The following is a 172,051-nucleotide window of genomic DNA, read 5'->3' as shown; positions in this document are numbered from 1 at the left end:
GGAGGGTGTAGACGCGGAGGGTGTAGACGCGGAGGGTGTAGACGCGGAGGGTGTAGACGCGGACGCAGCCAGCGCAGGTGGGATCGAGCTGGTGCGGTTCGTGCTGTTCAGCCGGCTGACCCTGAGCAACTTCGAGACCGCCCTCGCCACGACTTCCTAGCGGTCGTCAGGCGCCGGCGCTCATCGACTCGTGGTCGCCGCTGAGGGCCGACTCGATGAGCTGGCCGATCACCTCGGGGGTGTGCGCCCCGGAGAGCGCGACGCGGCGGTTGGCGATGAAGAAGGGCACCCCGGTGATGCCGATGTCCGTGGCTGCGGCCTCGTCGGCGCGCACGTGGTCGGCGAACTCGTCGCCGGCCAGCACCGCGGAGACGCGGCGGCCGTCGAGCCCAGCCTCGGCGCCGAGCCGCTGCAGGGTCTCGACGTCGTCGATGGCCTTGCCCTCGGAGAAGTGCGCGCTGTAGAACCGCTCGAGGACGGCCGCCTGGAGCGCCGGACCACCTTGGGCGAGACCGAGGGCGACCAGCCGGTGGGCGTCGAAGGAGTTCGCGCGGAGCTGCTTGTCGACGTCGATGTGCACGCCGTCGGGGCGACCCATCACAGCCGGGCGCTCGGCGATCTCACGGGCGCCGTCGAGGTCGGTGCGGTAGCGCTGGGCCAGCCAGGCCAGGACCGTCTCCCCGGTGCTGTGCGCGGCCTTCGGGTCGAGCTCGTAGGCGTGGTAGGTGACGGTCACCTCGGCCGGGTGCGCGCTCTCGGCGATGGCGAGCTCGAGCCGCCGCTTGCCGAGGTAGCACCATGGGCAGACCACGTCAGCCCAGACATCGATCTCCACTGCGTTGCTCGTTGCTGCGTTGCTCGTTGTTTCGTTCATCGCTACGTCCAGGTCCGTCCGTCCACCCACGTTCATCGCTCCATCCTCACACGACGGCGCAAATGGGGCACGGGCACCCGGGTGAGCACGCGGCATACCCACGACGCTCCCAACCCCGCGCCCGACGCCGCCAACGCCACGGGCAACGCCGCAGGCCCCCGGCCGCCGGAGCGGTGGGGGCCTGCGGTGCGTGGCTCGACGCGTTGTTCGACGAACTCGTGGGTCAGGGACGACCGTAGGTGACGTTCGAGGACCAGATCGAGCGGAGGGCGACGGCCTTGCCGCTGCGCGGGGAGTCCCACATCATGCCGTTCCCGGCGTAGATGCCCACGTGGTAGGCGGGGCTGCCGAAGAACACGAGGTCTCCCGGCTGCGGGTTCGAGACGCGGGTGGTGGCCTGCTTCTGCTCCTCGGCGGTGCGCGGGAGGCTGATGCCGACCCGGCCGAAGACGTACTGGGTGAAGCCGGAGCAGTCGAAGCCGGTCGACGGGCTGGTGCCGCCGTAGGAGTACATCAGGCCTTCGTACTGGGCCGCGATGGCCAGCACGCCGCCGGCAGCGGGCTTGAGGCTGGTGTAGTCCTTGCGGGCCGTGGACCGGCTGGCGGCCTGGACGGTGCGCTCGGGGACGACGCGCACGACCGGCTTGGGCTTCGGCTTGGCGGTCGCCTTGAAGCCGATGACGCCGAAGGCGCTGGAGGCCGCGGGAGCCGCGGTCTCGGGGGCCTGGACGGCGACCGGCGCGGCGGTGGTGGCGCCCTTGGCCCGCGGGGCCGGAGCGGCACTGGCGGCAGAGGCGGGAAGAGCGAACGAGGCGACAAGACCACCTGAAGCGGCGATGACCGCTGAGGTCTTGACGGCCGGCTGCGCGGCGCTGGCCACGATGTCGGACAACTCGGAGACGGGGTTGAAACGGCCCGGCGCGCGGTGGCGGCCAGAACTGTGTGAAGCCACGATGGATGAACCTCCAGCGCCTACGAGGTGAGCTGTCGGGTTCGGGTGGAGGTAGATCACCCGGCCTCCACGGTTGTCACCCGACCTTGCGGGCGCGTGCGTGGAGACTTAACCCCAAGGACCTTTTCGTGAAGAGAAGGCCCAAAGTTGGGTCCCCCGCTCCTGCCAAGCGGTTTGTACTGAATGACTCGGGCGTGGTGACAGGACTAGGCGTTTCCACATCGAGCCGATTCCCCCTAGGGGGTGAGGGAATCGCAGCCACCGTACACAAGGCCCCGCGGAAAGTCACGTTGAGGTCACGGAGCGCCCAAGAAACCCCAAGGTGACGTCTCCCACAGTTCAGTCGCCGTGCTCAAAACCGCAGGTCACAGGCCTGCGGCCCGGCTCGTGCGCGCTCATCTGAGCGGCCCGCCGAAAAGCGCGTCAGCTGGCCCTCAGGCCAAGCCTCAGACCAGCGCGCCGAACACGTGCTGGGCGACCTCGTCGGGCAGGGACACGCCGGTCGACTCGGGTGCGCCCTCGCGCACGGCCACGACCCGGCCGTCGGCGCGGTGGACCCGCACCCGCTCGCCGGGCAGCAGGCGGGCGACGGTGAGCAGGCTGAGCGCCTCGTGGTCGACCTGGACCGGCTCGCCGATCCGGCGGACCAGGACCGTCTCGGGGGACTCCCCGGCCAGCTCGGTGAGGGTCTTCAGGCCGGTGCGGAAGCCCTCGGTCGGCTCCTCGTCGCCCAGCTCGTCGAGCCCGGGGATGGGGTTGCCGTAGGGCGAGTCGTGGTGGTCCTTGAGCATGGCGAGGATCTTGCGCTCGACCCGCTCGGACATGACGTGCTCCCAGCGGCATGCCTCGTCGTGGACGTACTCCCACTCGAGCCCGATCACGTCGACGAGCAGCCGCTCGGCCAGGCGGTGCTTGCGCATCACCCGCGTGGCCAGCAGGCGGCCGTGGTCGGACAGCTCGAGGTGGCGGTCGCCGGCGAGGCTCAGCAGGCCGTCGCGCTCCATGCGGGCCACCGTCTGCGAGACGGTCGGGCCGGAGTGGCCCAGCCGCTCGGCGATGCGGGCGCGCAGGGGGGTGATGCCCTCTTCCTCGAGCTCGAAGATCGTCTTGAGGTACATCTCGGTGGTGTCGATCAGGTCGGTCACAGGCCCAAGCCTCTCACCTGCGGCCGTCAGCGCGTCACTGATCCTTCCCGAGCGGCTCGCCGCACCGGGTCGAAGCGGGGCACCCAGTAGGCCAGCCAGCCCGTCCCGGCCAGCGCGAGGCCGCCCAGGGAGACGCAGGCCGCGGCCAGCCCGGCCTGGGCGGTGATGAGGCTGATCAGGGCCGGGGAGCCGCTGCCGCCGACGACCGAGACGAACCGCCAACCCCCGAGGAACTGCGACCTCCCCCACTCCGGCGCGCTGTCGGCGCCGAGCGTCATGACGATGCCCGACCCCATGCCGTTGCCCACCGCGGCGACGAGGGCGACGACGGTCACGGCGATCGCGCTGTGCGTGAGGGGCAGCGAGAGCATCCCGACGCCGAGCAGGACGACGCAGGGGACCGCGACCCAGATCCGGCCGAACCGGTCCATCACCGAACCGGCCGGGTAGAACAGCAGCATCTCCACCCCGCCGACGATGCCGAAGATGATCGCCGTGGTGCTGGCGGAGAGCCCGACGTGCTCGGCCCACAGCGGCAGCAGCACGAGGCGCGCAGAGCGTGCCGCGCCGATGACCATGATGCCCAGCCCGAGGGTGAGGTAGGTGCTGCGGTGGTCCCAGAGCACTCGGGCGGTGCTGACCTGGACGCGGTCGCCCGGGTCGGCCTTGGCCTGCGCCTCGTGGGCGGCGGTCAGGTCGGGCCCGAACTGCACCAGCGCAGCGGCGCCCAGACCCGCCGCGACCGCGACTGCGAAACCGGCGCGCGGACCCCAGAAGTGGATGATCGGCGCTCCGATGAACGGCCCGATGAACATGCCGATCCGGTTCACCCCGCCGAGCGTGGACAGCGCCCGCGCTCGCATCGTGGTCGGCACGGCGTCGATGAGGTAGGCCTGCCGCGCCACGGAGAAGACGGACGAGGTGAACCCCATCGCGAACACCGTCGCCATGAGGACGGTGAGCGAGGGTGCGGTGAGCGCCACGAACGCCCCCACCGCGTCGACGGCGCTCGCCCACAGCAGCGCGCGACGCTCCCCCACCCGGTGGACCAGCGCCCCCGCCGGCACCGCGAAGAACAGCTCGGCGATCAGCCCCAGCCCGACGGTGAGCGCGGCGACCGAGGGCGACGCCCCGAGGTCGAGGGCGCTGAGCGCCACGATCGGCACGATCGCGCCGCTGCCGATGGCCGCGATGATGGTCGGCCCGTAGGCCGGGACCGCGATGCTGCGCAGGCTGAAGTCGGCACCGTTCGTGTCGGAGCTCGTGGCGTCGGGAGCGGGTCGTGACATCACCGGCCATTCTGGACCGTCCCGCAGACAGCCGCCCCACGGGTCCAGCGCCCGAACGGACCGGACCGCAGCCGGCCGCCAGCAGCCGCCCGCGGCGCAGAACGGTGGCCCAGTAGGTTCAGGGACATGGGTTTCGTCGTGCCGTCGCGGTTCTGTGGTCCGCCCGAGTCGGGCAACGGGGGTTGGGTCAGCGGCCACGCCGCCGCGCTCCTGGAGCCGGGGCCGGACAAGTCGGTCACCGTGCGGCTGCGCACCCCTCCCCCGCTCGACCGTGACCTGCAGGTCGTCCACGGCGAGAACGGCGGACGGCGGTCCCTCGAGGTCGCCGACGGCGAGCACCCGGTCGCGCAGGCGACGGTCGGCGCCGCCCTGGCGCCGACCGGCATACCCGCGCCTGTGTCGTTCGCCGCTGCCACGACGGCAGGCGAGGGGTACGAGGGCCTGGCCGCCCACCCTTTCCCCACCTGCTTCTCGTGCGGCACGGGTCGCGAGCGCGGCGACGGGCTCCGGCTCCAGCCGGGTCGGGTCGCCGGTGGCGATGGTGCGTATGCCGCGGCGTGGCTCCCCGCCGCGGACGTCACCCTCGAGACGGTGTGGGCGGCGCTGGACTGCCCCGGCGGCTGGGCCTCCGGCATCGCCGGGCGACCGATGGTGCTCGGCACCATGACCGCTCAGGTCGCGAGCCTGCCCGCGGTCGGCGAGGAACACGTCGTGATGGCGTGGCCGCGCGGCGGCGAGGGCCGCAAGGCCGATACACGAAAATTCGTGAGCGGCACTGCTCTCTTCAGCTCCGCCGACGGCCGCCTGCTCGCGCAGGCCGAGGCGACCTGGATCGCCATCAACCCCAGTGCAGTTCGACCCGCAGGAGGTAGCGCATGAGCAAGCTCGCCGTGGTGACCGGGGCCAGCAGCGGCATCGGGGAGGCCACCGCCCGACGCCTCGCCGCGGACGGCTTCGAGGTGGTCTGCGCCGCGAGGCGGGCCGACCGGATCGAGGCGGTGGCAGCCGAGATCGGTGGCCGGGCCGTGGTGTGCGACGTGACCTCGGCCGACGACGTGGCGCGGCTCGCGGCCGAGGTGGGCGCGCGCCTCGACGTGCTGGTCAACAACGCCGGCGGTGCGCTCGGCCTGGCGCCGGCGGCGGACACCGACGTGGCGGACTGGCGCGGGATGTTCGAGTCCAACGTCATCGGCACCCTCCAGGTCACCCAGGCCCTGCTGCCGGCCCTGGTCGCCTCGGGTGCGGGCACCATCCTCAACGTCGGGTCGATCGCGGGACGGGTCGCCTACGAGGGCGGGTCGGGCTACGTCGCCGCGAAGCACGCCGTGGCGGCGCTGACCGAGACGCTGCGGCTCGAGCTGGTCGACCAGCCGGTGCGGGTCGAGGAGATCGCGCCCGGCATGGTGCGCACCGAGGAGTTCGCGCTGACCCGGTTCGGCGGCGACCAGGAGCGGGCCGACAAGGTCTACGCCGGGGTGTCCGAACCGTTGGTCGCGCAGGACGTCGCCGACGCGATCGGGTGGATGGTCTCGCGACCGGCCCACGTCAACATCGACCTGCTCGTCATCAAGCCGCGCGTCCAGGCCGCTCCTCACAAGGTGCACCGCGAGTCCTGAGAAACCTGGCCAATTGCCCGGTTTTCCGCGCAATCCGCGCGTGCGGGCCCTCGAAGTCGGGCAATGGGCCGCGCCGGGCGCTGCTCTGCCGCGTCAGGAGAGCTCCACCGTGAGCTCGATGTCGTCGCCCGACGCCCCGGCGAGCAGGTCGGCCCGGGCCACGCTGACGCCGGCCGCACGGTAGGGGTTGGCCAAGGCCGTGGTCGTGAGCTCGCGACCACCCGAGGTCACCCGCACCACGCCGGAGCCTGCCGAGCCCACCAGGTAGGTGACCCGGAGATGCTTGTCTCCCAACGGGATCCGGGCGGTCAGGCCGTCGAGGCCGGGCGCCAGCACGGGGTCGAGCTCCACCCGGTCACCCCGCGACCGGACGCCGAGCAGCGTCTCCGCGAGCAGTCGCAGGTAGAGACCGGGCCCGGAGGAGTAGACGCGCCAGCCGCCCTCGAGGTCGACGTCGCCGGCCATCAGCGCGGCATACCGCTCGCTGGCGTCCAGCCGGTCGTCGAAGACGCCGTCGGACGAGGAGTAGTAGGTCGTGCTCTGGCGCGGCCGGGCGCGCGGCACGCGCTCGGTGACGCCGATCGGGTTGGCCTGGCACAGCGCGGCGAAGAGCCGGTCGGCGTCGCCGACCCGCGCGAGGGCTTCGGTGTAACGCAGGTGCGCGTGCATGTACATGAGCCCGATCTCGCGGCCCCAGAAGGTGCTCGCCTCGGCGCGCTGGAAGACGCTCATCGGCCCACCGCGGTAGGTGACGGGGCGGTCGAACAACCGCGCACCGTCAGGCCCCAGCAGGTGCTCGTCGATGAGGTCGAGGTGGTGTCGCGCCTGCTCGGGGCTGAGCAGGTCGGCCGAGATCGCGTGGATCCAGGGCAGCACGCCGTAGGTGAGTCCGGTGCGGGTGTCCCGCGGGTGCACCAGTGGCTCGGACGACCCGTCGTCGTTGAGCAGCACGTAGCCGGGCAGCACGCCGTCGACGACGAGGTCGTCGGTGATCGCCGTGTGGGCAGCGTCGGCCGCCGCACGGGCGCGGGTGACGAGGTCGGGCGCCGCGTCGCACGACTCCAGGCCGGCGGCCAGCGAACGCAGCGCGGTCACGAGCAGCACGGTGGTCCAGGTGGAGACGAGGCGGGCGGCCAGATGCGGGTCGGCCGGCTGGAGCGAGTCGTTCCAGTCGCCGTGGCCGTAGGCCGGCAGGGGCGAGCCGGGCACCCGCACCTCCGCGACCCGGTCGAGGGCGCGGCGCAGGTGGTCCTCGACGGACACGGGAGCGGTCAGCCCGTCGTCGCCCACGAAGGGAAGGCCTTCGCTCAGCAGGGAGGTGTCCCGCGTCGCCTGCAGGTAGTCGCCCACCGCGAGCACGGGCCAGTAGAGGACGTCACCGTGGGCGTCGTGCTGGCCGGCCTCCGGGAGGGGCGGGAGGAAGTCGAACGCCTGCGGCCAGTCGCCCCGGGCGTTCTGGGCCCGGAAGATCCGCAGCAGGACGTCGCGCTGCTCGGCGTCGCGCCCGAGCGCCGTGAGGAGCCCGACCGGCCCCTGGCAGACGTCACGGGTGCCCCAGGCACCGCCGGAGAACTGCTCCAGCCCGCGGGGCGAGAGGTAGTGGACCAGGGCGTTCTGGGTGAACCACGGCAGGGCGGTGTCGATCCGCGCCACCTCGGCGGCCAGACCCGCGTCGGTCGCGCCCGGCGTCAGCCGCAGCGCCCCTGCGACGGTGGCCGGCCAGCGCTCACCGAGGTGCTGGTCGGGGGTGGGGCGCACCTCGAGGTCGGCGGCGTCGGACGTGACCGCGAGGGTCAGCGCGAAGCGTCCCCGCGGCTCGATGTCGAGCGTCACCCAGGGCGTGCCGCGGTCTTCGCCGTCCGCGAAGAGCGGGCCGTCGCCCGCGACCGACACGGCGCCGGCCGACCACCCGAGGTGCAGGGTCGTCGAGCCGTCGCCGACCTCGACGCCCCCGTCGTGCGTGACGACGTCGTATGCCGCGGGGTCGAGGCCGTCGTCGCCGGACAGGGCGACGTTGAGGGCCACGAGCAGCCGGCGAGGTGCGCCGGACAGCCAGCGCACCGACAGCCCGAGCTCGTGGGCGCCCGGGGTCGCGGTGGAGCAGACCTCGAGGGCCAGGTCGTCGTGGCCGTACCACCAGGTGGCGCCGTCCGTGCGCAGCCCCCAGGCGCTGGGCAGCTCGAGGAGCGCCCAGCCGCCGGGCGCCGTCAGGTCCTCGACGAACATCCGCAGACCGTGCGCGCGCTGCACCCCGAGGTAGCCGCGGCGAGTCGACAGCAGCCGGTCGCGGCCGACGTGCCCACGGGTCAGCTGGGAGTGGAACGCCCCGGTCATCCAGAGCGTGGAGGTCAGCGTGCCGGTGTCGGGGACGAGGGCGTCGCCGGTGCGCTGCACGTGTCCGTGCGGGCGCAGGACGCGGCGCTCCTTGGCCGCGGTGACGACGTGCGAACCGTCGCCGCCGAACCACGAGAGCAGCGCGCCGTCGGGGTCGGTCTCGATGTGGCGCGGGTCGGAGTGGCCGGTCAGCGCGGCGAGGGTGTCGGCGTCGAGGTCGTCGGCCGCGAAGGCGGGGGCGGCGCTGAAGAGCGAGCGCGATGCTCCGGCGCGCTTGCCACCGTCGGCAGGTCGCGACAGGAGATCGCTCCTCTCGGCTTCCGGCTGGGCGAGGGCCTGCGTCGCCCACGCGGCGTCCGCGTCCGACGTGGCGTCGGGGTGGTCGGGGCTGAAGATCCCGTAGAAGCCGGTGTCGTGGCGCCCACCGGTGGCGAGCTGCACGGGGGCGTCCTGGAGCACCGCGAGGGCGTGCTCGTGCTGGAGCCGGTGCGAGGGGAGCTCTGCCACGGACAGCGCCTCGGGCACCCCCGGCCGGGCGGCACCCCGGACCAGCTGGAGGGTGTCGGTCGCCCACCCTTGTCCCTGCGCCAGCGACCCCAGCAGCAGCCAGGGCACCGCCTGACCGGGCATGTTCTGCCGCACCGCGAGGGCCGTCCCGCGGGCGGTGGTGACCGGCGTCAGGTCGAGGTACTGGCTCACGTAGAACTCGTTGGTGCGGATCGCGTCGTAGGGCGCGAGGCCCGGGTCGTGGGTGAGGACCACGTCCACGACGACCTCGGTGTCGCGGGTGTTCTCGACGCTGACCTGCCAGAACCACGCCGGCGCACCCTCCGCGAGCCGGAAGCACGCGGCATACCGCAGGCCCTCCCACTCGCCGGTCGCGACGGGACCGCGCTCCGACCACGTCACGACGCTCGGGCTCGATGGTCCGAGCAGCGGCACCCAAGCCGCGTCGGCACCGTCGAGCCGGCGCAGGTAGAGGTTGGCCGGGCCTGCTTCGTGGGCACTGGCTGGGTACATCAGCAGGGACGTCGCGGCTGCGTCGAGGCGGGCCAGACAGGCATCGTCGGTGAACACCGCCCGCAGCCCGGAGGCACTGGAGAGCTGGTGGTGGCCACGCGTCATCGCGTTCGTCCTGGGAGGCACCCCTCGTGTATAGCAGCGAGGATGCGCCGGGCGACAAACGGAGCAATTCCCCCACGTCGACCCAATCTCCCCATAGCGTGCTCGCAGGCCTCTGACCTGTGGGTTCGTGGTTGGGGAATGCAACCATGCAGTTGACTGTTCAACGACCCATGACCCAGACCCACGACTCCCTGACCGATCTCGAGGCGCAGTTCGCCGCTGACCACCTCGAGCTCTCCCCCGAGGCCCAGGACCTGCTGTTCCGGGACGCCCGCACCGCCAACGCCTTCACCGACGAGCCGGTCTCCGAGGAGCAGGTGCGCGCTATCTACGACCTGGTCAAGTGGGCCCCGACGTCGATGAACAACCAGCCGCTGCGGATCGTCCTCGTGCGCACCCCCGAGGCTCGCGGTCGGCTCGTCGAGCTGATGGGCGGCAACAACAAGGCGAAGACCTCAACCGCTCCCCTGGTCGCGGTCCTCGCGGCCGACACCGACTTCCACGACGAGCTCGGCAAGGTGTTCCCGCACTTCGAGGGCGCCCGCGACATCTTCGCCGGCAACGACGAGATGCGCGAGGGCTCGGCCCTGCTCAACGGCACCCTCCAGGTCGCCTACTTCATCCTCGGAGTCCGCGCGGCGGGCCTCGCGGCCGGCCCGATGACCGGGTTCGACGCTGCGGGCGTGGACCGCGAGTTCTTCCCGGACGGCGCCCACCGCACCCTCGCCGTGGTCAACATCGGCCGCCCGGCCGAGGGCGCCTGGATGGACCGCCTGCCCCGCCTCGACTACGACGAGGTCGTCACCTCCGTCTGACCCTGGCCGTCTCGCGAAGCCGACGACTTCAAGAAAGCTGTTGCACAGGGCGACCTTCCCGACTTAGCGTCGAGCTACACGGAAGGGAGGTGGTCCAAGAAGTGATTTCAATTTGGACGCGTGAGGTGACTGCGCGCTAGCGCACCTCGACTGCTCGAGGTCCGCCATCCGGCGCAATCCCAAGCAGTTCACCGCAGCCCGTGGGCCGCGCAGGTCGTCCCCTGCGCACGCCGAGCCGCTCGATCGCGGCGAGGCGAGGCCCACGGGCTGTTCCATGTCCGGCGACCTGTTGCCCGTTCATCGCCACCGAGCCCGTCTTCGGTCGTCTGGCGAGCACCGGGTGGCAACACGTCGCCCCTCACGCGACGCGTTGCCACCCGTGCTTCAGGCGAGGCGCAGCGCGGCAGCCTCCGCCGCGAGGGCCTCGATCCGGGCCCAGTCCTCATGCGCCACAGCGTCTTTCGGCGTCAGCCAGGAGCCGCCGACGCAGCCGACGTTGGGCAGCGCGAGCCAGGCCGCGGCCGTCTCGGGGGTGATGCCGCCGGTCGGGCAGAACCGCAGCTGCGGACACGGCCCGGAGACGGCCGACAGGTAGGGACGCCCACCGCTGGCCTCGGCCGGGAAGAACTTCATCGCCTCGAGGCCCGCCTCGGCGAGGGTCAGCATCTCGGTCAGCGTGCCCGCGCCCGCGAGCAGCGGGAGGCCGCTGGCCAGGGCCGCCTCGAGCAGCCGCGGCGGGGAGCCCGGCGTGACCAGGAACTGCGCACCGGCATCCTTGACCTGCTGCACCTGCGCGGGCGTCACCACGGTGCCCGCACCGACGACCATGCCCTCCACCTGCGCGGCCACGGCCTCGATGGCGCCGAGCCCGGCCTCGCTGCGCAGCGTGATCTCGATGACCGGTATGCCGCCGCGCACCAGTGCGCGTGCCAGCGGCACCGCCTGCTCGACGGTGTCGACCACGACGACCGGGATCACCGGAGCCAGGGCCAGGACGTCGGCGCCGTCGCGCAGGACAGGGCGGCCCGCTCCGGGATCGGTGGTGGTCACGCCGGTGGTGGTCACGCCGGTGGTGACGTTCGTGGTGGTGGCGCTGGTGGTCATCGGGTCTCCTCCGAGGTCAGGAACGGTGCGGCGTCGGCCTTCTCCCACAGCCTCCCGAGGCTGCCGAAGACGTGGGCCCCTTCGTCGGCCCGGCCGACCGCGCCACGCATGGCCGCGAACAGCTCCCGGCCGGTGCCGATGCCCTCCTCGCTCACCCGCGGCGACGGCACGCGGGCCGCGAACTCGTCCTCGTCGACCAGCACGTCGAGGCGACCGGTCAGCGAGTCGACCCGCACCACGTCGCCGTCCTGGATCTTGGCGATCGGCCCGGCATGCACCGACTCGGGCGTCACGTGGATGGCGGCCGGGATGGCGCCCGACGCCCCACTCATGCGGCCGTCGGTGACCAGCGCCACGGCATACCCGCGCTTTTGGAGCACCCCGAGCGAAGGGGTCAGGGCGTGCAGCTCGGGCATGCCGTTGGCCGACGGGCCCTGCTCACGGATGACGACGACGACGTCGCGGTCGAGCTCGCGCCGCGAGAACGCCTGGAGGAAGCCGACCTGGTCGGTGAACACGCGGGCCGGCGCCTCGACGACGCGGTGCTCGGGCGCCACCGCGGACACCTTGATGACCGCGTGGCCCAGGGTGCCGCCGAGGACCCGCAACCCCCCGTCGACGCTGAACGGGTCGTCGGCCGCACGCAGCACGGCAGGGTCGCCGGATTCCGTTGCGGCGTCGACGAACTCGAGCCGACCGCCGACCAGCACCGGCCGCTGGGTGTAGCGCCGCAGCCCCGGACCGGCGAGGGTCAGGACGTCCTCGTGGAGGAGCCCGTTGTCGATGAGGGTGCGGACCAGGAAGGCCGTGCCGCCGGCCGCGTGGAAGTGGTTCACGTCGGCCGGGCCGTTGGGGTAGATCCGGGCGACGGAGGGGACGGCGGTCGACAGGTCGTCGAAGTCCTCCCACGTCAGGTCGATGCCCGCGGCGGCAGCCATCGAGATGAGGTGCATCGTGTGGTTGGTCGAACCACCCGTGGCGAGCAGCGCGACGACGCCGTTGACGATCGCCTTCTCGTCGACGACCTGGCCGATGCCGTAGGGCGTGTCGGAGGCCGCGATCTCGGCGACCCGCTCGGTGGTCGCGGCCGTCAGGGCGTCGCGCACCGGGTCGTCGGGGTGGATGAACGCCGCCCCGGGCAGGTGCAGGCCCATCACGTCCATGAGCATCTGGTTGGAGTTGGCGGTGCCGTAGAAGGTGCAGGTGCCGGGCGAGTGGTAGGACGCGACCTCGCTCCCGAGCAGCTCGTCGCGCCCGACCTCACCGGCCGCGAAGGCCTTGCGGGTCTCGGCCTTCTCGGCGTTTGAGCGACCCGATGCCATCGGGCCGGCGGGCACGAGGGCGGTCGGCAGGTGGCCGAACGCCAGCGCCCCCGCCACCAGCCCGGGCACGATCTTGTCGCAGACGCCGAGCATGAGGACGCCGTCGAAGACGTCGTGGCTGAGCGCGATCGCCGCCGACATCGCGATGACGTCGCGGCTGAACAGGCTGAGCTCCATGCCGGCCCGCCCCTGGGTGATGCCGTCGCACATGGCAGGCACGCCACCGGCCACGCGGGCGACCGCACCGACCTCGCGGGCGGTCTGCTTCATCGCTGCCGGGTAGTGCTCGAACGGCGCGTGCGCCGAGAGCATGTCGTTGTAGGACGTGACGATGCCGAGGCTCACGCCGGTGTCGGCGGCCATCACGGTGCGGTCGCTGCCTCCGCACGCGGCGACCGCGTGGGCGAGGTTGGAGCACCCGAGGTCGGTGCGCGCCGGGCGCAGGCTCAGCTCGGAGGCAGCGCGCGAGATCCGCTGCAGGTATGCCGTGCGGCTGGGCCGGCTGCGGTCGGTCACCCGGGCGGTGACGTCGGCGACGACGGGGTGGATGGCAGGGGGCGGCGGGGTCGGCGGAACGGCGGTGGGGTCGGCGGGCGCCATGGGGCTCCTCGGATTCGGCGGTCGGGACGGGGACCGCGCGAACGGCGACGTTGGCGCGCGCGTGTGATTCCGTTCACAAGTGTGAGGCAGGCCACTCGCTGCTTTCCGACCGTCCCGGGATACGGACGAGTAGAGATTTCCGCTTCGAGGTATTCCGCTACCGGAATCCGGCCGCCGAATACCTCGAACCGGGCAGGATGAGGCCATGACGGACTGGATCGAGGAGACCATCGAGCGGGTGGAGAACGTCGTCTACCTCGCGGTGGCGGTGATCCTGTTCGCCGTGGCGGCCGTCGTGATCGGCAAGACGGCCCTGACCTTCGGCGACCTCGGCAGCGGCACCGTGGTCGAAGTCGTGGCCGACATCCTCGACCTGCTCCTGCTCGTCTTCATCGTCGTCGAGCTGTTGTTCGCGGTGCGCACCACCCTAAACCGGCGCGAGCTGGTGGCCGAGCCGTTCCTCCTCGTGGGGATCATCGCCTCGATCAAGGAGATCGTCGTGCTCTCGGTCAAGGCCCCCGACCTGCTGGGCAAGCCCGAGTTCGCCGACACCCTCCGGCTGATGGGTCTGCTGTCCGGCACGATCATCCTGCTGGCCCTGGCGTCGTTCCTGTTGCGGCGCAAGGAGCGTGAGCCCAGCGAGGGCGCCAACTCCGGCCACGGCAACGACGACGAGGTGCAGACCCACACCCAGCCCGATCCCGCCTGACCCCACCGGTTCGAGGTATTCGGCCACCAGGATCCGGTAGTGGAATACCTCGAACGGGAGGGGAAGGGAGAGGTCAGGGCTGGCGGCGGCTCAGGGCCCAGGCGTCGGCGTCGTCGAGCGAGCCGGGCGCGACCCGGCTGAAGACGAGCCGGTCGTGCAGCCGGTTGCGGCGGCCGCCCCAGAACTCGACCTCGTCGCAGACCACCCGGTACCCGCCCCAGAAGTCGGGGACGGGCACGTCGGTGGGGTCGCCGTGGTCGGGGAACTGCGCGGCATACCTCGCGTAGGCGTCCTCGAGGCCCTGGCGCCCCTCGATGGGCTGGGACTGGCGCGAGGCCCACGCGGAGATGCGCGAGGCCCACGGCCGCGAGCCGAAGTAGCCGGTGACCTCGTCGCGCGACAGCTGCTCCGCGACGCCCCGGAAGCGGATCGCCCGGTACATCGCCGGCCAGGTCAGTGCCGCCGCGAGGCCCCCGGTCGCGGCGATCTCGAGGCCCTTGGTCGACTCGGTGCCGGTCACGAAACCCGGGCCGCGCTCGTCGAAGAAGCGCATCAGCACGGTGCGCACGTTGGGTCTGCCGGCAGCATCGACGGTCGCGACCGAGAGGGCGTAGGGCTCGGGCACGTCGTCGTGCACCTGCGAGCGGGCCACCGCGTCGTCGGCCCAGAGCCGGGCCTGCTGCCACGGGGTGGACGCGACCTCGGCCTCGGAGATGCCTTCGCCGCTGTAGTCGGTGCGCAGGACGTCGCTCATGGTCGAAGACTAGGCGTCCGAGATTAGGGTGAAGGTCGGACCAGTCAGGGAGGCAGCATGCCCAGCAAAGGCAAGGCAGTCGGCAACCTCGTGAAGTGGGGCGTCAAGTACGGCCCCCACGTCGTCGTGCTGGCGCAGCAGGCCAAGGAACCGGCGATGAAGGCCGCCCAGACCGCGCTCGACCGGCAGAAGGCCCGGCGTCGCGCGATCGAGCACGCAGCGACAGTGCGCGAGGGGACGGTGCTCAAGACGTTCGACCCGCGCGCCGACCACAGCGAACCCGTGTGGGTGGTCTTCGCCGGGGACGACCCGATCGCTGCGCACCCGACGTCCACGACGCCGATCGCCGAGCTGATCGCGAACAGCGACCTGTCCACCCGGGTGCGCCCCGCCGACCTCCCCACCCCCGCCGCGCGCCTGAAGGAGCTCCCGCGACGCAGGCTTCGGCGCACGCAATGACCCTGCTGGCGCCCCTCGCACCGGTGGCCGACGGAGCCCGCCGCCAGCTCGCGTCGGCGCTCCGGTCGCGGGTCGCCGGCACCGACGCGCAGGTGAAGGCGGAGCGGATCTGGGGCGCCGAGGGACCGCGCTGGTTCACGCCGGACGACCCGATCTGGCGCGTGCACGCCGACGCGGCGATGTTCCCCGGCGGCATCCGGGCGCTGCTCCTCCAGTCACTGCACCCGCTGGCGATGGCCGGGGTCGCCGGCCACTCGGGCTACAAGGGCGACCCGTGGGGGCGGCTCCAGCGCACGAGTGAGTTCCTGGCGACCACGACATTCGGCACCATCGAGCACGCGCAGGAGCAGATCGCTAGGGTCCGCTCGATCCACGACCGGGTGCGCGGCAAGGCGGCCGACGGCCGGCCCTACTCGGCCAGCGACCCGCACCTGCTGGCCTGGGTGCACGCGACCGAGGCCGACAGCTTCCTCACCGCCTACCAGCGCTACGCGGTCACGCCGCTGAGTGCAGCCGAGGCTGACCGCTACGTCGAGCAGGGTGGCATCGTCGCGAGGGCCCTGGGGCTGGTCGACCCACCCACCACCGTCGCCGCGCTGCGCGCGACCATCGCGGGCTACCGGCCCGAGCTCGAGTCGACCGCCGCGGCGCGCGAGGCAGCGCGCTTCCTGCTCGTCCACCCGCCGCTGCCACTGGTTGCCAGGCCCGGGTATGCCGCGCTGGCAGCGGGCGCGGTGGCGATGCTCCCGCGGTGGGCGCGTCAGCCGCTGCGGCTGCCGTGGCTGCCCGTGACCGAGCGGCTGGTCGGCAGGCCGCTGGGCGGGGTGGCCACCTCGACCGTGCGCTGGGCCATGGCGGACGCGACCGACGAACGCCGCAAGGCCGCCGAGCGCCGCGGCCGCTCCGTCTAGGAACCGGCCATTGGCCCGACATTCCGTTGTCGCAGGGCGCACCAGCCCGGGGAAGTCGGGCCATTGGCCGAAAGCTGGCCAGCACCACGCGGTATGCCGCGCGGCTGAGCCAGCCGCGCGGCATACCTCTGGGAATTGGCTCAGGCGAGCCGGCTCCGTTGCAGGAGGCGCAGCCCCACGAGCGCGAAGGGCGAGAACCCGACGAGCACGCAGGCCGCAGCCACCAGGGGGCTGGTCGCCCCGAAGACCATCAGGCCGGCCACCCCGCCGACGATGAGCGCCATGGTCCACCAGCCGAGGACGCCGGCACGGGCGAGGCCGGCCAGCAGCAGCAACGGGCCGAGCAGGCTGAACGGCTCGGTGCCGTCCCAGAAGGGCAGCAGCGACCCGGTCTTGAAGCCGCGGAACACCTCGACCGCCTGGTCGGAGCTGAGGTGGGTGCCGGCGGAGGCGTTCCACCAGTCGCTGAGCACCATCCCGGAGACGTTCGCGAAGCCGATCGCCGTGGCGAGCGCCCCCGCGACGGCCAGTCGCAGCCCCCGGGCTCCGCGCACCAGCCTCGGGCCGGCGAGGATGCCGAGCGCGATGACGAGGTTGCCGTAGTGCAGGAACAGCGCCGAGATCTGCGTCATCGTCGTGTCGCGGGTGAGTGAGGCGATGTAGTCGGCGTCGGCCATGCTCGCCTGCTCGGGAGAGGTGACCATGCCGCCGGCCCAGAGCAGGGGTCCGGCGACCAGGGCGATCCCGCCGGCGACGGCCATGGCCCGGCTGGGCACCCGGCGCGGCGAGGCGACGTCGGTCTGGTTGGTGGTGGGCGTGGTCCGTGTCGTCGTGCTGGTCACGGTCGGGTCCTTTCGTGAGGTGGCCGGTCGGCCGTCGCCGTCTCTCGGCGTTGCCCCAACAGTCCCGGCCCGGCACCTCACCGCAGATCCGTCGAGGGGCACCGACCTCTCCTCCCCCGCGAGGCGGAGTCGGTCGGGCCGCCGCTCCTCCTCAAGTGGGATACGCGTGCTCGGCAAGCGCCCTACTGTTTTCGCCATGTCTCGAGCCATCGCCCTGCGCGACCACCGTGTGGTGCCAGCCGTCGCGGCCGTGGCGCTCGGCCTGCTCGGTCTGGTGGAGGCGTGGTCCGACCCCGAGTTCCGACCGCACTTCGGGGTCCTCGCCGTCGCGTCCGCGGTGATCGCCGCCGGCTTCGCGGTGGCCGTGCGGTGGCCGGTCGCCGGAGCCTTCGTGGTCGCCTGCTTCTACCCGGTCTCCGCCTTGCTGGGTGCACCCGGACCGGGCGGCGCCGGCCTGATCGCCGCTCTCGTGGCGACGGCGTATGCCGGGTTCGCGGCATCCCGGCGGACGTCCCGCCTCGCGGTGGTCGCCTCGGTGGGCGTCTTCATCGTCACCGCGGGCCTCTACAGCGGGCTCAGCTGGGACACCGTCTTCTTCCCGGCGGTGTTCGTGCCGGCCTGGTGGGTCGGCACGCTGGTCCGGCGGGAGCGCGAGCGCAGCCGCCAGGTCATCGCGCTCGCCACCGAGCTCGACGCTCGCCGCGAGGCCAGCGCCCGTGCAGCGGTGGTCGAGGAGCGGGCCCGCATCGCCCGGGAGGTGCACGACTCGGTGGCGCACTCGGTCAGCGTCATGACGTTGCAGCTCGGCGGGCTGCGTCGGCAGCTCGACGCCGTGCTGGTCGACCACCCAGCCGAGCGCGACGTGATGCTGGGGCTCGAACGCCTGGGTCGTCAGTCGGTCGAGGAGCTCCGGGCCACGGTGGGACTCCTGCGCGAGCGCGGCGACGCCGTCGACGGCGCGCCTCCCCCGTCGCTGGCCCGGCTCGAGGACCTCGTGGCGGACGTGCGGGCCACCGGGCTGCCCGTGTCGCTCGAGGTGCGTGGCACGCTCGAGGGGCTGCCCAAGGCACTGGACACCGCGGCATACCGGATCGTGCAGGAGGCGATGAGCAACGTGCTCCGACACGCCCCCGGAGCCCAGGTGTTCGTACGAGTCGTCAACGAGGACAACGTGGTTCGCCTCACGGTCACCGACGACGGACCCGGCTCCGGGCATCCTGACGACCCGGACACCGACCCAGCCACCCTAGGGGGCCACGGCCTCGTCGGCATGCGGGAACGGGTCGACATGCTCGGGGGAAGCCTGACGGTCGGGCCGATCGTGGGCGGCGGTTTCGAGGTCGACGTGCGGCTGCCGATCCGGAGGGAGTGGGCGTGAGCATCCGGGTGCTCCTGGTGGACGACGAGGCGATGGTGCGCGTCGGGCTGCGCATGGTGCTGAGCGCCGAGCCCGACATCGAGGTCGTCGGCGAGGTCGGCGACGGCGAGGGCGCGGAGGCCGCCACGCTCGAGCTCACCCCAGACGTCGTGCTGATGGACGTGCGCATGCCGAGGGTCGACGGGATCGAGGCGGCGCGACGGGTCATGGCCGCCAGGCCGCAGACGCGGGTCGTCATCCTGACGACGTTCGGGGAGGACGAGTACGTCGAGGGGGCGTTGCGTTCGGGCGTCAGCGGTTTCCTGCTCAAGGTGTCGCCGCCCGAGCAGCTGGTGGCAGCCGTGCGGACGGTCGCCTCGGGCGGTGGGCTGCTCGACCCGTCGGTGACGCTCCGGGTGATCGAGCGGTTCGCCGGCGCGCCGACGCCCCGGACGGTCCGCTCCTCGGCGCTGGATGCCCTCACCGAACGCGAGCGTGACGTCCTGACGCTCATCGCCCGCGGGCTGTCCAACGCCGAGATCGCCGCCGACCTCTACCTCGGCGAGGCCACGATCAAGACGCACGTCTCGAACGTCCTGATGAAGCTCGGGCTGCGCGACCGGGTGCAGGCGGTCGTGGCGGCCTACGAGCTCGGGCTGGTCGCGCCGGGAAGCCCCGGCTAGGGCGTGGGGTGGCGTGCGTCGTAGCGCACGAAGCCCGGTTGGAGCCGGGCCAGGACGACGATCGCGAGGACGCAGGCGAACCCGCCGACCACAGCGGTGCGGGCCTCCCCGATGCCGTTGGCCAGGAAGCCGCCGGCCATCTCCCCCAGCCTCGGTCCACCGGCGACCACGACGATGAACACGCCCTGCAGCCGCCCGCGCAGGTGGTCGGGGGTGGCTGCCTGCAGGATCGTCGTGCGGAAGACCGCACTGACCGAGTCGGACGCGCCCGCGACGGCCATCGCCACGAGCCCCAGCCACAGGGCCGCGCCCCGCGACAGCACGCCGCCTGCGGCGAGCATCGCTCCCCCGAACCCCGCGATCGCGAACCCCCAGCCCACGATCGACACCAGGATCGCCACGCCCTGCCTCCGCACGTGACCGAGCTGGCCGGAGAAGAACATCGCCAGGATCCCGCCGACCGCCGCGGCAGCCGAGAGCGCACCGACCGTCTTGGCGCCACCACCGAAGATCACGGCACCCGCCGCGGGGAAGAGCACCCGCGGCTGGGCCAGCAGCATGGCGCAGATGTCGGCGACGAAGGTCATCCGCACGTTGGGTCGGGTCGTCAGGAACGCGAACCCGTCGAGCACCGACCGCAGCCCCGGCCGGGTCAGGGCGGCGCCCTCCTCGGGTTCTGGCGGGAGGGACGGCAGCTTGGCCAGGCCCCAGAGTGCGGCGGTCGTGATCAGCGCGTCCGCGGTGTAGGCGGCCTTGAAGCCATCCCAGTCGACCAGCACCCCCGCGAGCAGCGGCCCGACGGTCATCGACGCGCTCATCGCGAACACCGACAGCGCGTTCGCCGCGGGCAGCAGGTCGCGCTCGAGGATGCGCGGGTAGATCGACGACCGGGCCGCCGACGAAACCGCGAAGGCGCCGTTCCACAAGCCCACCAACGCGTAGAGCACCCAGACGTGGGTGTTGCCGAGCCAGGCCTGCAGGGCGCACAGGAGGCTGGACCCGAAGCCGACGGCCTGCCCGATGAGCCCGACCTTGCGCCGATCGAAGTGGTCGACCAGCGTGCCGCCGTAGAGCCCCATGAACACCAGTGGCACGAGGGCGCACAGCCCGACGAGGCCGACGGCCGCGGTGGAGCGGGTGATCGCGTAGACCTGCAACCCGATCGCGACCACGGCCATCTGCGAGCCGACGTTCGAGAGGGTGAACCCGGCATACAGCCGCCGGTACGGCGCGTTGTCCCGCAAGGGAGTCAGGTCGAGGAGCAACGGCACGAAGCGACTGTATGCCGCGTGGCCGCGGCCGCGACGCCGGGTGCCGTAGCGTCGGGGCCATGGACCCCCGCGCCCGGATCGCCCTGCTCATCGACGCCGACAACTCCTCGGCCGCGAAGCTCGACCTGATCCTCAACGAGCTCAGCGCCTACGGCGAGACCAGCATCCGTCGCGCCTACGGCAACTGGACCAAGGCTGGGTTGCGGCCGTGGGCGGAGGTGCTGCACTCTCGGGCGATCCGGCCGGTGCAGCAGTACGACTACAGCCGCGGCAAGAACGCCAGCGACATGGCGATGGTCGTCGACGCGATGGCGCTGCTCTACAACGACCACCCCGACGCGTTCGGGATCGTCTCGTCCGACGCCGACTTCACGCCGCTGGTGATGCACCTGCGCGAGAAGGGTGCAGCCGTCTACGGGTTCGGCGAGCGCAAGACGCCCGAGCCGTTCCGGTCGGCCTGCACCAAGTTCCTCTTCCTCGACCAGCTGGCCGACCCGGACGAGGCGCGGCTGGACGAGGCGCCCCCGCAGGTCGACGCCACCGCCCCGGCAGCCGAGGCGCCGGCTGCCGCATCCGGTTCCTCCGGCGCGCAGGGCAGGGCCACGAAGGCCACCAAGAAGAGCGCGACCAAGGCTGCTGCGAAAGCCGCCCCCAAGGTGGAGGCCACCCCGGCCCGCCGGACCACGGCCGATCTCCGCCAGGACGGTGGCCTGGTGCGGCTGCTGCGCAACGCCGTGTCCCGGGCCGCCGACGACGACGGCTGGGCCAGCGTCGGCGCGGTCGGCAACAGCATCTCGAACCAGTCGTCCTTCGACTCCCGCAACCACGGCTACGCCTCGTTGAGCAAGCTGCTCAAGGCGACTGAGCTCTTCGAGGTCCGCACCGAGGGCAACACCATGTCGGTCCGCGACAAGCGCCAGGCCCGCAAGGCCTAGGCGCCNCCCGGGAGCCAGGCGCGACCCGGGAGCCAGGCGCGACCCGGGAGCCAGGCGCGACCCGGGAGCTCAGTCGGCGACCTTCAGGCCGAGCTCGTCGGCCAGGGCAGGGCCGAGGTCGATCAGCTGGAGCGCCGATACCGTGGCACCCCGCAGTCCGGCCACCCCACGCGGACCGGCGAGGTCTGCGCCGGTCAGGTCGACGTCCTTGAAGGTGCCCTTGGTGAAGTCGGGCGACACCAGCCGGCACCCCTCGAACGACACCCGCGTCAGCTTCGCCTCGCCGAAGTCGACCTCCACCAGCTGGCAGTCGACGAACTCGACGTCGAGGAGCGTCGCACCCCGCATGTTGAGGAACTCCACCTTGCACCCCTCGAACCGCACCCGCGCCAGCTCCGACCCGTAGAGGGCCACCGCGCCCAGCCGAGCCCCCTGCACGAGGCAGTCGGCCCACGTCGACTCGGCGAGGTCGAGGCCCGCTCCGTGCACGGCATACAGGCTGGTCTCGGAGAACCGCGCCCGTGGGGCGCGCAGCTCGCTCAGGTCACACCGCTGGAAGGTGCACTCGAGGAACCGCGCACCGCCCGCCGAGGCGCCGCTGAGGTCGTCGGTGAAGACCTGTCCGTCGTAGTCCGTCTCAGCCTTGAGCATCGGCCCATAGTGGCTCATCGGGCAGACAGTGCAGAATGAACCCGCCAGTAGGAATGCGGGCGCCCCACCGGGTTGCCCCCACCGACACCAGAATGCCGAGAGGACACCGATGTCCGACAGCGACTTCAAGCCGGGCCTCGAGGGCGTCATCGCCTTCGAGTCAGAGATCGCCGAACCCGACAAGGAAGGCGGTTCACTGCGCTACCGCGGCGTGGACCTCAAGGACCTCGTCGGCAAGGTCAGCTTCGGGCAGGTCTGGGGGCTGTTGGTCGACAACGAGTTCGACCCCGGCCTCCCGCCGGCCGAGCCGTTCCCGCTGCCCGTGCACACCGGCGACATCCGGGTCGACGCCCAGTCGGCGATCGCCCAGCTCGCGCCGCTGTGGGGTTTCAAGCCGCTGCTCGACATCTCCCCCGAACAGGCCCGGGACGACCTGGCCCGCGCGTCGGTGATGATCCTGTCGTTCATCGCGCAGTCCGCGCACGGCCAGCACAGCCCGATGGTGCCGCAGGCCCGCGTCGACGAGGGCCGCACGATCGTCGAGCGCTTCATGATCCGCTGGCGCGGCGAGCCCGACCCCAAGCACGTCGAGGCGATCGACTCCTACTTCACCTCCGCGGCCGAGCACGGCATGAACGCGTCGACCTTCACCGCCAGGGTGATCGCCTCGACCGGCGCCGATGTCGCCGCGTGCCTGTCGGGGGCCATCGGGGCACTTTCGGGTCCGCTGCACGGTGGCGCCCCCTCCCGCGCGCAGCACATGATCGAGGGCGTCGAGCGCAGCGGCGACGCCCGGGCCTACGTCAAGGACGTCCTCGACCGCGGCGAGCGCCTGATGGGCTTCGGCCACCGCGTCTACCGCGCCTACGACCCGCGCGCCGCCGTCCTGCGTGACACCTGCAAGCGACTCGGTGCCCCGCGCTACGACGTGGCCCTCGAGCTCGAGCAGGCTGCGCTGACCGAGCTGCGCGAGCGCCAGCCCGACCGCGTGCTGGAGACCAACGTCGACTACTGGGCGGCCGTGCTGCTCGACTTCGCCGACGTACCCGGCGACATGATGACGCCGCTGTTCGTGTCGGCGCGCACCGCCGGCTGGTCCGCGCACATCCTCGAGCAGAAGAAGACCGGCCGCCTGATCCGCCCCTCCGCGCGCTACATCGGCGAGGGCCCGCGCGGGCTCGACGCCGTCAAGGGCTACCAGGGCTGAGCCCCAGCCCCGGGTTCGAGGTATTCCGCTACCGGGATCTGGTCGCCGAATACCTCGAACCGAGGGCGTTCACCCCGCTGCCGGTCCGGGTGGTGGACCTCACGTCCCACGCCTCGGGACGGGGTGAGAGACTGACCGCGTGACCGAGACTGCGACGCCCACGATCCCCGCCGACCTGCTGCCCAAGGACGGCCGGTTCGGCTCCGGGCCGTCCAAGGTGCGACCCGAGCAGGTCGACTACCTCGCCAGCCTGGGGACCACGCTCCTCGGCACCTCGCACCGCCAGGCACCGGTGAAGAACCTCGTCGGCGCGGTCCGGGAGGGCCTGTCCGACCTGTTCAGCCTGCCCGAGGGCTACGAGATCATCCTCGGCAACGGCGGTTCGACGGCCTTCTGGGACATCGCCGCCTTCGGGCTGGTGCGCGAGCGCGCCCAGCACCTGGCCTTCGGCGAGTTCTCCTCGAAGTTCGCCTCGGTGACGCAGAATGCGCCCTTCCTCAGCGACTCGACCGTCATCAAGGCCGACCCGGGCACGCTGGCCGCGCCGCGGGCCGAGGCCGGGGTCGACGTCTACGCGTGGCCGCACAACGAGACCTCGACCGGCGTGATGGCGCCGGTCAAGCGGGTCGACGGGGCCGACGACGGAGCGCTCGTGCTCGTCGACGCCACCTCCGGCGCCGGTGGTCTGCCGGTCGACGTCGCCGAGTCCGACGTCTACTACTTCGGCCCACAGAAGTGCTTCGCCGCCGACGGTGGCCTGTGGTTCGCGGCCTTCTCCCCCGCCGCGCTGGCCCGGGTGGACGAGATCGCCGCGTCGGGTCGCTGGGTGCCCGACTTCTTCAGCCTGCCGACGGCCGTGACCAACAGCCGCCTCAACCAGACCTACAACACGCCCGCCCTCGGCACCCTCGCGCTGCTGCGCAGCCAGGTGGACTGGATCAACGAGCAGGGCGGGCTCGACTGGGCCGTCAAGCGCACCGCCGACTCCAGCGGACGCCTCTACGACTGGGCCGAGCGCACGGCATACACGACGCCGTACGTCGCGGACCCGGCCGCGCGCTCGCAGGTGGTGGCCACGATCGACTTCGCCGACGACGTCGACGCGAGCGCCATCGCGAAGACGCTGCGCGCGCACGGCGTGGTGGACGTCGAGCCCTACCGCAAGCTGGGGCGCAACCAGCTCCGGGTGGCGACCTTCCCCGCCGTGGATCCCGAGGACGTGTCGGCCCTGATTGCCTGCATCGAGCACGTGGTGGGCTGACCCTCCACCGCACCCTCCACCCCGCACTGCACCCCGCGCCCCGCACCCCGCACCCCGCACCCCGCGCCCAGCACCCCGCACCCCGCGCCCAGCACCCCGCACTGCACAACGGCAGTTGCGGCCGCACGCGCTCACCTGCAGATGCCCGGTTTGCCACGCAACTGCCGTTTTGTGAGCCGATTCCAGCCCAGCAGGCCAGTGACCGCGCGTAACCTCGGGCCGAGCGAGTCGTTGACCCACGTACAACCCTGGGACTGACAGCGACGTCGAGGAGCCGGACGATGACACGCACGATGCGACTGCCGTGGCGGACCGCTGCCGGAGCCGTGCCCGCGATCGTGCTCGTCGCGAGCGGGATCGCCCTCGCCGCGACCGGTGGTCACCCGGCGACCGACATCGTCGCCGACTCGACGCCCCTGGTGACCGTGCCCGACACCGCGCTCAACCGGCTCGACGCGCCCGTGCTGCCGTCGCTGCCCGAGCTCCCGGCTCCGGACGAGGCCGACCCCACACCGCTCTACCAGCCGGCCGGGCTGCCCTCCTCGATGAGCGCCAACGGCATCCCTGCCGCTGCGCTCGACGCCTACCGCCGGGCCGCCACGATCGTGGATGCCGCTGACGCGGAGTGCCGCATCGACTGGGCGCTGATCGCAGCCATCGGCAAGGTCGAGTCCAACCACGGGCGCTACGGCGGGAACGGCATCGACCGGGACGGCACGGTCCGTCCCGGCATCTACGGCATACCGCTCAACGGCAGCAACAACACCGCGACCATCCGCGACACCGACGGGGGCGCGTACGACCGCGACACCTCGTGGGACCGCGCCGTCGGGCCGATGCAGTTCATCCCCGGCACCTGGCGCGTGGTCGGCGTGGACGCGAACGGTGACGGTCGCAAGGACCCCCAGAACATCGCCGACGCCGCGACGGCCACCGCCGTCTACCTGTGCTCCGGCCCCGGCGACCTCAGCACCGACTCCGGCGCCCGCTCGGCCGTGCTGCGCTACAACCACAGCGACGCCTACGCCGACCAGGTGCTGGCGATCGCGGCCGGCTACCGCGGTGGCTACACCGTCGTGCCCGGCTCGGACCTCAGCGAGTCGCAGCGCAACGGTTCCCCCTACCTCCCGTCGGGCGAGCCCCGGCCGATGGCGAGCTACGACCCGGCGAAGGCCTCCCAGCCCGCCGCGGGGTCGTCGTCCAAGCCCGGCAAGGGGGGCTCGGCCACGAAGCCCGGCACCGGCGGGACCAGTGGGGGGACCAGTGGCGGCACGGGCGGTTCGACCAGCCCGACGCCCTCGCCCTCGGCGACCAGCGGCGGCAGCGTGACCGACGTGGTCAGCGGCATCGTCGGTGGGGTGGTCGGCGGCGGCACCGGGAGCACCCCCACGCCGAGCCCGACCCCCACGCCGAGCAGCCCGACGCCCAGCCCGACCACGTCACCGCTGCCGTTGACGGTGCTGCCGGTCGGTGGGAAGTGCCCCGCCGGCTACGACCCCGGCCTCAACGCCCTGGGCATCGTCATCATCTGCAACCTGCACCACTGACCTAACCGGCACTTCTGACCACGGGTGCAGGGTGCGCGCCCGGTTTCAGCCCCCCGGTGCGATCTGGCTGGCCAGAAGTCGAGGAAGGTCAGCGCAGGAAGCTGGCGACGACGGCCGCGGCCACGACGATGACGAGCACGGCGATCGTCACGCGGCGCCGGAAGACCGGCGTCACCGAACCGCCTCGGGCACCGGCTCCGAGACCTCGGGCTGCGGGAGGGTGCGGATCCGGATGCGCGGGCGACGCTGGGACTCGTAGGTCACCTGGACATTCTCGTGCCTGGCCATCCAGACCGACACCACCACGATGGTGATGCCGATCGCGATGGTGCCGATGCCGATAGTCCAGCGCGGACCCCAGACGTCGCCGATCCAGCCGATCACGGGCGCGCCCAGCGGGGTGCCGCCCATGAAGATCGCCATGTAGAGGGCCATCACCCGGCCCCGCATCGCCGGGTCGACGCTGAGCTGGACCATGGCGTTCGCGGTGGTCAGCGCGGTGAGCGCGGACAGGCCCACCGGCACCAGCGCCAGCGCGAAGAGCGGATAGCTCGGCGCCAGCGCGGCCAGGCCGCTCGAGATGGTGAACCCGACCAGGGCGACCAGCAGGATCCGCAGCCGTGGCCTGGCCCGACGGGCCGAGAGCAGCGCGGCGGTGAGCGACCCGATCGCCATGATGGAGCCGAGCAGCCCGTACTCCTCGGGACCCTTGCCGAACTCCTTGGTGGCCATCAGCGCGGTGGTGATCTGGAAGTTCATGCCGAACGTGCCCAGCACGAAGACCAGCACCATGACCAGCTGGATGTCGGGCCGGCTGCGGACGTAGGCGACACCGTCGCGGATCGCACCCTTGCCGCGGGCCAGCGCCGGCGCCGGTCGCAGCTCGCTGCTTCGCATCGACGCGAGCGCGAGCAGCACGGCGACGAAGGTCAGCGTGTTGAGCATCAGGGTCCAGCCGGTGCTGAACGCCGCGATGGTCAGTCCGGCGACGCCGGGGCCGACGAGCCGACCGGCGTTGAACGATGCGCTGTTGAGCGAGACGGCGTTGGCCAGCCGGTCGCGGGGCACCATCTCGGAGACGAAGGTCTGGCGGGCCGGGTTGTCGACCGCGGTGGCGACCCCGGTGAACAGCGCGATGCCGTAGACCATCCAGAGCTCCGCGGCGCCGCTGATGACCAGGAGGCCGAGGGCGAGCGACGACAGGGCGAGCGAGGTCTGGGTGATGGCCAGGATCCGCCGCTTTGGGTAGCGGTCGGCGATCATGCCGGCCCACGGGGCGAGCAGCAGGAACGGCAGGAACTGCAGCCCGGTGACGATGCCGAGCGCCGAGGACGAGTGGTTGGTCAGCTCGGTGAGCACCAGCCAGTCCTGGGCGACCCGGCCCATCCAGGTGCCGATGTTGGAGATGAAGGCACCGGCGGCATAGATGCGGTAGTTGCGGACGTCGAGCGAGGAGAAGGTCGGGCTCACTCGTTGGCCACCCGCGTGAGGATGGCCGAGGCCTGGTGCAGGACGTCCTGCTCCTCGGCCGTCAGGCGGCCGACGCGGACGGACATCCAGGCGTCGCGCTTGCGGCGGATGTCCTTGAGCAGGACGGTCGCGTCGCGGGTGAGCGACAGGATCACCTGGCGGCGGTCAGCCGGGTCGTCGGTGCGCTCGACGAGTCCGCGCTCGACCAGTGCGGCGACGGTGCGGGTCATGCTGGGTGCGCTCACCTTCTCGATCTCCGCGAGCTCACTCGGGGTGCGCGGCGCCTCCTCGAGGCGGCAGAGCACCGAGAACTGGTGCGGCGCAACAACATGCGTGCTCTCGAACCGCACTCGGCGGCTGATGCGCATGCAGGCGAGACGGAGCTCACCCGCGAGGGCGGAGACGGCGGAGGGCGAGAGACCAGCGTCAGCAGCGCGACGCGCGCGTGCGGGGGGTGGTGTCATGGTTTCTCTCCTTGTCGATACTTAGCATAACTCATTACCTGTGCTAAGTATTTCTGCGCGTTCTGTTGGAAGCGAAACTTCCGGATATCCGGAAGTTCTGCTTCCAACAGGCCGCGCGGAGGCGACGCCTACCCAGACGCAGGTATGCCGCGCGGCCCGCTCAGGGGGCCACGCGGCATACCTGCGTGGTGGTCTTGGCCGGGCTGGGGTCAGCCGACGCCGAGGACCTCCTTGATCGGGGTGATCGCGAAGTAGAGGACGAACAACGCCGAGACCGTCCACAGCAGCGGGTGGATGACGGAGGCCTTGCCACGCACCACCTTGATCAGGGTGTACACGACGAAACCGGCGCCGATGCCGACGGTGATGGAGTAGGTGAACGGCATGAGGACGATCGTCAGGAAGGCCGGCACCGCGATGTCGAGGTCGTCCCAGTCGATGCCCTTGACCTGCTGCATCATCAGGAAGCCGACGACCACGAGCGCCGGGGTGGCTGCCTCGTAGGGGACGACCTTGACCAGCGGGGCGAGGAACGTCGCGAGCAGGAACATCACGCCGGTCACGACCGAGGCCAGACCGGTGCGGGCGCCCTCGCCGACCCCTGCCGCGGACTCGATGTAGGACGTGTTCGACGAGACGGATCCGGCACCACCGGCGATGGCGGCCACCGAGTCGACGAGCAGGATCTTGTCGGAGTTCGGGGGGTTGCCGTGCTCGTCGAGCAGGTTGCCCTCCGCGCCGACCGCGACCATCGTGCCCATCGTGTCGAAGAAGTCGGCGAGCAGGAGCGTGAAGACCAGCAGGAGCGCCGCGACGAAGCCGATCTTGTCGAACGAGCCCAGCAGGTTGAAGTTGCCGATCAGGGAGAAGTCGGGGACGTCGAGGACCTTGTCGGGGAGCGCGGGGACGTTGAGGCCCCAGCCAGCCGGGTTGACGAACTTGCCCGTGGCGTCGAACTGGCCGCCGATGTTGCCGATCGCCTCGACGATGATCGCCAGGACGGTGCCGCCCAGGATGCCGTAGAGGATGGCGGCCTTCACCTTGCGGACCATCATGATGACGATCGCCAGGAACCCGAGGACGAAGACGAGCAGCGGCCAGCCGTTGAGGGTGCCGCCGATGCCGAGCTCGACGGGGACCGGACCGGTGCCGGTGCGACGCACGAAGCCCGCGTCGACCAGGCCGATGATCGTGATGAACAGGCCGATGCCCACCGAGATGGCGGTCTTGAGCTGGCCGGGGATCGCCCTGAACACCGCCTGCCGGAAACCGGTCAGCACGAGCACGAGGATGATCACGCCCTCGATGACGATCAGGCCCATGGCGTCGGCCCAGGTCATCTCCGGCAGCTTGGCGATGCCAAAGGTGACGAAGGCGTTGAGGCCGAGACCGGTGGCGAGCGCGAGTGGGTAGTTCGCGACGATGCCCATCAGCAAGGTCATCACCCCGGCGACGAGCGCCGTGCCCGCAGCGACGAGGGTCTGGGCCTTCACGATGTCGCCACCACCGAGGAACTGGCCGACGCCGTCCTGCTGGGTGCCGATGATCAGCGGGTTGAGAACCACGATGTAAGCCATCGTGAAGAAGGTGACCAACCCACCGCGGACCTCGCGGCTGAGGGTCGAGCCACGCTCGGTGATCCGGAAGAAGCCGTCGAGACCACCGGACCGGGCCGGGGAGGGACGTTGCGCCGCCTTGGGCGAGGATGAGGGCTTGGCCATGGGCAGCAGGGTAGGGCCTGCGTGTTTCCGAATCGTGAAGGCTACGCTGCCCGCATGAGCGAGTCGCAGGGTCGGCCCCGACCGGGCACGGACGGAGAGCCGGTGGACGAGCTGAAGCCACTCGCCGTCAGCACCGCCCGCGTCGTGCTCTGGGGCGAGCTCGCCTGGCTCGTGGCGCTGGTCGTGATCCTCGCCGTCCCGGCACTGCACGAGGGCGAGCGCGACTGGTGGCCCTGGGTCCCGGTGGCCGGGATCGCGTTGGGCCTCATCGGTCTCTCGTACGTGCGCCGCGGTCGCGGCAACGCCGCCGGCGCCCAGTAGCCCCCAGAAAGTCGGCCAATTGGCCGGGAGTCCGCGCGCCAGCACCTCCCAGCCCCGAGAAAGTCGGCCAATTGGCCGGGAGTCCGTGCGCCAACACCTCCCAGCCCCGAGAAAGTCGGCCAATTGGCCGGTAAGCGCACGAGGTATGCCGGGTGCCCCCGCCCAGGGGCAGCGCTGGTTGGCACGGCCACCGGCTGCGTGGTCACCGTGCCAACCAGCCCCTCCTACGTTCCCCCCGCAGCCGTTCTTCCGGCGCGGTCCCGACCCGGCGGACACACGGTCACCGGCAGGACCACCCCTGAGGAGCAGGCCGGGAACAGCGTGCACCGGCAGAACCCTGCGTGGAACGGCGTGGCCGGTTTCTGCCGGGATTACTGCCGCTCTGCCGGGGTCTCGTCGCCCCACTCCCACTGGATGCCGAAGACCCCCACGAGGTCCTGGAAGCAGACCTGGGCGCTGCCGTTGGGTGCGACCTGGATGCGCCCCTGCCGTTCGGACGTGGTGGCCGAGGCTCCCCGCACCGACCAGAGCCGCTCCGGGCCATCCCCCGTGAACCGCACGACCATGGCCCCCAGCTGCAGGGGCGACGTCGAGGCGTACATCCACTCGCGCTCCACGGTGTCATCCAGTGGCTCGACCCCACTGAAGTCCACTGAGTACTCGACCAGGAACGGGCCGTTCCGGGCCTGGAGCGGATCGGGTCGGATCGCCAGCGCGGCCATGTCACCGTGGACGAAGAAGTCGTCGAGGACCCCGCCGGTCAGCACCTCGAACCGGACCGCGGAGAGGTCGAACGGCAGCCCGCTCGTGAGCTTCCAGACCACCGGGGAGCCGGAGGCACTCATCTGCTCGTGGCCGTGCGTGTAGCGCAGGAGCCGAGGGAGGCGATCCGACCCGACGGTGAGCTCGCAGATCACCGTCGACATCTGGCCGCCGTCGGCCGGCGTGCGGGTGCCCATGCGGCGGTAGAGGACCTCCCAGTCGGGGATGCCCAGGCCGTCGGGGGTGAGGTGGGCGGTCCCCCCGGTCCACCGCTCCACCAGGCGCGCCCGGTGGGTGTCGCCGTAGGCAAGCACGGTGGCGAGGCGGCGCAGCGACTCGTGCTGGGGGCGACCCACAGCGCCGCCCTCGATGGCGCGGACGGTCCGCTCACTGACCCCGGACAGCTCGGCGAGCCGCGACTGCGACATGCCCCTGGCCTGTCGCAGCTCACGGATCGAGCTCCACTCGCGCGGCAGCGAGACTCCGCGCTCGCGCTCTCCCTTGGGTGAAGGCACGTGGCTCAGCTCGGCAGGTCAGACGAGGTCGTAGGCGATCTCGTCGACGATGGGCTGCCCGACCGGCATCGGCTCGGCGGGCTCGGCATCGACCTCGGAGTGGGCGCCGCAGCCGTGGTCAAGACTTACGACGCGACCGTCGGAAGGTGACCAGGCGTTGGCGCACACGCCGAAAAAAGAGCGAAGTGCACCCGCCATCGGGAGGAAGTACCCACAGGACGAACACGGGGCCGGAGCCTTCTCTGCGACATCGGCGTGCGGGCCGCTCTCGCCCTCGTACCACCGCTGTGCCGCTGCCTCGCGACCCTCGGCCGACAGGACGCGCTTGCGGCCCAGGCCCAGCTCGTAGGCGGCCAGCTCGTCAACCTCCTCGTCGCCGGTCGCCTCGAACCCGGCCTCGAGCAGCGGGTCGTCCTCCTTGTAGGGGAGCACGTCGCCCGCGCCGAGGTCGCCGGGAGCCAGCCGATCGGCATACGGGAGCCACTCGGGCGAGAGCAACGCTCCGTCACCGGGGACGAGGTTGGTCTCGCACACCGTCGCGGTCTTGCCCCGCGGCACGCGGGCGATGGTGATCGCCCAGCGCCAGCCCGGGTAGGAGCTCGCGGTGCAGGCGAAGTAGTGCGTGGCGAGCCGCTCGTCGTCCATCTCCATGCCGAGGTGGTCGCCGACGGTGCCGCGCTCGGCGATCGACTCGGCGGCCTCGCGAGCGAGGTCGACGGCGGCGGCCAGGACGGCGTCCTCCTTGTGGGTCGCCATCACGGGTCGATCTGGTCGGCGAGGAACCGCAGGACAGCGGCCAGCTTGGTGGCGTGGTCCTTCTCGGGACGCCGACCGCGCCGCAGCGAGTTGGATGCGTTGTCGAGCAGCTTGATGGCGTCCTCGACGAGCGGCGCGAGGTCCTCGGGGGACTTGCGCGACGCCTCGCGCTTGCCGGCAGTGACGGTGGGCGCGGCCTCGAGCAGGGTCACCTGCAGCGCCTGCGTGCCGCGACGGCCCTCGGCCACGCTGAACTCCACGCGGGTGCCGCCCTTGAGCGTCGCGACGCCCTCGGGAAGGGCGTTCGCGTGCAGGAACACGTCGCTCCCGTCGTCGTCGGAGATGAAGCCGAAGCCCTTCTCCGCGTCGTACCACTTGACCTTGCCAGTAGGCACTTGACTTCCTCTTGCCTCGAAAAAAGTGTGTGTGCGCCAATGCGCACTCGCAAGGTTATCGGGTGCGTCCAAATCCTTTTGAGTCCTGTCGGTGGCGTGAGGGAGGATTCACCGGTGAGCGAGCAGTCGACATCGGGGCACAGCATCCGTGAGTTCTGGGGAGAGCTCCCACCCGCGGGGCGCTGGCTGCTGTCGACGGTTGCCGTGCAGACCCTGGGCCGGGGCCTGACGCTGCCGTTCACGGTGATCTACCTGCACGAGGTGCGCGGGATCTCGCTCGACCTCGCTGGGCTGCTGATGGCCTTCATCGCGGTCGTCGCGCTCGCGGTCACCGGCCCGGCGGGCGCCCTGACCGACCGGCTGGGTGCCCGCACCATGCTGCTGTGGGGGACGTCCGCACAGCTGGTCGGCTGCGTGGTGCTGGCGTTCGCGACCACACCGTTGGTCGTCGCGGTCGGGTTCCTGTTCCTCGGGTTCAACTTCGGGGTCTCGTGGCCGGCCTTCAACGCGCTGGTCGCGGCCGTGGTCACGGGGCAGGCGCGGCAGCAGTACTTCGGCATCAACTTCGCCCTGGTCAACCTCGGCATCGGGCTGGGCGGAGTGATCGGTGGGCTCTACGCCGACGTCGACAACCCGACCTCGTTCACCGTGATCTTCCTGGCCGACGCCGCCAGCATGCTGGTGCCGATCGGGCTCCTGCTGGGGCCGCTGCGGCACGTGCACGGTCGGGCCGAGAAGCCGGAGGACGAGGAGGTGGGCGCGGGGTCCTACCTGACCATCCTGCGCAAGCCGGCCGTGCTGTGGCTGACCCTGATGACCTTCCTCGGCGTGTTCATCGGCTATGGCCAGATGGAGGCGGGCTTTCCTGCGTTCGCCCGCCAGGTCAGCGGCGTCTCGACGGGGGTCATCGGTTTCGCGTTCGCGATCAACACCGCCGTGATCGTCGGCCTGCAGTTCTTCGTGCTGCGCCGGATCAGCGGCAAGCGACGCACGCGGGTGCTGATCGTGATGGTCGCCCTGTGGGCGGTGGCCTGGATCGTCCTGGGCCTCACCGGGCTCGTGAGCGGCACGGTGGCGGCCTCCGCCGGTGTGCTGCTCTTCCACGCCTTGTTCGCCCTCGGCGAGACCTTGCTCCAGCCGACCATCCCGGCGATCACCAACGACATGGCCCCTGACCACCTGCGGGGCCGCTACAACGCGGTCAACGCCGGAGCCTTCCAGGCCGGCACCATCCTCGGCCCGGTGGTGGCCGGGTTCATGCTCAACCACGAGTGGTCGACCGGCTTCGTGGCGATGATCGTGGTCGGCTGCGCGGTGATGGTGGTGCTGTCCCTGACCCTCGAGCGCCGGATCACCCCGTTCGTCAACGGTCTCCAGGGCGACTCTGCCCCGCCGACGCCGCCGACGGAGGCGCCGACGTCGGAGAAGTCCTCAGCCGAGCCTCGCCCCGCGGTCAGCTGAGCGCTGCGGGCTCGATCCCCCACCGGGCCGACCACGAGTCGCCGGGAGCCAGCACGACCAGGCCGTCGCCGGTGTTGAAGGCGTTGGCGGGGCACGACATGGGCTCGACCGCGATGCCGCGCACCCCGTCGACCCCGGTGTCCTTGCCCTTCGCAGTGAAGACCTGCGCCCAGTCGAGCGCCTCGTTGCCCCAGACGCCGACGTCACCGGTCTCGAGACCTCCGACGACGACCTCCCACCCTCCGTCGGCCCGGGTGCGGGTCAGCTCGGTGAAGGCCGTGTCGAGGGCCGTGGCGCCGAGTGGCCGACGCGTGCGGAAGTCGACCTCGGGTCGCACGGCGGCGGTCCCGGTCGGCACCAGCTGCTCGTCGACCAGCACCTCGACGGCCGCCGGGATGGTGAGCTCGACGTCGGCCAGCGGGGTGTCGCCGAGGGCGATGTAGGGGTGCGCCCCGAAGCCGAAGGGCGCCGACCTGGCGCCGACGTTCGACGCGTGCACGCTGACGACGAGCCCGCGTGGCTCGAGCACGTAGTTGACGCTGAGGTCGAGGGTCGCGTCCCAGCCCGGCTGCGGGTGCAGCCGGGTGCGGACGGTGAGCGCCGACCAGTCGTCGGCGTGCCAGTGCAGCTGCCAGGTGGCCCAGCGCACCAGGCCGTGGCTGGCGTTGTGCAGCAGGGGCTCGCTGAGGCCGAGCTGGAGGTCCGACCCGTCGAAGGTGTACTTCCCGTCGCGGATCCGGTTGGGCCAGGGCATCAGCACCTGGCCGCGACCAGCGCGGCACACCTCGTCGTCGCCGTAGCCGGCCACCACGTCGGTGCCGTCGACGCGATAGGTCCGCAGGCCGCCGCCGACCTCGACGATGGTGGCCTCCTGGCGTCCGTCCCGAAGGGTCCACTGCTCGCCGCTGGGAGAGGTCGTCACGCCGCTCACGCTAGTGCCACGAGACTCCCCCCGGCCTGCCGACGGCTCGCCGGGAGGCACCGGCAAGTCGTCGGCGAACAGCGCGGAGGTCGTCAGCCCTTGCGGGTGGCCGCGATGAGGACCGCCTTGGCGCCGGTCTTCTCGGCGACCACGAGCACGGAGTCACCCACGGCCGGGGCACCCTTCCTGGTGCGGGTGTCGTCGCCGATGACGTAGGTCGCGGTGAACGCGTCGTCGCTCTTGACCGTGACGGAGGTGGCGCTCGCCTTGGTGACCGTGCCGCGCTGGACCGTCATGACGACAGCCTTGCCGTCCTGCTGCACGGTGAACTCGCCGTGCTGGACGTTGCCGAGCCCCATCGCCCCGCGCATCAGCCCGCCCATGCCGTCGCCCTCGTCGTCACCGAGACCGTCGCCGAGCCCGCCGCCCTGGCGACGTGGCATCTCGGGCCCTTGCGGCAAGCGGTCGAGCTTGCGCTGCTGGCCGGGCGGAAGGCCCTGTCGGCCGTCCTCACGGATCCGCTCGACCCGGTCGCTGCCGTCGTGGTGTGCGGCCCGCACCGCGACGAGACCGACGGTCGCGACGGTGCCCAGCACCAGCAAGGTGGCGAGCGCGGCGGCGACCACCACGGCGATCAGGCCGCCAGTCGTCGAGGTCGCCTGGTGCCAGAGCCCGGGTCCCTTCGGCGGCGGCCCCCCTGGGCCACCGGTGGGGGGTCCGAACGGGCCCCCGGGAGGTGCGGCGGGCGGCGGGCCGCTCGGCGGGCCGCTCGGCGGACCGGCGGGCGAAGGCCCGGCCGGGGCGGCCTCGGACACGGCTGGCCCGGAGGCGGCCGCTGCGGGCAGTGGCTGGGTGGGAGCCGGCGTCGCGGGTTGCGGTGCGGTGGCCTGCGGGTCGGCAGCCTGTGGGGCGTCCGCCTGGGGCTCCCCGGCCGACGGGTCCTGGCTCGTCTTCGCCGACCCCTTGGTGCTGCGGGGCCTGGCGGGTCCGGTGGGCTCCGACATGGCGCCTCCTCTCGTTCACCCCAGTGTGGGTGACGAGCCTGTGCGTGGCATGGGAAATGGCTGAGAGTCTGACCGCCCTGCCGAGGCGACTACCGTGGTGCGGTGGCCGCCATATCCTCCCCCCGTCGAACGACCGGTTCCGCGACCGGCTCGGGGCCCTCCGCCGCGCGGTCCGCCCGGTCGGTCGCGACGACCTCGACGGCCCGGTCGATGGCCGACGACGTGCGCGAGCGGACCGACGAACAGCTCGCCGAGCTCCTGCGCCGGCGCCAGGACCTGGCCCGACCCGCGCCGGCCGACCTGTCGTCCCTGGCGGCCAGGGCCGGCACCCGGGCCAGCGTCCAGCGGGCGGTCGACTCGCTCGACCTGGCCCACCTGCAGGTCCTCGAGGCGGCCCTGGCCACCTCCTCACCGGTCGACCCCGCGGCGGTCGGTGTGCTGCTCGCGGTCGAGGCCGCCGAGGTCGAGCCGGTGCTCGACGACCTGTGGACCCTCGCGCTGCTGTGGCGCAGCCCCGAGGGCCTGCGCGTCGCCCGCACCGTCTCCGAGGTCCTGCCCCACCCCGCCGGACTCGGTCCCCGTGCCGCCGACAGCTTCGTCGAGGTGCCGGCCCCGGAGTCCGTGGCCGCGCTGCTCGAGGAGGCGCCGCCGGCCGCCCGCGCCATCCTCGACCGCTTGACCTGGGGACCCCCGCTGGCCGTGCTGCCCCCGGGGACCCCCGACCGCGTGGCCACCGGGGCTCGCTGGCTGCTCGAGCAGCACCTCGTCTTCGCGCCGGGCGCCGACCAGCTCGTGCTGCCGCGCGAGGTCGCGCTCGCCCTGCGACAGGGGCACAGCCACGCCGCGCCGGCCCTGCACCCGCCCCTCCTCGAGGGAGCCCTGCGCGAGGAGTCCGAGGTCGACGCGGCGGCCGGACAGCAGGTCACCGACCTCCTCGCGCTGGTCGACGAGCTGGCCGCCGAGTGGGGCCTGCGGCCACCGCGCGTGCTGCGGTCCGGGGGGCTCGCCGTCCGCGACCTCAAGCGGCTGGCCTCGGTGCTCGACGTCGACGAGGCGCGCGCGGCGTTCGTCGCCGAGCTCACGTATGCCGCGGGCCTCCTTGCCGACGACGGCTCGCTCGACCCGTCGTGGGCGCCGACGCCCGCCTACGACGAGTGGCAGCAACACCCGGGCCACCAGCGGTGGGCGGTGCTCGCGCAGGCCTGGCTGCTCACCACCCGCGCCCCCCACCTCGTCGGCACGACTCCCGCAGGCGCCTCGGGCACGGTCAACGCCCTCGGCCCCGACGCGCACTGGCCGCCCGCCCGGGGCCTGCGCAAGGACGTCATCGACCAGCTGGCCGCCGCCGCGCCGGGCCTGTCCCCCGACCGCGCGAGCGTCGCGAGCGCCCTCGGCTGGCACCGGCCGCGCCGGGTGCCCTCGAGCCTCGACGTCGTCGTCGCCGCCGTCCTGGGCGAGGCGGAGTGGTTGGGGGTGACCGGTCGCGGCGCGATCTCGAGCGCCGGTCGGGCCTTGCTCGACGGCCGGTCCGACGCCGACCTCGCCGCGGCCATGCAGCCCCACCTCCCCGAACCCGTCGAGCACGTGCTGCTCCAGGCCGACCTGACCGCCATCGCGCCCGGTCCCCTGGCCGGCGGGCTCGCCACCTTCATGCGGCTGGTCGCCGACGTGGAGTCGCGCGGCGGGGCCACCGTCTACCGGTTCAGCCAGGACTCCGTGCGCCGGGGTCTTGACGCCGGGTGGTCGGTCGACCAGGTCCTGGGCGCGCTCGGCGACGCCAGCCACACCCCGATCCCCCAGCCGCTCGACTACCTCATTCGCGACGTCGCGCGCCGCCACGGGCAGGCCCGTGTCGGGGCCATGCGGGCCTACATCCGGTGTGACGACGAGGCCACCCTCGGCGCGATGGTCGCCGACCGCGAGCTGTCGCCCCTCCAGCTGCGCAGCATCGCGCCGACGATCCTGGTCTCACCCGTCGCGGCCGAGACGGTGCTGGAGTTCTTGCGGGAGAACGGTTTCGCGCCCGCCGCGGAGACGCCCGACGGCGGGATCATCGTGCCCACGACCGGGGCCCACCGGACGCCGCTCCAGCGGCGCCCCACCCCCGTGACGGCCCAGAAGGTCGACGACGAGCTGGTCACGACGATGGTCGGTGCGCTGCGCGCCGGCGAGGAGGCCGCGGCATACCAGCGCGAGCAGGTCGCGAGCCGACCCGGACCCAGCCTCCCGAGCACCGACCCGACCACGACCCTCGCCGTGCTGCGGGACGCGGCCGCGGACCGCCAGGCGGTCTGGATCGGCTACTCCGACGCGGACGGTCGCACCCAGCGGATCCTCTTCTACCCCGACAGGGTGGAGGGCGGCCGAGTGCACGGCACAGCCGACGGGGCCACCCGCACGCTCTCGATCCACCGCGTCACCGGCGCAGTCCAGGGCTGACCCACCGCCGAGTCAAGCACTCGGTGGCACGACGGGTCAGCCGCCGGTGAGGGCCCGCACGACCCCGGAGGGTGAGGGGCGGCCCAGGTGGCCGGCCATCCACACGCTCGTCTCCACCAGCTGGGCCAGGTCGACGCCGGTCTCCACGCCGGCGCCGTCGAGCGCCCAGACGAGGTCCTCGGTGGCGAGGTTGCCGGTGGCGCTCTTGGCGTACGGGCAGCCCCCGAGCCCCCCGGTGGAGGCGTCGACGACGGTGACGCCGTGGCGCAGCGCGGTCATGGTGTTCGCGAGCGCCTGGCCGTAGGTGTCGTGGAAGTGCACGCCGATGCGGTCGGCGCCGATCCCCCGCGCGTCGAGGGCGTCGAGCAGCCGGCTCACGTGCCCGGTGGTGCCGGTGCCGATGGTGTCGCCGAGCGAGAGCTGGTCGGCGCCGAGGTCCATCAGTCGCTGCGAGACCGAGACGACCTGGTCGACCGGCACCGGCCCCTCCCACGGGTCGCCGAAGCACATGGAGACATAGGCCCGCACCCACAGTCCGGCGTCCTTGGCGCGCGCCACGACCGGGGCGAACATCTCGACCGACTCGTCCACGGTGCGGTTGAGGTTCTTGCGGGCGAAGGTCTCGGTCGCGCTGCCGAAGATGGCGACCGCTCCCACCCCGGCCGCGAGCGCGTCGTCGAGGCCGCGCTCGTTGGGCACCAGCACCGGACGGCGGGGTCCCCGGCCGAGCTCACCGAGCTCCTCGAGCAGCTCACGGGCGTCGGCGAGCTGCGGCACCCAGGTCGGCGGGACGAAGGAGGTGGTCTCGATCGTCTCGAGGCCCGCGGCGGCCAGGCGACGGATGAACTCTGCCTTCACCGCGGCCGGCACGACGGACTTCTCGTTCTGGAGGCCGTCGCGCGGACCGACCTCGTAGATGGTCACCCGATCCGGCAGCTCCGGGTTCGGCTCGCGCTGGGGAAGTCCGATGCTCACCCCCTGATCCTGCCATTCCCGGGCTCCCGGTCTTCACCCGTGCTGCGGGGGGTTAGATTTGCACCCGAACCGCACGACGCCGAAGGGACGCACGATGAGCGACACACCTCGCAGCGACGAGACCCCGGAGTACCGCGACCCCACGGCGCCCAGCGACCCCACGGCGCCGAGCGACGAGGGCAGCTCGGACTCCGGCGACTCCTTCGACCAGACCGCGGCCATCGACACCGACCAGACGCAAGCCGTCCCTCCGGTGCCGCCCGCCCCCGCGAGCCCCCCGCCCACGCCGCCCTCGGCCCACCCCGGTGCTGCCGGCGGCCAGCCGTCCTACGGTCCGCCGGCCAGCTCACCGCAGAACCCGTATGGCGCGCCGTCCACCGGCGCTGGTGCGCCCCCGCCCCCTCCGCCCGCGCAGAACCCTTACGGGAGCGCCCCCGGCGCAGCACCGCAGAACCCCTACGGGCAGCCGCAGTACCCCACCCAGGGCCAGGTCCAGCAGGGGTACGGCGCCCAGGGCTACGGCGCTGCCGATCAGGGTGCGCAGGGCTACGGCACCGGGCCCGGCTACGGCGGCCCGGTCTACGGCGCCCCCGGCTACGGACAGCCGACGTATGCCGCACCACAGTCGATGAGCGGCAACACGATCGCGCTGCTCGTCGTCTCCGGCCTGACCACCTTCGGCTGCGGTTTCGGCATCGTCGCCCTGGTCTTCGCGATCGTGGCAGCGACCAAGAAGGACCAGCCCGCCGAGTCGGCGAAGTACACCCGATGGGGCTGGATCGCCCTGGTGGCCGGCCTGGTGCTCGTCATCGTGATCGTCATCGCCGTCATCGCCCTGGCCGCCACGACGAGCTCCACCTCCAACTTCAACTCGGGGTACTAGCCGGTGCCTGATGGCCCGCTGATCGTCCAGAGCGACAAGACGTTGCTGCTGGAGGTCGACCACCCGAACGCCGAGGAGGCGCGCCGGGCGATCGCACCGTTCGCCGAGCTCGAGCGCGCGCCGGAGCACATCCACACCTACCGGGTCACCCCGCTGGGCCTCTGGAACGCCCGGGCCGCGGGCCACGACGCCGAGCAGGTGGTCAACGCCCTGATCACCTACAGCCGGTATGCCGTGCCGCACGCCCTGCTCGTCGACGTCGCCGACACGATGGATCGCTACGGTCGGCTGACCCTCGAGAAGGACCCCGACCACGGCCTGGTCCTGCGCACGACCGATCGGCCGGTGCTCGAGGAAGTGTTGCGGCACAAGAAGATCAAGCCGCTCATCGGTGATCGGATCGACGACGACCGCGTGGCGGTGCACCCCTCGGAGCGAGGTCACCTCAAGCAGGAGCTGCTCAAGGTCGGCTGGCCGGCCGAGGACGAGGCGGGCTACGTCGACGGCGAGGCCCACCCCATCGGGCTCGACAACGCCGACTGGTCGCTGCGTCCCTACCAGCAGCAGGCCGTCGACGGCTTCTGGCACGGCGGCTCCGGGGTCGTCGTGCTGCCCTGTGGCGCCGGCAAGACCCTGGTCGGCGCGGGCGCGATGGCGGTGGCCAAGGCGACGACGCTGATCCTCGTCACCAACACCGTGTCGGCCCGGCAGTGGCGCGACGAGCTGCTCAAGCGGACCAGCCTCACCGACGACGAGATCGGCGAGTACTCCGGTGCCCGCAAGGAGATCCGGCCGGTCACGATCGCGACCTACCAGGTGCTCACCACCCGTCGGAAGGGCGTCTACACCCACCTCGACCTGCTCGACGCCCGCGACTGGGGCCTGATCATCTACGACGAGGTGCACCTGCTCCCCGCGCCGATCTTCCGGATGACCGCCGACCTGCAGGCCCGTCGGCGGCTCGGTCTCACCGCCACGCTCGTGCGCGAGGACGGCCGCGAGGCCGACGTGTTCTCGCTGATCGGCCCGAAGCGCTACGACGCCCCGTGGAAGGACATCGAGGCGCAGGGCTACATCGCGCCGGCCGACTGCGTCGAGGTGCGCGTGACGCTCCCCGACAGCGAGCGCCTCGCGTATGCCGTGGCCGAGCCGGAGGACCGCTACCGGCTGTCCTCGTGCAGCCCGGTCAAGATCCCCGTGGTCGAACGGATCGTGGCGCAGCACCGGGGCGAGCCGACGCTCGTCATCGGCCAGTACCTCGACCAGCTCGCCGAGCTGTCGGAGCGGCTGGACGCCGACGTCATCACCGGCGAGACGCCGGTGTCCCAGCGACAGAAGCTCTTCCAGGCCTTCCGGGTCGGCGAGATCAGCCTGCTCGTCGTGTCGAAGGTCGCCAACTTCTCGATCGACCTCCCGGAGGCGAGCGTGGCGATCCAGGTGTCCGGCACCTTCGGCTCGCGACAGGAGGAGGCGCAACGGCTCGGCCGGGTGCTGCGGCCCAAGGGTGACGGTCGCACCGCGCACTTCTACACGGTCGTGTCGCGCGACACCGTCGACGCCGAGTTCGCCGCGCACCGCCAGCGGTTCCTGGCCGAGCAGGGCTACGCCTACCGGATCGTCGACGCCGACGACGTGGACGCCACCGCCTGACTCTCTCAGGCGGCATACAGACAACTCCCAGACTCAGGCCCGAGACTGGGTGCCGTGACCACTGCCCAACCCGAGGCCCGGCTCCTCGTCGTCGAGGACGAGCCCAACATCCGTGAGCTCCTCGCCACCTCCCTGCGGTTCGCGGGATTCGAGGTGCACGTCGCCGCCGACGGCGCGACCGCCCTCCACCTGGCCACCGCCCACGAGCCGGACCTCGTCGTCCTCGACGTGATGCTGCCCGACATGGACGGCTTCACCGTGACCCGCAAGCTGCGCGACACCGGGCGCCAGCTGCCGATCGTGTTCGTGACCGCGCGTGACTCGGTGGACGACAAGATCAAGGGCCTGACGGTCGGCGGTGACGACTACGTCACCAAGCCGTTCAGCCTCGAGGAGGTCGTCGCGCGGATCCGCGCCGTCCTGCGCCGCACCAGGGGCGAGGTCGACGACGCCAGCTCGCTGCGGTTCGAGGACCTCGAGCTCGACGAGGACTCCCACGAGGTGAGCCGCGGCGGCCGCTCCATCGACGTGTCCCCCACCGAGTTCAAGCTCCTGCGCTACCTCATGCTCAACCCGAACCGCGTGCTGTCGAAGAGCCAGATCCTCGACCACGTGTGGGACTACGACTTCCGCGGCGAGAGTGGCATCGTCGAGTCCTACATCTCCTACCTGCGGCGCAAGATCGACCTCGACGGGGTGCCGCCGCTGATCCACACCAAGCGCGGCGTCGGCTACGTGCTGCGCAAGCCACCGGAGGCGTAGATGTCGGCTCCCCCGAGCCCCGCACCCGCGGAGACGCCTCCCGCCCCCGCGCCGGCGCCCAGTGGCCGCGCCCGGGTGGCCGCGGGCCGGGCCAAGGAACAGCTGGAGCTGCTCCCGTTGCGGGTCCGCCTCGTCGCCGTGATGCTCGTCCTCCTGCTGGTGGCCCTCACCCTCACGGCCGCGGCCACCGCTGCGCTGATGCGCCGTGACCTGATGGGCCGCGTCGACGGCGACCTGCAGCGCGCCTACCCGACGGTGGCTCAACAGGCGCTCAACACGTTGCGCGCGCCCACCCGCAACCGCCTGCCGAGCGGGTATGCCGTGGTCTTCTACCCCACGGATGGCACCCCCGCCGTCGAGATCGACCCGACCGGCGCCAGCGCCCGCCCCGGGGTCCCCGACAAGCTGCCGCTCACCGACGCCCGCGTCGACTCCCCTGAGGCCTTCACCATCGGCACGAAGGACGGATCAGGACAGTGGCGGGCCGTGGCGGGTCGGTTGCGAGACGACTCCGCGACGTTCATCGTGGCCGTGCCGCTGTCGAGCGTCAGCCACACCGTGCGTCGCCTGGTCCTCGTCGAGCTGCTCATCGGCCTCGCCGTCCTCGCCGCCTGCGCGATCGGCGGGTGGTATGCCGTGCAGCGCGCCTTCCGCCCGCTGCGCGAGATCGAGGACACCGCCGCGGCCATCGCCGACGGCGACCTCGGCCGCCGCATCCCGACCCGCACGGCCAAGGACGAGGTCACCTCCCTGGCGCGGTCGCTCAACGTGATGCTCGCCCAGATCGAGCAGTCGTTCGCCGCCCGCGAGGCCTCGGAGGAGCGGATGCGCCAGTTCGTCGCCGACGCCTCCCACGAGCTGCGCACCCCCCTGGCCGCCGTGCGTGGATACGCCGAGCTCTACCGCCAAGGGGCCGTGCGCGAGCCGACGGACGTGGCGAGCGCGATGACCCGCATCGAGGGTGAGGCGACCCGGATGGGGGGCCTGGTCGAGGACCTGCTCATGTTGGCGCGACTCGATGACCAGCGGCCGATGCGCTTCGCACCCGTCGACCTGACTGTGCTCGCCGCCGACGCGGCGCAGGACGCCCGCGCCATCGACCCCACCCGGCAGATCACCGTGTCGGGCCTGACCGGCCCGCTCGGGCCCACCGTGGCCCCCGGTGACGACGCCAGGCTTCGACAGCTGCTCTCCAACCTCCTGTCCAACGCCCTCAACCACACGCCTGCCGGCTCACCTCTCGAAATCGCTGTCGGCACAAGGGAATCCGATCAGCACGTCGTCATCGAGGTGCGCGACCACGGCCCAGGGGTGGACCCGGACAAGGCCCGCAAGGTGTTCGAGCGGTTCTACCGCGCCGACCCGTCCCGGGTCCGTGGCGCCGGTGGTGGGAACGGGCTCGGGCTGGCCATCGCGGCGGCGGTCGTCAACGCCCACCGGGGCCGGATCGGGGTCTCCCAGACGGCCGGCGGAGGCGCGACCTTCATCGTCGAGCTGCCCACAGACAACTCTCAGGTAGCGCCCAGCACCCCTTGACGTTGGTTCGGTTGACTGACGTCACCAAGCCACACCAAGGAGCGCACCACCATGACCCAGATCCACCCGGACACCCGACCGGAAGCCACCGGTGCCAGCGGTCAGCCTCAGCCTCCTGTGACGCCTCCCGCTGCGGCCCCCGACCCGTGGTCGCAGCAGGGTGAGCCCACGACCCCGGTCTGGTTCGGCCAGACCCAAGAGACCACGCGAGACCACGCAGCCTTCGGGCTGCCCGCGGCAGGTGCCCCCACGGCATACCCGCCGCCCACCACTCCTCCGGCTGGGCCGCCCCCTTCCTTTCCCACTCGGGACGGGGCAGAGCCTGCCCAGCCGGGCAAACGGCGCCGACTGACGGAACTCACCGCCGTCGCGGCGCTCGCCGCCCTCCTCGCGAGCGGCGGCACCTACGCCGCGGTCCAGCTGGATGACAGTTCGCAGGCCTCCTCCCCTGCGAGCACGTCATCCCTGGGCCGCGGCGCGGACACCGGACCGGTGGTCCAGGCCGACGCCACGAACCCGAACTGGACGGCCACCGCAGCCGCAGTGGCGCCCAGCGTCGTGTCGATCACCGTGAAGTCCGGCCAGAGCGAGGCGCAGGGCTCCGGCGTGATCATCGATGCCAAGGGCCACGTGCTCACCAACAACCACGTGGTGAGCGGCGTCGGCTCCGGCACAGCCATCACGGTGACCCTCAACGACGGTCGCACCTACAAGGCCACCGTCGCCGGCACCGACCCGAGCACCGACCTCGCCGTCATCACCTTGTCGAACGCCCCGAGCGACCTCAAGGCGATCGCGATCGGCAACTCCGACGACCTGAAGGTGGGCGACCCGGTGATGGCGATCGGCAACCCCCTGGGACTGGCCGGCACCGTCACGACCGGCATCGTCAGCGCGCTCAACCGCCCGGTGACCACCGCCGCCGAGGACGACAGCCAGCCGCAGGACCAGAACCCGTTCGGCCAGGGGCTCCCTGGTCTGCCGCAACAGCCTTCGACCGGCAGCGACGGCAACGACGTGGTGACCAACGCGATCCAGACGTCGGCCGCGATCAACCCCGGCAACTCCGGTGGGGCGCTCGTCAACGCCTCCGGTCAGCTGGTCGGCATCAACTCGTCGATCGCGAGTCTCGGCTCGTCCAGCGGCGGCCAGAGCGGCAGCATCGGCATCGGGTTCGCGATCCCGGCCAACGAGGCCAAGAGCATCGCCTCGCAGCTGATCTCGTCGGGCAAGGCCGAGCACGCCTTCCTCGGGGTCAGCCTCGGTGACGGCACGGCGTCCGACGGCACCAGCCAGCGGGCCGGCGCGGAGATCACCCAGATCTCGGCCAACACCCCGGCCGCGAACGCGGGTCTGCAGAAGGGCGACGTCGTGGTCGCGGTCGACGGCGAGCGGGTCGACTCGGCCCTGTCGCTGGTGGCCAACATCCGCGAACGTGCCGTCGGCGACAAGGTCACCCTGCGTGTCCTGCGGGACGGCAAGCAGGTCGACCTGACCGCCACCCTGGTCGCCAAGGCCGCTGCGACCAGCTGACCCCCAAGCCGGTCGGCGCCTCCGGGCGCCGACCACCAGTCGCCAGTCGGGCCGACCTCGCCCCGACCGGTGACCCGGCCGCTGATCGTGCGGACAGCGGACCGAATGCCGGGCCGGGCCCTCGTCTCCTTTCCGAGGGCCCGGCCCGGCTCCGCTGTGTCGTGGGTCCTTGGGTGCTCCGACGACCCTGACCCATCGGACCAGTCGAAGTCCGATAACCATTCGACGTGGTGCCCGCGCGGTGGCAAGGTGGACCCTTGTGTCTGCTACCGCCCCCACTCCGGAACTGAAGCGAGAGCAGGACTACCTGGGCGCCGCCCGGGAGGCGCTGGCCGCGATGCGGGAGCAGACCCTCTCGCTCAAGGTCCAGGCCCACGACCCGATCTCCGCGGAGCACCTCGCCCGCACCCTCCACCTGCGGGCCGCCTCCCTCCAGGACGACCCCTCGACCACCCTCTTCTTCGGGCGGATCGACACCGACACGGACGAGCGCTGGTACATCGGTCGACGCCACGTCGCCGACACCGCCGGCGACCCGCTCGTCATCGACTGGCGGGCGGGCATGTCGACCGCCTTCTACCGGGCCTCGCGCACCGAGCCGATGGGCGTGGTCCTGCGGCGACGGTTCGGGCTCGACCGTGGCGCGATCACCGCCTACGAGGACGAGCACCTCCAGGACCGCGCCGAGCACGACGTCCGCAGCCAGATCCTCGCCGAGGAGATCGAGCGCCCGCGCGTGGGGCCGATGCGCGACATCGTGGCCACCATCCAGCCCGAGCAGGACGAGATCGTCCGGGCCGGCGCCGAGCAGACCATCTGCGTCCAGGGCGCCCCGGGCACGGGCAAGACCGCCGTCGGCCTGCACCGAGCGGCCTGGCTGCTCTATGCGTTCCGTGACCGGCTGGCCCGCTCCGGCGTCCTCGTCATCGGACCCAACCGCGCCTTCCTCGAGCACATCGGCGCGGTGCTGCCGGCCCTCGGCGAGGTCGCCGTCGGCCACACCACCATCGAGGAGCTGGTCGCCTCCGTTCCGGTCCGGGGGACCGACCCCACCGAGACCGCGGTCCTCAAGGGCGACGCACGGCTCGCCGAGGTGCTCCGGTATGCCGTGTGGTCGGCCGTGCAGCCTGCGACCGAGCCGCTCGTGGTGCCGCGCGGCGTGCGCAAGTGGCGGGTGCCGGCATACGAGGTCAACGAGATCCTCGACGAGCTGCGGTCCCGCGGCGTGCGCTACGACGCGGCCCGGCAGATGCTCCCGCAGCGGCTCGCCCACGCGGTCCTGTTGAAGATGGAGGGATCCGGCGACTCCCCCGACGACCGCGTGCAGGACCAGGTCGCGCGCTCCGCGGTGGTGAAGAAGTACGTCACCACGCTCTGGCCGGCGCTCGACGCCAAGGCTGTGCTCTTCTCCCTCCTGTCGGACCCCGCCGAGCTGGAGCGCCACTCGTCGGACCTGCTGAGCGACGACGAGCGGCGGATCCTGGTGTGGGACAACCCACCTCGCACCCAGGGATCCGCCAAGTGGTCGCGGGCCGACACCGTGCTGCTGGACGAGCTCGGCGACCACATCGCCCGCACCCCCTCCCTCGGTCACGTCGTGCTCGACGAGGCGCAGGACCTCTCCCCCATGCAGCTGCGCGCCGTGGGTCGGCGCTGTTCCACCGGCGCGGCAACAGTCCTCGGCGACATCGCCCAGGGCACCACGCCGTGGGCGACCGACTCGTGGGAGTCGTCCCTGCACCACCTGGGCAAGCCCGGCAGCCACGTCGAGGTGCTCGACCGGGGCTTCCGCGTGCCCGCCAGTGTCATCGAGTACGCCGCCCAGCTGCTCCCCCACATGGCGCCCGGGCTCGGCACCCCGGTCTCGGTGCGCGACAACCCCGGCCGGCTCGACCTCGTGGCGACCGACGCCGCCACCCTGCACGACCAGGTCGCCCGGGTAGTCGCTGCGGAGCTCGCGGAGCCGGGCTCGATCGGGGTCATCGCACCCGATGCCATGGTCGAGGCCCTGTCAGCCTCGTTGCAGCGCAACGGGATCGACCACGGCGTGCTCGGCCAGGACCACGGCGACATCGACCACCAGGTCGACGTGGTCCCGGCGACGGTGGCCAAGGGACTGGAGTTCGACCGGGTCGTCGTGGTCGAGCCGGCCGCCATCGCCGCGGCCGAGCCCGACGAGCGCACCGGCCTCCGACGCCTCTATGTCGTGCTCACGCGAGCGGTCTCGGCCCTCACCGTCGTGCACGCCGAATCGCTACCCGCCCAGCTGGGTCCCGCCTGACGGCCGCGATCTCTGCCAGAATCGCGCTCGTGCCGGCACTGATCACGTGGTGGACGCTCGACGTCGCCGAGCTCGCCCCCGGAGCGCACTCCGACGCCGTCCGGGCCGTCGGGGAGGACCTCCTGCGTCGGCTGGGCGAGGAGCACCGCCGCTACCACACGGCCCGACACGTGGTGGAGATGTTCTGGGCTCTCGAAGACCTCGAGGAAGCGGGGGTGGTGTCCGCGCGGCAGACCGCCCTAGCCCGCATCGCGGCGTGGTTCCACGACGCCGTCTACGACACCACGAGCTCGGGTGGGGAGAACGAGATCATGAGCGCCGACCTCGCCGTGCGCGACCTCTCGGCGCTGGGCTTCCCGGGCGAGGACGTGGAGACGGTGCGCGACCTGGTGCTGTCGACCCACGACCACGAGCTCACTGGCACGCCCCTGGCCGGCGCCTTCCACGACTCCGACCTGTGGATCCTCAGCGCACCGCCCGGGCGGTACGACGAGTACACCGCTCAGGTGCGCGAGGAGTATGCCGCCGTGCCCGACGACGTGTTCCGCGCGGCGCGGGCCTCGATCCTGCGTCCGTTCCTCGACCGCGAGACGATCTACGCCACCGAGTTCGCCCGGGAGTCGTGGGAGGACGCGGCCCGCGTCAACCTTGCCGCCGAGCTCGGGCTGCTCACCGGCTGAGCCCTCAGTCCCCTTCGGCCATCGCCGCGGCGACCAGGGGCCACCAGAACCGGCTGCCGGCCAGGGCCTCGAACTCCTCGGCGCTCACCCACCTCGGGTCGACCGCGTCGGGCTCGGACGCCACGAGCTCCGGTCCCGCCACCGGGAGCATGGCGCGGAAGACCTGCATCGACCCTCCGCCCTCGGGCCAGAGACCGTGCCGCGACCGGGGCGTGTAGACCTCGTGACCGAACACCCGCACGGCACCCGGCTCCAGCCGCAGACCGGTCTCCTCCCAGACCTCGCGCAGGGCGCACTCGAGCACCGACTCCCCGGGCTCGCGCCAGCCGCCCGGGATGCTCCACTCGCGGCGCCGCGGGCTGTAGGCCACGGCATACCGGCCGGTCGCATCCGTCACCACCATGGTGGCCACGAACACGCTCTCCTCGTCGACCGGTTCGTCCGACAGCCACAGCTCGACGTCGGCCGCGGAGCCATCGGCGAAGGTCGCCCCCGGGACGGAGGCGACCAGGCGGCTCACCGGGCCACCCGGTCGAGGTGGTCGACGAGGGGCCACCAGTGCCGACCCGACAGCTCGGCGGTCGCGTCCGACCAGCCGCGCCAGGTGCCGACTGAAGCGTCGTCGGACTCGAGGATGCGGTCCGCGAAGACGGCGAAGCAGGCCTTCGGCGTCGGCCACGGGTAGCCGTCGTCGGGCGTCGGCACCGTGTTGCGGACGTAGCCCACCAGGTGCGGCGCCAGCGCGGCCGGGCTGCCCAGCAGCTCGCGGACCAGCTCGCCCACGGCCTCGGGCACGGAGCCGTCACCGACCCGTCGCGAGGGGAGGTCGGCACCACCGTCGGGGCGCTCCACGACGAGGAGGTCGGGTCCGCGCAGCAGCACAAGGCGCACCACCACCGTGTTGGCCGGCGCATCGTCCTGGCGCGATGCGATCACGTCGGCCCGGGAACCCGGCGGCAGCCACGGTGCGTCGGGGACAGCCCGGACGACCCGCTCGTGCCGACGCTTCTGGATGCGCAGGCCGCTGCGCTGGAGGATCCGCACGACCTCACGGCCGTCCACCGGCGTGGCGCCCGCAGCGACCAGCGCGGCGTACCACTCCTCGGGCACGTCGTAGTGGTCGCCTTCGAAGCCACGGGCCGGAATCCCTTGTGCCGCAGCGAAGACGTGCAGCTCGTCGTAGGACGTGTCACTGACGAGGTGTGACCACAGCCGGCCATGGGCGGGCCACGCCGGCGGGTCGATCCAGATGGTCACCCGCCTGACGCTACCCGTCCCGGAGGGAGCCTGTGGACAACCGGGCGGGCCGGCCGCGCGCCGCCCCTAGCCTCGCCACAGGCGGAGGCCACGGGGGCGCCGCACTCGTCAGGAGGACAACCATGTCGGCACAGTTCACGGTGGACACCGAGCGCATCCAGGCCGCCTCGGGCGACATCGCCCGCATCTCGACCGAGATCGACGGCCAGGTCACGGCGATGATGGCCCGCCTGACCGGGCTGCAGGGAGCCTGGACCGGCTCGGCCTCGGCGCGGTTCCAGTCGCTCGTCTCCGAGTGGCAGGGCACCCAGAAGCAGGTGCGCACGTCGCTCGACTCGATCGGCTCCGTGTTGGCAGCGGCCGGCGCGCACTACGCCGAGACCGAGGCCCAGACCCTGCGCATGTTCAGCTGACCGGACGCCCCCGATCCCGGAGTCTTTGATGGATCGTCCACACCAGGGTGTGGTCAACCCATCAAAGACCCGGGGTCGGGAGCCGTCGGAGGTATGCCGGGTGGCCGGCTACTCGGTCGTGATGGCCTTGAGGACGTCGAGCCGGGCGGCCCGTCGCCCGGGCCACAGGGCCGCGAGCACACCCACGATCCCGGCCAGCACCACGAAGATCGCCAGCTGGCCGCCAGGGATCGACAACACGTCGATCCCGTCGTCGGCGAGGCTGCGCTGCAGCGCCCACCCGGCGGCGAGGCCGAGGGCGACCCCGAGCACCGCGCCGAGCAGGGCGATCGCGACCGACTCCAGCCGCAGCATGGTCCGCAGCTGTCGCCGGCTCAGTCCCACCGCCCGGAGCAGCCCGATCTCCCGGGTCCGCTCGATCACCGACAGCGCGAGGGTGTTGATGATGCCGAGGACGGCGATCACCACAGCCAGGCCGAGCAGCGCGTAGATGATGTAGAGCAGCTGGTCGATCGGAGCCCGCTGCTCCGCGGCGAACTCGTCCTGGTTCTTGAGCGTGACCGACGGCAGGTCTGCGATGACCTTCTCGATGCCTGCCTCGACCGCTTTGGGGTCGGCCCCCGGGGACCGCACCACGAAGGCGGCGCTGTCCTGCTGGGGCACCCCCGCAGCGTCGGCGTCGGTCAGCGTGACGATGATCGAGTTGGGCAGGGCCGCGGTGCTCTTGAAGACGCCGACGACCGTGGCCGTCCCCTTGGTGCCCGAGATGTCGGTGTCGACCTTGCTGCCGACCGACACACCCAGCGTGGTGGCGCGGTCGTCCGAGAGCAGGAGGGTGCCCGGCTTCAACGCGGCCAGCGAGCCACTGGTGAAGTCGATCGGCACGGCTTTGCCGAGGGCGACCGGGTCCACAGCGGCTGCGAAGCCCCTGTCGTCGTTGACCGAGACCCCGAGATAGCGCATCGGGCTGACCACCGCGACGCCCGGGACGGCGGCGACGTCACGGGTGACCGTCGTCGAGAACGGCTGGCCGATCGCGTTGGAGACCACGTAGTCGGCGGCGAAGTTCTCGTTGATCGACTTGTCGACGCTGGCCTTCGCGGAGGCGCCGAAGACCGACATCATCGCCACGAGGGTCAGCCCGATCATCAGGGCGGACGCCGTCGCCGCGGTGCGACGAGGGTTGCGGGTCGCGTTCTGCTCAGCCATCAACCCCACCGCGCCGAACAGCCGGCGGTAGGCCAGGCCCAGCAGGTGGATGACCGGCCGGCCCACGACGGGACTCGTGAGGATCGCGGCCATCACCAGGGCGAACACCCCGGAGCCCACCCAGTAGGACGAGTGGTCGATCGGCGTGAAGGCGCCGAGGAAGGTGTTCCAGAGCCCGATGACGAACAGCACCGAGCCGATCCAGATGCGCCGGTGCAGGGTCGCCTCCGGCAGCGCGATGTCGTCGCGCATGGCTGCCACCGGAGGCATCTTGCCTGCGCGGCGAGCGGGCAGGTAGGCGGCCAGCATCGTCACGACCATGCCCACGGCATACGCGATGAGGGCGGTGCTCGGCTGGAAGACGAGCGGCGATCCGCTGAGGTCGAGGCCGAAGCGCGCGAAGAGCGCCTGGATGCCGAGCGCGAGGAGGAACCCCGCGCCCAGGCCGACGGTCGACCCGACCAGCCCGACGACGAAGGCCTCGAACAGCACCGACCTGGTCACCTGTCGCCGCCCCGCGCCGAGGGCTCGCAGCATCGCGAGCTCACGGCTGCGCTGCGCCACGAGGATCGAGAAGGTGTTGATGATGAGGAACGACCCGACGAACAGGGCGATCCCGGCGAAGACGAGCAGGAAGATGTTGATGAAGGAGAGCGCCTGGTTGATGCCGGTCGCCTGCTCCTTGGCCACGGACGCGCCCGTCACGGCCTCGAAACCCTTGGGCAGTGCGGACTGGATGCTGGCTGCGAGGTCCTCAGGACTGGTGCCGTCCTTGGCCGTCACCCAGACGTCCGAGAACTCGTCCTTGCCGCCGTAATAGAGGTCCTGGGCGGTCTTGGTGTCGAAGAAGGCGAGCGTCGCCCCGACCGTCCCGCCCTTGAACTCGGCCAGCCCGACGAGGGTGGCGGTGACCTTCGGCTTCGCACCGCTGGTCACCAGGGTGACGGTGTCGCCCACGACGTAGTCGGCCCGGCGGGCGGTGCCGGTGTCGAGCACCACCTCACCCGACGTGTTCGGCCAGTGCCCTTCGGCGATCGTCGCCGGTGGCTCACCACCGGTGGTCGGGGCGTCGTTCCACGAGAGGCCGAGCCCGGGTGGGCCACCACCGCCGATCAGCTTGCCCTTCTTGGACACGACGAACGTGGTGGCGTCGGTGACGTTGCCGTCGGCGCGGGCCACGTCGGGCAGCCCCGACAGGGTCTGCACGAGGCTTCCCGGCACGGTCTTGGACGTGGGTCCGGAGTCGAAGTCACTGCTCGCGGTGTCGGGCCGGACGACGACCTCGCCCACGGTGTTGACGATGCCGTCGAAGGCCCGGCTCAGGGTGTCGGTGAAGATGAACGACCCCGAGACGAACGAGACCCCGAGGATGATGGCGAAGGCGCTCATGAACAGCCGCAGCTTGCGGCCGAGCAGGCTCTTCCAGCTGGCCCGCAACATGGTCAGGCGCCTGCCGGGTCGGGCTGGATCCGCACGTCGAGGCGCTTCATCCGCTCGAGGATCTTGTCCGCGGTCGGCTCACGCATCTCGTCGACGACGCGGCCGTCCGCGAGGAAGACCACCCGGTCGGTGTGGGCGGCGGCGACCGGGTCGTGGGTGACCATGACGATGGTCTGCCCGAACTCGTCGACGCTGCGCCGCAGGAAGCCGAGCACCTCGGCGCCGGACGTCGAGTCGAGGTTGCCCGTGGGCTCGTCGGCGAAGACGATCTCGGGCTTGCTCACCAGGGCACGCGCGCAGGCGACCCGCTGCTGCTGACCACCCGAGAGCTCGTTCGGTCGGTGGCTGAGCCGGTCGCGCAGCCCGACGGTCTGGATCACGGTGTCGAACCAGGCCGGGTCGGCCTTGCGCCCTGCGATCGCCAGGGGCAGGAGGATGTTCTCCTCCGCGTTGAGGGTCGGGATGAGGTTGAAGGACTGGAAGACGAACCCGATCCGGTCGCGGCGCAGGGTGGTCAGGGCCTTGTCCTTGAGCCGGGTGATGTCGACGTCGCCGATGTAGACCTCACCGCTGGTCACGGCGTCGAGGCCGGCCGCGCAGTGCATCATCGTCGACTTGCCGGACCCGGACGGCCCCATGATCGCGGTGAACTCCCCGCGGGCCAGGTCGACGCTGACCCCGTCGAGGGCGCGGACCTCGGCCTCCCCCTTGCCGTAGACCTTGTGCAGGTTCACGACCCGGGCGGCGGCAGCGCGCGTGGTGGACGCCACGGGGGCGTCGGCGGTCAGGGGTGTCGCAGTCATCTCAGGCTCCCGGCTCATGGTGGATTCCGTTCTCCTCAAAGGTAGGGACGCGGTCACTGCGACGCATTCAGGTTCGACCCTGAGCCCACCCTGAGTGAACCCCCAGTCCGCCTACCGGCTGTCCACCAAACGGTGGACGGCCGGTGAATGTGCCCGCGCTCAGCTGATCGAGACCCGGGCCACCTGGCGCAGCTCGGGGGCGTCGTAGCGGTCGCCCCTGACCTCGCCAGCCTCCCAGCGCATCACCAGGCCGCGTCCGCGCACCTCGAGGGTGGCGAGGTTGTTGTCGAACCACGGTCCCTGGGTCACCGACCACTGGTATGGCGCGCTGGGCACCTTCTCGGTGCGGCCCACGACGAACTGGAGCGGACGGGCCAGACCCTTGCCGAGGACGGCCTGCGCGATGCGGACCTGACGCGGCAGGGGGTTGCGGATGGGTGAGCACACCGCCTGCAGGATCCGGCTGCTGCCGCCGCCGAGCTGGTCGGGGCTGATCTCGGTCACGTAGGAGTTGTGCACGTCGCCCGACAGGAAGGTGATCGTCCCCGGCGCCTTCCCGCGCTCGCCGTGGGCGACCTGCACCACCATGTCGAGCACCGCGGCGAACCCTTCCTGGAAGGCGGCCCAGTGCTCGAGGTCGAGGGCGCGTCGCATCTTCTCGCCCCACTTGGCCACCCGTGGCCCCCAGGCCCCGGTCGCCATCGCCTCGTTGATCGCCTCGAGGTCGTGGATGCCCTGCGCGATGAAGAACGGCAGCGAGGTGCCGATGAACAGGTGGTCCACGTCGCCCCGCAGCTGGCCGTCGAGCCAGGCGAGCTCGTCGTCGTCGAGGATCGAGCGTCGTTCGGGCTGCAGCACCCGCGCCGCGCGCGAGTCCACCACCACGAGCTTGGACTCCCCCAGGTCGCGGGCGTAGCTCCAGCGGTAGGTCTCCGGCTTGGTGTCCACCCGCTCGGCGAGCTCGTCGAGCACCTGGGTCAGGTCGAGCTCGTCGCTCATGCCGGACTCCGCGTGGGCCACGATCTGCCGCCACACCTCGTCGTCGGCCAGCTCCTCCGGCGAGAGGTTGCCGACGTGCTGGTACACCCAGTAGGAGGAGAGCCCCCCGACGATCCGCTCGTGCCACCAGGAGGTCTGGTTCATCTCGCGGTGCCAGCTCTGCGAGGTGTTCCAGTCGTCGCGAATGTCGTGGTCGTCGAAGATCATCGCGCTCGGCAACGTCGAGAGCAGCCAGCGGTTGAGCGGGTCGGTCCACGCCAGCCAGTAGAGGTGGGAGTACTCCACGAAGTCCTTGAGCTCCTCGCCCGGTGGCTCGTCGAGGCTCCGCCGCGAGGCGATGTACTCGCGCATCGGCTCGCTGGTCTCGTCGGCGTACACCTGGTCGCCGAGGAAGCACAGCAGCTGCGGCCAGTCGGCCTCCTGCCGCTCGGGCCGGCTCAGGTGGTGGGCGTAGGCGCGGAGCGCGTCGACGCCGTTGCTCGCGTTCCCGTCGGCGTCGTGCGGCACGCTGGTGCGACAAGAGCCGAAGGCGAGGCGGGTGGGCTCGCTGCGCACCAGGGTCCGGATCCGGCTGGGCGGCAGGTCGGTGCGCTCCGGCTCGGCCTCGGGCCAGACCCGCTCGTCGTCGATCTCGACCTCGTAGTCGCTGGCCGAACCCGGCTCCAGGCCGTCGAGCACGACCAGGGCGTAGTGCCGGTCATGGGCCCCGAAGGTCGGCGCGGCCCACTCGTGGTCGAACGCGCGGACCCGCACCACCGAGGCGTCCCGGGTCTGGACCCAGATCGTCGCCGACCTCTCGCCGATGTAGCGGAGCAGCGGCCCCAGGACGAGGGGACCGGCGGGAGGGTGAGTCGACACGAGGACCGTTCTACACGGCATACCCCTCGCTTGGCGACGTAACGGAAGTCCTGCTCCGGCGGGGCGTGCGAAAGGGCGGCCCACCTCTCGGTGGACCGCCCTTCAGCGGGGTGGCGTATGCCGTGTGGCTGGCTCGGACTAGAAGCCCATGCCACCCATCTCGTCGCCACCGGGGGCCATCGGCGCAGCCTTCTCGGGCTTGTCGGCGATGACGGCCTCGGTGGTGAGGAACAGCGCGGCGATCGACGCGGCGTTCTGGAGCGCGGAACGCGTCACCTTGGCCGGGTCGATGATGCCGGCGGCGATGAGGTCGACGTACTCGCCGGTGGCGGCGTTGAGGCCCCACCCTGCTGCGAGCGTGCTGACCTTCTCCGTCACGACGCCACCCTCGAGACCGGCGTTGATCGCGATCTGCTTGAGCGGAGCGGAGGCTGCGACGCGAACGATGTTCGCACCGGTGGCCTCGTCACCCTCGAGCTCGAGCTTCTCGAACGCGGCCTTGGTCGCCTGGAGCAGAGCCACGCCACCACCGGCGACGATCCCCTCCTCGACGGCAGCCTTGGCGTTGCGCACGGCATCCTCGATGCGGTGCTTGCGCTCCTTGAGCTCGACCTCGGTCGCGGCACCGGCCTTGATGACCGCAACACCGCCGGCCAGCTTGGCCAGGCGCTCCTGCAGCTTCTCGCGGTCGTAGTCGCTGTCCGACTTGTCGATCTCGGCGCGGATCTGGTTGACCCGACCCTGGATCTGGTCGGCGTCGCCAGCACCCTCGACGATGGTCGTCTCGTCCTTGGTGACGACGACCTTGCGGGCGCGGCCGAGCAGGTCGAGCTCCGCGGTGTCGAGCTTGAGGCCGACCTCCTCGGAGATGACCTGGCCACCGGTGAGGATGGCGATGTCGGCCAGCATGGCCTTGCGACGGTCACCGAAGCCGGGAGCCTTGACGGCGACCGACTTGAAGGTGCCCCGGATCTTGTTGACCACGAGGGTCGACAGGGCCTCGCCGTCCACGTCCTCCGAGATGATCAGCAGCGGCTTGCCGGACTGCATGACCTTCTCGAGGAGGGGCAGCAGGTCCTTGATGCCGGAGATCTTGGAGTTGACCACGAGGACGTAGGGGTCCTCGAGGACGGCTTCCATGCGCTCGGTGTCGGTGACGAAGTAGTGGCTGATGTAGCCCTTGTCGAAGCGCATGCCCTCGGTGAGCTCGAGCTCGAGGCCGAAGGTGTTGGACTCCTCGACGGTGATGACGCCTTCCTTGCCGACCTTGTCCATGGCCTCGGCGATCATCTCGCCGATCTGGGGGTCAGCAGCGGAGATCGAGGCCGTCGAAGCAATCTGCTCCTTGGTCTCGACGTCCTTGGCCATCTCGAGCAGCTGGGCGGAGACGGCCTCGACGGCCTTCTCGATGCCACGCTTGAGGGCCATCGGGTTGGCGCCTGCGGCGACGTTGCGCAGACCCTCCTTGACGAGGGCCTGGGCGAGGACGGTGGCAGTGGTCGTGCCGTCGCCGGCGACGTCATCCGTCTTCTTGGCAACTTCCTTGACCAGCTCTGCGCCGATCTTCTCGTAAGGGTCGTCGAGCTCGATCTCCTTGGCGATGGACACACCATCGTTGGTGATCGTGGGGGCTCCCCACTTCTTCTCGAGGACGACGTTGCGGCCCTTCGGACCGAGGGTGACGCGCACGGCGTCGGCGAGGATGTTCATTCCCCGCTCGAGACCGCGGCGAGCCTCTTCATCGAAAGCGATGATCTTGGCCATTCGGGTGGTTCCTCCCACGCGAAACGTAAGCGGTGGCCAGCGGGTGCCCGCGACGGACGGACCGGCTCGCACGGCTCACGTCGCCGCGTTCCCCGGACCTCACCTGGACTGGCCTGGATTGTCACTCTCAGGGTGAGAGTGCTAACGCCATTATTGGCACTCTCCCCGGGAGAGTGCAAACGTGTCCGCGCCCGGCGAACGGCCGCGGCGGGCTGCCCCGAGATCCCAGCTCTCGGGCCTCGACCCCTGCTGGAAGCCCGAAAGCTGGGATCTCGTGTGGGCAGACTCGGTCCACTGTGGAGAACTCCGAGCGTGGGGATGCGGTTTTGCCACGCTCACGGGGTGGCTCGTCCGTTGACCCCGCTCCCCTCGACCCTGCTCGACCGCGCGTTCACCTGCGCCGAGGCGAGGGCTGCGAAGGTCACCCGATCCCGCCTGGATGCACACGACCTCGAGCGACCGTCGTGGGGTCTGCGCAGCACCCGACCGGCCAGCACTGTCGATGAGCAGACCCGCGACCTGTCGGCGATCCTGCCTGAGGGCGCGGCCTTCTCCCACCTGACGGCCGCCAGGCTCTGGCGGCTGCCCCTGCCGACCCCGTGGCACCGGACCGAGCCGGTGGACGTGCTCACCGGTGGCACGCCGCTTCGACGAGCCGGTATCCGCGGCCACCGAGGTCTCGAGCGCCGGGAGGTCGAGGTCCTTCGAGGGCTGCGGGTCACCTGCCCTGTCCCCACGTGGGTCGACCTGGCTGCGGTCCCGGGCTTCTCCGTCGAGCACCTCGTCATCGCCGGAGATGCGTTCGCAACCCGCGATCCTGACCTGCTGCCCCGTTTCGCCCGCGCCGGGGAGCGCGCCGGCGGGAGGGGGCGCCGCAAGGTGCGCGCGGCAGCCGGGCTGATCCGAAGCGGCAGCGGGTCGCCGATGGAGACCCGGGCGCGGCTGGCATTCGGCGAGGCCGGCCTACCTGAGCCCGAGCTCAACGCGACGGTGCATGCCGAGGACGGCCACTTCCTGGCACGAGTGGACTTCCTCTGGCGAGAGGCACGCGTGATCGTCGAGTACGAGGGAGACCAACACCGGACCGACCGACGCCAGTGGCAGTACGACATCCAGCGTGTGCGCCTCCTCGAGAGGATGGGCTGGAAGGTCATCCGGATCACGGCAGCCGACCTCTCCGATCCGCAGCGGCGCGGCGAGGTGATGCGCACGCTGCACGACCTGGTGGGCTGACCAAGCGCCGAGATCCCAGCTCTCGGGCCAATGGACCCCTCGGAAGCGCGAGAGCTGGGATCTCGCCGTTGGGGGTCGCCGTCGCGGCCGGCTGGTGTCACCCTGAGACATGGCATCGCACCCCGACCCGCTCGAGGGCTCGAACTTCCTCGTCGACTTCGCCGGGACGGACGACGCGTCGTTCTCCCACGTCGACCTCCCGGTGGCCCTGCTCGACGAGGTGGCCTACCGCTCCGGCGACGACAAGGCGAACGAGCCGCGCAAGCAGCCCGGGCTCGCCAGCTACTCCCACCTCGTCCTCAGCCGGGGGCTGACCACCAACCTCGACCTCTGGAACTGGTGGGAGGCCGCCCGCAACGGCGATCCCAGCGTCGACCGCAACGTCGTCGTCAGGTTGCTGGACGGGACCGGCCAGCTCGTCCTGAGCTGGAAGTTCCGCAACGCCTTCCCGGCCGTCTACCGGCTGAGCCCCCTCGACGCCGCCGCCAGCGACCTGGTCGTCGAGACGGTGGAGCTCGCCTTCGACTCGATGGACGTCGAGGTCTGAGCCCCGAGGGACGTCGAGGTCCGTGCCCCCAGGGACGTCGACGTGCGAGCCCTCAGGTCAGGAGGGTGCGCAGGGTGGCGTCGGCCTCGGACCCCACCGGGTCGTCGAGGTCGGCGACGAAGACGGCGTAAGCCGTGCGCGCGGGGTTGGCGTCGAGCTCGGCGAGGACGGTGCGCCAGGCCGCGAGGTTCGGGTGTTCGAGGCTGGTGCAGGCCTCGGCGGGACGCAACGTCTCCACCGCGGCCTCCAGCTGCTGGCGGGACAGGTCGTAGGTCTGCGACCCGTTCGCATGCCCGAGCACTTTGGCCAGGACCACCGCGGGGAGGGCATGCCTGCCGCCCGGGGCGTTGACGTGAGGGAACTCCAGCTCCGGCGACGACGACGCTGAGCTGATGCCCACGGCATACGCGACCGGTGGCTCCCAGCCGTCGATGGTGGAGGCCAGGGCGTCCTTGATCGCAGCGAGTCCTTCGGGCGTGCTCCAGTCGGGGTCCATCAGCCCATCCTGACAGCCGAGGGGAAGGCGTCGCGGTACGACCGGAGGTCGACGGTGCCGTTGGCGACCGACTCGGCGGCCAGCGTGGCGTGGCCGACAGCCCTGGTCACGCAGTCGCCCGCCGCCACCATGAGGGCGTGCAGGGCCGGCAGCTCCGGGGCGGGGCGCCCGCCGGTCGCGAGGGTGAACAGCGTGTCGCCGTCGAGCAACGTGTGCACCGGGTGGATCGCCCGGGCGAGCCCGTCGTGCCCGAGCCCGCTGACCTTCTGGCACTGCGCCTTGGTGAGGGTCGCGTCCGTGGCGATGACGCCGATCACCGTCGCCATCCCCGGCCGCACCGGCTGTCCCTCGTATGCCGCGTCGGCCCGGGCGCGCGCGGCGGCCAGCTCGTCGGCGCTCGGGACCCCGACGTGGGCGAACTCGTCGCCGAGCCCGTAGCGCGCGGCGAGCAGCTCACCGGTGCGCTCGTCGTGGGGCGCGCCGAACGAGTTCAGGGCGACGAGGGCCGCGACCGTCGTGCCGTCGTCGAGGACCGCACTCGCCGAGCCGATCGCCCCCTTGAGCCCACCGGCCCGGGCTCCCGTTCCGGCACCGACACACCCCTGGAGCACCGCGTCGGCGGAGGCCACCGCGAACGCGTCGGCACCGTCGGCGGCGGTCGGGGCGTTCGCGAACTCACCACCCCGGCCGAGGTCGAAGAGCACCGCCGCCGGCACGATCGGGACCACCTGCCCGGGCTCGCCCATCGGCCAACCCAGCCCGGCGGCATACAGCTGCTGCACCACGCCGTCGGCGACCGCGAGCCCGAACGCGCTCCCGCCGGTGAGCACCACGGCGTTGACCCGGTCGACGAGGTTGCGCGGGTCGAGCAGGTCGGTCTCGCGCGTGCCCGGCGCGCCGCCGCGGACGTCCACGCCAGCCACCGCACCGACGTCGGGGGCGACCACCACGGTGCAGCCGGTGAGCCAGCCGTCCTCGCAGCGGGTGGCGTGGCCGACCCGCAGTCCGGGCACGTCGGTGAGCGAGTTCGTGGGCCCCGGGCGCATCAGTCGGCGGTCGCGTCGGGTGCGTCGGTCGCGTCTGGTGCGTCGGGCCGGGCGTCGATGATGCAGAACCGGTTGCCGTCGGGGTCCTCCAGCACCTCGAAGTCGCGCTCTCCCTCGGGGTACTGCCAGTCCTGGACCCGGTGCGCCCCCAGCTGCACGAGCCGCTCGATCTCGGCCGCCTGGTCGCGGGCGTAGAGGTCGAGGTGGATGTGGGGGTGCAGCAGCGGCCGGGTGTCGCCGAGGTTGAGGGACAGGTTGGGTCCGACGCCGTCTCGGGGACTCAGGATCACCCAGTCGGGCTCGGGCTCGTAGCGCGGCGCGTAGTCGAGGGCTGCCGCCCAGAAGGCCATCGCGCGCGGGACGTCGCGGACGTTGACGACGATCGACCCGATCTTGAAGTCAGCTCCCATCACAGCTCCATCCGGTAGGCGCGGGCGTCGGCGACGAAGCCCACGCGTTCGACCATGGCGGTGGTGTGGACGCCCGCAGCGATCGTGACGGCGCGCAGGCCCGAGTCGCGGGCCCAGCCCACGGCGGCGTTGAGCAGCACCTCCCCCGCGCCGATGCCGCGGTGTTCGGGGCGGACGAAGAACGTGTCGACGACGAGCTCCGCGCCGGCTCCGGGCACCCGGCCGGGCCAGGGCAACGGCTCGACGACCAGGCCCTGGAGGTAGCCGGCGTGGTCGTCGCCGGCCTCGGCGATCCAGACCGGGCGGACCTTCTGGCTGGCCGACCAGGCGCGGGCGAACCGGTCGAGGAAGCCGACCTCGCTCTGGCCACCCCGGTGCCGGGCGCACTGCAGCGTCAGGGCCGCCACGACGAGCGCGTCATCGGGACCTGCCAACCGGGTTCGCACGTCGCCCACGCCAGAAGTCAACCACGCGGGACTGCACCGGGACACCGGTTCGCCTGCACCCACGACCAGACGCCGCGGGCACCGGTGCGGACGCAACAACGCCCGTACAGTCACTTCTGCACGGGCGTTGGTGAACCAGGGGGCTCGGTCAGAGCTGGATGCCCAACCGGCGGGCGCTGCGGGCGCGCTGGCGCGAGGCGCGCAACCGGCGCAGGCGCTTGATGAGCATCGGGTCGGCCTCGAGCGCGGCCTGGGAGTCGATGAGGGCGTTGAGCACCTGGTAGTAGCGGGTGGCGCTCATGTCGAACAGCTCACGGATCGCCTGCTCCTTGGCGCCGGCGTACTTCCACCACTGGCGCTCGAAGGCGATGATCTCGCGGTCACGATCGCTCAGCTCCGTGGTGACGCTGACCTGACCCTGCTCGTGTGCGGCGTTCAACTCTCGACCCAATCTTCGCCTGATGTGTTGCAGACCTGATGTGGTGCAGACCTGGCGTGCAGACGTGGTTCCGTCCGTGCAGGGCCAACTATACGGAGCGAATCACACGCTTGTCATTCGAGTCGGCTAGTCCGAACGGCGCAGTCTGGACGGCTCTGGTCACACCCGTCCCACTCGCCACTTCAGCGTCGTCAAGCCCCACAGCAGGTGCAGGCGTCAGTCCACTTGCAGGGTTGTTCCCACGATCAGGCCATCGTGTCGAGGATGGCCATGATGTCGTCCTCGGAGGTGCGCGGGTTGACGATGGCGAACCGGGTCAGGGTCTCGCCGAGGTGTGAGGTGGGGACGACGAAGGCGAACTGGTCGGCCAACAGCCGGTCCGACCACTCCTGGTACTGCGCCGCCGTCCAGCCGGGCCGACGGAAGACCACCACGGAGAGGTCGGGCTCGCGGACCACCTCGAGGTAGTCGCGCCGGGCGATCTCCTCGGCAGCGAACCGGGTGACCTCGAGCGTCCGCTCGACGGCCTCGCGGTAGGCATCGGTGCCGTGGGTGGCGAGGGAGAACCAGAACGGCAGGCCACGCGCCCGGCGGGTCAGGCCGACGGAGTAGTCGGTGGGGTTCCAGTCGGGCTTGTCGGTGAGGACGTCGAGGTAGGAGGCGTGCTGGGTGTGCGCGGCACGGGCCAGGGCCGGCTCGCGGTAGAGCAGCGCACAGCAGTCGAACGGCGCGAACAGCCACTTGTGCGGGTCGACGATGAACGAGTCGCAGTGCTCGATGCCGGCATAGAGATGGCGGACCGAGGGGGCCGCCAGACCCGCGCCGCCGTAGGCACCGTCGACGTGGAACCAGATCCCGAACTCACGGCAGACCTCGGCCACCGAGGCGAGGTCGTCGACGATCCCGAAGTTGGTGGTGCCGCTGGTGGCGACCACCGCGAAGAAGGTCTCGGGGCCGTTGGCGACCAGGACCTCGCGCAGGGCCGCACCGCTGAGGCGGCCGCGGTCGTCCACCTCGACGCCGACCAGCTCGGCATCCATGACGTCGCAGGCCGACTGGATCGACGAGTGCGCACCATGCGTCGCGGCGACCCGCCACGGCCGAGCGCCCGCACCGCTGCGAGTCTCGTGGGCCGCCTTCACCCGCGCAGTGTGGCGGGCGGCCACGAGGGCCGAGAGGTTGCCGATGGTGCCGCCGGGCACGAAGACGCCACCGGCCTCCTTCGGCAGGCCGACCAGGTCGGCGATCCAGCGCAGGGCCTGGTTCTCGGCGTACACCGCACCGGCTCCCTCGAGCCAGGAGCCGCCGTAGATCGACGACGCCCCGACCACGAGGTCGAACATCGCCGCGGCCTCGGTCGGGGCGCAGGGGATGAAGGACAGGTAGCGCGGGTGGTCGGTCGAGATGCAGGCCTGCGCGAGGTGCTCCCCGAAGAGCTTGAGCGCCTCGAGCCCACCGATGCCGTCGACGGTGATGGTCTGGCCCGCCGCGGCGTCGAGCTCCGCCAGCGTCTGGGGCCCGTCGAGTGGGACCGGGTCGAGCTTCAGGCGGTCGGCGGAGTAGGCGAGGATCGCGTCGCCGAGGGCCTCGAGGTTCTGGTCGCTGTAGCCGTGCACGCGGCGAGTCTAGGGCGCAGCGTGGCACCGGGTGCAGGGCTCAGTCAGGCCCCGTCGTCGAACAGCGCCGCCCGCAGCCCGGCCACGTCCCTGACGAGGGCGTCCGGGCTGGTCGCAGCCAGCGCCGCCTCGAGACCGGCCCCCCAGGTGACGGCCACCGCACCCATTCCCGCGGCGCGGGCGGCCTCGACGTCGACGGTCGCGTCACCGACGTAGACGCAGTCGTGCGGTGCGGCGCCGAGCTGCGCGGCGGCATACAGGAGGGGCGCGGGGTGGGGCTTGTGGAGGGTGGTCTCCTCCTGTCCGGCCAGCACGTCGATGCGGTCCTCGAGACCGACGGCGCGCAACCCGAGGCGCACGGTGTCGCCCTTCTTGCTGGAGACCACGCCGGTGCGGGCCCCGGCGGCGTGCAGGTCGTCGAGCAGCTGCGGCACCCCCTCGACGGTGCGGATGAGCTCGTCGTGGTTGGCCAGGTTCCAGGTGCGGTAGACGTCGGTGAGCTCGGCGCCACGCCCCGGGTAGCGCTCCTCGAGCACCGGCTGGAGCGGTCGTCCGATCCACGAGCGGACCTCGTCCTCGGGGGCCGCCTGGCCGAGGACCGCGCCGAGGGCGTGGTGGTACGACGCGACGATGAGCGGGATGGTGTCGGCGAGGGTGCCGTCGAAGTCGAACAGGACCACGGGCCAGCGGGGAGTCACGGCTCGAGGCTACGGCCTTCGGCGAGGTCGGCCGCAGGGGCCCGCGAGGCCAGGCACTGCCCCACCCCCGTGGGGCAGTGCACAGCGTCCTGGCCCGGTGCCTTCAGGACCCGTCGGTGGCGGGTTCGATGCCGAGCTCGCGCAGGAGCGTCTCGACGCGGCCGCGGATCTCGTCCCGGATCGGGCGCACCGCCTCGACCCCTTGGCCCGCCGGGTCGTCGAGCACCCAGTCCTCGTAGCGCTTGCCCGGGAAGTAGGGGCAGGTGTCGCCGCACCCCATCGTGACGACCACGTCGGAGGCCTCCACGGCCTCGACGGTGAGCACCTTCGGGGTCTCGGCGGCGATGTCGATGCCCTCCTCGGCCATCGCGGCGACGGCAGCGGGGTTGACCTCGTCGGCCGGCTCGCTCCCGGCGGACCGCACCTCGACGGCGCCACCCCCGAGGTGAGCGAGGTATGCCGCGGCCATCTGCGAGCGCCCCGCGTTGTGGACACAGACGAACAGGACGGACGGCTTGTCACTCATGCGGCGCTCTCTCGGGTTGCGGTGCTTTCAGGAATGGGGACCTCGAGGATACGGAGGAGGCCGATGGCCGCGGCGGCGCCGACCAGCTGGGCGACGACGAAGGCCGGGACGCTGGCGGGGGCGATGCCCGCGAAGGTGTCGGAGAAGGCGCGGGCCACGGTGACCGCGGGGTTCGCGAACGACGTCGAGGAGGTCAGGAAGTAGGCGCCGAAGATCCAGGCGGGGACGACGAGGGCGGCCCGGCCACCGTCGCGCAGGAGCCCGATGGTGAGCACGAGTCCCGCCGTCGCCACGACCTCGCCGAGCCACAGGCCGGCGCCGGCGCGCTCGTGGTGGGACAGGTGCAGCGCAGGCAGCCCGAACATGAGGTTGGCCAGTGCGGTGCCGACCACGGCGCCGACCACCTGGGCGACGACGTAGGGGGCGACCTGGCGCCAGGCGTGCCGGCCGCGGACCGCCTCGGCGAGCGTGACGGCGGGGTTGAGGTGCGCGCCGCTGAGGGGCGCGAGGCTGGAGACCAGCACGCCGAGGACGGTTGCCGTGGCCGCCGCGTTGACGAGGAGCTGGAGGGCGACGTCGTCGGTCAGCCGTTGGGCCATCACGCCGGAGCCGACGACAGCCGCGAGCAGGCCTGCGGCGCCCAACGACTCGGCGCCGAGCCTGACCCGCAGCCGAGTGGTCAGCACGCGCAGCCGCAGCCGCCGCAGCAGGTGGTGTCAGCCATGACTCGCTCCTCCATCGAATGGTGCGTCGACGGTTGCATCGACTATGGTCAATGCAGGAAGTGAAACGCCTGCATCGATGTTTGTCAATATCGAGTGCGGGCTATGCCCACCGCGACCCAGGAGGACCCGTGCCCCAGCTGATCGCCACCCTGCGCGACACGACGGCGGCCGACGGCGACGCCTGCTGCGGCACGCTGACGACCGACGACGCGATGGGTCGAGAGCAGGCCGAGGTGACCGCCCAGCTGCTCAAGGCGGTGGCTGACCCGGTGCGGCTCCAGCTGCTGTCCCTGATCCGGTCGTCCAAAGGCCACGAGGCCTGTGTCTGCGACCTCACGCCCGCCGTGGGGCTCAGCCAGCCGACCGTGAGCCACCACCTCAAGGTGCTGACCGAGGCGGGCCTCCTGACCCGCGAGCGCCGTGGGACGTGGGCGTGGTTCCAGCTGGTGCCCGCGCGGCTCGACGACCTGGCCGCGATCTTCCGCTGACGCCCACCTGAGCCTGCGCGCGGGAGCCGGGCTAGTTTCTGGGTATGCCGCCCGCCGCCCTGACCGAGCTCGTCCACCCCTCGTGGGCGGCCGCCCTGGCACCCGTGGCCGACACCGTCGCGGGGCTCGGTGAGTTCCTGCGCGCGGAGGTCGCCGCCGGACGGGGCTACCTGCCCGCGGGCAAGCACGTGCTGCGCGCGTTCGAGCGCCCCCTCGACGACGTGCGGGTGCTGATCGTCGGGCAGGACCCCTATCCGACGCCGGGCCACGCGGTCGGGCTGTCCTTCTCCGTCGCGCCCGACGTGCGGCCGGTCCCCCGCTCGCTGGTCAACATCTACACCGAGCTGGAGAGCGACCTCGGGCTCTCCCGGCCGACATCCGGCGACCTGTCGCCGTGGGCCGACCAGGGGGTGCTGCTGCTCAACCGGGTGCTCACCGTCACCCCGGGCAAGCCGGCGAGCCATCGCGGCAAGGGCTGGGAGTCGGTGACGGCGGCCGCGATCGCGGCCCTCGTCGAACGCGGCGGACCACTCGTCGCGATCCTGTGGGGCAGGGACGCGAGGAACCTCGTGCCGCACCTGCCCGGCATACCGGCCATCGAGAGCGCCCACCCCTCGCCCCTGTCGGCGCACTCGGGCTTCTTCGGGAGCAAGCCGTTCAGCCGTGCCAACGAACTCCTCGCCCAGCAGGGCGCCGCACCGATCGACTGGAGCCTGCCGTGACCGACGCACCCGAGCCCGTGACCACGGACGACAACCAGACCCACCTGCCCGAGCGCGGCAAGGTCTGGCACCGCTACGTCGCGATCGGCGACTCCTTCACCGAGGGCATGTCCGACGCCGACCCGGAGCGCGACAACGCCTACGTCGGCTGGGCCGACCGGCTCGCCACGCACCTCGCCGCCATCGCGCACCGGGAGGGCGGCGAGCTCGCCTACGCCAACCTGGCCGTGCGTGGCCGCCTGCTCGCCGACGTGATCGGTCCGCAGCTCGACGCGGCGATCGCGCTCGGCCCCGACCTCGTCTCGATGGTCGGCGGGGGCAACGACATCCTGCGGCCCAAGGCCGACCTCGACGCCATCGCGGCTCGGCTCGAGGCAGCCGTCGTGCGGTTGCGCGAGGCGGGTGCCGACGTGCTCCTCGCGACGCCGACCGACCCGGTTGGGGCGCCGCTGCTCAGGCACCTGCGGGGTCGGCACGCGATCCACTCGGCCAACATCTTCAGCATCGCCCAGCAGCACGGCGCCTACGTCATCAACCAGTGGGGCATGACCGCGTTGCAGGACTTCCGGCTGTGGGCCGACGACCGGATCCACATGACGACCGAGGGCCACCGACGGGTCGCGCTCAACGCGCTCTCGGCGCTCGGCCACGACACCGACCGGGCCGACTGGTCGACGCCTCTGCCGCCACAGCCTCCGCAGGCCCGGCGCGAGTCGGCCGCCGCGAACGCCGAGTGGGCCAGGACCCATCTCGCCCCCTGGGTGCAGCGCCGGCTCAGGGGCGAGTCGTCCGGTGACACCGTGCAGGCCAAGCGCCCCGAGCTCACCCCCGTCGACCCCGCCTGACCTGCGCGATTCAGGTACTAGGACGTCCTACTACTACCATCAGGCCATGCCTGCGACCCGTCTGATGCCCACCGAGGAGGGCCAGGACCTCATCGACCTCACGCGCGAGATCTGCCAGAAGGAGCTGCTCCCGCAGGTCGACGAGGCGGAGCGCCGGGCCGCCACCACGCCGGAGCTCCCACGAGACGCCTTCCGCGTGCTGGGCCGGGCCGGACTGCTGTCGCTCCCCTACCCCGAGGACTTCGGTGGCGGCGGCCAGCCCTACGAGGTCTACCTCCAGGTCGTCGAGGAGATCGCCTCGGTCTGGATGTCGGTCGCCGTCGGCGTCTCGGTCCACTCCCTCACGTGCTACCCCGTCGCCGAGTTCGGCTCGCGGGCCCAGCAGGAGGCCCTGCTCCCCGCCATGCTGTCCGGCGACCAGCTCGGCGCCTACTGCCTGTCCGAGCGCAACTCCGGCTCCGACGTCGCGTCGATGAGCGCCCGGGCGACCGCCGACGACGAAGCCGACCCCACGGCATACACGCTCAAGGGCACGAAGGCCTGGATCAGCCACGCCGGCCACGCCGACTTCTACACCGCCTTCGTGCGCACGTCCGACGACGGCGGCCGCGGGCTGTCGTGCATCGTCGTGCCGGGTGACGCCGAGGGTCTCGCATTCGGCGCCCCCGAGAAGAAGATGGGGCTGCACTGCGACACCGTGAGCGAGGTGCACTTCGAGGGCGTCCAGGTCCCGGCCGACCGGCTGGTCGGCACGCCGGGCCAGGGCATGGCCATCGCACTGTCAGCCCTCGACTCCGGTCGCCTCGGAATCGCTGCTGCCGCAACGGGATTGGCGCAGGCTGCCCTCGACCGTGCGGTGGCCTACGCCAAGGAGCGCGAGCAGTTCGGGCGCCCCATCGGCGACAACCAGGGGCTGGCCTTCCTCCTCGCCGACATGGAAGCAGCCGTCACGAGCGCCCGGGCGTCCTACCTGCACGCCGCTCGGCTGCACGACGCCGGGCGCCCCTTCACCAAGGAGGCGGCCGTGGCCAAGCTGGTCTGCACCGACAATGCCATGCGCGTGACCACCGATGCCGTACAGGTGCTCGGCGGCGCCGGCTACACCCAGGACTTCCCCCTCGAGCGCTACATGCGTGAGGCCAAGGTCACCCAGATCTTCGAGGGCACGAACCAGATCCAGCGGCTCGTCATCAGCCGCCAGCTCCTGAAGAACTCGTCGAGCTTGTCCAAGAGAGGCTGAGAAACCTTGCAGATCAACGATTCCACCGTCGCGCTCGTCACCGGCGGAGCCAGCGGCCTCGGCGGGGCCACGGTCCGTCGGCTGCACGCCGACGGTGCGGCCGTCGTGATCCTCGACCTCCCCTCCTCCCCGGGCGAGGCGCTGGCCGCGGAGCTCGGCGAGCGCGCGCGGTTCGTGGCCACGGACGTCCGCGACGAGGCGCAGGTGCAGGCGGCGATCGACGTCGCCAGGGAGCTCGGCACGTTGCGGATCGTGGTCAACTGCGCCGGGATCGGCACCCCCGGTCGGGTCGTCGGCAAGCGCGGACCCCTGCCGCTCGAGGACTTCACCAACGTCGTCACGATCAACCTGATCGGCACGTTCAACGTCCTGCGGCTCGCCGCGGCCGCGATGCTCGACAACGAGCCCCTCGACGGGGACCGCGGTGTCGTCGTCATGACCGCGTCCATCGCCGCCTACGACGGCCAGATCGGCCAGGCCGCGTATGCCGCGAGCAAGGGTGGCGTCGTCGGCCTCACTCTCAGCGCGGCTCGCGACTTGGCGGACAAGGGAATTCGCGTCATGACGATCGCTCCGGGGACGTTCGAGACGCCGATGCTCAGCGGGCTCCCGGGCGACGTCAAGGCCGTCCTCGAGGCCCAGGTGCCGCACCCGTCCAGGCTCGGCAGCCCCGACGAGTACGCCAACCTGGTGCGCCACGTCGTCGACAACGCGATGCTCAACGGCGAGGTCATCCGGCTCGACGGCGCCCTGCGAATGCCCCCGCGCTAACCGTCTGCCATCGCCTTGGCGAGGTCTTCGCGTGAGTGGATCCCGAGCTTGATGTAGACGTGGCGCAGGTGGTACTCCACCGTCTTGGGGCTGAGGAACAACGCCACGGCAGCCTCCCGGCTGGTGCGACCCTGCGCCAGCAACGTGGCGATCTGGCGCTCCTGGGGCGTCAACGCCGCGATCACCCCGGCCCCCCGGCGCAGCGCCGTCTCGCCGGTCGCCTCCAGCTCGACGGCGGCCCGGTCGGCCCAGGGGACCGCACCCAGGTGCTCGAAGGTGGCCAGCGCCTCGCGCAGCGGGGGGCGGGCGTGGACGCGGCGTCGTGACCGACGCAGGACCGAGCCATACGCCAGCCGCGTCCGCGCCGACTCGAACGGATCCGGAGTCAGCGCGTGCAGGCGCAGCGCCTCGACGAACTCGGCCTCCCCCTCGTCCAGCCCGCGCGCCACGCCCAGGGCCCGGTGGGCTCGGGCCAGCGCCCAGGGCTGACCCTTGGCGCGTGCCGCGGCGAGGTAGTCCTCGGCGATCGAGACAGCGTCCAGCGGCTCGCCCAGCTGCCAGCAGCACTCGACCAGCTCAGGACCCGGCGAGAGGTCCGGGTCGGTGACCCCCAGGTCCGACAGCATGTCGGCGAGCGCCTCGTAGGACTCCTTGGCTGCCTCGGGGCGCCCGGTGGCCGCCTCGAGGTCGGCTGCGCCGAAGGCCGCCCACACCATCGCCAACCAGGCCGAGTGCACAGTGCCGAGTCGCACGGCCTCCCCGCCGTGGTGTCGAGACTCCTCGGCGCGGCCCTGGCGGGCGAGCAGCCATGCGAAGCCGCCACTGGCGAGCGCCAGGTCCGTGTGGTGCCCCGTCTCCTGCGCCAGTCGGATCGCCTCGACGTAGCCGGCCTCGGCGTCGGCCCAGCCGTCCGAGGCCGCGTGGTCGCGCGAGATCAGGGTGAGCAGGAACGGCAGCATGCCCACGGCCGCCTCGGTCCGCACGGTGCGCACTGCCTCGGCCATGGTCGCCCTGACCTCCCCGGCCTCGCGAAGGAACATCGGGCCGAGCAGCGCCCACCGGAACCGCCACTGGTCGCTCCCCGCGCTGTCATCGGGGGGTTCGGCCATCGCTGCCCTGATGAGGTCGGCGCCGCGGTCGGCTCGCCCACCGAGGACGAGGGCGAACCCCGCCGCCATCCGCCCGATGCGGCGTGCCGACGGCGACGCTGACGAGCCGGTCAGGTCGACCAGCTGCTCGGCCGCGCGCAGGCCGGAGGCGGAGTCGCACAAGTAGACGCATGCCTCCACCGCGTCGGCGAGCAGGAGCGCTGCCGCGTCTGGATCGTGCGGAGTCGCGTCGTCCGCCGCGGCGAAGAGCAGGTCCCGGGCCTGCTCCAACGACCCACAGCGGGATTCGATGGATCCCAGCCGCCCCAGCACGCGCGCCCGGTCCAGCGGCGACCGGGCCAGGGCGAGCGACTGACGCAGGAGCCTGGCAGCCTCCTCGCTGGCGCCCGCCAGCCAGGCCTGGTCACCCGCGCGCAGTAGCCGCTCGCCGCGCAGACCGCCGTCGGCAGTGTGCGCGGCTGACCTGACCAGCTGTGCCGAGGCCACGGCATTGGCTCCCCTCCGGCCGGCGTCCTCGGCAGCGGTCTCGAGCAGTGCGGCCGCGGGGTCGTCCGGTCCGACAGCGGCTTCGGCCAGGTGCCAGGCACGACGGTCGAGCTCGCCGTGCTCCACCGCTGCGGCCAGGAGGCGGTGGGCCTCCCTCCGCGAGGCCGCGCTGGCCTCTCCATAGACGGCGGCCCGCACGAGCGGGTGGTGGAACTCGACCGCGATGTCGGTCAGCCGCACCAGACCCGCACTCTCGGCCTCCTCGAGAGCCGCCAGGTCGACCCCGGCCGCGCGGCAGGCTCGGCCCAGGGCGGCCAGGTCGTGGTTGTCGGTGGCGGCGAGGAGCAGGGCGGTGCCCGCCTCAGCCGACAGCGCGAGTGCCTTGCGGGAGTATGCCGCGAGCAGGGCGCCCGTGAGTGCGACCGGCGTGTGGGGCGGAGCGCCGCTGAGCCGTTCGGCCTCACCGGCGAGGTCGAGGATGGCGAGGGGGTTGCCACCCGTGGCCTCGTGGAAGCGGGCCACCCGAGCGGCCGTCCAGTGCTCCGACCTGGCGCTCTCGAGCAGGGCGCGGGCGCCTTCCACCGACAGCGGCCCCAGGTGCAGGGTGGGCAGCCCGGCGAAGGCCGAGTCCTGGACGGGTCGCATCGCCACGACGATGGCGATCCGGTCACTCACCACCCGCCTCGCCGCGAAGGCGAGCGCCTGCGCGGACGACTCGTCGAAGAGGTGGCCGTCGTCGATCACGACCGCCAGCGGCATCTCGTCGGCCGCTCGCGTCAGCAGCCCCAGCACCGCCGCACCCACGGCGAACCGCGCCGGGGTCGGGCCGGTGCGCACGGCGAGCGCGACGGCCAGCGCCTCGGCCTGCGGGCCGGGAAGCTCGTCCAGCAGGGGCAGCAGGGGGACGCAGACCTGGTGCAGGCCACCGAACGTGACCTCCCGCTCGGCCTCCACCCCTCGAGCGGAGAGGACCCGCATCGCCGCGGCCAGGGTACGGGCGTGGTCGAGCAGCCCGGTCTTGCCGATGCCGGGATCGCCGGAGATGACGAGCACGCCACTGTCTCCGACGCGGGCACCAGCAAGCAGCTGCTCGATGACCCGCTGCTCAACCTCGCGCCCGACGAGCACTTCGTCAGTCTGACCAGATCACCGCGAGATGACTAGGGGGGTCACCGGATTCGAGGACCCTGCCCACGCTCCTAGCGTCTCCACCACACCTTCCGCGGCGCGAGCAGGGCGCATGCCCAAGGAGAATCGGACCACTGCAAAGGACGGCACCATGACCACCACGCACGAGGCTCCCGCCATCGACGTCGACAAGCTGATGGCTTTCGTCTTCAAGGCTGTCGACGAGGTCGGCGCCACCCTCAACACGGCGCTCGTCGTGTTGGGCGACAAGCTGGGCTACTACCAGGCGATGGCCGACTCCGGCCCCACCACTGCCTCACGGCTGGCCCAGCAGACCAGCACCGACGAGCACTACGCGCGGGAGTGGCTGAACGCCCAGGCCGCTGGTGGCTACGTCGAGTACGACGAGAGCACGGGTCACTACACCCTGCCACCAGAGCAGGCGACGGCGCTCACGGACCCCAGCAGCCCGGCATACCTGCCCGGGTTCTTCCAGATCGCGCTGGGCACCACGCACGACACGGACAGCATCCTGCAGGCGGCCCGCAACCAGGCCGGGGTCGGCTGGCACGAGCACCACGGCGACGTCCACGACGGCTGCGAGCGGTTCTTCCGCACGATGTACAACGCACACCTCGTCGGCGAGTGGCTCCCCGCGCTCGACGGCGTGGTCGACAAGCTCGAACGCGGCGCCAGGGTGGCCGACATCGGCTGCGGCTACGGCGCCTCGACGATCATCATGGCGCAGGCCTTCCCGAACTCGACCTTCGTAGGGTCCGACTACCACGAGGCGTCGATCGCAGCGGCCCGACAGCGCGCGCAGGACGCCGGCGTCGCAGACCGGGCCACCTTCGAGGTGGCCCCGGCGACGGCCTTCAGCGGATCGGGGTTCGACCTCGTGACCACGTTCGACGCCCTGCACGACATGGGCGACCCGGTGGGCGCGGCCAAGCACGTGCGCCAGGCGATCGCGCCCGAGGGCACCTGGATGGTCGTCGAGCCGATGGCCGGCGACGCCGTCAGCGACAACCTCAACCCGGTCGGCCGCGCCTACTACGGTTTCTCCACCCTGCTCTGCACGCCGTCGTCACTGGCCCAGGACGTGGGGCTGGCGCTGGGCACCCAGGCCGGACCGGCCCGGATCCGCGACGTGGTGACGACGAGTGGCTTCTCGAGGTTCGCCTCGGTGGCGCAGACGCCGTTCAACCGGGTCCTCGAAGTCCGGCCCTGACCGGGCGCGACGGAGCAGACTGAACCGATGGCACCACGACCGCAGGCGCCGGCGACCGAGCCGGCCACCACGGGCACCGTCACCCGCGACGGCGTCGTGATCGGCTATGCGGTCTATGGAGGGGGAAGCACCACCGTCCTGCTCATGCCGACCTGGACGGTGGTGCACTCCCGCATCTGGAAGGCCCAGATCGGTTACCTGGCAAGGCATTTCCGAGTCGTCACGTTCGACGGGCGGGGGAACGGCCGGTCCGACCGGCCGGTGGGCGGGGCGGCATACACCGACGAGGTGTATGCCGCCGACGCACTGGCCGTGCTCGACGCCACCGCGACCGCGAAGGCCGTCGTGGTCGGCCTTTCGTGGGGTCTTACCTGGGGCCTCCACCTGGCTGCCGCGCACCCCGACCGGGTGGTGGGGCTCCTCGGCCTCGGTGGGTCGAGCAACGTCGACATCCCGCGGACCGGGCGCGACCTCATCGACTGGGAGGGCCCGACGACGAGCACCGAGGGATGGGCCAAGTACAACCGCCAGTACTGGCTCGAGAACGGCTACGGCGACTTCCTGGCGTTCTTCTTCGGTCAGATGTTCGGCGAGCCGCACTCCACCAAACAGATCGAGGATGCGGTCGGCTGGGCGCTCGAGACCACACCTCAGGCGGTCGCCGATGCCACCGCAGGGATGCACGGGTTCGACGGCATCGCGACGACGCCCCTCGAGGAGGTCTGTGCCCGCGTCAACTGTCCCGTCCTGCTCGTCCACGGCACCCACGACGTGATCTCGCCGGCCGCCGTCAGCCAGCGCATCGCGGAGCTGACCGGCGGTTCGGTCGTGCTGCTCGAGGGCTGCGGCCACGGGCCGTCCGCTCGCCACCCGGTGGTCGTGAACCACCTCATCCGCGACTTCGCAGAGCGGTGCGGCGGCACCCCCGCCGCGGGGGCTGCCGGAGCCCGCCCGAGCTGGTCGCGGGCCGACCGCCGGCGGCGCAAGGCACTGTTCCTCTCCTCCCCCATCGGGCTGGGTCACGCCCGCCGAGACCTCGCCATCGCCGACGAGCTGCGCAAGCGGCATCCCGACCTCGAGATCTCCTGGCTGGCGCAGCATCCCGTGACCACCGTGCTCGAGCGCGCCGGCGAGCTGGTCCATCCCGCATCGGCGTGGCTGGCCAACGAGTCCGCGCACATCGAGCACGAAGCCGGCGAGCACGACCTGCACGCCTTCCAGGCGATCCGGCGGATGGACGAGGTCCTCGTCCAGAACTTCATGGTCTTCGACGACGTCGTCCGCGACGAGCAGTACGACCTCGTCGTCGGTGACGAGGCCTGGGACCTGGACTACTTCCTGCACGAGAACCCGGAGCTCAAGCGATTCCCGTTCGCGTGGATGACCGACTTCGTCGGGTGGCTGCCGATGCCGGAGGGAGGGGCGGCCGAGGCAGCCCTGACGGCCGACTACAACGCGGAGATGCTCGAGCACCGGGCGCGGCACCGGTGGGTGCGCGACCGCTCGATCTTCGTCGGGTCACCCGACGACGTGGTGCCCCATGACTTCGGGCCCGGCCTGCCGGGGATCCGCGAGTGGACCGAGGCGAACTTCGACTTCGCCGGCTACGTCACCGGCTTCGACCAGACGGAGATCGCCGACCGGGGCCGGCTCCGCACCGAGCTCGCATATCCCGCGGACGCACCGGTCTGCGTGGTGACCGTGGGCGGCTCCGGGGTGGGGACGCCCCTGCTGAAGCGGGTGCTGGACGCCGTGCCGCTGGCTCGACGGGAGGTACCGGACCTGCGGTTCCTCGTCGTGACGGGGCCGCGCATCGACCGTGGCGCGTTGCCACGACGACGTGGCGTCACGGTGCGCGGGATGGTGCCCGACCTCTACAAGCACCTCGCCGCAGCCGATCTCGCGGTCGTCCAGGGCGGCCTCACCACGTGCATGGAGCTGACAGCGAGTCGCACGCCGTTCCTTTATGTCCCGTTGCGCCACCACTTCGAGCAGAACTTCCACGTGCGGCACCGGCTGGAGCGCTACCGCGCCGGCGCGATGCTGCCCTACGAAGAGGCGGCCGACCCTGACGGCCTGGCCGCCGCGATCCTCGCGAACCTGGGCCGTGCCGTCGACTACCGGCCGGTCGAGGACGACGGCGCAGCCCGGGCGGGCGAGCTCATCGCTGAGCTGCTCTGAGCGGGTTGGCCAACCGCCCGTCGAACCGCAGCGAGGACGCCGGTTCCGCGAGGACGACCATGCGCTCGAGCTGGGAGCGGTCACCATCGAGACCGGTCCGGCACTACGCAGTTCGACTGTTCACCGGTTCCGCGCCGCGTGGCACCATGGCGAGTTGGGCCTGACTTGGAGGCGTCGGGTGTCCCACTCGTCCCGCCATGGGCCCCCGTCGAAGGGACCAGCCATGAGAGCACGCTCTCGGGCCGGAGCAGGGACGGTCCAGCACGCAGCAACTCAGCACAGCTCACCAGGACGCGCGAGGCGCCGCGGGATGGGGTTCGCCCTGACCGCAGCCCTCGGAGTCGCCCTCAGTGCCGCAGCAGGCACACCAGCGACAGCCCGACAGGCCACTCCTCAGGACAGCTCCGCAGTGCTCCTCGAGTGGAACCTCAGGGCCCAGCCCATCACAGGCTCACTGCGGCCCAGCGCCCACGGCCAGACCCGGGGCATCGCCATGGTGGCCGGCGCGGTCTACGACGCGGTCAACGCCATCGACCGCAGTCACCAGCCCTACCTGCTCGACCTCGAGGCCCTGGGGATCAGTCCTGGCGCCTCCACGGACGCGGCCGTCGCCACCGCCGCCCACCACGTGCTGGTGGCCTTGGCCCCAGCCCAGCAGACCACCCTTGACGACGCCCTGGCGGCCACCCTCGCAGGCGTGCCCGACGGCGCGGCGGAGGACGAAGGTGTCCGCGCCGGTGAAGCGGCAGCCAAGGCGATGCTCGACGCCCGTCAGGGCGACGGGTTCATGGCACCGTTCACGTTCGAGCTCGGCACGGAGCCCGGCGACTGGCGCCCCTTCCCAGCGGGCGCGCTCGACCCCGACCCGTGGGTGGGCAACCTCCGGCCGTTCCTCATGAAGAGCCAGGACCAGTTCCCTTCGTCCGGCCCGAACTCGCTGACCAGTCGCAGGTACGCGAAGGACTTCAACGAGGTCAAGGAGCTGGGCTCGCTCACGAGCACCAGCCGGACGCCGGCGCAGACGAAGACCGCGATCTTCTGGCAGACGGCACCCGCGCCGCTCTGGCACGGCATGGCCCGCGACCTCATCACGCGGCACGACCTCGGCGCCGCCGACGCCGCCCGGTTGCTGGCCAGCATGAGCCTGGCCGGTGCTGACGGCGCCATCTCCTGCTGGAACGACAAGTACCACTGGCAGTTCTGGCGGCCGGTCGCGGCCATCCGGGAGGCCGACACGGACGGCAACCCGGCGACCACTGCCGACCCTGCCTGGCTGCCGCTGTTCGACCCGTCGACGGCGACGACACCGCCGCTGTCGAACCCGCCGTTCCCAGAGCACCCCTCGGGACACGGCTGCGTCACGGGCGCCACGCTCGGCGCAGTCCGGGCGTTCTTCGGGACCGACAAGGTGACCATCAACGTCACCTCCGGTCGCTACCCGGGCGACGTCCGCACCTTCACCCGGCTGTCGACGGCGATGGACGAAGTCATCGACGCCCGCGTCTGGGGCGGCATCCACTTCCGCACCGCTGACGTCGTGGGCTCCCAGATCGGCTCGAAGGTGGCCCGGTGGATGGACAAGCACTACTTCGACCCGGTCCACGGAGGTGCGTCCGGCTAGGGCGGATCGGCAGCGAGACCGGTTGTGGGCCTGAGCGTGCCCGCCATGCTGCCACGCGGCATACCCATGAGCGGGTCGCTGCCACCTCCGTGCGCCCCGTGGTCGTCCGGGCGATGATGGGGCCATGTCCACGGATCGACCGCCGGGGGCCCCGGCCCGCTTCGACGTCCGCACGGTCGTCTACCTCCGTCGTGGGACCAACCCGCCCGACCTCCCGGAGGACGAGTCCACGGCGTTGCACCACGCCCACCTGACCCACCTCGCAGACCTGGCCAGCCGCGGGATCATCGTCGCGAACGGGCCGCTGCTCGACAAGTCCGACGAGACCATCCGCGGCATGTCGATCTGGTCGGTCGACCCCGTGGAGGCGCGTCGCCTGGCCGAACAGGACCCGGCCGTGCGGCCGGCCGGTTCCGGGTGGACGTCGCACGCTGGGCAGTGGCGTCCGGTCGGATCGCCTTCCCGGAGCATGCCGGCCCAGTGGGTAGCGAGGTGGCCTTCGAGGATCTCTGAGCCGGAGAGACGACCGCCTCGACCCCTTGCGCGAGGCGGCCGGGATGGGTCAAGATCAGCGGACCTCCTTCGGGAGGCCAGTCTCCCTCGGGAGACACGAGACCCGGCCAACTCATACTTGGCCGGGTCTCACCTTTTGTAACAGGGGAAACAGACCCGGCCGGTGACCGACACGCAACGGCCACGTAAACAGTGGCGGGCCGCAGGACGCCACCCACCGCGCGTGCGTCGGTGCGGAAACGCCCGGATCTCCGGGTGTTTCCGCACCGAACCGCGAGGGGAGAGGCTCAGACGGACTCGGCGAAGGCTTCCTCGAGGATGTCGAGACCCTCGGAGAGCAGGTCGTCGCCGGACGACAGCGGCGGCAGGAACCGGAAGACGTTGCCGTAGGTGCCGCAGGTCAGCGTGACCAGACCGCGGGCGTGACAGGCCTTGTTGATCCGCCCGGTGAGGTCGGCGTCAGGAGTCTTGCGCTCGAGGTCGCTGACCAGCTCGACCGCCAGCATCGCGCCGCGACCCCGGATGTCGCCGATGACGCCGTACTTGTCCGCGAGGGCCTCGAGCCGTGGGCGGAACAGCGCCTCGACCGCGCGGGCGCGTCCGGCCAGGTCGTCGGCCTTCATCGTCTCGATCGCCGCGAGAGCGCTGGCGCAGGCGACCGGGTTGCCGCCGTAGGTGCCGCCGAGGCCACCGACGTGGATCGCGTCCATCACGTCGGCCCGACCCGTGAGCGCCGCCAGCGGCATGCCACCGGCGATGCCCTTGGCCGTGGTGATGAGGTCCGGCACGACGTCCTCGTGCTCGGAGGCGAACCAGTCGCCGGTGCGGCAGAACCCGGTCTGCACCTCGTCGGCGATGAACAGGATCCCCTGCTCGGTGCACCAGTCGGAGACCTTCTTCATGAACCCCGGTGCGGGCACGATGAACCCGCCCTCCCCCTGGATCGGCTCGAGGATGACGGCCGCGGTGTTGTCCTCGCCGACCTGCGCGTGCACGAGGTCGACGAACTCGGTGAAGGCCTCGTCGGCGCAGGCCTCCGGGCCGGTGGGCCAGCGGTACGGGTAGGCCATCGGCACGCGGTAGATCTCGCTCGCGAACGGGCCGAACCGGTGCTTGTAGGGCATGTTCTTCGCGGTCAGGCCCATCGTCAGGTTGGTGCGCCCGTGGTACGCGTGGTCGAACGCGACGACGCCCGGCCGCCCGGTGAAGTGGCGGGCCACCTTGACGGCGTTCTCGACGGCCTCGGAGCCGGAGTTGAAGAGCGCAGAACGCTTGTCGTGCGTGCCGGGCGTGACCTCGGCCAGCACCTCGGCCACCTCGAGGTACTCCTCGTAGGGGGTGACCATGAAGCAGGTGTGGGTGAAGTCGTTGATCTGGGCGGTGACGGCGTCGATGACCCGCTGGTTGCCGTTGCCCACGGTCGTCACGGCGATCCCCGAGCCGAAGTCGATGAGCTGGTTGCCGTCGACGTCGCGCAGGATGCCACCGGCGGCCTGCTCGATGTAGACCGGGAGGCCGGTGCCCACGCCGGCCGACACCGCGGCGAGCTTGCGCTGCTGGAGGGCCTGGCTCTTCGGGCCGGGGATGCTGGTCGCGAGGACGCGCTTCTGTTCGAGCATGCGCCGAGCATACGACCGCCTCGCCACACCTTTATCGGGTCTAGGGAGAAGCGTCAGCTTCACCCCGAAACCGTTTCCGGGTGAAGCCGACCTTTGTCCCTAGACCCGATAAAGGTGAGGTATGCCGCGGGCGTGGCAGCGCGGCATACCTCCCCTTAGCGTGGGGGCATGGCATCCAAGGCGAGCTCGCCCGCGGTCGAGGTCGAGGTCGGTGGGCGCGACGTGCGCATCTCCAACCCCGACCGCGTCTACTTCCCGGCCCGCGGTGAGACCAAGCTCGACCTGGTCAACTACTACCTGTCGGTCGGCGACGGGATCGTCAACGCGTTGCGCGAGCGGCCCTGCATGCTGCACCGGTTCCCCGAGGGGGTGTCCGGCGAGAAGGTGCACCAGAAGCGGGTGCCGCACGGAGCCCCGCCGTGGCTGGAGACGGTGCGGGTGACCTTCCCGCGGTGGAACCGCACGGCGGACGAGCTGTGCGTCACCGAGCTGGCGCAGGTCATCTGGGCGGTGCAGATGTCGACCGTCGAGTTCCACCCGTGGAACAGCCGGCGAGCCGACGTGGAGAAGCCCGACGAGTGGCGGATCGACCTCGACCCCGGGCCGGACTGCCCCTGGGACCGGGTGCAGCGGGTCGCCCACGTCGCCCACGAGGTGCTCGACGAGCTCGGCGCGGTCGGGTGGCCGAAGACGAGTGGCGGTTCGGGGATGCACGTCTACGTGCGGATCAAGCCGGAGTGGGGCTTCAAAGACGTGCGTCGTGGTGCGTTGGCGTTCGCCCGGGAGGTCGAGCGGCGGATGCCCGACGACGTCACCACGACCTGGTGGCGCAAGGACCGCGACCCCGCCGACCTCTTCGTCGACTACAACCAGAACGCGCGCGACCACACCATCGCGGCGGCCTACTCGGTGCGCGGCAACCCGATCGGCACGGTGTCGGCCCCGATCCGCTGGGACGAGGTGGACGACGTCGAGCCCGACGACTTCACCATCGCGACCATGCCGGCCCGGTACGCCGAGCTGGGCGACCTGCACGCGGGGATCGACGACGCGGTGTTCGAGATCGACCAGCTGGTCGAGTGGGCCGACCGCGACGAGCGCGAGGGCGCCGCCGAGCCGCCGGAGCCCGACACCGACTGACCGACCACCGGGGCCATCCTGCGGAGTGAAACACCTTCCGTGTCCGCAGATGCGGAGGTAATGTCCTCTTCATGCCGCTGATGAGGATCAAGGACGCTGCGTCGTTCCTCGGCGTCAGCGACGACACGGTGCGCCGTTGGGTCGACAGCGGCGCCCTGCAGGCCGAGGCCGACGACGCCGGTCGCAAGGTCGTCGACGGCTACCAGGTGGCGCTGCTGGCCCGCGACCAGGCGCACGCCGTCGAGGACCCGAGCGGCGTGGGGCGTTCGGCCCGCAACCGGTTCGTCGGCCTCGTCACCGACATCAAGCGCGACACCGTGATGGCCCAGGTGGAGATGCAGTGCGGTCCGTTCCGCGTCGTCTCGCTGATGAGCTCGGAGGCCGTGGACGACCTGCGGCTCGAGCTCGGGTCGGTCGCCATCGCCGTCGTGAAGTCCACGACCGTCATTGTCGAGACTCCGGAAGGAGCGTCATGACCATCGTCCGCCGCCGCGCCCTGCCGGCCCTGGCCCTCGCCGGCCTCCTCCTGACGACCGCCGCCTGCGGGTCGGGATCCTCGACGGACGACGGGTCGCCGCAGGGCAGCGGCTCGTCGTCGTCCTCTTCCTCGGGAGACCAGCTCAGCGGGACCGTGACGGTCTTCGCCGCGGCCTCGCTGAAGAAGACGTTCACCGCGATCGGCACCGAGTTCGAGAAGGCCCACCCCGGGGTGACGGTGACCTTCAACTTCGCCGGGTCGTCCGACCTCGTCGCGCAGATCCAGCAGGGCGCCCCGGCCGACGTCTTCGCCTCGGCCGACACCACGAACATGGCCAAGGCGACCGGCGACTCGCTGACGGCGGCGACCCCGGCCAACTTCGCCTCCAACACGCTCGAGATCGCGGTGCCCCCGGGCAACCCGGCCAAGATCGCGGGCCTGGCCGACCTGGCCAGGTCCGGCGTCAAGGTCGTGCTGTGCGCGCCCGAAGTGCCTTGTGGCTCCGCCGCCGCCAAGGTCGAGGCAGCCGCCAAGGTCGACATCAAGCCGGTCAGCGAGGAGCAGTCGGTCACCGACGTCCTCGGCAAGGTCACGTCCAAGGAGGCCGACGCCGGGCTGGTCTACGTGACCGACGTGTTGGGCGCGGGCGACGCCGTCGAGGGCGTGGAGTTCCCTGAGTCGTCGTCGGCCGTCAACACCTACCCGATCGCGACCCTCAAGGCGAGCGAGAACGCCGTGGCGGCCCAGGCCTTCCTCGAGGCGGTCACCGGCGAGCCCGGGCAGGGGATCCTCGCGGCCGCCGGCTTCGCCAAGCCGTAGCGTGCACCTCGTGCCGCAGGTCCCCGCAACGCTCCGAGGCCAGCCGCGGCTGGGCCTGCCCGCCTGGGTCTTCGTCCCCGCCGCGGTCGGGGCGACCTTCGTCGTCCTCCCGCTCGTGGCGATGCTCACGCGGGTCGAGTGGGGCAGCTTCGGCTCGCTCATCACCTCCGAGTCCTCGCGCGCGGCCCTGGCCCTGAGCCTGCGGACCTCCCTGGCGAGCACCGTGCTGTGCATCCTCTTCGGCGTGCCGATGGCCCTCGTCCTCGCGCGCACCGAGTTCCGGGGCCAGTCGATCGCCCGCTCGCTCGTGCTGCTCCCGCTCGTGCTGCCACCCGTCGTCGGGGGCATCGCCCTGCTCTACACGTTCGGCCGCAAGGGCTTGCTCGGGCACTCCATCGAGGTGTTGGGGCTGCAGATCGCCTTCTCCACCACCGCGGTCGTGATGGCCCAGACCTTCGTCGCGCTGCCGTTCCTCGTCGTCAGCCTGGAAGGTGCGCTGCGCACCGGCGGCCAGCGGTTCGAGGAGGTGGCCGCGACCCTCGGCGCCCGACCGACCACGGTCTTCCTGCGGGTCACCCTCCCGCTGGTGCTGCCGGGGCTGGCATCCGGGGCGGTGCTGGCGTTCGCCCGGGCCCTCGGCGAGTTCGGCGCCACCATCACCTTCGCCGGCAGCCTCCAAGGAGTCACCCGCACGCTGCCCCTGGAGATCTACCTGCAGCGCGAGACCGACCCACAGGCGGCAGTCGCCCTGTCGCTGGTGCTGGTCGTCGTGGCCACCGTCGTCATCGCCCTCACCCGACGCTCACGGACCGCGCTGTGAAGATGGCAGCGTCGTGAAGCTCGAGGCCCGCGTGGGCTTCCCCGACCGTGACCTCGACCTCGGGATCGCGGTCGAGGCCGGGCGCACCCTCGCGCTGCTCGGCCCCAACGGCGCCGGCAAGTCCACGGCCCTCGCGTCGATTGCCGGCCTCCTGCGCCCGGCGTCCGGGCGCATCACCCTCGACGACCGGATCCTGTTCTCGCACAATGGCGCTGGCGACACGTCGTGGGTGCCGCCTCACGCCCGCGGAGTCGCCCTTCTCGCCCAGGAGGCCCGGCTCTTCCCCCACCTGTCGGTGCTCGACAACGTGGCCTTCGGCCCACGCAGCGCCGGTATGCCGCGTGGCCGGGCTCGCGAGGTGGCCCACCAGTGGCTGGCGCAGGTGGACGCGGAGGAGTTTGCGGACCGGCGGCCGGCGGCCCTCTCCGGCGGCCAGGCGCAGCGGGTCGCCATCGCCCGTGCCCTCGCCACCGAGCCCCACCTGCTGCTGCTCGACGAGCCGTTGTCGGCGCTCGACGTCGACTCCGCCCCGGCGATCCGCCAGCTGCTGCGGCGGGTGCTCGAGGGCCGCACCACCATCGTCGTCACGCACGACATCCTCGACGCGGTGCTGCTCGCCGACGACGTCGCCGTCCTCGAGGCGGGCCGCGTCGTCGAAGAGGGGCCGACGGCGCGGGTGCTGACCCGACCGACCAGCCGGTTCGCGGCACGCATCGCGGGCCTCAACCTGGTGCGCGGCACGGCCCGGGGCACCACGGTGACCACGCCGGAAGGGCTCCAGGTCGAGGGCCTGTCCGAGGACGACCTGGCCGACGGATCGGCCGCCGTCGCGGTGTTCAGCCCCAGCGCCGTGGGCGTCTACCGTGTCGCACCCTCGGGCAGCCCACGCAACGTCGTGCACGCGACGGTGACCGAGCTGGAACCGCACGGACACCAGGTGCGGGTGCACACGGCATACCTCTCCGCGGACATCACGCCCGCGGCGCTGGCCGACCTCGACCTCGCCCCGGGCACGGCGGTCGTGCTCACGGTCAAGGCCAGCGAAGTAGCCGTCTACGGCGCATAGCGCGTCCTGGTCCACCATGATCTCCTCATGGCTGCCGACGGAGAGGCTCACGGCTCGAGGGTCGGCGCGGGCTGGTGGGCGCCCGCGGCCGTCCTCGCGCTGACCGTCGTGCAGCTCGGCGTCGGCACCTTCGCGAGCAGCCTGCAGCAGTTCGAGGGCAAGGCCTTCGGGGCCCGGCTGGTCGCCTACCCCGTGATGATGCTCGTGGTGCCGGCGGCCTGGTGGCTGGCGCACCGTGGCCGAGACGTCAGGGTCCTGTGGGGCGCCTTCGCCCTCGTGATGGCGCCGTTCCTCATCGACGTCACCGGCAACACCCTCGACCTCTACGACTCGGTCGTGTGGTGGGACGACGCCAACCACTTCGTCAACTGGGCGTTGTTGTGCGCCGGTCTGGGTCTCCTGCTGCTGCAAGGGATCCGGGTTCGGTGGGCGCGGGTGCTGCTGGTGACCGGGCTCGGTGCCGTGCTCGCGATCGGGTGGGAGCTCGGCGAGTGGTACACCTTCATCCGCCACGGCACCGAGCTCGACACGGCATACCAGGACACCCTCGGCGACGAGGCGCTCGGCACCCTCGGCGCCCTCGTGGCCGGGCTGGCCCTGCGTCGGCCACGCGGCGCCGACGGCGGCTGACCCGCTCAGTCCTGGGAGACGGACGCGGCGGCGGCCTCGCGCGCCGCGAGCCCGGCGGCGTAGTCGGGCAGCTCCTGGAGCGCGAAGTGGTTGCCGTCCGGGTCCTCGAAGTGGGTGAACCGACCCCACGGGAGGTCCTCGACCTCGGTCACCTCGACGCCGCGACCCTTGAGCTCGTCGTGCGCGGCGTCGGCATCGGCGACCACCACCTGGATGTACTGCTTCACGCCCTCGCCCAGCATCGACATGCCCTTGACGAAGCAGAAGGAGCAGGCCGACCCGGGCGGCGTGATCTGGACGAAGCGCAGCCCCGCCTCCTCCACGACCTGGTCCTGGTCGGCCGGCCACCCGACGACGTCCTCGTAGAACGCCTTCGTACGGTCGATGTCCGTGACGGAGATGGGGATGAGCTCGATCTTGTAGTCCACGGCCGGTCCTCTCGTCGCAACCTCTCCTTCGGAGGTTCTACCACCAGCCTAGGAAGACTTCCGGCCACTTCCTGACCGCAAGACGATCGGGTTTCGACGGGTCGGTCAGGTCGGCGGGGTCCCTTCGGGGCACCGACGGTGCAGCTCGGCGATGATCTCCTGCTCGCGCGCCAGAGCCGCTTGGCACTCGTGGCGAGCTGCGCCGGGCGACCGGGTGGCGTCCTCGAGCGCGGCGAGCTCGGTGAGCAGCTCGCGGACGGTCGCAGGAGCCTCGGCCTCGAGGGCCGCCGCGACCGGTGCGCCATCGGTGGGAGCAGGCTTCGTCAACTCGGTCATGAGCGGCCTCCGGACGTCGTGAAAGGTGCCCCGGCTGCTTGAAGCCCTGTGATCATGATCCGAAATGTCGCGTTCTGTCAACGGTGTGCGACACCGGACGGGGCGACCTCAGAGCTCGTGGGGGTGCACGTGGCTGGTGTGGGAGGTGACCCGCAGCGTGCCTGCCTCGAGGTCCACGTCGGCGACCGCCTCGATTAGTGCGACCCGGTGGCTGCGCTGCCACCACCGGACCACCGCGCCCACGACCAACGGGCCCTGGCGGGCCTCGGCGTCGTAGCCGAGCTGGGAGCCGGCGGCGTGCTGCCCGTACTGGAGGTGGGTGACGGCCAGGTGGTCTCGGCGACGCCCGGACGGGGGCTCGGCACAGAGCAGCTCGAGGACGACCCCCAGCTCGGACCCGTCGTTGGCAAAGACCCGCGCGCCGATGACGTCCGACACCGAACCGGTCCGCACCGCACGACCCGACGGCTTCGTCGCGCTCCGGGGCGCCTTGCCCCCACCTTCTGGGACAGGGCCTCGGTCGTCGCGCTCGTCACCACCGCCCTTGGCCCCCGGGATCCGTGACACGACGTGCTCCCGCAACCACAGCTCGAGCCCGAACGACGCAGCCAATGCCCTCGCCGCTGACTCGCTGACCGTGATCGCCGAACTGATGTCGTGCACGTCCTCGATCCCGACCCGGGCAGGCTGCGCCTCGGGGCTGGTCTGGAGGCGCCGCCAGATCGCCACGGTCCAGCGGCCGAGTGCTCCCGGCAGTCGTCGACCCAGGGCAGCCGGCCCGACCTGGAGGGCGGTGACGTTCCACCCGTCGTGCGAGACGACCAGCTCGAGGTCGTCGACGTTGCCGAGCAGCTCGCCGTCCGGACCCACCACCTGGTGGTCGAGGATGCGCAGCACCACCCTGTGGCTGGGCGCCTGCCGCTTCGCGCTGGATGGCGTCATGACGCGGTCCTCCTCATGTCACTGACCGGCCTTCGTGACGATCATGAGCGGGATCGCGGCGACAGCGGCCACCAGCACGATGCAGAGGTAGACGCTCCCCAGGCCGTTGGCCAGCCTCCCGTTGACGTGCTTGCCCATGTAGGTGCGGTCGTTGGCCACGACGAGGATGGGGAAGTAGGTCAACGGCAGCGCGATGGCGCTGAACACCACTGAGTACTCGGTGAGCATGATCGGGTCGACGGTCGTCAGCAGCACCCCGATGGCCGCGATCGCCGAGACCAGCAGCACCGTGTGGAACCGGGCGGCCCGCAACGGCTCCACGTACTTGCCCCACTGCCAGCCGAAGTACTGCGCGATGCTGTAGCCGACCGACAGACCGGTCTCACAGGCGGCGCCGAAGGTCGCCGCGAAGAAGCCCAACAGCACCAGCGCCAGCCCCACCTTGCCCAGCGCGATCGTGACCGGCAACGCGATCTGTCCCAAGGTGTCGACCTGGATCGCCTCGGGTTGGAAGACCACGGTCGCCGTGGCCGCGATCGCCAGGGAGAGCAGGCCGCCCAACGGGAAACCGATGAAGACGTTGGCGCGCATGGTGCCGAGGTCCTTGGCGGTCCAGCGCTCCTCCACGCCACCGGAGGAGAAGAAGAAGACCTCGTACGGGGTCATGGCCGCGCCGAACAGGGCGATCGCGTAGTAGGCGTAGGTCCAGTGGCTCTCGTCATGCGGGACGAACGGCTGCGACGCCTGGAGCCACAGGGCATCCCAGTCGGGGCCCAGCTTCCACAGCGCCACCGCGAAGACGATGAGGGACAGACCGGCAAGGCCGAAGGCGTTCTCCAGCACCGCGAACTTCACCCGCCACAGGACCAGCCAGACGGCGGCCCCCACCACCGGGATCCACAGGTAGTCGTTGACGCTGGTCGCCAGCTGGAGGGCGAGCGCGACGCCACCGATCTCGGCGATGAAGGTGAGCATGGTGACGGCCATCGACGCCACGAGGTTGGCCAGTCCCACGCGCGGGCCGAGCCGTTCGCGGACGAGGTCGAAGGTCGCTCGGCCGGACACCGCCGCGACCCGCCCGCTCATCTCCGCGAAGACGCAGATCCCGACGATCCCGACGATCACGACCCAGCCGAGCGACATACCGAACCGCGAACCCACGTGGCCGTTGGTCACGAGGTCGCCGATGTCGACGAAACCCCCGATGGCGGTGAGGATCCCGAGCGCGACGGCGAAGAGCTTCTTCACCGCAAGCCCTCCTTGGCGTCGTCCATGCGGTCCGCCACCTCGGTGAGCTCCGTTGCCGTCGCGCGCATCTGCGCCTCGTCGTCGCGCCGCACCGCGAGCCTGGCGGCGGCGAAGGCGTCGGCGGTGTCACCCAGCAGCTCCATGACGTCGGTCCGCAGCTGGTCCTGCCCCGGCTCCGGTGGGTCGACGTTGCCGAAGCTGTCCTCGATGGGGCCGATGGCGGACTCGCTCTCGGTGATGACCGTGTCCGCGTAGGCGTTCGTCGCGTGCCCGTCGAGCCGGGCCTGCAGGACCAGGGCGCCGGTGCGCGCCTCGCTGACGGCGGACCCGAGGGCGGCCTCGGCGTTGGCCCGGAAGGCGCCGTCGTCCCGGGCCGGCACCACGCACCCGCCGAGCGCGAGGCAGGCCATGAGGGCGGCGCTGGCTGCCCGGACCAGGCGCGCGCCGCGAGGACGGGTGGTCATCGTGGGCGCCGCAGGAGGACGAAGGCCAGCGTGGAGAGCATGCAGGCATAGATCAACCAACCGCCCGCCAGGGCCAGTCCTTCGGTCACGACCTCCTCATGCCCGGTTCTGGTGCCGGCAAACGTGGCCCCAAACGCGCCGCGTGAGACACCTGCCGGGAGGAGTTGTCGCAGCCGACTCAGGTCCACCTATGATGACGCCGGGTTAAGAAGCAGCCCTCTCGTTTCACTTCCGCTTTGTGAGCGGACACCTGTCACGGAGGACCCCATGTCGGCCCTTGAGTCGAGCCCTTCCACCGACGGCTACGCGGACGACCACCTCAGCGGTGGTGTGCAGCAGCCGCCGCCATCCTCCACGCTCGGACGCTTCCGCTACGACAACCTCACCGACACCTGGTGGTGGTCCGACGAGATGTACGCCATCCACGGCCTGCTCGACAGCGAGACCCGGCTGACCACCCAGCTGATCCTCTCGCTCAAGCATCCCGACGACCACGCCGAGGCGGCAGCGACGTTGCACCAGGCGCTCGAGACCGGCCAGCCCTTCACCCAGCCACACCGGGTCGTGACCGCCGACGGCACCGTGCGACAGGTCATCTCGGTGGGCGAGGGGATCGTGTTGGGTGGACGCGTCGTCGCCGTCCACGGCTACATGGTGGACGTGACGAACGCCCTCGAACGCCAGGTGAAGACCGACGCCTGGCAGGAGGCCTCACGCGTGATCGAGCAGCGCGCGGTGATCGAGCGCGCCAAGGGCGCACTGATGGTGCGGTACGGCCTGGACGCCGACGCCGCCTTCGACCTGCTCAAGAGCTGGTCCAGCACCCGCAACGAGAAGCTCCGGGACGTGGCCCGTCACGTGGTCGAGAACCTCTGACCACCCTCCGAGGTCACTCGGACGGCTCCGGCTCGGACGGCTCCTGCTCCGGCTCGGGTGGGATCGGCTCAAGCTCCGGCGGGGGCTCGTACCCGGGCGGCAAGGGCGGCTCCGGGGTGACCGGCGGGAAGGTCGTCCCGTCGGGGAGAAGGTTCGACGCGTAGGTGTCCATGGTCATCCGCTCAGTGGTCCCGCAGCGCCGTGACCAGCTGCGCCTTCGACATCGACGAGCGACCCTCGATCCCGATCTGGCGGGCGCGCTTCATGAGTTCCTGCTTGGTCCAGTCCTCGTAGTCGCCGCTGCGACCGCCCTTGGCGCCCACGGCGCTTCGTGAGGTGTTCGAGGCGGCGTTGGAGATGCGGGCCGCCTTCTCCTTGCTGGCGCCGTCGTCGCGCAGCGCCTCGTACATCTCTGGGTCCTTCACGGACGGGCCGGGCTTGCGTGCAGGCATGGTGACCTCCTGTGCACTCGCTGGGGAGCGGTATGCCGGTGACGCGAGCGAGTGGGCGCGTCACCGCCCGGGTCCTACCCGGCCGGATGGGTGGCAAACCCGCAGGTTTGGCCCGGCCGGTTCAGGGGCACCATGGAGGGGAGCCGGTACGACCGCCCGGTGGTCCACGGGCGCTGGGGAGGCACCATGTCCGACAGCCTGACGCGAGCCAGCGGGATCGTCTTCGACCTCGACGGCACGTTGGTCGACTCGACCTACGTGCACACCCTCTGCTGGTGGGAGGCGCTGCAGCAGTTCGGCCACTCCCGTCCGATGGCCGCAGTCCACCACACGGTGGGAATGGGGTCCGACCACCTTCTGCACCACCTGCTCGGAGACAGCCGTGAGCGGGCCCAGGACCCCGAGATCACGGCTGCCCACGACGTGCTGTTCGGCACCTGGCACGAGCGGTTGCACCCGCTGCCGGCCGCCAGGGTCCTGCTGAACTGGTGCCGCGACGCCGGGCTGACGGTGGCCCTCGCCTCCTCGGGCGGGGAGCGTGACCTCTGGGCGATGCTGGAGGTCCTCGACCACCCCGACTTCGACGTCATCGTCACGGGAGACGACGTGGACAGCACCAAGCCCGATCCCGACGTGCTCGGCGCCGTCCTCGAGCGGGCGGGGCTCGAGGCCGATGACGTGATGGTCGTGGGCGACTCGGTGTGGGACATGGAGGCAGCCGCCCGGATCGGCTCGGTGGCGATCGGCGTCGCGACCGGTGGGACGAGTGCGGCCGAGCTCGAGAGCGCGGGCGCCGAGCTCACCTTCCAGGACCTCGCAGCCCTCCTTGACGCCCTCCAGGACGCCAGGCCCGAACCGGCGCCGGGGGTGTGGGGCACCCGACCGTGACCATGGCGGGCAGGGCGGGACGGTCAGGCCAGCCGCGGCAGGACCTGCTCCCCGTAGAACTCGATCATCTCGCGCCAGTGGGGGCCCATGTTCGCGACGAAGACCTCGTCGAACCCCGCCTCGGCATAGGGCTGGAACGCCTCCACGTGTTCCTGGACGTCGTTGCCGCAGACGACCGACTCGCCGGTCGCCTCCTTGGTGACCAGCGTCGAGGCCTGCTCGAAGTGCTGCGGCGAAGGGAGCACCTGGGCGAGCTCCCCCGGTAGGCCGGAGTTCGCCCACAGGCGGTGGGCGTGGTCGCGCCCCTCCTCGGCACTGTCGGCGAAGGCCACCTTGAGGCCGGCCATCGTGGGAGCCTTGGCGTCGCCCTTGAGCCGCCTGAACTCCGCGACCGACTCGGCGTCCGGCTTGGTCGTGATGAAGCCGTCACCGATCCGGGCTGCCACCTCGAGCGCCTTGGGCCCGAACGCCGACACGTAGACGGGCGGGGGTTCGGCCGGCAACGTGTAGATCCGGGCGGTGTCCACCGTGTAGTGCTCCCCGGAGTGGGAGACCACCTCGCCGGTCCAGAGAGCCCGGATGAGCTCCACCGCCTCCGCCAACATCTCGAGGCGGCGTTCGGCGTGCGGCCACGGGCCGCCCAGGATGTGCTCGTTGAGGGCCTCGCCGGTGCCGACCCCCAAGATGAACTTCCCGCCGAGCATGGTCGCCGAGGTGGCTGCGGCCTGCGCCACGACGGCCGGGTGCAGCCGGACGGTCGGGCAGGTGACGGCCGTGGTGACCGGCAACGAGCACGCCTGCGAGATCGCGCCGATCACCGACCAGACGAAGGGGCTCTGGCCCTGCTCGTCGTTCCACGGGTGGTAGTGGTCGCTGATCCACAGGCCCGAGAACCCGGCTCGCTCGGCGAGGACCGCCTGCTCGACGAGGTCGTCGGGGGTGTACTCCTCGGACGACAGGAAGTAGCCCACCTTCATGGCCGGTCGCCTCCGACCTCCGGGGCCATCGCAGCCCGCAACCGCTGGAGGATCGAGCCCAGCAGGCGAGAGACCTGCATCTGGCTGACCCCCAGCACCTCCCCGATCTGCGACTGGGTCTGCTCCTCGACGAACCTCAGGCGGACGATCAGGAGGTCTCGTTCACTCAACTCCACCAGCGCACTGCGCAGGGCGTCACGGGCCACGACGACGTCGTCGAACCAGCGACCGTCACCGGTCGGGCCGGGTCCGTCGCAGAGGTCGAGGGGCATCGCGTGGTAGGCCATCGAGGACGCGTGCACCTCACGCACCTGCTCGGTGGTCACGTCGAGGGCCTGCGCCAGCTCGACGTCGGTGGGCTCGCGCAGCAGCACCTGGCGCAGCCGCTCCTGCTCGCCCGCCACCTCGGCGCGCAGCTCCTGGAGCCGTCGCGGCGGGCGCACGAGCCAGCCCTGGTCGCGGAAGTGCCGCTTGATCTCGCCCGAGATCGTCGGCACCGCGTATGCCGCGAAGCTGCTCCCCAGCCCGCAGCGATAGCCGTTCGCCGCCTTCACGAGGGCCATCCGGCCCACCTGGACGAGGTCGTCGCGCTCCATGCCCCGCCCGTGGTAGCGCCGCGCCACCCCGTCGACGAGGTCAAGCGTGAGGGCGACCGCCTCCTGCCGCAGCTCGCACTGGCGCCAGCGGTCGTGGCAGGTCTCGACCTCGGCGAGCAGCTCCTCGGCGCGGGCGTGGTCCGGGGAGTCCGGGCCGGCCTGGTGATCCGACGGGCCAGACGGGGGGGCGGCCGGGAAACGGGTGGTCGAAAGCGGTGTCGCGAGTGCCATGGGCATCCCTTCGAAGTGATGGGACACGGCACCGCTTTTGGACCGATGTGTCGGTATTCACCAAACCACCACGGGCAGGCGGGCGCAAGAGCAGGCTGAATCTGGTGGACGCGGCACCACGGGCGGGACTGGTTGGGGGAGCGAATCGGGGGTAGACGTGTGGCATGGACGACGACCACGCCCCCGACCCCGCCAGCGCACACGACGGCCGCGACGAGACCCCCCTGGAGCGCCTCGATCGCAACTGGGACGAGCTGCTCCAGGAGCTGCGCGTGGTCCAGACGGGTGTCCAGATCCTCGCCGGGTTCCTGCTCACCCTGCCGTTCCAGCAGCGGTTCACCCAGATCGAGGACGTCAACCGGGTGGTGTTCCTGGTCGCCTTCGCCCTCGCTGTGGTCGCGACCGCCTTCCTGGTGGCTCCTGTCAGCGCCCACCGGCTGCTGTTCCGCAAGGGCGAGAAGGCAGCCCTCGTCGCGCTCGCCAACCGGTGCGCGCGAGTCGGGCTGGTCGCCCTGGCCCTCGCCGTCTCGGCCGTGGCGTTCGTCATCTTCGACGTCGTGGCCGACACCGGGGTGGCCGTCGCAGCGGCCGGGGCCTCCCTGCTGCTCTTCGCGGTCAACTGGCTGGTGCTCCCGCTCGGCATGCTGAGCCGCGACAAGCGCTGACCCACCCGGGCGCGACCGCCGGGGAGTCAGTCGTCGTGGTCAGTCGTCGTGGTCAGTCGTCGCGGTCAGTCGTCCTCGTCGGCAGCTTCGGGGACCCCACCGCTCGCGGGGTCGTCCACCGCGCCGCCGGTCCCGTCCTCGGTGTGCGAGCCCGGGCCGCCGTCCTGCTGGTCCTCGTCCTGGCCGATGGCCGGGGCGCCGGTGTCCTGCGTCGACGAGCTCCCGTCCTCGGTGGGTGTCGCGTTCTCCGTCATGGTGTGGCTCCTCCTCGTTCGTGCGCGGCTGTGGCGTCCGGGTCCTACCCGCGACACCGTCCGGCAAACGCCCACCTGGCCGCGTCGCCGTCCGGTGCCGGCCCCGGTCGAGGTCCGGACCAGTGAGCCGCGGGGGTCGATCAGGAGCAGGCGGTGACGCGGTAGAGGGTCAGCCGTCCGCCGTGCGCGACGGGCTCGAAGCCGGGATGGCCGGCCACCTCGAGGCCGCGGTACTGCGCCTGGCGGTGGTCGCCCTTCCAGAAGGCCACCGACCCGTCGATGACGTAGCCGACGTCCAGGCGGCGCGCCGCCGCGCAGACCTCCGGCAGGTCCTCGGCGCGGTTCAGGCTGCTGGCCAACAAGACCCGGTCGGGGTCCCAGGACCCGCTCACGTGCGGGAAGACGGCGGCCCGGTCGCCCAGCACGGACGCGAACGGTGAGCCGTTCCAAGGGTTTCCGGCGACGAGCTCCCCCGAGGGGACGAGCTGCGGGAGTCGTTCGAGCATCGCCCGCTCCGCCGGCCCGGCCAAGGACTGCCCGTGGTACCAGGTGGCGACGACGTGACTGTTCCCACCGGCATACATCCCTCCGGTGAGGGTCGCGACGACGGCGGCGAGGCCGCACGTGGCGACCAACGGGCGGAGGGCGGGGAAGCGGTGCGAGCGCGCCCTGACGCCACGGACCCCGGCGATGGCGCCGGCCTCGAGGCCGAGCGCCGCAAGCGGTACTGCGGTCACGCCGAGCAGGGCCGCGAACCGGAAGGGGTCGTCGTACCAAGGGCCGCTGAGCGCTCGCGCGACCGGGCCGTCGCTGCCGGCCACGAGGACGAAGGCCGCGCCCGCCGCCGCGTGCGCCAACACCAGCCAGCGCAGCTGCGGTCGCCGCCAGGCCACGACGCACCCGACGAGGACGAGGGCGGCCGCGAGCCAGGGGACGGGCGTGCGCATGGGGGCGGCGCTCACCCACTCCCCCACCGCCTGGGCCAGGCTCTGTCGGGCCGGCCAGCTGGTGTGCCGCGTGGCCGCGAACAACGGTGACCACGCGACGAGCCAGAGCCCGGCCCCGACAAGGGCGGCAGCTCCACCGAGTGCCACGAGCCGCGGCTGCGCGCCCGCACGCGCGGACAGGCCCCAGTGGCCGAGCGCCACGAGGGCCATGACGGTGCCGTAGATGAGCCCGCTGAGCACGGCATTGGGGTGGGCGAGGGCCAGCCCGGGCAGCGCCACCGCACCGAAGACGCCGGCCCGCCACCTGTCGAAGCCGTCCGTCTGGCCGGCGCGGTCACGAGGGACGAGGAGCCGGGCTGCGCAGGCCAAGGTCGCGGGCAGGAGGGCGTTGGCGAGGGCGTTCGGCCACAAGGTGCCGTAGGACAGGAGGAGGTAGGGCGAGGCCCCGAACGCCGCGGAGAGCACTCCTGCCGCGAACAGCACCCCTGGGCGCGAGCCTGCGACCTGGCGCGCGAGCAGGACGCAGCCCAGTGGCCAAACCAGGGCCGAGACGGCCACCGACACGGCCGTCACCGCGACGACGATCGGTGCGCCGCTGACCTCGGCCACGAGGACCACCAGCCCGTGCCACGCCGCTGGGTAGAAGGCCGACGAGTTCCCAGGCGCGGCAACGGTTCCCATCGTCAGCGACGACGCGTCGTGGGTGTGCAACGCCTGCCAGACCGCGCTCAGGTGGAAGACCGCGTCGAACGTCTGGGGGAACACGTCCGGCTGTCCGATGCCATGGACCACGGCCAGCGCGGCGCACATGCCGCCCGCCGCGGCGCCGGCCAGCCCAGCCACCACCGATGGACAGCTGGTCCGCGACGGCGCCGTGCCGGGAAGCACCTTGGACACTGCGACCGCGATCCCCGCGGTGACGACGGTCCCCACCACGACGGCAGCCACGCCGAAGGGGACGCCCACCAGCCCGGCAGCCACCGCGGTGCAGGCCACCGTCGTCACCGACAGGGGCGGCGCGAGCCCGATGGCGGTCAGACCACGCAGCCCCGCCGCGACGGCGACCAGCAGGCCGGGGACGAGGAGCATGGCCGCGGCCACGGACACTGCCGGGAGGGCCTGGAGCCAGGCGGTCAACCCGCGACCCGCAAAGTCATCACCGCGTCGGTCACCGCGCCGTCGACGACGAGGTGGCCGCGGTCGAGCACCACCCCGCGCGAGCAGAGCTGCTCGACGAGCGGCAGGTCGTGGCTGACCACCACCAGGGTGCGGCCCTCTGCGCCCAGCCGCGCGATGCGTTCGATGCACTTCGCCCGGAAGGCCTCGTCGCCGACGGCCAGGACCTCGTCGACGAGGAAGACATCGGGTTCGGTGTGGACGGCGACCGCGAAGGCGAGCCGCAGGAACATGCCTGAGGAGTAGAACCTCACCTGGGTGTCGAGGAACGGCCCGATGTCGGCGAACTCCACGATCTCGTCGAACCTGGCGGTGATCTGGGCTCGGTCGAGACCGAGGATCGAGGCGTTGAGGTAGACGTTCTCCCGGCCGGTGAGGTCGGGGTGGAAGCCGGCTCCGACCTCGAGGAGACCGGCCAGCCGGCCCCGCACCCGCACCCGACCGGTGTCGGGCGTCATGACTCCGGCCACCAGCTTGAGGAGCGTCGACTTCCCCGAGCCGTTGCGACCGAGCAGCGCGACCGTCTCCCCCTGGGCGATCGTGAGGTCGAGCGGGTGGAGGGCCACGAAGTCGTCGCGCTGCGGCCGACCCTGGAGTGCCCAGACCACGCTCTCCTTGAGCGAGTGGGTGTGGCGGAGGCGGAAGTGCTTGGAGACCCCGTGGATCTCGACGGCCGTGCTGCCCACCGTCACAGCTCCTGGGCGAAACGGCCGGAGAGGCGCCGGAAGACCCACTGCCCCAGGGCTACCAGCGCCATCGACAGCAGCACGGCCGCCACCGCCCTGGGCCCGAGTCCCGGAGGCAGCGAGGAGCCGTTGCCCACCGAGGCGTGTGCCCACGTGCCCCGGTGCACGAGCTCGACCGCCACCGTCAACGGGTTCGCCTGGTAGAGCCGGAACCACACCGAGTCGGAACCGAGGAGCTCGGCGACCCGCTGCCAGGGGTAGAGCACCGGGCTGGTCCAGACCAGCACCATGAGCACCAGGTCGACGACGTTCTCGACGTCGCGGAACAGGACGTTCACGGACGCGAGGACGAGTCCCAGCCCGAGGGCGAGCAGGGCAGTCAGCGCGAGACCGAGGGCCAGGCAGACAACCCCGACCAGGTCGGGCGACCACCCGGCCGCCACCGCTCCGACGACCAGCACCAGCAGCTGCGGACCGAGGTGGACGCCGGCAACGCAGAGGCTGGCGACGGGGAAGAGCTCGCGCGGCAGGTAGATCTTGCGGACCAGGTCGGCGTTCGCCACGACCGACCTGGTGGCGTTGCCGACCGCCTCGCTGAACGCCGTCATGACGACCAGGCCGCCGAACAGGTAGACGGCATAGTCGCCGATCACGTTCTGCCGCAACAACAAACCCATGCCCACGAAGTAGACGGCGAACTGCACGGCCGGCTTGACGTACGACCAGCCCAGCCCCAGGACCGAGGCGCGGTAGCGCACCCGGAGCTCCTTGCGGACCAGCAGGCCGAGCAGGAACCGGCGGCCCGCCACCTCGCGCAGCCCACCACCGCGACCCTGCTCCAGGAGGGGCGCCTCCGCCGCGGTCACACTCATGCGGTGTCCTCGTCATCGGGCAAGGGGAGGTCGAGGGTCTTGCGCCACGCGTCGACGCCGACGAGGTCCGGGAGGGCGGCGCGGTACTCCGCCGCCAGCCGGGGCCACTCGCGCAGCAGCTGCTGGTGCACCTGCGCTGCGCGGCGGGCGGCGGCCAGCGCACGGGCCCGGTCCCGACGGTGCCACGACACCCCGGTGCCGTCCGTCGTGGACACGAGCGCTGAGTCGAGCCGTGACAGCGACCACCACCCGGCGTCGGCGGCAGGCAGCTCACGCTCGGGGCGGTCCACGCTTCCTGCGGGCACCGGGGTGAGCTGTCGGGCCAGCCCGACTGCGGCGGTGAGCAGCACGGCCGCGTGGCTCGTGGGCTTGGCCGTCCGCGGTTCGCGCTTCCTCGGCTTCGCCGGCCGGACCGCGGCGAACTCACTGACGTCGGCCGCGACGCGGGAGTCGTCGAAGGTCGCGTGCGCGGCGCGGACCTCCTGGAGCTGGGTCGACAGGGTTGCGTGGAGGCGGTCGGGGCCGGCCAGCACGTCGACGAGGGCCTGCTCGCGCAGGTGGGCCGCGGAGTACTGCATCGCCATCAGGTGCTTGAGCTGGATCGCGAGGCTTTCCCGCACCATCCGGCCGCCGTGCTCGAACGGCGAGTGGAGCAGGGCGGCGACGAACCGGTTGCGGGCGTGGAAGTACGCCTGCCAGTCGACCGAGTCGTCCTTGTCGGTCCAGGGCACGTGCCACACCGCCGCACCCGGCAGTGACACCGTCGGGAAGCCGGCGGCCGCCGCGCGGAGGCCGAACTCGGCGTCGTCCCACTTGATGAAGACCGGGAGTGACAGGCCCACCTCGCGCAGGACGACGGTGGGGATGAGGCACATCCACCAGCCGTTGTAGTCGGCGGTCGCGCGCCGGTGGAGCCACGGCGTCGAGCGCAGGTTGGACTGCGACAGGTCGTGGTCGTGCTCGGTCGACGCGGACGGTGTCCACCGGAACTGCCAGGGCGCGACCCGCTCGGCGAACGCGTGCAGCACCGAGCGCTGGTACATCGAGAACATGTGGCCACCGACGACGGTGGGCGTGCGCGCGAAGTCCGCGAAGGTCGCCGCCCGGGCGATCCCCTCGGGCTCACAGACGACGTCGTCGTCGAGGAGCAGGACGTGGTCGCTGCGACCCACGTCAAGGGTCTCGAGCATGGCGCGCGCGAACCCGCCGGACCCGCCGAGGTTGCCCTGCACCAGCACTCGCAGCCGCTCGCCCAGCGAGTCCGCGGCCCGAGGGAACGCCGCGTCCTCACGGACCCGGGCGGAGCCCTGGTCGACGATGACGACCTCGTCGACGACGTCGCGCAGCTCGTCGGCCACCCCGAGCTGGTGGAGGAGGGCGGCGCAGTATGCCGGTCGGTTGAAGGTCGTGATGCCGATCGTCACCGTGCCCTCCCGGACTGGGACCGCACCCGTCTCGGGCTCGCCCGCGCACCACTCCGCCGTGTCGAGGACGAGCTCGCCGCGCCCGGCGACGAGGTCGAACCAGTACCAGCCGCCGTCGCCGAACTCGGCCAGCCCCAACGGGACCACCGTGTCGGTCCGGTCCTTCAGCGGCCTCGCGGCAACTCGCGCGACGGTGCCGCGAGCCGACGAGCGGTAGACGATCAGCGTGCCCTCACCCGAGGTCTGCACCCGCAGGCTGACCGTCCGCAAGGTGCTCCAGCGCCGCCAGTAGCCCGCCGGGAAGGCGTTGAAGTAGGTGGCGAACGAGGCTCGTTCACCGTGCTCGAGCCGGTAGGAACGCCGTCCGATCACCTGGTCGGGGTTCTGGTCGTAGGGCACCGGCAGGACTGTCTCGCCGTCCTGCACGGCGACCGGCACCTGCTGGCCGTCCACGTACAACGGCAGGACGTCGAGGTCACCGTCGGTCGGGAAGACGACCCGCGCCAGGACCCGGCCGGCCCCGTCAACCGGTGCCGGCGGGACGGCGGGCGTCATGCCGACACCGTGGCTGCGACGCCGCGAGCCCGACGGCCCTGGCCGTGCACCAAATCGGCCAGGTCGTCGACCAGGCGCAGCGCGGACGCGATCGCCATGTGCATGTCGAGGTACTGGTAGGTCCCCAACCGCCCACCGAAGACCACCGAGCGGTCCCGCTCCTCCTCGACCAGCTCGCGGTAGGCCACGAGGCGGGCCCGGTCGGTCGCCGTGTTGACCGGGTAGTAGGGCTCGTCCGACAGCCCGGCGGTGCGCGACCGCTCGCGCACGATCACGGTCCGGTCGGTGCGGTAGTCGCGCTCGGGGTGGAAGTGCCGGAACTCGAGGATGCGGGTGAAGTCGACGTCGGAGTCGGCGTAGTTCATCACCGGCGCGCCCTGGAAGTCGCCCACGGGCAGCACCTCTCGTTCGAAGTCCAAGGTCCGCCACCCGAGCGGCCCGTGCGCGTTGTCGAAGTAGCGGTCGACCGGCCCGGTGTAGACGACCGGCACCTGGCCGCGCACCGCGCTGCGCGAGAAGGCGTGGCCCTCCGTGAGGAAGTCGGTCTCGAGGTGCACCGAGATCCGGGGGTGGTCGGCCATCCGGCTCAGCCACGCGGCATACCCGTCGGTGGGCAGTCCCTCGTAGCGGTCGTTGAAGTAGCGGTTGTCGTAGGTGTAGCGGACGGGCAGCCGGCTGATCACCTCGGCGGGCAGGTCCTTGGGGTCGGTCTGCCACTGCTTCGCCGTGTAGTCGCGGATGAACGCCTCGTAGAGCGGGCGGCCGATGAGGGACACCGCCTTCTCCTCGAGGTTGCGCGGCTCGTGGGTGAGCTCCGCCGCCTGCAGCGCAACCAGCTCGCGGGCCGCAGCGGGTCCGTGGTTGGCGCGGAAGAACTGGTTGAGCGTGCCGAGGTTGATGGGCAGCGGGAAGACCTCACCGCCGTGCACGGTCCAGACCCGGTGTTGGTAGGAGGTGAAGGAGGTGAACCGGTTGACGTACTCCCAGACCCGCTCGTTCGACGTGTGGAAGAGGTGCGCGCCGTACCGGTGGACTTCGATGCCGGTGTCGGGATCCGTTTCGCTCCAAGCGTTTCCGCCGGGGTGGTCGCGTCGGTCGATGACTGCCACGCCGAGCCCGCGCTCGGCCGCCTGCTCGGCGACGGTCAGCCCGAACAGGCCAGCACCGACGACGACGAGGTCAGCCCTCATCCGACGTTCTCCACCGGGCGACGGCCGGGCGCGCGGACCGGCGCCTCCAGTTCGGCGCACAGCTGCTGCGTCGCACTGACCTCGGTCGTGAACCGGGAGCGGTAGAGCGACCGACGGGCCCCGACCGGGATGACCCGGTAGCCGCCACGCACGGCGATGTTGCGGGCCATCTGTGCCGTGGTCGTGAAGCCCTCGCGACGCAGCCGCCGTTGCAGACCGAGCTCGGAGCGCAGCAGCCGCAGGCCACCGCGCCGGTGGTACGAACCGGCGTCGACGCGGTAGAGCACGAGTGGCTCCTCGACGTTCGTGACCACCGAGCCCGACTCGATCATGCGGGTGAACAGCCAGTAGTCCTCCAGCAGCGGCAGCTCGCGGTAGCCACCGGCCTGCAGCACGGCCGAGCGTCGGTAGACGACCGTGGGGTGGTTGAACGGGCTGCGCAACCGCGCCTCCGTCGCGATGACCGCGGGGTCCGTCGGAGGGATGCGCAGCACACCGCCCGTGGGGCTGGCCTCGCCGAACTCGCGCATGCCGGCTCCGACCAGGTCCGCCCCGGCCTCGATGAGGGGCAGCTGCACGGCGAACCGGTGCGGGAGGCTGATGTCGTCGGCGTCCATCCGCGCCACCACCTCGTGCGCGCAGGCTGACAGGCCGCACTGGAGGGCCTGGGCGAGACCGACGTTGTGCTTCAGCCGCAGGCGACGCACCGGCACGGGGCTGCTCGACTCCGCGCGCTCGAGGGCGGAGGCCAGCTCGGGACCGATCCAGCCGTCCTGGACGACGACGACCTCGGCGGGCCGGACGAGCTGTTCCTGCACCGTGCTCTGGAACGCGCGGGCCAGGTAGTCGGCCCGGTCGCCCCGGTAGACGGGCAGGAGCAAGGAGAAGGGGGTGCTCACAGCGACGACGGTAGGGAGCGGGACCAACGGGACGGTGAACTCGACACGTCCTGGGGGTAGACGGTGCGCCAAGGCCACGCACCGGAGTGGGAGTCGACACCCACGCTGCACCCACCGTTCACCCGGAGGCCCCCAGCAAGGAGCCCCAGGCTCCTAGCGTGCAGGGCGTGAGGACCGAGGAGACAGCACGCCGGCCGCGAGTGGTCTGCGTCATCGTGACCTGTGACCGGGCGGCTCTGCTTCGCCGGTGCCTGGAGGCCATTGCCTCGCAGCACCGCCGCCCGGACCACCTCGTCGTGGTGGACAACGGCACGGAGCCCGGTGCGGCCGACGCCCTTGCTGCTACAGGGATCTCACACACCCTGCTTACCTCCGAGACCAACCTCGGCGGCGCCGGAGGCTACGCGTACGGCGTGTTGACCGCACGCGCGCTCGGTGCCGACTGGGTGTGGCTGGCTGACGACGACGGACGACCCGGGTCCCAGTGGACCCTCGGCCGGCTGTTGATGTGCGCGGCCGACCACAGGCTTGACGTGGTCTCACCCCTGGTCGTCGACCAGGACGACCCCGACCGGCTCGCCTTCCCCCTCCGTCGCCGGCTCACGTGGGTCCGGCACCGCCGCGAGCTCGGCCACGACGTGCTGGTGCCCGACGTCGCGAACCTTTTCAACGGGGCGCTCTTCTCCGCCAAGGCGATCGACGCGGTCGGGGTCCCCGACCCACGGCTCTTCGTCCGCGGCGACGAGGTGGAGATCCACCGGCGGCTGCGACGCAGCGACCTGCGCTTCGGCACCTGCGCGCCCGCCACCTACCTCCACCCGCAGGGGCACGAGGACTGGCAGCCCATCCTCGGCGGTCGCTTGACCGTCTTGGTCCCCCGCGACCCGGCTCGGCGGGTGGGCACCTTCCGCAACCTGGGCTACCTCACCTCGCAGCCCGGGTTGCGTTGGCGTCGTTGGCCCGACGAGGTGCGCTACGGGTGGTACTTCCTGGTGGACCAACGCGACCTGAGCGGCTGGAGGCTCTGGCGTCGTGCGAGCCGCGCCGGACGGCACGAGCAGTTCGACCCGCCGACCGCACGTGCGCCCCGACCGCGAGCGATGGTGGCCTGACGCCGGGAGCCGGCACGCGGGGAGCTAGTCCGCCAGGAGGAACGAGGTGAGCACCTCCGCCAGCTGGGCCGGGTTCTCCTCAGCCATGTGGTGGCCGGAGTCGATTCGGGCCGACACCACCGGAAGACGACACCAGTCCCGCCAGATGGCGGCAGGGTCGCCGTAGAGCAACTCCATGTCGTCGTGGATCGACCAGGCGACCAAGGTGCGGCAGTCGACCCGCCGTCCTGTGTCCCGATCCTCCTCGGCGTGGCGACGGTCGACGTGGAGGCCGGCTCGATAGTCCTCCAGCATCGCGCGGACGGTTGTGGGGTCCTGGATCGCCCGCACGAGGTCGGCGTGGTTCTCCCGGCCCATGGCGACGGGGTCGGGCGCGTACCAGGCGAGGGGGTCGTCGGTGATGACGCGTTCAGCGTGCGGGGACGAGAAGAAGAACCAGTGCCACCACAGCTCTGCGAACCGTGCGTCGGCGCGTTCGAGTGCCTCGACGATGGGTATGCCGTCGAGGATCACCAGGCGTGCCACGTGGGCCGGTGCGTCCATCGCCATCCGGAAGGCGACTCCTTGCCCGCGGTCGTGACCGACCACCGCCCAGGTGTCATGGCCGAGTGTGCGCATCAGGGACACGAGGTCGCCGGCCATGGCCCGGTCGCAGTAGTTCTCGTGGTCGGCGTCGGGCGGCGGCCCGACGGACTGGCCGTAGCCCCGCAGGTCCGGGCACACCACGCTCATCCCCCGGTCCGCCAGGCGAGGGGCGACCTGCCACCACGTCGTGTGCGTCCTGGGGTGGCCGTGCAGGAGGAGGACCGCGGGTCCCGCGCCGCGGTGGTGGCGACAGCGCAGGGTCACGCCGTCAGCCACGTCCACGTGCACCTCGTCGAACCCCTCGAACAACGTGCGCCCCTCCTCCGTCGTCCTGCACCGTCGCGCGCGTCCCCTACGACCTAGGGCTGCACGTCGCGTTCCCAGTAGCGCAGCGAGGCGCACTGTCGGACGAACTTCGCGGCCGCTGACTTGGTCACTTTGATGCAGCCCTCGTCGAGGACGTCGGCCACGCCGGCCGCCGCCAGCAGCGGGGTCGACGCGCTGTTGTAGCCGAGGAACTTGTGGTGTGCGAAGGCGTCGGACACGAAGTCCTTCGCCGTGCTGCGCGCCGCAAGGGCGGCAACCGCCTTCGCCCCCGGCAGGAGGACCACCGCGTCGTAGAGCACTGACGGGCCACCGTCGACCATCTGGTCGGCCGCCAGCACCGACCCGTCACTCAGGGTCACCCCGCCCACGACGGGCGCGATGGTCTCCAGCACCGCACCCACGTCGGTGACCGCGGCCCTGACCGCCTCCAGCACGGCAGCGTCCGTCCCGTCGGTGACGAGCACCCCGAGCTTGCGACCGGCAAAGCTCTTCGGGCCGTTCTTGAGGATGCTCAGTGCATCCGAGACCGGGAGATCGGTGCGCGGTGCCACCGCCGGCACCGCCGGTTCGGGCAATGGCACACCCAGTCCCTCGGCGACGCCGGACGCGAGGTCGTCGTGCACGTTGCGCAGGTGCGCGAGCATCCGCGTGCGCACCTGCGGCGTCTCGCACTTGCTCAGCTCGAACGTGTAGGCCTTCACGATGTGGTCCTGCTCGACCGGCGTCTGGCTGATGAAGAACTGGCGGGCCTGGCTGTAGTGGTCGGCAAACGTCTCCGAGCGCACCCGCACCTTCGCGCCCTCCACCGGCGCGGCATACGACTGGAGCCCCGCGCCGACGTCGGCGCGGGGTCCGCGGTCGGCGCCCTGGAAACCGTTGGGCTCGTAGTTGACCGGGCCGGTGGGCACGGCCGTCTGCATGTGTCCGTCACGCTGGAAGTGGGCCACGGGACAGCGCGGGGCGTTGACGGGCAGCTGGGTGAAGTTGGTGCTGCCGAGCCGGGAGAGCTGGGTGTCGAGGTAGGAGAAGTTCCGGCCCTGGAGCAGCGGGTCCTCGGAGAAGTCGATGCCCGGAGGCACGTTCATGGTGCCGAACGCGACCTGCTCGGTCTCGGCGAAGTCGTTGTCCACGACCCGGTCGAGGGTGAGGCGGCCGACGACCTGGAGCGGCACCAGCTCCTCGGGGATGAGCTTGGTGGCATCGAGCACGTCGAAGTCGAAGTCGTCCGCGAACGCCTGGTCGAAGACCTGCACCGCGAGGTCCCACTGCGGGAGGTCGCCGGTGGTGATCGCGTCCCAGAGGTCGCGCCGGTGGAAGTCGGGGTCGGCGCCGTTGATCTTCACGGCTTCGTTCCACAGCACCGACTGCAGGCCCTGGAGCGGCCGCCAGTGGAACTTCACGAACTGCGACTCGCCGGCGTCGTTGACGAACCGGAAGGTGTGCACGCCGAACCCCTCCATGAAGCGGAACGACCGTGGGATCGCGCGGTCCGACATCTGCCACAGGGTCATGTGGATCGCCTCCGGGGTGAAGGAGACGAAGTCCCAGAAGCTGTCGTGGGCCGACTGCGCCTGGGGGAAGGCGCGGTCCGGCGACTCCTTGACGGCGTGCACGAGGTCGGGGAACTTGATGGCGTCCTGGATGAAGAACACCGGGATGTTGTTGCCGACGATGTCCCAGTTGCCCTCGGTCGTGTACAGCTTCACGGCGAAGCCGCGCACGTCGCGCGCGAGGTCGAAGGACCCCTTGGCGCCCGCGACGGTGGAGAACCGCACGAAGGCCTCGGTCTTGCCGCCCGGCTTCGCGAAGATGGCGGCCTTGGTGATGGCGGACAGGTCGGCGGTCGTCTCGAAGGTGCCGTGGGCGCCGTAGCCGCGCGCGTGCACCACCCGCTCCGGGATCCGCTCGTGGTCGAAGTGGAAGATCTTCTCGCGCATGGCGAAGTCCTCCAGCAGGGTCGGCCCGCGCTGCCCGGCCCGCAGGCTGTTCTGGTCGTCCGACAGCGGTGCCCCCACGGCCGTGGTGAGCACCACGCCGCCCTCCACGCCTTGGTGGACCTCCCCGCCTGCGCCGAGGACGTCCACGGCAGGCTTCGACGAACCCTTGCGCTTGCTGGCCTTCTTCGGCATGACACCCTCTCGTCCACGGACCTTCCTTGACGGGTATGCCGTGCCCAGCCCGGTGTGCTTCAAACCTCACCGTGGGCGCCCGGGTGCCTCACGCGGGTCCGCCTGGTGTTTGGGCGGGGCGGCACCGGGTAGTCCGTGCGCATACTGGACGCACGCGACCCAGGTGGAGAGGAGGTCGGCATGGCCACCCACGAGTGTCCGCGCTGCGGGTCCCCGAAGGCCACGAGCGTGATGCTCCCGCCGGCCAAGGGCTCCCACGATGCGCGCCCCCACCCGGCGTTCCGGTGCATGGTGTGCGACACGCAGTGGGCGGACGACGAGCAGTGGGCTCGACTCCATGAGGGCCACCCCACCGAGCAGGACAGCTGACCGGCGCCCCTTCCGAGCTGGCCCACTCAGGCGTAGGGTGATTTTGCTGCCCCGGACCACGGTCGCGACCCGGTGAACCGTCTGGGGCTTTGCGTATCCCCAGATCTCAGGTTCTGCGCCCCGGGGGCAGGTTATGCGCGCCCCTCCCTTCCAGTCCCCCAAGGTCGAGGGGCGCGCTCCTGTCCCTGCCCTCCCTGTGCGCGGGCGCTACCCCTGGGCCCGTGCGTCTGCCGCACTTCAGGTCCGCTGACCACCTAGGCGTGGCGGGCGAGGGTCTCGTCAGGGTCGAGCAGGTCGAACACGCGGCCGACCATGCCCCGGCCGCCCACGAGCACCATGGTGCTGCTGGAGTCCTGGCTGTTGGCCTCGAGCACGGCATCGACGCACCAGGAGTCGCAGAACTCCAGACCCGAGACGTCGACGGCCAGCACCCCCCGGTTCATCGCGAGCGCCGTGGCGAGGCCACGCGCCAGGACGTCGCGGGTGCTGATGTCGGCTTCACCGGTCAGCGCCAAGACCCAGAGCGCCCCCTGGTCGTCGTGGGTCACCCTCAGGGGCGACTCCGGTGCGGGCGCCACCGACCAAGGCGGCACCAGGTGGAGGACCGGCCTGGCGTGGAAGGGCTGGGTGTTCATCATGGGCTCCGCCGATAGCAACTGTCGCGACCGGGGTCCGGGGTGGCCTCGCCCATCACAGTACGCCTCCTCACGCCGAGACAACACCACCACTGAGGGGTCTACGCTGAGCTCGTGGCACACCAGAGGCGGTCGCCCGCCAGCGAACGTCCGAGTCCCTGAGATGCCGGACGCTGCCGCACGGGTCGCGCGGGCCAACCGGCTCATCGACGCGGAACAGTCGCCGTCACCCGAGCCAGCACCCTTCGGCCGGATGGAACGCCTCTGCTCGGCCCTGTCCCGCAACCTGCCCGCGTCCGGTGTGGGGGTCAGCGTGCTGACCGAGGACAGCCACCTCGGAGGCACCATCGCCGCCTCGGACGTCGTCAGCCGTCGGCTGGACGAGCTCCAGTTCACCTTGGGCGAAGGTCCCTGCATCGAGGCCTACGCGTCGCGTCGCCCGGTCCTCGAACCTGACCTGCTCGGGCACGGGAGCGCCCGCTGGCCGGGGTATGCCGCCGCGGCACAGGACGAGGGGGTCCGGGCGGTGTTCGCCTTCCCGCTCCAGATCGGCACGGCTCGAGCCGGGGCGATGGACGTCTATCGTCACGAGGCGGGCGGGCTCACCCAGGGGGCGCTCTCCCAGGCGCTGACCTTCGCCGACATAGCCATGCGGCTGCTGCTGGACTCGCAGACGGCGACCCAGGCCGGAGGGGCCGCCGACCTGGACGACGCACTCGCCTACCGGCTCGAGGTCTACCAGGCCCAGGGCATGGTCATGGTCGACCTCGGGGTGAGCCTGGACGAGGCGATGGCCCGACTGAGGGCGCACACCTACGCCCACGAACGCACCCTCACCGATGTCGCCCGCGACATCGTGGAAGGTAGCCTGAGGTTGAGCAAGGACGAGCCGTGACCCGGCGGGACGGACCGGCGACGTCCGGGCAGGAAGGACTGGCCAGGCATGATCTCCACTGACCGGTTGGCCGAGATCTTCGTGGAGGCTGCCGACACGCTCGTCGACGACTTCGACGTCATCGAGTTCCTCGAGACGCTGACCAACCACACCGCCCAGGTCAGCAGTGCGGCCTCCGCCGGGCTCCTGCTTGCCAACCCGAAAGGTCAGCTGCAGTACGTCGCCTCGTCGGCCGAGTCGATCAAGCTCCTGGAGCTGTTCCAGCTGCAGTACCGCGAAGGTCCTTGCCTGGACTGCTTCAACACCGGCCAGCCGGTCGTGAACGCCGAGCTCAGCGAGGCCGAGGACCGCTGGCCGAACTTCGCCCCCAGGGCCGTCGCGGCGGGCTACCGGTCGGTCCATGCCTTCCCGCTGCGCCACCAGCGCAAGGTGATCGGTGCGATGAACCTGTTCAGCACCCAACCCGGCGAGCTCGGGCAGCAGGACACCCGCATCGTCCAGTCCCTGGCCGACATCGCCACGATCGCCATCCTCCAGGAGCGAGCCATCCGCAGCGGTGAGCTCCTCACCGAGCAGCTCCAGAGCGCCCTGAACAGCCGGATCATGATCGAGCAGGCGAAGGGCGCCCTCGCGAGGATGCACGACATCGACGTCAACCTCGCCTTCGAGCTGATGCGTCGCTATGCCCGCACCAACCACCACCGACTGGGTGACGTCGCCCAAGCCGTCCTCTCCGACCCCGACGGCCACCCCGACCTGACCCGGCCTCGACCTGGCCCCAAGCCCTAGGGCCCGCGCCGGTCAGGTGGCGCGGGCGAGGTCCACGGCGAGGGTGGCGAGGTAGTCGGCGAAGCCACCGCGCACCCTGCTCGAGCGGCGCGCTGACGTCCGGACCGGGTCGTGGCCGGTCGACCGGACGGGCAGTCCTGCGGCGCGGATCCGTCGCACGAGGTCGACGTCCTCACCGCAGTCCAGCGGCGCGAAGCCGCCGGCCTGCTCGTATGCCGCCAGGGTGAAGCCGAGGTTCGCGCCGTGCACGTGGACATGCCCGTCGGCGTGGGAGTGCCGCGCCAGCCAGCCCAGGTGGAGCCGACGCTCCGCCGGCCCGAGCTCCGGGTGGACGGTGCCGACACGGCATACGACACCCTCCTCGGCGCACTGCACCTGGTCGGCCAGCCAGCCGACCGGCACCACGCTGTCGGCGTCGGTGCAGGCCACCCACACCTGCCCACCGTCCAGGTCGGAGGCCAGGTCGCCGACCCGGCGCACCCCGGCCGCCCGGGCGCCGCCGGGCGTGAGCTCCGTGACGTGGAGGGCGTCGACGGCGTCGGCTCGACGCACGATGGCGGCCGTGCCGTCAGCGCACCCGTCAAGGACGACGGTGACTCGCACCTCGAGGGTCGGTCGCTCGGCGCGCAGCGCCGTCCGGGCGTCCGAGAGCGCGTCGAGACACCGACCGATGAGCTGCTCCTCGTTGCGGGCGGGGACGACCACGTGGACCGCGCGCAGACCGCTCACCGGTGCGGGTCCGGCCATTGCTCGGGTGCCGTGTGGACCACGATCTCGATGTCCCGGTCGCGGTAGGTCGCCGCGCGCTCGGGGATCCCCGCCGAAGCGAAGGCGCGGTGGACGTCCTCCCCGTCGAGCGGCCACCCCTTCACCGGGTGCCGCCAGTGGCACAGGACCACGACGCCGTCCGGCGTGAGGCTGTCGGCCACCCGACCGACCAGCCCTTCGAGCGCCACCGGGCTGAGGAAGTAGCCCACCTCGGAGACCACGACGAGGTCGAACGAGCCCTCCGGCCACCGCCACGGCACGTCCACCTCGCGCAGGTCTGCGTGGTCACCCAGACGACGCCGCGCCAGGTCGAGGGCAGCCGGCGAGCTGTCGATCGCGACCACCCGCGCCGCCCTCTCCTGCAGCGCCTCGGTCAACACCGCCGTCGAGCACCCCACCTCGAGGGCTCGCGTGAAGCGGGGGCGCGGGAGGGCAGCAAGCAGGAGCGAGCGCTTCCGCTGCTCGTACCACCTCGACTCGGCACCCCACGGGTCGTCGTCATCGCGGTGGAGACGGTCGAGGCGGTCGTCCCGGGTCTGCCCAGCCGGCGTGAGGACGAAGAGCTCGTCGGTGCCCGCGAAGTGTTCGAGGACCGCTTCCGGCAACATCACCGCGTCTCCCGGCTGGTCCGACAGGGGCCGGATCTGACTGGTGTGACAGGCGATTGCTGCCTGCTTGCCTGCTCGAGTGCGCGCGGTCAGGGGCAACCGCACCGTCGAACGCAGCGGGAGGTCATGCTCCCCGCCCGCGTGCCAGAGCCAGATGGGGTACTCGGCGAGGGTGGCGCCGGTGCGGTGCGCGGCGGCAGCGGCAGCGGAGCCCATGGCTTCGTGGTCCGGGTGCCCGTCCCCCCGGTATGGCGCGACGACCAGGCAGTCGCGCCCGTCGCCCACCACGTCGACGATGCTGGCGACGACCTCGTCCGCGTGGTCACCGACCCGACCGTCGGGGAGCCCGAGCGTGATGACCGTCGCCCCGCCCTGCCCCACCGCCGCCAGGGCGTCGCCGAGCTCGGCTCGGCGACGACGTGCCAGCGCCGCGGGGTCGTGGGTGGGCGAGCCGGGGTGGGACCCCTCGCCGTCCGTCGCGACCACCAGTGCGGTCACCAGTCCGAGAGCCGCCCCCGTGACGAGCAGACCTCCTGCCCCGAGGCTCTCGTCATCCGGATGAGCGCCAACCACCACCAGTCGTCGGTAGGGCGAGAGGTCGAGCAGCGGCAGGGCCGCGGTCTCGAGCAGGTCGTCCCACTCTCGGCGGGAGGTGCCACGGTCGTCATGGGTGAAGGCCCTCACCAGGGCGATCCCGATCCTGCTGCGGCCAGGACCTGCTGCCCGAGGTTCGCCACGTCACGTTCTGCGTGGTGCTGCCGGACGTACAAGCGCAGGTCGCTCACCCGTTGCGCGTGCTCGGCCTCCGTCGCCAGGGGGCCGGGGCCCATGGCGTGGTCGGCCACGCGGAGCACGGTCTCGACGGACTCCGCCACGATGCTTCGGGCCCGCGCCGCCACCAGTCCGGGCGCTTCGTCACCCGGCGCTGCGTCCGCCGCCCTGCCCGAGGTTCGGTCCGCCGTCCGGTCCGCGACCGCAGCCGCCGCGGCGACCGCTTGGCGGGCGGTCGAGAGGGCCAGGTCCAGCTGACCGATGTGCAGCTGCGCCACCTGGTCGGCCGGGCGGTCGGCCACGTGCCGACCAACCCTCCGGGCCAGGGCCACTGCCGCCCCGAACCAGACGGCTGCCACGCCGACCCCGCCCCACGCGAAACCCGGCCGCTCGAGATACCAGCCCGGCCCTCCCACGGGGACGGCACGCACCCGGGTCAGCTCCAACCCGCCGCTCGTGACGTCCGGCAGGCCGTGGCTCACCCACTCCCCTTCTCGCGCCGACGGACGCACTCCGCTCGCGCGGAGGTCGACCGCGAACAGGCCCCTCGTCGTGTCGTCGACCCACGCCGTGACGAGCGCGTGGGTCACCCGATTGGCCAGCGAGCACCACGGCTTGGGCCCGTCGAGGATCCACCGTGACCCCATGTGGGCCGCAGTCAGGCGCAGGCCCGGGCCTTCGGCGGCATACACACCCCACGTGGCCCCTGCGGGCGCCACGGCGCTGTCGAGGCCGGCCTCGGCCAGGATCGCCAAGGCGTCGACGTGTGGCTCGACGACCCGCGCGACGGTGAGGTCGACCGACCCGACGGTGGCGAGCACCGACCAGAGGGCTGCCGTCCTCCCACCGCCCGGACGCGGGAGATTCGGTCCCCACTCCGACGCGACCCGCAGGGCCTCCCCGACGGTGTCTGGCGAGGACGCCGCCCGGCCCGCCTCGTACCCCGTGCAGGCGATCGTCCTGGCCACGTCGGGGTCGACCCTCCGGTCGACGAGGACGAGCGGTGCGATGGCGGGTTTGCTCACGGTCAGGCCCTACCCGGCGGGCTGGGCACCAAACCCCTGGGCGAGCTAGCCCTCGACGCCGGTGGCGGTGTGCGGGCTGCCGACCGGCTTGGACTCGGGCGACCCCCGCTCGCGCAGGTAGATGCTGAACACCACCATGCTGCCCACGGCGAGGAACTCGGACTGCCAGTTCTGGAACGTGCGGTTCCAGAAGTCGGGCGCCTGGAGGTACTGCGCCCACCCGAGCGGGTCCTGCAGGTCGTGCAGCTGCTCGGCGTTGTAGGCGCTGCGCCCGGCGACGAACTGGGCGCTCCACGACCCCAGGAAGACCAGGCCCATGAGCAGCCCGAGGGAACGCGAGTACAGCGCTGTCCGCCAGCCGCCGACCTTCGCCCACCCGGGCGAGCCGGCCTCGGCGTGGGCGCCCACCTTCTGCTCCTCGTCCGACTCCCGGCCGGCCTTGTCGAGCGGCTTGGACTCGGGCGAGCCCTTCTGGAGCAGCCACACCGTGAACAAGATGTAGAGCAGGAACTGCAGGTACTCCGACTGCCAGTTCTCCGCGACGTCCACCGCGAACTGCGAGGACGTCACGTACTCGGCCAGGCTCAGCAGGGGCAGCCCGGCATCGACCGCCGACTCGTTGTAGGACGCTCGTCCCGTGAGGGCCTGCCCGACCAGCGCAGCCAGCAGCAGCGCCGAGAAGGCGAGGGTCAGGCCGTTCTCCTTCAGCCTGCGCTTCACCGGTGCGTCACCGCCATCGCGAAGCAGAAGGCGAGACCGAGGCCGATGAACAGCAGGTAGCCGATGAAGAGGGGGCGCACGTCAGCCTCCCTTGACCTTGCAGTCGTACGGCCGACCCACCTGGGCGCGGGCGCACCCGGCCGCCGTCACCTGCCAGCCGTCGCGGAAGCGGGCGAGGAAGATCGTGTCCGACTCGAGTCGCACGATGGCGTCCTTCCCGTAGACCTCGGTCGACCTCACCGGCCCGGGCCTGGACTGCAGCTCGGCGGGCAGCGCACTGGCACAAGGACCTTCGCGGTCCTCGAGCTCCATGCGGGTCTGTGGCGCGAGGAGTCCGCACGCCTCATCGGTCGCGCCAGCGACGGCTCGGCTGAACGACACCGCCGCAGCCTGCGCGTTGCCGGCCTCCGCGTTGCCCTGGCCGGAGCACCCGCTCAGCAGCACACTGGTGACGAAACCCACGGCGATCAGGGCGACTACGGCGCGCAAGCGGTCTGGGATCACGAGACGGGACTCTAGACCCGTGGGCATCCCATCGACCCGGACCCGCCCGGCCCCCTGACCTTCACCGGTATTTCCGAGACCACGGAGGCGACGGCCTGCCTCATGGGGGAGGATGACGCCGTGGCGAGACCGACGTTGCAGTTCCTCAAGCGCAAGGGTCACAACCTCACGCTCACCGACGAGGCCGGCCAGAAGCACCGGGCCACCATCACCCAGGTGGAGACGGACTCCGTCGCGGTCCGCGAAGAAGGGTCCTTCACCTTCGGCTACTGCAAGAGCTGCAACTGGGTCGGTGCGGCCCGGAGGGCACGAGGCAAGGCCCGGCGCGACGCCGAGGCGCACCTGCCCGAGTGCAGCGGCAACGGCAAGGTGCGGATCGGCACCACCAACGAGTGACGCCTGCCCGGCGTCAGGTCCGCCTGCCTGGCGTCAGCTCCTCTGAGGTGGCTGGGCGCCTAGTCGAGCGAAGCGCCGATCACGGCCGCAGTCCCCGCCCAGGACAGCACCATCCAGAGGACCAGGCCGCGCTCGAGCTCGTCGTTGCGGCGGCTCCGGCGCAGCCCGACGACGAAGCCGAGCACACCCACGACCAGGGCGGCCCATCCGAGCACGGTGACCATACGAAAAGCGTGCTCCTGAAATCGGCGACCGTCCAGCGTCGGTCACCACGCGGCATACCTCGGCTGTGGCGCATGATGGGCACGACGGCGGACCGAGCCGACCACCCACGGAAGGACCCCGAATGGCGACCACGCACTTCACCGTCCACACGAGCCTGTCGCCGAGCGAGACCCTGGCGGTGATCACGGACTTCGGCCCCGACCGGGCGCGCTGGTGGCCGAACGTGGACGACGCCCACTTCGCCGTCCACGACCAGGGGCCGGACTGGGCCGAGGTGACCGAGGGGACCGGCATGGGCTGGGAGCGCGAGCGGTACTCGTGGGACGCCGCGGCCGGCACCGTCACCATCGAAACCCTCGACTCGAACCTCTGGGGCCCCGGCAGCAGCTGGCACTACGAGCTCACCCCGGCGGCCGGCGGCACCGACCTGCGGGTCACCCTCAACCGGAAGCCGAACTCCTTCAAGGGCAAGCTGGTCGCCGGATTGATCCCCCTCGTGGGCGCGCGCACACTGGCCAAGCAGTTCGAGACCGTGCTCCGCCGGGCCGAGACCCGCTGACACCCCGCGGAATCAGCCGGTCACAGGGAGCCGACGGGGGGACTCGAACCCCCAACCCCTTGTTTTTGCGCGCCACTCTTCCGACTGTTCTGGTTGATACCGATCGCCGCCTCGATCGTGCACAACGAGGCTGCCGCAAGTAGCGGTCGTCTCGCTGCCGTAGCGGACAGTTCGGCGGCAAAGCGGTGGGCAAAGCGGTGGGTGCGGCGCGCACGGGAGCCGGCAACGCGGGTCTGCGCATTGACCCAAAAGGAAGCGCGTTGGAAGGTGACCGGCTGCGATGCCGGTACGGAAGTCAGCTTCACGGGTTTGCAGACGGGAGTATCCCGGAAGGTGCTGGCTGGGGCTTACGGCAGCCATGCGCGCGCCCGCTCCGTCCGTCATCAGCGCAGTAGACGGTGAGCTGAGCCTGAGTTGAGAGCAGCGTCCTGGAATCTGGCCAGGGCGCTGCTTTCCTGTGCCGCCCTCGGCGCGGCCGCGCCCGGAACGGCCGCCAGGCCGCATGCCCGGCACGGCCGCGCCGCAGGCGCGGCTCGCGGCGAAGCCGCGTTTAAGCCAGTAAAGAAAGTCCTCACCGCCGGAGCTCCGGTGCTCTGTCCGACTCCGCTGCTCCGCTGCTTCAGAGCTGTGGAGTTCCGGGCGAGGGCTAGAAGCACCTAGGGCGGCGTTAGTTGTCCCGGGTGCTTTGCTGGGCCAACCGTTGGTCCTCGGTCATTCCTCCCCACACTCCGTACGGCTCGCCCGCCTTGAGGGCATAATCACCGCAACACTGCAGCACTGGGCATCCGTGGCAAACCGCGATGGCCTGAGACCCGCGGGAACGACGCTCAGCGCCCCGCTCGCCCTCGGGATGGAAGAAGAGCTCGGGGTTTGCCTCCCGACATGCGCCCTCCAACTGCCATTCCCACACGTCGGCGACAGGGCCCGGCAGACGTGCTGCTCGAACCATGGCGACCTACTCTCCGCGGCGAGGCGCCGCCACCGTTGGGCCCAATGCAGAGGCGACACGTTCTACCTATTGCCGAGGCCTTGTCGAACGAAGTCGCTCGCCCACCAAGAAGCCCCGCCGAATCAATCGGCCCGATATGGGACCGATCGCTTGGCGTCGGAACGGCTGTCACCCCTGCAGGCGGCCACGATCTCGTCAAGGGCGCCCCGCCGCATCGCTTCGGCGAGGCAAGCCACGGCATCCGGTGTAACGGCTAAACCCAGTTGCGCAGCCCTGATCGCGAACGGCGTGACCATGTCCCGCAGCAACCCGTGCTCGGCTCCGGCAAGCTTCCCGACCATGTAGCCGGAACGTTCCTCTTGGGTCCTACGCCTTGCTGGGTGTCCCTGCGCGCCGACATCGTCTCCGCCAATATCTTCGGGCATCATGGCTGATTCTCCTTCGGGTCTTGGATCGCAGCTCGAGCAGGAGTCGATCCGGTGGGGACCAGTGGGGGCACGATGAATCGGCCGAATCCACCGGGAGGCTGGCAGACTGGCCGCCGCTCCGGAGGGCGCGGTGATCCTGCGGGACCGTGTGGAACCGCCGCCCGACGGTCCCCGGTTGTGACTGCTCTGGGGCGCTGGTGCGTGGGATGCAAGGCTGTGGGGAGACCTTGGTCATCAGTGGCCTCGGAGGGCTTCGTTGGATCCCGTGTCGGCCATCCGGGTCGCAGCGTCAGTGCGGTCAGGTCCCGGACTGCCCGTGGTCCCGCGCAGCACAAGCTCCGTTGGCGCTGTCACGTTCACGGCCGGAATGGTTGGGTTCCGCACTCGCTGGAGGAGCATCTCGGCAGCCATCTCACCCTGAGCCTGGAGGTCCTGTCGCATGGTCGTGAGGTCCATGACGTCCGAGAACACGTGGTCGTCAATGCCGATGACCGACAAGTCGTGCGGAATTCTCAATCCAAGACGCCGTGCGGCCTGAAGGACCCCCATCGCCACTTCGTCAGAGACTGTCATCACCGCTGTCGGACGGTCCGGGGCCCGAAGCAGCTCTCTGACGGCGATTGAAGCCGAAAGAGCAGTCCACCCAGCGTCGATGATGAAGTGCGCTGGGTAGGAAAGGCCATGATGTGCAACGGCTTCCCTGAAGCCTTGCAGGCGTTGTTGCGACGCTTGGGTTTGACCGATGGTGTCCGGCCTGATGCCCACGAAGGCAATACGGGTATGGCCTAGCCCGATCAGGTGTTCCGTGGCCAAGCGAGCTGCGCGGGCGTCATCGATCCGAATCAGGGAACGCCCTGGAACGGGGGTCCCGACAGCCACCAGGGGAAGGTCAAGCCGGTCGAGCATCTCCAGCTCCCCCTCGTCAACCGGGACGTGGAGCGCGATGACGCCGTCGACACGCTTGAGCAACATCGTCTGAGACAGTCGCCGGCGGGGGTTGCCACCTTCATCTTCCAGGTCCACGAGAAAGACCATGTGATCGTGTTGTCGCAACCTGCGGTCAATGCCCCTGACCAAGGTCGCGAAATCCCAACGTGTCCGCGAAGGTGCGACGACGGCGATGACCTTGGTCCGGCCCGAGGCAAGCGATGCCGCTGTGGGTGAGGCAACGAAATCCATCTCCGATGCCAACCGCTGGATCCTGTCACGCGTTTGAGGGCGAACACTGTCCATCCCTCGAAGGGCACGGGAGACAGTGGCAACGGACACACCCGCTGCGTGGGCTACATCCTTGATGGTGCTCACGGAACTGCCTGCCCAGGGTCCCGATGTTCCCCGTGCTGGTGCTGCGAGGTTGGTCTAATCATCAGCGGCGCCCACCTTCATGATCGGCCAGACCCTGCCCGGCCCGAGGCGCTGTCGGGCCCTGCCCGCCCTTCTGGTCGCTGTGAGCTGGGTGGTCGAGTGCGCAGTCGCACTTGTCCACGGACCTGCCGTCCTCGATCCAAAGGTTCCGCATGGAACGCGCATGTACTGATGTCATTGACAAGCACCCTCGCTGTGAGCGGTCGCAATCAACATGCGACCTTGATCCAGCACCAGCTCAATCCCCCTTGCAGTTAGCGACCCACAGGCTGGCGCACATCGTGTCCGACCACCGCTGCGACCGCCGCAGTTCTCGCCCGACACGGAAGCCATCCGAGGCAACTTTCCTGTGCCGGCTAACCCACCCCCAACGAAGAAGGGGCCCGATGTGAGCTCCCAGCGAGAAGGATGCCCCAGGATCCTCGAAACATGGCTAACGGTCTGTTGCCTCACGGGCACCGTCGCAAACCGCGCCGAAGTTGCGCCGCTGCCTCATTGCGTTGATAGCCAAGGAGACTGATTGCCCGGGCGACCCGCTCACGCGTCTCTCCTCGCACGTGGGGCTCATTGTTGATGACCCTCGAGACCGTCTTGGCACTCACGCCGGAGACCCGCGCAACGTCATGGATAGTCGGTCGGCTCCTCGGCTCTGCGCCGTTTTGCGGCGTGGCCGTCACAGCGCGCGCCCTGCGATGGCGAGTGGTTCGCGGTCAGCGCGGATGGTCGGGGTGTTCATGACGTGACCACCCAGGCCGCGGAGTTCGGGGGGAGAAGGTCGCCCTGACCCTCGGTTACGGATCGCAGGAGGACCTGCCCGACCGGCAGGCGCGCCGGCTCGCTGCCCGTGTTGAGCCAGCACTCGACGTCGCTGCGTCGGAAGGCCAGTATGCCCGCTGGGGAGTCCAGCCACTTCTCGCGGGTCTGGGGGCGCACGTGATCCAGCCCCCGAAGCGCCCGTGAGACGGTGGCGACAGACACACCTGCCGCGGCTGCCACATCTGTGATTGTGGTCATGGGAAGGCCTGCCTAAGGGTGAGGACTCTCGCTTCAATGAAGGTAGCTGTTGCCGGGCCCACCAGAGTCGGCTGGACCCTGCCACCGGCTTGGGTAAGTCGATTTCGGTCTATCGGGCTAGGGCGTTGGCCTTCGCGGTGTCGCCCAACCAGCGCAGACTGGGCTTCGCGGTGCGGATGAATGTGTTTCGGTCGACCGCGATGAGCCCGAAGGTGGGCCGGTAGGACCCCCACTCGTAGTTGTCCAGCGCCGACCAGTGCAGGTACCCCCGGACAGTGATTCCCTCGTCGAGGGCTTGGTGGAGCGCGGTCAGGGCACCGTGGGTGTATGCGATGCGGCGGGTGTCGTCCGCGGTGGCGATCCCGTTCTCGGTGACAAGGATCGGGACACCACGGGTGAGATCCCACGCGTTGCGGATCCCGTAGCCCAGCGCTGATGGGTAGTACTCCCAGCCGGTCAGGGTGGTCTCAGAGTCCTGGGGTACAGGGCGAGGCCCATTGGGGCCAATGACGGTGCGGGTGTATGCCTGCACGCCGACCCAGTCGTCGCCGCGTGCCGCTTCGAGGAAGAAGTCCTCGATGGCGTAGCTGTAGCTGTGAGCGAGGACCTCGCCACCGGGTTCGGCTTGGACGGCCTGGGTGGCGATCGCCCACCCGGACCTGATGCGGGGCACCGATGACAAGACGTCGCGAGCACGCTTGTGAACCTCGACGAGGACGTCCGAGACCTGAGGGTCAGACTGAGGCAGGTTGCCCAAGAGTCCTGTGGCGTCCTGCCGTGTGCTGCTGGCGATCATGTTGGGTTCGTTGATGGTGCACACCCAGTGCACGCCCTCGGAGACCACTGGCAGGATCGCTTCGGTGAACCGCGCGAACAGGTCGGCGGCGTCAGGGTGGCGCCATCCTCCTTCGGCGGCCAACCACTGCGGGATGGTGAAGTGGTGCAGGGTCACCACCGGATTCAGGCCATGCTCATGGCAGGTGTCGACCATGCGCCGGTAGTGATCGATCTCGGCGCGGGAAAAGTAGTCGGGTTCTGGTTGGATCCGACACCATTCCAAGCTGAAGCGATAACTGTTTAGGCCCGCGTCGGCAAGCAATCGCATGTCTTCGGGGTAGCGGTGGTAACTGTCGCAGGCGTCGCCGCTGCGGTCGGCGATCGCTGGGTCTCCACGGGTTTCGCGGGCCCACCAGTCACTGTTGGTGTTGTTGCCTTCGGTCTGATGACCTGCCGTGGCCGCACCCCAGAGGAAGTCTTCGGGGAACCTGAGCGGGGACGCTGGTGAAATGGGAGTGCTCCTTCTGGGTCTAGGGGGAGGATTCAACGCCGGTGCCTAACCCAGCTCGCCGCTGCAGCCCTACGGCGCGTCGACGGGCTACTTGATGCCGGCTGACGCGACGCTCTGGATGAAGAACCGCTGCAAGGCGATGAATAGCAACACGATGGGAGTGATGACCAACGTGGATCCGGCAAGAAGCAGCCCGTAGTTGGTGGCTTGCTGGCCAGTGGAGAACAGTGACAGAGCGACCGGAAGCGTGTACTTGTCCTCACTCTGCGCCGCGACCAGCGGCCACAGGAAGTTATTCCACGAGCCCAGGAACGTCAGGATGCCCAGGGTGGCCAGCGGCGGTCCGCAAAGCGGGAGTACCACCCGGAAGAAGGCCCCAAACTCCCCGAGTCCATCCAACCGCGCCGCCTCGAGGAGCGAGTCGGGGATGCCCTGGATGAACTGGCGCATCAGGAACACCCCGAGCGGGGAGGTCAGGAACGGGAGGATCAACGCCGGGTAGGTGTTGATGAGACCCAGCTTGCCGACAAGGACGAACAATGGCACGAACGTGACCACGCCTGGAACCATCAGGGTGATCATCACCAGCACGAACAGCAGGCGTTTCCCCGGAAAGTCCATCTTCGCGAGGGCGTAACCCACCATGGAGCAGAAGAGCAGGTTGCCGAGTACGGTGAAGACGGCGACGATCAGACTGGTCAGGAAGAAGGTGCCGATGTGCAGCTCGCCGAACCACGTTGTGTAGTTGCTCAGGGTGGGGTGCTGGGGGATGAAGCCGGTGGGGTTGCGGAGGATCTCACCCTGGGTCTTGAACGAGCCGAGCAGCATCCAGGCGAACGGCAACAACGTAATCGCTGCAGCCACGACGAGGGCCGCGTAGGTGAGCAGAGGTCCGTGATTTGACCTTCGTGGGCGACGGCGGGTCCTAACGGAGCGCGCACCGCCCGGCTCGAGAGCCGGCGGGGTGTCTTGGTTGATGGTCATGGGACTCTCGCCTCAATCCTGGGATCGTAGGGCTCGGAACTGGACCAGGCTCAGCAGTGCGATCGCCACAAACAGCACGTAGCTGGCAGCGGAGGCCTCCCCGTACTTCCCGAAGCCGAACTGGTTGTAGGTGAAGTAGCTGACGGACAGGGTCGAGTCCAGAGGACCGCCCTTGGTCATCACGAACGGCTCCTCGAAGAACTGCAGGTATCCGACCGACATCAGGACGGCCCCGAGCAGCAAGGTTGGGCGCAGCAGTGGAAGGGTGATCTTGCGGAATCGCGTCCATGCTCCGGCCCCGTCCACCAGGGCGGCCTCCTGGACCTCTTCGGGGATGTTCTGAAGCCCGGCCAGGAAGATGATCATCAAGGTGCCCATGTTGCGCCAGACCGCCATCAGGATCAGCGACGGCATCGCCAAGGTGGTGCTGTTGAGCCAGTCCGGGCCGCTGATGCCGACCACGCCAAGTGCGGCGTTGAGCAGACCCTCGGGCTGCAGAATGAACCGCCAGACGACTGCCACGGCGACAATGCTCGTCACGACTGGGGTGTAGAAGCCGACCCGGAATGCGGTTCGGAATCGGGTGATCCCGCTGTTGAGCGCGATCGCCAAGGCCAGGGCCACGATCATCGTCAGCGGAATCCCGATCACGACGAAGTAGCCGGTATTGATCATCGACCGGATGAACTGTGGGTCGCCGAACAGGCTCGTGTACTGGTCGATCCCGACGAACCCGACCGCGAACGGATTGGCGACGTCGCGGCTAGTGAAGTCGGTAAACGACATCGCGAACGACGACACAAGCGGGAGCAGCATAAAGACGCCGAAGATCAAGACGAACGGTAATGCGAAGGTCCACCCGATCAGGCCCTGCTTGCGCCGACGGGCTCGGGCTGAGTTCGGCCCGTTCCCGTCGGCGCGCGCAGGCAGGGCGTTGGTCGTCACTACTTGCCCGTGCCGATCGAGTCGGCCTTGCTCTGCAGTGTCTTGAACGCCGCGGACGGGTCGAGGTTGGCCTTGACCATCTGCTCCAGAACAGAGTCAGCGGCCGCGCTCACCTGCGTCCACGTGGTCAGCGACGGCGGCGAGTTGGTGTCCTTCAGCTGCTCCCCGAACACGGCGAGCTTCACATCGCCAGCCAGGGCTTTGTCCTGCCATGCGGCCTGCGCGGCCGGCAGGTCGCCGGTGGCCTTCTGCCACTTGACCTGGGTGTCGGGCTTGGAGAGGAACTGGATGAACTTCCACGCGGCATCACGGTTCTTGCTCTTCTTGAACACCGTAAGGATCGAACCGCCGACGAACGAGGTTGCGCTGGTCTGCTTGGGCAACGGAGCCACCGCATACTTCTCATCGAACCCGGGACCGCCAGCCTCGTTCAGAGAGCCGATCTGAGCCGGGCCTTCTATGAACATGGGAACCGACCCGTCGACGAAGGCCGACTCGGCCGCACCGGCACCGATGGTCGGGGTCTTGTTCGCGATGCCTTCGGTGAAGAAACTCTGGTAGTACTTGTAGGCGTCGACCCATTGCGGGGTGTCGAAGGTCCACTTGGTGCCGTCAGCGTTCAGCATCTGGGCGCCATTCGACCAAGGGAAGGTCAGCGACCCCTGGAAGGAGTCGGACCCGCCGGCCGGGAGCCGGATACCCCACTTGGCGCCGGCCTGGGTCTGCATCCCCTTGGCCATGGCCTTGAGCTCGTCCCAGGTCTTGGGGGCAGCAGAGAAGCCGGCCTTCGCGGCCAGGTCCTTGCGGTAGTACAGGACGCGGGTGTCGACGTACCACGGCACCCCGTACGCAGTTCCGTTCACCTCGGTGGACTTGACCGAGCCCGGGAAGAAGCCGGTGGTGTCGATCCCGCTCGGCGTCGGGTCGAATGCGTCCGAGAAGTCGCCCATCCAGGTCGTGCCCATCTGCGCCACGTCAGGAGTGGAGCCGCTGGCGATCGAGGTCTGGTACTTGTTGTGTGCGGCGTCCCAAGGGATGGCGGTGACGTCAACCTTCACCCCCGGGTTTGCAGCCTCGAATTCCTTCGCGAGGGCGGGCAGACCAGCGCCCTCCGCGCCCTGTGCCCAGACGGTCACAGTGCCGGTGGCCGGTCCCGACGAGAGCGACTTGCCGGGGGTTTCTCCTCCGGCTGGTGACGCGGTGCGCCCGCAGGCTCCAAGCGCCAGGGCCGCAAGCGCCACCGCGGCTCCCTTGATGACAGTGCTCCTAGAGAACATCGTTGTCCTTCCATTGACGGTGCGGCGGGCAGTGAGCGCCCTGAAGGGAAGCCGGTTCGGGCCGGCGTCCGAGAGTTCGCAGATCGAACTCGAGCACGACCGAATCAAAGGGCTTAGATTCCTACGTTGGAGATTTAAGCGCATAGATTGGGCGTTTGGCAAGACCTGACCGTCAACTATTTGACGGCCCGGTACCCCGCCTCAGCGCGGCCAGCGCCCCTCAACCGCGGCGCCGAACTACGCGGTGCAGCCGCAGCTCTCGCGCAGCACCAAACTCGCAGACAGCTGTCGATGTTCGGGGGCACGGTCCCGAGCACCTAGCTGATTGATGAGTACGTCAACCACGGCGCGGCCCATCTCCTCCATTGGCTGCCGGACCGTGGTCAGCATCGGACGAGACACCCGCCCGGCAAGGATGCCGTCGAAACCGGTCACCGCAACATCTCGCGGAGCCTGAAGCCCATGGGCGGCCACGGCGTCCATGACCGTCAGAGCGGTGACATCGTTGCAGCAGACCAGCCCTTGCGGCACGGCTCCTCGGCTGATCAGATCCGGCACCTGTGCCTTCGACAGCGGCCGCTGGGGCGCAGGCAGTCCGGCGGAAATCAGCGCCAACCTGAACCCCTCAAACCGAGCCCTGTTATCTGACGTTGGCGCGTCACCGACGAACTGTAGTTCCACAAGCTCGTGCACCTTCAGAAGGTGATCCGTAAGGGATCGCATTGCCGTGACGTTGTCGACCGTGACATGGCCGAGCTGGTCACTGAAGGCCTCAGCCCCCAGCTCCACAACGGGAATACGCCGCGCGATCTGGAGGAGTACCTCGTGTGGCACGGTGTTTGGGAAGACCGCCAGACCGTCCACGCGACCGGCGATATCTGCAACCACCGCCTCACTGTCGGCTCGCCCGCCACCGTTGAGCAACAGCGCATACCCACGCGCCCAGCACTCTAGCTCGATGCCTCGCTGGACTTCATCGACGTACAAGGGAAATGATCGAATCAAGGTGTCGCCGGCGTCGCGGCCCTCGGCAACCGATCGCGCCGGCCCGTCCATAGGCCGGGAGGCGTCGCCTTGCTCGATCAGGTAGTCGAAGGCGAACAAGCCGAGGGCGCCAGTCCGGCCATGGGCCAGGCCGCGTGCGCTCGCACTTGGCACGTAGCCCAAATCCTGGGCTGCCGCCAGAACCCTCTCACGCGTGGCCGGCTTCACCTTGTCCGGACGGGTGTAGGTGAAGGACACCGTTGCGATCGAGACAGACGCGCGCTCGGCAACGTCGTACACCGTCGGGCGTCTGGCAACCATAAGAAGACCCTTCCGCCCACAGACCATCTATGCGCTTCAATGAACTATATCTTCAGCGCACGAGACCCGGAGGAACCGGCATACCCCTGGCGCGCGTTGCTGAACCCGAGGACCTCGACACCTCATTTCCGAGTCGACGCTCGTGCAACTTCGCCGTGGAGCCAGTGACCGGATGTATCCCTCGCGATGGCCGGGTGTTCGCTGAGCCATGTCAGGCGGGCCTCCTCTGAACCGGTGGACAGGCAGCAACGGCACAGCCGCGACGTACGCTTAAGGGCTCTAGGGAGGGGCTCGCCACGTCCGGCGGTGGGTGCGCTGTTAGCCAGCCGAACCCGCGAGCACGAGGTCATCGCGGTGAGTTGTGCAGCCCGGTCGGAAGCCACAGGCGCCGCTATAGAGCACCACCGGTGTCACCAACTCCACCAACCTGCTCGCCGCGGAAGTGCAGCCACCTGAGCGCATCCAGGCGGCCAAGACCGCCGCCCGCTGGCGTCCGCTGCTCGGGATTGCCGGATCCCATCGGGCTGGACCTACACATCCCAGTCGAGATCGGCGGTGATGTCGGCGACGACTCTGGCCGGTTGCTCCTGGGTCGACGACTGGGTCGCTCCGAGCGATCCAGGATCGTCGACGCGGTGGTCGTGGCACAAATTCAGTCCGCTCCGACGAGGCGTCGATGGGTCTGGCCTCACCAAAGGATTGGCGAGCCGGCCGCGACGTGGGAATTGAGACGGGGCCGATCAAGTCAGGCTTCGACCGAGGCCAGGGTGCAGAAATCGCGGCCTGTGTCGGTGTCCGAGTCGTAGCTGACGGCGACCGAGACCGGTTGGCTCCACGACCTGTCGTCGCCATCACATAGAGCGGCTGGAGCACGGTCGCAGCGCTTACGTCGGGGTGTCAGGTGCGGACGGTGCGACTCTGGGCTCGGGGTAGTGGCGTACTCCCGTCTCGACAGGTCTCAGCACGCCCAATAGGGGCCCAACGCGGATGGCAGACAGAGAGTAAACAAACCGTAAGGACTCATCTCAAACCCGGACAATTAGTGGACTGAGGGTGTATCGGACGCCTTAATGGTGGGCGCGGGTGGCCACTCGCACCAACCGATTGGGGACGATCATGAACACCCTGAACACCACTCTCGTGTCGGCCGCCAACACCGGAGGCCTGCAGTCCTGGATCAAGGACAACGTCATACCGCTGCTGCTTCTGCTCATCGCGGTGATGCTCTTCGTGCTCGCCCAGCGGGGCGACAACGCCAAGGCGATGAAGGTTGTGGCCGGCGTGGTCGTGGCTCTGGCCGTGCTCGGCATCGCCAGTAGCGGCCAAGCTGACAATCTCGGCGCCTGGATGGCCGGGCTCATCACGGGTTGATCCGATGCGACTCCCCGTGGATGACGAGATCTACAACGTCAACGCCGTCTGGCTGGGTCCACCGAACAAGACCCTGCCATTCCGGGCTCGTTATGTGGCGTACGCCGTGGGCGCCCTCGTCTTCGTCCTCCTGCAGGTCATCGAGAGACGACTAGGCATCGGCCTGGGGTTCTTCAGCCTCGCCTACACCCTGTTGGTTACCGTCGGGCTGACCCGACTCATCCTCAACGTCGTAGACGCAGATCGGCCACTCGGCTCGGTCATCGCCGGTTTTGCCCACGAGGTCGGCGCGCCGCGACAGCGCACCCGACCCACGGTGGGCCTCATACACCCGGCTCGGGTACGTGCCGTCCCCACACGCCTGAGCCGGGCCCAACGCAAGGCAGCCCGCCTGCAAGCCAAGACAGCATCAAGAGAGGCTCTGTCATGAGCAAGCCCGGGATAGCCCTGCGCCGGATCAGCGGCCATTGCACGGTAACCGCCGACCGGATCCTGGCCTGGTACCTCCTCGATCCGCAGGGCTGGTCATTCCGCCCAGACAGTGTGCGCGAGCAGCTGATCATCGACGGTGCGGATGCGTACGCCCAACTGGTCAAGCGTCAGCTGCACATCCGGGTCACGACCAGGCCCTACCCGGTGAGTCGGTGGGCCGCCGCGCACGACGAGAATGCCCCGGCTCCGTTGCCGGGGTGGCGCAACCACCTCCTGACGGACCAGCAGCACCTTTCTGGTCGCAGCATGGCCGACAAGGAGGTCTACGTCGGCGTGGAGATCCCAGCGCGCAAGGGTCTCTACAAGGCGCTCGGCGGGCTGGCCGGCACGTTCTCCGACCGAGAGGTCTCGGCCCTGTCCAAGGAGATCCGCGTCACCGACGAGATCATGGCCGCCCCGGGAATGGACGGTGCACCGGTCACACCCCGCGAGCTGGAATGGCTGCTGCACCGGTCCTGTTCCCTCGGTCTGCCCGCACCACTGACACTCGGGGCTGTCGACGACGGCCGCTGGGAGGAAGAGGACCTGCACGAGTTCACCGACCACGTGCAATGGTTCGCCGAACCGTACGCCCGCACCCTGCGCGTGATCGGGGAAAACGAGAACCAGCGCGTCGAACGGCACGTGTGCGTCCTGTCCGTCGGCAGGATGACCGACCTCGAGATCCCGGCCGGCATCCCGTGGATGCAGCGCACCGACCAGCTCGGCTTCCCGGTCGAATGGTCCGCCCGCGTCACCATCGAGGACTCCGCCAAGGTGGGGATGGCGATGCGTCGCAACATCCAGAAGATCCGCGCCCAGAAGGACCACTACGAGGTCGAGCACCACGAGCCCGCCCCCGGCGCCCTGGACCGTCAGGCCGACAAGGCCCTGGGCGTCGAGGACGAGATCTCGATGGGCCTGTCCGGGTTGTCGACCCGTACCACCGGCTGGTACCGCATTGCGGTCTCCGGAGCATCGGAGGAGGAGGCCCTCGAGCGGGCCAGCCTGCTGCGCAAGCTCTACACGCCCCAGATCACCATCGCCCGCCCTGCGGACCAGTACGCCATCGCCCGGGAGTTCATCCCCGGCGAGAAGCTGGCGTCCACGGCATACAAGCGGCGTATGCCGGTGACCACCCTCGCAGCCGCCGTCCCCGCCGCCACCGCGAAGGTGGGCGACCGGGTCGGGATCCACCTCGGCGAGACGTCCGGTACCAGCGCCCGCGTGGTCACGTGGGAGCCGTGGGAGAGCACCGAGACCCGAGAGGAGTCCGGTCTCGCGGTCCTGTGCGCGGGTCTGGGCGGTGGCAAGTCCACCGCCGGCGGCAACATCATCTACCGCACCGTCATGCAGGGCGTCCCGTGGACCGTGCTCGACCCCTCCGGGCGACTGACCGCGTTGTGCCGTCTTCCCGAGCTCGCGGACGTGTCCCAGGCGATCGACCTGCTCGACGCACCACCCGGAGCGCTGTGCACCTACCGCGTCATCGCCGAACCACGCCGTGAGCACTACGACTCCGAGCTGGACTGGCGCACCGCACAGAACCAAGCCGAGGACACCCGCCGCCTGCTCACCTCGTCGGTGCTGCGGGCAATGCTGCCGCGGCAGCTGCAGGACCACATGCTGACCGAGGTGGCCTTGATGCGTGCCGTCGGTGCCGTATCGGCCAGACACACCGCATCCACCCACGAAGTCGTCGACGCACTAACCCGACTGGACGGAGACCCGGACCTGCGCCGCCACGCCGGGTACATGGCCGACTTCCTGACCGAGGCTGCCAAAACCAGCCACGGCCGGTTGATCTTCCCGTCCGGGTACCAGCAGGACTACGGGCGGGAAGACCCGCTGTTGACCGTGTACAGCCTGCGCGGGCTTGCCCTGCCTGACGAGTCCACCGCCAACAGTGAGGACCTCGACGAGCGACTGTCGATGTGCGTGCTCTACCTCGCCGCGTGGCTCACCCAACGCGGCATGTACCTCGGGGATGTCAACGCCCGCAAGGGAATCTTCATCGACGAGGCGTGGGCGCTGTCCACCTTCAGCACCGGCCGCCGTTTCATCGACCGGGCCGCCCGCGACTCCCGCAAGCACAACACCCGCGTGCTGATGGCCTCGCAGAACCCCGCCGACCTGCTCAAGCTGGACCTGGCCAACTTGATCTCGGCCGCGTTCATCGGCCGCCTCACCGGTGAGGACGCCCAGACCGACGCCCTGCGGTTCCTGCCGGGCATCCGCGACGGGATGGGGTACGAGTCGATCTTCGGCACCCTGTCCCGCCCGACCCGTGAAGGCCGTCGTGGGTCTCGTGAGTTCATCTTCAGCGACGGCACCGGCGGCATCGAACGGATTCGCATGGACCTGTCCGCCCACCCGCGCCTGCTGGCTGCACTCAACACGACCGCCCAGCCTGACCAGGCCCGCAACCGGGTGGCCCGCCCTGAGCTCACCGCCACCCCGACGACAGTCGAGGATGAGTCCGAGAGGGAGAGTGCCTGAGATGGCTGCCCTCCGGGTGGTCGTATGCCGCGCGCTGGCAATCAGCGCGATCCTCGCGGGGGTCGGGGTGGGTCTGGCCGGGGCTGCTTCCGCGGCACCGACCATCCCAGGCGTGCCGGACTGCAAGGACGCACCCACGGCGCAGCTGCCCGGGTCCGGGATCACCGGGTTCCTCGACGAAGGGCCCAAGACCCCACAGGAACCGCGCGACCCGTTCGCCGACCATCCCTCGACCAGCGTGTATGAGCAATACGGGTACGCCGGACTCGGGTGGCACACCTACGATCTTGGCTGCGGTGGTGGCCTGCGCGACGTCGAGGCGAGCATCGACACCGCGACCGGCAACTTCTTGATGTCGGCCGCGACGTGGGGTGCCGCAGCGACCAACGGGCTGCACAACAAGGTTGCCCATCCCGAGGAGTACATGGCCCCGCTCGACGACGTCGTTGCCGGCGTGACGCAGCGGCTGCACGACTCGATCTGGTCCCCATGGGGCGCCACAGCTTTGGTCGGAGTCGGTGCCTTGCTGCTGTTCTACTCGATGAGCGGTCGACTGTCGTCGGTGACCTCCGCCGCCGCCTGGGCACTGCTGGTGCTAGCGATCGTCGCCGGCATTGGCCAGTACCCGACCCGGGTCGCCACCTTCTTCGATAGCACCGTCACCTCGAGCGTCTCGGCGATCAGCAGCGGCGTCAGCGGCCTGAGCAACCTGCCCGCCTCGTCCGACCCCGCACGCGCCCAGGGCGCCTTGGTGGTCGACCGCGTCCTGTACGACAACTGGCTGCGCGGCGAGCTCGGCTCCACCGATTCCCCCGCGGCCAAGAAGTGGGGCCCGGATCTGTTCAAGGCCAGCGCCTTCAGCTGGGCCGAAGCCCGCCAGGCAGAGCAGGACCCCGATGCGGGCAGGCGGATCGCCGAGAAGAAGGCCGAGAACTGGAAGAAGACCGCCGCCGAGATCGAGAAGAAGGACCCGGTCGCGTACGGCTACCTGCAGGGCAAGGCCGGTGGTCGCGCAGGAACCGGTGTGATGGTCGCACTCGGGTCAACCTTCAGCCTGCTGTTCCGGCTAGCCGCTGACATCTTCCTCTTTGCCGGCTTGGTCATGCTGCGGTTCCTGGTCATGCTGTTCCCCGCCATCGCCGTGGTTGGGGTCATGGCCCCGATGGCATCGATCGTGCGGCGCGTGTTTAGCATGGGCGGTGCCGCCGTCGTCAACGTGGTCGCGTTCTCGGCCGGGTCCGCGGTACACGCCACGATCATCTCCGCAGTACTGTCCCGCGCCACCACGACCGGCATGGGCGTCCTGGGCATCGTGCTGTGCATGGTGGCGACCGTGGCCGCGTTCATCGTGCTGTTCCCACTGCTGTCGTTCACCAACATCCTCGGTCACTCCGGAGGCCCACGCTGGGCCAAACGTGGCGGGCGTGAGATCTGGAACTACACCTCCAGGCGACTGGCCACCCAACACGGCGTCGACGCAGCCAACGAGGATGCCAACCAGAACCAGAAGGCCGATGGCGACGAGAAGGCAGCCGCGCAGGACAACGGTGTCCACCGTCGCTACCGACACACCGGGCTTCCCGCCGAAGCCTTCGGACGACCCGCCCACTTCCCCACCGTCGCCGATTCCGAGAGGGCTCTGCCGGTGCCGCAACACCTGCAGCTCAGCTCGGTTGAGGCACCCAGGCCCGCGCACTCCGTCACCGCGAACCAAGAGCCCGTCTTTGCCCCCGATTCTGCCGAGGCGGGCGCCGATCGCGAGGGCCCGGCATACGCCCTCGCTGGTGAAGTCCGGAAGACGCAGCCGCCGCCCGATCCTGTGACCGTCCGAGCCACAAGCGGAGAGACCCCGATCAGTGGACGGATCGTCCCTCAGATCCCAGCGGACGCCCGGGAGATCCCGAACCTCGCCCACGACTCGCACACGCAGTTCCGGCGTGACGGTGTCGGGCCGCGCCTCTACGACCCCGACACCAAGCAGACGGTCCTGAGCCTTCAGAAACGAGCGGAGGAATGAATGCCGGAGGAGTCGGCCGTGCCGTGCGATGGCCGCTGTGGTCATGGCGCAACCTGACCGTGACGGCCGTTCTGGCTCTCGTCCTGCTCGCTGCCCTCGGCCGCCTGACCAACGGAGTGGGAGCCTCGGCTGCGCCTGCCCCGCGGACATCCCTGACCGCGTCCGTGCCTACAGTGCCCGCCGCGCCGGCCACCTCCAGCGCCCCGACGACAGCCGGATCGGTTGCCGCGAGCCCGAGTTCAACCACGCCAGCCAAGGTCTCTGCTGAATCCCCGGTGGCGGTGGCCACCGCGTTCGTCACTGCCTGGTCCACCACTACACACGGCGAAGCCTCATGGCTGGCTGCGATGAAACCGTGGGGAACCCCATCCCTTCTTTCGTCCCTGACAGGAACTGACCCAGCCCAAGTCCCAGCCACCCGAGTCACCGGTGACGCCGCCCTGAAGTCGATCAAGGGCGCCACCGCCACGGTCAGCGTGCCAACCGACGGGGGCCGCATCGCCGTCGACCTGGTCAACCAGAGCGGCACGTGGAAAGCCAACACGCTCGCCCCGGACGACGCCCCACCCGGTGCCCCGACCCCGTCGCTGTCACCAGCCACAGCGACTTCAGGGAACTGACATGCCGGCCCCGCTGGTCGCAGCCGCCGCGCAGATGGCCCGCAAGGTCGTCGTGCGTCGCCTCATCCGCCTAGGGCTCATAGTCCTGCCCGTGGTCATGGTCGGCGCCCTCGCGACGGGCCTGATCGTCCTGCTGCTGTTCACCACCGGAGAAAGCGACTCAGGCACGGCCCAGGCCGCCGGGAACTGCACCACCGCCACCACAGCCTTCGCTGCGACCTCAGCCGCCAACGCCCAAGACCTGAGCGGGGAGCAGCTCGCCAACGCCCAGACCATCGTCGCGGTCGGCCGCCAGCTCAACGTCCCCGCCTACGGCTGGGTCATCGCCGTCGCAACCGCCCTTCAGGAGTCCAGCCTCACCAACCTCGACCACGGTCACCTCGACAGCCTCGGCCTGTTCCAGCAACGCGCCGGCTGGGGCTCAGACGCCGACCGGCTCAACCCAGAGACCGCCGCACGGATGTTCTACGAAGGCGGCAAGGGCGGCCAGAAGGGGCTGGTCCAGATCCACGGCTTCGAGGCCATGCCACTCACGAGAGCGGCCCAGGCTGTACAGGCCAGCGCTTTCCCCGACGCCTACGCCCGATGGGAACCCCTCGCGCAACAGATCGTCGCCAACCCGGCCGTCCTGTCCGCCACCTGCTACACCACTGCCGACTACACCGGCGACGGCACCCAGGGCTCCAACGCAGTCGCCTCAGCCCTGCAGTTTCTCGGCACTCCCTACAGCTGGGGCGGTGGAGGCATCGGCGGGCCAGGGAACGGATTCGGCCCGGGTAGCGCAACCGTCGGCTTCGACTGCTCCTCCCTGGTCCAATACGCCTACCACCAGGCCACCGGACGGACACTCCCCCGGGTCACCGACGCTCAAGCCGCCGCCCTGCCCCACGTTCCTCCTGGCTCTCACCTTCGAGCTGGCGACCTGCTGTTCTTCCACTCACCCGGCGACGCGCCCGGCAGCTACCACCACGTCGGCATCTACGACGGGCAAGGCGGGATGGTCCACGCACCACGCACAGGCAAGACGGTCGAGGTCGTCCACGACGTACTAAAGGATCCCTACTACTCGTCCCAACTCGCACTGGTCGCCCGCCCCGACGGCACGACGGCCGAGGTTGAATCAGGATCCCGGCAATGACGGGCGCAGAGTTCGACGATCTCGCTGAGGCAGAAATGACCGATCGTAATGGCACGGTGGGGCGCCTCAACGACCACTTCCCGGCACTTTTGATCCGCCGCGCCCTCGGCCTCAACGAGCCCCTCACAGGGCGACGGGCTCGGTTCCTGATGACCAGCTATACCCATGACGGCAACTGGCTTGCCCACGGCTGGAAAGACAGTCTCCGGATCGTCTCGGAAGTGGTCCCCAAGGTCAGAGGCGTTGACGAGCCCGCCGTCTGGGTCCAAGAGGAGCGGGACTACTACGGCGATTGCGAGAGCACCAATCGCTTCGCCGTCGGGCGTTCACGCGTTTGGGTTGAGCAATATGTCTCCTCCACGACTCCGGCCGAAGACCCGGGGTCGGTCGTCTGGCTGGACAACCTCAACAGGGACCCCAACACACCAGAGCTCCGAACCCTTCACTCAGTGCAAGGACACCCCAACCCCGTGGGCGCCCGCGTCGTCGTTGCAGGGGACAGCGTCGAAACCGATCTACGAGCAGTCAGCCCCGTCCGCATGACCAACGACGGCGACCTCGCCATCACCGTCATGGCCGAGCGCGACTGGTACCGATGGGCGCGCCACTACCCAGCCGAACCTCACCCAAGCCTGCGTTGGGAGCACGCCTCCAACGTCTGGGTCGAGTAATCCCATGCTCGCCGTCTGTATGGTGGTCCTATGCATATGTGCATCGGACGGCTCCATGGGTGACCTGGCTCCCAACGCAAGGGTTGGAAACGAGCTGCGCGGCATCCGCGAGCAGGCGGGGCTGTCGGGGTCGGCAGTGGCCCGCGAACTCGGGTGGTCCCAATCCAAGGTCTCTCGCGTCGAGACCGGCCGGTTCGGCGCCTCGATCGGCGAGGTCGCGACCCTGTTGGACTACTACGGCGTTGCAGAAGAGATCCGTGCCGAGATCCTCAGTTGGGTAGCTCGAGACGATGGTGCGCAGGGAGCTTGGGTCGTCAGGGCTGGTGGTCCACGGCGTCGCCAAGCCGAGGTCGGTGCGGTCGAGGCACGGGTGAAGCGACTCCTGCAGTACCAGGCCCTGTGGTTCCCAGGCCTGCTTCAGTCGCCCTCGTATGCGAACGCGATTGCCAAGTCCGGACGGTTCCCATCACCAGAGGGCATCGCTGCACGACGACAGGCGCGACAGGACGCTCTCCGGAACCGGCGCAGGGTGGTGTACCAGGTCGTCGTCGAGCAGGATGTTCTCGAGCGAAGCCCCGGCAGCCGGGCCACGATGCACGAGCAGCTGAGCGCCGTCCTCGATGTCGTCGACGAGGGGATCGTGGACCTTCGCATCCGACCCGCCCAAGGTGACCGGGCGGCATACGCAGCAGGCTCCTTCGTCCTCTATGACTTCGCCAAAGGCACTCCAGTCGTCCTCGTAGAAGCGCAGACGGCCGATCTGTATCTGTCGTCCGAGACCGACGTGGCTGCCTATCGACGACTGTTTCGCGATCTCCAACGAGACGCGCTCGACAAGGACGCCTCACGGCTCCTGATCGAAAGGACTCGGCGTCAACTGGCGTCGTGAACCCATCTGAGGGGAAATCCGATGGATGAGAAGTGGCACAACGCTCATTGGCGCAAGAGCGTCCTGAGCGACAGCGGCGGATGTGTGGAGATCGCCTTCGCCGACGGCACCGTTGGTGTGCGTGACACGAAGGCGCAGGGCAACGGCCCGATCCTGGAGTTCAACGAACGCGAGTGGCGTGCATTCACCGGCGGCGTCGCACTCGGCGAATTCGAGTACGACAAGCTGCGCACCACCTGATGAGCAATCCTGTGGACATGCGTCAGCCTGTCGAGACCCCCGGAGTCGGCGGTCTCGGCAGGCTGCTCGCATCCACGGGAGTATCGATCGCAGGCCAAGGCATGGTCATCGCGGCCGTCCCCCTGCTTGCGGCATCCATCACCCGCAACCCCGTCGGGGTTTCACTGACCGTCGCGGCCGGGTATGCCGCGTGGCTGGCTGTGGGGCTCCCCGCTGGGGCCCTCGTGGACCGATGGCCACGGCGAAGAACCATGGTCTTGGCCGACATAGCGAGGGCCGTGCTGCTGGCCGGACTCGCCATCGCTGTAGCTCTTGATGTCGCATCGCTGTGGATGCTGGTCCTGGTTGTCTTCGCGATCGGCGTGGCGAGCTGCTTCTTCGACCCCGCGGCACAAGCAGCCATCCCCCAGGTGGTCGGTCGCGAACCGGGTGTTCTCGCGCGGGCAAATAGCCGCCTGTGGTCACTCGACCTAGTCGGTCGGTCGCTGATAGGACCGCCCCTCGGTGCCGCCCTCTTCGCGCTGGCCATGGTGTTGCCATTCGCCGGCAACGCCCTCACCTTCGTGGTGTCGGCTCTGCTGCTGGCGGGACTGGGTGCCATCGACCGTGCCGAGGGCCGATCAGCGGTCCCCGCGGGAGTGCGCGCCTCCGTGAGGGAGGGGGTGCGGTTCCTGTGGGGGCACCGTGAGCTGCGGGTGCTGACCCTCGGGATGGCCAGCTTCAACCTGACCTACAACATCGCCTTCGCGCCCTTGGTCCTCTTCGCGCAGGACCGCCTCCACCTGGGCGACCAGGGCTTCGGCCTGCTCCTCGCCATGATCGCAATTGGTGGTCTGCTCGGGGCTTGGCTGGCTCCGCGTATTCAGCGACGCATGACGAGCCCTCACGCCTACGCCTACGGCCTACTTGCGCAGGGCATCGCGTGGGGCGCCATGTGGCTATGGCCAAACCGTTGGCTCGCCGGCGCCGCTCTCGCGCTAATTGGGCTGGCTAGCATGACGGTCACCGTCATCGGAGCCTCAGCGCGCCAGAGCCTCACGCCGGACGACCTCCTTGGACGGGTAAGTGCCGGGACGCGGACGCTCGGCCTCGGGTCCGCTGGCCTAGGGGCACTCCTTGGCGGGCTGGTCGGCAATGTGGCCGGGCTCGGGGCGCCGTTGGTCCTGGCGCTGGCCTCCGCCCTCGCAACAGCGACCTACTTTGTCAGCGTCCGCACGGGCCCGTAGTCCGCACTGGCATGGGACGCGGCGCTTTCAGCGACGGCGACCCAGATCCGCCAGAATCCCGCACTGACGCAACACATCACGACGTCGACGACGAAGTTGGTCAAGCTCTAGCGCCGGCGGGACACGATGAACCTTGCCGTGCCCCCAAGGGCGGTCGATGCGATGTCTGTTCCAGCGGGTTTCGGTGCAAGCGACTAAGAGTCGCTCAGCCGCGGCAACGGTCGCAGAGCTGATCTCGCTGACCGGGCCAGAGGTTCGTCACCTGCTCGCCCACCTCGTCTAGGCCCACTTGCCGCCGACCGCAGCCACTTTGGACTGGTCGCACTGCCGACGACAACACCGGGCCCCACGAGGCTCGATCTCACTTGGACGCTGGCCGCCAATCGTCACGAAACCCCGGCCACCACCGACGTCCAGCAGTAGCATCGAGCCTCGGCAGGGTTCGAGGGGGAGCGATGGGTGCGCCAGGGCTGGTGAGTGGCTGTCTGCCGATGGGACGCTGGACTGTGACCGAGGCCGAGGCAGAGGCACTTTGCGCTACTCCTGATGAGGCTCGGCGCCGTGAGATCTGGCAGGAGTGGCAGCAGCTCACGACGTCTGTTCGGAGCTGCGTCGGGGAGGTCGCTGCCTGCTGGCTCTCGGGGAGCTTCTTCACCGACAAGCCCATTCCCGCCGACCTTGACTGCGTGTACTTCATCGACAACGCGCTGCTCGCCAACGCTCGTACGGACGCCTCCCGAGCGGCATTTCTGCAGATCGTCGCCACCAAAGACGAGGTGAAAAAGCAGTTCGGTCTGCGGCTCGACTCGTTCATCGTGGACTGGATGCCGCTCCCAGGCGTCGACGCAGGCACAGTGTTCCGGCAGAGGAACTACCTCATGCCGCGCGGCTACTGGGATGACCTCTGGAGCCGGATGAGAGACCCCGACCCTAGACTGGAGTCGGTGCCTCGTCATGGGTACCTGGAGGTGATCCTCGATGGCTACAAGTGAAGAGCCGAGCTACCTCGCCCTGCTCCGGACAGCGGGCCGCGTGCCCGACGCAACTTGGGAGCGCCCCGAGGACCTCACCCGCATGGGCCTCGAGAGCATGATTACCTCGCACCGACTGTTCCCGACGCGGACCCTCGCGTCGCACGGCTCGCTGCGACTACACGGCCCGGGCGTCCAAGGCCACTCTGCTGACCTTGCTGGCACAGGTGCGATCGCGGTCGCGTGGCAGCGGGCGGTCGACTCCGTGGGGGCGTCGCTTGAGGGCGTCAAGAGCCTCCGTGGCCGGATCCCGCTGGACATCGCACGCCGTTGTTCCCTAGCTCTCAGCGCCATGCCGGGTCCGGGATCACTCGTTCTCAGCGTCATGCCGAAGAGCGACCATCTGCCCGAGGTAGAGCCGCGTGGCGACGTGCCCATGTTCGAGCCGCCTCGCCCACTAGCCGACCGTGCTAGCGAAACGCTGATCCAGCTCTGCTCCGTGGTCGGCAAAGCGACCCCTGAGGACGCAGACGTGGCGGCACAGCAGTTGCGCGCCCTTGGCCCGCGCGTCGCCAGCGCCCTGCGTGCCCTCGCGACCGCCGTGAGCACCTCCAACGTCGCCTTCGACACGACCTGGGAGGAGCCGAACGCTCCGACGGCGCGCTCGTCCTGGTCAGTGCAGCAGGCTGTGTGGGTCCGCACCTTCGTCGACGGCCGAGATCTCGACGCCGAGGAGGAGGAACTATTCGGCGTGGCGCGGACCGTCAGCGACAGCGAGCGGTGGCTAGTCGAGGTCGACGGTGAGCCTGTGCGCGTAGACGCAACAGACCTGCCCCACAGCCAGGTCCGGCGGGTCCGTCCGGGAGATGCCGTGGCGATGCTCGTCCGACTGGCGCAGCGGGAGCAGCCCGATGGCAGTGTGCGGACCACGAGGTCTGTGGTGGAACTGCTGGACGTGGAGGCAGAGAACGCGGATGCCACAGATGGGGCCCGCGAAACAGACGCTGCGTCCCAACCCAACGTCGAAGACGACTGGCACCCGGACGTCCCGTACGACGACGTCTGATACCCGGCATGACGCTGCCCGAGGACATTCCGCTCAAGCCCGGCAGCACCCTCCGCTTCCGCGTCTCTGATCCGGAGCGCGGTCTGGAGTCCTCGACGTGGAGTCTGGCCGGGTCCAAGCGGTCAGGCGACCTCTACATCGGCGGGCGCGAGATCATGAGCGCCCTCAAGTTCAGCCTCCACGAGTCCGGCATCACCCGTATGGCGTGGACGTCTGAGGGGGCCGTGACCCGCGTGCCGCCGGGGGAGGACCGGATGATTTCCCGTTGGGAGACCAGCGAGCCCCTGCCTGCTGGGTGGCGCGTGGGCATGCGGATGACGATCAGCGACTCCGCCCTGTCGCCGATGATTCCCCCGCTGGAGACGGCGAAGGTCAGACCCATTCGCCACCTCCCGCCTCCTGGCCGCGGCCACATTGTGGACGTGCGCGTGCTCCTTGGCGAGCCCGCAGGCGGCGGCATCCGAGTGGAGGGTGAGATGGAGGAGGTCGGCCGGATGATGCTCGGGGACGGCACGAGGGTCTTCGTTGTCGCGACGACGGCCCCAACCAGTCCCGAGCGCGAAGCCCAGCTGGTGGCGATCCGAACGCTGGCGCTGGCGGCGGGCGCCGCAGACCGCCCAGTGCCTCGCGCCTTCGCCTGGGGGACCGATGACGCCACGGGCGTCCCGGTCCTCATCGATGCGGGAGACCCCAGACCGCCCGAGGATCGGCCCGCCCTCATTCCGAGGTACGACGGACCCGCGGATGTGTGGGTCGGGAAGATGCTCGGCGAGTAGCGACCAGCCGCGCGGCAGAGCTCAGTTTTTTTGAGCGGGCAGCACCACGGCCGCCGTCAGCCCCGCGGCAGCCATCATCAGCGCCGCCTGGGCGGGGAGTATGGAGACCTGTGGGAGCTGTGCGCCCCACAGGAGGGCTACCGAGGCCGCACTCGCCCCAGGAACGGCGACGCGGCGATTCCACATGCCTCCAATGGTAGGTCTCGGACGGCCAGGGCCAGAGAGGACGCGCCGCGCTTCGCTTCCGAGGCTACGGAGACCCGAGGACCTCGCAACGTCTGGACAAAGAGTGGACTCCAACCATGCACTTGTGCATAGTTGTAACTATGCAGTGATGCATAAGGCATGCTGCCGAACAAGGAGGAAGCCATGGCCATCGCAAAGCGCTTCAAGATCTCCCACGACGAGGTGTTCCCCCACGGGGCCTTCATCGTCTCGCCCGTGACCCCGGTGTCGGACTTCGACCGGTCGACACGGGAGAACAAGGTGCAGCAGGTCGACATCGACACGGGTCTGCCGATCTGGCAAGTCGACGTGCTGGACCTGGACCCCGACGCGTCGAAGAGTGCCCGGACCGTCACTGTGAAGTTCCTGGCGAAGGTCCAGCCAGTGCCGCCGGCCAATGAAAGCGGGGGACCGATCACGCCCGTGATCTTCCACGGCCTGTCCGCCCTCCCCTACGTCGAGAAGGTCAACGAGGACTTCTCGCGCATCGCTTGGTCCTACCGCGCGGACGCAATGGGGCCGGTGAAGTCCGGATCCAGCAGTCAGCAGAGCCCGACCAAGGCTGCCTGACGTGCGCCCCATCGACATGGTTGCGTGGGCAGAGGCCCTCGGTGTCGGGGAACTTGAACTGCCGTGGGCACTCTCGTCACGGGTCCGCCTTGTGGAGGAGCTTCACGCGGAACTGACGAAGTTGCGCGTGGGCCTCTCCGACGCTCCCGACGAAGGGATGCTCGCGTCGATCAGCTCCGCCAGTCGTGCCCTAGGTGCGGCCGGAGACAGGCTGACCGACGCGCTCTCCGACATGAGAAGGGAGCGGTGAGATGCCCGGCGGACAGGCAAGGCAGTGGTCCAACGCAGTCGGCGTCGCACCCGACGAGGTACACCGACGGCTTCAGTCGCTGTGGCGCGAGCAGGAGGATCTCTACGGTCGGCAGTCAAGGCTGAGGGATCAGCTCCACAGTTGCCCGGATCGAGAACTCGACGAACACCTCAGTCAGGTCGAACGTCACATGGGCGAGGCCGCGATGCTCATCGGCAACGCAGTGGCGAGTGTCGCGGGCACGGGGTTCTGACATGGACCGCTCCCCCGCTCGTCCTATGTTCGATAGTGACGACCCTCTGTCGATTGTTCTCGAGGGGATCGTCCGACTCGGCTGGGCGCTCGTTCGCGCCATCGGCGCCCTCCTTGTTGCAGCTGCCCGAAACCCAGTGCCAGCGATCATCGTCGTGGCGCTCGCAATCGAGGGATGCGTTCTGGGATCGCGGTTCCTCATCTGGACTGCAATCGGAGTGCTGCTGGCGCTGATCACCTGGCGACTCGCGGCTCCGAGCTCATTCGCCACAACGGCGCACCCGCGACTCGCCTCGATCGCTGCCGCACCTTGGTACCGCTCAAGATGGGCCAAGGCCGCGTCACGCAACGGGCTGGTCGCCTATGACCACCAGTTCAACGGCCACCGCGCCGAGCTTTCTCGGCTGCCGAGGATCCGGCGGGTCCGCGTCACGAGGGCGGGAGTGCACACCTTGCAGCTCAGCCTGCCCGCTGGGCTCACCCCCTCGCACGTGGCCGCACAGTGCGATGGCCTCGCGCATGCCCTTAAGTGTCGGGAAGCAAGAGTCGTTGAGGACCGGCCGGGCCGGGTCTTCCTCGAGTTGCACCGCCGGGATGTGCTTGCACCGGTGATCCGTCCCTCGGCACCCAAGGGGCAGGTCGACCTGGCGGCAATCCCAGTAGGTCGACACGAGGACGGAGGGGTTTGGTACCTGCGCTTGCTCGGCACCCACGTACTTGTCGCGGGGGCAACGGGCGCCGGCAAAGGATCCGTACTTTGGTCCCTCCTCAACGGCGCAGCCCCTGCGATAGCGGCCGGGTCATTGCAGGTCTGGGCCATCGACCCCAAGGGCGGCATGGAGCTGCGTCCTGGACTGCCTCTGTTCGCGCGTTTCGAAGACGGCAGCGCCGAGCAGATGTGTCTGGCACTAGAGCACCTCGTGACGCTCAAGGACGTCCGGGCGAGGGAGTTGGCGGAGCTGGGGGTGCGCACCCATGCCGCAACTCCGGCATCGCCCCACATTCTCCTCCTCGTCGACGAGCTGGCCACATTGACGGCCTTCGCTGAGCGCACCATCGTTCGACGCATCGAGCAGGCGCTCGGACTTCTCCTCACGCAAGGCCGAGCCTGCGGCATCACGGTGCTGGCAGCCGTTCAAGATCCCGGCAAGGACGTCGTCGTCTGGCGGGATCTGTTTCCCACCCGGATTGCCATGCGCTTGGACAACCCGATTCAGGTCGACATGGTCCTGGGGGAGGGCGCTCGAGACCTCGGTGCAACCGCCGATCACATCAGCGAGCTGACCCCGGGGGTCGCCTACGTGCGGGTGGAGGGAACCCGCGCTCAAAGGCGGGTGCGCGCGTCGTACCTGACCGACGCGGACATCGCTGAACTCGCCATCAGGTCGCCCAGACCTACACCTATTCGGCTGGCTGTCGCGGCGGCGGTCGAGGGAGGAGAAGTCGCATGAGTCGAACGCCGAGATCAAACCCCGATGTTGGTTACGGACGCGCCATGCCGTGGATCGACCTCGGCCCAGAGCTATCAGTTCGTGAGCTCGACGCGAGTCGCTGGCAGGCGCAGGGATCTTGCGCCTGCAGTTCCTCGTGGCTGTGGTTCGAGGACGCCAACAGCCCCAAGACGCGTCGCGCCGAAACGATCTGCGAGACGTGTCCCGTCCGGCGCACCTGCCTCGCCGCGTCCCTGGTCTATGCCGAGGAGTTCGGAGTGTGGGGAGGGGTCCCCGCATGCAAGCGCCGGCCCTTGCTCCTGAGGCTTGCCTCCGGGGAGCTTCTAGGGACCGTTCTTGACGACGCACTCGAGCAGCAGGATTCCAAGGTTGCCTGATGGGACGTGATCTGGCGCCACGCCGTGGCCGGGAACGGTTTCCCGGTCACGGTGATGGCGCTGGACTCGAGCTCGGCGAGCTGTCATCAGCCGAGGAACAGCACATTGTCCGCCGGCTGACGAACGGGACCTTCGATCAATGGGCGACCACCGCGGCGCGGGTCGGCTACTGCACCAACCCGATACGAGTTCGCGGGAGCAGCACTACGTTCGCTCGCGACACCGGTCAACCCCTTCAGACCTATAGCACCCTTGACGAGGCGTTCGGGGTGCTCCACCTCCGTTGCGGCAACCGCCGTGCCGACGTATGCCCCTCCTGCTCGCGCGTCTACGCAGCCGACACCTTCCACTTCATCCGCTGCGGACTCACTGGTGGCAAAGGAGTTCCGGACAGGGTCGCCGAGAACCCTCTCGTCTTCGCCACGCTGACCGCACCATCATTCGGCAGCGTCCACGGCGTGAGGGACGGCCAGCGGCGGTGCCACCCTCGCTCAGGGACCAAGTCAAGGTGCCCGCACGGTCGCTCGATGTCCTGCATGCTGCGGCACGGGCCGACTGACCCCGGCCTCGGCCAGCCCCTGTGCTGGGAGTGCTACGACTACGCCTCCCACGTGGTCTGGCAGTGGTGGGCTCCAGAGCTGTGGCGACGGTTCACCATCACCCTGCGACGGCTCATCGCCAAGACGTTGGGGGTCAAGCCGCGTGACCTGAACGAGCACGCAACGCTCCAATACGCCAAGGTCGCCGAGTTCCAGCTGCGTGGGATCGTCCACTTCCACGCCCTCGTACGCCTCGATGGGCCCAAGTGCGACGCCGGCTTTGCTCCAAGCTCGCCCTCCATCGACCCGGCACTGTTGGCCCTGCTCGTCGAGGAAGCGGCCCGAGCCGTGAGCTTCACCGCTCCATCAGCCTTGGACGACAACCTCGAGCGAGGTCTGCGCTTCGGATCCCAGGTCGACGCACGAGGCGTACTAACCAGCAGACGTACGGACGACCCGGAGAGGGCTCTGCAACCCGAGCAGGTGGCCGGTTACCTGGCCAAGTACGCCACGAAGTCGGCCACGGAGAGCGCAGACGGCGGCAGCAACCCTCACCTCCAGCGAATCCAAGCCGTTGCGGCCGCCATCGCTGACTGCGCGCAGAGCACCGCCAACCTCTCGGACCTTGACGAGCACGACGTTGCATACGAGCGGATGGCCAACTGGGTCCACATGTTGGGGTTCCGCGGACACTTCGCAACCAAGTCCCACCGCTACTCCATCACCCTCGGAGCACTCCGCAGAGCCCGGCGTCGCGCACAAACCCTCATCGCCCTTGCTCGCCGCGAAGGCAGGCGAATTGACCTGGCTGGGCTCGAGGCCGAGCTCATGGCCGACGACGAGGACGAAACCACGCTCGTCATCGGAGATTGGCGCTTCGCCGGCGTGGGGTGGGAAACAGCGGGTGATGCCGCCCTGGCCAAGGCAGCTGCAGCCCGAGCACGCGAGTACGCGCAATGGAAGTCCCAACAACGGCGGAGGACACGACCAAGGAGGAGCAATGTGCATGCGACATGACCCGCTGTGGACCGTCGACGATGTGTCGCGGTATCTCGGCGTTCCAGTGCAAACCCTGTACGACTGGCGGCTGAAGGGGACTGGCCCGCCGGTGTTCAAGGTCGGCCGTCACCTTCGCTACCGCGAGAGCGCCGTCATGGAGTGGCTCGAGCGTCACACCGCGGTGGCGTGACGTGGCCCGGCGTGAGCTCGAGGTGGGAGCGTGGGGCGACGTGTCGATCCAGCGCGTGAATGGTGGGCCCAGCCCCGTAGTCGCGCGGGCACGGTTTCGCGGGTTCGATGGCAAGGTCCGAAAGGTGGAGCGGTGGGGGCCGAGTCCTCGCGGCGCCCGTCAGGCTTTGGTGGCCGAGCTAGAGGAGCGGAAGCGTCGCGGATCTGGCGGTCAGCTCACTGGCGCCTCGACCCTCTCCGAGGCAGCCGAGGTCTGGCTCAGCCGCATCCAGCGGTTAGCCGACCTAGGACAACGATCGCCGGGCACCGTGGAGACATACCGACGTCAGCTCGAAGGTCATGTGCTCCCCCGAATCGGTGGCCTGAGGCTTCGGGAACTCACAACGCCCGTCGTGGATCGCTTCGTGCTCGACGTCTACCAGGACGTCGGCGCCGCTACCGCACGCACGTGCCGATCGATCGTGTCGGGCGCCCTGAGCCTCGCGGTCCGCCAAGGCGCGATCGCAGCAAACCCAGCACGCGAGCTGGAGCGCCTCGAGGGGACACGCGCCAAGGAGCCCCGAGCGCTCACCAGCGAAGAGCAGGCAAAGTGGTTCATGGGTATGACCGGGGACGAAGTTGCCGTCCGTCAGGACCTGGTGGACTTTTCGGCATTCCTTCTGGCCACCGGCCTCAGGATCGGTGAGGCCCTGGCGGTGCTTTGGACCGAAGTTGACCTGGGCACTGGTGCCCTGACGGTGACGTCGACCTTGATTCGGGTGACTGGACAGGGTCTGCTGCGCAAGACGACGAAGTCAAAGGCGGGTCAGCGCGCCCTCTTGCTGCCGACCTGGTGCGTGGCGATGTTGCGGCGCAGGTCCGAGGTTGGCGTCGCTCCGGACGAACCGATTTTCGCCACCGTTGATGGCCGCTTCCGCGATCCCCGGAATGTGTCCCGGCAGTTGGCTGACGCCCGAGATCGACTCGGCTTCGGGTGGGTCACCTCGCACACGTGGCGTAAGACCATGGCGACCATCCTCGACGGCGGAGGTGCCTCACCGCGCATGATCGCCGACCAGCTCGGCCACTCCCGGGTTTCGATGTCTCTCGACTTCTATCTCGGGCGCCGGTCGGTCGACCCGCGAGTCCTTGCCGCACTGGAAGCCGTCGATCCACACCGCTTCACGCTTGAAAGCGGTGGGCAAAGCGGTGGGTCGGCAGCCCAGGGCGAGAGGATCTGAGGAAAACATGCTGGTCAGAGAGCCGACGAGGGGACTTGAACCCCTAACCCCTTGTTTACAAGACAAGTGCGCTGCCAATTGCGCCACGCCGGCCGGTCTGCCGTAGCAGACGGCGACGATCGTACCGGCGGCGTGGCGAGCCACGGGCATCCCGGGCGCTCACGCGGCATACCGACTCGCGCACTTGTTGCCACTGATCCCTCACCGGACCCCCGAACCAGGACCTCCGTGCCCCACAGGTGGCAACAAGTCAGGGACCTCCCGCACTTGTTGCCACTGATCCCTCACCAGACCCCCGAACCAGGCCCTCCGTGCCCCACAGGTGGCAACAAGTCGCGGGACAAGAAGCCACGGGGGAGACGACGACGGCCCGGCACCATGCAGGTGTCGGGCCGTCGTCTGTGCGGAGAGCGGGGTCAGCGGGCGTTCAGGTAGGTCTGCAGCGTGCGCACCGTGGCGCGGTCCAGGTAGCGGGCGCCGTTCTTGCGGGCGCCGATCCTGGTCTGCAGGGCGCGCATCGTCTTCGGGCCGATGATGCCGTCGGGGGCCGAGCCCACCTTGCGCTGCAACGCCTTCACGTCGGTGCGGGACAGCGTGCCGTTGACCGACCCACCGACCCAGCGCTCGATGGCGGCGTTGGTCTTCGGGCCGCGGATGCCGTCGACGACGAGCTTGCCGGCCGTCGAGTGGGCCGCGGGAGCCGTACGGGTGGTGGAGCGCGAGGCCCGGCTGGTCGTCGAGCCGGCGTCGACCGCGCCGCCGTTGGCGCGGGTGAGCCCGGCGCGGGCGCCACAGGTCGGCCACGCGCCCGGGCCCTGGGAGGCGAGCACCTTCTGGGCGACGGTGATCTGCTGGGCCTTCGTCGCGCGGTTCGCGGTCGGGGCGTAGCGCTCGCCACCGAAGCCGTCCCACGTGCGGTCGGAGAACTGCAGGCCGCCGTAGTAGCCGTTGCCCGTGTTGATCGACCAGTTGCCACCGCTCTCGCAGGCGGCGACACGGTCCCAGACCGTCGAGGCCTGCGCGCTGCTGGCCGTGGCCATGCCACCCGCGACCGTGGCGACGCCGGCCACGGCAACACCGGTCACGCGCCGTCGAACAGGGTTGGCCTTCCGAGCAGAGTGCTTCGGGGCATAGAACATGGGTGGGGGGTTCCTCTCCTGACCGGCGCCTGCGGGGTTAGCTGTCGGGTTCGGGCTGTCAGGTGCCCGGCCGGCGTGAGCCGGCTTCACCCCAAGACCACCGTGGTGGCCGCGTTGGGTTCCCCGTCCTCGTCTGCCCGGAGATCTTCCGGCGGGACACCCACCTGACGAGGCTCGGCGCGGTGGGTGTGCATGGTTGTCTGGGTATGCCATGTGCAGTTGTGACCGCGCGTTGGCGCAGGTGAGACACGGTAGGGGGCGTTCGTCCCTGCCACAACCGGTTGGCGAGTATTCGCCACATTTCGCTCAGCGACAGCGCCTATCGCCTGACCCCGGATGGCGAACGAGATCCCAGCTCTCGGGCTTCCTGGCCCCCGGGAAGCCCGAGAGCTGGGATCTCGGGGCGGCCGTGGGCCAGCGCGAGCGTCAGCGGCGGCGAGCGCGGCGCTTCTGCACCATCCGGTGGTCGAACGGCGCTGCCATGAACTCCCCCAGCACGCTGCCCGCCGCGATCGCCAGGAGCACTGCCATCGCCCCCAGCAGCGTGGTCAGCCCGCCCTGCAGCGACAGCGTCCCGGAGTCGGCGGACGACCCGTTGACCATCTCGTAGAGGCCACGGAAGATCGCCAGACCCGGGAGCAGGCCGTAGGACGCCGGGACCACCAGCACCATCGCCGGCGCGCCCATCCGCAGGGCCAGGAGGCGTCCGGCACACCCCAGCACGATCGCGGCCAGTCCGGCGGCGGACAGCTGGCCCAGCCCGTCGACCTTCGAGACGGCCAACGAGACCGCCACGCCCACGGCACACAGCACGCCGCTCGGCACCACCAGGAGCCGGCCGGTGCGCAGCGACACGGCGCCTGCCAGCCCGACGATGAAGGCGCCGACCACCGCCAGCAGCACCGGGGCGTTCAGCGCCTGGGTGGACACGATGGAGGGCGAGGCGACGTCGAGGTCGAAGGCACTGGTCAGGGCGAGGGTCAGCTGCAGCCCGGTCGCCACCCCGAGGATGATCCCGGCCGTCGTGAGGAACACCGCGAACATCCGTCCGGCACCGGTCACGGAGTAGCCGGAGATCGCGTCCTCGAACGCCGAGGCGACCGTCCGGCCGGGCAGGAGCACCGTGATCCCGCCCGCGACGATGAACGCGAAGTCCGACGACGAGACCGGCAGCCAGCCGGCCGCCCCGAGGCTGAACGCGCCCCACGCGAGCACGGTGGCGAGGAACCCTCCGATGGCGCACTGGTAGAAGTCCGGGAGGCCGCCCTTGCCGAGCGTCCGCGCGGCATACCCGACCAGCAGGGCGGACAACCCGGCGACGAGCGCCGCGACCGGACCGGCCCCGAGCATCACCGCGATGGCCGCGGCCAGCAGGCCGAGCGCACCGCGCACCATCCACTTCGGCCAGAACCGCGGAGCGCGGCGGATCTCGCGCAGCTGGGCGGCGGCGGCCTCCCGGTCGTAGGACCCGGCGACGAGGTTCTCGACGAACTCGTGCACGGCCGTGAGCCGGGCGAAGTCACGCGTCGACGACCGCACCACCCGCAGCATCGTGATCGGCACCCCGGAGCCGGTCGTGCACTGCACCAGCAGCGACTGCAACGTGATGTCGACCTCGAGGTTGTCGAGTCCGGCCGCCGCGGCCACCGCCACGACCGACGACTCGACCTGGGGAGCGCCGGCCCCGCAGCGCAGCATGAGCTCACCGACGCGCAGGGCGAGATCGAGCGAGGCCCGCGCCTCGCGCTCCTCCGCGGCCGCCTGTCGCACCCGCGGGTTGCGGTAGGGCGTGTGCCGCAGGGACTCGACCATCGGCAGGGTCTCGGTCAGCTCCTCGCCGCGCCAGATCCGGCTGTGCCGCAACACCGGGCGACGCCTGGCGGGAGGCCGAACGGGTCTGTCCGGGACGCCCTCGGTCATCCGGTCAGGCCCACACCGGGGAGGACGGCCGTGGGTGGGTCGTTGGGCCACCACTGCGGGATGCCGCCGTTCTGCACGACCACCACGACCAGCCCGACGGCCACCACGAGGGCGAGCGCCACGACGACCTTCGTGCCACGCGGCCCCGGGCTGAGGCCGCGGACGATGCTCCGGGTGCCCCTGCGCAGGCCCGAACCGCCAGGACCCCACCACGCCATGAGGACCGCGACCGCCGCCCCGACCGCGAGTGGCCCGGAGGAGTTGGGCTGGGGCTGGCCGCCGTAGACGGCGACGGTGCCCAGCGCCGTGCTGAAGACGGCACAGATGCCCACGACCAGCGGGAGGATCGCGCTGACGACGGTGGCGAGCGCGCCCACGACCAGGTGCCAGGGGCTCGCCACGACGGCCACCGGCACGTCCGACCGACGCGGTCCGCGGGTGTGCCGCCGCAGGACGAGGGAGGTGACGGAGCGGTCGGCGGTACGGGCAGCCCACGACCAGAGCACGAGGAAGATCGCCGCGACCACCGGGAAGCCCGCGACCCCCGCGACGACTGCGGCCAGCAGCGCCAGCAGGGTGCCGGTGCGGGTCGGCCGTCCGATGCGCGGGTCCGGCTGGCCCGCTCCACCCTCCCAGGCGGCCTGCCACTCCGACACCTCGCCCTCGGGCTCGTCCCACGGGACGAGCTCGCCCTCGGGGTCGGGTGACCAGACGGGTTCGGCGACCGGGGCCGGCTCGACCGGCCCGGCCACCGGGGCAGGAGCGACCGCGGGCCGCTCCCAGCGGGCCGTGGGCCGGTGCTCGAAGGCCTGGGTATGCCGCGACGGCGCCGTGAGTGCCTCCGTCACCGGCTGGCCGGTGGCGTAGCGCTCCAGCGCGTCGACGACCTCGTCGGCGTCGGGGCGCTCGCGCGGCACGGGCGACAACGCGGCATACAGGAGCGGCGCGAGGCGCGGGTCGACGCCGGTGAGGTCGGCCTCGCCGCGGCTGACTCGCGAGAGGACGACGTCCATCGGGCCACGGCCGAACGGTGGGGCACCGCTCGCGGCGTAGGCCAGCGTCGCCGCCCAGCCCCACCAGTCGGTCGCCTCGGTGACGGGCGCTCCCTCGACGACTTCGGGCGAGAGGTAGCCGGGCGTGCCCATCACCAGCCCGGTCATGGTGATCCGCACGTCGTCGGCCACGTGGGCGATCCCGAAGTCGATGAGCACCGGGTCGCCGTCGAGCAGCAGGACGTTGCCGGGCTTGAGGTCGCGGTGGATCACGTCGGCCCCGTGGATCGCGTCGAGCGCCTCGGCGAGCCCGCGACCCAGCCGGAGCAGCTTCTCGCCGCGGATGGGCCCCGACTCCTTCACCACGTCGTCGAGCGCCGGGCCGGGGACGTAGCGCGTGACGAGGTACGGGCGCTCGCCGTCGAGGTCAGCGTCGATCACCGCAGCGACCCGGTCGTCGCGGATCCGGCTGAGCACCTGCACCTCGCGGGCCAGCCGGGTGCGGGCGTCGCGGTCGTGGGCGACGTGGGGGCGCAGCAGCTTGAGGGCCACCGCCCGACCACTGGGGTCGAGCGCCAGGTGGACCACACCCATGCCACCTTCGCCGAGCTGCTGGATGAGCCGGTACGGCCCGATCCGGGGCCCCTCAGGCACGACGGAACGCCCGTCGCTGCCCTCGATCGCCTCCGTGGTCACCCCTACACGGTACGTGGGGGGCCCGATGAAACGGGTGAGGCTACTGCTGGATGTACCCAACGAGTTGGTCACGCTCGGACTGCAGCTCGTCGATCCGGTGCTTGACGATGTCGCCGATGCTGACGATCGCGTGCAGCTTGCCGTCGACCACGACGGGCACGTGGCGGATCCGCATCTCGGTCATCGTGCGGGCCAGCTCCTCGATCGGGACGTCGAGCCCGGAGGTCTTCACGTCTGCCGTCATGATCGAGCCCACGGGTGCCAGCAGCACGGCGGCCCCGTCCTTCTGGAGGTGGCGCACGACGTCGCGCTCGCTGACGATGCCGGTGACGCTCTCACCGTCATCGCTCACCACGAGGGCACCGATGCGGTGCTCCGCGAGCAGGTCGAGCAGCCGTTCCACGGTCTCTTCGGAGCGGATGGTGACCACTTGGCCACCCTTGCGTCGCACGACATCCGAGATCCTCATGCTCAGACGGTAGACCGCTGGAAGGGTCACCGCTAGGGGAGCGACCTGCGGTGGACAGCGACCTCCCCGCAACCTGGGCGCCCCCTGGGGTGCTCAGGTTGCGAGTGGGCCGGGACGGATGCGGGTATGCCGTGGGGCAGGCCCCCGACATAGGGTTGCCTTCGCAACGAAACCGTGGAGTTGATTCCCTGTGCCTCGCAGCCAGAAGCAGTTCGACCTCGTCATCGCCGCCAACCGACTGCCCGTCGACCGGGTCGTCGGACCCGATGGGGAGGAGTCCTGGCGGACCAGCCCGGGGGGTCTGGTGACGGCCATGGAGTCGGTCATGCGGGGTCGCGAGGGGGCCTGGGTGGGCTGGGCCGGCGAGGCCGGGGACGCACCGGCACCGTTCGTCGAGGACGACATGTACCTGCGCCCGGTGGCCCTGTCGGAGGACGAGGTCGCGCACTACTACGAGGGCTTCAGCAACGACACCCTGTGGCCGATCTACCACGACGTGATCGTCCCTGCGACGTTCCACCGCTACTGGTTCACCGCCTACGAGGCGGTCAACCGCCGGTTCGCCGAGGCGGTCTGCGAGGTCGCCGCCAAGGGTGCGACGGTCTGGGTGCACGACTACCAGCTGCAGCTGGTGCCGGCGATCGTGCGCGAGCTGCGTCCCGACGTGCGGATCGGCTGGTTCGACCACATCCCGTTCCCGCCGGTGGAGCTGTTCGCCCAGCTGCCCTGGCGACGCGCCGTCCTGGAAGGGCTGCTCGGCGCCGACTACCTCGGCTTCCAGCGGGTCGCCGATGCGCAGAACTTCGTCCGGGCCTGCCGCCAGCTGCTGGGGCTGCCGACCAAGGGCGACACCGTCTCGGTGTCGCGGGCCGAGGACAGCCGACGGGTGCGGGCCAGCGCCGTCCCGATCTCGATCGACTACGTGGGCCTCGAGGCGGTCGCCAAGCAGCCCGAGACGCTGCAGCGCGCCCAGGAGATCCGCGAGTCGCTCGGCAACCCCCGCACGCTGCTGCTCGGGGTCGACCGACTCGACTACACCAAGGGGATCGGCCACCGGATCAAGGCGTACGGCGAGCTGCTCGAGGAGGGCAGGGTGTCCCCACCGAACGAGGTCTTCGTCCAGGTGGCCACCCCCAGCCGGGAGCGGGTCGCCGCCTATCGCGAGCTGCGGCACGAGATCGAGGGCGAGGTGGGGCGGCTCAACGGCGAGCACAGCCGGATCGGCGCCCCCGCCGTGCAGTACCTCCACCACTCCTACCCGCGGCAGGAGATGGCCGCGCTCTACCTCGCGGCCGACGTGGTCCTGGTGACCCCGCTGCGCGACGGCATGAACCTCGTGGCGAAGGAGTACGTCACCTGCCGTTACGACGAGGGCGGTGCACTGGTGCTGTCCGAGTTCACGGGGGCCTTCCACGAGCTGCACCAGGCGTTCGTCTGCAACCCACACGACATCGAGGGCCTGAAGCAGACCATCATGCGAGCCATCGAGACCCCCGACAAGGAGAAGCGGCGGCTCATGCGGGCGATGCGTCGCCGGGTCGCCGACCACGACGTGCAGCGCTGGGCCAGCCGGTTCCTCGAGGCCCTCGAGGTCGCGCCCGAGCGGCCCCAGCGCTCGACGCGTGAGCAGAAGGCCGACGACGAGCACGCCCGGGCCGACCGCACGGCGCGCGAGCTGCACCACGCCAGGGCCGCCAAGGCAGCGTCGGCCAAGGCGACGCCCCGATGACCCTGCCACCCGACCTGGTGGCCGCCCTCGACCAGCTGGCCGCGAGACGGCGCCTGCTGGTGGCGTCGGACTTCGACGGGGTTCTCGCCCCGCTCGTGCTCGACCCCTCGCAGTCGCGTGCCCTCCCCGGCACCATCGAGGCGCTGGAGGGCCTCGCCGCCCTCCCCGGCACGCACGCCGCGGTCGTCTCGGGCCGCGACCTCGACACCCTCACCTCGCTCACCGGCCTGGCCGACAGCGCCGTCACCCGCATCGGCACCCACGGGGCGCAGACCAGCCGGGCCACCGCAGTGGCCCTCACCCCCGAGCAGCAGGAGACGTTGGAGCGGGTGACGCGCGAGCTGGAGACCGTGGCCGAGGGACGGCCGGAGGGCGTCTACCTGGAGACCAAGCCAAGCGCGGTCGTCCTGCACACCCGCCGGATGCCCGACCGCGAGGCCGCCGACGCCGTGGAGGCCGCGGCGCTCGAGGTGACCACGCGGCATACCGGCCTGCACGTCCTGCACGGCAAGCGGGTGGTCGAGGTCGGGGTGGTCCGGGCCGACAAGGGCACCGCCCTGGTGGCCCTGCGCGACGACGTGGGCGCCGAGGCCGTCGCCTACTTCGGCGACGACGTGACCGACGAGGACGCGTTCCGGGCGCTCGGACCCGACGACGTGACCGTCAAGGTCGGCGACGGCGAGACGGCGGCCCGCTTCCGGGTCGAGCACCCCGAGGACGCCGCCGAAGCCCTGACCCACCTCCTGGAGCGGCGCACCTCCCGCTCGTCCGGCTAGCGGCCGGGAGCGGCTCCGGTCGAGGCCCGCACCACGAGCTCGGGGCGGAAGACGTACTCGGCCCGGGGCGCGGGCTCACCGGCGATCTCGTCCAGCAGCGCGCGCACGGCGGCCTCGGCCATCGCCTGCACGCTCTGTCGCACGGTGGTCAACGGCGGGTCGGTGAAGGCGATCAGTGGTGAGTCGTCGTAGCCGACCACCGAGAAGTCGGCCGGCACCTGCTTGCCCACGCGCCGGGCCGCCCGGATCGCGCCGAGGGCCATCAGGTCGGAGCCGCAGACGACCGCGGTGCAGCCCTTCTCGATCAGTCGCGCGGCCGCCGTGTCGCCACCCTCGACCGAGAACATGGTCCGCTCGATCAGCTCGTCGACGTGCTCGCGGCCGAGCAGCGTGCGCATCGAGGTGCGGAAGCCGTCGATCTTGCGGATGACCGGCACGAACCGCTCCGGCCCGACCGCCAGCCCGATCTGGGTGTGCCCCAGCTGCACCAGGTGGGTCAGCGCGAGCTCCATCGAGGCGACGTCGTCGTTGGAGATGAACGGCGCGTCGATGCCCTCCTGGTAGCCGTTGACGAGCACGATCGGCAGCTCCCGCTCCCGCAGGCTCGTGTAGCGCTCCGGATCGGTCGTGACGTCGGCGTGCTGGCCCGAGACGTAGATGATCCCGGCGACCCCTCGGTCGAGCAGCATCTGGACGTACTCGTCCTCGTGCACTCCCCCGGGCGTCTGGGTGCACAGCACCGGCGTGAACTGGTGCCGCGCCAGGGCCGTCTCGATGATCTGCGCGAACGCGGGGAAGATCGGGTTGGTCAGCTCCGGCACGATCAGCCCGACGAGGTCCGCGGTCTTGCGCCGCAGCCGGGACGGCCGGTCGTAGCCGAGGATGTCGAGCGAGGTGAGCACGGCCTCGCGCGTCGCCTCGGCCACGCCGGGCTTGTCGTTGAGGACCCGGCTGACGGTGGCCTCGCTGACGTCGGCGTGCGCCGCGATGTCAGCCAGTCTCGCCTTCATGGCGGTGACGGTAGCAAGAACTTGCAGGCCTCACCGACCACACGCTGCAAGATTTTTCAGGTATGCCGCCGCGTCGCCATTGGCGCGCGACCGGCGCAAACGTTTTCATACCGTCTCACCAGCGTGGACCAGCACTGGCGCAACGCCGCACCCTGGGCCAGACTGAGCCCACCGCGGACACCGATGTCGGCGGCAGCACCACCCTTTACAACGGATCGTCCGGCACGTTCCTGCCGGTGAAGGAAAGGCAACGAAGCCATGGCAACAGTCAAGTTCGACGAGGCAACCCGGCTCTACCCGGGGAACGACAAGCCCTCGGTTGACAAGCTCAACATCGACATCGAGGACGGCGAGTTCCTCGTCCTGGTCGGCCCGTCCGGATGTGGCAAGTCCACCTCCCTCCGCATGCTCGCGGGCCTCGAAGAGGTCAACGCCGGCAAGATCTGGATCGGTGACCGCGACGTCACCAACCTGTCCCCCAAGGACCGCGACGTCGCGATGGTCTTCCAGAACTACGCGCTCTACCCCCACATGACGGTCGCCGACAACATGGGCTTCGCGCTCAAGATCGCCGGCGTCGACAAGGGCGAGATCCGCAAGCGCGTCGAGGAGGCCGCCAAGATCCTCGACCTCGAGCAGTACCTCGAGCGCAAGCCGAAGGCCCTGTCCGGTGGTCAGCGCCAGCGCGTGGCCATGGGTCGCGCGATCGTCCGGTCGCCCCAGGTGTTCCTCATGGACGAGCCGCTGTCGAACCTCGACGCCAAGCTCCGCGTCCAGACCCGCACGCAGATCGCGTCGCTCCAGCGTCGCCTCGGCGTCACCACCGTCTACGTGACCCACGACCAGGTCGAGGCCATGACGATGGGTGACCGCGTGGCGGTCCTCAAGGACGGCATCCTCATGCAGTGCGACAGCCCGCGCCGCATGTACGACCACCCGGACAACGTCTTCGTCGCCGGCTTCATCGGCTCCCCCGCCATGAACCTGCTCGACGTCGACGTGGCCGACGGTGGCGTGAAGGTCGGTGGCTCGACGGTCCCCGTGGAGCGCGCCATCCTCGACGCCTCCTCCGGCAAGAACATCACGCTGGGTGTCCGCCCCGAGGACCTCGAGCTCACCACCGAGGGCCAGGGCATCCCGGTCACCGTGGACGTCGTCGAGGAGCTCGGCGCCGACGCCTACATCTACGGCTCCACCAAGGCCCACCAGCACGTCGAGGCCGACGAGGACGCCGAGGGCGAGCGCCCGTTCATCGCCCGCGTCGACGGTCGCAAGCCCCCGAAGAAGGGCGAGACCGTCTTCCTCGCCCCGAAGACCGGGCACGTGCACGCCTTCGACGCCAGCTCCGGCCAGCGTCTCGGCGACTGACCGAACAGCACCGTATGCCGTGTGGCCGGCTCCCCTTCACGGGAGCCGGCCACACCGGCTTTGCCCCCGACCCCGTCAACAACCCTCCAGTTGGAACGATGTCGGCAACCGACCCGGACCGGGTGATGCCCGGTCCTCGCGTCGCTGGGAGGATGAAGCGTGGCACTCGAGATCACTGCGGCACGACCTGACCCGGCCATGCTCGACCTGCCGTGGGAGCTGCCACTGGAGACCTGGCCAGAGGAGCACCTCGCCGCGCTGCCGCGCGGCATCTCACGCCACGTCGTGCGGTTCGTCAAGCTCTCCGGAAAGGTGCTGGCGGTCAAGGAGATCAAGGCCGACATCGCGGTCCGGGAGTACCAGCTGCTGCGGATGCTCAACCGGCTGGACCTGCCGTGCGTCGAGCCGTTCGGGGTGGTGAGCGGTCGCACTGCGGCCGACGGGACTCCCCTCGACGCCTGCCTGATCACCCGGCACCTGCAGTTCTCGCTGCCCTACCGCGCGCTGTTCAGCCAGTCGCTGCGACCCGACACCACGGCCCGGCTCATCGACGCCCTGGCCGTGCTGCTCGTGCGCGTCCACCTGGTCGGCTTCTGGTGGGGGGACGTGTCCCTGTCCAACACGCTGTTCCGGCGCGACGCCGGCGCCTTCGCGGCATACCTCGTCGACGCGGAGACCGGTGAGCTGCACCAGACCCTGACCGCTGGGCAGCGCGAGCACGACCTCGACATCGCCCGGGTGAACATCGCCGGCGAGCTGATGGACCTCGAGGCCGGCGGATTCCTCGAGGCCGGGGTCGACGCGGTCGACACGTCGAACCGGATCGTCGAGCGCTATGCCGAGCTGTGGCAGGAGCTGACCGGGCTCGAGCGCTTCGAGCGTGGCGACCGGTGGCGCGTCGACGAACGGATCCGGCGCCTCAACGAGCTCGGCTTCGACGTCGACGAGCTGGCCATCTCCACCGACATCGGCGGCACCACCATCCAGATCCAGCCCAAGGTCGTCGACGCCGGCCACCACTCGCGCCGACTCCTGCGGCTCACCGGGCTCGACGTGGAGGAGAACCAGGCCCGCCGGCTGCTCAACGACCTCGACTCCTACCGCGCGGGCACCGACCGGCAGAACGACGACGAGGAGATCGTCGCGCACGACTGGCTCCAGCGGATCTACGAGCCCATCACCCGCACCGTCCCCCGCGAGCTGGGCAGCAAGCTCGAACCGGCCGAGCTGTTCCACGAGGTGCTCGAGCACCGGTGGTACCTGTCCGAGCGGGCCGGCCACGACATGCCCCTCGAGGACGCGATCGCCGACTACGTCAAGACGGTGCTGCCGAGCAAGCCCGACGAGGCCACCGTCGTCGGCGTCGACACGGTCGAGATGCCGGTCGTCGCCATGTTCGACGACAACTGAGCCACTGCGCGCTCTGCCCGGATCACGGCTCAGACGAGCGGATCTGGCCCGTTCGCATCGGCCACTCGGATGATATCGGCCCCAAACGGCACCTAGGCGACGCCAGTCTGCCAATACGGTGGCGCTGACCACCGCAGCACCGCCTCCAGGGGAAACTTCATGAGCCAGGCCCAGGCCACCTCCACCGCCCACCACCAGGACTTCGGGCGGGGCACGTGGTCACCGCCGGCCGGCTGGTTGACCCGGGTCGCGGCCCGGCTGATCGACGACCTGGTCCAGGTGGTCGGCACGCTCCCCTACGTCGTCGGCCTCGTCATGCTGCTCGGGCTCCAGAGCTCGGGCGCGACCATCTACCAGTCGGTCGACCCCGGTCGCCAGACCGACCACGTCACCGTCATCGCGGGTCTCGGGCTGATGGGCCTGGGCGGCATCCTCAGCCTGGTCATCTGGATCTGGAACCGGGTCGTCCACCAGGGGCGCACGGGTCAGACCATCGGCAAGACGGCCATGCGGATCGTGCTCGTCTCGACCACCACCGGGAAGCCGGTCGGTGCGGCCTCCGCCCTCGCCCGCGAGATCGCCCACCTCGTCGACGGCGTCCTCTGCATCGGCTACCTCTGGCCGCTGTGGGACGTCCGCAAGCAGACCCTGGCCGACAAGGTCGTCGGGACGATGGTGACCCAGGTCCGCCCGGCCCAGTCCGACGAGGCGACCTGGGTCCAGCGCGCCCTGGGCTGACCACGACGGCCGGCTGCTAGTTTGCGGGCGACCCGAGGGGACCCATGACACAGCAGCCACCGCACGACCCGTTCGCCCATCCACCGGCGCCCGGCGCCGCCAAGCCCGGCCAGCCCGCGCCCGGCCACCCAGCGCCGGGCCAGCCCGCGCCCGCAGGGCATGCCGCGCCCGCAGGGTATGCCGCCTCGCCGCCGGTACCGCGCCAACCGTGGGGGCCGCGCGAACCGTGGGGGCCGCTGGCCGGGTGGGGCACTCGCGTCCTCGCCAGCCTCGTCGACGGCGCGCTGCAGCTCATCGGCGGGATCCCCTACGTCGTAGGGCTCGTGCTGTTTCTCGTGGGCGTGCCCAAGCCCGGCCTCCACAGCACCGGGTCGCAGCTCGAGACGGCGCCCACCGACACCGGCAACACCGGCCTCATGGTGGTCGGCGGCGTGCTCGTCGTGCTCGGCTTCCTCGTGTCGCTCGGCATCCAGATCTGGAACCGCTCGATCAAGCAGGGACGGACCGGTCAGAGCATCGGCAAGAAGGTGATGGGGATCCGACTCGTCGACGAGCACACCGGTCAGCCGATCGGCGCCGGGATGGCGTTCGTCCGCGAGCTCGCGCACACCCTCGACGGCGCCGTCTACATCGGCTACCTGTGGCCGCTCTGGGACGACAAGCGTCAGACCTTCGCCGACAAGATCCTCAACACGGTCGTGGTCGAGGTCCCGAGGGCCTGAGGGTCACCCGCGAGCCCCGACACGCAAGCGGCGCGGCACCCCGTGGGGGAGCCGCGCCTCTCGCAAGTGGCCAGCGGGTCAGTAACCGTTGCTCATCGAGCTGGAGCCGAACGACCCGAGCGCGACGACGAAGACCAGCCAGAGGATCCCGGCGACCACACCGGCGATGGCCGACCACATCGCGAAGTTCTTGGCCTTGTTCGAGGCCTCGCGCGCCCCGGCGACATCGCCGGCAGCCCACTTGCTGTTGACCTGGGCGGCGAAGACGATGGACACGACTCCGAGCGGCAGGCAGCACAGGACGGTCGAGAGGATCGCCCAGACCAAGTAGTTCGGCGGCGGGGCGCCGCCCGCACCGGAGGAGTAGTAGTCGGGCGTGTACGGCGGGGGTGGCGGCGGCGGGGTGCCGTAGTCAGACATGCGGTGGATCCCTTCGGAGTTCGCGTGCCGCTCCCCCCAATGGGCGCGGCAGGGCGAAACGCTAGCGGACCGGGCCCGCGTCGCGCCGGGACTCGCGGAGGGTGCAGCCGAACGGCTGGGTCGGACCTCGAGTGCGGTTGGCGGCCTCAGCGGACATGCTCGGGCCGTGAGGTCAGGCCGGGGACAGCCAGGTCCACCCGGGCACGTTGCGCAGCACCCAGAACGCGAGCACGAGGGCCAGCAAGCCGTAGAGCACCGAGGCCGGTGCCGCCCAGGTCCTGGGGAGGCCACGCCAGCGGCGCCGCGTCCAGAGCACGAAGGCGACGAGGAGGCCGCCGGCCGCGAGCACCATCAAGGGATTGCGGGCCAGGGCGCCGACCACATCGCCGTGGGCGAGGTCGTGCAGGGCGCGCAACGATCCGCAGCCGGGGCAGTAGTAGCCGGTCACCGCCAGGAACGGGCAGGTCGGGTAGTGACCCGGCTGGTTGGGGTCGACCGTCGCGACCACGGACGTCGCGGCCACCGCCGCGGCCAGGACCAGCCCGGGCACGCGCAGCGCCCCGTACCCCCGTGCTCCGACGGGTGGTGCGGGGCGCTGCGGTGCCACGGTGGTGATGGATCCCTCCGGACCGGAACCTACTTGTTCAGGTTCGGCAGGACGAACGCGAAGTAGAGGCCGTTGACGACGACGCCGACGATGGCCGCGATGATCGCGAACCGCTTCGCCTTCTCCGACGAGGCCTGGGCTCCGGCGACGTCGCCCGAGGCGTACTTGCCGTTGACCTGGGCCGCGAAGACGATCGACGCGATGCCGAACGGGAGGCAGCAGAAGATCGTCGACAGGATGGCCCAGACGAGGTAGTTCGGCGGCGGCGTGCCACCCGCGGTCGGCTGGTTGTAGCCGGGCGCGGCGGGCGGGGGCGGCGGCGGAGTGCCGTAGTCAGACATGCTGGTGGGTCCCTTCGGGGTTGCGGGAGTCGCTCCCCCTTGGGGCGACTCCGCGAAACGGTAGCGGATCGGCGCAGGTCAAGGGGTGCAGATGACCCTCAGATCGCGCGGCGTCGCGCCACCTCGTACAGCGCCACCCCGGTGGCGATGCCGGCGTTGAGCGACTCGACCGCCGACGACATCGGGATCGACACGATCTGGTCGCAGGTCTCGCGCACCAGCCGCGACAGCCCCTTGCCCTCCGAGCCGGTCACGATGACGATCGGTTCGGTGGCCAGAGCCAGGTCGGGCAGCTGGACATCGCCGTCCATGTCGAGGCCGAGGACGAAGAACCCGGCCTTGCGGTACTCCTCCAGCGCGCGCGTCAGGTTCGCGGCGAGCGCGACCGGGACGCGGGCCGCGGCACCTGCGGACGTCTTCCACGCGCTCGCGGTCATCCCGACCGACCGGCGCTCGGGGACGACCACGCCGTGCCCGCCGAACGCCGCGACGGAACGGATGATGGCACCGAGGTTGCGCGGGTCGGTGATCCCGTCGAGCGCCACGACGAGCGGTATGCCGGGCGCCTGCGGGTCGATGAAGTCGCTGGGGTGCGCGTACTCGTAGGGCGGGACCTGCAAGGCCAGGCCCTGGTGGACCGCCCCGTCGGTGAGCCGGTCGAGCTCGCCCCTCGGGGTCTCGAGGATCGCGATGCCCTTGGCGGTCGCGGTCTTGAGCGCCTCGCGGACGCGGTCGTCCGAGTCGATCCGGCCGGCCACGTACATCGTGGTCACCGGCACGTCGGCGCGCAGTGCCTCGACGACGGAGTTGCGACCAGCCACGATCTCGCTGGACGCCTTGCCGCGACGCGACCCGCCCCGGCTCGCGCTGGGCCGGGCGCCCGGCTTGGAGCCGTGCTTCTCGACGGCCTTGGCGATGCGGTTGGCCTTGTGCTTGGGTCGGTCCTCGGCCTTCGGGGTCGGGCCCCTGCCCTCGAGGCCGCGACGGCGCTGGCCGCCGGACCCGACGGTGGCGCCCTTCTTCGACGCGCCCTTGCGGATGGCGCCACGTCGCTGGGAGTTGCCAGCCATGGGTGTTCCTCTCAGCTCTCGCGGCGGGCGAGCGACCAGTTCGCTCCCGACGCCGTGTCTTCGATGACGATGCCGACCGCACCCAGCTGGTCGCGGATGGCATCGGCGGTCGCAAAGTCGCGGGCGGCGCGGGCGGCTGCCCGGGCCTCCAGCTGCACCTGGACCAAGGCGTCGAGCGCCGCCTGCGCGTCGCCCGAGCCGTTGTCGCTGCCGTCGCCCCAGTGCGGGTCGAGCGGGTTGACGCCCAGCAGGTCGGTCATCGCCACGACCGCGGCGAAGGCCGTCGCGAGACCCTCGTCGTCGCCGTCGTCGATGGCGGTGTTGCCGGCCCGGACGGTGTCGTGGAGGACCGCGAGCGCACCTGACACGTTGAGGTCGTCGTCCATCGCCGCGGCATACGCATCGGGGATCGTGGTGTGGTCCGGGGAGGTGGACGTGCCCTCGGGCAGGGCGCGCAGCGCCCGGGTGAGGAAGCCCTCGATCCGCTCCACCGTCGCCTCGGCCTCGCGCAGCGAGCCCTCGTGGTACTCGATCGTCGAGCGGTAGTGCGCTGCCGTGAGGTAGTAGCGGACGGCCAGCGGGCGGGCCACCTTGGTGACCTCGGAGACGACCAGGCTGTTGCCCAGCGACTTGCTCATCTTCTCGCCGCCGACGGTCACCCAGGCGTTGTGCAGCCAGTAGGTCGCGAAACCGAGCCCGGCCGCGTGGGACTGCGCCTGCTCGTTCTCGTGGTGCGGGAAGCGCAGGTCCACGCCGCCGCCGTGGATGTCGAAGGCGTCGCCGAGGTACTTGCGCGCCATCGCCGAGCACTCGAGGTGCCAGCCGGGGCGGCCGACGCCGAACGGGGTGGCCCAGGAGGCGGTGGCCGGCTCCGTCTCCTTGCGTCCCTTCCAGAGCGCGAAGTCACGGGGGTCGCGCTTGCCGCGCGGGTCGGCGTCCTGCGCCGCCTCCATGTCCTCGATCTTCTGGTGGGTCAGCGAGCCGTACTCCGGGAAGCTCTTCACGTCGAAGTACACGTCACCGCTGCCGTCGGTGGCCGCGTAGGCGTGGCCCTTGTCGACGAGGGTCTCCATGAGCGAGACCATCTCGGGGATGTGCCCGGTGGCGCGGGGCTCGTAGGTGGGGGCCAGCACCGCGAGGGAGTCCAGCGCCGCGGCGGTGGCGACCTCGTTGCGGTAGGACAGCGCGAACCACTCCTCGCCGGCCTCGGCCGACTTCGCGAGGATCTTGTCGTCGATGTCGGTGACGTTGCGCACCAGGGTGACGTCGTAGCCGTGGCGCCCCTCGAGCCACCGCCGCAGGACGTCGAACGCCACGGCGAAGCGCACGTGCCCGATGTGGGGCGCCCCCTGGGTCGTGAGCCCACAGATGTAGATGCCCACCCGACCGGGAACCAGGGGGGTGAAGTCGCGCAGCTCGCGCGCGGCGGTGTCGTACAGGCGAAGACTCACGCGCGCAAGGCTACCTGCGCACGGCGGCCAGCCCGAACCGTCGCCGGTGACCCCGACCCGGGGGCTGCGTCAGTGGCCGCGGTCGAGCCAGTCCTGGAGGTGCGGGGCCTCCGCCGCGATGACCGTGGCGTCGCCGTGACCGGTCAGCACCACCGTCTCGTCGGGCAGGGTGAGCAGCCGGGCGCGGATCGACTCAACGATGGTCGGGAAGTCGCTGTACGACCGCCCGGTCGCGCCGGGACCACCGTTGAAGAGGGTGTCGCCGGTGAACACGACGTCGAGCGCGGGGGCGTAGAGGCAGCACGACCCCGGCGTGTGGCCGGGGGTGTGGATGACGTGCAGGTCCACGTCGCCCACGGTGATGACCTGGCCGTCGGCCAGCTCGCGGTCCGGGGTCACGGGGTACAGCTCGTCCCAGAGCATCCGGTCCGCAGGATGCAGGTATGCCGGGGCGCGGGTGCCGTCGCACACCTCACCGACCGCGTTGATGTGGTCGTTGTGGGCGTGCGTCGAGATAACCGCGACGACCCTGCGCTCGAGGTCGATCGACTTCACGATGGTGCGCCCGTCGTGGGCGGCGTCGATGATGACGCACTCCTTGTCGTCGCCGACGACCCAGACGTTGTTGTCGACCGCCCAGCTCCCGCCGTCGAGCTCGAACGTCCCGGACGTGACCACGCGGTCCACCCGCACGCCACCCGGGGACGGCGCGATGACCGGCATACCGGCGTTGTCGTCCTTGTCGCTGTCGCCCATCAGAGGACCACCACCGAGCGCAGGACCTCGCCACCCTCCATCTTGTCGAACGCCGCCTCGACGTCGCCGAGGCCGATCCGCTCGGACACGAAGGCGTCGAGGTCGAACCGCCCCTGCCGGTAGAGGTCGACCAGCATCGGGAAGTCACGGCTGGGCAGGCAGTCGCCGTACCAGCTGGACTTCAGGGCACCGCCGCGACCGAAGATCTCGATCATCGGCAGGGTGACCTGCTGGTCGGGGGTCGGGACGCCGACGAGGACCACGGTGCCCGCGAGGTCACGGGCGTAGAACGCCTGCTCGTAGGTCTCCGGCCGACCGACCGCCTCGACCACGACGTCGGCCCCGAAGCCGCCGGTGAGCTCGCGGATCCGCTCGACGACGTCCTCGTCCTTGCCGTTGATCGTGTGGGTCGCGCCGAACGACCTGGCGCCCGCGAGCTTCCGGTCGTCGACGTCGACGGCGATGATCGTCGTCGCGCCGGCCACGGTGGCTGCCGCGATGGCGGCGTTGCCGACCCCGCCGCACCCGATCACGGCGATCGAGTCGCCCCGGCCGACGCCCCCGGTGTTGACGGCGGCGCCGAAGCCGGCCATCACCCCGCAGCCGAGCAGGCCCACGGCGGCTGCGTCGGCGTCGGCGTCGACCTTCGTGCACTGGCCGGCCGCGACGAGGGTCTTCTCGATGAACGCCCCGATGCCGAGCGCCGGGCTGAGCTCGGTGCCGTCGGTGAGGGTCATCTTCTGCTTCGCGTTGTGGGTGTTGAAGCAGTACCACGGCTTGCCCTTGGCGCAGGCGCGGCACAGGCCGCAGACCGCCCGCCAGTTGAGGATGACGAAGTCGCCCGGCGCCACGTCGGTGACGCCCGCACCGACGGACTCCACGACGCCCGCGGCCTCGTGACCGAGCAGGAAGGGGAACTCGTCGTTGATGCCGCCCTCGCGGTAGTGCAGGTCCGTGTGGCAGACGCCGCAGGACTGCACCTGCACGACGGCCTCACCCGGTCCGGGGTCGGGCACGACGACGTCGACCAGCTCGACGTCGGCCCCCTTGCTGCGGGCGATGACTCCCTTGACGGTCTGCGGCATGGTGCGAGCTCCTCGTTCGAGAGACTGGGGGTGGGTTGGGCCGGGCGGTTGGTCAGGAGGTGGGGACGACGAGGGCGGTCGCGATCGCCGCGATCCCCTCGCTGCGACCGGTCAGGCCGAGCCCGTCCGTGGTCGTGCCGCTCAAGGACACCGACGCGCCGAGGGCGGCCGACATGGCGTCCTGCGCCTCCGCACGACGAGTGCCGATCTTGGGACGGGTGCCGATCACCTGGACGGCGACGTTGCCGATCTCGAATCCTGCTCCGCGCACGAGACGGGCCGCCTCGGCGAGCAGGGCGAGGCCCGAGGCCCCGGCGAGCTCAGGACGGTCCGTGCCGAAGTGCAGCCCGAGGTCGCCGATGCCCGCAGCGGAGAACAGCGCGTCGCACGCGGCGTGGCAGGCGACGTCGGCGTCGGAGTGCCCGTCGAGGCCACGTTCACCGGGCCAGGCCAGCCCCGCCACCCGCAGCTCGCGGTCCGATCCCTCGGGCGCGAACGCGTGCACATCGACGCCGACTCCCGTGCGCGGCATACCGGGAAGGTCCATGCGCCCCATCCAACCATCCGCGTCCGGGCCCTCGGCCCCGCGTGCCCGCGGTCAGGTGAGCTGCACCGACGCCGGCCTGCTCGCACCGCCGTCCTCGGCGCGGGCGCGGGCGAGGTATGCCGCGCGGAGACCTCCGCGGGCCCGGAAACCGAGGGCGGCAACAGCGTTCTCGCTCAGGCCCAGCCGCTCGCCGACGACCGACAGCGGCTCGCCCAGGATCAGGGTCCGCCACAGGACTTCCCGCCATCGCGGCGGCAGGGCCGACAGCACGTCGACGACCTCGTTCGCCCCCAGGACCGCGTCACTGCCGTCGGCCTGGAGCCGGTCCAGGACCTCCGGGTCGCCGACCGGGAGCTCACGGGCGCGCCTGCGGAGGCCGTCCACGTACAGGTTGCGGATGGTCGTCGCGAGATAGGGCCGGAACGCGTGCTCCGGACCGGACCCGTTCAGGATGGACGAGAGGACCCGGGTGAACGCGTCGCTGACCAGGTCGTCGGCCAGGCCGGGTCCGCCGATGGCCCGGGCGGTCCGCAGCGCTGCCGCGTGGTGGCGGGCGTAGAGCACGGACATCGCGGACACATCGCCGGAGCGGATCGCGCTGAAGAGGGTGACGTCCTCGACATCGGTGGGCTGCATGACCCGCGACGCTACTGAGGTCCCACAGCGTGGCTCTTGGTCCAGCGGTACGGAATCGGAACCAGCATTGGATCGCGGGTACAGAAGAGGTGCGGCGCCTCGGCTCGCAGCGCCCGAGCGAGCGGTGAGCCGCGGGCACCTCGGGACGCGCCCGCTAGCGTTGGCGCGTATGACCGCCACCGCCGAACCCCTGCCTGAACCGTTGGCCGTGCCCGTCCTCACCGGCACCCGGGTGACGCTCCGCCCGCACACCGAGGCCGACCTCGACCCCATCCTCGAGCGCTGCGTCGACCCGCTGACCAAGCGGTTCACCACGATCCCGCTGGAGTACACCCGCGAGATGGCGCAGGAGTACCTCGCCGGGCTGCTCCAGCCGTCGGAGGCGCGCGCCTCGTGGGCGATCGAGGTCGACGGCCGGTATGCCGGCACGATCGACCTGCGCGCGCTGCCCGTCGATGCCGGAGCGGGCGACCTGGGCTACGTGACGCACCCGGCCTTCCGTGGGCAGGGCGTGATGTCGGAGGCGGTGCGGCTGGTGGTGGCCCACGCCTTCGACACCCTCGGCTGGCAGACCGTCCGCTGGCAGGCCCATGCGGGGAACTGGGGCAGCGCGAAGGCGGTCTGGCGGGCCGGCTTCCCGGTGCCGGTCTTCGTGCCCGACCTGCTGCTCGAGCGGGGCCGGATCGTCGACGGCTGGATCAGCAGCATCCACGCGGAAGCCGACCGGCAGCCGGTCGCCCCCTGGGACGACGTGGTGGCCGCCCTGACCCGCTAGAAGGGGGATCCGCTAGAAGGGGGCGGTGAGGTGACGCTCGGCGACGGCGAGGTCGTCCGGAGTCGTGATCTTGAAGGCCAGCCGGTCGCCGTCGACCACCCGCACGTGGCCGCCCATCCGCTCGACCAGTGCGGCGTCGTCGGTGGCCTGCGCGCCGGACGCGTGGGCGTGCACCAGCACCTCGCGCAGGAAGGCCTGCGGGGTCTGGATCGCCCGCAGCGTGGAGCGGTCGGGAGTGCCGGTCACGCGACCCACGGCGTCGACCACCTTGACGGTGTCGGTGACGGGTATGCCGGGGACGACGGCCGGGTGACCCGACCGCACCTCGTGCACCAGGCGGGAGAACAGGCTGGCCGGAGCCAGCGCCCGGGCCGCGTCGTGGACCAGCACGATGCCGTCGTCGGGGCGCAGGGCCGCGAGGCCGGCGGCGACGGAGTCGGTGCGTTCGGCGCCACCGGCGACCACGTCCACGTCGCCAGGCCGGCTGCTCCGGGACGCGATCGCGCCCGCCTCCCTCAGGTGGGAAGCGGGCGCGACCACGACTACGTGGGAAACCTCGGGCGCCGTCAGGGCGCGCTGGACAGCGTGCTCGAGCAACGGCATACCCGCCACGACCACAAAGGCCTTGGGCTGGGTGGCGCCGAGCCGAGTGCCTTGCCCTCCAGCGACGAGGACGACGGCAACGCTCAGGAGGCGAGCACCTCGTCGAGGATGGCCTCGGCCTTGTCCTCGTTCGTCTTCTCAGCGAGCGCGAGCTCGGAGACGAGGATCTGGCGAGCCTTGGCGAGCATGCGCTTCTCGCCGGCCGACAGGCCACGGTCCTTGTCACGACGCCACAGGTCGCGGACGACCTCGGCCACCTTGATGACATCGCCGGAGGCGAGCTTCTCGAGGTTGGCCTTGTAGCGGCGCGACCAGTTGGTCGGCTCCTCGGTGTGGGGGGCGCGAAGGACTGCGAAGACCTTGTCGAGACCCTCCTGTCCGACGACGTCCCGGACGCCGATGTCCTCGCAGTTGTCTGCAGGAACCTCGATCGTCAGGTCGCCCTGGGCCACCTTGAGCTTGAGGTAGATCTTCTCCTCGCCCTTGATCGTGCGGGTATTGATTTCTTCGATCAGTGCAGCCCCGTGGTGGGGGTACACGACCGTCTCGCCGACCTTGAAAACCATGTGCTGTTTTCCCCTTTCGCGACCCTAAGAATATCACGACACGCCGACGTCAGGAAAGCCGAGCCAATTGCGTTTGCGCAGGTCAGGGGCCCGGAAAGGCATTGGGGGGCAACGATTTCGGTCTTGACAGAATGGCCATTTCCGTGCAACGCGTGCGGGTGCGCGCTCCGGTGAAGGTGGCCGGTAGGCTGTCCCCCGTGACCCGCCGAACCCCGCTGGCCCCGCGCTCCGGAGGCCGATCCACCAGCCCGCGACCGTCCCTGCGACGCCTCCTCCCGGTGGCCGTGGCCGGCGCAGCCCTGGCGCTGTCGGCCTGCCAGACCCAGTCACCGATCCAGACCGACGTCGCCTACGTCGCGGCCGACGGCGTGCCGGTCGACCTCGGGTCGGTCCAGCTGCGCGACCTCGTGGTCATCAGCGGCGGCAAGGACAAGCCCGGCGTGCTGTCCGCGTCGGTCAGCAACACCAGCGGTGACGCGCAGCGCATCTCCTTCTCCCTGCCCCAGGGACAGCCGGTGTATGCCGAGTCGCCGGCCTACTCCGAACGTCGCCTCTCGGACGAGAGCCAGGTCCAGCTCCCTGGCGTGCCGGTCAACCCGGGCGACGTCGTGACGTTGAGCATCCAGACGCCGACTGCCCCGGCCGTCGTGGTCGTCGTCCCCGTCCTCAAGGCCGCCGGCTACTACGCCTCGCTGGCCCCGACGAACGCCCCGACGCCGACCGACACCGCAGCCGCGACCCCCTGACGCCGCCGGCCTCGATCCTGCCCGCCGTGTTGGAAGTGGAACTACCGGATATCCGGAAGTAGTCCTTCCAACAGAGCGGGACGGGGGCCGAATCGGGTCAGTCGGACTCGAACTTGTAGCCCAGTCCGCGCACGGTCACGATGTGGCGCGGGTCGGCCGGGTCGGGCTCGATCTTGGCCCGCAGTCGCTTGACGTGGACGTCGAGCGTCTTGGTGTCACCGACGTAGTCGCTGCCCCAGACGCGGTCGATGAGCTGCATCCGGGTGAGCACCCGCCCGGTGTTGCGCAGCAGCATCTCGAGCAGCTCGAACTCCTTCAGCGGCAGGGCCGTGGGTTGACCCGACACGGTGACGATGTGCCGCTCGACATCCATGCGGACCGGCCCGGCCTCGATCGTCGCCGGCAGCAGGTCCTCCGGCTCGGCCAGGCGGCGCAGCACCGCCTTGATGCGGGCGAGCAGCTCACGCGAGGAGTAGGGCTTCGTGACGTAGTCGTCGGCGCCGATCTCCAGGCCGACCACCTTGTCGATCTCGCTGTCCTTGGCGGTCAGCATGATGACCGGCACGTTGGAGCGGGCCCGGATCGCGCGGCACACCTCGGTGCCGGAGAGGCCGGGCAGCATGAGGTCGAGCAGCACGAGGTCGGCACCGGAACGGTCGAAGTCCTCCAGCGCCTCGGGACCGGTCTCGGCCACGGCGACCTCGTACCCCTCCTTGCGCAACAGGTAGGACAACGGGTCCGAGAACGAGATCTCGTCCTCGACGACGAGGATGCGCGTCATGCGGTGGGTTCTCTCTTCTGGGAGGGAGGGTTCGGTGCGGGCGAGGTCTGGGAGGCGCGCTGCGGCGAGCGGTCGGAGGCGGCGGGGAGGCGGATGGTGAAGGTGGAGCCCCGCCCCTCCTCGCTCCACACGTCGACGTCGCCGCCGTGGTTGGCGCAGATGTGCTTGACGATGGCGAGCCCGAGGCCGGATCCACCGGTGGCGCGGGACCGGGCGTCGTCGACGCGGTAGAAGCGCTCGAAGATCCGGCCCTGTTCGGCCGCGGGGATGCCCTGGCCCTGGTCGGTGACGGTGATCTCGACCATCTCGTCGGCGATCCGGCCGCCGACCGCCACCCGGGTGCCGGGCTCGGAGTAGGCGACGGCATTGCCGATCAGGTTGCGCACGGCGGTCACGAGGAGGTCCTCGTCACCGAAGACCTTGAGGTCGGGGGCACAGGCCTCGGCGATGTCGATCTGCTTGGCGTCGGCGCCCACGCGCGAGTAGTCGATCGCCTCGTGGACGGCAGCTGTCACGTCGACCAGCCGGGGCTCGTGGAGCGTGTCGGCCACCTGCAGGCGGGACAGGTCGACGATCTCCTTGACCAGCTGCGCGAGCCGGTGGCTCTCGATCTGCATGCGCGAGGCGAACCGCTCGACGGCCTCCGGGTCGTCCTTGGCGTCCTGGATGGCCTCAGCGAGCAGGCCCAGCCCACCGACCGGGGTCTTGAGCTCGTGGCTCACGTTGGCGACGAAGTCGCGCCGCACCTCCTCGACCCGACGGGCCTGGGTGTGGTCCTCGACGAGGAGGAGCACGTGGCTGCTCCCGAGCGGCGCCACCCGGGCCTGCATGATCGAGCGACCCTGCCCGAGGGGACCCCTGGCGAGCTCGAGCTGGGACTCGCGGATCACGCCGTCGCGACGCACCTGCCTGGCGAGGTGGCGCAGCTCCCCGTGCACCAGCTCCCTGCCCTTGACCAGCCCGTAGGCCGTCGCGGACGGTGAGTTGTTGATGACCTCGTCGGCGGAGTCCACGACGATCGCACTCGAGCGGAGCACGGCGAGGACGTCGGCCACCCCTGACGGAAGGGGCGTGACGGAGGTGGTCGGCGGCATACTGGTCTGCTGGCGCTCGGAGTAGCGCACGGCGACCACCGCCAGGGCGCCGGTCAGCAGCCCGGCGAACCCGGCCAGGAGGGCGGCACTGGTCGCATCCACACCATCAATGTACGGTGCGCCGAGCACGAGACAGCGCACGCAGGAAGCAGCCCGAGCACGGCGTCTCCAGATGTTCACCTGAGGTCACCCGACCGTTCACTGCCTCGTGGGAGCCTCGGCTCGCACGCACCACCGCACCCACCCGTGCCAACACCCATAGGGAACCAATGCGCGACGCATTCCATGAGGACCTGGACACCATCTCGGAGCAGCTGGTCGAGATGACCCGCCTGGCCGGATCCGCCATGTCCCGTGCCACCACGGCCCTCCTCGATGGCGACATCAAGCTCGCCGAGTCGGTCATCGAGGCCGACAAGGAGCTCGACCGGCTCCGCGAGGACCTCGACGCCATGTCGATCGACCTGCTCGCCCGCCAGCAGCCGGTCGCGACCGACCTGCGCATGGTGGTCACGGGGATGCGGATGAGCGCCGACCTCGAGCGGATGGGCGACCTCGCCCGCCACGTCGCGAAGGTCGCCCGGCTCCGCTACCCCGACTCGGCCGTGCCCGCCGACATCCGCGCGACCATCCTCCAGATGGGTCAGGTCGCCGAGCGGATCGTCGCCAAGTGCGGCCAGGTCATCGCGGCCAAGGACGTCGAGGCCGCCAAGACGCTCGAGCGCGACGACGACGCGATGGACGAGCTGCACCGCACGCTCTTCAGCCACCTCATCGACGGGACGTGGAAGCACGGCACCGAGGCGGCCGTCGACATGACCCTCGTGGGCCGCTACTACGAGCGCTTCGCCGACCACGCCGTGTCGGTCGCCCACCGGGTCGTCTACCTGGTCACCGGCGAATGGGATGTCGCCGAGGACCACGAGGAGCAGGAGGACCGCGCCACCGAGCTGCGGTGACCCTGCTCCACAGAGAGGCCCGGACTGCCGCGGGGGTGGCGCGCCGGGCCTCTCTGCATGCCCAGCGCCCACACGCGCCCGCCGAGCCGTCATGAAAGGCCACAGAACCTCTCAACCTCGGGCACACTGACCCGCGTCTAACGGGCATGAGCATCGTTGCTGCCGTCGGGGGGAGGGTTGCCGTGGAGGCCACGGAGGAGGAGTTCGCCCGGTTCGTCCAGGCGCGCTGGGGCCAGCTGGTCCGCACGGCATACCTGCTGACCGGCGACCGAGGGCGCGCCGAGGACCTCGTGCAGACCACGCTGGTCAAGGTGCACCGGAGGTGGGCGCACATCGCGACGGTCGAGTCGCCGTATGCCTACACCCGCGCGGCGCTGGCCAACGAGTCGGCGTCCTGGTGGCGCCGCCGGCGGGTGGCCGAGTCGCTCGGCGACGTCCCTCTCCACGCCGACCGAGCCCCGGGCGATGCGTATGCCGCGTACGACACCCGCGACGAGCTCGCCCGGGCGGTGCTCGAGCTGCCGCCGCGGATGCGGGCGGTCGTGGTGCTCCGGTACTTCGACGACCTGTCCGAGGCGGACACGGCTTCAGCACTCGGGATGTCGGTCGGCTCGGTGAAGAGCCAGGCCTCGCGTGGCCTCGAACGGTTGCGAGCCGTCCTCGAGCGCACCGCGCAACCGGACGACCAGACCGAGACCAACGGCACCGAGAGGAGCCTGGCATGAGCGTCGAGACCCAGCTTCGAGAGGCGTTCTCCGCCCGGGCCGACCAGGTGGGTGGCCTCGGCGACAGCGACGGAGACCCGTACTCGCGGGTGGCCGCCGCCATCGCCGTCAGCCGCCGCCGGCGCCGCACCGCGACCCTCGCGGGTGTGGCGGCCGTGGTCGCGCTCGCGGTGGCCATCCCGTCCCTGGCCGGTGGGTCCGGGCGGGACACCACCACGCCCGCCAAGAAGACGACGGTCATCCCCGGGCCGACCGACCCCCGGTGGACCTTGGTGTCCACCTGGCCGATCCGTGGGTCGCTGGCCGGCGACCAGGCCTTCATCTCCTCCTTCCGCCAGGCGATGGGCCCGGCCTCGGTGATCTACGCGGGAGACATCGGCGCCGACCGGGTCGTCGTGACGTGGGACAGCGCCGCGGACTACTCGGAGACCCTGCAGGTCTACGCCGGTGACCGGGGAGCTCATGCCGCGGAGCTCACGACCATCGCCTCGGCGCCGCAAACCGCACCGGCCACCATCATCGTGCGCCGCGACTCCACGCCGGACGGCTGGATGCTCGTACTGACCCGGCCGGGCACCAGGTCGGCGGAGGTCTCCACGACAGCGACGATCCACGAGGACGGCACGGTCACCCGGTCCTGGAGGACCGTGCCGATCGAGGACGGCGCCACCGTCGTCGACCTCCACCAAGCCCCAGTGGCACTCACCCGGGTCCGAGTCGGCGGGTATGACGGCGGGGTCTTCCTGGTGGCCAGGTCCGGCACGATGAACCCGGACGCGGAGGGGTTCTGCGCGAACTGCACGGGGCAGGACTTCCTCGACCACGCCGTGCAGGGCACCAACTACGACGTCGCCACCACCCTCGGCCTGCGCACCGAGGACGTCAGCACCACCACGCTCGTCGACGCGAAGGTCGACCCGGCCGTGCTGGCCGTGTCGTCCCTCGGCGACGGCAAGCCGGACGGGTCGACCGGACGAATCTACGTCGGCCTGACCCGGCTCCCCGGCGGCCAGGTGGTCCGGACCGTCCAGCTCGGTGTCTCACACAAGGGCGGCGGCATGGCGTCGGCCGCCGAGACGGCGGTGCCGATCGACGCCGCGACGGCCGAGCAGCGTCCGGTCGTCCTGTACGGGTGGATCGGCGAGTCGTCCCCGACGCGTTACCAGGTCTTCGCGCCGAACGCCGCCAGCGTGCGTCTGGTGGGCGACGATCCCGCCTTCCCGAAGACCGCCACGAAACGGGTCGTCCGCGGCAGCGCCACCTTCAGCCTCAACGAGACCGGCGTGAGTGAGCACCGGCTGGTCGAGACCTACGACGCGTCGGGCTCCCTCACCGGCACCTGGCCGGTCGACCTCCCGAACCGCAACGACCCCTACGACGTGGAGCCCTGACGACCTGCGGCTACCGGCCCTGGTTGGCGACGGCGGCGGCAGCCTCGGCGGCCGCCTCCGGGTCGAGGTACTGCGCAGGCTCGGTCGGCATGAAGTCGTCACCGAGGGTGTAGACCAGCGGCTGGCCGGTGGGGATGTTGAGGGCAGCGATGTCCTCGTCACTGATGCCGTCAAGGTGCTTGACCAGGCCGCGAAGGCTGTTGCCGTGGGCGGTCACGAGCACCGTCTCGCCGGCCCGCAGGTCGTCCTGGATCGGCCCCTCCCAGTAGGGCATGAACCGCTCGATCACGTCCTTGAGGCACTCGGTGCGCGGCACCTCGATCCCGGCGTAGCGCGGGTCGGAGCTCTGGTCGTACTCGGACCCGACCTCGATCGGCGGCGGCGGGGTGTCGAACGACCGGCGCCACAGCATGAACTGCTCGTCGCCGTACTTGTCCCGGGTCGCGGCCTTGTCCAGCCCCTGCAGCGCACCGTAGTGCCGCTCGTTCAGCCGCCAGTCGCGACGCACCGGGATCCAGTGCCGGTCGGCGGCGTCGAGCGCGAGGTTCGCGGTCGTGATCGCGCGCCGCAGCACCGACGTGTGCACGACCGTCGGCAGGACTCCCTTGTCCTTCAACAGGTTTCCGCCGTTGACGGCTTCCTCACGTCCCTGGTCGTTGAGGTCGATGTCGACCCATCCGGTGAAGAGGTTCTTGGCGTTCCAGTCGGAGTGCCCGTGACGGAGCAGGATCAGCGTGTAGGCCATGGCGTCAGCCTAGCGAGCGCGCCCGGACCGGGTCGGCGGGCGTTCAGCGGGTGAGTCAGCCCGTGGGTTCCGGAGCCGGGTCGCCGTCGCGCTGGAGGATCGAGCGGAACGCCTCGAGGTTGCGCAGCGACTCACCGCGCGACACCCGCCAGTCCCACTCCTTCCTCATGCTGGACAGGAAGCCGATCGCCAGCAGCTCGTTGAAGTGCGCGTCCGCGGCTTCCAGGACCACCCCCAGCACCCGGTCGAGGTATGCCGCGTCGACGCCGAGCGCGGGCACGCGTCCGGTCACGTAGACGTCGCCTGCCTTGTCGACCGAGTAGGCCAGTCCGGGCAGCCGCAGGTTCTTGCGCAGCAGGTAGCGGTAGAAGGTCTCGTGGTTCTCGTCGGGGTTGCGCATGACGAAGGCTGACACCGACAGGGCGTCGGCCCCGGCGACGAGCGAGACGACCGTCTTGAGCTTCTTCTCCCCGGGCAGGGTCACGACGAACTCGCCCTCGCGGGCCCCCGCCTCCCACTCGATCTGCGCCTCGGCGAGGAACTCCTCGACGACCCCGGCCAGCCCGCTCCACGCGCTCGACCCGCTGGCCGCGCTCGACGCGGTCACGGGACCACCGCCGCAGGAATGCCAGCCAGCGAGCCGTTGGGTGAGGGCGCGTCCTTGGAGAAGGCGCGCGACCGGCAGGCCTCGACGTAGACCTCGTAGAGACGTTCGGTCGTGCGGTCCCACCCGAAGAGCGCGGCATGCTGGATCGCCTTGCGGCTCAAGGCTTCTCGCCGCTCCGGGTTGACCAACAGCGCCTCGAGCGCCAGCGACCAGACGTGGGGGTCGTGCCCGTCGACGAGCACGCCGGCATCGCCGACCGCGGTGGGGAGGCCGCCCACGTCGGCGGCCACCACCGGGGTGCCGCACGCCTGCGCCTCGACGGCGACCAGCCCGAACGACTCCGAGTGCGAGGGCACCGCGACGAGGTCCGCAGCGCGGTACCAGTCGGCCAGCTGGGCCCGCGGCACCGGCGGCACGAACCGGACCTGCGCGCTGATGCCAAGGCCCTCCGCGAGCTCCTCAAGCCCTCGTGGGTGGGCCAGGCCCGACCCCGACGGCCCGCCGAGCACCGCGACGACGAGCTCGCCCGCCCACTGGGGGTGCCGACCGAGCAGCTCCGCCGCCGCCTTGACCAGCACCTCAGGCGCCTTGAGCGGCTGGATCCGGCCGACGAAGAGCAGCACCTTGGCGTCCTGCGGCAGCCCGACCGCGGCTCGGGCCGCGCGCGCGTCCCCTGGTGAGAACAGCGACAGGTCCACGCCGGGAGGCACCACGACCACCTTGTCGGGCTCCGCGGCATACAGGTCGATCAGCTCGTTGCGCTCACCCAGGGTGTTGGCGATGAGGCGGTCCGCCGCCTCCACGACCTGGACCTCACCGATCTCGCGGCCGGAGGGTTCGGGGAGGTCGCCTTCGGCGAGGTGCTGGTTCTTCACCCGCGCCATGGTGTGCATGGTGTGCACGAGGGGGACCTGCCAGCGGTCGGCGGCGAGCCACCCGACCTGTCC

Annotated in this window: 174 protein-coding genes, 1 tRNA gene and 2 riboswitches (1 of these 177 only partly in view); of the genes, 80 read left to right on the top strand and 95 right to left on the bottom strand. The window is 70.6% G+C overall.

Going from position 1 to position 172,051, the window contains the following annotated elements; all coding sequences use genetic code 11:
- Positions 1–166 precede the first annotated feature (166 nt).
- The 4 genes from ASG95_RS03545 to ASG95_RS03530 form a co-directional block, all read right to left on the bottom strand.
- A complete protein-coding gene (locus ASG95_RS03545; RefSeq protein WP_057376579.1) occupies positions 167–835 on the bottom strand; it encodes a DsbA family oxidoreductase in 669 nt (222 codons plus the stop codon).
- A 262-nt stretch (positions 836–1,097) separates the two neighbouring features.
- Positions 1,098–1,826 (bottom strand): C40 family peptidase, encoded by a 729-nt coding sequence (locus ASG95_RS03540; protein ID WP_082592300.1) that lies wholly within the window; start codon positions 1,824–1,826, stop codon positions 1,098–1,100.
- Positions 1,827–1,832: 6 nt separating this feature from the next.
- Positions 1,833–2,049: riboswitch (cyclic di-AMP (ydaO/yuaA leader) on the bottom strand.
- Positions 2,050–2,272: 223 nt separating this feature from the next.
- Positions 2,273–2,971, bottom strand: a complete 699-nt coding sequence (locus ASG95_RS03535) for a metal-dependent transcriptional regulator (RefSeq protein ID WP_057376578.1) — start codon at positions 2,969–2,971, stop codon at positions 2,273–2,275.
- 26 nt (positions 2,972–2,997) lie between these two features.
- Complete coding sequence (locus ASG95_RS03530; RefSeq protein WP_057376577.1) at positions 2,998–4,260, bottom strand: MFS transporter; 1,263 nt, start codon at positions 4,258–4,260, stop codon at positions 2,998–3,000.
- A 126-nt stretch (positions 4,261–4,386) separates the two neighbouring features.
- Here ASG95_RS03530 and ASG95_RS03525 point away from each other — a divergent pair, with 126 nt between their 5' ends.
- Together ASG95_RS03525 and ASG95_RS03520 are read left to right on the top strand one after the other, a co-directional pair.
- Entirely contained in the window at positions 4,387–5,139 is a 753-nt protein-coding gene (locus ASG95_RS03525; protein WP_057376576.1) for a hypothetical protein, read from the top strand.
- Positions 5,136–5,876 (top strand): SDR family NAD(P)-dependent oxidoreductase, encoded by a 741-nt coding sequence (locus ASG95_RS03520; RefSeq protein ID WP_057376575.1) that lies wholly within the window; start codon positions 5,136–5,138, stop codon positions 5,874–5,876. The genes ASG95_RS03525 and ASG95_RS03520 overlap by 4 nt, the downstream gene beginning before the upstream one ends.
- A 93-nt stretch (positions 5,877–5,969) precedes the next feature.
- Here the strand turns inward: ASG95_RS03520 and ASG95_RS03515 are convergent, their stop codons facing one another.
- Positions 5,970–9,356, bottom strand: coding sequence for a hypothetical protein (locus ASG95_RS03515; RefSeq protein WP_157581708.1), 3,387 nt, complete (start codon positions 9,354–9,356; stop codon positions 5,970–5,972).
- 149 nt (positions 9,357–9,505) lie between these two features.
- On the opposite strand from ASG95_RS03515, the gene ASG95_RS03510 reads away from it, so the two are divergent.
- Complete coding sequence (locus ASG95_RS03510; RefSeq protein ID WP_057376573.1) at positions 9,506–10,150, top strand: malonic semialdehyde reductase; 645 nt, start codon at positions 9,506–9,508, stop codon at positions 10,148–10,150.
- 384 nt (positions 10,151–10,534) lie between these two features.
- On the opposite strand, the gene eda is transcribed toward ASG95_RS03510, so the two are convergent.
- Together eda and edd are read right to left on the bottom strand one after the other, a co-directional pair.
- Entirely contained in the window at positions 10,535–11,254 is a 720-nt protein-coding gene (gene eda / locus ASG95_RS03505; protein ID WP_082592299.1) for a bifunctional 4-hydroxy-2-oxoglutarate aldolase/2-dehydro-3-deoxy-phosphogluconate aldolase, read from the bottom strand.
- Positions 11,251–13,176: a phosphogluconate dehydratase gene (edd, locus tag ASG95_RS03500; RefSeq protein ID WP_057376572.1), complete on the bottom strand. Its 1,926-nt coding sequence runs from the start codon at positions 13,174–13,176 to the stop codon at positions 11,251–11,253. The genes eda and edd overlap by 4 nt, the downstream gene beginning before the upstream one ends.
- 205 nt (positions 13,177–13,381) lie before the next feature.
- Here edd and ASG95_RS03495 point away from each other — a divergent pair, with 205 nt between their 5' ends.
- On the top strand, positions 13,382–13,885 hold the full coding sequence (locus ASG95_RS03495) for a phosphate-starvation-inducible PsiE family protein (protein WP_057376571.1): 504 nt from the start codon (positions 13,382–13,384) through the stop codon (positions 13,883–13,885).
- A gap of 73 nt (positions 13,886–13,958) precedes the next feature.
- On the opposite strand, the gene pdxH is transcribed toward ASG95_RS03495, so the two are convergent.
- Complete coding sequence (gene pdxH, locus ASG95_RS03490; RefSeq protein WP_057376570.1) at positions 13,959–14,639, bottom strand: pyridoxamine 5'-phosphate oxidase; 681 nt, start codon at positions 14,637–14,639, stop codon at positions 13,959–13,961.
- A 57-nt stretch (positions 14,640–14,696) separates the two neighbouring features.
- Here pdxH and ASG95_RS03485 point away from each other — a divergent pair, with 57 nt between their 5' ends.
- Together ASG95_RS03485 and ASG95_RS03480 are read left to right on the top strand one after the other, a co-directional pair.
- Positions 14,697–15,098 (top strand): hypothetical protein, encoded by a 402-nt coding sequence (locus tag ASG95_RS03485; RefSeq protein ID WP_056922226.1) that lies wholly within the window; start codon positions 14,697–14,699, stop codon positions 15,096–15,098.
- Complete coding sequence (locus ASG95_RS03480; RefSeq protein WP_057376569.1) at positions 15,095–16,009, top strand: oxygenase MpaB family protein; 915 nt, start codon at positions 15,095–15,097, stop codon at positions 16,007–16,009. The genes ASG95_RS03485 and ASG95_RS03480 overlap by 4 nt, the downstream gene beginning before the upstream one ends.
- A 140-nt stretch (positions 16,010–16,149) precedes the next feature.
- Here ASG95_RS03480 and ASG95_RS03475 read toward each other — a convergent pair whose 3' ends face one another.
- The gene (locus ASG95_RS03475; protein WP_057376568.1) at positions 16,150–16,851 is read right to left on the bottom strand and encodes a hypothetical protein; all 702 of its coding nucleotides are present in this window, start codon (positions 16,849–16,851) and stop codon (positions 16,150–16,152) included.
- Positions 16,852–17,047: 196 nt separating this feature from the next.
- Between ASG95_RS03475 and ASG95_RS03470 the strand changes: the two genes are divergently transcribed.
- Positions 17,048–18,229, top strand: coding sequence for a sensor histidine kinase (locus ASG95_RS03470; protein WP_057376567.1), 1,182 nt, complete (start codon positions 17,048–17,050; stop codon positions 18,227–18,229).
- Positions 18,226–18,891, top strand: a complete 666-nt coding sequence (locus ASG95_RS03465) for a response regulator transcription factor (protein ID WP_057378697.1) — start codon at positions 18,226–18,228, stop codon at positions 18,889–18,891. The genes ASG95_RS03470 and ASG95_RS03465 overlap by 4 nt, the downstream gene beginning before the upstream one ends.
- Here the strand turns inward: ASG95_RS03465 and ASG95_RS03460 are convergent.
- A complete protein-coding gene (locus ASG95_RS03460) occupies positions 18,888–20,162 on the bottom strand; it encodes an MFS transporter (protein ID WP_057376566.1) in 1,275 nt (424 codons plus the stop codon). The genes ASG95_RS03465 and ASG95_RS03460 overlap by 4 nt on opposite strands.
- 59 nt (positions 20,163–20,221) lie before the next feature.
- Between ASG95_RS03460 and ASG95_RS03455 the strand changes: the two genes are divergently transcribed.
- Positions 20,222–21,097, top strand: coding sequence for an NYN domain-containing protein (locus tag ASG95_RS03455; protein ID WP_057376565.1), 876 nt, complete (start codon positions 20,222–20,224; stop codon positions 21,095–21,097).
- 69 nt (positions 21,098–21,166) lie between these two features.
- On the opposite strand, the gene ASG95_RS03450 is transcribed toward ASG95_RS03455, so the two are convergent.
- Positions 21,167–21,766 carry a pentapeptide repeat-containing protein gene (locus ASG95_RS03450; protein ID WP_162259351.1) on the bottom strand — a complete coding sequence of 200 codons (600 nt, stop codon included), beginning with the start codon at positions 21,764–21,766 and terminating at the stop codon, positions 21,167–21,169.
- A 91-nt stretch (positions 21,767–21,857) separates the two neighbouring features.
- Between ASG95_RS03450 and ASG95_RS03445 the strand changes: the two genes are divergently transcribed.
- The 3 genes from ASG95_RS03445 to ASG95_RS21705 all read left to right on the top strand — a co-directional run bounded on the left by ASG95_RS03445 (position 21,858) and on the right by ASG95_RS21705 (position 25,763).
- Positions 21,858–22,955: a citrate synthase 2 gene (locus ASG95_RS03445; protein WP_056922219.1), complete on the top strand. Its 1,098-nt coding sequence runs from the start codon at positions 21,858–21,860 to the stop codon at positions 22,953–22,955.
- Between the two features lie 139 nt (positions 22,956–23,094).
- On the top strand, positions 23,095–24,216 hold the full coding sequence (gene serC / locus ASG95_RS03440) for a phosphoserine transaminase (RefSeq protein WP_057376563.1): 1,122 nt from the start codon (positions 23,095–23,097) through the stop codon (positions 24,214–24,216).
- 281 nt (positions 24,217–24,497) lie between these two features.
- Positions 24,498–25,763 (top strand): lytic murein transglycosylase, encoded by a 1,266-nt coding sequence (locus ASG95_RS21705; RefSeq protein ID WP_057376562.1) that lies wholly within the window; start codon positions 24,498–24,500, stop codon positions 25,761–25,763.
- Positions 25,764–25,934: 171 nt separating this feature from the next.
- Here ASG95_RS21705 and ASG95_RS03430 read toward each other — a convergent pair whose 3' ends face one another.
- The 3 genes from ASG95_RS03430 to ASG95_RS03420 all read right to left on the bottom strand — a co-directional run bounded on the left by ASG95_RS03430 (position 25,935) and on the right by ASG95_RS03420 (position 29,418).
- Positions 25,935–27,233 (bottom strand): MFS transporter, encoded by a 1,299-nt coding sequence (locus ASG95_RS03430; protein ID WP_057376561.1) that lies wholly within the window; start codon positions 27,231–27,233, stop codon positions 25,935–25,937.
- Positions 27,230–27,697: a MarR family transcriptional regulator gene (locus ASG95_RS03425; protein WP_057376560.1), complete on the bottom strand. Its 468-nt coding sequence runs from the start codon at positions 27,695–27,697 to the stop codon at positions 27,230–27,232. Before ASG95_RS03425 ends, ASG95_RS03430 begins: the two co-directional genes overlap by 4 nt.
- A 209-nt stretch (positions 27,698–27,906) precedes the next feature.
- Positions 27,907–29,418, bottom strand: coding sequence for an NCS2 family permease (locus ASG95_RS03420; protein ID WP_057376559.1), 1,512 nt, complete (start codon positions 29,416–29,418; stop codon positions 27,907–27,909).
- A gap of 54 nt (positions 29,419–29,472) precedes the next feature.
- Between ASG95_RS03420 and ASG95_RS03415 the strand changes: the two genes are divergently transcribed.
- A complete protein-coding gene (locus tag ASG95_RS03415) occupies positions 29,473–29,739 on the top strand; it encodes a DUF2530 domain-containing protein (RefSeq protein ID WP_057376558.1) in 267 nt (88 codons plus the stop codon).
- Between the two features lie 371 nt (positions 29,740–30,110).
- Here ASG95_RS03415 and ASG95_RS03410 read toward each other — a convergent pair whose 3' ends face one another.
- From ASG95_RS03410 to ASG95_RS22260, 3 genes are read right to left on the bottom strand one after another with little or no spacing between them, the layout of a single operon-like run.
- The gene (locus ASG95_RS03410) at positions 30,111–31,016 is read right to left on the bottom strand and encodes a helix-turn-helix domain-containing protein (protein ID WP_200961864.1); all 906 of its coding nucleotides are present in this window, start codon (positions 31,014–31,016) and stop codon (positions 30,111–30,113) included.
- Between the two features lie 18 nt (positions 31,017–31,034).
- The gene (locus tag ASG95_RS03405) at positions 31,035–31,772 is read right to left on the bottom strand and encodes a DUF3027 domain-containing protein (RefSeq protein ID WP_056922211.1); all 738 of its coding nucleotides are present in this window, start codon (positions 31,770–31,772) and stop codon (positions 31,035–31,037) included.
- Entirely contained in the window at positions 31,772–32,167 is a 396-nt protein-coding gene (locus tag ASG95_RS22260) for a cold-shock protein (protein ID WP_056922210.1), read from the bottom strand. The genes ASG95_RS03405 and ASG95_RS22260 overlap by 1 nt, the downstream gene beginning before the upstream one ends.
- Before the next feature lie 114 nt (positions 32,168–32,281).
- Here ASG95_RS22260 and ASG95_RS03395 point away from each other — a divergent pair, with 114 nt between their 5' ends.
- The gene (locus tag ASG95_RS03395) at positions 32,282–33,628 is read left to right on the top strand and encodes an MFS transporter (RefSeq protein WP_057376556.1); all 1,347 of its coding nucleotides are present in this window, start codon (positions 32,282–32,284) and stop codon (positions 33,626–33,628) included.
- Here ASG95_RS03395 and ASG95_RS03390 read toward each other — a convergent pair.
- Positions 33,621–34,550: an aldose 1-epimerase family protein gene (locus tag ASG95_RS03390; RefSeq protein ID WP_235543299.1), complete on the bottom strand. Its 930-nt coding sequence runs from the start codon at positions 34,548–34,550 to the stop codon at positions 33,621–33,623. The genes ASG95_RS03395 and ASG95_RS03390 overlap by 8 nt on opposite strands.
- Positions 34,551–34,642: 92 nt before the next feature.
- Entirely contained in the window at positions 34,643–35,554 is a 912-nt protein-coding gene (locus ASG95_RS03385; RefSeq protein WP_057376554.1) for a hypothetical protein, read from the bottom strand.
- Positions 35,555–35,656: 102 nt separating this feature from the next.
- Between ASG95_RS03385 and ASG95_RS03380 the strand changes: the two genes are divergently transcribed.
- Complete coding sequence (locus ASG95_RS03380; RefSeq protein WP_235543297.1) at positions 35,657–37,993, top strand: helicase-associated domain-containing protein; 2,337 nt, start codon at positions 35,657–35,659, stop codon at positions 37,991–37,993.
- A gap of 36 nt (positions 37,994–38,029) precedes the next feature.
- On the opposite strand, the gene ASG95_RS03375 is transcribed toward ASG95_RS03380, so the two are convergent.
- Positions 38,030–38,962: a hydroxymethylglutaryl-CoA lyase gene (locus ASG95_RS03375; protein ID WP_157582398.1), complete on the bottom strand. Its 933-nt coding sequence runs from the start codon at positions 38,960–38,962 to the stop codon at positions 38,030–38,032.
- 100 nt (positions 38,963–39,062) lie between these two features.
- On the opposite strand from ASG95_RS03375, the gene ASG95_RS03370 reads away from it, so the two are divergent.
- From ASG95_RS03370 to ASG95_RS03340, 7 genes are all read left to right on the top strand, one after another.
- Complete coding sequence (locus ASG95_RS03370; RefSeq protein ID WP_057376551.1) at positions 39,063–39,851, top strand: hypothetical protein; 789 nt, start codon at positions 39,063–39,065, stop codon at positions 39,849–39,851.
- Between the two features lie 3 nt (positions 39,852–39,854).
- Positions 39,855–41,501 carry a DNA repair helicase XPB gene (locus ASG95_RS03365; protein ID WP_056922205.1) on the top strand — a complete coding sequence of 549 codons (1,647 nt, stop codon included), beginning with the start codon at positions 39,855–39,857 and terminating at the stop codon, positions 41,499–41,501.
- A 54-nt stretch (positions 41,502–41,555) separates the two neighbouring features.
- A complete protein-coding gene (locus ASG95_RS03360) occupies positions 41,556–42,263 on the top strand; it encodes a response regulator transcription factor (RefSeq protein ID WP_056922204.1) in 708 nt (235 codons plus the stop codon).
- Entirely contained in the window at positions 42,264–43,799 is a 1,536-nt protein-coding gene (locus ASG95_RS03355) for a cell wall metabolism sensor histidine kinase WalK (protein ID WP_082592296.1), read from the top strand. It begins immediately after the preceding gene.
- Between the two features lie 51 nt (positions 43,800–43,850).
- Positions 43,851–45,332 (top strand): S1C family serine protease, encoded by a 1,482-nt coding sequence (locus ASG95_RS03350; RefSeq protein WP_082592295.1) that lies wholly within the window; start codon positions 43,851–43,853, stop codon positions 45,330–45,332.
- A 259-nt stretch (positions 45,333–45,591) separates the two neighbouring features.
- On the top strand, positions 45,592–47,613 hold the full coding sequence (locus ASG95_RS03345; RefSeq protein ID WP_057376549.1) for an AAA family ATPase: 2,022 nt from the start codon (positions 45,592–45,594) through the stop codon (positions 47,611–47,613).
- 29 nt (positions 47,614–47,642) lie between these two features.
- Positions 47,643–48,293: a hypothetical protein gene (locus tag ASG95_RS03340; RefSeq protein ID WP_056922199.1), complete on the top strand. Its 651-nt coding sequence runs from the start codon at positions 47,643–47,645 to the stop codon at positions 48,291–48,293.
- A gap of 4 nt (positions 48,294–48,297) precedes the next feature.
- Here ASG95_RS03340 and ASG95_RS03335 read toward each other — a convergent pair whose 3' ends face one another.
- Positions 48,298–48,813, bottom strand: a complete 516-nt coding sequence (locus ASG95_RS03335; protein WP_056922198.1) for an NUDIX hydrolase — start codon at positions 48,811–48,813, stop codon at positions 48,298–48,300.
- Entirely contained in the window at positions 48,810–49,550 is a 741-nt protein-coding gene (locus ASG95_RS21700; protein ID WP_157606228.1) for a DUF4031 domain-containing protein, read from the bottom strand. The genes ASG95_RS03335 and ASG95_RS21700 overlap by 4 nt, the downstream gene beginning before the upstream one ends.
- Positions 49,551–49,672: 122 nt before the next feature.
- Here ASG95_RS21700 and ASG95_RS03325 point away from each other — a divergent pair, with 122 nt between their 5' ends.
- Complete coding sequence (locus ASG95_RS03325) at positions 49,673–49,963, top strand: WXG100 family type VII secretion target (protein ID WP_056922197.1); 291 nt, start codon at positions 49,673–49,675, stop codon at positions 49,961–49,963.
- A gap of 108 nt (positions 49,964–50,071) precedes the next feature.
- On the opposite strand, the gene ASG95_RS03320 is transcribed toward ASG95_RS03325, so the two are convergent.
- The 4 genes from ASG95_RS03320 to groL form a co-directional block, all read right to left on the bottom strand.
- Positions 50,072–52,612, bottom strand: a complete 2,541-nt coding sequence (locus ASG95_RS03320; RefSeq protein WP_057376548.1) for an ABC transporter permease — start codon at positions 52,610–52,612, stop codon at positions 50,072–50,074.
- A 2-nt stretch (positions 52,613–52,614) separates the two neighbouring features.
- Positions 52,615–53,415: an ABC transporter ATP-binding protein gene (locus tag ASG95_RS03315; protein ID WP_056922195.1), complete on the bottom strand. Its 801-nt coding sequence runs from the start codon at positions 53,413–53,415 to the stop codon at positions 52,615–52,617.
- A 159-nt stretch (positions 53,416–53,574) separates the two neighbouring features.
- A complete protein-coding gene (locus ASG95_RS03310; RefSeq protein ID WP_235543295.1) occupies positions 53,575–55,272 on the bottom strand; it encodes an alkaline phosphatase D family protein in 1,698 nt (565 codons plus the stop codon).
- 138 nt (positions 55,273–55,410) lie between these two features.
- Positions 55,411–57,036, bottom strand: a complete 1,626-nt coding sequence (gene groL, locus ASG95_RS03305; protein ID WP_056922193.1) for a chaperonin GroEL — start codon at positions 57,034–57,036, stop codon at positions 55,411–55,413.
- 342 nt (positions 57,037–57,378) lie between these two features.
- Between groL and ASG95_RS03300 the strand changes: the two genes are divergently transcribed.
- Positions 57,379–58,269 carry an endonuclease domain-containing protein gene (locus ASG95_RS03300; protein ID WP_162259350.1) on the top strand — a complete coding sequence of 297 codons (891 nt, stop codon included), beginning with the start codon at positions 57,379–57,381 and terminating at the stop codon, positions 58,267–58,269.
- A gap of 109 nt (positions 58,270–58,378) precedes the next feature.
- Positions 58,379–58,816: a phage tail protein gene (locus tag ASG95_RS03295; protein ID WP_057376545.1), complete on the top strand. Its 438-nt coding sequence runs from the start codon at positions 58,379–58,381 to the stop codon at positions 58,814–58,816.
- Between the two features lie 52 nt (positions 58,817–58,868).
- Here the strand turns inward: ASG95_RS03295 and ASG95_RS03290 are convergent, their stop codons facing one another.
- The 9 genes from ASG95_RS03290 to ASG95_RS03250 form a co-directional block, all read right to left on the bottom strand.
- Entirely contained in the window at positions 58,869–59,312 is a 444-nt protein-coding gene (locus ASG95_RS03290) for a hypothetical protein (protein WP_235543293.1), read from the bottom strand.
- Positions 59,312–60,358 carry a P1 family peptidase gene (locus tag ASG95_RS03285; protein WP_057376544.1) on the bottom strand — a complete coding sequence of 349 codons (1,047 nt, stop codon included), beginning with the start codon at positions 60,356–60,358 and terminating at the stop codon, positions 59,312–59,314. The genes ASG95_RS03290 and ASG95_RS03285 overlap by 1 nt, the downstream gene beginning before the upstream one ends.
- A complete protein-coding gene (locus tag ASG95_RS03280; RefSeq protein ID WP_057376543.1) occupies positions 60,358–60,768 on the bottom strand; it encodes a VOC family protein in 411 nt (136 codons plus the stop codon). Before ASG95_RS03280 ends, ASG95_RS03285 begins: the two co-directional genes overlap by 1 nt.
- Positions 60,768–61,223 (bottom strand): GNAT family N-acetyltransferase, encoded by a 456-nt coding sequence (locus tag ASG95_RS03275; protein ID WP_057376542.1) that lies wholly within the window; start codon positions 61,221–61,223, stop codon positions 60,768–60,770. The genes ASG95_RS03280 and ASG95_RS03275 overlap by 1 nt, the downstream gene beginning before the upstream one ends.
- A 139-nt stretch (positions 61,224–61,362) precedes the next feature.
- Positions 61,363–61,653, bottom strand: coding sequence for a DUF3263 domain-containing protein (locus ASG95_RS03270; protein ID WP_056922188.1), 291 nt, complete (start codon positions 61,651–61,653; stop codon positions 61,363–61,365).
- 245 nt (positions 61,654–61,898) lie between these two features.
- A complete protein-coding gene (locus tag ASG95_RS03265; protein ID WP_057376541.1) occupies positions 61,899–63,269 on the bottom strand; it encodes a pyridoxal-dependent decarboxylase in 1,371 nt (456 codons plus the stop codon).
- A 44-nt stretch (positions 63,270–63,313) separates the two neighbouring features.
- Complete coding sequence (locus ASG95_RS03260; protein ID WP_056922186.1) at positions 63,314–63,967, bottom strand: HAD family hydrolase; 654 nt, start codon at positions 63,965–63,967, stop codon at positions 63,314–63,316.
- Positions 63,968–64,070: 103 nt separating this feature from the next.
- Positions 64,071–64,493 carry an arsenate reductase ArsC gene (locus tag ASG95_RS03255; RefSeq protein ID WP_057376540.1) on the bottom strand — a complete coding sequence of 141 codons (423 nt, stop codon included), beginning with the start codon at positions 64,491–64,493 and terminating at the stop codon, positions 64,071–64,073.
- Positions 64,490–65,179 (bottom strand): aquaporin, encoded by a 690-nt coding sequence (locus tag ASG95_RS03250; RefSeq protein ID WP_304438260.1) that lies wholly within the window; start codon positions 65,177–65,179, stop codon positions 64,490–64,492. The genes ASG95_RS03255 and ASG95_RS03250 overlap by 4 nt, the downstream gene beginning before the upstream one ends.
- 176 nt (positions 65,180–65,355) lie before the next feature.
- On the opposite strand from ASG95_RS03250, the gene ASG95_RS21155 reads away from it, so the two are divergent.
- Genes ASG95_RS21155 through ASG95_RS03225 form a run of 5 tightly spaced genes read left to right on the top strand, consistent with a single transcriptional unit; the run spans position 65,356 to position 69,284 of the window.
- Complete coding sequence (locus ASG95_RS21155; RefSeq protein ID WP_369820402.1) at positions 65,356–65,706, top strand: ArsR/SmtB family transcription factor; 351 nt, start codon at positions 65,356–65,358, stop codon at positions 65,704–65,706.
- A gap of 44 nt (positions 65,707–65,750) precedes the next feature.
- On the top strand, positions 65,751–66,428 hold the full coding sequence (locus ASG95_RS03240) for a uracil-DNA glycosylase (protein WP_057376538.1): 678 nt from the start codon (positions 65,751–65,753) through the stop codon (positions 66,426–66,428).
- Positions 66,425–67,273 (top strand): SGNH/GDSL hydrolase family protein, encoded by an 849-nt coding sequence (locus ASG95_RS03235; RefSeq protein ID WP_369820353.1) that lies wholly within the window; start codon positions 66,425–66,427, stop codon positions 67,271–67,273. The genes ASG95_RS03240 and ASG95_RS03235 overlap by 4 nt, the downstream gene beginning before the upstream one ends.
- Before the next feature lie 46 nt (positions 67,274–67,319).
- The gene (locus ASG95_RS03230; RefSeq protein ID WP_056922182.1) at positions 67,320–68,513 is read left to right on the top strand and encodes an acyl-CoA dehydrogenase family protein; all 1,194 of its coding nucleotides are present in this window, start codon (positions 67,320–67,322) and stop codon (positions 68,511–68,513) included.
- A 6-nt stretch (positions 68,514–68,519) separates the two neighbouring features.
- Positions 68,520–69,284: a 3-hydroxyacyl-CoA dehydrogenase gene (locus tag ASG95_RS03225; RefSeq protein WP_056922181.1), complete on the top strand. Its 765-nt coding sequence runs from the start codon at positions 68,520–68,522 to the stop codon at positions 69,282–69,284.
- Here the strand turns inward: ASG95_RS03225 and ASG95_RS03220 are convergent.
- Positions 69,281–72,007 carry a LuxR family transcriptional regulator gene (locus tag ASG95_RS03220; RefSeq protein ID WP_057376537.1) on the bottom strand — a complete coding sequence of 909 codons (2,727 nt, stop codon included), beginning with the start codon at positions 72,005–72,007 and terminating at the stop codon, positions 69,281–69,283. The two genes, ASG95_RS03225 and ASG95_RS03220, sit on opposite strands and share 4 nt — an antisense overlap.
- Before the next feature lie 151 nt (positions 72,008–72,158).
- On the opposite strand from ASG95_RS03220, the gene ASG95_RS03215 reads away from it, so the two are divergent.
- From ASG95_RS03215 to ASG95_RS03205, 3 genes are all read left to right on the top strand, one after another.
- On the top strand, positions 72,159–73,238 hold the full coding sequence (locus tag ASG95_RS03215; RefSeq protein WP_056922179.1) for a class I SAM-dependent methyltransferase: 1,080 nt from the start codon (positions 72,159–72,161) through the stop codon (positions 73,236–73,238).
- Between the two features lie 27 nt (positions 73,239–73,265).
- A complete protein-coding gene (locus ASG95_RS03210; protein WP_057376536.1) occupies positions 73,266–75,419 on the top strand; it encodes an alpha/beta hydrolase in 2,154 nt (717 codons plus the stop codon).
- A gap of 310 nt (positions 75,420–75,729) precedes the next feature.
- Positions 75,730–77,040 carry a vanadium-dependent haloperoxidase gene (locus ASG95_RS03205; protein WP_162259349.1) on the top strand — a complete coding sequence of 437 codons (1,311 nt, stop codon included), beginning with the start codon at positions 75,730–75,732 and terminating at the stop codon, positions 77,038–77,040.
- An 800-nt stretch (positions 77,041–77,840) separates the two neighbouring features.
- Here the strand turns inward: ASG95_RS03205 and gabT are convergent.
- Positions 77,841–79,172, bottom strand: a complete 1,332-nt coding sequence (gabT, locus tag ASG95_RS03195) for a 4-aminobutyrate--2-oxoglutarate transaminase (RefSeq protein ID WP_057376533.1) — start codon at positions 79,170–79,172, stop codon at positions 77,841–77,843.
- Positions 79,173–79,340: 168 nt separating this feature from the next.
- Here gabT and ligD point away from each other — a divergent pair, with 168 nt between their 5' ends.
- The 6 genes from ligD to ASG95_RS03165 all read left to right on the top strand — a co-directional run bounded on the left by ligD (position 79,341) and on the right by ASG95_RS03165 (position 84,125).
- Entirely contained in the window at positions 79,341–80,312 is a 972-nt protein-coding gene (gene ligD / locus ASG95_RS03190; protein WP_056922174.1) for a non-homologous end-joining DNA ligase, read from the top strand.
- Between the two features lie 71 nt (positions 80,313–80,383).
- Positions 80,384–80,788 (top strand): molybdopterin-binding protein, encoded by a 405-nt coding sequence (locus tag ASG95_RS03185; protein WP_056922173.1) that lies wholly within the window; start codon positions 80,384–80,386, stop codon positions 80,786–80,788.
- Positions 80,785–81,609 carry a molybdate ABC transporter substrate-binding protein gene (gene modA, locus ASG95_RS03180; RefSeq protein ID WP_057376532.1) on the top strand — a complete coding sequence of 275 codons (825 nt, stop codon included), beginning with the start codon at positions 80,785–80,787 and terminating at the stop codon, positions 81,607–81,609. The genes ASG95_RS03185 and modA overlap by 4 nt, the downstream gene beginning before the upstream one ends.
- Before the next feature lie 10 nt (positions 81,610–81,619).
- A complete protein-coding gene (locus ASG95_RS03175) occupies positions 81,620–82,429 on the top strand; it encodes an ABC transporter permease (protein WP_057378692.1) in 810 nt (269 codons plus the stop codon).
- A gap of 13 nt (positions 82,430–82,442) precedes the next feature.
- The gene (locus ASG95_RS03170) at positions 82,443–83,495 is read left to right on the top strand and encodes a sulfate/molybdate ABC transporter ATP-binding protein (protein WP_056922171.1); all 1,053 of its coding nucleotides are present in this window, start codon (positions 82,443–82,445) and stop codon (positions 83,493–83,495) included.
- Between the two features lie 27 nt (positions 83,496–83,522).
- Entirely contained in the window at positions 83,523–84,125 is a 603-nt protein-coding gene (locus ASG95_RS03165; RefSeq protein ID WP_057376531.1) for a hypothetical protein, read from the top strand.
- Positions 84,126–84,130: 5 nt separating this feature from the next.
- On the opposite strand, the gene ASG95_RS03160 is transcribed toward ASG95_RS03165, so the two are convergent.
- The 5 genes from ASG95_RS03160 to ASG95_RS03140 all read right to left on the bottom strand — a co-directional run bounded on the left by ASG95_RS03160 (position 84,131) and on the right by ASG95_RS03140 (position 87,543).
- A complete protein-coding gene (locus ASG95_RS03160; protein WP_056922169.1) occupies positions 84,131–84,553 on the bottom strand; it encodes a glyoxalase superfamily protein in 423 nt (140 codons plus the stop codon).
- Positions 84,554–84,658: 105 nt separating this feature from the next.
- Positions 84,659–84,889, bottom strand: coding sequence for a hypothetical protein (locus ASG95_RS03155; RefSeq protein WP_057376530.1), 231 nt, complete (start codon positions 84,887–84,889; stop codon positions 84,659–84,661).
- 108 nt (positions 84,890–84,997) lie between these two features.
- Positions 84,998–85,831 (bottom strand): hypothetical protein, encoded by an 834-nt coding sequence (locus ASG95_RS03150; RefSeq protein ID WP_056922167.1) that lies wholly within the window; start codon positions 85,829–85,831, stop codon positions 84,998–85,000.
- An 18-nt stretch (positions 85,832–85,849) separates the two neighbouring features.
- Positions 85,850–87,079: an NRAMP family divalent metal transporter gene (locus tag ASG95_RS03145; protein ID WP_056922166.1), complete on the bottom strand. Its 1,230-nt coding sequence runs from the start codon at positions 87,077–87,079 to the stop codon at positions 85,850–85,852.
- Positions 87,076–87,543 (bottom strand): hypothetical protein, encoded by a 468-nt coding sequence (locus ASG95_RS03140; RefSeq protein ID WP_157581706.1) that lies wholly within the window; start codon positions 87,541–87,543, stop codon positions 87,076–87,078. The genes ASG95_RS03145 and ASG95_RS03140 overlap by 4 nt, the downstream gene beginning before the upstream one ends.
- Before the next feature lie 267 nt (positions 87,544–87,810).
- Between ASG95_RS03140 and ASG95_RS03135 the strand changes: the two genes are divergently transcribed.
- Entirely contained in the window at positions 87,811–88,419 is a 609-nt protein-coding gene (locus ASG95_RS03135; protein ID WP_056922164.1) for a PAS and ANTAR domain-containing protein, read from the top strand.
- A gap of 13 nt (positions 88,420–88,432) precedes the next feature.
- Here ASG95_RS03135 and ASG95_RS21695 read toward each other — a convergent pair whose 3' ends face one another.
- Both ASG95_RS21695 and ASG95_RS03130 read right to left on the bottom strand, forming a co-directional pair.
- A complete protein-coding gene (locus tag ASG95_RS21695; RefSeq protein WP_200961265.1) occupies positions 88,433–88,597 on the bottom strand; it encodes a hypothetical protein in 165 nt (54 codons plus the stop codon).
- A 4-nt stretch (positions 88,598–88,601) separates the two neighbouring features.
- The gene (locus ASG95_RS03130) at positions 88,602–88,871 is read right to left on the bottom strand and encodes a hypothetical protein (protein ID WP_056922163.1); all 270 of its coding nucleotides are present in this window, start codon (positions 88,869–88,871) and stop codon (positions 88,602–88,604) included.
- A gap of 186 nt (positions 88,872–89,057) precedes the next feature.
- Between ASG95_RS03130 and ASG95_RS03125 the strand changes: the two genes are divergently transcribed.
- The gene (locus ASG95_RS03125; protein WP_162257522.1) at positions 89,058–89,759 is read left to right on the top strand and encodes an HAD family hydrolase; all 702 of its coding nucleotides are present in this window, start codon (positions 89,058–89,060) and stop codon (positions 89,757–89,759) included.
- Between the two features lie 23 nt (positions 89,760–89,782).
- Here ASG95_RS03125 and ASG95_RS03120 read toward each other — a convergent pair whose 3' ends face one another.
- Both ASG95_RS03120 and ASG95_RS03115 read right to left on the bottom strand, forming a co-directional pair.
- Positions 89,783–90,736 (bottom strand): TIGR03557 family F420-dependent LLM class oxidoreductase, encoded by a 954-nt coding sequence (locus ASG95_RS03120; protein WP_056922161.1) that lies wholly within the window; start codon positions 90,734–90,736, stop codon positions 89,783–89,785.
- Complete coding sequence (locus ASG95_RS03115) at positions 90,733–91,563, bottom strand: sigma-70 family RNA polymerase sigma factor (RefSeq protein WP_057376529.1); 831 nt, start codon at positions 91,561–91,563, stop codon at positions 90,733–90,735. Before ASG95_RS03115 ends, ASG95_RS03120 begins: the two co-directional genes overlap by 4 nt.
- Before the next feature lie 164 nt (positions 91,564–91,727).
- Here ASG95_RS03115 and ASG95_RS03110 point away from each other — a divergent pair, with 164 nt between their 5' ends.
- Positions 91,728–92,228 carry a DUF6328 family protein gene (locus ASG95_RS03110; RefSeq protein ID WP_057376528.1) on the top strand — a complete coding sequence of 167 codons (501 nt, stop codon included), beginning with the start codon at positions 91,728–91,730 and terminating at the stop codon, positions 92,226–92,228.
- Between the two features lie 65 nt (positions 92,229–92,293).
- On the opposite strand, the gene ASG95_RS03105 is transcribed toward ASG95_RS03110, so the two are convergent.
- The 7 genes from ASG95_RS03105 to ASG95_RS03075 form a co-directional block, all read right to left on the bottom strand.
- Positions 92,294–92,482, bottom strand: coding sequence for a hypothetical protein (locus ASG95_RS03105; protein WP_057376527.1), 189 nt, complete (start codon positions 92,480–92,482; stop codon positions 92,294–92,296).
- A 140-nt stretch (positions 92,483–92,622) separates the two neighbouring features.
- Positions 92,623–94,566, bottom strand: a complete 1,944-nt coding sequence (locus tag ASG95_RS03100; protein WP_057376526.1) for a DUF6541 family protein — start codon at positions 94,564–94,566, stop codon at positions 92,623–92,625.
- Positions 94,563–95,291: an ABC transporter ATP-binding protein gene (locus ASG95_RS21950; RefSeq protein ID WP_057376525.1), complete on the bottom strand. Its 729-nt coding sequence runs from the start codon at positions 95,289–95,291 to the stop codon at positions 94,563–94,565. The genes ASG95_RS03100 and ASG95_RS21950 overlap by 4 nt, the downstream gene beginning before the upstream one ends.
- A gap of 2 nt (positions 95,292–95,293) precedes the next feature.
- Positions 95,294–96,163, bottom strand: a complete 870-nt coding sequence (locus ASG95_RS21945) for an ABC transporter permease (RefSeq protein WP_057376524.1) — start codon at positions 96,161–96,163, stop codon at positions 95,294–95,296.
- A complete protein-coding gene (locus tag ASG95_RS03085; protein WP_057376523.1) occupies positions 96,160–98,142 on the bottom strand; it encodes a glycosyltransferase in 1,983 nt (660 codons plus the stop codon). The genes ASG95_RS21945 and ASG95_RS03085 overlap by 4 nt, the downstream gene beginning before the upstream one ends.
- Entirely contained in the window at positions 98,139–99,332 is a 1,194-nt protein-coding gene (gene glf / locus ASG95_RS03080; RefSeq protein WP_057376522.1) for a UDP-galactopyranose mutase, read from the bottom strand. The genes ASG95_RS03085 and glf overlap by 4 nt, the downstream gene beginning before the upstream one ends.
- On the bottom strand, positions 99,329–100,231 hold the full coding sequence (locus tag ASG95_RS03075) for a glycosyltransferase (protein ID WP_157581704.1): 903 nt from the start codon (positions 100,229–100,231) through the stop codon (positions 99,329–99,331). The genes glf and ASG95_RS03075 overlap by 4 nt, the downstream gene beginning before the upstream one ends.
- A gap of 167 nt (positions 100,232–100,398) precedes the next feature.
- Here ASG95_RS03075 and ASG95_RS03070 point away from each other — a divergent pair, with 167 nt between their 5' ends.
- On the top strand, positions 100,399–101,343 hold the full coding sequence (locus ASG95_RS03070) for a glycosyltransferase (RefSeq protein WP_200961863.1): 945 nt from the start codon (positions 100,399–100,401) through the stop codon (positions 101,341–101,343).
- A gap of 24 nt (positions 101,344–101,367) precedes the next feature.
- Here ASG95_RS03070 and ASG95_RS03065 read toward each other — a convergent pair whose 3' ends face one another.
- The gene (locus tag ASG95_RS03065) at positions 101,368–102,237 is read right to left on the bottom strand and encodes an alpha/beta fold hydrolase (RefSeq protein ID WP_057376520.1); all 870 of its coding nucleotides are present in this window, start codon (positions 102,235–102,237) and stop codon (positions 101,368–101,370) included.
- 50 nt (positions 102,238–102,287) lie between these two features.
- Positions 102,288–104,384 carry a catalase gene (locus ASG95_RS03060; RefSeq protein ID WP_057376519.1) on the bottom strand — a complete coding sequence of 699 codons (2,097 nt, stop codon included), beginning with the start codon at positions 104,382–104,384 and terminating at the stop codon, positions 102,288–102,290.
- Between the two features lie 180 nt (positions 104,385–104,564).
- Between ASG95_RS03060 and ASG95_RS03055 the strand changes: the two genes are divergently transcribed.
- Complete coding sequence (locus ASG95_RS03055) at positions 104,565–104,753, top strand: hypothetical protein (RefSeq protein WP_056922151.1); 189 nt, start codon at positions 104,565–104,567, stop codon at positions 104,751–104,753.
- A gap of 254 nt (positions 104,754–105,007) precedes the next feature.
- Here the strand turns inward: ASG95_RS03055 and ASG95_RS21560 are convergent, their stop codons facing one another.
- Positions 105,008–105,388, bottom strand: coding sequence for an STAS domain-containing protein (locus tag ASG95_RS21560; RefSeq protein WP_162259348.1), 381 nt, complete (start codon positions 105,386–105,388; stop codon positions 105,008–105,010).
- Positions 105,389–105,551: 163 nt separating this feature from the next.
- On the opposite strand from ASG95_RS21560, the gene ASG95_RS03045 reads away from it, so the two are divergent.
- The gene (locus ASG95_RS03045; protein ID WP_057376517.1) at positions 105,552–106,283 is read left to right on the top strand and encodes a GAF and ANTAR domain-containing protein; all 732 of its coding nucleotides are present in this window, start codon (positions 105,552–105,554) and stop codon (positions 106,281–106,283) included.
- A gap of 48 nt (positions 106,284–106,331) precedes the next feature.
- Positions 106,332–107,072 carry a GAF and ANTAR domain-containing protein gene (locus tag ASG95_RS03040; protein ID WP_057376516.1) on the top strand — a complete coding sequence of 247 codons (741 nt, stop codon included), beginning with the start codon at positions 106,332–106,334 and terminating at the stop codon, positions 107,070–107,072.
- A 12-nt stretch (positions 107,073–107,084) separates the two neighbouring features.
- Here ASG95_RS03040 and ASG95_RS03035 read toward each other — a convergent pair whose 3' ends face one another.
- From ASG95_RS03035 to ASG95_RS03015, 5 genes are all read right to left on the bottom strand, one after another.
- Entirely contained in the window at positions 107,085–107,819 is a 735-nt protein-coding gene (locus ASG95_RS03035; RefSeq protein WP_057376515.1) for a glycosyltransferase family 2 protein, read from the bottom strand.
- Positions 107,798–109,132, bottom strand: coding sequence for a bifunctional PIG-L family deacetylase/class I SAM-dependent methyltransferase (locus ASG95_RS03030; RefSeq protein ID WP_057376514.1), 1,335 nt, complete (start codon positions 109,130–109,132; stop codon positions 107,798–107,800). The genes ASG95_RS03035 and ASG95_RS03030 overlap by 22 nt, the downstream gene beginning before the upstream one ends.
- Positions 109,129–110,244, bottom strand: coding sequence for an acyl-CoA/acyl-ACP dehydrogenase (locus ASG95_RS03025; protein ID WP_057376513.1), 1,116 nt, complete (start codon positions 110,242–110,244; stop codon positions 109,129–109,131). The genes ASG95_RS03030 and ASG95_RS03025 overlap by 4 nt, the downstream gene beginning before the upstream one ends.
- A 45-nt stretch (positions 110,245–110,289) precedes the next feature.
- A complete protein-coding gene (locus tag ASG95_RS03020) occupies positions 110,290–110,964 on the bottom strand; it encodes a DUF6766 family protein (protein ID WP_056922144.1) in 675 nt (224 codons plus the stop codon).
- An 81-nt stretch (positions 110,965–111,045) separates the two neighbouring features.
- Positions 111,046–111,468 (bottom strand): hypothetical protein, encoded by a 423-nt coding sequence (locus ASG95_RS03015; RefSeq protein ID WP_057376512.1) that lies wholly within the window; start codon positions 111,466–111,468, stop codon positions 111,046–111,048.
- A 120-nt stretch (positions 111,469–111,588) separates the two neighbouring features.
- Here ASG95_RS03015 and ASG95_RS21130 point away from each other — a divergent pair, with 120 nt between their 5' ends.
- Positions 111,589–111,864, top strand: coding sequence for a hypothetical protein (locus tag ASG95_RS21130; protein WP_200961862.1), 276 nt, complete (start codon positions 111,589–111,591; stop codon positions 111,862–111,864).
- 59 nt (positions 111,865–111,923) lie between these two features.
- Here the strand turns inward: ASG95_RS21130 and ASG95_RS21125 are convergent, their stop codons facing one another.
- Positions 111,924–112,088, bottom strand: a complete 165-nt coding sequence (locus ASG95_RS21125; protein ID WP_157581702.1) for a hypothetical protein — start codon at positions 112,086–112,088, stop codon at positions 111,924–111,926.
- 122 nt (positions 112,089–112,210) lie between these two features.
- Here ASG95_RS21125 and ASG95_RS03005 point away from each other — a divergent pair, with 122 nt between their 5' ends.
- A complete protein-coding gene (locus tag ASG95_RS03005; RefSeq protein WP_056922141.1) occupies positions 112,211–112,648 on the top strand; it encodes an SRPBCC family protein in 438 nt (145 codons plus the stop codon).
- Positions 112,649–113,315: 667 nt separating this feature from the next.
- On the opposite strand, the gene ASG95_RS20665 is transcribed toward ASG95_RS03005, so the two are convergent.
- From ASG95_RS20665 to ASG95_RS02995, 3 genes are all read right to left on the bottom strand, one after another.
- Positions 113,316–113,597 carry a WhiB family transcriptional regulator gene (locus ASG95_RS20665; protein WP_082592288.1) on the bottom strand — a complete coding sequence of 94 codons (282 nt, stop codon included), beginning with the start codon at positions 113,595–113,597 and terminating at the stop codon, positions 113,316–113,318.
- 122 nt (positions 113,598–113,719) lie between these two features.
- Positions 113,720–114,025: a hypothetical protein gene (locus ASG95_RS03000; protein ID WP_057376510.1), complete on the bottom strand. Its 306-nt coding sequence runs from the start codon at positions 114,023–114,025 to the stop codon at positions 113,720–113,722.
- 234 nt (positions 114,026–114,259) lie between these two features.
- A complete protein-coding gene (locus ASG95_RS02995) occupies positions 114,260–115,102 on the bottom strand; it encodes a LacI family DNA-binding transcriptional regulator (RefSeq protein WP_235544119.1) in 843 nt (280 codons plus the stop codon).
- On the opposite strand from ASG95_RS02995, the gene ASG95_RS21940 reads away from it, so the two are divergent.
- The gene (locus tag ASG95_RS21940; RefSeq protein WP_235544262.1) at positions 115,089–115,241 is read left to right on the top strand and encodes a hypothetical protein; all 153 of its coding nucleotides are present in this window, start codon (positions 115,089–115,091) and stop codon (positions 115,239–115,241) included. The two genes, ASG95_RS02995 and ASG95_RS21940, sit on opposite strands and share 14 nt — an antisense overlap.
- Before the next feature lie 598 nt (positions 115,242–115,839).
- Here the strand turns inward: ASG95_RS21940 and ASG95_RS20660 are convergent.
- The 7 genes from ASG95_RS20660 to ASG95_RS02965 form a co-directional block, all read right to left on the bottom strand.
- Positions 115,840–116,067, bottom strand: a complete 228-nt coding sequence (locus ASG95_RS20660) for a LacI family DNA-binding transcriptional regulator (RefSeq protein ID WP_082592286.1) — start codon at positions 116,065–116,067, stop codon at positions 115,840–115,842.
- 55 nt (positions 116,068–116,122) lie between these two features.
- Positions 116,123–116,404, bottom strand: a complete 282-nt coding sequence (locus ASG95_RS22300) for a LacI family DNA-binding transcriptional regulator (protein ID WP_082592285.1) — start codon at positions 116,402–116,404, stop codon at positions 116,123–116,125.
- Between the two features lie 109 nt (positions 116,405–116,513).
- Positions 116,514–117,728, bottom strand: coding sequence for a glycoside hydrolase family 1 protein (locus ASG95_RS02985; RefSeq protein ID WP_369820352.1), 1,215 nt, complete (start codon positions 117,726–117,728; stop codon positions 116,514–116,516).
- A 51-nt stretch (positions 117,729–117,779) separates the two neighbouring features.
- Positions 117,780–118,676, bottom strand: a complete 897-nt coding sequence (locus tag ASG95_RS02980; RefSeq protein ID WP_082592284.1) for a carbohydrate ABC transporter permease — start codon at positions 118,674–118,676, stop codon at positions 117,780–117,782.
- 12 nt (positions 118,677–118,688) lie between these two features.
- Positions 118,689–119,621, bottom strand: coding sequence for a carbohydrate ABC transporter permease (locus ASG95_RS02975; protein ID WP_157581701.1), 933 nt, complete (start codon positions 119,619–119,621; stop codon positions 118,689–118,691).
- Positions 119,621–120,898: a sugar ABC transporter substrate-binding protein gene (locus ASG95_RS02970; RefSeq protein WP_057376508.1), complete on the bottom strand. Its 1,278-nt coding sequence runs from the start codon at positions 120,896–120,898 to the stop codon at positions 119,621–119,623. Before ASG95_RS02970 ends, ASG95_RS02975 begins: the two co-directional genes overlap by 1 nt.
- Positions 120,899–121,135: 237 nt before the next feature.
- Complete coding sequence (locus tag ASG95_RS02965) at positions 121,136–122,182, bottom strand: LacI family DNA-binding transcriptional regulator (protein ID WP_235543284.1); 1,047 nt, start codon at positions 122,180–122,182, stop codon at positions 121,136–121,138.
- A 1,137-nt stretch (positions 122,183–123,319) separates the two neighbouring features.
- Between ASG95_RS02965 and ASG95_RS02960 the strand changes: the two genes are divergently transcribed.
- The 12 genes from ASG95_RS02960 to ASG95_RS02905 all read left to right on the top strand — a co-directional run bounded on the left by ASG95_RS02960 (position 123,320) and on the right by ASG95_RS02905 (position 136,158).
- On the top strand, positions 123,320–123,574 hold the full coding sequence (locus ASG95_RS02960) for a hypothetical protein (protein ID WP_056922327.1): 255 nt from the start codon (positions 123,320–123,322) through the stop codon (positions 123,572–123,574).
- 4 nt (positions 123,575–123,578) lie between these two features.
- Positions 123,579–124,004, top strand: a complete 426-nt coding sequence (locus tag ASG95_RS02955) for a hypothetical protein (protein ID WP_057376506.1) — start codon at positions 123,579–123,581, stop codon at positions 124,002–124,004.
- Positions 124,001–126,544, top strand: a complete 2,544-nt coding sequence (locus tag ASG95_RS02950) for an ATP-binding protein (RefSeq protein WP_082592283.1) — start codon at positions 124,001–124,003, stop codon at positions 126,542–126,544. The genes ASG95_RS02955 and ASG95_RS02950 overlap by 4 nt, the downstream gene beginning before the upstream one ends.
- 1 nt (position 126,545) lies before the next feature.
- On the top strand, positions 126,546–128,561 hold the full coding sequence (locus ASG95_RS02945; protein WP_057376504.1) for an MFS transporter: 2,016 nt from the start codon (positions 126,546–126,548) through the stop codon (positions 128,559–128,561).
- A 621-nt stretch (positions 128,562–129,182) separates the two neighbouring features.
- Positions 129,183–130,319 carry a C40 family peptidase gene (locus tag ASG95_RS02940; protein WP_057376503.1) on the top strand — a complete coding sequence of 379 codons (1,137 nt, stop codon included), beginning with the start codon at positions 129,183–129,185 and terminating at the stop codon, positions 130,317–130,319.
- Positions 130,316–130,990 carry a hypothetical protein gene (locus ASG95_RS02935; protein ID WP_057376502.1) on the top strand — a complete coding sequence of 225 codons (675 nt, stop codon included), beginning with the start codon at positions 130,316–130,318 and terminating at the stop codon, positions 130,988–130,990. Before ASG95_RS02940 ends, ASG95_RS02935 begins: the two co-directional genes overlap by 4 nt.
- 55 nt (positions 130,991–131,045) lie before the next feature.
- A complete protein-coding gene (locus ASG95_RS02930; RefSeq protein ID WP_057376501.1) occupies positions 131,046–131,879 on the top strand; it encodes a helix-turn-helix transcriptional regulator in 834 nt (277 codons plus the stop codon).
- 21 nt (positions 131,880–131,900) lie between these two features.
- Positions 131,901–132,119 carry a DUF397 domain-containing protein gene (locus tag ASG95_RS02925; protein WP_057376500.1) on the top strand — a complete coding sequence of 73 codons (219 nt, stop codon included), beginning with the start codon at positions 131,901–131,903 and terminating at the stop codon, positions 132,117–132,119.
- Between the two features lie 17 nt (positions 132,120–132,136).
- The gene (locus tag ASG95_RS02920; RefSeq protein WP_162259347.1) at positions 132,137–133,345 is read left to right on the top strand and encodes an MFS transporter; all 1,209 of its coding nucleotides are present in this window, start codon (positions 132,137–132,139) and stop codon (positions 133,343–133,345) included.
- A gap of 506 nt (positions 133,346–133,851) precedes the next feature.
- Entirely contained in the window at positions 133,852–134,337 is a 486-nt protein-coding gene (locus tag ASG95_RS02915; protein ID WP_057376498.1) for a hypothetical protein, read from the top strand.
- Between the two features lie 82 nt (positions 134,338–134,419).
- Positions 134,420–135,382 (top strand): hypothetical protein, encoded by a 963-nt coding sequence (locus ASG95_RS02910; RefSeq protein WP_157581700.1) that lies wholly within the window; start codon positions 134,420–134,422, stop codon positions 135,380–135,382.
- A gap of 8 nt (positions 135,383–135,390) precedes the next feature.
- Positions 135,391–136,158, top strand: coding sequence for a hypothetical protein (locus ASG95_RS02905; RefSeq protein WP_057376496.1), 768 nt, complete (start codon positions 135,391–135,393; stop codon positions 136,156–136,158).
- A gap of 21 nt (positions 136,159–136,179) precedes the next feature.
- Here ASG95_RS02905 and ASG95_RS21115 read toward each other — a convergent pair whose 3' ends face one another.
- Positions 136,180–136,344: a hypothetical protein gene (locus tag ASG95_RS21115; RefSeq protein WP_157581699.1), complete on the bottom strand. Its 165-nt coding sequence runs from the start codon at positions 136,342–136,344 to the stop codon at positions 136,180–136,182.
- A 183-nt stretch (positions 136,345–136,527) separates the two neighbouring features.
- On the opposite strand from ASG95_RS21115, the gene ASG95_RS02900 reads away from it, so the two are divergent.
- The 8 genes from ASG95_RS02900 to xerC all read left to right on the top strand — a co-directional run bounded on the left by ASG95_RS02900 (position 136,528) and on the right by xerC (position 142,230).
- Positions 136,528–136,953, top strand: a complete 426-nt coding sequence (locus ASG95_RS02900) for a hypothetical protein (RefSeq protein ID WP_057376495.1) — start codon at positions 136,528–136,530, stop codon at positions 136,951–136,953.
- A gap of 1 nt (position 136,954) precedes the next feature.
- Positions 136,955–137,203, top strand: coding sequence for a hypothetical protein (locus ASG95_RS02895; protein ID WP_057376494.1), 249 nt, complete (start codon positions 136,955–136,957; stop codon positions 137,201–137,203).
- A gap of 1 nt (position 137,204) precedes the next feature.
- Positions 137,205–137,456 carry a hypothetical protein gene (locus ASG95_RS02890; RefSeq protein WP_057376493.1) on the top strand — a complete coding sequence of 84 codons (252 nt, stop codon included), beginning with the start codon at positions 137,205–137,207 and terminating at the stop codon, positions 137,454–137,456.
- Position 137,457: 1 nt separating this feature from the next.
- Complete coding sequence (locus ASG95_RS02885; protein WP_082592280.1) at positions 137,458–138,906, top strand: FtsK/SpoIIIE domain-containing protein; 1,449 nt, start codon at positions 137,458–137,460, stop codon at positions 138,904–138,906.
- Entirely contained in the window at positions 138,903–139,283 is a 381-nt protein-coding gene (locus tag ASG95_RS22295) for a WhiB family transcriptional regulator (RefSeq protein ID WP_082592279.1), read from the top strand. The genes ASG95_RS02885 and ASG95_RS22295 overlap by 4 nt, the downstream gene beginning before the upstream one ends.
- Positions 139,283–140,839: a replication initiator gene (locus tag ASG95_RS02875; protein ID WP_369820351.1), complete on the top strand. Its 1,557-nt coding sequence runs from the start codon at positions 139,283–139,285 to the stop codon at positions 140,837–140,839. The genes ASG95_RS22295 and ASG95_RS02875 overlap by 1 nt, the downstream gene beginning before the upstream one ends.
- Positions 140,829–141,011, top strand: coding sequence for a helix-turn-helix domain-containing protein (locus ASG95_RS02870; RefSeq protein WP_056922324.1), 183 nt, complete (start codon positions 140,829–140,831; stop codon positions 141,009–141,011). The genes ASG95_RS02875 and ASG95_RS02870 overlap by 11 nt, the downstream gene beginning before the upstream one ends.
- 403 nt (positions 141,012–141,414) lie before the next feature.
- Positions 141,415–142,230, top strand: a complete 816-nt coding sequence (gene xerC / locus ASG95_RS02865) for a tyrosine recombinase XerC (RefSeq protein ID WP_157581698.1) — start codon at positions 141,415–141,417, stop codon at positions 142,228–142,230.
- 20 nt (positions 142,231–142,250) lie between these two features.
- On the opposite strand, the gene ASG95_RS02860 is transcribed toward xerC, so the two are convergent.
- The 5 genes from ASG95_RS02860 to ASG95_RS02840 form a co-directional block, all read right to left on the bottom strand.
- Positions 142,251–142,323: transfer RNA gene (locus ASG95_RS02860), tRNA-Thr, on the bottom strand.
- A 323-nt stretch (positions 142,324–142,646) separates the two neighbouring features.
- Positions 142,647–143,315 (bottom strand): transglycosylase family protein, encoded by a 669-nt coding sequence (locus ASG95_RS02855; protein WP_369820350.1) that lies wholly within the window; start codon positions 143,313–143,315, stop codon positions 142,647–142,649.
- 65 nt (positions 143,316–143,380) lie between these two features.
- A riboswitch (cyclic di-AMP (ydaO/yuaA leader) is annotated at positions 143,381–143,559 on the bottom strand.
- 236 nt (positions 143,560–143,795) lie between these two features.
- Positions 143,796–145,235 carry a threonine/serine exporter ThrE family protein gene (locus ASG95_RS02850; protein WP_162259346.1) on the bottom strand — a complete coding sequence of 480 codons (1,440 nt, stop codon included), beginning with the start codon at positions 145,233–145,235 and terminating at the stop codon, positions 143,796–143,798.
- 50 nt (positions 145,236–145,285) lie between these two features.
- A complete protein-coding gene (locus ASG95_RS02845; protein ID WP_057376486.1) occupies positions 145,286–146,977 on the bottom strand; it encodes a serine/threonine-protein kinase in 1,692 nt (563 codons plus the stop codon).
- A gap of 40 nt (positions 146,978–147,017) precedes the next feature.
- Positions 147,018–147,446 (bottom strand): CBS domain-containing protein, encoded by a 429-nt coding sequence (locus tag ASG95_RS02840; RefSeq protein WP_056922323.1) that lies wholly within the window; start codon positions 147,444–147,446, stop codon positions 147,018–147,020.
- A gap of 190 nt (positions 147,447–147,636) precedes the next feature.
- Here ASG95_RS02840 and ASG95_RS02835 point away from each other — a divergent pair, with 190 nt between their 5' ends.
- Positions 147,637–149,175, top strand: coding sequence for a trehalose-6-phosphate synthase (locus tag ASG95_RS02835; RefSeq protein ID WP_082592278.1), 1,539 nt, complete (start codon positions 147,637–147,639; stop codon positions 149,173–149,175).
- On the top strand, positions 149,172–149,951 hold the full coding sequence (gene otsB / locus ASG95_RS02830; protein WP_057376485.1) for a trehalose-phosphatase: 780 nt from the start codon (positions 149,172–149,174) through the stop codon (positions 149,949–149,951). The genes ASG95_RS02835 and otsB overlap by 4 nt, the downstream gene beginning before the upstream one ends.
- On the opposite strand, the gene ASG95_RS02825 is transcribed toward otsB, so the two are convergent.
- Positions 149,948–150,961 (bottom strand): LacI family DNA-binding transcriptional regulator, encoded by a 1,014-nt coding sequence (locus ASG95_RS02825; RefSeq protein ID WP_056922105.1) that lies wholly within the window; start codon positions 150,959–150,961, stop codon positions 149,948–149,950. The two genes, otsB and ASG95_RS02825, sit on opposite strands and share 4 nt — an antisense overlap.
- Before the next feature lie 258 nt (positions 150,962–151,219).
- Here ASG95_RS02825 and ASG95_RS02820 point away from each other — a divergent pair, with 258 nt between their 5' ends.
- The 4 genes from ASG95_RS02820 (at position 151,220) to ASG95_RS20655 (ending at position 155,199) form a co-directional block, all read left to right on the top strand.
- Positions 151,220–152,329, top strand: coding sequence for an ABC transporter ATP-binding protein (locus ASG95_RS02820; RefSeq protein WP_056922104.1), 1,110 nt, complete (start codon positions 151,220–151,222; stop codon positions 152,327–152,329).
- Positions 152,330–152,488: 159 nt separating this feature from the next.
- Positions 152,489–153,739 carry a DUF4032 domain-containing protein gene (locus ASG95_RS02815; protein ID WP_057376484.1) on the top strand — a complete coding sequence of 417 codons (1,251 nt, stop codon included), beginning with the start codon at positions 152,489–152,491 and terminating at the stop codon, positions 153,737–153,739.
- A 159-nt stretch (positions 153,740–153,898) separates the two neighbouring features.
- Positions 153,899–154,477 carry an RDD family protein gene (locus tag ASG95_RS02810; RefSeq protein WP_056922102.1) on the top strand — a complete coding sequence of 193 codons (579 nt, stop codon included), beginning with the start codon at positions 153,899–153,901 and terminating at the stop codon, positions 154,475–154,477.
- Between the two features lie 44 nt (positions 154,478–154,521).
- On the top strand, positions 154,522–155,199 hold the full coding sequence (locus tag ASG95_RS20655; RefSeq protein WP_082592277.1) for an RDD family protein: 678 nt from the start codon (positions 154,522–154,524) through the stop codon (positions 155,197–155,199).
- Between the two features lie 78 nt (positions 155,200–155,277).
- Here the strand turns inward: ASG95_RS20655 and ASG95_RS02800 are convergent, their stop codons facing one another.
- From ASG95_RS02800 to ASG95_RS02760, 9 genes are all read right to left on the bottom strand, one after another.
- Positions 155,278–155,619 (bottom strand): CD225/dispanin family protein, encoded by a 342-nt coding sequence (locus ASG95_RS02800; protein ID WP_082592276.1) that lies wholly within the window; start codon positions 155,617–155,619, stop codon positions 155,278–155,280.
- A gap of 172 nt (positions 155,620–155,791) precedes the next feature.
- A complete protein-coding gene (locus tag ASG95_RS02795; RefSeq protein ID WP_235543275.1) occupies positions 155,792–156,226 on the bottom strand; it encodes a DUF2752 domain-containing protein in 435 nt (144 codons plus the stop codon).
- Positions 156,227–156,255: 29 nt separating this feature from the next.
- Complete coding sequence (locus ASG95_RS02790) at positions 156,256–156,567, bottom strand: CD225/dispanin family protein (protein ID WP_056922099.1); 312 nt, start codon at positions 156,565–156,567, stop codon at positions 156,256–156,258.
- A 98-nt stretch (positions 156,568–156,665) separates the two neighbouring features.
- On the bottom strand, positions 156,666–157,637 hold the full coding sequence (gene rlmB / locus ASG95_RS02785; RefSeq protein WP_056922098.1) for a 23S rRNA (guanosine(2251)-2'-O)-methyltransferase RlmB: 972 nt from the start codon (positions 157,635–157,637) through the stop codon (positions 156,666–156,668).
- Between the two features lie 11 nt (positions 157,638–157,648).
- Positions 157,649–159,088: a cysteine--tRNA ligase gene (gene cysS, locus ASG95_RS02780; RefSeq protein ID WP_056922097.1), complete on the bottom strand. Its 1,440-nt coding sequence runs from the start codon at positions 159,086–159,088 to the stop codon at positions 157,649–157,651.
- Between the two features lie 69 nt (positions 159,089–159,157).
- Entirely contained in the window at positions 159,158–159,844 is a 687-nt protein-coding gene (locus ASG95_RS02775; protein WP_235543273.1) for an MBL fold metallo-hydrolase, read from the bottom strand.
- On the bottom strand, positions 159,844–160,929 hold the full coding sequence (locus tag ASG95_RS02770; RefSeq protein ID WP_057376481.1) for an S-(hydroxymethyl)mycothiol dehydrogenase: 1,086 nt from the start codon (positions 160,927–160,929) through the stop codon (positions 159,844–159,846). Before ASG95_RS02770 ends, ASG95_RS02775 begins: the two co-directional genes overlap by 1 nt.
- Positions 160,930–160,981: 52 nt before the next feature.
- Positions 160,982–161,476, bottom strand: coding sequence for a 2-C-methyl-D-erythritol 2,4-cyclodiphosphate synthase (gene ispF, locus ASG95_RS02765; protein WP_057376480.1), 495 nt, complete (start codon positions 161,474–161,476; stop codon positions 160,982–160,984).
- Positions 161,477–161,527: 51 nt separating this feature from the next.
- Positions 161,528–162,112 carry an RNA polymerase sigma factor gene (locus ASG95_RS02760; protein ID WP_057376479.1) on the bottom strand — a complete coding sequence of 195 codons (585 nt, stop codon included), beginning with the start codon at positions 162,110–162,112 and terminating at the stop codon, positions 161,528–161,530.
- A gap of 169 nt (positions 162,113–162,281) precedes the next feature.
- Here ASG95_RS02760 and ASG95_RS02755 point away from each other — a divergent pair, with 169 nt between their 5' ends.
- Positions 162,282–162,887: a GNAT family N-acetyltransferase gene (locus ASG95_RS02755; RefSeq protein ID WP_057376478.1), complete on the top strand. Its 606-nt coding sequence runs from the start codon at positions 162,282–162,284 to the stop codon at positions 162,885–162,887.
- 12 nt (positions 162,888–162,899) lie between these two features.
- Here ASG95_RS02755 and ispD read toward each other — a convergent pair whose 3' ends face one another.
- Positions 162,900–163,577: a 2-C-methyl-D-erythritol 4-phosphate cytidylyltransferase gene (gene ispD, locus ASG95_RS02750; RefSeq protein WP_057376477.1), complete on the bottom strand. Its 678-nt coding sequence runs from the start codon at positions 163,575–163,577 to the stop codon at positions 162,900–162,902.
- Entirely contained in the window at positions 163,574–164,056 is a 483-nt protein-coding gene (locus ASG95_RS02745) for a CarD family transcriptional regulator (protein ID WP_056922091.1), read from the bottom strand. Before ASG95_RS02745 ends, ispD begins: the two co-directional genes overlap by 4 nt.
- 197 nt (positions 164,057–164,253) lie before the next feature.
- Between ASG95_RS02745 and ASG95_RS02740 the strand changes: the two genes are divergently transcribed.
- Positions 164,254–164,802 (top strand): hypothetical protein, encoded by a 549-nt coding sequence (locus tag ASG95_RS02740; protein ID WP_057376476.1) that lies wholly within the window; start codon positions 164,254–164,256, stop codon positions 164,800–164,802.
- Positions 164,803–164,899: 97 nt separating this feature from the next.
- Here ASG95_RS02740 and ASG95_RS02735 read toward each other — a convergent pair whose 3' ends face one another.
- Both ASG95_RS02735 and ASG95_RS02730 read right to left on the bottom strand, forming a co-directional pair.
- Entirely contained in the window at positions 164,900–165,583 is a 684-nt protein-coding gene (locus ASG95_RS02735; RefSeq protein ID WP_056922089.1) for a response regulator transcription factor, read from the bottom strand.
- Positions 165,580–166,779, bottom strand: coding sequence for a cell wall metabolism sensor histidine kinase WalK (locus ASG95_RS02730; RefSeq protein WP_082592274.1), 1,200 nt, complete (start codon positions 166,777–166,779; stop codon positions 165,580–165,582). Before ASG95_RS02730 ends, ASG95_RS02735 begins: the two co-directional genes overlap by 4 nt.
- A gap of 167 nt (positions 166,780–166,946) precedes the next feature.
- Between ASG95_RS02730 and phoU the strand changes: the two genes are divergently transcribed.
- The 3 genes from phoU (at position 166,947) to ASG95_RS02715 (ending at position 169,752) form a co-directional block, all read left to right on the top strand.
- Positions 166,947–167,636 carry a phosphate signaling complex protein PhoU gene (gene phoU, locus ASG95_RS02725; RefSeq protein ID WP_057376475.1) on the top strand — a complete coding sequence of 230 codons (690 nt, stop codon included), beginning with the start codon at positions 166,947–166,949 and terminating at the stop codon, positions 167,634–167,636.
- A gap of 146 nt (positions 167,637–167,782) precedes the next feature.
- Positions 167,783–168,361, top strand: a complete 579-nt coding sequence (locus ASG95_RS02720; RefSeq protein ID WP_057376474.1) for a SigE family RNA polymerase sigma factor — start codon at positions 167,783–167,785, stop codon at positions 168,359–168,361.
- Positions 168,358–169,752, top strand: coding sequence for a hypothetical protein (locus ASG95_RS02715; protein WP_057376473.1), 1,395 nt, complete (start codon positions 168,358–168,360; stop codon positions 169,750–169,752). Before ASG95_RS02720 ends, ASG95_RS02715 begins: the two co-directional genes overlap by 4 nt.
- 10 nt (positions 169,753–169,762) lie before the next feature.
- Here ASG95_RS02715 and ASG95_RS02710 read toward each other — a convergent pair whose 3' ends face one another.
- The 3 genes in view from ASG95_RS02710 to mshA are tightly spaced (at most 55 nt apart) and all read right to left on the bottom strand, a layout consistent with a single transcriptional unit that may run on beyond the window.
- Positions 169,763–170,497 carry a phosphoglyceromutase gene (locus tag ASG95_RS02710; protein ID WP_057376472.1) on the bottom strand — a complete coding sequence of 245 codons (735 nt, stop codon included), beginning with the start codon at positions 170,495–170,497 and terminating at the stop codon, positions 169,763–169,765.
- 55 nt (positions 170,498–170,552) lie between these two features.
- Positions 170,553–171,059, bottom strand: a complete 507-nt coding sequence (locus ASG95_RS02705) for a YbjN domain-containing protein (protein WP_157582374.1) — start codon at positions 171,057–171,059, stop codon at positions 170,553–170,555.
- 41 nt (positions 171,060–171,100) lie between these two features.
- A protein-coding gene (mshA, locus tag ASG95_RS02700; RefSeq protein ID WP_057376470.1) for a D-inositol-3-phosphate glycosyltransferase crosses the window boundary here: on the bottom strand, positions 171,101–172,051 show its 3' portion. The gene runs 363 nt beyond the window's last position; 951 of the gene's 1,314 nt are visible here — the last part of the coding sequence; the start codon falls outside the window, past its right edge; it ends in the stop codon at positions 171,101–171,103.

Source organism: Phycicoccus sp. Soil803, from assembly GCF_001429685.1.
GTDB lineage: Bacteria > Actinomycetota > Actinomycetes > Actinomycetales > Dermatophilaceae > Pedococcus.
This window is presented reverse-complemented; position numbering and strand designations above follow the sequence as displayed.

Coding starts and splice junctions, on each gene's coding strand:
- ASG95_RS03530 (WP_057376577.1), bottom strand. CDS start 4,260: ATGTCACGACCCGCTCCCGACGCCACGAGCTCCGACACGAACGGTGCC.
- ASG95_RS03525 (WP_057376576.1), top strand. CDS start 4,387: ATGGGTTTCGTCGTGCCGTCGCGGTTCTGTGGTCCGCCCGAGTCGGGC.
- ASG95_RS03520 (WP_057376575.1), top strand. CDS start 5,136: ATGAGCAAGCTCGCCGTGGTGACCGGGGCCAGCAGCGGCATCGGGGAG.
- ASG95_RS03510 (WP_057376573.1), top strand. CDS start 9,506: ATGACCCAGACCCACGACTCCCTGACCGATCTCGAGGCGCAGTTCGCC.
- eda (WP_082592299.1), bottom strand. CDS start 11,254: ATGACCACCAGCGCCACCACCACGAACGTCACCACCGGCGTGACCACC.
- edd (WP_057376572.1), bottom strand. CDS start 13,176: ATGGCGCCCGCCGACCCCACCGCCGTTCCGCCGACCCCGCCGCCCCCT.
- ASG95_RS03495 (WP_057376571.1), top strand. CDS start 13,382: ATGACGGACTGGATCGAGGAGACCATCGAGCGGGTGGAGAACGTCGTC.
- pdxH (WP_057376570.1), bottom strand. CDS start 14,639: ATGAGCGACGTCCTGCGCACCGACTACAGCGGCGAAGGCATCTCCGAG.
- ASG95_RS03485 (WP_056922226.1), top strand. CDS start 14,697: ATGCCCAGCAAAGGCAAGGCAGTCGGCAACCTCGTGAAGTGGGGCGTC.
- ASG95_RS03480 (WP_057376569.1), top strand. CDS start 15,095: ATGACCCTGCTGGCGCCCCTCGCACCGGTGGCCGACGGAGCCCGCCGC.
- ASG95_RS03470 (WP_057376567.1), top strand. CDS start 17,048: ATGTCTCGAGCCATCGCCCTGCGCGACCACCGTGTGGTGCCAGCCGTC.
- ASG95_RS03455 (WP_057376565.1), top strand. CDS start 20,222: ATGGACCCCCGCGCCCGGATCGCCCTGCTCATCGACGCCGACAACTCC.
- ASG95_RS03450 (WP_162259351.1), bottom strand. CDS start 21,766: ATGAGCCACTATGGGCCGATGCTCAAGGCTGAGACGGACTACGACGGA.
- ASG95_RS03445 (WP_056922219.1), top strand. CDS start 21,858: ATGTCCGACAGCGACTTCAAGCCGGGCCTCGAGGGCGTCATCGCCTTC.
- ASG95_RS21705 (WP_057376562.1), top strand. CDS start 24,498: ATGACACGCACGATGCGACTGCCGTGGCGGACCGCTGCCGGAGCCGTG.
- ASG95_RS03425 (WP_057376560.1), bottom strand. CDS start 27,697: ATGACACCACCCCCCGCACGCGCGCGTCGCGCTGCTGACGCTGGTCTC.
- ASG95_RS03420 (WP_057376559.1), bottom strand. CDS start 29,418: ATGGCCAAGCCCTCATCCTCGCCCAAGGCGGCGCAACGTCCCTCCCCG.
- ASG95_RS03415 (WP_057376558.1), top strand. CDS start 29,473: ATGAGCGAGTCGCAGGGTCGGCCCCGACCGGGCACGGACGGAGAGCCG.
- ASG95_RS03405 (WP_056922211.1), bottom strand. CDS start 31,772: ATGGCGACCCACAAGGAGGACGCCGTCCTGGCCGCCGCCGTCGACCTC.
- ASG95_RS03385 (WP_057376554.1), bottom strand. CDS start 35,554: ATGTCGGAGCCCACCGGACCCGCCAGGCCCCGCAGCACCAAGGGGTCG.
- ASG95_RS03370 (WP_057376551.1), top strand. CDS start 39,063: ATGAGCGACACACCTCGCAGCGACGAGACCCCGGAGTACCGCGACCCC.
- ASG95_RS03355 (WP_082592296.1), top strand. CDS start 42,264: ATGTCGGCTCCCCCGAGCCCCGCACCCGCGGAGACGCCTCCCGCCCCC.
- ASG95_RS03350 (WP_082592295.1), top strand. CDS start 43,851: ATGACCCAGATCCACCCGGACACCCGACCGGAAGCCACCGGTGCCAGC.
- ASG95_RS03325 (WP_056922197.1), top strand. CDS start 49,673: ATGTCGGCACAGTTCACGGTGGACACCGAGCGCATCCAGGCCGCCTCG.
- ASG95_RS03320 (WP_057376548.1), bottom strand. CDS start 52,612: ATGTTGCGGGCCAGCTGGAAGAGCCTGCTCGGCCGCAAGCTGCGGCTG.
- ASG95_RS03315 (WP_056922195.1), bottom strand. CDS start 53,415: ATGACTGCGACACCCCTGACCGCCGACGCCCCCGTGGCGTCCACCACG.
- groL (WP_056922193.1), bottom strand. CDS start 57,036: ATGGCCAAGATCATCGCTTTCGATGAAGAGGCTCGCCGCGGTCTCGAG.
- ASG95_RS03295 (WP_057376545.1), top strand. CDS start 58,379: ATGGCATCGCACCCCGACCCGCTCGAGGGCTCGAACTTCCTCGTCGAC.
- ASG95_RS03290 (WP_235543293.1), bottom strand. CDS start 59,312: ATGGACCCCGACTGGAGCACGCCCGAAGGACTCGCTGCGATCAAGGAC.
- ASG95_RS03285 (WP_057376544.1), bottom strand. CDS start 60,358: ATGCGCCCGGGGCCCACGAACTCGCTCACCGACGTGCCCGGACTGCGG.
- ASG95_RS03280 (WP_057376543.1), bottom strand. CDS start 60,768: ATGGGAGCTGACTTCAAGATCGGGTCGATCGTCGTCAACGTCCGCGAC.
- ASG95_RS03255 (WP_057376540.1), bottom strand. CDS start 64,493: ATGAGTGACAAGCCGTCCGTCCTGTTCGTCTGTGTCCACAACGCGGGG.
- ASG95_RS03240 (WP_057376538.1), top strand. CDS start 65,751: ATGCCGCCCGCCGCCCTGACCGAGCTCGTCCACCCCTCGTGGGCGGCC.
- ASG95_RS03230 (WP_056922182.1), top strand. CDS start 67,320: ATGCCTGCGACCCGTCTGATGCCCACCGAGGAGGGCCAGGACCTCATC.
- ASG95_RS03215 (WP_056922179.1), top strand. CDS start 72,159: ATGACCACCACGCACGAGGCTCCCGCCATCGACGTCGACAAGCTGATG.
- ASG95_RS03210 (WP_057376536.1), top strand. CDS start 73,266: ATGGCACCACGACCGCAGGCGCCGGCGACCGAGCCGGCCACCACGGGC.
- ASG95_RS03205 (WP_162259349.1), top strand. CDS start 75,730: ATGGGGTTCGCCCTGACCGCAGCCCTCGGAGTCGCCCTCAGTGCCGCA.
- gabT (WP_057376533.1), bottom strand. CDS start 79,172: ATGCTCGAACAGAAGCGCGTCCTCGCGACCAGCATCCCCGGCCCGAAG.
- ligD (WP_056922174.1), top strand. CDS start 79,341: ATGGCATCCAAGGCGAGCTCGCCCGCGGTCGAGGTCGAGGTCGGTGGG.
- ASG95_RS03185 (WP_056922173.1), top strand. CDS start 80,384: ATGCCGCTGATGAGGATCAAGGACGCTGCGTCGTTCCTCGGCGTCAGC.
- modA (WP_057376532.1), top strand. CDS start 80,785: ATGACCATCGTCCGCCGCCGCGCCCTGCCGGCCCTGGCCCTCGCCGGC.
- ASG95_RS03165 (WP_057376531.1), top strand. CDS start 83,523: ATGGCTGCCGACGGAGAGGCTCACGGCTCGAGGGTCGGCGCGGGCTGG.
- ASG95_RS03155 (WP_057376530.1), bottom strand. CDS start 84,889: ATGACCGAGTTGACGAAGCCTGCTCCCACCGATGGCGCACCGGTCGCG.
- ASG95_RS03150 (WP_056922167.1), bottom strand. CDS start 85,831: ATGACGCCATCCAGCGCGAAGCGGCAGGCGCCCAGCCACAGGGTGGTG.
- ASG95_RS03140 (WP_157581706.1), bottom strand. CDS start 87,543: ATGACCACCCGTCCTCGCGGCGCGCGCCTGGTCCGGGCAGCCAGCGCC.
- ASG95_RS03135 (WP_056922164.1), top strand. CDS start 87,811: ATGTCGGCCCTTGAGTCGAGCCCTTCCACCGACGGCTACGCGGACGAC.
- ASG95_RS21695 (WP_200961265.1), bottom strand. CDS start 88,597: ATGACCATGGACACCTACGCGTCGAACCTTCTCCCCGACGGGACGACC.
- ASG95_RS03130 (WP_056922163.1), bottom strand. CDS start 88,871: ATGCCTGCACGCAAGCCCGGCCCGTCCGTGAAGGACCCAGAGATGTAC.
- ASG95_RS03125 (WP_162257522.1), top strand. CDS start 89,058: ATGTCCGACAGCCTGACGCGAGCCAGCGGGATCGTCTTCGACCTCGAC.
- ASG95_RS03120 (WP_056922161.1), bottom strand. CDS start 90,736: ATGAAGGTGGGCTACTTCCTGTCGTCCGAGGAGTACACCCCCGACGAC.
- ASG95_RS03115 (WP_057376529.1), bottom strand. CDS start 91,563: ATGGCACTCGCGACACCGCTTTCGACCACCCGTTTCCCGGCCGCCCCC.
- ASG95_RS03110 (WP_057376528.1), top strand. CDS start 91,728: ATGGACGACGACCACGCCCCCGACCCCGCCAGCGCACACGACGGCCGC.
- ASG95_RS03105 (WP_057376527.1), bottom strand. CDS start 92,482: ATGACGGAGAACGCGACACCCACCGAGGACGGGAGCTCGTCGACGCAG.
- ASG95_RS21945 (WP_057376524.1), bottom strand. CDS start 96,163: ATGAGTGTGACCGCGGCGGAGGCGCCCCTCCTGGAGCAGGGTCGCGGT.
- ASG95_RS03085 (WP_057376523.1), bottom strand. CDS start 98,142: ATGACGCCCGCCGTCCCGCCGGCACCGGTTGACGGGGCCGGCCGGGTC.
- glf (WP_057376522.1), bottom strand. CDS start 99,332: ATGAGGGCTGACCTCGTCGTCGTCGGTGCTGGCCTGTTCGGGCTGACC.
- ASG95_RS03060 (WP_057376519.1), bottom strand. CDS start 104,384: ATGCCGAAGAAGGCCAGCAAGCGCAAGGGTTCGTCGAAGCCTGCCGTG.
- ASG95_RS03055 (WP_056922151.1), top strand. CDS start 104,565: ATGGCCACCCACGAGTGTCCGCGCTGCGGGTCCCCGAAGGCCACGAGC.
- ASG95_RS21560 (WP_162259348.1), bottom strand. CDS start 105,388: ATGAACACCCAGCCCTTCCACGCCAGGCCGGTCCTCCACCTGGTGCCG.
- ASG95_RS03045 (WP_057376517.1), top strand. CDS start 105,552: ATGCCGGACGCTGCCGCACGGGTCGCGCGGGCCAACCGGCTCATCGAC.
- ASG95_RS03040 (WP_057376516.1), top strand. CDS start 106,332: ATGATCTCCACTGACCGGTTGGCCGAGATCTTCGTGGAGGCTGCCGAC.
- ASG95_RS03035 (WP_057376515.1), bottom strand. CDS start 107,819: ATGGCCGGACCCGCACCGGTGAGCGGTCTGCGCGCGGTCCACGTGGTC.
- ASG95_RS21125 (WP_157581702.1), bottom strand. CDS start 112,088: ATGGTCACCGTGCTCGGATGGGCCGCCCTGGTCGTGGGTGTGCTCGGC.
- ASG95_RS03005 (WP_056922141.1), top strand. CDS start 112,211: ATGGCGACCACGCACTTCACCGTCCACACGAGCCTGTCGCCGAGCGAG.
- ASG95_RS20665 (WP_082592288.1), bottom strand. CDS start 113,597: ATGGTTCGAGCAGCACGTCTGCCGGGCCCTGTCGCCGACGTGTGGGAA.
- ASG95_RS03000 (WP_057376510.1), bottom strand. CDS start 114,025: ATGATGCCCGAAGATATTGGCGGAGACGATGTCGGCGCGCAGGGACAC.
- ASG95_RS21940 (WP_235544262.1), top strand. CDS start 115,089: ATGCCCCTGACCAAGGTCGCGAAATCCCAACGTGTCCGCGAAGGTGCG.
- ASG95_RS22300 (WP_082592285.1), bottom strand. CDS start 116,404: ATGACCACAATCACAGATGTGGCAGCCGCGGCAGGTGTGTCTGTCGCC.
- ASG95_RS02980 (WP_082592284.1), bottom strand. CDS start 118,676: ATGACCATCAACCAAGACACCCCGCCGGCTCTCGAGCCGGGCGGTGCG.
- ASG95_RS02970 (WP_057376508.1), bottom strand. CDS start 120,898: ATGTTCTCTAGGAGCACTGTCATCAAGGGAGCCGCGGTGGCGCTTGCG.
- ASG95_RS02960 (WP_056922327.1), top strand. CDS start 123,320: ATGAACACCCTGAACACCACTCTCGTGTCGGCCGCCAACACCGGAGGC.
- ASG95_RS02955 (WP_057376506.1), top strand. CDS start 123,579: ATGCGACTCCCCGTGGATGACGAGATCTACAACGTCAACGCCGTCTGG.
- ASG95_RS02950 (WP_082592283.1), top strand. CDS start 124,001: ATGAGCAAGCCCGGGATAGCCCTGCGCCGGATCAGCGGCCATTGCACG.
- ASG95_RS02945 (WP_057376504.1), top strand. CDS start 126,546: ATGGCTGCCCTCCGGGTGGTCGTATGCCGCGCGCTGGCAATCAGCGCG.
- ASG95_RS02940 (WP_057376503.1), top strand. CDS start 129,183: ATGCCGGCCCCGCTGGTCGCAGCCGCCGCGCAGATGGCCCGCAAGGTC.
- ASG95_RS02935 (WP_057376502.1), top strand. CDS start 130,316: ATGACGGGCGCAGAGTTCGACGATCTCGCTGAGGCAGAAATGACCGAT.
- ASG95_RS02930 (WP_057376501.1), top strand. CDS start 131,046: ATGGGTGACCTGGCTCCCAACGCAAGGGTTGGAAACGAGCTGCGCGGC.
- ASG95_RS02925 (WP_057376500.1), top strand. CDS start 131,901: ATGGATGAGAAGTGGCACAACGCTCATTGGCGCAAGAGCGTCCTGAGC.
- ASG95_RS02920 (WP_162259347.1), top strand. CDS start 132,137: ATGCGTCAGCCTGTCGAGACCCCCGGAGTCGGCGGTCTCGGCAGGCTG.
- ASG95_RS02910 (WP_157581700.1), top strand. CDS start 134,420: ATGGGCCTCGAGAGCATGATTACCTCGCACCGACTGTTCCCGACGCGG.
- ASG95_RS02905 (WP_057376496.1), top strand. CDS start 135,391: ATGACGCTGCCCGAGGACATTCCGCTCAAGCCCGGCAGCACCCTCCGC.
- ASG95_RS21115 (WP_157581699.1), bottom strand. CDS start 136,344: ATGTGGAATCGCCGCGTCGCCGTTCCTGGGGCGAGTGCGGCCTCGGTA.
- ASG95_RS02900 (WP_057376495.1), top strand. CDS start 136,528: ATGGCCATCGCAAAGCGCTTCAAGATCTCCCACGACGAGGTGTTCCCC.
- ASG95_RS02890 (WP_057376493.1), top strand. CDS start 137,205: ATGCCCGGCGGACAGGCAAGGCAGTGGTCCAACGCAGTCGGCGTCGCA.
- ASG95_RS02885 (WP_082592280.1), top strand. CDS start 137,458: ATGGACCGCTCCCCCGCTCGTCCTATGTTCGATAGTGACGACCCTCTG.
- ASG95_RS22295 (WP_082592279.1), top strand. CDS start 138,903: ATGAGTCGAACGCCGAGATCAAACCCCGATGTTGGTTACGGACGCGCC.
- ASG95_RS02875 (WP_369820351.1), top strand. CDS start 139,283: ATGGGACGTGATCTGGCGCCACGCCGTGGCCGGGAACGGTTTCCCGGT.
- ASG95_RS02870 (WP_056922324.1), top strand. CDS start 140,829: ATGCGACATGACCCGCTGTGGACCGTCGACGATGTGTCGCGGTATCTC.
- ASG95_RS02840 (WP_056922323.1), bottom strand. CDS start 147,446: ATGAGGATCTCGGATGTCGTGCGACGCAAGGGTGGCCAAGTGGTCACC.
- otsB (WP_057376485.1), top strand. CDS start 149,172: ATGACCCTGCCACCCGACCTGGTGGCCGCCCTCGACCAGCTGGCCGCG.
- ASG95_RS02825 (WP_056922105.1), bottom strand. CDS start 150,961: ATGAAGGCGAGACTGGCTGACATCGCGGCGCACGCCGACGTCAGCGAG.
- ASG95_RS02820 (WP_056922104.1), top strand. CDS start 151,220: ATGGCAACAGTCAAGTTCGACGAGGCAACCCGGCTCTACCCGGGGAAC.
- ASG95_RS02810 (WP_056922102.1), top strand. CDS start 153,899: ATGAGCCAGGCCCAGGCCACCTCCACCGCCCACCACCAGGACTTCGGG.
- ASG95_RS20655 (WP_082592277.1), top strand. CDS start 154,522: ATGACACAGCAGCCACCGCACGACCCGTTCGCCCATCCACCGGCGCCC.
- ASG95_RS02800 (WP_082592276.1), bottom strand. CDS start 155,619: ATGTCTGACTACGGCACCCCGCCGCCGCCACCCCCGCCGTACACGCCC.
- ASG95_RS02790 (WP_056922099.1), bottom strand. CDS start 156,567: ATGTCTGACTACGGCACTCCGCCGCCGCCCCCGCCCGCCGCGCCCGGC.
- rlmB (WP_056922098.1), bottom strand. CDS start 157,637: ATGGCTGGCAACTCCCAGCGACGTGGCGCCATCCGCAAGGGCGCGTCG.
- ASG95_RS02775 (WP_235543273.1), bottom strand. CDS start 159,844: ATGGGCGACAGCGACAAGGACGACAACGCCGGTATGCCGGTCATCGCG.
- ASG95_RS02770 (WP_057376481.1), bottom strand. CDS start 160,929: ATGCCGCAGACCGTCAAGGGAGTCATCGCCCGCAGCAAGGGGGCCGAC.
- ispF (WP_057376480.1), bottom strand. CDS start 161,476: ATGGACCTTCCCGGTATGCCGCGCACGGGAGTCGGCGTCGATGTGCAC.
- ASG95_RS02760 (WP_057376479.1), bottom strand. CDS start 162,112: ATGCAGCCCACCGATGTCGAGGACGTCACCCTCTTCAGCGCGATCCGC.
- ASG95_RS02755 (WP_057376478.1), top strand. CDS start 162,282: ATGACCGCCACCGCCGAACCCCTGCCTGAACCGTTGGCCGTGCCCGTC.
- ASG95_RS02745 (WP_056922091.1), bottom strand. CDS start 164,056: ATGGTTTTCAAGGTCGGCGAGACGGTCGTGTACCCCCACCACGGGGCT.
- ASG95_RS02735 (WP_056922089.1), bottom strand. CDS start 165,583: ATGACGCGCATCCTCGTCGTCGAGGACGAGATCTCGTTCTCGGACCCG.
- phoU (WP_057376475.1), top strand. CDS start 166,947: ATGCGCGACGCATTCCATGAGGACCTGGACACCATCTCGGAGCAGCTG.
- ASG95_RS02720 (WP_057376474.1), top strand. CDS start 167,783: ATGAGCATCGTTGCTGCCGTCGGGGGGAGGGTTGCCGTGGAGGCCACG.
- ASG95_RS02715 (WP_057376473.1), top strand. CDS start 168,358: ATGAGCGTCGAGACCCAGCTTCGAGAGGCGTTCTCCGCCCGGGCCGAC.
- ASG95_RS02710 (WP_057376472.1), bottom strand. CDS start 170,497: ATGGCCTACACGCTGATCCTGCTCCGTCACGGGCACTCCGACTGGAAC.